This is a genomic window from Vibrio diabolicus (assembly GCF_011801455.1).
Classification (GTDB): Bacteria; Pseudomonadota; Gammaproteobacteria; order Enterobacterales; family Vibrionaceae; genus Vibrio; species Vibrio diabolicus.
This window is the reverse complement of record NZ_CP042452.1, coordinates 114,634-345,319: the sequence shown is the minus strand read 5'-3', so window position 1 is coordinate 345,319 and position 230,686 is coordinate 114,634. Positions and strand designations below refer to the sequence as shown.

206 protein-coding genes, 5 tRNA genes, 3 rRNA genes, 1 pseudogene and 1 riboswitch (1 of these 216 cut by a window edge) are annotated in these 230,686 nt (G+C 45.7%); of the genes and pseudogenes, 97 read left to right on the top strand and 118 right to left on the bottom strand.

The genetic code is table 11. The features are described from left to right. Nucleotides 1–234: 234 nt before the first annotated feature. Together FR741_RS17005 and FR741_RS17000 are read right to left on the bottom strand one after the other, a co-directional pair. Entirely contained in the window at nucleotides 235–3,387 is a 3,153-nt protein-coding gene (locus FR741_RS17005; RefSeq protein WP_167427273.1) for an efflux RND transporter permease subunit, read from the bottom strand. A 13-nt stretch (nucleotides 3,388–3,400) separates the two neighbouring features. Then, entirely contained in the window at nucleotides 3,401–4,558 is a 1,158-nt protein-coding gene (locus FR741_RS17000) for an efflux RND transporter periplasmic adaptor subunit (RefSeq protein ID WP_047008042.1), read from the bottom strand. A 518-nt stretch (nucleotides 4,559–5,076) separates the two neighbouring features. On the opposite strand from FR741_RS17000, the gene FR741_RS16995 reads away from it, so the two are divergent. Both FR741_RS16995 and FR741_RS16990 read left to right on the top strand, forming a co-directional pair. Then, nucleotides 5,077–6,594 (top strand): phospholipase D family protein, encoded by a 1,518-nt coding sequence (locus FR741_RS16995; RefSeq protein ID WP_046873810.1) that lies wholly within the window; start codon nucleotides 5,077–5,079, stop codon nucleotides 6,592–6,594. An 89-nt stretch (nucleotides 6,595–6,683) separates the two neighbouring features. Then, a complete protein-coding gene (locus tag FR741_RS16990; protein WP_167427272.1) occupies nucleotides 6,684–7,271 on the top strand; it encodes a class I SAM-dependent methyltransferase in 588 nt (195 codons plus the stop codon). 50 nt (nucleotides 7,272–7,321) lie between these two features. Here the strand turns inward: FR741_RS16990 and FR741_RS16985 are convergent, their stop codons facing one another. Next, complete coding sequence (locus tag FR741_RS16985; RefSeq protein ID WP_167427271.1) at nucleotides 7,322–7,792, bottom strand: ASCH domain-containing protein; 471 nt, start codon at nucleotides 7,790–7,792, stop codon at nucleotides 7,322–7,324. 200 nt (nucleotides 7,793–7,992) lie between these two features. On the opposite strand from FR741_RS16985, the gene FR741_RS16980 reads away from it, so the two are divergent. Both FR741_RS16980 and FR741_RS16975 read left to right on the top strand, forming a co-directional pair. Further along, nucleotides 7,993–8,838, top strand: coding sequence for a tetratricopeptide repeat protein (locus FR741_RS16980; protein WP_005392681.1), 846 nt, complete (start codon nucleotides 7,993–7,995; stop codon nucleotides 8,836–8,838). A gap of 13 nt (nucleotides 8,839–8,851) precedes the next feature. Next, nucleotides 8,852–9,247 carry a DUF2391 family protein gene (locus tag FR741_RS16975; protein ID WP_005373896.1) on the top strand — a complete coding sequence of 132 codons (396 nt, stop codon included), beginning with the start codon at nucleotides 8,852–8,854 and terminating at the stop codon, nucleotides 9,245–9,247. A 9-nt stretch (nucleotides 9,248–9,256) separates the two neighbouring features. Here FR741_RS16975 and soxR read toward each other — a convergent pair whose 3' ends face one another. After that, a complete protein-coding gene (soxR, locus tag FR741_RS16970) occupies nucleotides 9,257–9,688 on the bottom strand; it encodes a redox-sensitive transcriptional activator SoxR (RefSeq protein WP_005392679.1) in 432 nt (143 codons plus the stop codon). Nucleotides 9,689–9,888: 200 nt separating this feature from the next. On the opposite strand from soxR, the gene FR741_RS16965 reads away from it, so the two are divergent. The 5 genes from FR741_RS16965 to fusA all read left to right on the top strand — a co-directional run bounded on the left by FR741_RS16965 (nucleotide 9,889) and on the right by fusA (nucleotide 16,602). Beyond that, complete coding sequence (locus tag FR741_RS16965; RefSeq protein ID WP_167427270.1) at nucleotides 9,889–11,097, top strand: MFS transporter; 1,209 nt, start codon at nucleotides 9,889–9,891, stop codon at nucleotides 11,095–11,097. A gap of 156 nt (nucleotides 11,098–11,253) precedes the next feature. Beyond that, on the top strand, nucleotides 11,254–12,135 hold the full coding sequence (locus FR741_RS16960) for a LysR family transcriptional regulator (RefSeq protein WP_167427269.1): 882 nt from the start codon (nucleotides 11,254–11,256) through the stop codon (nucleotides 12,133–12,135). A 101-nt stretch (nucleotides 12,136–12,236) separates the two neighbouring features. Beyond that, nucleotides 12,237–13,241 (top strand): N-acetyltransferase DgcN, encoded by a 1,005-nt coding sequence (dgcN, locus tag FR741_RS16955; RefSeq protein ID WP_167427268.1) that lies wholly within the window; start codon nucleotides 12,237–12,239, stop codon nucleotides 13,239–13,241. Nucleotides 13,242–13,291: 50 nt separating this feature from the next. Continuing rightward, complete coding sequence (dgcA, locus tag FR741_RS16950) at nucleotides 13,292–14,284, top strand: N-acetyl-D-Glu racemase DgcA (protein ID WP_167427267.1); 993 nt, start codon at nucleotides 13,292–13,294, stop codon at nucleotides 14,282–14,284. Nucleotides 14,285–14,577: 293 nt separating this feature from the next. Beyond that, nucleotides 14,578–16,602 carry an elongation factor G gene (fusA, locus tag FR741_RS16945; RefSeq protein WP_167427266.1) on the top strand — a complete coding sequence of 675 codons (2,025 nt, stop codon included), beginning with the start codon at nucleotides 14,578–14,580 and terminating at the stop codon, nucleotides 16,600–16,602. Between the two features lie 75 nt (nucleotides 16,603–16,677). Here the strand turns inward: fusA and FR741_RS16940 are convergent, their stop codons facing one another. Beyond that, the gene (locus FR741_RS16940) at nucleotides 16,678–16,872 is read right to left on the bottom strand and encodes a hypothetical protein (RefSeq protein WP_005392673.1); all 195 of its coding nucleotides are present in this window, start codon (nucleotides 16,870–16,872) and stop codon (nucleotides 16,678–16,680) included. Nucleotides 16,873–17,082: 210 nt separating this feature from the next. Between FR741_RS16940 and FR741_RS16935 the strand changes: the two genes are divergently transcribed. Beyond that, a complete protein-coding gene (locus tag FR741_RS16935) occupies nucleotides 17,083–17,877 on the top strand; it encodes an aminoglycoside phosphotransferase family protein (RefSeq protein ID WP_167427265.1) in 795 nt (264 codons plus the stop codon). Here FR741_RS16935 and nqrM read toward each other — a convergent pair. The 3 genes from nqrM to FR741_RS16920 are packed head-to-tail and all read right to left on the bottom strand — an operon-like array spanning nucleotide 17,855 to nucleotide 18,868. Beyond that, nucleotides 17,855–18,064, bottom strand: coding sequence for a (Na+)-NQR maturation NqrM (gene nqrM / locus FR741_RS16930; protein WP_005392671.1), 210 nt, complete (start codon nucleotides 18,062–18,064; stop codon nucleotides 17,855–17,857). The genes FR741_RS16935 and nqrM overlap by 23 nt on opposite strands. 1 nt (nucleotide 18,065) lies before the next feature. Then, entirely contained in the window at nucleotides 18,066–18,581 is a 516-nt protein-coding gene (locus FR741_RS16925; protein WP_167427264.1) for a NifB/NifX family molybdenum-iron cluster-binding protein, read from the bottom strand. Continuing rightward, a complete protein-coding gene (locus tag FR741_RS16920; protein WP_005392669.1) occupies nucleotides 18,578–18,868 on the bottom strand; it encodes a DUF134 domain-containing protein in 291 nt (96 codons plus the stop codon). The genes FR741_RS16925 and FR741_RS16920 overlap by 4 nt, the downstream gene beginning before the upstream one ends. Nucleotides 18,869–19,370: 502 nt before the next feature. On the opposite strand from FR741_RS16920, the gene FR741_RS16915 reads away from it, so the two are divergent. The 4 genes from FR741_RS16915 (at nucleotide 19,371) to ompV (ending at nucleotide 23,281) form a co-directional block, all read left to right on the top strand. After that, nucleotides 19,371–20,270, top strand: a complete 900-nt coding sequence (locus tag FR741_RS16915; RefSeq protein WP_046873819.1) for an ABC transporter permease — start codon at nucleotides 19,371–19,373, stop codon at nucleotides 20,268–20,270. Beyond that, complete coding sequence (locus FR741_RS16910) at nucleotides 20,263–21,492, top strand: quaternary amine ABC transporter ATP-binding protein (RefSeq protein WP_167427263.1); 1,230 nt, start codon at nucleotides 20,263–20,265, stop codon at nucleotides 21,490–21,492. The genes FR741_RS16915 and FR741_RS16910 overlap by 8 nt, the downstream gene beginning before the upstream one ends. A 256-nt stretch (nucleotides 21,493–21,748) precedes the next feature. Beyond that, a complete protein-coding gene (locus tag FR741_RS16905) occupies nucleotides 21,749–22,285 on the top strand; it encodes a copper resistance protein NlpE (RefSeq protein ID WP_046873821.1) in 537 nt (178 codons plus the stop codon). Nucleotides 22,286–22,504: 219 nt separating this feature from the next. Continuing rightward, entirely contained in the window at nucleotides 22,505–23,281 is a 777-nt protein-coding gene (ompV, locus tag FR741_RS16900) for an outer membrane protein OmpV (protein WP_167427858.1), read from the top strand. Nucleotides 23,282–23,356: 75 nt separating this feature from the next. Here ompV and FR741_RS16895 read toward each other — a convergent pair whose 3' ends face one another. From FR741_RS16895 to FR741_RS16885, 3 genes are all read right to left on the bottom strand, one after another. Next, a complete protein-coding gene (locus FR741_RS16895; protein WP_167427262.1) occupies nucleotides 23,357–25,024 on the bottom strand; it encodes an ABC transporter substrate-binding protein in 1,668 nt (555 codons plus the stop codon). A 159-nt stretch (nucleotides 25,025–25,183) separates the two neighbouring features. After that, complete coding sequence (locus tag FR741_RS16890) at nucleotides 25,184–25,798, bottom strand: outer membrane beta-barrel protein (RefSeq protein ID WP_005373936.1); 615 nt, start codon at nucleotides 25,796–25,798, stop codon at nucleotides 25,184–25,186. Nucleotides 25,799–25,978: 180 nt separating this feature from the next. Then, nucleotides 25,979–26,863 (bottom strand): LysR family transcriptional regulator, encoded by an 885-nt coding sequence (locus tag FR741_RS16885; RefSeq protein ID WP_005392662.1) that lies wholly within the window; start codon nucleotides 26,861–26,863, stop codon nucleotides 25,979–25,981. A 94-nt stretch (nucleotides 26,864–26,957) separates the two neighbouring features. Between FR741_RS16885 and FR741_RS16880 the strand changes: the two genes are divergently transcribed. Then, a complete protein-coding gene (locus FR741_RS16880) occupies nucleotides 26,958–27,854 on the top strand; it encodes a DMT family transporter (RefSeq protein WP_005392661.1) in 897 nt (298 codons plus the stop codon). Nucleotides 27,855–27,917: 63 nt separating this feature from the next. Here the strand turns inward: FR741_RS16880 and FR741_RS16875 are convergent, their stop codons facing one another. From FR741_RS16875 to pncB, 4 genes are all read right to left on the bottom strand, one after another. Beyond that, entirely contained in the window at nucleotides 27,918–28,697 is a 780-nt protein-coding gene (locus tag FR741_RS16875) for a methyltransferase domain-containing protein (RefSeq protein ID WP_167427261.1), read from the bottom strand. A gap of 170 nt (nucleotides 28,698–28,867) precedes the next feature. Then, nucleotides 28,868–29,386, bottom strand: a complete 519-nt coding sequence (locus FR741_RS16870) for a glycine zipper 2TM domain-containing protein (RefSeq protein WP_167427260.1) — start codon at nucleotides 29,384–29,386, stop codon at nucleotides 28,868–28,870. 214 nt (nucleotides 29,387–29,600) lie between these two features. Then, nucleotides 29,601–29,960, bottom strand: a complete 360-nt coding sequence (locus tag FR741_RS16865) for a hypothetical protein (protein WP_005373947.1) — start codon at nucleotides 29,958–29,960, stop codon at nucleotides 29,601–29,603. 335 nt (nucleotides 29,961–30,295) lie between these two features. Further along, nucleotides 30,296–31,606, bottom strand: a complete 1,311-nt coding sequence (pncB, locus tag FR741_RS16860; protein WP_074190011.1) for a nicotinate phosphoribosyltransferase — start codon at nucleotides 31,604–31,606, stop codon at nucleotides 30,296–30,298. 299 nt (nucleotides 31,607–31,905) lie between these two features. Between pncB and FR741_RS16855 the strand changes: the two genes are divergently transcribed. From FR741_RS16855 to FR741_RS16845, 3 genes are read left to right on the top strand one after another with little or no spacing between them, the layout of a single operon-like run. After that, entirely contained in the window at nucleotides 31,906–32,631 is a 726-nt protein-coding gene (locus FR741_RS16855; RefSeq protein WP_005373953.1) for an NUDIX domain-containing protein, read from the top strand. Between the two features lie 32 nt (nucleotides 32,632–32,663). Next, nucleotides 32,664–33,317, top strand: coding sequence for an isochorismatase family protein (locus FR741_RS16850; protein ID WP_167427259.1), 654 nt, complete (start codon nucleotides 32,664–32,666; stop codon nucleotides 33,315–33,317). Nucleotides 33,318–33,346: 29 nt separating this feature from the next. Further along, nucleotides 33,347–33,703, top strand: coding sequence for a VOC family protein (locus tag FR741_RS16845; RefSeq protein WP_048624733.1), 357 nt, complete (start codon nucleotides 33,347–33,349; stop codon nucleotides 33,701–33,703). A 3-nt stretch (nucleotides 33,704–33,706) separates the two neighbouring features. Here the strand turns inward: FR741_RS16845 and FR741_RS16840 are convergent, their stop codons facing one another. Continuing rightward, nucleotides 33,707–34,447 carry a DeoR/GlpR family DNA-binding transcription regulator gene (locus FR741_RS16840; RefSeq protein ID WP_167427258.1) on the bottom strand — a complete coding sequence of 247 codons (741 nt, stop codon included), beginning with the start codon at nucleotides 34,445–34,447 and terminating at the stop codon, nucleotides 33,707–33,709. 91 nt (nucleotides 34,448–34,538) lie between these two features. Beyond that, on the bottom strand, nucleotides 34,539–34,928 hold the full coding sequence (locus tag FR741_RS16835; RefSeq protein WP_167427257.1) for a VOC family protein: 390 nt from the start codon (nucleotides 34,926–34,928) through the stop codon (nucleotides 34,539–34,541). Between the two features lie 193 nt (nucleotides 34,929–35,121). On the opposite strand from FR741_RS16835, the gene FR741_RS16830 reads away from it, so the two are divergent. The 8 genes from FR741_RS16830 to FR741_RS16795 all read left to right on the top strand — a co-directional run bounded on the left by FR741_RS16830 (nucleotide 35,122) and on the right by FR741_RS16795 (nucleotide 51,105). Next, nucleotides 35,122–35,595: a peptide-methionine (S)-S-oxide reductase gene (locus tag FR741_RS16830; RefSeq protein ID WP_167427857.1), complete on the top strand. Its 474-nt coding sequence runs from the start codon at nucleotides 35,122–35,124 to the stop codon at nucleotides 35,593–35,595. A gap of 300 nt (nucleotides 35,596–35,895) precedes the next feature. After that, nucleotides 35,896–36,336 (top strand): PTS sugar transporter subunit IIA, encoded by a 441-nt coding sequence (locus tag FR741_RS16825; RefSeq protein WP_167427256.1) that lies wholly within the window; start codon nucleotides 35,896–35,898, stop codon nucleotides 36,334–36,336. An 11-nt stretch (nucleotides 36,337–36,347) separates the two neighbouring features. Further along, nucleotides 36,348–37,748 carry a fructose-specific PTS transporter subunit EIIC gene (locus FR741_RS16820; RefSeq protein WP_048624728.1) on the top strand — a complete coding sequence of 467 codons (1,401 nt, stop codon included), beginning with the start codon at nucleotides 36,348–36,350 and terminating at the stop codon, nucleotides 37,746–37,748. Nucleotides 37,749–37,868: 120 nt separating this feature from the next. Continuing rightward, the gene (locus tag FR741_RS16815; RefSeq protein WP_167427255.1) at nucleotides 37,869–40,700 is read left to right on the top strand and encodes a GH92 family glycosyl hydrolase; all 2,832 of its coding nucleotides are present in this window, start codon (nucleotides 37,869–37,871) and stop codon (nucleotides 40,698–40,700) included. Nucleotides 40,701–40,833: 133 nt separating this feature from the next. Then, on the top strand, nucleotides 40,834–43,254 hold the full coding sequence (locus tag FR741_RS16810) for a GH92 family glycosyl hydrolase (RefSeq protein WP_167427254.1): 2,421 nt from the start codon (nucleotides 40,834–40,836) through the stop codon (nucleotides 43,252–43,254). Between the two features lie 47 nt (nucleotides 43,255–43,301). Then, on the top strand, nucleotides 43,302–46,007 hold the full coding sequence (locus FR741_RS16805) for a GH92 family glycosyl hydrolase (protein WP_167427253.1): 2,706 nt from the start codon (nucleotides 43,302–43,304) through the stop codon (nucleotides 46,005–46,007). Between the two features lie 71 nt (nucleotides 46,008–46,078). Next, nucleotides 46,079–48,535, top strand: coding sequence for a GH92 family glycosyl hydrolase (locus tag FR741_RS16800; RefSeq protein WP_167427252.1), 2,457 nt, complete (start codon nucleotides 46,079–46,081; stop codon nucleotides 48,533–48,535). A gap of 89 nt (nucleotides 48,536–48,624) precedes the next feature. Next, nucleotides 48,625–51,105 carry a GH92 family glycosyl hydrolase gene (locus FR741_RS16795; RefSeq protein WP_167427251.1) on the top strand — a complete coding sequence of 827 codons (2,481 nt, stop codon included), beginning with the start codon at nucleotides 48,625–48,627 and terminating at the stop codon, nucleotides 51,103–51,105. A 31-nt stretch (nucleotides 51,106–51,136) separates the two neighbouring features. Here FR741_RS16795 and FR741_RS16790 read toward each other — a convergent pair whose 3' ends face one another. The 4 genes from FR741_RS16790 to FR741_RS16775 form a co-directional block, all read right to left on the bottom strand. Further along, nucleotides 51,137–52,207, bottom strand: coding sequence for an NAD(P)H-dependent flavin oxidoreductase (locus FR741_RS16790; protein WP_167427250.1), 1,071 nt, complete (start codon nucleotides 52,205–52,207; stop codon nucleotides 51,137–51,139). A 187-nt stretch (nucleotides 52,208–52,394) separates the two neighbouring features. Next, entirely contained in the window at nucleotides 52,395–53,798 is a 1,404-nt protein-coding gene (eat, locus tag FR741_RS16785) for an ethanolamine permease (protein WP_006741326.1), read from the bottom strand. An 11-nt stretch (nucleotides 53,799–53,809) separates the two neighbouring features. Beyond that, nucleotides 53,810–54,694: an ethanolamine ammonia-lyase subunit EutC gene (gene eutC / locus FR741_RS16780; protein ID WP_167427249.1), complete on the bottom strand. Its 885-nt coding sequence runs from the start codon at nucleotides 54,692–54,694 to the stop codon at nucleotides 53,810–53,812. Then, nucleotides 54,687–56,099, bottom strand: a complete 1,413-nt coding sequence (locus tag FR741_RS16775) for an ethanolamine ammonia-lyase subunit EutB (protein ID WP_005388715.1) — start codon at nucleotides 56,097–56,099, stop codon at nucleotides 54,687–54,689. Before FR741_RS16775 ends, eutC begins: the two co-directional genes overlap by 8 nt. A 184-nt stretch (nucleotides 56,100–56,283) precedes the next feature. Between FR741_RS16775 and FR741_RS16770 the strand changes: the two genes are divergently transcribed. After that, nucleotides 56,284–57,234 carry a helix-turn-helix domain-containing protein gene (locus tag FR741_RS16770; protein WP_167427248.1) on the top strand — a complete coding sequence of 317 codons (951 nt, stop codon included), beginning with the start codon at nucleotides 56,284–56,286 and terminating at the stop codon, nucleotides 57,232–57,234. Nucleotides 57,235–57,278: 44 nt separating this feature from the next. On the opposite strand, the gene FR741_RS16765 is transcribed toward FR741_RS16770, so the two are convergent. Beyond that, on the bottom strand, nucleotides 57,279–57,806 hold the full coding sequence (locus tag FR741_RS16765; protein WP_047008018.1) for a TetR/AcrR family transcriptional regulator: 528 nt from the start codon (nucleotides 57,804–57,806) through the stop codon (nucleotides 57,279–57,281). Between the two features lie 124 nt (nucleotides 57,807–57,930). Here FR741_RS16765 and FR741_RS16760 point away from each other — a divergent pair, with 124 nt between their 5' ends. Beyond that, on the top strand, nucleotides 57,931–58,152 hold the full coding sequence (locus FR741_RS16760) for a hypothetical protein (protein WP_167427247.1): 222 nt from the start codon (nucleotides 57,931–57,933) through the stop codon (nucleotides 58,150–58,152). Nucleotides 58,153–58,253: 101 nt separating this feature from the next. Here the strand turns inward: FR741_RS16760 and FR741_RS16755 are convergent, their stop codons facing one another. From FR741_RS16755 to FR741_RS16730, 6 genes and pseudogenes are all read right to left on the bottom strand, one after another. Beyond that, entirely contained in the window at nucleotides 58,254–58,625 is a 372-nt protein-coding gene (locus FR741_RS16755) for a VOC family protein (protein WP_005395273.1), read from the bottom strand. A 59-nt stretch (nucleotides 58,626–58,684) separates the two neighbouring features. Further along, a pseudogene (locus tag FR741_RS16750) lies at nucleotides 58,685–59,014 on the bottom strand (LysR family transcriptional regulator); the annotation flags it as partial. Between the two features lie 135 nt (nucleotides 59,015–59,149). Further along, entirely contained in the window at nucleotides 59,150–60,121 is a 972-nt protein-coding gene (locus FR741_RS16745; protein WP_167427246.1) for a leukocidin family pore-forming toxin, read from the bottom strand. Between the two features lie 154 nt (nucleotides 60,122–60,275). Next, nucleotides 60,276–60,485 (bottom strand): hypothetical protein, encoded by a 210-nt coding sequence (locus FR741_RS16740; RefSeq protein ID WP_005395278.1) that lies wholly within the window; start codon nucleotides 60,483–60,485, stop codon nucleotides 60,276–60,278. A 105-nt stretch (nucleotides 60,486–60,590) separates the two neighbouring features. Next, entirely contained in the window at nucleotides 60,591–62,189 is a 1,599-nt protein-coding gene (gene groL / locus FR741_RS16735; protein ID WP_005395280.1) for a chaperonin GroEL, read from the bottom strand. 33 nt (nucleotides 62,190–62,222) lie between these two features. After that, entirely contained in the window at nucleotides 62,223–62,513 is a 291-nt protein-coding gene (locus FR741_RS16730) for a co-chaperone GroES (protein WP_005373989.1), read from the bottom strand. Nucleotides 62,514–62,782: 269 nt separating this feature from the next. Between FR741_RS16730 and FR741_RS16725 the strand changes: the two genes are divergently transcribed. Beyond that, complete coding sequence (locus tag FR741_RS16725) at nucleotides 62,783–63,133, top strand: rhodanese-like domain-containing protein (protein ID WP_167427245.1); 351 nt, start codon at nucleotides 62,783–62,785, stop codon at nucleotides 63,131–63,133. A gap of 96 nt (nucleotides 63,134–63,229) precedes the next feature. Here the strand turns inward: FR741_RS16725 and FR741_RS16720 are convergent, their stop codons facing one another. The 4 genes from FR741_RS16720 to FR741_RS16705 form a co-directional block, all read right to left on the bottom strand. Next, nucleotides 63,230–63,628, bottom strand: a complete 399-nt coding sequence (locus tag FR741_RS16720; RefSeq protein WP_152813441.1) for a GFA family protein — start codon at nucleotides 63,626–63,628, stop codon at nucleotides 63,230–63,232. 280 nt (nucleotides 63,629–63,908) lie between these two features. Beyond that, nucleotides 63,909–64,172 (bottom strand): DUF3012 domain-containing protein, encoded by a 264-nt coding sequence (locus FR741_RS16715; RefSeq protein WP_005395285.1) that lies wholly within the window; start codon nucleotides 64,170–64,172, stop codon nucleotides 63,909–63,911. 191 nt (nucleotides 64,173–64,363) lie between these two features. Continuing rightward, a complete protein-coding gene (gene fni / locus FR741_RS16710) occupies nucleotides 64,364–65,383 on the bottom strand; it encodes a type 2 isopentenyl-diphosphate Delta-isomerase (protein WP_006741316.1) in 1,020 nt (339 codons plus the stop codon). Nucleotides 65,384–65,622: 239 nt separating this feature from the next. Further along, complete coding sequence (locus FR741_RS16705) at nucleotides 65,623–67,422, bottom strand: cation:proton antiporter (protein ID WP_167427244.1); 1,800 nt, start codon at nucleotides 67,420–67,422, stop codon at nucleotides 65,623–65,625. Between the two features lie 447 nt (nucleotides 67,423–67,869). Here FR741_RS16705 and FR741_RS16700 point away from each other — a divergent pair, with 447 nt between their 5' ends. Next, nucleotides 67,870–70,500, top strand: a complete 2,631-nt coding sequence (locus FR741_RS16700; RefSeq protein WP_408646637.1) for a DUF2339 domain-containing protein — start codon at nucleotides 67,870–67,872, stop codon at nucleotides 70,498–70,500. 88 nt (nucleotides 70,501–70,588) lie between these two features. Here FR741_RS16700 and FR741_RS16695 read toward each other — a convergent pair whose 3' ends face one another. From FR741_RS16695 to flgB, 12 genes are read right to left on the bottom strand one after another with little or no spacing between them, the layout of a single operon-like run. Next, a complete protein-coding gene (locus tag FR741_RS16695) occupies nucleotides 70,589–71,629 on the bottom strand; it encodes a flagellin (RefSeq protein WP_167427242.1) in 1,041 nt (346 codons plus the stop codon). A 17-nt stretch (nucleotides 71,630–71,646) separates the two neighbouring features. After that, nucleotides 71,647–72,546, bottom strand: a complete 900-nt coding sequence (gene flgL, locus FR741_RS16690; protein WP_005395290.1) for a flagellar hook-associated protein FlgL — start codon at nucleotides 72,544–72,546, stop codon at nucleotides 71,647–71,649. Between the two features lie 11 nt (nucleotides 72,547–72,557). Then, a complete protein-coding gene (gene flgK / locus FR741_RS16685) occupies nucleotides 72,558–73,931 on the bottom strand; it encodes a flagellar hook-associated protein FlgK (protein WP_005395291.1) in 1,374 nt (457 codons plus the stop codon). After that, the gene (locus FR741_RS16680; RefSeq protein ID WP_005395292.1) at nucleotides 73,932–74,480 is read right to left on the bottom strand and encodes a rod-binding protein; all 549 of its coding nucleotides are present in this window, start codon (nucleotides 74,478–74,480) and stop codon (nucleotides 73,932–73,934) included. It lies immediately after the preceding gene. 10 nt (nucleotides 74,481–74,490) lie between these two features. After that, on the bottom strand, nucleotides 74,491–75,627 hold the full coding sequence (locus FR741_RS16675) for a flagellar basal body P-ring protein FlgI (RefSeq protein ID WP_408646636.1): 1,137 nt from the start codon (nucleotides 75,625–75,627) through the stop codon (nucleotides 74,491–74,493). Then, nucleotides 75,612–76,283, bottom strand: a complete 672-nt coding sequence (flgH, locus tag FR741_RS16670) for a flagellar basal body L-ring protein FlgH (RefSeq protein ID WP_005395295.1) — start codon at nucleotides 76,281–76,283, stop codon at nucleotides 75,612–75,614. Before flgH ends, FR741_RS16675 begins: the two co-directional genes overlap by 16 nt. 32 nt (nucleotides 76,284–76,315) lie before the next feature. Further along, nucleotides 76,316–77,101: a flagellar basal-body rod protein FlgG gene (gene flgG / locus FR741_RS16665; RefSeq protein WP_005395297.1), complete on the bottom strand. Its 786-nt coding sequence runs from the start codon at nucleotides 77,099–77,101 to the stop codon at nucleotides 76,316–76,318. 27 nt (nucleotides 77,102–77,128) lie between these two features. After that, entirely contained in the window at nucleotides 77,129–77,860 is a 732-nt protein-coding gene (gene flgF, locus FR741_RS16660; protein ID WP_006741308.1) for a flagellar basal-body rod protein FlgF, read from the bottom strand. 12 nt (nucleotides 77,861–77,872) lie between these two features. Continuing rightward, nucleotides 77,873–79,069: a flagellar hook protein FlgE gene (flgE, locus tag FR741_RS16655; RefSeq protein WP_005395301.1), complete on the bottom strand. Its 1,197-nt coding sequence runs from the start codon at nucleotides 79,067–79,069 to the stop codon at nucleotides 77,873–77,875. Between the two features lie 27 nt (nucleotides 79,070–79,096). Further along, nucleotides 79,097–79,780 (bottom strand): flagellar hook assembly protein FlgD, encoded by a 684-nt coding sequence (gene flgD / locus FR741_RS16650; RefSeq protein WP_005395303.1) that lies wholly within the window; start codon nucleotides 79,778–79,780, stop codon nucleotides 79,097–79,099. Next, nucleotides 79,780–80,214 carry a flagellar basal body rod protein FlgC gene (flgC, locus tag FR741_RS16645; RefSeq protein WP_005395305.1) on the bottom strand — a complete coding sequence of 145 codons (435 nt, stop codon included), beginning with the start codon at nucleotides 80,212–80,214 and terminating at the stop codon, nucleotides 79,780–79,782. The genes flgD and flgC overlap by 1 nt, the downstream gene beginning before the upstream one ends. A gap of 2 nt (nucleotides 80,215–80,216) precedes the next feature. Then, on the bottom strand, nucleotides 80,217–80,579 hold the full coding sequence (gene flgB, locus FR741_RS16640) for a flagellar basal body rod protein FlgB (RefSeq protein ID WP_005395306.1): 363 nt from the start codon (nucleotides 80,577–80,579) through the stop codon (nucleotides 80,217–80,219). Nucleotides 80,580–80,656: 77 nt separating this feature from the next. On the opposite strand from flgB, the gene flgA reads away from it, so the two are divergent. The 4 genes from flgA (at nucleotide 80,657) to FR741_RS16620 (ending at nucleotide 83,056) form a co-directional block, all read left to right on the top strand. Beyond that, nucleotides 80,657–81,454 (top strand): flagellar basal body P-ring formation chaperone FlgA, encoded by a 798-nt coding sequence (flgA, locus tag FR741_RS16635; protein ID WP_167427240.1) that lies wholly within the window; start codon nucleotides 80,657–80,659, stop codon nucleotides 81,452–81,454. A 135-nt stretch (nucleotides 81,455–81,589) separates the two neighbouring features. Then, nucleotides 81,590–81,871 carry a flagellar biosynthesis anti-sigma factor FlgM gene (flgM, locus tag FR741_RS16630; RefSeq protein ID WP_167427239.1) on the top strand — a complete coding sequence of 94 codons (282 nt, stop codon included), beginning with the start codon at nucleotides 81,590–81,592 and terminating at the stop codon, nucleotides 81,869–81,871. 20 nt (nucleotides 81,872–81,891) lie between these two features. Beyond that, complete coding sequence (gene flgN / locus FR741_RS16625) at nucleotides 81,892–82,329, top strand: flagellar export chaperone FlgN (protein ID WP_006741304.1); 438 nt, start codon at nucleotides 81,892–81,894, stop codon at nucleotides 82,327–82,329. Then, nucleotides 82,310–83,056, top strand: coding sequence for a lytic transglycosylase domain-containing protein (locus FR741_RS16620; protein WP_167427238.1), 747 nt, complete (start codon nucleotides 82,310–82,312; stop codon nucleotides 83,054–83,056). The genes flgN and FR741_RS16620 overlap by 20 nt, the downstream gene beginning before the upstream one ends. Before the next feature lie 436 nt (nucleotides 83,057–83,492). Here FR741_RS16620 and FR741_RS16615 read toward each other — a convergent pair whose 3' ends face one another. Then, on the bottom strand, nucleotides 83,493–84,011 hold the full coding sequence (locus FR741_RS16615) for an NUDIX hydrolase (RefSeq protein WP_005395311.1): 519 nt from the start codon (nucleotides 84,009–84,011) through the stop codon (nucleotides 83,493–83,495). Nucleotides 84,012–84,289: 278 nt separating this feature from the next. On the opposite strand from FR741_RS16615, the gene FR741_RS16610 reads away from it, so the two are divergent. Together FR741_RS16610 and FR741_RS16605 are read left to right on the top strand one after the other, a co-directional pair. Next, nucleotides 84,290–84,556 (top strand): putative hemolysin, encoded by a 267-nt coding sequence (locus tag FR741_RS16610; protein WP_167427237.1) that lies wholly within the window; start codon nucleotides 84,290–84,292, stop codon nucleotides 84,554–84,556. A 248-nt stretch (nucleotides 84,557–84,804) separates the two neighbouring features. Beyond that, nucleotides 84,805–85,461, top strand: a complete 657-nt coding sequence (locus FR741_RS16605) for a hypothetical protein (RefSeq protein WP_048624711.1) — start codon at nucleotides 84,805–84,807, stop codon at nucleotides 85,459–85,461. On the opposite strand, the gene FR741_RS16600 is transcribed toward FR741_RS16605, so the two are convergent. Then, on the bottom strand, nucleotides 85,451–86,293 hold the full coding sequence (locus tag FR741_RS16600; protein ID WP_167427236.1) for a YdcF family protein: 843 nt from the start codon (nucleotides 86,291–86,293) through the stop codon (nucleotides 85,451–85,453). The two genes, FR741_RS16605 and FR741_RS16600, sit on opposite strands and share 11 nt — an antisense overlap. A 131-nt stretch (nucleotides 86,294–86,424) precedes the next feature. On the opposite strand from FR741_RS16600, the gene FR741_RS16595 reads away from it, so the two are divergent. Together FR741_RS16595 and FR741_RS16590 are read left to right on the top strand one after the other, a co-directional pair. Further along, on the top strand, nucleotides 86,425–87,795 hold the full coding sequence (locus FR741_RS16595; protein ID WP_005395319.1) for an L-serine ammonia-lyase: 1,371 nt from the start codon (nucleotides 86,425–86,427) through the stop codon (nucleotides 87,793–87,795). Between the two features lie 333 nt (nucleotides 87,796–88,128). Next, nucleotides 88,129–89,625: a peptide MFS transporter gene (locus tag FR741_RS16590; protein WP_005395321.1), complete on the top strand. Its 1,497-nt coding sequence runs from the start codon at nucleotides 88,129–88,131 to the stop codon at nucleotides 89,623–89,625. A gap of 77 nt (nucleotides 89,626–89,702) precedes the next feature. Here FR741_RS16590 and FR741_RS16585 read toward each other — a convergent pair whose 3' ends face one another. Beyond that, a complete protein-coding gene (locus FR741_RS16585; protein ID WP_005395322.1) occupies nucleotides 89,703–89,939 on the bottom strand; it encodes a hypothetical protein in 237 nt (78 codons plus the stop codon). Nucleotides 89,940–90,195: 256 nt separating this feature from the next. Here FR741_RS16585 and FR741_RS16580 point away from each other — a divergent pair, with 256 nt between their 5' ends. Next, nucleotides 90,196–91,071, top strand: a complete 876-nt coding sequence (locus FR741_RS16580; protein WP_167427235.1) for a LysR family transcriptional regulator — start codon at nucleotides 90,196–90,198, stop codon at nucleotides 91,069–91,071. On the opposite strand, the gene FR741_RS16575 is transcribed toward FR741_RS16580, so the two are convergent. The 6 genes from FR741_RS16575 to FR741_RS16550 form a co-directional block, all read right to left on the bottom strand. Then, complete coding sequence (locus tag FR741_RS16575) at nucleotides 91,068–91,841, bottom strand: phosphotransferase enzyme family protein (RefSeq protein ID WP_167427234.1); 774 nt, start codon at nucleotides 91,839–91,841, stop codon at nucleotides 91,068–91,070. The two genes, FR741_RS16580 and FR741_RS16575, sit on opposite strands and share 4 nt — an antisense overlap. A 161-nt stretch (nucleotides 91,842–92,002) precedes the next feature. Continuing rightward, complete coding sequence (locus FR741_RS16570; RefSeq protein WP_167427233.1) at nucleotides 92,003–92,872, bottom strand: LysR substrate-binding domain-containing protein; 870 nt, start codon at nucleotides 92,870–92,872, stop codon at nucleotides 92,003–92,005. A 136-nt stretch (nucleotides 92,873–93,008) separates the two neighbouring features. Then, entirely contained in the window at nucleotides 93,009–93,989 is a 981-nt protein-coding gene (locus FR741_RS16565; protein ID WP_005395330.1) for an OmpA family protein, read from the bottom strand. A gap of 457 nt (nucleotides 93,990–94,446) precedes the next feature. Next, a complete protein-coding gene (locus tag FR741_RS16560; protein WP_005395332.1) occupies nucleotides 94,447–95,571 on the bottom strand; it encodes a M14 family metallopeptidase in 1,125 nt (374 codons plus the stop codon). A 113-nt stretch (nucleotides 95,572–95,684) separates the two neighbouring features. Continuing rightward, nucleotides 95,685–97,085 carry an FAD-dependent oxidoreductase gene (locus FR741_RS16555; RefSeq protein ID WP_167427232.1) on the bottom strand — a complete coding sequence of 467 codons (1,401 nt, stop codon included), beginning with the start codon at nucleotides 97,083–97,085 and terminating at the stop codon, nucleotides 95,685–95,687. A gap of 216 nt (nucleotides 97,086–97,301) precedes the next feature. Beyond that, a complete protein-coding gene (locus FR741_RS16550; RefSeq protein WP_005395335.1) occupies nucleotides 97,302–97,661 on the bottom strand; it encodes a DUF3316 domain-containing protein in 360 nt (119 codons plus the stop codon). A gap of 423 nt (nucleotides 97,662–98,084) precedes the next feature. On the opposite strand from FR741_RS16550, the gene FR741_RS16545 reads away from it, so the two are divergent. After that, on the top strand, nucleotides 98,085–98,993 hold the full coding sequence (locus FR741_RS16545; RefSeq protein ID WP_167427231.1) for a VirK/YbjX family protein: 909 nt from the start codon (nucleotides 98,085–98,087) through the stop codon (nucleotides 98,991–98,993). A 52-nt stretch (nucleotides 98,994–99,045) separates the two neighbouring features. Continuing rightward, complete coding sequence (locus tag FR741_RS16540) at nucleotides 99,046–99,597, top strand: porin family protein (protein WP_047008000.1); 552 nt, start codon at nucleotides 99,046–99,048, stop codon at nucleotides 99,595–99,597. Nucleotides 99,598–99,665: 68 nt separating this feature from the next. Here FR741_RS16540 and FR741_RS16535 read toward each other — a convergent pair whose 3' ends face one another. From FR741_RS16535 to FR741_RS16515, 5 genes are all read right to left on the bottom strand, one after another. After that, on the bottom strand, nucleotides 99,666–100,571 hold the full coding sequence (locus FR741_RS16535; RefSeq protein WP_167427230.1) for an EamA family transporter: 906 nt from the start codon (nucleotides 100,569–100,571) through the stop codon (nucleotides 99,666–99,668). Between the two features lie 66 nt (nucleotides 100,572–100,637). After that, on the bottom strand, nucleotides 100,638–101,342 hold the full coding sequence (gene phnR, locus FR741_RS16530) for a phosphonate utilization transcriptional regulator PhnR (RefSeq protein WP_167427229.1): 705 nt from the start codon (nucleotides 101,340–101,342) through the stop codon (nucleotides 100,638–100,640). Between the two features lie 9 nt (nucleotides 101,343–101,351). After that, nucleotides 101,352–103,076: a putative 2-aminoethylphosphonate ABC transporter permease subunit gene (locus FR741_RS16525; RefSeq protein ID WP_167427228.1), complete on the bottom strand. Its 1,725-nt coding sequence runs from the start codon at nucleotides 103,074–103,076 to the stop codon at nucleotides 101,352–101,354. 8 nt (nucleotides 103,077–103,084) lie between these two features. Next, complete coding sequence (locus FR741_RS16520) at nucleotides 103,085–104,191, bottom strand: putative 2-aminoethylphosphonate ABC transporter ATP-binding protein (protein ID WP_167427227.1); 1,107 nt, start codon at nucleotides 104,189–104,191, stop codon at nucleotides 103,085–103,087. 324 nt (nucleotides 104,192–104,515) lie between these two features. After that, a complete protein-coding gene (locus FR741_RS16515) occupies nucleotides 104,516–105,526 on the bottom strand; it encodes a putative 2-aminoethylphosphonate ABC transporter substrate-binding protein (RefSeq protein WP_167427226.1) in 1,011 nt (336 codons plus the stop codon). A gap of 265 nt (nucleotides 105,527–105,791) precedes the next feature. Between FR741_RS16515 and phnW the strand changes: the two genes are divergently transcribed. The 3 genes from phnW (at nucleotide 105,792) to phnX (ending at nucleotide 109,207) form a co-directional block, all read left to right on the top strand. After that, nucleotides 105,792–106,895 carry a 2-aminoethylphosphonate--pyruvate transaminase gene (phnW, locus tag FR741_RS16510; protein WP_167427225.1) on the top strand — a complete coding sequence of 368 codons (1,104 nt, stop codon included), beginning with the start codon at nucleotides 105,792–105,794 and terminating at the stop codon, nucleotides 106,893–106,895. Nucleotides 106,896–106,921: 26 nt separating this feature from the next. After that, complete coding sequence (locus tag FR741_RS16505) at nucleotides 106,922–108,301, top strand: aspartate aminotransferase family protein (protein WP_031817465.1); 1,380 nt, start codon at nucleotides 106,922–106,924, stop codon at nucleotides 108,299–108,301. A gap of 90 nt (nucleotides 108,302–108,391) precedes the next feature. Further along, nucleotides 108,392–109,207 carry a phosphonoacetaldehyde hydrolase gene (gene phnX, locus FR741_RS16500; protein WP_167427224.1) on the top strand — a complete coding sequence of 272 codons (816 nt, stop codon included), beginning with the start codon at nucleotides 108,392–108,394 and terminating at the stop codon, nucleotides 109,205–109,207. 76 nt (nucleotides 109,208–109,283) lie between these two features. Here the strand turns inward: phnX and FR741_RS16495 are convergent, their stop codons facing one another. Then, nucleotides 109,284–110,312 carry a LacI family DNA-binding transcriptional regulator gene (locus FR741_RS16495; RefSeq protein ID WP_167427223.1) on the bottom strand — a complete coding sequence of 343 codons (1,029 nt, stop codon included), beginning with the start codon at nucleotides 110,310–110,312 and terminating at the stop codon, nucleotides 109,284–109,286. Nucleotides 110,313–110,561: 249 nt separating this feature from the next. On the opposite strand from FR741_RS16495, the gene FR741_RS16490 reads away from it, so the two are divergent. The 3 genes from FR741_RS16490 to FR741_RS16480 all read left to right on the top strand — a co-directional run bounded on the left by FR741_RS16490 (nucleotide 110,562) and on the right by FR741_RS16480 (nucleotide 112,626). Next, a complete protein-coding gene (locus FR741_RS16490; RefSeq protein WP_025501412.1) occupies nucleotides 110,562–111,005 on the top strand; it encodes a PTS sugar transporter subunit IIA in 444 nt (147 codons plus the stop codon). Nucleotides 111,006–111,072: 67 nt separating this feature from the next. Beyond that, a complete protein-coding gene (locus FR741_RS16485; protein WP_005463968.1) occupies nucleotides 111,073–111,360 on the top strand; it encodes a PTS sugar transporter subunit IIB in 288 nt (95 codons plus the stop codon). A 9-nt stretch (nucleotides 111,361–111,369) separates the two neighbouring features. Beyond that, nucleotides 111,370–112,626, top strand: coding sequence for a PTS ascorbate transporter subunit IIC (locus tag FR741_RS16480; protein WP_167427222.1), 1,257 nt, complete (start codon nucleotides 111,370–111,372; stop codon nucleotides 112,624–112,626). Between the two features lie 109 nt (nucleotides 112,627–112,735). On the opposite strand, the gene FR741_RS16475 is transcribed toward FR741_RS16480, so the two are convergent. After that, the gene (locus tag FR741_RS16475; protein WP_005395359.1) at nucleotides 112,736–113,083 is read right to left on the bottom strand and encodes a hypothetical protein; all 348 of its coding nucleotides are present in this window, start codon (nucleotides 113,081–113,083) and stop codon (nucleotides 112,736–112,738) included. A 9-nt stretch (nucleotides 113,084–113,092) separates the two neighbouring features. Further along, on the bottom strand, nucleotides 113,093–115,126 hold the full coding sequence (locus FR741_RS16470; protein ID WP_006741281.1) for a S8 family serine peptidase: 2,034 nt from the start codon (nucleotides 115,124–115,126) through the stop codon (nucleotides 113,093–113,095). A 466-nt stretch (nucleotides 115,127–115,592) separates the two neighbouring features. On the opposite strand from FR741_RS16470, the gene FR741_RS16465 reads away from it, so the two are divergent. From FR741_RS16465 to FR741_RS16445, 5 genes are all read left to right on the top strand, one after another. Further along, nucleotides 115,593–116,849: a type 2 secretion system lipase gene (locus FR741_RS16465; RefSeq protein ID WP_198912760.1), complete on the top strand. Its 1,257-nt coding sequence runs from the start codon at nucleotides 115,593–115,595 to the stop codon at nucleotides 116,847–116,849. 713 nt (nucleotides 116,850–117,562) lie between these two features. Further along, entirely contained in the window at nucleotides 117,563–118,906 is a 1,344-nt protein-coding gene (locus FR741_RS16460; RefSeq protein ID WP_167427221.1) for an OmpP1/FadL family transporter, read from the top strand. A gap of 78 nt (nucleotides 118,907–118,984) precedes the next feature. After that, nucleotides 118,985–119,704: a carbonic anhydrase gene (locus FR741_RS16455; RefSeq protein WP_104972244.1), complete on the top strand. Its 720-nt coding sequence runs from the start codon at nucleotides 118,985–118,987 to the stop codon at nucleotides 119,702–119,704. Between the two features lie 79 nt (nucleotides 119,705–119,783). Then, nucleotides 119,784–120,335 (top strand): YtfJ family protein, encoded by a 552-nt coding sequence (locus FR741_RS16450; RefSeq protein WP_167427220.1) that lies wholly within the window; start codon nucleotides 119,784–119,786, stop codon nucleotides 120,333–120,335. 20 nt (nucleotides 120,336–120,355) lie between these two features. Beyond that, entirely contained in the window at nucleotides 120,356–120,790 is a 435-nt protein-coding gene (locus tag FR741_RS16445) for a hypothetical protein (RefSeq protein ID WP_005480927.1), read from the top strand. A 79-nt stretch (nucleotides 120,791–120,869) separates the two neighbouring features. Here FR741_RS16445 and FR741_RS16440 read toward each other — a convergent pair whose 3' ends face one another. Both FR741_RS16440 and yjjG read right to left on the bottom strand, forming a co-directional pair. After that, nucleotides 120,870–121,409, bottom strand: coding sequence for an NUDIX domain-containing protein (locus FR741_RS16440; protein WP_005393699.1), 540 nt, complete (start codon nucleotides 121,407–121,409; stop codon nucleotides 120,870–120,872). A gap of 51 nt (nucleotides 121,410–121,460) precedes the next feature. Beyond that, nucleotides 121,461–122,135: a pyrimidine 5'-nucleotidase gene (gene yjjG / locus FR741_RS16435; protein ID WP_029800868.1), complete on the bottom strand. Its 675-nt coding sequence runs from the start codon at nucleotides 122,133–122,135 to the stop codon at nucleotides 121,461–121,463. Nucleotides 122,136–122,273: 138 nt separating this feature from the next. Here yjjG and FR741_RS16430 point away from each other — a divergent pair, with 138 nt between their 5' ends. The 4 genes from FR741_RS16430 (at nucleotide 122,274) to FR741_RS16415 (ending at nucleotide 124,708) form a co-directional block, all read left to right on the top strand. Then, the gene (locus tag FR741_RS16430) at nucleotides 122,274–123,197 is read left to right on the top strand and encodes a LysR family transcriptional regulator (protein ID WP_005384329.1); all 924 of its coding nucleotides are present in this window, start codon (nucleotides 122,274–122,276) and stop codon (nucleotides 123,195–123,197) included. A 115-nt stretch (nucleotides 123,198–123,312) separates the two neighbouring features. Further along, on the top strand, nucleotides 123,313–123,627 hold the full coding sequence (locus tag FR741_RS16425) for a hypothetical protein (protein WP_005497913.1): 315 nt from the start codon (nucleotides 123,313–123,315) through the stop codon (nucleotides 123,625–123,627). Nucleotides 123,628–123,674: 47 nt separating this feature from the next. Next, on the top strand, nucleotides 123,675–124,361 hold the full coding sequence (locus FR741_RS16420) for a helix-turn-helix transcriptional regulator (protein ID WP_005497912.1): 687 nt from the start codon (nucleotides 123,675–123,677) through the stop codon (nucleotides 124,359–124,361). Between the two features lie 164 nt (nucleotides 124,362–124,525). Beyond that, nucleotides 124,526–124,708, top strand: coding sequence for a hypothetical protein (locus tag FR741_RS16415; protein ID WP_005393690.1), 183 nt, complete (start codon nucleotides 124,526–124,528; stop codon nucleotides 124,706–124,708). Between the two features lie 70 nt (nucleotides 124,709–124,778). On the opposite strand, the gene FR741_RS16410 is transcribed toward FR741_RS16415, so the two are convergent. The 5 genes from FR741_RS16410 to FR741_RS16390 form a co-directional block, all read right to left on the bottom strand. Further along, a complete protein-coding gene (locus tag FR741_RS16410) occupies nucleotides 124,779–128,897 on the bottom strand; it encodes a M66 family metalloprotease (protein ID WP_167427219.1) in 4,119 nt (1,372 codons plus the stop codon). A 31-nt stretch (nucleotides 128,898–128,928) separates the two neighbouring features. Next, nucleotides 128,929–129,798, bottom strand: coding sequence for a hypothetical protein (locus FR741_RS16405; RefSeq protein WP_167427218.1), 870 nt, complete (start codon nucleotides 129,796–129,798; stop codon nucleotides 128,929–128,931). Between the two features lie 1,033 nt (nucleotides 129,799–130,831). Next, nucleotides 130,832–131,065: a hypothetical protein gene (locus FR741_RS16400; protein ID WP_005393681.1), complete on the bottom strand. Its 234-nt coding sequence runs from the start codon at nucleotides 131,063–131,065 to the stop codon at nucleotides 130,832–130,834. An 87-nt stretch (nucleotides 131,066–131,152) separates the two neighbouring features. Beyond that, entirely contained in the window at nucleotides 131,153–131,707 is a 555-nt protein-coding gene (locus FR741_RS16395) for a sugar O-acetyltransferase (protein ID WP_005393677.1), read from the bottom strand. A gap of 130 nt (nucleotides 131,708–131,837) precedes the next feature. Continuing rightward, nucleotides 131,838–132,236, bottom strand: a complete 399-nt coding sequence (locus FR741_RS16390; RefSeq protein WP_005393675.1) for an OsmC family protein — start codon at nucleotides 132,234–132,236, stop codon at nucleotides 131,838–131,840. Between the two features lie 203 nt (nucleotides 132,237–132,439). Here FR741_RS16390 and msrB point away from each other — a divergent pair, with 203 nt between their 5' ends. Both msrB and FR741_RS16380 read left to right on the top strand, forming a co-directional pair. After that, nucleotides 132,440–133,582: a peptide-methionine (R)-S-oxide reductase MsrB gene (gene msrB, locus FR741_RS16385; RefSeq protein ID WP_167427217.1), complete on the top strand. Its 1,143-nt coding sequence runs from the start codon at nucleotides 132,440–132,442 to the stop codon at nucleotides 133,580–133,582. 51 nt (nucleotides 133,583–133,633) lie between these two features. Then, the gene (locus FR741_RS16380; RefSeq protein WP_074189751.1) at nucleotides 133,634–133,780 is read left to right on the top strand and encodes a DUF2256 domain-containing protein; all 147 of its coding nucleotides are present in this window, start codon (nucleotides 133,634–133,636) and stop codon (nucleotides 133,778–133,780) included. A 71-nt stretch (nucleotides 133,781–133,851) separates the two neighbouring features. On the opposite strand, the gene FR741_RS16375 is transcribed toward FR741_RS16380, so the two are convergent. The 3 genes from FR741_RS16375 to FR741_RS16365 are packed head-to-tail and all read right to left on the bottom strand — an operon-like array spanning nucleotide 133,852 to nucleotide 137,441. Further along, nucleotides 133,852–134,559: an SDR family oxidoreductase gene (locus FR741_RS16375; RefSeq protein WP_167427216.1), complete on the bottom strand. Its 708-nt coding sequence runs from the start codon at nucleotides 134,557–134,559 to the stop codon at nucleotides 133,852–133,854. Further along, nucleotides 134,559–136,103, bottom strand: coding sequence for a cryptochrome/photolyase family protein (locus FR741_RS16370; RefSeq protein WP_167427215.1), 1,545 nt, complete (start codon nucleotides 136,101–136,103; stop codon nucleotides 134,559–134,561). Before FR741_RS16370 ends, FR741_RS16375 begins: the two co-directional genes overlap by 1 nt. A gap of 3 nt (nucleotides 136,104–136,106) precedes the next feature. Continuing rightward, nucleotides 136,107–137,441 (bottom strand): DASH family cryptochrome, encoded by a 1,335-nt coding sequence (locus FR741_RS16365; RefSeq protein WP_167427214.1) that lies wholly within the window; start codon nucleotides 137,439–137,441, stop codon nucleotides 136,107–136,109. A gap of 366 nt (nucleotides 137,442–137,807) precedes the next feature. Here FR741_RS16365 and gefA point away from each other — a divergent pair, with 366 nt between their 5' ends. Further along, nucleotides 137,808–138,821, top strand: a complete 1,014-nt coding sequence (gefA, locus tag FR741_RS16360; protein WP_005393654.1) for a diguanylate cyclase GefA — start codon at nucleotides 137,808–137,810, stop codon at nucleotides 138,819–138,821. Between the two features lie 104 nt (nucleotides 138,822–138,925). On the opposite strand, the gene FR741_RS16355 is transcribed toward gefA, so the two are convergent. Then, complete coding sequence (locus FR741_RS16355) at nucleotides 138,926–139,504, bottom strand: aldolase/citrate lyase/malate synthase family protein (protein WP_005393653.1); 579 nt, start codon at nucleotides 139,502–139,504, stop codon at nucleotides 138,926–138,928. A gap of 176 nt (nucleotides 139,505–139,680) precedes the next feature. Between FR741_RS16355 and FR741_RS16350 the strand changes: the two genes are divergently transcribed. Then, entirely contained in the window at nucleotides 139,681–141,237 is a 1,557-nt protein-coding gene (locus FR741_RS16350) for a DUF3612 domain-containing protein (RefSeq protein WP_167427213.1), read from the top strand. 388 nt (nucleotides 141,238–141,625) lie between these two features. On the opposite strand, the gene FR741_RS16345 is transcribed toward FR741_RS16350, so the two are convergent. Then, on the bottom strand, nucleotides 141,626–142,981 hold the full coding sequence (locus FR741_RS16345; RefSeq protein ID WP_167427212.1) for a diguanylate cyclase: 1,356 nt from the start codon (nucleotides 142,979–142,981) through the stop codon (nucleotides 141,626–141,628). A gap of 131 nt (nucleotides 142,982–143,112) precedes the next feature. Here FR741_RS16345 and FR741_RS16340 point away from each other — a divergent pair, with 131 nt between their 5' ends. Both FR741_RS16340 and FR741_RS16335 read left to right on the top strand, forming a co-directional pair. Next, nucleotides 143,113–143,718, top strand: coding sequence for an alpha-ketoglutarate-dependent dioxygenase AlkB family protein (locus FR741_RS16340; protein ID WP_167427854.1), 606 nt, complete (start codon nucleotides 143,113–143,115; stop codon nucleotides 143,716–143,718). A 69-nt stretch (nucleotides 143,719–143,787) separates the two neighbouring features. Next, complete coding sequence (locus tag FR741_RS16335; RefSeq protein ID WP_167427211.1) at nucleotides 143,788–144,876, top strand: DUF3541 domain-containing protein; 1,089 nt, start codon at nucleotides 143,788–143,790, stop codon at nucleotides 144,874–144,876. A gap of 54 nt (nucleotides 144,877–144,930) precedes the next feature. Here the strand turns inward: FR741_RS16335 and FR741_RS16330 are convergent, their stop codons facing one another. Further along, a complete protein-coding gene (locus FR741_RS16330) occupies nucleotides 144,931–146,139 on the bottom strand; it encodes a NupC/NupG family nucleoside CNT transporter (protein WP_005393641.1) in 1,209 nt (402 codons plus the stop codon). 561 nt (nucleotides 146,140–146,700) lie between these two features. On the opposite strand from FR741_RS16330, the gene FR741_RS16325 reads away from it, so the two are divergent. Beyond that, nucleotides 146,701–146,784, top strand: a tRNA-Leu gene (locus FR741_RS16325). Between the two features lie 32 nt (nucleotides 146,785–146,816). Next, the gene (locus FR741_RS16320) at nucleotides 146,817–147,428 is read left to right on the top strand and encodes a DUF2913 family protein (protein WP_005374167.1); all 612 of its coding nucleotides are present in this window, start codon (nucleotides 146,817–146,819) and stop codon (nucleotides 147,426–147,428) included. A gap of 74 nt (nucleotides 147,429–147,502) precedes the next feature. On the opposite strand, the gene FR741_RS16315 is transcribed toward FR741_RS16320, so the two are convergent. Together FR741_RS16315 and FR741_RS16310 are read right to left on the bottom strand one after the other, a co-directional pair. After that, nucleotides 147,503–148,903: a tryptophanase gene (locus FR741_RS16315; protein ID WP_053808157.1), complete on the bottom strand. Its 1,401-nt coding sequence runs from the start codon at nucleotides 148,901–148,903 to the stop codon at nucleotides 147,503–147,505. A 298-nt stretch (nucleotides 148,904–149,201) separates the two neighbouring features. Next, nucleotides 149,202–150,446, bottom strand: coding sequence for an NADH:ubiquinone reductase (Na(+)-transporting) subunit B (locus FR741_RS16310; RefSeq protein ID WP_167427210.1), 1,245 nt, complete (start codon nucleotides 150,444–150,446; stop codon nucleotides 149,202–149,204). Nucleotides 150,447–150,608: 162 nt separating this feature from the next. Between FR741_RS16310 and FR741_RS16305 the strand changes: the two genes are divergently transcribed. From FR741_RS16305 to FR741_RS16290, 4 genes are all read left to right on the top strand, one after another. After that, a complete protein-coding gene (locus tag FR741_RS16305; protein ID WP_167427209.1) occupies nucleotides 150,609–151,997 on the top strand; it encodes a cytochrome ubiquinol oxidase subunit I in 1,389 nt (462 codons plus the stop codon). Between the two features lie 10 nt (nucleotides 151,998–152,007). Further along, nucleotides 152,008–153,006, top strand: a complete 999-nt coding sequence (gene cydB, locus FR741_RS16300) for a cytochrome d ubiquinol oxidase subunit II (protein ID WP_167427208.1) — start codon at nucleotides 152,008–152,010, stop codon at nucleotides 153,004–153,006. Next, on the top strand, nucleotides 153,006–153,104 hold the full coding sequence (locus tag FR741_RS16295) for a DUF2474 family protein (RefSeq protein WP_080955913.1): 99 nt from the start codon (nucleotides 153,006–153,008) through the stop codon (nucleotides 153,102–153,104). The genes cydB and FR741_RS16295 overlap by 1 nt, the downstream gene beginning before the upstream one ends. A 76-nt stretch (nucleotides 153,105–153,180) precedes the next feature. Then, the gene (locus FR741_RS16290; RefSeq protein ID WP_167427207.1) at nucleotides 153,181–153,585 is read left to right on the top strand and encodes a cystatin; all 405 of its coding nucleotides are present in this window, start codon (nucleotides 153,181–153,183) and stop codon (nucleotides 153,583–153,585) included. 47 nt (nucleotides 153,586–153,632) lie between these two features. Here the strand turns inward: FR741_RS16290 and lhgO are convergent, their stop codons facing one another. The 3 genes from lhgO to FR741_RS16275 all read right to left on the bottom strand — a co-directional run bounded on the left by lhgO (nucleotide 153,633) and on the right by FR741_RS16275 (nucleotide 158,090). Continuing rightward, complete coding sequence (lhgO, locus tag FR741_RS16285) at nucleotides 153,633–154,859, bottom strand: L-2-hydroxyglutarate oxidase (protein ID WP_167427206.1); 1,227 nt, start codon at nucleotides 154,857–154,859, stop codon at nucleotides 153,633–153,635. 8 nt (nucleotides 154,860–154,867) lie between these two features. Then, a complete protein-coding gene (locus FR741_RS16280) occupies nucleotides 154,868–156,991 on the bottom strand; it encodes a TRAP transporter permease (protein ID WP_167427205.1) in 2,124 nt (707 codons plus the stop codon). An 88-nt stretch (nucleotides 156,992–157,079) separates the two neighbouring features. Beyond that, nucleotides 157,080–158,090, bottom strand: a complete 1,011-nt coding sequence (locus FR741_RS16275) for a TAXI family TRAP transporter solute-binding subunit (protein ID WP_005374185.1) — start codon at nucleotides 158,088–158,090, stop codon at nucleotides 157,080–157,082. Nucleotides 158,091–158,926: 836 nt separating this feature from the next. Between FR741_RS16275 and brnQ the strand changes: the two genes are divergently transcribed. Both brnQ and FR741_RS16265 read left to right on the top strand, forming a co-directional pair. Next, entirely contained in the window at nucleotides 158,927–160,237 is a 1,311-nt protein-coding gene (gene brnQ / locus FR741_RS16270) for a branched-chain amino acid transport system II carrier protein (protein WP_167427204.1), read from the top strand. Nucleotides 160,238–160,340: 103 nt separating this feature from the next. Further along, nucleotides 160,341–161,549, top strand: a complete 1,209-nt coding sequence (locus FR741_RS16265) for a GGDEF domain-containing protein (protein WP_167427203.1) — start codon at nucleotides 160,341–160,343, stop codon at nucleotides 161,547–161,549. A gap of 45 nt (nucleotides 161,550–161,594) precedes the next feature. Here the strand turns inward: FR741_RS16265 and FR741_RS16260 are convergent, their stop codons facing one another. Beyond that, nucleotides 161,595–162,944, bottom strand: a complete 1,350-nt coding sequence (locus tag FR741_RS16260; protein WP_167427202.1) for a sigma-54-dependent transcriptional regulator — start codon at nucleotides 162,942–162,944, stop codon at nucleotides 161,595–161,597. A gap of 169 nt (nucleotides 162,945–163,113) precedes the next feature. On the opposite strand from FR741_RS16260, the gene FR741_RS16255 reads away from it, so the two are divergent. The 3 genes from FR741_RS16255 (at nucleotide 163,114) to FR741_RS16245 (ending at nucleotide 168,110) form a co-directional block, all read left to right on the top strand. Continuing rightward, the gene (locus tag FR741_RS16255; RefSeq protein ID WP_167427201.1) at nucleotides 163,114–165,186 is read left to right on the top strand and encodes a sensor histidine kinase; all 2,073 of its coding nucleotides are present in this window, start codon (nucleotides 163,114–163,116) and stop codon (nucleotides 165,184–165,186) included. Nucleotides 165,187–165,399: 213 nt separating this feature from the next. Then, nucleotides 165,400–166,527 (top strand): conjugal transfer protein TraF, encoded by a 1,128-nt coding sequence (locus FR741_RS16250; RefSeq protein ID WP_006741246.1) that lies wholly within the window; start codon nucleotides 165,400–165,402, stop codon nucleotides 166,525–166,527. A 191-nt stretch (nucleotides 166,528–166,718) separates the two neighbouring features. Further along, entirely contained in the window at nucleotides 166,719–168,110 is a 1,392-nt protein-coding gene (locus tag FR741_RS16245; protein ID WP_167427200.1) for a glycoside hydrolase family 1 protein, read from the top strand. Nucleotides 168,111–168,209: 99 nt separating this feature from the next. On the opposite strand, the gene FR741_RS16240 is transcribed toward FR741_RS16245, so the two are convergent. Then, on the bottom strand, nucleotides 168,210–170,246 hold the full coding sequence (locus tag FR741_RS16240) for a PhoX family protein (protein ID WP_167427199.1): 2,037 nt from the start codon (nucleotides 170,244–170,246) through the stop codon (nucleotides 168,210–168,212). A gap of 266 nt (nucleotides 170,247–170,512) precedes the next feature. On the opposite strand from FR741_RS16240, the gene FR741_RS16235 reads away from it, so the two are divergent. Next, complete coding sequence (locus FR741_RS16235) at nucleotides 170,513–170,851, top strand: YggL 50S ribosome-binding family protein (RefSeq protein ID WP_005393599.1); 339 nt, start codon at nucleotides 170,513–170,515, stop codon at nucleotides 170,849–170,851. A 631-nt stretch (nucleotides 170,852–171,482) separates the two neighbouring features. Here the strand turns inward: FR741_RS16235 and FR741_RS16230 are convergent. Further along, nucleotides 171,483–172,349 (bottom strand): helix-turn-helix transcriptional regulator, encoded by an 867-nt coding sequence (locus FR741_RS16230; protein WP_109168829.1) that lies wholly within the window; start codon nucleotides 172,347–172,349, stop codon nucleotides 171,483–171,485. Between the two features lie 167 nt (nucleotides 172,350–172,516). Here FR741_RS16230 and FR741_RS16225 point away from each other — a divergent pair, with 167 nt between their 5' ends. The 4 genes from FR741_RS16225 to FR741_RS16210 all read left to right on the top strand — a co-directional run bounded on the left by FR741_RS16225 (nucleotide 172,517) and on the right by FR741_RS16210 (nucleotide 175,897). Next, the gene (locus FR741_RS16225; RefSeq protein ID WP_109168828.1) at nucleotides 172,517–172,762 is read left to right on the top strand and encodes a hypothetical protein; all 246 of its coding nucleotides are present in this window, start codon (nucleotides 172,517–172,519) and stop codon (nucleotides 172,760–172,762) included. Nucleotides 172,763–173,291: 529 nt separating this feature from the next. Then, a complete protein-coding gene (locus FR741_RS16220) occupies nucleotides 173,292–174,200 on the top strand; it encodes a LysR family transcriptional regulator (RefSeq protein WP_005393588.1) in 909 nt (302 codons plus the stop codon). A 300-nt stretch (nucleotides 174,201–174,500) separates the two neighbouring features. After that, the gene (gene rimK, locus FR741_RS16215) at nucleotides 174,501–175,406 is read left to right on the top strand and encodes a 30S ribosomal protein S6--L-glutamate ligase (protein ID WP_005393586.1); all 906 of its coding nucleotides are present in this window, start codon (nucleotides 174,501–174,503) and stop codon (nucleotides 175,404–175,406) included. 62 nt (nucleotides 175,407–175,468) lie between these two features. After that, the gene (locus FR741_RS16210; RefSeq protein WP_005393584.1) at nucleotides 175,469–175,897 is read left to right on the top strand and encodes an ATP-dependent zinc protease family protein; all 429 of its coding nucleotides are present in this window, start codon (nucleotides 175,469–175,471) and stop codon (nucleotides 175,895–175,897) included. 66 nt (nucleotides 175,898–175,963) lie between these two features. Here the strand turns inward: FR741_RS16210 and FR741_RS16205 are convergent, their stop codons facing one another. Further along, nucleotides 175,964–176,689 carry an MBL fold metallo-hydrolase gene (locus FR741_RS16205; RefSeq protein WP_046873896.1) on the bottom strand — a complete coding sequence of 242 codons (726 nt, stop codon included), beginning with the start codon at nucleotides 176,687–176,689 and terminating at the stop codon, nucleotides 175,964–175,966. A gap of 319 nt (nucleotides 176,690–177,008) precedes the next feature. Here FR741_RS16205 and speA point away from each other — a divergent pair, with 319 nt between their 5' ends. From speA to FR741_RS16185, 4 genes are all read left to right on the top strand, one after another. Further along, the gene (speA, locus tag FR741_RS16200) at nucleotides 177,009–178,919 is read left to right on the top strand and encodes an arginine decarboxylase (protein ID WP_167427853.1); all 1,911 of its coding nucleotides are present in this window, start codon (nucleotides 177,009–177,011) and stop codon (nucleotides 178,917–178,919) included. A gap of 1 nt (nucleotide 178,920) precedes the next feature. Next, complete coding sequence (gene speB / locus FR741_RS16195; RefSeq protein ID WP_167427198.1) at nucleotides 178,921–179,841, top strand: agmatinase; 921 nt, start codon at nucleotides 178,921–178,923, stop codon at nucleotides 179,839–179,841. A gap of 411 nt (nucleotides 179,842–180,252) precedes the next feature. Then, nucleotides 180,253–181,458 (top strand): multidrug efflux MFS transporter EmrD, encoded by a 1,206-nt coding sequence (gene emrD / locus FR741_RS16190; protein WP_005393574.1) that lies wholly within the window; start codon nucleotides 180,253–180,255, stop codon nucleotides 181,456–181,458. A 310-nt stretch (nucleotides 181,459–181,768) separates the two neighbouring features. After that, nucleotides 181,769–183,934 carry a S9 family peptidase gene (locus FR741_RS16185; RefSeq protein WP_167427197.1) on the top strand — a complete coding sequence of 722 codons (2,166 nt, stop codon included), beginning with the start codon at nucleotides 181,769–181,771 and terminating at the stop codon, nucleotides 183,932–183,934. Between the two features lie 213 nt (nucleotides 183,935–184,147). Here the strand turns inward: FR741_RS16185 and FR741_RS16180 are convergent, their stop codons facing one another. The 10 genes from FR741_RS16180 to FR741_RS16135 all read right to left on the bottom strand — a co-directional run bounded on the left by FR741_RS16180 (nucleotide 184,148) and on the right by FR741_RS16135 (nucleotide 191,753). Continuing rightward, nucleotides 184,148–185,143, bottom strand: coding sequence for a porin (locus FR741_RS16180; protein ID WP_006741232.1), 996 nt, complete (start codon nucleotides 185,141–185,143; stop codon nucleotides 184,148–184,150). A gap of 215 nt (nucleotides 185,144–185,358) precedes the next feature. Continuing rightward, nucleotides 185,359–186,228: a metal ABC transporter solute-binding protein, Zn/Mn family gene (locus FR741_RS16175; RefSeq protein ID WP_167427196.1), complete on the bottom strand. Its 870-nt coding sequence runs from the start codon at nucleotides 186,226–186,228 to the stop codon at nucleotides 185,359–185,361. A gap of 22 nt (nucleotides 186,229–186,250) precedes the next feature. Next, nucleotides 186,251–187,126: a metal ABC transporter permease gene (locus FR741_RS16170; protein ID WP_167427195.1), complete on the bottom strand. Its 876-nt coding sequence runs from the start codon at nucleotides 187,124–187,126 to the stop codon at nucleotides 186,251–186,253. Beyond that, complete coding sequence (locus FR741_RS16165) at nucleotides 187,126–187,854, bottom strand: metal ABC transporter ATP-binding protein (protein ID WP_167427194.1); 729 nt, start codon at nucleotides 187,852–187,854, stop codon at nucleotides 187,126–187,128. Before FR741_RS16165 ends, FR741_RS16170 begins: the two co-directional genes overlap by 1 nt. Continuing rightward, a complete protein-coding gene (locus FR741_RS16160) occupies nucleotides 187,854–188,780 on the bottom strand; it encodes a metal ABC transporter solute-binding protein, Zn/Mn family (RefSeq protein WP_047007957.1) in 927 nt (308 codons plus the stop codon). The genes FR741_RS16165 and FR741_RS16160 overlap by 1 nt, the downstream gene beginning before the upstream one ends. Nucleotides 188,781–188,802: 22 nt before the next feature. Next, nucleotides 188,803–189,357 (bottom strand): DUF6162 family protein, encoded by a 555-nt coding sequence (locus tag FR741_RS16155; RefSeq protein ID WP_167427193.1) that lies wholly within the window; start codon nucleotides 189,355–189,357, stop codon nucleotides 188,803–188,805. After that, nucleotides 189,354–189,674 (bottom strand): hypothetical protein, encoded by a 321-nt coding sequence (locus FR741_RS16150; protein WP_005374251.1) that lies wholly within the window; start codon nucleotides 189,672–189,674, stop codon nucleotides 189,354–189,356. Before FR741_RS16150 ends, FR741_RS16155 begins: the two co-directional genes overlap by 4 nt. Nucleotides 189,675–189,716: 42 nt before the next feature. After that, nucleotides 189,717–190,547 (bottom strand): DUF4198 domain-containing protein, encoded by an 831-nt coding sequence (locus FR741_RS16145; RefSeq protein WP_167427192.1) that lies wholly within the window; start codon nucleotides 190,545–190,547, stop codon nucleotides 189,717–189,719. 15 nt (nucleotides 190,548–190,562) lie between these two features. Next, nucleotides 190,563–191,102: a DUF2271 domain-containing protein gene (locus tag FR741_RS16140; RefSeq protein ID WP_124007440.1), complete on the bottom strand. Its 540-nt coding sequence runs from the start codon at nucleotides 191,100–191,102 to the stop codon at nucleotides 190,563–190,565. Nucleotides 191,103–191,123: 21 nt separating this feature from the next. Further along, nucleotides 191,124–191,753 carry a PepSY-associated TM helix domain-containing protein gene (locus FR741_RS16135; RefSeq protein WP_085344263.1) on the bottom strand — a complete coding sequence of 210 codons (630 nt, stop codon included), beginning with the start codon at nucleotides 191,751–191,753 and terminating at the stop codon, nucleotides 191,124–191,126. Between the two features lie 379 nt (nucleotides 191,754–192,132). Here FR741_RS16135 and FR741_RS16130 point away from each other — a divergent pair, with 379 nt between their 5' ends. Continuing rightward, complete coding sequence (locus FR741_RS16130) at nucleotides 192,133–192,621, top strand: hypothetical protein (protein ID WP_167427191.1); 489 nt, start codon at nucleotides 192,133–192,135, stop codon at nucleotides 192,619–192,621. 67 nt (nucleotides 192,622–192,688) lie between these two features. Here FR741_RS16130 and FR741_RS16125 read toward each other — a convergent pair whose 3' ends face one another. From FR741_RS16125 to FR741_RS16080, 10 genes are all read right to left on the bottom strand, one after another. Continuing rightward, the gene (locus FR741_RS16125) at nucleotides 192,689–193,861 is read right to left on the bottom strand and encodes a tetratricopeptide repeat protein (protein WP_167427190.1); all 1,173 of its coding nucleotides are present in this window, start codon (nucleotides 193,859–193,861) and stop codon (nucleotides 192,689–192,691) included. Then, nucleotides 193,858–194,478, bottom strand: coding sequence for an energy transducer TonB (locus FR741_RS16120; protein ID WP_006741220.1), 621 nt, complete (start codon nucleotides 194,476–194,478; stop codon nucleotides 193,858–193,860). Before FR741_RS16120 ends, FR741_RS16125 begins: the two co-directional genes overlap by 4 nt. Beyond that, a complete protein-coding gene (locus FR741_RS16115; protein ID WP_005374257.1) occupies nucleotides 194,478–194,882 on the bottom strand; it encodes an ExbD/TolR family protein in 405 nt (134 codons plus the stop codon). The genes FR741_RS16120 and FR741_RS16115 overlap by 1 nt, the downstream gene beginning before the upstream one ends. Continuing rightward, nucleotides 194,879–195,433: a MotA/TolQ/ExbB proton channel family protein gene (locus tag FR741_RS16110; RefSeq protein WP_006741219.1), complete on the bottom strand. Its 555-nt coding sequence runs from the start codon at nucleotides 195,431–195,433 to the stop codon at nucleotides 194,879–194,881. Before FR741_RS16110 ends, FR741_RS16115 begins: the two co-directional genes overlap by 4 nt. Then, nucleotides 195,433–196,800, bottom strand: coding sequence for a MotA/TolQ/ExbB proton channel family protein (locus FR741_RS16105; protein ID WP_104973336.1), 1,368 nt, complete (start codon nucleotides 196,798–196,800; stop codon nucleotides 195,433–195,435). The genes FR741_RS16110 and FR741_RS16105 overlap by 1 nt, the downstream gene beginning before the upstream one ends. Then, nucleotides 196,801–197,568, bottom strand: coding sequence for a DUF3450 domain-containing protein (locus tag FR741_RS16100; RefSeq protein ID WP_167427189.1), 768 nt, complete (start codon nucleotides 197,566–197,568; stop codon nucleotides 196,801–196,803). Between the two features lie 74 nt (nucleotides 197,569–197,642). Beyond that, nucleotides 197,643–199,739, bottom strand: coding sequence for a TonB-dependent siderophore receptor (locus tag FR741_RS16095; protein ID WP_167427188.1), 2,097 nt, complete (start codon nucleotides 199,737–199,739; stop codon nucleotides 197,643–197,645). A gap of 207 nt (nucleotides 199,740–199,946) precedes the next feature. Beyond that, entirely contained in the window at nucleotides 199,947–201,320 is a 1,374-nt protein-coding gene (locus FR741_RS16090) for a sensor histidine kinase (protein ID WP_005393533.1), read from the bottom strand. After that, nucleotides 201,320–201,985, bottom strand: a complete 666-nt coding sequence (locus FR741_RS16085; RefSeq protein WP_046873911.1) for a response regulator transcription factor — start codon at nucleotides 201,983–201,985, stop codon at nucleotides 201,320–201,322. Before FR741_RS16085 ends, FR741_RS16090 begins: the two co-directional genes overlap by 1 nt. A gap of 147 nt (nucleotides 201,986–202,132) precedes the next feature. Beyond that, entirely contained in the window at nucleotides 202,133–203,086 is a 954-nt protein-coding gene (locus FR741_RS16080) for a lactate/malate family dehydrogenase (RefSeq protein ID WP_167427187.1), read from the bottom strand. A 239-nt stretch (nucleotides 203,087–203,325) separates the two neighbouring features. Between FR741_RS16080 and FR741_RS16075 the strand changes: the two genes are divergently transcribed. Further along, the gene (locus FR741_RS16075; protein ID WP_167427186.1) at nucleotides 203,326–204,036 is read left to right on the top strand and encodes a glycerophosphodiester phosphodiesterase family protein; all 711 of its coding nucleotides are present in this window, start codon (nucleotides 203,326–203,328) and stop codon (nucleotides 204,034–204,036) included. Between the two features lie 35 nt (nucleotides 204,037–204,071). On the opposite strand, the gene FR741_RS16070 is transcribed toward FR741_RS16075, so the two are convergent. Beyond that, a complete protein-coding gene (locus FR741_RS16070) occupies nucleotides 204,072–204,554 on the bottom strand; it encodes a L,D-transpeptidase family protein (RefSeq protein ID WP_167427185.1) in 483 nt (160 codons plus the stop codon). A 288-nt stretch (nucleotides 204,555–204,842) separates the two neighbouring features. Here FR741_RS16070 and FR741_RS16065 point away from each other — a divergent pair, with 288 nt between their 5' ends. Beyond that, nucleotides 204,843–205,838: a 2-hydroxyacid dehydrogenase gene (locus FR741_RS16065; protein WP_167427184.1), complete on the top strand. Its 996-nt coding sequence runs from the start codon at nucleotides 204,843–204,845 to the stop codon at nucleotides 205,836–205,838. Between the two features lie 85 nt (nucleotides 205,839–205,923). Continuing rightward, nucleotides 205,924–206,280 carry a YibL family ribosome-associated protein gene (locus FR741_RS16060; protein ID WP_005374274.1) on the top strand — a complete coding sequence of 119 codons (357 nt, stop codon included), beginning with the start codon at nucleotides 205,924–205,926 and terminating at the stop codon, nucleotides 206,278–206,280. Nucleotides 206,281–206,436: 156 nt separating this feature from the next. On the opposite strand, the gene FR741_RS16055 is transcribed toward FR741_RS16060, so the two are convergent. From FR741_RS16055 to FR741_RS16010, 10 genes are all read right to left on the bottom strand, one after another. Beyond that, nucleotides 206,437–207,468: a cytosolic protein gene (locus tag FR741_RS16055; protein ID WP_167427183.1), complete on the bottom strand. Its 1,032-nt coding sequence runs from the start codon at nucleotides 207,466–207,468 to the stop codon at nucleotides 206,437–206,439. A gap of 103 nt (nucleotides 207,469–207,571) precedes the next feature. Then, nucleotides 207,572–208,333 (bottom strand): cytosolic protein, encoded by a 762-nt coding sequence (locus tag FR741_RS16050; protein ID WP_167427182.1) that lies wholly within the window; start codon nucleotides 208,331–208,333, stop codon nucleotides 207,572–207,574. Nucleotides 208,334–208,610: 277 nt separating this feature from the next. Next, nucleotides 208,611–208,701, bottom strand: a tRNA-Ser gene (locus tag FR741_RS16045). A gap of 100 nt (nucleotides 208,702–208,801) precedes the next feature. Beyond that, nucleotides 208,802–208,918: ribosomal RNA gene (gene rrf, locus FR741_RS16040) — 5S ribosomal RNA — on the bottom strand. An 85-nt stretch (nucleotides 208,919–209,003) separates the two neighbouring features. Further along, a 23S ribosomal RNA gene (locus FR741_RS16035) occupies nucleotides 209,004–211,894 on the bottom strand. Nucleotides 211,895–212,251: 357 nt separating this feature from the next. Beyond that, nucleotides 212,252–212,327, bottom strand: a tRNA-Val gene (locus tag FR741_RS16030). Nucleotides 212,328–212,355: 28 nt separating this feature from the next. Beyond that, a tRNA-Lys gene (locus FR741_RS16025) sits at nucleotides 212,356–212,431 on the bottom strand. Nucleotides 212,432–212,433: 2 nt separating this feature from the next. Beyond that, nucleotides 212,434–212,509: transfer RNA gene (locus tag FR741_RS16020), tRNA-Glu, on the bottom strand. 90 nt (nucleotides 212,510–212,599) lie between these two features. Further along, nucleotides 212,600–214,152, bottom strand: a 16S ribosomal RNA gene (locus FR741_RS16015). Together the 16S, 23S and 5S rRNA genes with 4 tRNA genes alongside form the textbook arrangement of a ribosomal RNA operon. 514 nt (nucleotides 214,153–214,666) lie before the next feature. Further along, a complete protein-coding gene (locus tag FR741_RS16010) occupies nucleotides 214,667–215,191 on the bottom strand; it encodes a DUF3087 domain-containing protein (protein WP_145534167.1) in 525 nt (174 codons plus the stop codon). Nucleotides 215,192–215,351: 160 nt separating this feature from the next. Here FR741_RS16010 and trmY point away from each other — a divergent pair, with 160 nt between their 5' ends. After that, the gene (gene trmY, locus FR741_RS16005) at nucleotides 215,352–215,951 is read left to right on the top strand and encodes a tRNA (pseudouridine(54)-N(1))-methyltransferase TrmY (protein ID WP_134646416.1); all 600 of its coding nucleotides are present in this window, start codon (nucleotides 215,352–215,354) and stop codon (nucleotides 215,949–215,951) included. A gap of 80 nt (nucleotides 215,952–216,031) precedes the next feature. Here the strand turns inward: trmY and FR741_RS16000 are convergent, their stop codons facing one another. Further along, complete coding sequence (locus tag FR741_RS16000; protein ID WP_167427181.1) at nucleotides 216,032–217,375, bottom strand: TldD/PmbA family protein; 1,344 nt, start codon at nucleotides 217,373–217,375, stop codon at nucleotides 216,032–216,034. Beyond that, the gene (locus FR741_RS15995; protein WP_046875568.1) at nucleotides 217,375–218,760 is read right to left on the bottom strand and encodes a TldD/PmbA family protein; all 1,386 of its coding nucleotides are present in this window, start codon (nucleotides 218,758–218,760) and stop codon (nucleotides 217,375–217,377) included. The genes FR741_RS16000 and FR741_RS15995 overlap by 1 nt, the downstream gene beginning before the upstream one ends. A gap of 312 nt (nucleotides 218,761–219,072) precedes the next feature. After that, nucleotides 219,073–219,180: riboswitch (TPP riboswitch) on the top strand. A 97-nt stretch (nucleotides 219,181–219,277) separates the two neighbouring features. Between FR741_RS15995 and thiD the strand changes: the two genes are divergently transcribed. From thiD to FR741_RS15955, 8 genes are all read left to right on the top strand, one after another. After that, complete coding sequence (thiD, locus tag FR741_RS15990; RefSeq protein ID WP_161445034.1) at nucleotides 219,278–220,135, top strand: bifunctional hydroxymethylpyrimidine kinase/phosphomethylpyrimidine kinase; 858 nt, start codon at nucleotides 219,278–219,280, stop codon at nucleotides 220,133–220,135. Beyond that, the gene (locus tag FR741_RS15985) at nucleotides 220,125–220,883 is read left to right on the top strand and encodes an ABC transporter ATP-binding protein (protein WP_053809665.1); all 759 of its coding nucleotides are present in this window, start codon (nucleotides 220,125–220,127) and stop codon (nucleotides 220,881–220,883) included. Before thiD ends, FR741_RS15985 begins: the two co-directional genes overlap by 11 nt. Further along, complete coding sequence (locus FR741_RS15980; RefSeq protein WP_167427180.1) at nucleotides 220,876–221,676, top strand: ABC transporter permease; 801 nt, start codon at nucleotides 220,876–220,878, stop codon at nucleotides 221,674–221,676. Before FR741_RS15985 ends, FR741_RS15980 begins: the two co-directional genes overlap by 8 nt. Nucleotides 221,677–221,698: 22 nt before the next feature. Then, entirely contained in the window at nucleotides 221,699–222,649 is a 951-nt protein-coding gene (locus tag FR741_RS15975; RefSeq protein WP_167427179.1) for an ABC transporter substrate-binding protein, read from the top strand. A 54-nt stretch (nucleotides 222,650–222,703) separates the two neighbouring features. After that, nucleotides 222,704–223,366, top strand: a complete 663-nt coding sequence (gene tenA / locus FR741_RS15970) for a thiaminase II (protein ID WP_006740999.1) — start codon at nucleotides 222,704–222,706, stop codon at nucleotides 223,364–223,366. A gap of 18 nt (nucleotides 223,367–223,384) precedes the next feature. Continuing rightward, entirely contained in the window at nucleotides 223,385–224,176 is a 792-nt protein-coding gene (thiM, locus tag FR741_RS15965) for a hydroxyethylthiazole kinase (protein WP_005391861.1), read from the top strand. Nucleotides 224,177–224,239: 63 nt separating this feature from the next. Next, nucleotides 224,240–224,854, top strand: a complete 615-nt coding sequence (gene thiE, locus FR741_RS15960; protein WP_167427178.1) for a thiamine phosphate synthase — start codon at nucleotides 224,240–224,242, stop codon at nucleotides 224,852–224,854. A 181-nt stretch (nucleotides 224,855–225,035) separates the two neighbouring features. Next, on the top strand, nucleotides 225,036–225,761 hold the full coding sequence (locus tag FR741_RS15955) for a phosphatase PAP2 family protein (protein ID WP_167427177.1): 726 nt from the start codon (nucleotides 225,036–225,038) through the stop codon (nucleotides 225,759–225,761). 70 nt (nucleotides 225,762–225,831) lie between these two features. On the opposite strand, the gene FR741_RS15950 is transcribed toward FR741_RS15955, so the two are convergent. Continuing rightward, nucleotides 225,832–228,279 carry a trimethylamine-N-oxide reductase 2 gene (locus FR741_RS15950; RefSeq protein ID WP_167427176.1) on the bottom strand — a complete coding sequence of 816 codons (2,448 nt, stop codon included), beginning with the start codon at nucleotides 228,277–228,279 and terminating at the stop codon, nucleotides 225,832–225,834. Between the two features lie 22 nt (nucleotides 228,280–228,301). Then, a complete protein-coding gene (locus tag FR741_RS15945; RefSeq protein ID WP_005391870.1) occupies nucleotides 228,302–229,396 on the bottom strand; it encodes a NapC/NirT family cytochrome c in 1,095 nt (364 codons plus the stop codon). Between the two features lie 270 nt (nucleotides 229,397–229,666). On the opposite strand from FR741_RS15945, the gene FR741_RS15940 reads away from it, so the two are divergent. Next, entirely contained in the window at nucleotides 229,667–230,182 is a 516-nt protein-coding gene (locus tag FR741_RS15940) for a GNAT family N-acetyltransferase (protein WP_167427175.1), read from the top strand. Nucleotides 230,183–230,191: 9 nt separating this feature from the next. Further along, nucleotides 230,192–230,686 carry the 5' portion of a glucose 1-dehydrogenase gene (locus FR741_RS15935; protein WP_167427174.1) on the top strand. The gene runs 237 nt beyond the window's last position, so 495 of the gene's 732 nt are visible here — the first part of the coding sequence; it begins with the start codon at nucleotides 230,192–230,194; the stop codon falls past the right edge of the window.

The following is a 230,686-nucleotide window of genomic DNA, read 5'->3' as shown; positions in this document are numbered from 1 at the left end:
ATTCATCATTATCTCCATCTGGTAAATTTCGCTAACCAAGTGTTAAATTAACCAAGGAAATCAAACACGCAAAAGGTATTCATAAAAAGAATAACTTATCAGGAGATTTTCTCGCTGTTCTTTCATCGAATAAATTACGTAACAACCCACTCTAGAACTGCTTTGAATCAAAATACAGAAATAAAAAAGCAGCCCGAAGGCTGCTCCTAATCGTTAACATCAAGCTTGTTAACTCTATATATTTACTTCAACGCTCGACGTCACTGGCGACTTTCTGAAACGATTGATAAAGCGATGAATAAACCCCTTAATCGATCTGAAAATATTTTTAATATCTTCAAGCATTAAATACAAACAAGGCACCAGCACTAAAGTCAGAACCGTTGCGTACAACACCGCAAAGCCCAAAGCTACAGCCATTGGTATGACAAAACGCGCCTGCAAGCTCGTTTCAAACATAATCGGCAATACACCCGCAAACGTCGTTATGGAGGTGAGCGTGATCGCTCGAAAGCGTGCACAGCCCGCTTCAACCACCGCTTGTTTGATGTTCATACCCTTTTCTCTCACTTGGTTTACGTAATCTGTCATAACTAGAGAGTCGTTGATAACCACGCCAGCAGCGGCGATCAAACCAAATGTCGACATCATACTGATATCCAAACCTAGCCAGAAGTGGCCCCAAATCGCCCCCGTCAGACTAAATGGAATGACTGACATTACAATCAACGGTTGGGTGTAACTTTTTAACGGTACGGCTAACAAGATGTAGACGATGATCATGCCTGCAATAAAGAACAGAATCTGTTCATTACGCTGCGCTGCTTGCTCTTCAATATCACCACCCAATTCCGTTTTCACACTCGGGAAGACTTGCTTCATGTCCGGTAAGATATTGTCGTCGATGACCTTCACGACTTCTTGAGGTTCAACCAATTCTTCGTCTATCGAACCATAGACATAAACGGTTTGATACCCGCCTTCACGCCGAATGCTACTCACGCCCGGCTGCTCGTTGATCTTAACCACATCACCCAGCATGACCTTCTTACCTGCTGGCGTGGTAATCACAGCGTAACGTAATGATGAGAATGCTTCACGTGTCAGTTGCGGGTAACGCACCATAACTTTGATTTCTTCACCATCACGAATAAGACGCTGTGCTTCACCACCGTAGAAGCTGCCACCCACTTGCTCTGCGATCATGGTGAGATCCAGTCCGAGATCGTACGCTACAGGCGCAAGAGAAAGGAGCACTTCTTTGCTTCCTGAATCAATAGAAGATGAAATATCGTATAACCCTTCTTCCTGCTGTAAACGCTCTATCAAGTAACGCCCAGCCTCGTTCAATTCATTAATATTAGAACCAAACAGCAAGTAACCAAACTCATCTCTGTCACCGCCACCCGCGCTCTGCTCGCGGATTTTGATGCTCTTCATTCCAGGAATAACTGGCATAGCTTCACGCCAACGTCGAGCAAGTTCAAATGTGTTGAACGGGCGTAATTCCTCATCAACCAATGGCACTAAAACACGGCCTTCGGTGCGGCTTCGGTTGTACGAAAGCACATCACGAATCATGCCTTGACCATGTTCTGCGATGGTCTCTGATTCAATTTTTTGCATCACACGTTCGATGGTCTTAAGAGCGCTGATTGTTTGCTCACTTGAAACGGTATCGTTCATTTCAATAGTGATCGCAGGATAATCAGTAGGCACTTTAGGGTTAGGGATCACCCGAACATAATTCGCGTTGACCAAAGCCGCACTGATCAGCAGTAAACCGCAAAACACAGCAAACACGGTCCAGCGCCAATGCGTACATGTCGTGACAAAGTTACGATAAGTGCCGTTTACAAAGCCAAAAAAACGTTGGTTAAATCGGTCACGCCAGCCACCAGGTTTAACTGGCTTAAAGTGGGTATGTGCGAGGTGAGCAGGAAGGATTAACTTTGATTCAATCAAACTGAAGATCAAACAAAGAATCACAACACCCGCGATACCATAGAAGAAAGCACTGTCAATACCGCTAGACAACAAGAAAGGGGCAAACACGGCAATTGTGGTTAAAACGCCAAAAGTAGCTGGCGTGGCAACACGTTTGACACCGCGAACCACATTTTCGACGCCACCGCCTTTTTCTTCAATTTCGCTGTAGGCGCTCTCTCCCATCACGATGGCGTCATCGACCACAATACCGAGCACCATAATGAAGGCAAAAAGAGATACGATGTTTACCGTGATCCCTAATGCAGGCATCATCATCACCGCGCCAAGAAAACACACTGGCAGCCCAATCATTACCCACATTGCCAAGCGAAAGCGCAAGAAAATGGTCAGCATAATCGCCACTAGAGCTGCGCCTTGCAGCAAGTTTTTCAACATCATGTCGAGACGACCATTTAAATAATAGGTCGTATCCACTAAGACTTTGAGCTTAACGTCCTGCGGTAATGTCTTATTTTTTGCTTCGATATAATTACGAACAGACTCGGCAACAGGGATAATGTTCTGATCACGAGTCGCTTCAACAGACATGTAGATCGCATTTTGCCCTGAGTACTCAAAGTAGCGCTCTTCTTCCGTAAAGCCATCTTTGATCGTGGCGATATCTTGCAGTAAAACCTTCGCACCATTTGCGCCAAGCTTTACAGGAATATTCCTAAACTCATCACCACGGTAGTACTGATTTTCAATCCTTACTGCGATCATCCCTGAGTTTGTTTTGACTTCGCCCGCAGAAAAGTTGGCAGAATAACGACTGATCGCGCTGCTGATATCGCTCAACGTCAAGTCGTATTTACGAAGAACGAGTGGATCAACTTCAATCGCTATCTCTTCCTCTGGTGCACTCAAATACACCAACATGACATTTTTGAGTTGAAGTAATTCATCCTCGACTTGCTTAGCAATGGGTTTGAGATCTTCAAGCGGTCGGTCCCCAACTAACCCCATTTCTATCACATCTTGACGCCACTCAACTTGGTAGACATTGATCGGTTCCATACCGGCAGGTAAGTTGGATAGAGTATCAATGCGTTGATTTACATCATCCAAGACACGCTTGATATCAGCATTAACGTCTACCTCGATAGAGACATACGCGCTACCTCTAGAGGCCGTTGAGACCGTTTTTTTAATCCCGGTGACATCTTTAATCGATTCCTCAACCTTAACGAGAATACTTTCTTCAATTTCTTGAGGTGAAGCGCCAGGATAAGTCGCACGAACATCAATGTAGTTCACCTCAATGTTCGGAAACATCTGCCTTTGAATAAAGAGAAAACTCACCACACCCATGATGATGATGAACACCATCAAAAGGTTGGCAGCGACGGGGTTATTCGCAAAATAAGCAATTAAGCCCTTTTGTTTAGTATCTTCCATGACAAACTCCTACTTACTGTACGACGGTTTCGGAGTCGTCACTCTTTTTTGCGATTTGTACCGCCATGCCTTTTTGAGGGTACTCCGGCAAGGTAAGTACCAGCTTATCACTTTGCTCTAAGCCTTCCCCCACGAGTAAAAACTCACCTTCTGCTCTCAAGACCGTTACCGTCCGAGGTTGAAGTTGATTCTCACCATTCACTACCCATACCGTGCGATTTTTGACTAATTCCTGTGGCAGGCGATAGATATGCTTTAGCTCCTTACCTGTGAAGCTCACTTCAACGTAGGAGCCAAATTTAATTGGAGGCTGCTGATTATCAATACCATATGGGTCAGCGATTTGAATGACCATGTTAATCATTCGGGTAGCGCTATCAATCATGCCTAAATCACGAACCACTCGACCTTCTCTAGTGGTAGAAAACACACCTTGCTGCGTTACTGTCGCAGTGAGCTCACCAATGGATTCGGGTAAAAATGCACTATCAAAACCGGCAATTGGTACGTGCACCTCCGCCACTTCAATGTTGTTTAGCGTGGCAACTCGAGAGCCAGATGTAACAAATTGACCAACACCAATATCACGCTCAACAACCAGCGCATCGTAAGGTGCAACGACTTTGCAATTTTCTAAATCTCTTTTTGCTCGCTTGAGTGCTGCTTGAGCCGACTTCACTTGCGCTTGCGCGCTCAAAACCTGAGGCTTGCGTAAATACAGGTCTGTCACTTGCTTATCGCTCAGTCTCTTGGCCTGGCGTTTTGCCACTTCCGCTTTGGCTTGCTCCTCAATTAAGCTCGCACGTGCGCTAGCTAAATTGGCTTCGGCTTGCAAAACCGACGCTTCGTAGTTGTCACTTTCAATCGTGAACAGTACTTCTCCTCGTTTCACGATCCCACCCGTTACAAAATTAGGGTGCCAACTTATCACTTCACCACTGACTTGCGCGGAAAGGTGTGTTTTTTCAAAAGGGACTAACTCACCATGGCTGGTTATCACCACTTTATGATCGGTAGGAAAAAGAGAAGAAGCCTGAACGGTAGGCTCTGTAATGGCATCTTTGGTTGACTCTTTTTCCGGAGCTGTCGCGGCGATTGCGGCATATCCTGCATAAGATCCACCAACGACAACGAAAGGTAAAAGCCAACGTAATACGGGTTTTGCTAACATCGAAAATCCTTTTTTATTGTTGTTTTCATCACCATGCTTTTATTAAATCTTTGACTCCCTGTAAGCATGATGGTGAGGGAATTACATTTGAATAGACGTCAAAGCAGCGCGTACCTTGCTTTTTCGGTTGCTAACTACAGAGTTATTGCCAATTCAAAGTTAATAAAATTAACAAAAAATTAACTAACTTCGCAAGCTGCCCTGACTTAACTCTTCTTTTAAATAGCAAGGGACGTGCCAGGAATTTATTTATTAAAATTCAAATAGTTATTATTACTCAACTATTTTAACCAGTGTGCTATTGGTCATAATCACCAGATATTAGTGATTATGACCAATTCAGACACAATCATAATTAAAATAAATGATTATCTGCGTTCAAAAAGGTGAACTTAATCCCGAGAACATGACAATTCATTGATTAATAGCCCGTTATCCAACCTTGTTGGATGCATGCTGCGGCAACTTAGGTCTATAATTTCTGATAAGTAACACTCTGTAAGACAAGGAAATGTACTTTGTTACATACACTCGCTAAGCTGCTCTTCCCTTCTTTATTCACAATTTTATCGGCATGTTCATCCGTGTCATTGAACGATCCCAGTGAAAAATCCACTAGCTTCCAACTTGGGTATCAAGGTGACTCTGTGCTTGCACAGTACTTTGAAGCTTACGGGAAAGACCCAAAGTCAATCACTGGCTTTTCTCCTTTAAATCAAGGACACGATGCCCTTCTTGCTCGCACTTCTCTAATCGAGTCCGCACAAAAAAGCCTTGATCTTCAATACTATATTTACCGTGGTGACGAAACGAGTCAGCTAATAACGTGGCGCTTGTATGAAGCTGCAAAGCGTGGAGTCCGAGTAAGGCTGTTGCTTGACGATATGCAAAAGCGAAACGATGACGTGATGGCTGCCCTCAATGCACATCCTAATATCGAAATCCGCTTATTCAATCCGCATCAGTATCGCGACTCCCGCTGGTTCGCTCTTGCTAGCGATTTTGAACGTCTTAATCGTCGTATGCATAATAAGTCTCTGATTGCAGACAGTGTTTCTGCCATTGTCGGGGGTAGGAATATCGGCAATGAGTACTTTTCTTTTGAATCACAAGTCGAATTTGGTGATTTTGATCTACTGCTCTATGGTGAGGCGGTACAACAAACTGCAGATCAGTTCGACCTCTATTGGAATAGCGCCTATGCGATACCAATGGAATGGATAACACCGGACTCACAGCAAATTACCGACCTGGCGATTCAAAAGCAGGTCGACAAACTCCAGCTAGAGGAAAAGTTCTCAACCGGCCGTTATGACTTCACTAAACTGGATATGTACCAAGCTCTCAAACAAGGCAATCTCAAGCTCTACTGGGGAGAAGCAAAAGTATGGTTTGACTTACCCGATAAAGTTGCGACCCGAGAGAGCCAACTTATTGATAATTTAACGGAGCTGGTTAAAAGTGTTGAACATTCATTTGTTCTTATCTCCCCCTATTTCGTCCCAACCGAAGTCGGCACACAAGCATTGAGTAACGCGGCCAAGCGAGGCGTTGATATCACGATTGTGACCAATAGTCTCGCCTCTAACGACGTGTTTGCCGTGCATGGTTGGTACGCAAAATATCGAACAGACCTACTCGAAGCTGGGGTCAAGCTATGGGAAGTAAAAGCAAGCGCGAAACTCAAAAGCAAGTGGAGCCTCACGGGGAGCAGCAGAGCAAGTTTACACGCAAAAGCAATGACGATTGATGACAAAACTCTGTTTGTTGGCTCGATGAACTGGGATCCACGTTCAGCCGCTTTGAATACCGAAATGGCCGTTGTTATCGAACAGCCAGAATATGTGCAAATGTTTCTAGAACAACTGCCGAATCAATTGTCGAATAACGCCTATGCCTTAACTCTGCGCGACGGAGACATTGTCTGGACCGACATAAAAACAGGCAAAGAATATGATTCTGAACCAGAGGCCGGAGTATGGCGAAAAATGGGCGCTTGGTTCTCCGGCATATTGCCAATTGAAGATCAGCTATAACAATTGCCAATGTTTCAAAACCTCCCCGATAAAGCAAGACAAGAATGGACACTAGATTTGGGGAAACACAATAAATACAAGGAAGTTCAATGTCAGCACAATGGAACGAGTACTATCAGAAAATTTTAAACCAACCTCACCGCCCAAACGTAGAAAATGCCGTAAACCTATTGAAACTCGAGAGCAAAGTCGCTCTTGATATTGGCTGCGGAATAGGTCGAGACAGTCATTTCCTCCTCGAACAGGGGTTTAACGTTCACGCATTTGATAGCCATGAAGATGCAGTAAAAACTTGTTTAACACGCTTTGAAGGCCAGAAGCGTTTCTCAATTTCACAGTGCTGTTTTACTGAGTTTGACTACCCTCAATGCAGCCTGGTTATCGCGAATGCCAGTTTGTTCTTTTGCCCGGACGAAGGCTTTGAGCAAGTTTGGACCAATATAGACAGTGCCTTACAACCTGGCGGTATCTTTTGCGGTGATTTCTTAGGAGTAAAAGACTCCTGGGTTGCATCAGAAATGCATCCGAACATTACCGCATTAACGAAAAAGGAAGTGGAAAGTTTATTCGAGGATTACGAACTCATTTCATTGAATGAAAGAGATGAAGACGGAACCACGGTAGTCGGAAGCCCAAAACACTGGCACATGTTTAGTGTGACCGCTCGCAAGCGCTAAAAGCGGTCTCTCAAGAAAGCAGCACTTCAAATCAGTGCTGCTATCAGCGATTAATTGACTGGATACACCACTTCAAAACGCTCCAAAACTAGCGTACGTTTCTCATGCCAATCTATGTTCAACTCATCGCATTCAGCGTTAAAAAATGCAGTATGCGCGTCACGCCACCAGTTTAAGGTTCTATCACCTTCGCCTTCTGCGTAGGCAAACTCTGCGGTTACATCCTCATATTTGCATGTGCTGACATCAGTAATTCGTATCACACAAATGGGGTCACCGTTCCAATTCGTGACGACTTGTAAATGGCCGACTTGTGGCATGCTTTCGCCATGCTCTCGATACCAAAGCTCCATACTGCAAGAGGCGGTTTTCTGTCCAATTCGAACCAAATCGGCGCATACGTTGGCGTTGTATTCATCGGCACAATAATAGTCAGCACTAACTGATGGTACGGCTGCTCTTTGTTCTGGTGATAATAATTTTAGATACTGCTCTAAGTAATCCTTAGCTCGCGCGTCCATGCTCACTCCATTAATCATAAATTCGCAAGGACGATAAAAGATATCACGGCAAATAACCACCAGGAACAAACTGAAAAACAACAAGAATATGACTTTTACGTAGACGACAATTATTTCTTTTGTAATAACTTTGCTAAACGTTTGTGCTATTTGCTATTGTTGCATGGTCTATCTGTACTCTTCTCGTGAAAGGACGTTTTATGCGCTTATTTATTGGTATTTTTTTCTCGCTGATACTTGCCTTGCCGACAATGGCATCGGACGAAAAGTATTCAGAATCGGATCTGTTAGATAGACCATTAATGGAACGCTATATTTTAGATGAGCTAAAAGCACTGCGTCAGGACTATCAGAGCCTAGAAAAACGAATGATCACAGAGATCACCGACCGCGAGCTGACGGTTGCGGATAAATCGTTGAACTATGCCAACGTGACCGTAACCTACTTCTTCTACATCATCGCAGGTGTCGCATCGCTGATCGCCTTTGTAGGCTGGCAATCTCTGCGTGAGTTTAAACACAACACCAAAGAGATGGCGGATAAACGATTAGAAAAGATCGCCCAAGAATACGAGAAGAAATTTGTCGCCCTTGAGCGAGATTTAAAACGCAAAACTCGCATTATCAGTGAAAACAATAAAGAAATTGAGAAAATCAACGAGATCCATAACTTATGGTTGCGTGCGCAAAGCTCACAAACACCAGAGCAACGTATTGAAATCTATGATGAGATCTTGCTGATTCGCCCAGGTGATTTAGAAGCGTTGACTTACAAAGCAGACGCCGCGATGGAAATCAACGAATACCACTGGGCACTAAGCATCTGTAACCGCGTACTTGAAGTCGATTACACCAATGGTCCTGCACTGTATCAACGCGCTTGTGCATACTCTCGTCTTGGCATTGAAGAGCAAGCCATTGAAGACTTGGAACGCGCTATTGAATACAGCCCATCTATTCGTGACTTGCTTGCCGAAGAGCGAGACCTCGAATTGCTGCATGGTAACGAGCGCTTTGAAAAGCTCTTACACCTAGCAAACGAATAATGGAATGAGCAGCATGAGTAGTCACTTTAACTTAGAAGACGCCAGCCAAGTGTTGGTTGGCGCTTTTGCCCTCGCCGTACCCATCTCTTTTTCTGAAGAGGCGTGGCGACTAGGTGAAAGCTTGCCAATGGCAAACCTGCTCATGCTGTTAAGCCTTTCTGTCATTTTCCTCAGTTTTTTCGCCTATCAAAGCGTGTTCCAAAGCCACATCAAAAATCGCGTATCCATTTTTATTTTTCGTGTGGTTATCGCGTACCTCATTGCGGCCGTTGTGGTGGCGTTAGTTCTTTTCTGTCTTGATAAGCTGCCACTAATGAATGAGCCTTTGGTTGCGATAAAACGGGTCATCGTCATCACAATGCCGGCGTCAATGGGTGCGATTGTGGTGGACAGTTTCGACAAAGAATAGGAATAGCACCTACTCTTCTAACGTTAAATTAGAACCCGAGTGGTCTTTGCCTAACACATCTTCTGGGTTTCGCAGCGCGCAGGTTTCTAACGACAAACACCCGCAGCCAATGCATCCACCCAAATCGTTTTGCAGAGCTTTGAGCTTTTGAATTTTTTGCTCCAACTGTTCATGCCAATGACTCGCCATGACTTCCCATTGCTGTTTGTTTGGCGCTTGATGTTTCGGCAGCTCATCTAGCGCATGTTTGATTTCTTCTAACGACAACCCCACTTGCTGCGCCGCTTTAATCACCGCAACACGGCGCAACACACTGCGATGGTAGCGACGCTGATTGCCTTGATTTCTCCAGCTCGAAATCAGTCCTTTTTGTTCATAAAAATGCAGGGCAGAGACTTTCACTCCGGAACGTTTTGCCACTTCTCCTACGCTGATTTCCATCCTTGACTCCCTGTGTATCAATTTTGTTAAAAAATGCTTTACCTCAAGTTTACTTGAGGTTTTAAAGTTGCACCATCTTAATTAACGCTAAACCCAGATGGTCTCGAAATAATGCGTTCGGAATGAACAAGTTGGTTGACAAACACAGCACCGTTATAAGCCAACGTTTTGAAATCCATCGGGAGATTGAGGTAAACATAATGAAAAATAAAACTCAGCCGTACTTAGCTGGCCGCTTCTTTGACAGTATCTCATCTGGCTTGTTCATGATGGCACTGCCATGGGTCATGCTTTCCGAGCCCCAAATGGGCACATTCGTCGCTTTAGTTTCTCTGAGCTGCACCGCGATTTCTTTTCTGGCAACGCCTTTCTTTTCCACTTTAGTTGACCGACACTCACGCAAAGCACTCCTCGTGCTCAATCAATGGATTCAATCGGGCATGGCTTTGGTGGTGTTCATTGCTTATTGGTTGGGTTTTGAGTCCCACTGGCTGCTGGCTTTTGCGCAATTGGTGTATTGGGTTTCGAGTAATTTTGCATGGACGACCAACAACGCCTTCACCCAAGAAAATTATCAGCATCACGAATACGCAAAAATTTCGGGGCAGCAAGAAATCGTAATGCAATCCACGACCCTAGGAGCTGGTGCGTTGGGTATTGTTTTGCTTGAAATGTGGGGAATGAAAGAGTTTGCTTTGTTTGCAGCCAGCGCATCCGCTTTGGCGGCGATGTTTTATATTCTGACGCCGTATACCCAACAATTAAGGGCATCAAAATCTGTTGCTTTCATCGCACAACTCAAAGAGAGCAAACAAATATTCCGTCTCGAACCCCGCTTTTATGGCTTTATTCTGCTCTCTTGTCTCTCTTATCCTGCATTGACGTATTTGAGCAAATTGGTGCCGATTTGGTTTTCTGAACAAGGCATCTCTGGCGATTGGTTTGCAGGGTTCAACATCAGTTTTGGCCTCGGCTCGTTGCTAACCGGCTTTATTGTCACCAAAGTGCTAAGCCGAGCCTCCCATAGCCACATTATGTTTGCTTCGATGGTCATGGTATCTCTTGCGTTTATCGGGATGAGTTTTGCAATGAGTCCTCTCATAATCTTGTTGTTTACGGCTCTGTTTGGTGTGTTTAACGCGCTAAATCGCATTGCGAGAGTCAACTGGATGCATCACACCGTAGCGGTTCATCAACGTGGTCGTGTTGATGGCGGCATCAGCATGTTTTCCACCACCATTCAATCTCTCAGTTATGTATTAATCGCGATGTTGAGTCATTACGAACTAACACAATACGGTTTTGCAATCGCAGCTGTTGTCATGGTGTTAGCAGTGGTATTGATGGGATTACTCAGCCGAGACGTCGAGCCGTTTAACAACCAGCCCCTTCATGCAGCGGCAAAGTGAAGCATAGAAATTGAGAAGTTGAGAAATTGAAAAAGTGAGATAAGAAGATAACCAACATCGTCTTCCTAATTTTCTACACCAGTACTTTTTTCCTCTATCGCTCATCAGCAAGGTTGGGTATTCTGAGGCGACCAACATGAGCAGAAGGAATTCGCAGTGAACTTAAGACAATTGGAAGTCTTTTACGCCATTATGCAAGCAGGAACGGTGTCAGGCGCGGCTCGCTTACTGCACGTTTCCCAACCTAATGTCACTCGAGTTCTCGCCCATACAGAACAACAACTGAGCTTCGCTTTATTTGAGCGTGTAAAGGGGCGCCTCGTTCCCACTCAAGAAGCCAAAGCCTTATTGCCAGAGGCAGAAAAGGTCTATCAACAACTCGGACAATTTCGCTCTCTGACCAACAAAGTCAAACAGGGAACTCAACATTTGCGAGTCGGTGCTCCGCCTGTTTTGGCCGCGCACTTGTTAGCACCGACTGTCGCCTTGTTGTCGAAAGAGCACGGCATCTCCTTTGAGCTCTTAACGGCCAATCGCGATGAGCTGTGCTCCGGGTTGCTGAAACATGAATTGGATGTCGCCATCGCGTTCGGTGAAGAAACACCACCAGCGATCATGGGGCACGTGTTATTGAAAGAAAACTTAGCACTGATCGCTCCTAAAAGCGCAGCGATACCCGCAGAAAAAGTCGTTATTTTAGAAGAACTCATCAGTCACGATTTACCCATTATCGGTTTAGATAGCCGAGATCCTCTGGGCTTATTGCTGCATCAAACCTTATCGGCGCGTGACGAGCATTATCAACATGCCATTACCGTCCGCAGCTACTCCGCGGCGGCTGAACTGGTGAAAAACGAAGCAGGATTCGCCATTGTAGACCCTTGGACTGCAAAACAATATCGCCAAGATAATGCCGTTTCCGTTCATGCTTTGGAGCCAAATATGTCCTTCTCTGTCTCTATTTTATTCGCAGAGCACACGCCTCAATCCATTGCGACAAAGCAATTTATCACCGCCCTAAAAAAACAGATGGTTTAAAGGTATAACTTGAAGTTATACCTGCCTAACAAATAAGCATTCGGTTTCCTAAATCAGTCTGGCTACATTAATGGGCAATAACGATGACGAAGGGAACCATCATGCAAATTGCTCAACCTTACCTACTCTTTCTTGGCGATGTAACCGATCCACTCGCAGCAAAAACCGCGCGTGGTATATACCAATGGCGACCTGAGATTTGCCTTGGCCAAATCCGCCTGACGCCAGAAACCGTATCGCTTGGTTTAACCGACATGACACTACAACAAGCGCAGCAGCAAGGAGCAAAAACGCTGGTACTTGGCACAGCAAACCCGGGGGGAGTCATTCCCAAAGCTTGGCAAGCAACCTTACTTGAAGCGGCAGAAATGGGATTTGAAATTGCATCGGGCATGCACCAACATTTGGCGGAATTTGCTCCTCTTGCCGATCTAGAACAACGCGGATTAACCAAACTATATGATGTTCGCCATTATGATGCCCCGCTCAAGGTCGGCAATGGCAAAGCTCGCGCAGGCAAGCGAGTACTTACTGTAGGAACAGATTGCTCCGTTGGCAAAATGTACTCTGCCCTTGCCATTGAACACGCATTAAAGCGTAAAAACTGTCGCGCAGAGTTCAAAGCAACGGGTCAAACGGGAATTCTCATCGCAGGCAGTGGCATTTCAATTGATGCCGTAGTTGCCGATTTTATCTCCGGCGCAGTAGAAGCGATCAGCCCCGACTTCACCGACCACGATTGGGACATCATCGAAGGGCAAGGTTCGTTATTTAACCCTTCGTTTGCTGGCGTAAGTTTGGGCTTACTTCACGGCGCACAAGCGGACGCTCTGGTACTGTGCCATGAGATTGGTCGCCCGCACATCCGCAACTTACCACATGCGAGTTTGCCAACCATTGAACAAACGATAGAAGCGAATCTGGCCGCTGCTCGCCTCACAAACGCAAAAGCTCAATTAGTGGGTATTTGCTTAAACACTTCGGCGATCAGCGAAGAAGATGCAGCCCAGCTATGCCAGGATTGGATCGACAAATATCGGGTGCCCGTCACCGACCCTGTGCGTTTTGGCGTTGATGCGGTTGCAGATAAGATCCTTGCGATTTAGGAAACATTTACGGTTTAGAAAATAACTGCGGTTTAGGGAAAACTAGTGAGATGAAAATTCATGTAGAACCCGTCACGATTGCTATGGCGACACCATTTCGCATCTCTCGCGGCAGTCGGACAGAGTGCCACGTAGTCCGCGTGACAATTGAACACCGGGGCATGACCGCCCAAGGTGAATGCACGCCATACCCTCGTTATGGTGAATCGGTTGAATCGGTGATTAAGGCGATTTCTCACGCCGCGCATGAACTGCAAAGTTTGTATGCCAAAGGCGAAGCTGATGTCATGGTTCTCAAAAGCCAGCTTCAATCGTTATTGCCCGCAGGGGCGGCAAGAAATGCATTGGATTGCGCCCTTTGGCATCTTCACGCGCTTTTGAGCCACAAGCAACAGGTTCACGACCTCTTTACGTTACCCGAGGCGATTGTGACGGCGATGACGATTTCTATCGACACGCCGCAAGCGATGGCCAAACAGGCGCAAGCTTACGTTAGTCAAAGCGCAAAACTGCTAAAGGTAAAACTGGATGGTGAAAACGTGATTGAGCGCGTTGCAGCAGTACGCGATGCCGCGCCGCACGTACAAATTGTCTTAGATGCGAATGAAGCGTGGCAAAACCTCGACCTCGCGACGGTATTTGCTCAACTCGAACCGTTTAATATCACCATGATCGAGCAACCGTTGCCACAAGACTGCGACGACGTACTCGCCAGCATTTCTCACCCCATTCCACTTTGCGCCGATGAAAGTTGTCACACCAGAGAGCAATTGCATCAACTGCTTGGCAAATATGAAATGGTGAACATTAAGCTAGATAAAACGGGCGGGCTCAGTGAAGCATTATTGCTGGCCGACGATGCAAAAAAACTCGGTTTTAGCCTCATGTCCGGTTGTATGTTGGGGACGTCGCTGGCGATGCGTGCTGCGTTACCCATTGCTGCTCAGGCGAGCGTTGTCGATCTTGATGGCCCGGTGTTGCTCGGACAAGATGTAACGCCGAGCTTAGTTTATCGCGACGGCGAAATCGTTCTTTCCAAATAGCCTAAACAATCCAGAGGTTTTGATCGAAAAGTCAGAACCTCTGAGTTTATGATCTCGATTAAAAAACAATCAGCCCCATCATGAAATAAGTCACATAAATTATACGGTTATTACGGCATGCTAAGATTACAGTAGTCCAAGAAGGTGGTCTTATGCATCGAGTCATCCGGAAAATGACATGGAAGACGAATAGGCGGTAATCCCGCCCTACTCCAATGCAGTGCGTGGGTTTCTCTAACAACCCACTTCCTAGCAATTCGTAGGTTTTTCACGCCATCTTGCAAGGAGGCTCTATGCCTATAAACAAAATACGCAATATTGCTTTCGTCGGCCAAACCGGGACCGGTAAAACCACGCTGATAGAAAAACTGCTCTTCACCTGCGATGCCACTCACCATTTAGGCAGCGTAGAAAAAGGCGATACCGTTACCGACTTCGACCCTCAATCCATCCAATATCAACACAGCATTGAAGCAACGCCAGTCGCACTACGCTGGAATAAACATCGGCTCAATATCATCGACACTCCGGGACAAAACGAGTTACTTGGCCGTACGATCAGCGTCTTTCCTGCCGTTGAAACATCCGCCCTTGTCATCGACCCTCAAACCCCACTAAATCAAACTTCCGATCGCTTATTCACCTTTGCTAAAGAGCAGCAAAAATGTCAGATGATCATCATCAATAAGCTCGATAACCACGGTCATCAGTTAGAAAGATTGATGGAGAACATCGTTGAGCATTTTGGGGACCACTGCTTGCCGATCAACTTACCTTCGGTTGACGGGGAATCTGTAGTTGACTGCTATTTCGAACCAGAATTGGGACGAGAAACCTTACTTTCGACGGTAGATGAAGCTCATGAGACCTTGATTGACCAAGTTATCGAAGTCGATGAAGAACTGATGGAACTGTATCTGGAACAAGGTTCCGAACTCACCGCAGAGCAACTGCATGATCCGTTTGAAGAAGCACTGAGAACTGGACATGTGATTCCGGTCTGTTTTGTCTCAGCACAAACCGGCGCGGGCGTCGAGTTACTGCTGCGCACCTTGGCGGAGATCATGCCCATGCCAAACGAGGGTAACCCTCCTCTACTGGAAAAGAACGGCAAAAAAATCAAAGTAAATTGCGAAACCTTAGAGCACACCGTCGCACACGTGTACAAAGTCAGCGTCGACCCATATATGGGAAAACTTGCCTACTTACGTGTGTATCAGGGTGAAATCAATGCGGGCAGCCAGCTTTATATTGGCGAAAGCAACAAGGCATTTAAAGTTGGGCACTTATATCAACTGCAGGGCAAAGATAGAACCGAGATCCCTCGCGCGCTTGCAGGCGACTTCTGCGTTTTAGCCAAAGTGGATGATCTCGAATTCGATTCAATCGTTCATGACTCTCACGAAGAAGATGGTGTTCAACTCAAAACGTTGGACCTTCCTGACTCCATGTATTCTTTGTGCTTGAAGCCTCTTAAGCGTGGAGATGAGCAAAAATTAGGCGATGTGCTGAATAAAATCGCCAGTGAAGATCCTTCGCTGCGCATCGAACATCGTGCTCGCACCAACGAAACCATCATCAGCGGCCAAGGGGAGTTTCACCTCAAAGTCGCATTAGAAAAGATGGCGAACGTGTACAAACTGGACGTCGAAACCTGCCAACCAAGCGTCGAATACTTTGAAACCATTACCAAACCTGCCGAAGGGCATTATCGACACAAAAAACAAAGTGGCGGTGCAGGCCAGTTTGGTGAAGTGCAATTGAAGGTTCGTCCACTCGAACGTGGCGCTGGATTTAAGTTCATCAACAAAGTGGTGGGTGGCGCCATTCCAACCGCGCTTATTCCCGCGGTCGAAAAAGGTATTTTACAAGTACTCGAAGAAGGGGCGATTTCTGGCAACCCAATCAAGGATGTGGAAGTCACCGTTTATGACGGTAAATATCACTCCGTCGATTCAAAAGAAATTGCGTTTGTCATCGCAGGTAAGAAAGCCTTTTTAGATGCGATCAACAACGCTGATCCTATTGTGTTAGAGCCCATTGTCCAAATGGAGTTACACGTCCCAACCACAAACGTCGGTGACGTGTCTGGGGATTTGTCAGGTAATCGAGGATTAATAGAAGGCACCGAACCGATTGATAGCCAATTCACGTTGTTGAAAGCCAAATCGCCAGTAAACGAGTTGCAAGATTACGCTCGTCGATTGCGAGCTATCACGGGTGGTGAAGGCAGTTTTAGTATGACTTTAAGCCATTACGAGCCCGCGCCACCAGCAGTGCAAAAACAAGTCTGCCAAGGCAGTGCTCAACAAGGTTAATTCCCTACGATTAAAATCAATCATACAAATAAAAAAGCGCCCTCATTTTGAGGGCGCTTTTAGGTAAATTAAAATTTATTTATCGAGAGACAAACCGATCTGACTGATTTTATTTTCAAACTCTTCGATGCTGTTCGCTTTGTAAGTCGGAGCACCGTTAAAGTAGCGCGGTTTCTCTGGCAGCATCGCATTTTTCAGCTCTTGTTCTTGATCGACATTGTCATGATAAACCGTTACACGATTTGGAATATCCTGCTTTATTACAGCCATATTGGTTCTCCTTGTTTAAATCGAATATTAAGCGTAGAACGTGGTTAACGATGCGTAAAAGCCACTGTGCAAAATTTAGACACCAGCGACAATTTTATACTCAAACCATTGCATTATTTTGTTTCAATGTTCTCTTTAAGTATTCTTGGAGCACACACCTTTCGCGTTTAAGGTAAGTGAAGATTCCACCATCAAAAGACAGGATGCCTCATGTCAAAGCAAGAGCTTAACCAGATGGGCAGTGCCAAAGTTTATCTGGTAGAAAAACACGGCATTTCATTCATTGAAAAGCAGCAGGTAGAACAGGTTGAGGTCGCTTTTTATCAACACCAGGCTAAACCATTCAATGAACTTGGCATTCTTGTACCTGAGCTCATTGATTACGATCACCAACAAAATACGTTACGAATCGAGTATATCCCGCACTCTGTCAATCAAGAATTCCTGCTTGAAGAGCCCCGCGTGATAGAACAACTAGCTAAAATACATAGACTATCTCCGACATCAGATGGTGTTTATCATCCTCATCAGTGGACACAACCAGCCACTTCCCAAGCTTTAAGCACGCTCAAACTAGACGCAAAAACAGAGCGGTTCTTTTATCAGCTACAAGAGCAATCCGGCCCGCTTTTCAACACCAAAAATTTGATCTCAGGAGACACCAATGCCGGGAACTGGGGGCGACGAGATAATGGCGATTTGGTGCTATTCGACTGGGAACGTTTTTCGACAGGGCATATCGCGATAGATTTAGCGACACTAGTCAAAGGCATGGGCACATTCGAAGATTATCTTGGTGTGGCGCATACATATACCAAGACGGCAAAGCAAAGCGATGCGAGTAATTTAGCAAGAACGATTGCAATAGCTAAAACGTGGATGGTGGTAGAAGTGGTGAATATACTGGTCTCGAGACAGAACCCTCAGACCAGTAAATACATTGACTGGTTTAAACAAACCTTACCGAAATGGGCAAAAGATCTTAGCGCTCAGATGACGAATTAGGTTCGGATATTTGATACAAACGTCTTTCAGGCTCTGCACAAGAGGTTTCACAATTGCACACCTTATCAACACCGACATTATTCAATCCGCCACAACTCCCTTGAATACGCTTGTTGTGGAAAATGACGCCAAGCGACATCAACAAAATGATTGCGAGAAAACCAAGAAAGGTAAATAACCAAACCATATTAACCTGCCTTATTAGCCATCGTCTTTAGCCTAAGTATAGCAGGGCGAGATGTCACTTTAAGTAGCCCTGTTGGTGCTTTCGGTCTTGTCAGCAAGGAGGGTTTGGATTTTTTGCCACCACAACCACAGGAACCGCAACCGCCTTTTGGCTTGTGAGCACTTTTCTTATGATTGTTTGAGGGACGACCTTGAGACGGCTCAATGAGAGGCTCTCTTGGAACCGCAAGTACATCTTCCAATGAGCTACGGGTAGAAAGCCTGAATACTTGCGTGCCACTACGAAGTAATTTGGCTAGTGCGCGTTCACCGATATTTCGTACAAGTACAGCATCCACATTGTACTCTTGCAGAGACTGAATTAACTGAGACTTCGCATTGCAACCTGCTTGTGGCATCGAAGCAATGTTCGCTAAGTTTTTCAGCATACCGTCAGTATCAGAATAAATAGCAATATATGGTGCTTTAACAAAGTGGTTTGCCACCCGCTCACCATCATTAGGAATAGCATAAATCATAAGTTTGACTCCTCATCCGGAAAAACTAATGCATGACCTTCAACTAAACTTTTTGCGACTTTCAATCTTGCACTTTTTACTGTGTTACCAAAAGTTTGTCTAGAGACGCCCATCTGTTCAGCAGCTTGCTGCTGGCTAAGACCCTCTAAATCGGCCAAACGCAGTGCTTCTAGCTCTTCTGGTAATATGGCGACTTGCTCCAACTGATGAAATGGCACGCCATTGGGTTTGAAACAATGGTGTGCAGCACGTCCGCATATTCGTCTTTCTATCTTTGGTCTTGCCATCATTATCCCTCGAAAACACAGGGTCAAATTACGCCTTAAACTGGCATATGCCAATAACATTTTTAGCATATGCCAATAAACTAAGTTTGCAAAAATCGACACGATAAATACGTAAGACATCAGGATTAATTAGACATCTAAGAATTGACAAACTTTGGTGACAAACGAGCAAAAAGATCAATTCTAATTATCTAGATAATAAAAACGTTAGTTTGCGCAGACTTTTCATACAAATACGCGCTAATGTATTCATTTTATTGGAGAAGAAAAACTATAATCCGATCAAATCATTCGTTTGAACACTAATGATTATTTTATTAAAAGAGTGTCTCCCTAAGTAACTATAAAGTGCAGGTCGACTGCATTGAAATGAGCCTAAAGGGTAAAACAATAGATGGAGGACCTATCGAACCACCAATCATTACTTGGTCTACGATCCCAGCCATTCTTGCTGAATCACGTCTCTTGAGGGCACCTAGATATATCAGAAAAGGAAGTAAATATGTCTGACTCCAATTGGCTCAGCGAATTCCCAGAAATGGATCGCTCTGATCTTAGAGCGATTCGCAAAACACTCGATGGCGCCTACCGAGATTTCTCTCGTGAATATGGTGAACTTATCGAGTCTCTCTTTGATCCGCTCCTTTCATTTCTTGTCTGGTTTGAAAAACTGCTTATTTCAACACCTTGGGTCGTTGTTTTAGGCGTCTGCACCGCCCTCGTTTATGCCGCTAGTCGCTCTTGGAAACTGGCTATCGCATGTTTTGGCTCACTTATCCTGATTGGCTACTTCGGCATGTGGGAAGACACAATGCGCACGCTCAGTATTATCACGGTGTGTACCATGCTGGCAATCACACTCGGGATCCCTATCGGCATCGCCATGGCGCGCTCTAATCGTATTCAGTCTGTTGTGACGCCATTACTCGACGTCATGCAGACCATGCCGGCATTTGTGTACCTCATCCCAGTTGTTATGTTACTCGGGATCGGCAAAATTCCTGGCCTCATCGCAGTAGTAATCTACGCGATTCCACCTGTTATTCGTTTAACTAATTTGGGTATTCGTTTGGTGGATAAAGAAGTGTTGGAAGCCGCAACCGCATTTGGTGCCAGCAGTAAACAGCGGCTTTTTGGGGTCCAACTTCCGCTCGCAATGCCAACCATCATGGCGGGAATCAACCAAACGATAATGATGGCACTGTCGATGGTTGTCATCGCATCGATGATTGGGGTAAAAGGTTTGGGCCAGCCCGTTCTTAAGTCGATTACCAATCAATATTTCACTCTTGGTCTTTTAAATGGTCTAGCCATTGTCGCCCTAGCGATTCTTTTCGACCGCGCTTCACAAGCGTATGCGAAACGCACTCAAGCCCATCTAGGAGATTTAAAGCATGACTAGTCCACTTATCGAAATCAGCGGTCTGTATAAAATCTTCGGCCCCAAACCCAACAGCGTGATTGAGCGCGTCAAGTTGGGACATAGTAAAGAACACGTGTTGGCGGAAACGGGGCACACGGTCGGGCTAAAAGACATCAACCTCCAAATTAAAAAGGGCGAGATTTTCGTCATCATGGGTTTATCCGGTTCAGGTAAGTCCACCATGATTCGCCACTTCAATCGCCTAATCGATCCAACCATGGGACAGATTTTGGTGGAAGGGGTAGATGTCATGCAGCTTTCTAACAAGGAGTTAGAGCAGTTTCGTCGTCATAAGATGTCGATGGTGTTTCAACGTTTTGGCTTATTGCCTCATCGCACTGTTATCGACAACATCGCTTACGGTTTGGAAATTCAAGGAATAAGTAAAGAAGCGCGCTTATCAAAAGCAAACGAATGGTTGGATACCGTTGGATTAACGGGTTATGAGAACCAATATCCCGCTCAGCTATCAGGTGGTCAGCAGCAACGCGTAGGCCTCGCGCGAGCATTGGCAACCAACGCCGAAATACTGTTGATGGACGAGGCTTTCTCAGCATTGGACCCTCTGATTCGGAGCGAAATGCAGGATCAGTTAATAGAACTGCAACAGCAGTTACACAAAACGATTGTTTTTATTACTCACGACTTAGATGAAGCACTGCGCCTTGGCGATCGCATTGCGATCCTTAAAGACGGTGAGCTTGTCCAACAAGGTTCACCAGACGAAATATTGCTACATCCTGCCGATGAGTACGTTGAAGCCTTTGTAAAAGACGTCAACAGAGCGCGAGCATTGACGGTTGAGACTGTGATGCAGCCACCTTCATATTGCATTGCCGCTAAAACCATTGAAGAAGCGCTCAGTGAGATGAAACGTGTAAAACGTGATTATGCTTATCATGTGACCGATGCAGGCTATAAAGGCGTGATAACGCAACAAGGGTTACTAGACGCGACGAAGTTAGCTCAAACCCCAAGCTGGGATGATGATATCTATGAAGAAGTACCTATCATCTCTCCCCATTCAGCCATTGAGCAAATATTGACTGAAACCATGTCGTGCGAATACTCACTGCCCGTTGTCGATGAGCATGGCCATTTGAAAGGTGAATTAGAGCGTCGTACTGTTGCTGGTTTATTCGCTGATGAAGACAGCACAAAACGAAGCACCTCACGTTCAAACATCGATAAGGCCTCTTAACTGATTTAATAAAACAGCTCACAGCAATGTGGGCTGTTTTCACTATCTCTGCCCCCACCCCTCTAGATATTTATTTGTAGACTCAAGCTTGATATCCCAATCAACATTTACATTGTTCTGATTTTCCTGACAATTTCATACTCATATTCGGTTTTATTGACATAGATAGATCATTCTATTGCTTTTTGATGACGCAAATACCTGATAAATGTCTACTATTACTCTCATACAAAATCTTGATTTAAAGAGGGATAAAATGAAAAAAACAATGTTGGCACTAACAGGCGCGGTAATCATTCTTGCAGGCTGTCAAGATGAGAAACCTGCCGAAACAAGCGCAGTTGAAGTACCTCAAGCGACGGAAACTGAAGTCACCACTAGCGCAGAAGTTACTACAGAGACAATTGACACGCTGCCAGTAGCAGAAGAACAAGTCATCACTGAAGAAACATTTGTAGACTCTGAGCATAACGCACAAAATGCCCTGGACTGGAACGGCACATATAAAGGTACGCTTCCATGTGCGGATTGTTCAGGTATCGACATGACCATCACACTAAATCAAGATGGCACTTACGTACTTGAAGAAAGCTACCAAGACAAAGAAGACGGTCAGTCAAAGTCTGAAGGCCAATTCACTTGGGATGCAAACGGCAGCATCGTAACGTTGACAAACGAAGATGCACCAAACCAATACTTTGTTGGTGAAAATGTACTTATGAAGCTAGACATGAATGGCGAAAAAGTAACAGGTGACCTAGCACCGTTATACAACTTAACGAAACAACAATAAGTTCGTATCGATACCTGATAAATAATCTAAATCCGAGCTACCCCAGCTCGGATTTTTTCTTTCCATCGACGGCAGTTGTCTTTCTTATCTTCCTTCTCCGATCTTACATTCCGCTTCTTATCCTGATGGTTCATTACATTTCCATACGCTTTGCTGATAGAGGCTTACAACTTCATTTTGTACAGTGTTCAAAACAAATCAGAACAACTCGGAAAAATGATGAAAAAGACATTAATTGCACTACTAACTCTGACTGCTGCTGGTTCAGCGGTTGCTGGTGATACTTATATTCGTAACGGTAACATCTACAACAATGAAGGTGGCTGGAACGCGGAAGTCGGAGTGGCTCATGGCAGCGATCTTTTCAAAGATCAAAAATACAATACAGCTCCAATTCTAAATGGCGGTTACCATGGTGACGACTTTAACGCCGATCTAAGTGGCATTAACTACCGCTTCTTCGGTAACACCAATGAATTAATCAACATGAGTGCTTACCTTGTTGGCAGTGGTGTCATGCGTGACGGTGATATTGCAAAGAGCCTGAAAGGCACGGATAAACGTCGCTTTGCTGTCGATTTAGGTTTGAACACTGACTTTACGTTAGATCAACACAATGTGATTTCAACATACCTTCAACATGATATCAGTGGTGCTTACAAAGGTTACTTAGCGGGCGCGACTTACTTCCACATTATGAACTTCGGTAGTGTTGATTTTGTTCCTTTTGCTAACCTAACTTATCAAAGTGAAGACTACGTAGATTACTACTTTGGCGTAAAACAACGCGAAGCAAATGCAAACCGCAAAGCGTACAAAGGTGATTCAACAGTAAGCTATGGTTTAGGCTACAAGCTAGTCATGCCAATCAACGATAACTGGCAAGTGAGCCAAATGACACAATACACTCGCCTAGGCAGCGGTATCAGCGATTCCTCAATTGTTGATAGTGCAAACCAATGGGTTATTGGTGCGAGTGTGTCGTACAACTTCTAACTCTACATTCCACATAAAGCCATCATTACGATGGCTTTATGTATTCATACTCTGTGCTCACCGTGTCGAAATATGCTAGTTAGAGTGAGCGATCCAGAGACGATGCAAATCGCTATAACCCGTATTTTTCACTTGAACACCGCGCACTTGCTGTGTTTTTGTCACCTCTTCATAGCCAACAAATAAAGGCAAATAAAGATACTGCTCTCGTAACGCTTTTTCTACGCCTAAAAGAGATTGTAAAGATTGAGCATTTGTCATGGCTTCGCGAAGGTTTTCTCGATGGAGCAACATCTGGCTTTGATCAAAACTAAAACGCAAACCTGTTGCTATCGATAGCCATTCAAATACGCCATACTCAAACGGCGCTTCCATGACTTCTTCAATTAGGAGCAAGTCCGCTCGATGTGATACGACTTCAGGAAAACTAATGTCATCAATAATGACGATCTCTAGCTCTAATCCCGTCGCCCGAATCACTCGGTGCAACCACTCAGAGTGACGAATTAAACTTGGTATCGTCCAGATTGGCTCGGCTAGCGCTACTTTACCCTGTAGCTTAGGCGTCACAACAGCCTCTGCTATTAGTAAATCTTGCTCTTGAGTCGCTAACTGAATGCTGTCAACGGCACTTTGCGCCTCATAGATTCTCTTTTGCGCATTGATGTAATCGGCGAGTTGATGCCAATCTTCTTTTGCGAGATTAGAGTCCGCGCGCTCCCGATAGGTCAAATATGAAAATGCGCTGATTTTTTCCACTTCAACGTGATCAGAAGTTTGGTTAAAACTCAACATATTCAGAGTCTTAACATTACCATGAGACAGCGTAATTTGGTCTAATAATGCGCGCGCTGAAAAATATTCTTTGTGTGCTTGAAGAAGCATACTCTCTTGGTTCCAACCACTGATTTTAAATGGTCCGGTGCCTATGTGGTAAGAATAACCAGAACCGAAAGAAACAACATCTCGACAAAGAATAGAAGCGTGAGGAGTGGCTAGCATGTATGGAAAAAACATGTTCGGATGTTTCAATGTAATTTTTAAGCAGCTCGATGTTTCGGCAATCACACTGTCAATACACTGCCAGAGCTCGTGTACTGGTCCTTTTATTTCCTTAAGTCTTTCGATGCTCCAAACAACATCTTGTATGCTGAGAAGTTCGCCATCGTGACGATATATTCCAGGCCTCAACCATAACGTCATCACATTGCCTTCCATTTTCCACTCATGTGCTAGCGAAGGCTCAATGCCACCATTGGAATTTTGAGTCAGCAAAACATCATAAACACTTTTCGCCACATGCAGTTCAGTATGACGATAAGTGTTCGCAGGATCGACCTTAGACACCCAAGGATAAGAGGAGATCAAAATAGCGTTATTTGACTCATTCAACTGGTTCACTTTTTCAGAGGCAATCGTCAGCGCCCTGACAGCACTTTGGCCGAACCAATCGATAAGTTTTGTTATCGAGTTCATTCTTCCCCGACCAAGCTCCTCAACCAAAAATTCGGTCATCGCTTGTTGAAGGGAAATAGTAATATTCAGACGGCTGGCGTTACTTCTGCCAATTGCAGGTTTCCAATCTACCCAACCGTAAGAGGCAAGCTTTTTCATCACAATAGAAACATTGCGCCTTGACGTACAAATTACCACTTCAAGCTCCGACAGCGTAACGAAGTGATATTGATGAGGTTCAAAGTGCTTTAACAGTAGATCCAGATACCTAAGATTGACATCGTTCACAAAGATTCCTAAGAGTTATTCCAAAGCAAAAAATAGCACAGGACGCTTAGCAACTAAACTTCCTGTGCTATATCTAAACATATTCAAAGCTTGGACTCAGCTCGACCAACAGAAGTCAAAAACGTGTACTAAGCCAAGAGGTAACTTGAATAAGTATTCTTAGAAACGGTAGCTCATACCTACAGAGAACACGTTGATGTCAGCATCAACCGTTACTTTTTCATTACCAAATTTCGCAATGTCTAGCTCAGGCATCATGTATTCCCATTCAACTTGTAGAGCAAAGTTTTCTGTAATAGCGAACTCTGCGCCTAAACCGTACATGCCTGTCACAGTGCTGTCAGAAATGGTGGTATGGCCTGCGCTACCGTCAATCACAGAGTTGCTAATTTTGAATTCAGCATTGAAGTAAGAAAGACCAGCTTTAGCAAAAAGGTTGAAACGATCACCAATAGGTAGAGTCGCCTTTGGTTGAATCGATAAATACTTCATATCACCAACAGTAACAACTTTGCCGTCTAAAGCGTCGTAGCCACCAATGGCTGCTTCTAGAGAAATGTATTCGTTGAACTTGTAACCACCAAATACTTTACCTGAAAGGCTTGAGTCATCTTCAAGTTTAAGCTTAGTGCTAGCGTTGGTACCACCACCATTGATAGAGCCATTAACATCACCAAACGATGCTTGACCTACCGATGCACCAACGTAAGGAGCTGCGTTTGCAACAGAACATGTTGCTAGAAGGGCTGTCATTAGCCATGTTTTTTTAAACATTGTATTTCACTGCCTGTTAATTATTGAGGTTGTGTTTTGCCCATCCTTAAGCACGTCATGCTATCCATTTCACTCGGTTTCAAAACCAAGTTGATGTTAATGAATAAAAACTCAATAAAACATGAAATATTTAAACACAACTTTGCCACTTTATTTCTTAATTATGACAATTTAGTCATTTTACAAGCACTGTTGCTTCAACCAATTGGTGAGTTTGATGATTTCCGCCTGCTTGGCTCGGCTCTTTTTATGAATAAAATAAAAGCTGTCCCCCGTCTCTAATCCATGAGAAGGGATATACACCAAATCATGCGCTTTATCTCTTTCATTGAGCATAAAATCATTCGCAAATGCGATGCCTTGGTCATAACGTGCAGCCTCAATTGCCAACAACATATGACTAAAATGTTGAACATCGACATCTTTTGGCAAAGTGTAACCACCCGCTCTGCACCACTCTGCCCAGTCTTTTCCTCTCTCACGATAAATAGAGTCTGTCGACAAAATAGGATATCGCCAAAGCGCTTCTGGAATGGGTTGATCTTGTAACTCTTTCCAAATTTTATGGCTGCATACCGGATACAGCGTTTCCGCGTATAACTTCACCGACATATAGTTGCGCTTTGGCTTCTCTACCGTGATAAAGCAATCACCAACGCTATCTGTCTGCTCAGGATCACCAACAACCATATTGAGTGTCAGATCGATTTCCGGATGTAACCGCTTAAAATCAGACAAACGCGGAATAAGCCACTTTACGGCAAGCGAGCTATAAATCGCTAAACGTATGCTGCCTTTGTCCCCTTCTCTCACCTTTTGGCTGGCCATCGCAATAGAGCTAATTGCCGGGCTAATATCCTCTAAATAACGAGCACCAGTATCCGATAAAGAGAGCTTTCTTCCTTGACGAATAAATAATGACTCGCCCAAATAATCTTCCAATAATCGTATCTGATGACTAACGGCACTTTGCGTCACATTGAGCTCTTCAGCCGCAAGCGAAAAGCTAGAGTTTCGAGCGACAGATTCAAAACAGTGAACCGCTCTGAGTGGTGGCAATTTCATTATCTAAAAATCTCATACTTAAACTAATAAATATCACTTCACTTCATCCTATGACATCACCTACTCTTTGGCAAAGAAAGAGGAGAGGAAATAAGTGAAAGTTACATCGGTCGGCGCAGCTATGCTGCTATTAATTGTTGGGAATCTCATTGCAGTGCTTTCGGACTCTTTAATTAAAAGTGTCGGAAATGAAGTGCCTATTTTTCAGTTTGTCTTTTTCCGACAAATTTCCGCAGTGCTTTTCCTACTGCCTGTCTGCTTGCTGACAAAAAAGACTCATTTTCTTGAAGGATTTAAATGGCATGCTGTCCGCGCTCACGTGTGGTTGCTTGGTGCTATATTTATGGTTTTGGCGATTTCATCTTTACCGCTCGCAACTGCGAACGCAATCTTCTACGCCGCGCCATTGATCATGTTGCCGCTTGCAGCAATCTTTTTTGGAGAACAGTTATCTAAGCAATCGGTCGCCGCTGCGATAATGGGCTTTGCCGGTGTATTGGTCATCATTCGTCCAGACCAAATCGATTGGGCAGCGATTTCAGCTTTAGTTGTTGCAATTACTTTAGCAATCAATAACTTGCTCATTCGAAAACTGCCAAAAAATCAGTCTGTGATGCAAACGTTATTGATGACAAACTTGGCAGGTATTCCAGTAGCCTTCTTGCTTGTTCTGATCGAAGCAGAACCTTGGGACTGGAGTGCTTTCCCTGTTGCTGCTGGCTCAAGTTTGTTCATCATGATTTATGCGGCAACATGTGTGATCGCTTACCGCTCGATTGATAGCAACAAAATTGCCAGCGCTGAATACAGTGGTTTAATTGGTGCCGTGTTTGTGGGATTAATCTGGTTTGGAGAAGTGCCAGACATATTCATGGCGATAGGAACAATAATGATTGTTGTACCGCTGGTTTGGCTTTCTAAACGAGAACGTCGCAAGAAAAAGCTGCAAGCTCAACAAGAGCGAGAGCAACAAGAGGCGCACGTTACTTAAAATCGCGCTCTACCTCAAAGACTAAAAAAACCGAGTCGTAAGTGCTCGGTTTTTTATGTAGCTCTAATCCATTCTGATGTAAGCGACCACATGAGATAAAAACTGCCTTGCAAAACGATCATTAAACCGGATGCGATATTCATGATCGGCTTCCGATACTAAACGCCAACCTTCAGCAAAGTACTCTTTGATATCATCGACCGCTTCGTCTTCATTTTTGATGTGTTTCGCGTTCCACTGATAAGTGCAAGAGACAACCATCAGCCCGCCAACCTTGGTGGCTTCTTTTTGAGCATTGATCACGCTAAGTGGCGACTCACATTGATCAATCACATTTAAACATACGACTAAATCAAAGCGAGATTGGAGAGTATCGATCTCAAAAGGCTGGTTAATTAGCGTCAAATCAACATGAGCACATTTCTGTACGATATCTCTATTCTCTACCTCTAAAGCGTTTAAGGTGTTCACATCGTGAAGATAAGTTAGCTCGACTCGTTGTTCTTCTATTAATAGTTGCTTCAAGCCATCCATCAACCTATTTGAAGGCTCCACAAGCGTCGCTTCTTTAAGGTTAGGTAAGCGTTGCACTAACTCATAATAGTTTCTTCCCAGCGCCGCGCCAACCTCAAGTAGGGAATACGGCTGAACGCCGCTCTCAAGTGCCGTCTGCGCAATAAAATCAGCAACTTGGTAGCAGTGAGGTGATGACAAAAAAGAGAGTGGGACTTGTTTTGAGCGACTGGTTATCGTCTCAATCTGCTTATCTTCGATGAACTTGTCGAACCATTGCGCTTCGAAATAACCAGCTAAACCGCGATCGGTCAGGTAAAAATCTTCCATGTTTTTTCCGTTCGTACTTTTCGAAAAGTGATTGTATCGAACGCTGAAATTAGCTGGTAATTCTGGCTGCACATTCCCGTGGGAAAATAGATGAAAACACCGCTTATGTGAAAAAGCCCTTTCGTCTCAAAGATAAAAGGGCTTGTTAATTACTTCGGTTGAGGAGCTAGTTATTGCGGAAGAACAACTTTGCCATCTTGAATTGGGAACGTTTTTGTCGCTGGCTTGCTCGCTAAGCGAACGGTCGTTGGCGCACCTGAAACTTCATAAGTGACATCGTAACCCACTACTTTTTCAGATGTTGTGTATTCTGTGTGGCACTGCTTTTTCGTCGTTGTCACTACATCGCCTTGTTGCACGTTCTCCTGAATCTTACGACCCGTTAATGCACCAGCAATCGTACCAGCTGCAGTTGCAATCACTTTACCTGAGCCGCCACCGATTTGGTTACCCAATGCCGCGCCAGCTGCTGCGCCGCCGACCGTACCAATTATTTTATTATCATCCGTAGGAGCAACTTGCTCCGTTACTACCACGTCTTTACATACTTGGTGTGGATTTTTCACACTTTCAGTCACCGCTTCAACCAAAGTAATGTTTGCTTGGGTTGGAGCTGGTGGCGTTTTGTCTTTACAGCCTGCTAATACAGCAACAACTGCCGTTGCAATTGCGATAGATTTCATATTCATGATTTACATCCCAGTATGGTTTGCTTTGATGAGCGGTATAGTAAATCGCAATTAGGAAATCACATCAGGCGAAAACAAACCCTCTGTCATTAACGAGTAAAGAAACACTGTTTTATAAAAGGTACGTCAAGAAACACTCAACAGAATGTCAACTGAGCTAAAACCGTATCATTACTGATTATGGTTAGGCTTGATTAACCTATGAGGCTTATTTTTAAGCCAAGCTTAAAAACAGTTCGTCATCCGTTAAATACTTATGACGGTGGCTTAGATTACGCACGTGCATAAACATAAAATCAGGGAAACCAGGCGCTATAATGTTATTTGGTTCCCAGCATACACCGCCAACAAACACATATCTCCCCTGCTTGTCATCTTCGTGAAGGGGGTTATTAAGAGGAGAAGAAAACTCTGCGCGGCAACCTTCAACCACACAAACAATTTGTCCTTTAAAAAGGCCGATCACGCGCTTAACAAGATTTGCCTTGATGCCACATTTCCATGCTTGACGAGTGGCCATCTCATAGCCATATTTTCGGATCGCTTTCTTTTGCAAATGTACTACTAGGTTCATTTTGACTCCTGATTCAAGCAATTACGCGAAGCCCAAAGTCATAAAAGCAGGTAGACGTCTATACCCGAGTGACCTCATGGTACATGGGAATGAACTACGTGATTAGACTGAGTTTAGTGTCTGATGAAAATACACCTTCCACGATGCTGTAACGTATCGATTTACACCAATCATAGGCACATAGCACAACAAAAAAACAACCTTATTTTCGAGTGCTTTCCTACGCTGTATCTGGTTACTTCTGCGTATTACTATAACGAAATCACCCTCTACGTTTGTCTATATAAATTTGTCGTAACGATAGAGGGTGCTTATCAAGGATGGGAGGATAACGCCTACGCGTCGATGAGATAGTTTTGACCTTCAGTTTCTAGACGATCAATCAGTTTACGACACTCATTTAAATCAAGAGGTTGCTCGAAGCGGCGCTTGAGGTTCATCAAAAAGAAGATATCTTCACACATGGCTTTCTCAGGTTCGTCACTGATTTTTGCGACTGGTGAACCATTGCACGTGACCATTTTGATCACGATAGAAAGTGGCTGGTAGGCTTCACCCTCTTTATTAACATAATCACCCATATCGTTCGCAAGAAAAGTACCGATACCAAAACTCACCTGAATACGTCCTTGGAAATACTCGCAAATATCTAACGCTTGTTCGAAGTTAAGTCCGTCGGTAAACACCAGTGTTTTTGTTAACGGGTCTATATTAAGCGACTGATAGTGTGCAATCATTTTTTCACCCCAGCTATAAGGGCAACCACTATCGTGACGTACACCGAAATACGCGTTACTTAGCTCTTCATCAAAGTCTTTAAGGAAGGCATCAATACCAATCGTGTCGGTCAGTGCAATACCTAGTGCACCGTTAAACATTTTTTGCCAACGTTGCAAAGCCACTTTTTGCGAATCTCGCACATTCACCAGAGCTTGATGGCCCATAAACCATTCATGAGCAACGGTACCGATAGGCGTCAAATTCAGTTCTTTTGCTAAGTGGTAGTTGCTTGTTCCTGTCAAACATTCCGGCACTTCCTGGCACAAGAACTCCAGCATGGTGCGCTGAGCTTGAAAGGAAAAACGTCGACGCGTCGACATATCAGAAAACTTAAAGTTAGTGATGTTACGACGCTTTAGTTCGGATTTTAGGTACCGAACTTTCTCTTCTAAAACGGTGGTAAATTGCGCTACAGGGATATCAGACCAACGCTGACGGCTACGAACTTCAGACACGATACTCATGATGATCGTTTCGTACAAAATAGTATCTCGCCACAAACCATTGATAGTAATGCGTAACTGGCTTGAGCCATCAGCCATGGCTTTATTATGGAAAGAGACATCACTTTGCGGGTTAAACCGGAAATGGCGCAATGCATCAACAAAATCAGGATTCAGGTAAGGCGCGACACGCTTAATATATTCGATTTCTTCTTGCGTAAATTGAATGTCTTGCAGTTTAAGAACTTCTGCTTTTACCTCTGGTAGCAGTTCAGAGAGATCTTCCTCGCTACGCACAATAAACTTGTATGACACCATCGCATCAGGGTAAAGCGCTGTTACTGCGCTCATCATATTGACTTTGTAAACATCAAAATCCAAAGCGCTTTGAATGATGCGGGAAGAAAATAGTTTGGTGGTCATTAGGTGCCCTTCTACACGCCCTTCCTGGGTATATAACTTTTTGTTACTAACTAATTTGCGTAAACAATAAACACCCATCTATAGTTTGTCAACTTTTGTTACTAACCACTCATTTTTATAAGGTTTTTCTGTCTAGAATTCGCACACAGATTGTGAATAAGTCAGATTCATTCGTAGATTTATACTCAAGGCGTACTATGAAGCACTACCAAAAACGTTTCGCACAACTCGTTACTTACCCATTGATTGACCACTTGTTATGCGCTAGATTACTTACAAATCAATATTAGGACCCAACCATGATCGTATCTGTCGACATTATTCCATTCAGGCTATCTGGCTGTGCCGATAAGGGATTGGAAGTGTTGTTGATTAAACGTTCAAATCCAAATCGGCCATACCATGGAGTCTGGGCACTACCGGGCGGATTTGTCTTTGATAAAGACTTAACCAGTGAAGGAGGACGCCCGGCCGATGAAAACTTTGAGGCGGCGCGTCGCCGAATTTGCCGCGAGAAAATCCATACCTACCCTCGTCACTTTAGTGAAGCTTTTATCGACGGCGATCCCAAACGTGATCCAGAAGACTGGAGCTTAAACATTACGCACTACGCCTTAGTCGATCGTAACAATGTAGAGCAAATCAACAATGCAGGTGTACCAGAGTGCCAACTTAAATGGTTTTCGCTACAAGCTATACTCAATGGAGAAGAGACTCTCGCGTTTGACCATCAAAAAACCATTGAAAAAGCGTGGCAGAAGCTTCGTGCATCCATTGAATACACATCGGTTCTTTTGTTTGCATTAGACAAAGAGTTTTTGGTTGCCGACATCATTTCTGCTTATCAAGAGTTTGGTATTGATATTAGCCGAATGACGATTAAGCGCCGCTTGATAGATTCAGGCGTACTAAAGCCCACCAATAAAGTCGCTTCTACCAACAAAGGCAAAGGTGGAAAACCCGCAATGGTATATACGCTGACCAGCGACGAAGTAACCTTTTTTCAAAACTGTTTGCGTGGATAAACGCAGGCAATCAGACAGACAAGGAGTCTGCCATGACTGTTCGAGTAAACTATCAAACTACAGCAGTGATCGACGTTGATCCAGAGAAAGGCTTTAGCGAGTTATGTCCAAATGAACTGCCCGTTGCAGGTGCGTTGGAAATCGTACCGGAGCTTCTGAGTAATCATGCCAAAGGCCGATTAAAACTGGTCAGTCGTGACTTACACCCACCAAAAGCAAAATGGGATGCCGAAACACCAGCCAACATGCTTGAACCCGTCGGTCTACCCAATGTGGATATAAAATGGAACCGCCATTGTGTGCTTGGCACAACAGGTTCTGAACTTTTAGACGGTTTACCACCTGTTTTGGACTATGATTTTCAAGTTAATAAAGGCATGGATCCTGATGCGCATCCTTACGGTATTTTCTTCCATGATATTGCCGATACTAAAACGACAGGTGCACATGAATTTCTAAAGTTCAACGGGATTGATACCCTAGTGATCGGTGGTCTCGCGCTAGATTTTTGTGTGAAGAAATCCGTCATGCAAGCACTGAATCTTGGCTACAATGTGGTGGTCAACCTTGCTTCAACTCGCGCTGTACTGCCTGATAATGTTGAAAATGTGCTTACAGAGCTCAAGGATCAAGGCGCATTATTTGTCGAAAAAGCGGATGACATCATCGTAGAAAAATTCGCCTAGAGACGATAGTAACCGAGAAGGATTTCACTATGCATCAACATGAAAAATTGAATTACGTCGAATTTGGTTCCACCAATATTAACGCTACAAAACAATTTTTCGAGCGTACCTTTGACTGGACTTTTATCGATTATGGTCCTGAATACTCTGCATTTTCAGGACAAGGGTTAGATGGCGGATTCTTCAAATCTGAGTTTGTAAACCAAACCGCAAATGGTGGCGCACTTTTAGTGTTTTATAGCTCAGATATTCAGGCCACGCAGATAAAAGTTGAGCAGCATGGTGGAAAAATTATCCGCCCTATTTTCGAATTTCCCGGCGGCTGCCGATTCCACTTCACCGAACCAAGTGGAAATGAATTCGCAGTATGGTCGGAGAGCCATTAGTACTTACCCCAACAACACTTCCACACCTAGCTTTTTGATTTGCTCAAGGTCGCTTTTCGGAGCGGCTTTGTCAGTTAACAACACCGATATTTCGTTGGTATTGCCAATTGAAGAAGGATAAATCTGTCCAAATTTACTGGAGTCCGTCAGTACGATGTTACGTCTATTCTTTGCCAGAATGGCCTCTGCGATGTCGGCACGCATCATGTCTCGGCTAGTAAAACCAGTGTCTTGGTGAAATCCGTCGATACCCAAGAAAGCCGTGCTGAAGTGAATGTTCTCAATACAGAGTTTGGTGAGCGGGCCAACGAGGCTCTCACCTTGATGCTGATACACACCACCAAGCAAGATGATGTTAGCTGAGGTGTTACGGATGAGATGGGCGATGTACGCCGATGGGGTAATGATGGTCACATCGCCGCGTTCAGCTAAAGTGCGAGCCAAGAGCGCATTAGCACTGCCGCCCTCGATCAATACGGTTTCGTTTGGTGATACCAAGTCCGCCGCTTTATTTGCAAGTGATTGTTTAATATCGAAACGGACTTCTAATCGGGTATCAATATCATCACTTTGCAATGCGGTAGCTGCGCCGTGTACGCGCTTTAGATAGCCCTGTTGCTCCAGAAAATTCAAATCCTGCCTGATGGTCACGCCCGACACGCCGATAATGTCAGAAAGCTCCGTGACTTGAACGCGTTTACGATCATTCACTAATTGCAGGATTTCATTTTGTCTTGGGTTCACAGGCTCACTCCTTATTAATGAGCTTGCAGTATACGCCCGAACACTTTCATATGAAAGCAGCCTGTGAACGATAGAAATAAGCTAAGTCGCGTTACACCGTAAGCTCTAGACGGTTGCCATCCGGATCTAATACGCAGCTTTCGTAGTAACCATCACCCGTTTGTCTCGGACCGTCGATCCATTGGTAGCCATCATCTACTAAGGTTTTGGTTAATTGATCCACCGCCTGCTCTGATACTAAAGCGAAGGCAAAGTGTGCTAATCCTGTTACCTGCATCGCATGAGATTTTTCACAAGCGGTCACACCTTCCATCGACATTAACTCCAATCGCGCTCCACTTTCAAACGAAAGAAAGTAAGATGAAAACTGCTTAGTTGGGTTGTGGTATTTATCGTTAGACACCGCGTTAAAATATTTCTCATAGAAGGCTTTTAACTCTTCCAAACGTTCTGTCCAAATCGCGATATGTTCAATTTTCATTGGGATTCCCCTTAGCTCTTAACTGCGCTCAATCTAACGAGGAAAAGCAGCACAAAAAAGAGAGCAAATCACCACCGAGTTGTTCCTGTTTTATGTCCGAACTGCTCATCGATGAGTCATTAAATCTATGGTTGGAGTTGTGTTTGAGCGAAAGTGATGTCCATAATGGCGCAAAGTTTTACAGGATAAAATGATGGAAGAGATTTACTTCGCAGGCGGCTGCCTTTGGGGCGTGCAAGAATTTATGCGCCACCTTCCGGGCGTAATTGGCACCGAAGCAGGACGAGCAAATGGCACGACGGATAACACTCAATCCGAATACGATGGTTACGCAGAATGCGTGAAAACCCAATTCGACCCTGAACAAGTTTCGGTTGAAACTTTAATGGGGTATCTGTTTGATATCATCGACCCGCACAGTGTTAACAAGCAAGGTGAAGACGTAGGTGAAAAGTACCGTACCGGTGTTTATAGCCAAAACGAGCAACACCTAACGATTGCTAAAGCGTTTATCGCAGCAAGACCGGATGCCGATAAAATCGCCGTAGAAGTGCTGCCACTCACAAACTACGTGCCAAGTGATGATGAGCACCAAGACCGACTCACGCGCTTTCCAAACGACTACTGCCATATCCCGTTAGATTTGCTGCATAAATATAGAAATTAATGGCCAGCTTTTATCACTGTTTCTATTATCTCAAAACTAAGAGGCGCAACGCCTCTTTTTGCATCCTAACCAGGGCTATTGATCCTCCTCCAGTTCATTTTCATGTCCAGTTATTTATTTCAAAATAACTGGAATATAAATCACATAATAAATTTTATAATATTCCGCATTATTAATGACGGCTATCACACTTAAGATTGAGTGATACAAAAGTATAGTTATTGGTTTTTTTTTACTATTTCCGAAAACCACTTCATTAATTAAATTTGACTCATTACTTCAGTACCAATGAGTCACAAAATGATTACAGAACTAACAAACGTCAATTTAATTAACGGCAACTTTCAAGCAAATAATAAAAAAGAAGTCTTTGAAGAGCTAGCACAGATGCTATTCGAAAATAATCGAATCAGTAGCAAAGAGGCTTTTTTAACCGACATCGAAGCACGTGAAGCATTAAGCGTGACTTCAATGGACGGCATCGCCTACCCACACGCAAAAAGCAAAGCGGTTACAGAGCCTGCAATCGCCGTTGGCGTAAAGCACGAAGGCATCGAGTATGGCGACGAAGAGGGAGTCAAACCAACCGTATTCTTCATGATTGCTTCACCTGATAACGGTACCGACCACCATATTTATGTTCTTCAAGAATTATTCGGAAAATTTAGCGAAGAGTTTATTGAAGATATTCATAACGCAAAAGACGAAAACCAAATACTAAATATTTTAATTAATTCATAAGGCGTGAAATTATGAGTACAATCACAGCTCAAGCTAGTAATAATAGCGATTTCAAAAAAATCCTAAGTACCATGAAAGGTCACCTTTTATTCGGTACTTCTCACATGCTTCCATTTATCGTTGCGGGTGGTGTACTACTGGCTCTGGCGGTAATGGCATCCGGTAAAGGTGCGGTTCCTGCAGACGGGTTATTGGCTGATATTTCTAATATCGGTATTAAAGGTCTGGTGTTGTTCCCAATTATTCTTGGTGGCTTCATCGGTTACTCAATTGCAGACAAACCAGCACTAGCGCCAGCGATGATCTCTTCTGGCATCATGGCTGACATGGGCGGCGGCTTCCTAGGTTGTATCGTCGCTGGTTTTATCGCTGGTGGTGTAGTTCTACAACTTAAGAAGATCCCTCTTTCTGCTAACATGACTGCGTTGGGCGCTTACTTCATCTACCCACTTGTTGGTACGCTTATCTCTGCAGGTATCGTTCTATGGGGTATCGGTGAGCCAATCAAGATCTTCATGGCTTCTATGAACGAATTCCTAGCTTCTATGGCTGGCGCTTCTAAAGTGGTTCTAGGTACGATTCTTGGTGGTATGACTGCATTCGATATGGGCGGTCCAATCAACAAAGTAGCAACGCTATTCGCTCAAACTCAAGTTGATACTCAACCATGGCTAATGGGTGGTGTTGGTATCGCAATCTGTACGCCTCCTCTAGGTATGGCGCTAGCAACATTCCTATTCAAGAAGAAGTTCACTAAGCAAGAACAAGAAGCAGGTAAAGCAGCAGCAATCATGGGTTCTATCGGTATCTCTGAAGGTGCTATCCCATTCGCAGCAAACGACCCTGTACGCGTTCTTCCTTCAATCGTTGCTGGTGGTATCGTTGGCTGTGTGTTCGGCTTCCTAACAGACGTACTGCTACACGCACCATGGGGCGGTCTAATCACAGCTCCTGTATCAAGCAACATCCCAATGTACGTTGTGGGTATCGCACTAGGCTCACTAACAACAGCAGTTATCGTTGGCTTCTGGAAACCAGTTGCTGAAGAAGAAGCAGAAGACGAAATCGTAGAAGCAGCACCTGCACAAGCTCAAGCGGCTCCAGCAGCAGGCGAAGGCGAGTACGACATCGTAGCAGTAACATGTTGCCCATCTGGCGTAGCACACACATTCATGGCAGCGAAAGCACTAGAGAAAGCAGGTGCTGCAGCAGGTCTGAAAATCAAAGTAGAAACTCAAGGTCAAAACGGTATCCAGAACCGCATCACTGACCTAGATGTAGCAAACGCGAAGCTGGTTATTCTAGCTCACGATATCCAGGTAAAAGACGCTCACCGCTTTGCAAAAGCAAACGTTGTTGAGTGTTCAACGAAAGAAGCGATGCGTAACGCAGCGACTCTTGTGAAAGCTTAAACCTTAAGCTCCTCCCCCTAAGAGCCCTTTCCCCCAAAGGGCTCTATTTCAAGTTTTTAAGTTTTAGTAATACCCCTGATTTTTTAATTATATAACCCTACAATTTACAAGGCTTTAAAAATGGAATTCAAACCTTCCCTACTCGCTTGCGCAGTTATCAGTGGTCTAGTCGGTCTGACTGGCTGTAACGACGACACAACCAACATTTATGAAGGTGGTGATACCAACCCTGCACTGCCGGATATTCCTGACGACGGCAAGCCAGTATGTCCTCCAGTTGGCGATGGCGACTGTGATGACAAGCCAAACCCAGAAACACCTGAAATCGACATGGGCGTTCACATCCCAGTAGATTTCGCCGATATGGACGTAACACGCTACGTCAACCCATTCATCGGCACAGGTAACCTAGGCAACACCTACCCTGGTGCAACCACACCACACGGCATGGTTCAGCTTTCTCCAAACAACGGTTCTAACGGCTGGGAATACATTTCAGGCTACTACTACCACGACGCACGTACTTCCGGTTTCTCTCATACCCACCTTTCCGGAGCAGGTGCTGGCGACTTGAACGACATTCTCGTCATGCCAATCAACTCGCGTTCGGATTACATGATTGATGAAGGTTCAGCAACGCTAAACCTAGAAGCGTCTCGCTTCCAACATCGTGACGAGCAAGCGACAGCAGGTTACTACAAAGTCGATCTATTGGATTACGACATCAAAGCCGAGTTAACGGCGTCGGATCGCGTTGGTGTGCACCGCTACACCTTCCCTCGTGATGAAAAGTCAGAAATCATCGTGAACACTGGCTTCAAAATTAACTGGGACTACACCTCTGATTCTTACTTGAAATGGGACAAAGACAATAACCGTCTAGAAGGTCACCGTTTCTCTGACGGCTGGGCACCAAGCCAAAAAGAATTCTTCGTGATGGAATTCGACCAACCAATCAAAAACGTTCGCTTTGCTTACTACGATAAAGAGCAAGGTCGTTACATGGACGTGCCCGAAGGCATTGCAGAAATCGGTAACGAGACACGCGGCAAGTACCAATACGCGCGCGCTTACGTTGAATTCGACACATCCAAAGACGGCTTAACGGTTGAAGCGAAATTAGCGCTATCAAACGTTGAGATTGGCGAGAACGGTAAATCAGGTGCTTCTCTTAACATGACAGAAGTTGCGGGCATGAACTTCGACCAAGTACGCGAAGCGGCAACAAAGAAATGGGAAGACGAACTCGGCAAGATCCAAGTCTCTGGCGACGAAGATTACAAACAGACGTTCTACACCGCGATGTACCACTCGTACCTAGGTCAAACCATTCACTCTGACTTAGATGGTCGCTACCGCCAAGTTCACCAAGGTCGTAATGCTTACCCAGATGGCAACACACCTTGGGGCGATAAGATCGATACGCTGAAAGAGTCAATTCGCACTGCCGATGCCAACAAAGATGGCAAAGCAGACTTCACGCGCTATGACACTTTCTCGTTGTGGGATACCTACCGCGCGGTTCAACCGCTGTCTTCGATTCTTGAGCCAGACCGCCTAGCAGACGTGGTGCTGTCTATGCTGTCTTACGCCGAAGAAGAATGGGTGGATGACAAAGGCAACGTGCGCAAAGGTCGCCTGCCTGAGTGGACATTCAAAGGCAACGAAACCGGCATGATGATGGGCATGCACTCAACGCCTGTGATTCATGATGTGTTGTCGAAAGGCTCACTAGAAAAACGCATGATTGATCTTGGCTTCACAGAAGCTGAACGCAAAGACGTCAAAGAGCGCTTAGTTGAAGCAATGATCACTGACGCGCGTGCCGCAACGAGCCAAGGCGTAGCATGGATCAAAGAATACGAAGAACAAGGTTACGTGCCAGCGCAACTGCACGACACTCCACCAGATTCTTACGGCGGTCACTCACCATTTAAAGATTCTTGGACAGCATCTTACTCGCTTGAATACTCAATGAACGACTGGGCAATCGCACAATCGATCAAAGAAGTCTTTGGTGAAGAAGATCCACGCTACACCGAGTTCGCTAACCGTTCTAAAAACTGGCAAGCGCAATTCGACTTCGGCGGTAAGCAATACCAAGGTTGGTTCAAAGCCCGTGACTACGATGGCGAGTTTATCGATGCAGGTTGGGTAGACCCAATCACTGGTCGCGCGGTGGGTAAAGACTGGCGTCCAGATATGTTCAACTGGTCATTCTCTGAATCGAACGGCTGGCAATACTCGTTCAGCGTTCAACACGACATTCATGGCTTGATTGACCTGATGACACGCTTCGACAAGACACAAAACCCCGAAGCAGAACGCGGTGACTTGTTCGCAGCTCGCTTGGATGAGTACTGGTCAACCTACCCAGATCGCAACGCAGGCGACAACCAATTCCCAGTGTTCAACACAGGTAACGTTGGTCAGCACGTTCAAGGTAACGAACCAGATATCCACGTTCCTTACTTGTACAACTACGTCGGTCAACCTTGGAAAGGTCAGGCAGCCATCGCCGCAGCAACCAACATTTGCTACAAGAACACCGCTGACGGCATTTGTGGTAACGACGACTTCGGTACGCTCTCTGCGTGGTTCGTGTTCCGTGCACTTGGCTTCTACCCAGTGAACGCTTCTTCTGGCATCTACGAAATCGGTACCCCGCTGTTTGAAAGCGCGTCTATCGATGTTGGCAACAACCAGAAGTTCACGGTTACCGCGAAGAACGTTAGCCGCGAAAACATCTTCATTCAATCGGCTCGCTACAACGGCAAAGACTTCAACCGTACTTACCTGACTCATGCCGAAATCATGTACGGCGGTGAGTTGGAGTTCGTGATGGGCGACAAACCAAATCAACGTTGGGGCTCTCTAGAGCAAGATCTTCCACCAGCACAAGGCATCGGTGAGTTCTTGCATGAAGACGAGATGCCAGCAGGTTCTCGTTAATCCCAATAGTGACAACTCAGCCGGGGGAGCGCATCTCCCGGCTATCCCTACAAGCAAATTTTATAAGCAGTCCTTTATAAACAGTCTCTTATAAAAACTTTTTATATACGAATAACGACAAAACGGTATGCACATGTTTAAACGTAATCTTATCTCTTTGGCTATCCTGGTTGGTCTGACGGGTGGCTTGGCTGGCTGTAACAGCGACAACGATTCTTCCTCTTCACTGCCGGGCGATCCAATTGTTGATCTCGCGGTGTTGAAATACGTCGATCCAATGATCGGCACAGCGGCATCTGGTCATACATTCCCGGGCGCGACGGTACCGGCAGGTATGGTTCAACTGTCTCCAGATACTTTCATCGGCTCTAACACAGACCATGAATCAGGGCTTAACCCTTGGCACTCGGCATCTGGCTACTGGGATTCATCCAACTACGAAACTGGCGAAGTAGTTAACACTGATGTTCCGCTGTACGGCTTCTCCCATACTCACCTTTCAGGTACAGGCGCAACGGACTTAGGCGACATCTTGGTTCTGCCATACGCAGACATGGCGAACACACAACTGAACTCTTTCGACAAAGCCAATGAAGAAGCAAGCGCAGGCTACTACAAAACCAAGCTAAACCAAGGTCAAATCGAAGTGGAACTGAGCGCAACCAAACGCGTTGGTTTGCACAAATACACCTTTGCTGATGGCGCAGACCGCAACGTGAAGTTCGATTTAGGTCATACCCTAATGAACAACAACGGCAAATCTTTGAAGAACAAAGTAGAAGTGGTGGACGAATACACTATTCGTGGTCGTAAAACATCAACTGGTTGGTTCCAAGGGCAAGATCACCAAGGTCAGGACATCTTCTTCTACGCGAAATTCAACCAACCAATCGCCAAAGCACTGTTAGGCGAACAAGACCTAGAACCAACGCGCGAAATGCGTAATGGTGCGGTTTACTCAGGCGATGATCTGACTGCTTACCTAAACTTCGGCACAGGCGAAGAGCCAATTGAAATCCGCGTGGGTATCTCTCCAGTTAACTGGCAAGGCGCACAGAAAAACTTAGAAGCGGAAGCGCCAAGTTTCGACCTAGCAAAAGTAAAAGAAGACGCAGAATACGCGTGGGCTGAGAAGCTAGCAAAAATCAAAGTAGAAGGCGGCACTGACGCAGAGAAAACCAACTTCTACACTGGCATGTACCACATGATGATCGCACCAATCGAGTTTTACGATGTGGATGGTCAATACGTGGATATGCTTGGCACAGTGCGCACACTGAAAGATGGCGACACACCAAACTACTCGATTTACTCAACGTGGGATACGTTCCGCGCAGTTCACCCAATGTGGACCATCATCGACCCAGACCAAGCAACGCTATACGTGAAAGACTTGATTCGTAAATCCAACGACGAGTTTGGTCTATTGCCGAAATGGGAAGGTCACGGCTCAGAAACCGGCACCATGATCGGCTACCCATCGGCTGCGATTCTGGGCGACGCGGTAACCAAAGGCTTGATTGATGCAGAGCAAGCTTACACCGCATCAGTGAAATCAGCTCGATACACACCGCATGAGTACCCACAGATTCATGACGACATCCTAAGCTCACTCATGGCAGGTCAGTTGAACTACCACGAGAAAGAACAGTGTGTTCGTTACCCGAACTGGAACTCAGTGTCGTACTCGTTGGAATTCTCATTCTACGATTGGACGATCGCAGAAATGGCAAAAGCCGCTGGCGATATGGACGCGTATGAAGAGTTCAAAGCTCGTTCTTACAACTCTTTGAAACACTGGGATGCAGAAGCAGGTAACGCAGACGGCACGGGCTTCTTCGTACCAACAGAACTGAAAGAAGGCGACCCATGTGCGCTGAAATACGCTTCAACTGATTTCGACCCTTACAAGTCTGACGCGTTCTACTACACAGAAGGTAACGCGTGGCAGTGGCAATGGGCGTTCATGCAAGACTTGGATAAGCTGACTGAAATCATGGGCGGCACGCAAGGTCTGAACGACAAACTGAACAACCTATTTACTGCCGATCCAAATGGCGGCGAAGCGCACCAAGACATGACAGGCTACATCGGTCAGTACATTCACGGTAACGAGCCTTCGCACCACGTCATCTACTTGTACAACCGTACTGAAGAGTCTTACAAGGCGCAGGAATACCTAGACCAAGTTTATGACCAGCTCTACAAACCGACACCAGACGGCATCATCGGTAACGAAGACGTAGGTCAGATGTCGGCGTGGTACTTGATGTCAGCACTGGGCTTCTACCAAATCTCGCCAACCGATCCAACCTACAGCATCGGTCGTCCAATCTTCGACAAAGCGACGGTAGACATTGGCTCTGGCACCTTCACGGTAACGGCTGAGAACAACGGTCCAGACAACATGTACATCAAAGAAGTGACCATCAACGGTAAGCCTCTGGATGTGTACAACACCTTCCAGCACAGCGAATTCAAAGCAGGCGGCGAACTGCACTTCGTGATGACGGCTGACAAGTCTGAAGCAATGCAAGCCAACCTAGGCGAATAATGATTTTGAGGGGACCTCGTGTCCCCTTTTCTCGTGGAATAAAAACAATGAAACTAAAAAGAACCCTACTCTCTACCGCAGTGTTAACCGCCATGCTTGGTCTTGCTGGTTGTGGCAGCGACTCTGATCCGGAAACTCCGGTTATCTCTACCCCTACTTTGGAATTCGTTGATACCTTGATCGGCACTAAAGGTCTTGGCAACGTTAACCCATCTCCAGTTATGCCAGAAGGTATGATTCAACCTTCACCAGATAACTTCGATCCAAACGGTTGGAATGGTAAAGGCTCGCCTGTTGAATACGATCCTGTGCACAGCCTGCTTTCTGGCTTCTCAATGACCCACATTTCCGGCGCAGGTAAAGGCGACCTAAACGACTTCGCTTTCTTGCCATACACAGGCTTTAATACCGATGCCGTGACCATGGATAAAAGCTCGGAAGTGGCAGAAGTTGGTTACTACTCGGTTGACCTTGTAGAAACCGGCGTAAAAGCTGAACTGTCGGCAACAGACCGCGTGGTGTTCCAACGTTACACCTTTAAGCCGGGTGAAGATCGCAAAGTACGTATCGATCTTCAACACGAACTGTTGGAGCAATACGGCAACCACTCTCGCAGCATTTACTACAAACGCGTTAACGACACTACCGTCGTAGGCGCGCGTACCTCAAACGAATGGGGTCAATGGCAAACCGTGTTCTTCGCGGCAGAATTCTCTGATCCAATCATTGAAGAAAACCTGTACACCAAGCTGGCTTCTGAGAGCAAACTGACTCCAACTGACGCTACCGAAGTCGGCTTGGAAGATTACCGCGGCTACGCAGAGCACAAACCAATGCCGGGCGAACCAGAACCTGACCCAGAACGTTTGGCAAAACGCGCAAACGATGTCCTGACACATTTGAACTTTGGTAAGAGCGACGAGCCATTGGTGGTCAAAGTAGCGATTTCTGGCACTGGTGTTGACGGCGCACTGAAAAACCTAGAAGCAGACACCAACGGCTGGGATTTCGACAACGTCGTACAACAAAACCGCGTGGCTTGGGAAAACATCCTTGGCGAGTTTGAACTGGAAGGCGGCAACAAAGCTGACAAGACCATGTTCTACACCTCGCTCTACCGTACGTTCGTTGCTCCATTCCTATATCAAGACGTGGATGGCAAATACCGTGGCATGGATGGCAAAGTGCACCAAGCAGAAGATGGCTTAGTGAACTACTCAGTGTACTCAATGTGGGATACCTTCCGCGCCGCACACCCACTAAAAACCATCATCGATAAAGACCGCGCAATTGAACACGCACGCGATCTATTGAACAAATACCAAACGGGTGGCGTGCTGCCAAAATGGGAACTGCACTCGGATTACACCGGTGAAATGGTCGGTCATCCTGCGGTTTCGGTTATCGCCGATATCATGGTCAAACACCCAGAAGCCTTTACCACTGCTGAGTTTGATTTGGCACTGAAAGCCGCTGACGAAACAGTCAACTTCAACCTTGATAAAACAGAGAGCTGGGTACCTTACCAAGATGCTTGGAACGGTGACAAACGCTTCACGGTCATGACGCGTCATAACGACTACCAAGAAGACGTCGGCTTTATTCCAGCCAATACCAAATGGGCGCCGGATTCTGGTGACAAACCGGGTTACGTGGAAGGCTTGAAAGTCGATAAATACGACGAGCTCGTGAACGAGTCGGTGTCTTACGGTCTTGAGAACGCTTACTACGACTGGTGTATCGCCCAGATCGCTAAACTTGCTGGCAACGACCAACAGTACGACCGCTACATGGCACGTTCTGAATCGTTCAAGAACTACTTCGATTACAACCCAGAACAATACGGCAAACTGCAAGACACCAAAGGCAACGCATTGGGTGCAACGGGCTTTATGCGTCCGGCTTACATGAACAGCGGCAGCAAGGTTTGGGCAAATAACCTGAAAGCCGAATGTTTGGACGAGAACATGGCGTTGTCTATCCCAGACGGTATGGACTACAACGCGTGTAAAGACCGCAAAGCACTCAACGAAAGTGACGTGTTCTGGCCTTACCGCGCCGAACACCGAGGCGAAGACTTTACTGAAGGCAACACATGGCAATGGACATGGTTTGCACCGCACAACCTGAACGGTCTGGCTAACGTGATGGGCGGTGAGCACATCGACCGTACTGACTTCTCTCTTCCTGAAGACGTAACCGATCAAGGCAAAGCGGCATTCTTAGCCAACTTGAATGCGCTGTTTAATGCGGACTCCAACGCCGATACGAGCCAATCACACGACATGTCTGGCTACATCGGTCAATTCGTGATGGGTAACGAGCCTGATCACCACGTTCCTTACCTATACAACTGGACGGCGGAACCTTGGAAGACACAAGAAATTGTCGACCAAGCGATGAACGAGTTCTACCACCCAACGCATGAAGGTCTGATTGGTAACGAAGACGTCGGTCAGATGTCGGCGTGGTATGTGATGTCTGCATTGGGCTTCTATCAAGTCACTCCGGGCGAAGCAAGCTACACCATCGGTCGTCCTCTGTTCGACAAAGCCGTGATTCCAGTCGCGGACGGTAAATTCACCATCACCTCAGAAAATAACAGCCAAGAGAGCATCTACGTGAAGTCGGTGACCATCAACGGCAAACAATTGAGTGACAACTTCAGCTTCGCGCACAGCGATTTGAAAGACGGTGGTGAACTGCATTTCGTCATGACTTCAGACAAATCTGAAGCGATGAAAGCGCAGTAACCGATACCTATCCAAATAACGAAAGGGGGCATCGAGCCCCCTAAAAACTTCACTTCAGTGGAACCATAAAAATGAAACTAAAAAGAACCCTTATCTCTACCGCTATACTCGCTACCATGTTTGGTCTTGCTGGTTGTAACAGTGATGACGACAACAGCAAATCTGGTATTCCATCCCTCGACACCACACTAACTCAATACGTCAATCCATTGATTGGTACAGGTGCAGATGGTCACACCTTCCCGGGGGCGGTTGTGCCTTACGGTTTAGTGCAACTTTCTCCTGATACCGAAATGGAAGGCTGGGGCTCTGCTGCAGGCTACTTCGACCACGGCAAGCTGACTGAAATCCCAGTGTATGGCTTCTCCCACACTCACCTTTCTGGCACAGGCATTACCGATCTTGGTGACATCTTAGTTTTGCCTTTCACCAAGAAAGAAAACGCCGTTTTCAATACCTTCGATAAAGACAACGAAACCGCAGAAGCGGGTTACTACGCGGTTGAACTGAACAAAGGCGAAATCAAAGCTGAGCTAACTACCACGCAACGTGTTGGCTTCCACCGCTACACCTTCAAAGAAGGCACCACGCCACACATCAAGTTCGATTTAGACCACACCCTCAACAAAGGTCACTTCAACAACCGCACCATGAAGGGTGATTTAGAGTTCATCGACGCTTACACCATTCGCGGTTTACGTAGCTCGAACGGTTGGGCGAACAACCAGCACGTTTACTTCTACGCCACCTTCAACCAACCTATTGTCAAAGCCATTGCTCTAGTTGACGGCGCAGAAACGGAAATCGATGTAAACAACGACAACATCGACGCAGTGAAAACCATCGCTTACCTAGAATTCGCACCATCATCAACACCGCTAGAAATCCAAGTAGGCTTGTCACCAACAGGCACAGAAGGTGCGGAGAAAAACCTAGAAGCAGAAGCGAAAAACGTGTCATTTGATACTGCGCGCGCTCAAGCCAACGACGCATGGCACCAAGAGCTTAGCCGCATGATGGTATCTGGCGGCACGGAAGATCAGAAAGAGATCTTCTACACTGCGCTTTACCACGCCTCTATTGCTCCAATGATTTTCCAAGATGTCGACGGCCAATACCCTGCGATGCGTACTCGCATTCAAAAAGACGCGGGCGACACACCAAACTACTCTGTGTACTCCATGTGGGATACTTTCCGTGCAGCGCACCCACTGAAAACCATTATCGACCCAGAACGTGCCGAAGAGTTTGCCAACGACCTGATTCGTAAATACGAAGACGGTGGCATTCTGCCGAAATGGGAACTGCACAGCCATTACACGGGCACTATGATCGGCTTCCCAGCGGTTTCTATCATTGCTGACGCGATGGCGAAAGGCTTAGACATCGACCCACAACTGGCCAAAGAAGCGGCTGAGTTTACGGTGCGTTCCCACGAGGCGTCTGAATTCCCAGATTGGACGGAAGACAACAACATCGGCGCAGCAAACGTTGTGCAAGTGAAGGTGTACGAAGAAAACGGCTTTGTTCACCACGGCTACTGGAACAGTGCGTCATACACGCTTGAGTTTGCTTACGGTGACTGGGCAATGGCAGAAATCGCGCGCATGGCTGGCGATGTAAAACTGCAAGAAGAGTTTATGACTCGTGCCGACAACTGGCTTAACCATTGGGATGCAGAGACTGGCTTCTTACGTCCGAAAAACCACCCGCTAAGCTCATCACCAAACAAACCGCCTTTGGAGTTCAACCAACCAATTGATGAAGAGCGTTTGGATGAGTGTGAAATGGTTGAGTGGCCAGAAGGCTCGGGCGTGATGAAAGAGAAATGCCCGCTGCTACCATTCGACCCTTACTACGTGGACGAGTTTGCCTACACCGAAGGGAACGCGTGGCAATGGAAGTTCCAACCAATGCACGATTTCAATCGCCTGAAACAAGAAATCTACCAAGCCGACTTAGCGCAAGGCAAAGACACTACGCCAGAGAAAGCCTTCCGTGAAGACTTGGACGAGCTATTCAATGCGCGTTCTTCAAACACAGGTGAAGAGCTACCAGACCTAACGGGTTACATCGGTCAGTACATGCACGGTAACGAGCCATCGCACCACACTCCTTACTTATACGCGCTAACGGATGAGCCATGGAAAGCGCAAGAGTACCTAGACCGCATCATGTCAGAGATGTACACCAGCGAGCCAACCGGTTTGATTGGTAACGAAGACGTGGGTCAGATGAGCTCTTGGTACTTGATGTCAGCAATGGGCTTCTACCAAGTGACGCCTGCGGATCCGGTCTACACCATCGGTCGTCCTATGTTTGATGAAATCACCATTCCAGTGGAAGGCGGCGAGTTCACAGTCATCGCAGACAACAACAGCCCACACAACAAGTACGTGAAGTCCGTAACCATAAACGGCAAACCGCTGGATGCCAACTTCACCTTCAAGCACAGCGAAATCAAAGCGGACGGCGAGCTTCACTTCGTCATGACGGGTGACAAGCAAGAAGCGCTTCAAGCTCAGTAACGTTTTATGTAATTCGTGTTTAAAGAATAAGCAGATAGATTAACTCAGTGGCAGGAAGTGACTCGCTTCCTGCCTAAGGAATCAAGATTATGAACTTTACGAAAACCGCTATCGCCACCGCTGTGATTGCGAGTGTTATTGGTTTGGCTGGCTGCAACGATGACGACGATAACACCTCACCAAGCGTTGATACTTCCAACCTAAAATACGTCGACCCATTCATTGGTACCGGCTTTAACGGACACACATTCCCGGGTCCTGTTGTGCCAGAAGGCATGGTGCAACTTTCTCCAGATACCGAGCTGATCGGCTGGCACTCTTCATCAGGTTACCACTTCGATAAAAAGACTCTATTTGGCTTTTCACACACTCACCTATCTGGCACTGGTATGGGCGGCTTAGGTGACATTCTGTTCCTGCCGTTTACCGAAGACAAAGCCAAGTACATCGAAGACAGCGACGACTACCGCGAAGCGATTTCAGTCAAGATGGACAAAACCTCAGAGGTGGCAGAAGCGGGTTACTACTCGGTGAAGATTGCTGAGAACGGTATCAAAGCTGAGCTTACTGCGTCTGAACGGGTCGGCTTCCATCGTTACACCTATCCGCAAGGTCAACCACAACGTCTGAAGATAGACCTCAACTCCATCCTTAACAGTGACTGGGGTTCGACCTCTCTGCGCAATAAACTGACGGTGAGCGAAGACGGTCATACCATCACGGGCGAGCGCGATGCAGCGCACTTCTCTGGCTGGGCGAAAAACCAAAAAATCTTCTTCTATGCGACTTTCGATAAGAAGATCAAAGACGTCTACATCCTTGCTAATGGTGAGCCTGTTGACGGCCTAACGGCAGAGCACGTTTCTGAATTGATTTACGATGACCAAGGCAATGCTATCAAACGTGTAAAAGCGGACGTCACTGCCTACATCGAATTTGAAGATGAAGGCTCACAAGAGCTGAATGCGCAAGTGGCGTTATCTGCGGTTGACCCTCAAGGTGCAGAAAACAACTACGATGCCGAAGCGAATGTCTCTTTCGATACTGCACGTAACAACGCACGCGAGAAATGGGCAAAAGCACTCAACTTCTCTATCGAAGGGGGTACGGAAGATCAGAAAGAGATCTTCTACACTGCGCTTTACCACACCAAGATTGCGCCGATGGTGCATCAAGATGTAGATGGTCGATTCCGTGGCATGGGCAAAGGCTCAATTCGTGAAGGCGAAGGGGAATACTCCATCGCTTACGGTCAAGCAACGGAAGAACAGCCAAACTTCTCGGTTTACTCTCTATGGGATACCCAACGTGCATTACACCCACTGAAAACCATCACAGAGCCAACTCGCGCGGTGCAATACGCGAAGAACCTAGTTCAGAAGTACACTGAAAGCGGCTTGCTACCGAAATGGGAGCACTTAGGCGACGAGACAGGCACCATGGTCGGTTACCCAGCGGTAGCAGTGATTGCGGATGCGATCACCAAATTCCCAGAAGAGTTTACTCAACAAGAGAAAGAGCTGGCGCTGAAAGCCGCGATCAACTCTTCGACTTACGAGAACTACCCTGCATTGCAAGCCGATTGGGATCAGGGCGTATTGGATCGCACTTTAACCAAGCACATCGACTACATTGAGAAAAACGGCTTCACGCCTGCCATCCAACGTGTCGATGGTGAGCCAGTATTTGAAGACTACACGGTTGAGTCTGTTTCTTACGGTCTGGAAAACGCGTTCTACGATTGGGCTATCGCGCAAATCGCCAAAGCAGCCGGTGATACTCAAGCGGAAGAGCAATACCTTGAACGCTCAAAAGGCTACAAAAAGTACTTCGATTACAACCCAACGGAATACGCAGAACATGGTGTAACTGGCTTCATGCGCCCAGTGATGATTGATGAAACCTTCATGACGCCATTCGACCCATACGGTACAGAACACGAGACAGGCAACTACACCGAAGGTAACGCGTGGCAGTGGACTTGGTTTGTACCGCATGACATCGCGGGCTTGAAGACCATCATGGGTGGCGATGCTGAATTCCAGAAAAACCTAGAAGCCACCTTCACCGCAGAAAGCCAAGGCACAGAAACACCGGATATGTCTGGTTTGATTGGTCAAGTTGCGTTTGGTAACGAGCCTTCGCACCACATTCCTTACCTATTCAACTGGACTGCAGAACCATGGAAGACGCAACAAGTCGTCGACCACATTCTGGATGACATGTACTTTGCTGCTCCAGAAGGCGTCATTGGTAACGAAGACGTAGGCGCAATGTCCGCGTGGTATGTGATGTCTGCATTAGGCTTCTACCAAGTAAACGCAGCAGAACCTATTTACACTGTGGGTCGTCCGCTATTCGACAAAGCGGTGATTCCGGTGAGAGGCGGTACGTTCACCATCACCACAGAGAACAACACCGATGACAACATATACATCAAGTCTGTCACCATCAATGGCAAAGCTTTGGATAACGGTTTCTTCTTCGACCACTCCGAGTTCAAACCGGGTGGTGAGTTGCACTTCGTGATGACGAGCGATCAATCTGAAGCGATGAAAGCGCCTCAATAACCTTCACTTGAAATGTGTTCCTCAGGCCAAATCAGTCTGAGGAACATAAGTTCAAATCAATCCCTTCCACTAATGATAGTGTCATTTCTGCTGCCGGAACTTCTTTGCAACCCGACGAATTTTGTCCGCACCACAACGGCGTAAATTCATCTCGGTTTTGCTTCTCCATAAGCACTCTTAACTGAGTCATTTCAATGGAAGCATATGGGAATTTCGGCGCAGACTCACAGATGTAACCTAGCTCCGACATCGCGCGATTCACAATGCCTCGTGCTGGCCGACCCGAGAAAACATTAGTCACCGCCGTATGCTGCGCGCGCTCACTGGCAATCGCATATCGATGTAAAGACGAGGTTTTTGCCTCATCACACAACAAATAGGCGCTGCCAACCTGCACGGCACTTGCTCCTAACTTTAGCGCGGCTTCAACACCGCTTTTATCGGCAATTCCTCCTGCTGCAATAACAGGTAAATTCACGCGCTTAACGATTTGCGGTAACAACGCCATCAAGCCTAATTGAGTAGATAAATCATCCGATAAAAACATGCCTCGGTGTCCACCAGCCTCCAAGCCTTGAGCGATAATACCGTCAACGCCTTTTGCTTCTAGCCAAAGTGCTTCGTCCACCGTGGTCGCTGACGAAAGGATCTTCCCGCCCCACCCTCTAATTCGAGCTAACAGATCATCGTCTGGCAAACCAAAGTGGAAACTGATCACTGGCGGTGCAAATGGTTCAATCGCGTCAGCAATATCATGATTGAAAGGCATCCTTGTCGGAGCGTTTGGCTGAGCCTGTACGGTTGCACCAACTTCAGAAAAATACGGTTGCAGCGTTTTTTGCCACTCTTCGTGCTTGTTGGCGTCGTATTCCGGCATTTCATGGCAAAAGAAGTTGAGGTTGAACGGTCGATTGGTCGCCTGTTGAATAAGTTGAAGTTCTTTAACGATGGCGTCTTTATTCAGCATTCCACAAGGTAACGAGCCAAGCCCGCCAACATTACTGACAGCTATGGTCATTTGGCTGTCTTGCACGCCGGCCATTGGCGCTTGAATAATCGGTAACTCTGTTCCCAAAAGTGTATTAAATACCTTGTTTATCATGATCTTTCCTTGAAAACTTAACCTTTACCTGTGATGGCTCTGCGCCATAGTTATCCAGACTAGACTTTCACATGATTAACCACTTATAAAGTTAAAGTGATGCATTTGTGCGCTATGCACTTTTGATAGAAATGACAAAGGGAGCACATGGCTCCCTTGATGTAGTGGCGAACAATAATTGAAATGGCTATCGTGCTACATCTGATTCAAGCTCTAATTCTGCAACAGAAAGCATGGCAAACTCTTCTTCGGCAGTTGCTGCCACCAATTTGTTGCGGCTGTATAAACCATAATAAACACCACCGATAAGAAACAATCCCATTGTCATGAAAAAGGCAGAGGGATCAAAAGCATAAACACCTGTCATTGCGATCAAAGAAAGCACCAGAGAAATACTCGAAGTGATTACCCCGCCAGGCGTTTTATATGGGCGAGCTAACTCCGGCTGTTTAATTCGCAATAAAATATGGCTCAAGGACATTAATGCGTACGATACCGTCGCACCGACAACTGCCATCGCCAAGATTAAGTCCCCCTCTCCCGTAAGGGAAACCAAGAACCCAAAAACGCCCGGAACCAAAAGCGCACGAGAAGGCACTTTTTTGTCACTGGTTAATGACAAAGTTTGCGGCAAATAACCCGCGCGGGAAAGCGCAAACACCAAGCGACTGTAACCATAAATGATAGAGAAGAAAGAAGCGATAAGACCAGCCAATCCAAGTAAGTTCACGGCCATTGCTATCGTTGAATTGCCTGTAAGCTTCAGCGCGTCAACTAATGGCACCGCGCTATCGCCTATGACCTTTGAACCAACCGCACCAGCCAAAAGAACGACTACTAGAGTTGCGGTTAGTAATAAAAACAACATCGCACCAATGATGCCTTTTGGAACATCTTTTGCCGGATTTTTTGCTTCCTCTGCCGCTAAAGGTACACCTTCAACCGCAAGAAACAACCACATTGCAAATGGCAACGCCGCCCATACGCCATACCACCCAAACGGCAAGATTTCTGTTGCCTGAGCCGTCGCCGGAGCAATATCGAATAAGTTATTAACATCAAAGTGACCAATAAGCACAGCAGCAGTGATTAGAATAGCTAGCACAGCCAAACCGCTGATGACCATCATTACTTTGAGAGCTTCGCCAACACCTGCCATGTGAATAGCGATAAAGACGGCGTAGAAAAGTGCGTAAACAACAGGGCCATCGATACCAACCAATTCATTCACTGCTGAGCCAATAAAAATTACTATCGCAGCAGGTGCGAGCGCATATTCAATCAAAACTGATAAGCCCGTGAAAAAGCCACCTGTCGGCCCCATCGCCTGTCTTGCGAAGCTGTAACCACCACCCGCAGCAGGAATAGCCGCAGACATTTCAGCTAAAGACAATACTAGCGTGAAATACATTACTGCCATCGCGATAGCAGCAATAAGAAAGCCTCCCCATCCTGCTTGAGCGATGCCAAAGTTCCAACCGGCAAAGTCACCTGATATAACATACGAGACACCTAAGCCAGCAAGTAAAATCCAACCTGCGGTGCCTCTTTTTAGCTGCCTTTTGGCCAAGTACTCCTGATGTTTAGACATAGTAAATCCTTCTACTTTGATGAAATTAAAAAGTTGTCGCTGTGTTTATCTTCAATGCTTGCGCCACTTGGCTCATTGATGTCGGAGCGATCTTTCAGGTTCACTCCTGACAGTTGTAATTTTCGAGCCTCTTTGAGCAAGTAAAATGCGCGTTCACAGGCATCGTCATAATTGAGCCCCTGAGGGCGCACATTGGAAATGCAGTTTCTTTGGGAATCTTTAGAGCCTCGTTTAGCCCCCCAAGTGAGATACATACCCATGCTATCCGGAGAAGTTAGACCGGGCCTCTCTCCAATTAAAACCAGCACGGCCTTGGCGTTAAAACATTCACTAACATCATCCCCTACCGCCACTCTTCCTTGCTTTACGATTGTGATAGGTGCGAATTTCCATTGATGTTCATCATCAGCGCTTAAAAGAGAAATCAATCGAGTAACAACAGGCACGGCATGGTTTTGAATTGCGACGGAAGAAAGTCCATCAGCAATAACAATCGCAAGATCAATGTCAGTGTTATGCTCATTTGCTATCAAGTTGAGCGTTTGCCAAGAAGATTCATCGAGTTGCCGTCCTAAATCGGGCCTTTGCAGGTACATAAGTCGGTCACTCACTTGACTGCTCACTACCACCGGAGGCTCTAAGGTATTTTCAAGAATCGAGTAAGAGTCCGACAAACCAGCAACGAGAGAGTCAACATTTAAACTGCAATGCACTGCATCCATAGCTTGGGCGTGATCCAGCTGAAATGAGAGTAACTCGTTGGTTGGTACACTGTTCCCGCTGCGACCCAGAGCGATCCGAGCAGAGGTGAAGTCGCGTAACTTGCCCCAAGGGTTGTGTGTGACAACTTCAGACTCGTCTTGTGTGGACTGAGCAATGGTGATCACTTTACCCATGAGAATACCCCTTATTCAGTTGATTTATTGCTCCCGAAAACGAGCGAGAGATTTGCTCACTTAACCGAACGTCTTGCACGCTCTCGAAAATCTGCATCTCCATTAACCATTGTTCAAACTCTGGTGCGGGCTTCAAACCGAGTACTTTTCTTGCATAAAGGGCATCGTGAAATGAGGTAGTTTGATAGTTGAGCATGATGTCATCAGACCCTGGAATACCCATGATGAACGAGCACTCGGCAACACCTAATAGTGTCAGCAAGTTATCCATGTCATTCTGATCGGCATAGGCATGATTGGTGTAACAGATGTCGCAACCCATAGGTAAACCAAGCAGCTTCCCACAGAAATGATCTTCAAGCCCAGCACGAATGATCTGTTTGCCATCAAACAGGTACTCTGGGCCAATGAACCCAACGACTGTATTAACCAATAAAGGATCGAACTGTTTCGCGACAGCATAAGCACGAGCTTCGCAAGTCTGTTGATCGACCCCATGAAATGCATTCGCAGACAACGCTGTACCTTGTCCGGTTTCAAAATACATCACATTGTTTCCTACGCTACCTCGATTCAAAGACAATGCCGCTTCATGGGCCTCTTTCAAAATCGATAAGTCTATTCCGAATGTATCATTCGTTCCTTGCGTGCCGCCTATCGACTGAAAAACGAGATCGACTGGTGCACCCATTTCAATGGCTTCGATCGTGTTCGTGACATGAGTTAACACACAAGACTGAGTCGGTATTTGATAATGTTGAATCACCTCATCCATTAAGTTCATTAACTTGATAGCTTGAGGCACATTATCTGTTGCCGGATTGATACCGATAACCGCGTCGCCATTTCCGTACATCAGACCATCAAAAATGGTCGCTGCGATACCATTGAGAGAATCAGTGGGATGATTCGGCTGTAAACGAGTAGACAGGCGACTCGGCAAACCAATCGTATTCCGAAAAGCCGTGACAACTTGGCATTTTTTAGCAACGAGAATCAAATCCTGGTTGCGCATAATCTTACTGACTGCGGCCACCATTTCTGGTGTTAAACCTTGACGAATTTTAGCCAACGTTTCACCATCGGCTTCTTCACTCAGCAGCCAATTTCGAAAATCTCCGACCGTCAAGTGCTCAATCGGCTTAAAGGCTTCAAGGTCATGCGTATCGATAATTAGGCGAGTGATATCGTCGCTTTCGTATGGAATAACCGCCTCGTTGAGAAACGTTTTAAGTGGTAACTCAGACAGCGCCATTTGTGCGACTACACGTTCTGCCGCTGACTGAGCACAAACCCCGGCTAACGCATCGCCTGAGCGCTCCGGTGTCGCTTTCGCCATCAAGTCAGCTAATGACTTAAAGGTATAGACTTTACTGCCTTGTTGCCGACGATAAGTAGCCGTCATTGCTCTTCCTCTTCACTGTTTGGTTCGCTTTTTGCTGAACTATCAATAAGCTTTAAGAAAGTATTGCCAAATGTGTTCCGTAGCGTTATCAAAAACTGGCAACATTTATAAACCAATAATAAACAATGAGTTATATAAACACTGCTCCAACATGACTCACAAAAAAGGAATGAGTATCACAAGGATGAGTAACCAAATGCCCCAAACTGCACCAATGCTGTGCATCCATCACACTAAGGATGCAAACCAACAAGCTGCAAGCCTAATAAACTGGCAACAGGAATACGATCAACTCAGCGATGGCCGATTTTTAGGTCAAATTCGAGAACGACGATTTCCCAATTTCCATGTATTTCGTGAAGACAGTAACCGCTCACTAAGACAGCAATGCAGGGTTGAAGAGGGAGGAATTTGGTTGGGCTTGAGTGCGGAAAATAAGCCGCTACACCTAAATCACAGTCAGTTTAATGCAAGCCAGCTTTTGCTTAGACAAGGCGGTGCAGATTTTGAGTTAATGACACCTGAACAGTTTTCTATCTATGGGATAGTACTCGACAGAAAACTGGTTCAAATCATAGAAAAACAGCTCGAGTTAGACGGTATCGGCTGCAACACACCGCACTTAGCGGGACCAACAGAAAAGCACATTCAACAACTTAAATTCTACTTGGGTACTTTACTCGGTCCCATTGAGTCGCGATGGTCTGACAGCACACATCAGGTGGTTTTAAAAGACATCGTACTCGAACTGTTCTCAATCAGTTCACCAAGCGCAAGCCACCCGATATCAATCTCTCATCGTCAGCATGTGATGCACCGCATAAAGCAACAGCTACACGACTTAGATTACAGAACTCCGATCACCGTCAGTGAACTGTGTGACGCTGTGCACGTCAGTCGCCGAACACTGCAGTACACCTTTGAGCATTGCTGTAATACTTCGCCAAAGCAATTCATACACCGAATGCGGCTGAATCAAGTACGTAGAGTGCTACAAAGCCCTGAAGATAATCGAACAATTGCAGAAATCGCTTTTGACTTTGGTTTTTTTCATCTCGGGCAGTTCAGCCAAAGCTACAAGCGGCTATTTGGTGAGACGCCAACTGAAACGAGAAAATGGGAGTCCAGCAAATAAAATGACAGGCAGTATATTCTTTCAGATTCTGCGTTGGGGCCATTTTATGTAGTCGCAATGATTTGCTGAAACTTAGCATGAAGATCTGTAAGCGCGGCTTCAACATCCGGTTCTGCTCGGCTCAAATGTGCGATTAGCGTCATGAAGTAGCAGTCAAAAATCAACGGCATTTTGTCTTCAAGAACAGAACTTACGCTCGCAGATTGAAACAAAGCTTGGTTAAACGACTGATAATAATCCAAATCCCAAATCACCTCTTTCAACAAGGCTCGGCTCAGCTCGACGTTCGCAAAATAGTAGCGATAGTATTTCTCCGTCAGCGCCAAACCAATGTCGATAGCTGTCTTACCTTCCACACTGACTAGCGTCTCTTGGCTGATCTGTTGCAGTTGCGTCAGCATCCCTTCGCGCAAAATCGACAGTTTGGTCGGGAAGTGGCTGAACACCGTACCATCGGCGACTCCTGCTTCTCTCGCAATCTGCCTTGTGGTCGTCATGTCATAGCCATTCTGAGCAAAAGATGCCCACGCGGCTTTTAGGATTTTGTCTCTGGTTTGTTGTCGCTTCGTCATTGATGTATCTGCTTAATGAGCCTGAAAGGATCATACCTTGAGCGGCTGATATTGACAAATTGAGCGCGCTCAATTATAAAAAATGAGCACGCTCAATTTTATATAAAAACAAAAGGAATTGCTCATGTACGTATTAAACAAACTAGGCCAAGGATTGATTTTCTTGCCGACCATATTCTGCTTTTCGTATATTTTAAGACCAATATTGATGGTGATTCTCATACCAGGTGGACTCGCACTTTTGGCGTTAATCGGTGGGGCAGAAGTCAGAGCAGAACTCAAAGCCATGCTGCTTGAGGAGCTTTTTGGGGTCAGTCCATCGTACACCACCTCGAAAAAGGCGTGAGTGCGCGAGAAACGTTGGCAAGGTTAAGCAAAAAACAAAACGCGCAGGTATCGAGATCTTAATACCTGCGCGATATAGATGTTCTGACAAGAGGACTGGCGTTAATCAGTATTCATGTTTTGACCGATTCGCCATAAAACGCCACTAGGGTCAAACAAACAACATTCGCGCATGCCCCAAGGTTGCTCGACCAGCTCAGTCAAACGCGAGCCAAATTCCTCATGGCCCACTTTGGATAAGTGCTGATGCCAGCTTTCTGCGTCTTCTACGAGCAAGTGCATCATGAAGTTGTTGCCGTGTTCTGGCTCATAAAAATTCTGTAAAAGGAACGCGCAGCTGCCTTGAGAGAAGTACGCCACATCACCGAAGTCTGACGCCATATCAAAGCCTATCGCCTCATAAAAACGTTTTGAGAGCGCGTAATCTTTCGCTGGAACAAATGATTTGATTTCAACAATATTGAGGTTTTCCATTTCCAATTTCCTAAGCCCTTTTCCATCAAACTGACTGACGTAATCACGCTCTACGCCTTCTATTCGCCTTGCGTATTTTGCTGCGATGGTAGTGGTACACACTCTACCATTTGCGTTTGTAACCACGTGATAAATTTGTGTTCGAGTTCTGTACGCTTTTTATCTTGGCTCAATAAAACATAATTGCAACCTGATAGCACAAAACCAAATGGCGCGACCAAATTACCGCGCCTAATATCGTCCATAACAAAAGGATACGATCCCATCGCCGCGCCTAAGCTATCCACCGCGGCTTGTATGCAAAAATAAAAATGCGCAAATGATTGCTGAGTGTTGCCGTTGAAGGTTTCACAACGTGTTGATTGCTGCCAATCCGCCCAAGCATGTGGGGCGGGTTTGGTCATTTTCGGCGCGATGCTGGGCTTAAAGGCTTAACACGCTTGCGGTCAGAGTTTGAACACAAAAAATGCGGCTACTAGAGCCGCATTACAATCCACAAACCTTCGGTCTGATAAGTGAAACGTTTATTGAGTGATAACGGTGAGCGTATCCCAATCAATCGTGAAGCGAATTTGTGCCTCAGTGTAGTGGCTCGTTGTGCCTTGATCGTACCAGTTACACGCATTGCGAGAGAAACCTTCTTCAACTTCTTTCATGCCAGCTCGTGCGATCATCTCCGTTTTGGGCTCTTCTCCACGCTCAAATTCTGGTGTGAACACGTACTGGAATTTCGGTTTGAAACCGTAGATCAAACGCGGCAAGTTCTCTTCGGGTAATAGGTTCTCGTTTGAACAACCTGTGTAGTGGTAAACACCCGCCCATTTACCGTAGTACTGGTAATCGTTGGTGTAAATTTGGCTAAGAGAGGTGGTCCACTTAACGCCCATACCGCGTTCCATGGACGCCTTTGGTTTGGCTGCGGTGACGTAATCCTTACTTGAGTAGCGAGACGTATAAGCCACACCTAGGTCGGTCGTCAACGAGCCAGAAAAACTTGGTGCCGAGCCCGGTGTTGCAGTCGTGGTTAAGCCGATAGACGGAGCAACCGTGGTTGTCGATACGGAAACATCATTGGCTTCGTTTTGCGGTGAGTAATCCTCACTAAATACCGGCGTGCCACCAGCTTGATAGATACTGTAGTCGAACGCGACTGGGTAGTTTTGAGTAAAACGGTCCACAATCGCAGCATCGTAAGTGTGTTTTACACCCGGATTACCTGGTACATAACCATTCCCTAGAGTGATCACGCGAGCCGCTTTTTTGTCGTTCTTTGAATTATGGAATAACTCAACCAGTAACTTCATTTGCACACGGCTACCACGAAACGCGTACGGGAAAAGCTCAGGCTCGCTTTGCATCACGACCTCATAGCTTTTCTTCACGTAACCTTCTAGCGCGATGTCATCAATCAAGACACTTTCTACAACCTTGTTATCAGAAGCAGCGGCAGTAGCGGAAATCCCTAACATTAAGGGAAGCAGTATTTTCTTATTCATTATTTTATTACCTTACTTGGGAACAGTCCCAATTTAAGCTAACACATTGAACAAGTAGCGACAAACAAACGAAAACGATTCACATTATCAATAATTTGACCTACACCCAGAAATGAAAAAAAACAGCCAACTTACGCTGGCTGTTTCGATGCAGTTAATGAATGACCCGTGCGTCCCCTTTAAATAACTGAGACAAATCGATAGTGAATATTGTCACTGTCGGACGTTTAGGCAGAGCATTTTCGATCGAAAACTCTGGCCCAGCTGGAACGAGGGGGAAGTGAATAGCCGTCGGCCACGTTGACGAAGCTTCATTACCGCTCGGCTCAGATATTGAGAAAGAAAACGCGGGTAAACGGGTCATAACACTTACCTCAAATGACTGATTCGCGGGCTCAAGCGAGCCCGCTTAGGTTTTGCAATGTTATTGTTGTTTTAACGCCTACTTAATCACTAACGATTGATAACGTTAGATATCAAGTTCTTTGTCTTCAACGTGGTTGGTGATCATCGCTTCAGTCGTGATCATCAAGCCAGCAACAGACGCCGCGAATTGAAGCGCTGAACGTGTTACTTTCGCAGGGTCCAAGATACCCATTTCGATCATGCTGCCGTATTCACCTGTTGCAGCGTTGTAACCGTAATCGGCATCACCCGCTTTGACAGCATTCGCTACGACTGAAGCTTCGTCACCTGCGTTAGTTGCGATTTGACGAAGAGGCTCTTCCATCGCACGTAGCGCAACTCGGATACCCACGTTTTGGTCATCGTTGTCACCTTTTAGATCCGCCAATTCTTTCGCGATCTTAGTTAGGGCAACACCACCACCAGCAACAATACCTTCTTCAACCGCTGCGCGAGTAGCGTGTAGCGCATCGTCCACGCGGTCTTTCTTCTCTTTCATCTCAACTTCAGTTGCAGCGCCGATCTTGATCACCGCTACGCCGCCAGAAAGCTTCGCAACACGTTGTTGAAGCTTGTCTTTGTCGTATTGAGAAGTGGTTGTTTCGATTTGTTTTTCAATCGAAGCCACACGATCAGCAATCGCGCTTGCTTCTGCTGCGCCACCCACAATAGTTGTTGTGTCTTTGGTGATGGTCACTTTCTTCGCGCTACCTAGTTGCTCTAGCGTTGCTTTTTCGAGTTCTAGGCCGATTTCTTCAGAGATGACCGTACCTGCGGTTAGTACCGCAATGTCTTCCATCATCGCTTTACGGTTGTCACCAAAACCAGGTGCTTTCACCGCAGTTGCACGCACGATGCCGCGCATGTTGTTCACAACCAATGTCGCTAACGCTTCACCTTCGATGTCTTCAGCAATAATCAATAGCGAGCGAGAAGATTTCGCCACTTCTTCTAGCACTGGCAATAGCTCGCGGATGCTGCTGACTTTTTTGTCCACCAATAGGATGTAAGGGTTGTCTAGCTCTACGCTGCCATTTTCTTGGTTAGTGATGAAGTATGGCGACAAGTAACCGCGGTCGAATTGCATACCTTCAACCACAGACAATTCGTTGTCTAGACCTTGGCCTTCTTCCACCGTAATCACGCCATTGCGACCCACTTTTTCCATCGCTTCTGCAATGATTTCACCGATCGCGCGATCGCTGTTTGCAGAAATGCTACCCACTTGGGTGATGGATTCTTTGTCGCTGCATGGCTTAGACATTTCACGTAGTTTCTCAACCGCCGCTTCAGTGGCTTTGTCGATACCACGTTTTAGGTCCATTGGGTTCATGCCAGAGGCTACCGCTTTAAGACCTTCATTGATGAAAGATTGCGCCAGCACGGTAGCCGTCGTTGTACCGTCACCCGCTTCATCATTCGCTTTGGACGCCACTTGTTTCACCATTTGTGCGCCCATGTTTTCGAACTTGTCTTTCAGTTCGATTTCTTTCGCTACAGACACACCATCTTTGGTAATGGTTGGCGCGCCGTAAGATTTATCAAGCACAACGTTGCGGCCTTTAGGGCCTAGTGTCACTTTTACTGCGTCCGCCAGTAAGTTCACACCTTTCAGCATTTTTTGACGTGCGTCATTAGCAAATAATACGTCTTTTGCAGCCATAATTATCTCCTCAAAAAACTACTACAAAAATAATTACTCAACGATTGCTAACACATCAGATTCGGACAGAATCAAGTATTCTGCGCCGTCAATTTTCTCGGTTTTCACCCCGTAACCGTCATTGAAAATGATTTGGTCGCCCACTTTGACTTCCATCGCAGCGCGTTCGCCATTTTCAAGGCGTTTACCTAAACCAACAGCAATGACTTTCCCGCGGTTTGATTTTTTCACCGACTGAGAAGTTAAAACGATTCCCCCTTCAGATTTATTTTCCACCTCTTGTCTTTCAACAATTAGCTTGTCATTTAAAGGACGAATTTTCATTTTTAAGTGCCTCCTACTTGGAACCAAAAATAAAAGACAGAATAAACATCAAGATGGATTTGCGAGTCGACCGCTCGCTTTCGATGAGAATAATAAGGTCGAAAAATTGGAGTTCAAGAGGTGGATTTCATAAAAATTTTTTATTGAATTGAATAAAATCTTCTATCGAAACTTTTGACATTCACGACCACTTAAAACCTCTTTATGATGGAAAATGTGTTCAATCAAATCTAGAGTGGTTACATACTCTTAAAAAGGATAATCAAACAATGAAAAAGGTCGTATCTCTGTTTCTTGCAACATTGTGCGTTGACTTGCTTCCTCCCAACGTGGCGGCTTCTGAGCGTGCTGAACAAGGGTGGCAACTGATTGAGAAAGGCGCAATGATTGTCGATGTACGCACGCCGCAAGAGTTCTCTGAGGGGCATTTAGACAATGCGGTCAATTTCCCTCTATCTGAGCTTGATAAACATTTCCAAGACGTCGATAAAGATCAAGCGATCGTATTGTACTGCCGCAGTGGTAACCGCTCTGGTAAAGCGTATCAATATTTGCAATCGCAAGGGTTCACGAATCTGCACAATGCAGGTGGCTTAGAAGAACTGCAAGACGCCAAATAATCATCTCTGTTCTAATTTCAAAAATAAAAGCACAGAGGGCGTTGCAGACTTATTGCAACGCCCTCTGTTACTAAATAATTCTCTTCCGCTACTACTCTATTTGGGCCCGGCCTCAAACTGAGTCAGGTTATCCGATATCTCAAGCCACGGCGCTTTGGACGCGACAAAAATATGGAAATTTGGCTTGTGGGATGGTGCATCATCCAAGACCCCTAGGCGAATATTGACAATCCCATTGTTCTTTTTCGAATACAGGCTCGATCCACAATGGCGACAAAAACATAACATGGTATTTTCGCTTTTCTGATAAGTTTGAATATCCTCTTTTCCTTGGATAATGAGCAACTTATCTAGAGTAATACCGCCCGCCGATGAATAGTCAGAGCCAGTAAATTTTCGACATTCCGAGCAATGGCAATTTCCCATGTACTTGAATTCATCTGCCACTTCCAATTTCACCTTACCACACAGACATGAGCCTTTGAGTACTTCCATTTGAGTCCCTTTTTGTTATGAATCTAATTGAATTAGACGAATACACCGACACCTTGCCACTGCAATGCGAAAAATTAAAGGCAGGTAATACAGGTTTTCAAAAATGAAACGAAAATGTAAAACACTCTACTCAGAGGAAAGATAGGTGTGCTCAGCACGTGAGAGCTCAAGCTATTGTCGATACAAAAACACCAAGCAAGACGCTTGGTGTTTTCTTAATATTTTGTCTAACACAGTCATCGCTCTTAATGAGAGACGCCTTGTTGAGAAAGTGTAGTGCTTAGAAAATGCAGTGCTTAGTAAAACTGGTAGCTTCGTTTGCACTCCAGTCACCTTTTGGCTTATCTTTCAAGTTCTCACACCATTGCTCGCTGCCCACACCATCTTGAAGAACACAGTGCTTCGCAAAGTCTACTGCGTTGTCTGCTGTCCATTCTGTTTTTGGCTTATCGCGCATGTCGTTACACCAGCCTTCAGTGCCCACTTCATCACTACAAGCGGTTAAAGCAGAAGCCGCCAACATCAGCATGACTAGTTTTTTCATAAATTTAAGGTTCCAGTTGCAAACAATATTAAAATAAAACTCAATCGCTTCAACAAATGCCCATTCAACTGTTGAACTAAGCAGTCACTTGTTGAAATGACTTTTGTATCAACTATAACGAAATTATCAGTCTACGTGTTAAGACACCGAAAAATTATTGAGCCAAGCTGCGTAAATGACACCATAAACACCTATAAGCAGCGCGCTTGCGTTAATGCGCTGATCTTAGAAGACCCCGTGCCAAAACATGATAAACGTAACTCTAACGCCATTTGCTCAAAGTGCTCGACCACCGCTTGAGTGCTTATGGTAGCCGCTTTCAAGACTGCGCCCGCTTGCCCAACGAGATTGGCGCCCAAATGTATGGCTTTCGCCGCTTCAAGTCCGTTATGCACACCACCTGAGGCGATCAAAGGTAATGTAGGATGCTGTGCTCGTATTTGAGTCAAACATTTTGCCGTTGGGATGCCCCAATCGCGGAAAAGTTCGGCTGCACGCTGCATTTTCGGGTTATCTTGGCAATAGCCTTCAACCGCGCTCCAACTTGTGCCACCCGCGCCCGCTACGTCAATGGCATCCACACCGGCGTCAACCAATCGCTGCGCAACGTGACCACTAATACCAAAACCGACTTCTTTAATAATGATCGGAACATTCACGCGAGATTTAAGCTGCTCGATAGCGTGTAAGACCCCAATCCAATTATGGTCGCCATTTTTCTGAAACGCTTCCTGCATTGGGTTTACGTGTACAAACAACGCATCCGCTTGAATGGATTCAACCGCACGCTGCGCATTATCAAGTTTACCTTTGTCGCGCAACTGAGCGGCTCCAAGGTTGGAATAAAGCGGCACATCTTTGGCTAAATCACGAATGGTTTTACCTAGACCTGCGTGTTGGCGCTCTTCTAAGCTAATACGCTGCGACCCCACGCCCATCGCAATGCCTAATTCACTGGCGGCTTCAGCCAAACGACAATTGATCACTTCAGCGTCTTTTGCTCCACCTGTCATTGAGCTAATCAAAAACGGCAGCGCCAGTCGGTGGCCAAGAAACTCTGTCGACAGGTCGATCGCCTGAAAGTCACATTCTGGCAGCGCGCAGTGTTCAAACTCGACAGACTCAAAGCCCGCCGTTTTATGCTTCATGCTCATGTCATGATGTAAAACAGCGTCTAGATGTAAATCTTTTCGGTTAGTTTGCGGAGCCATAATGTCACCCTAAAGTAAAACAGTCGCGCAGTATTGCGATCCTTATCAGTAACGTCAATGCGAATTTTCTGAATTCACGAGATTACTTTTCCGAAACCAGTAATGAATCACGACTTACTCTGACATTATAGAAAGAGAAACTCGCCTTCTGTTTTAAACAAGCAGGCGAGTGTTTCTCCAAGTTGAAGTAATCAGCGTGCGAGACACCACGATAAAAATGGGCCGCATACTTCTCTAATTTACTTTGCGCTTTCTGACAGAATCAGAGACACAACGGTGCTTGTGGTGGTTGGAGCAAACTGCTCAGGGTCATCACAGAATTGAATTTTCCCTTTTTCTTCAACGTGGAACAACGGCACTACCGAGTTCCCTTTGTGATGCGCTAAATAGTCTTGATACGTAAAGTTGTCGCTCAATTTCGTGTGTTTTATCTCTGCACCGCGGCTCAACAAACTGGCCAGTTGGGTATAGCTTACGTTACCGCCCATCAGCAATTTACCGTGGTACTCCTGAGCCACGGAGTGCTTCTCGCTACCATTGCCGTTGGTTTTCACTTTTTGCAAGCAGTGAACTTTATCTTCACCAAACTCGTCGACAAATTGCATGCAAGCCATAATGTTGAAATGCTGGTCAGGTGTTAATGCAACGACTTGTCCCACCCCTATCAGGTTCAAATTGTCATCTGCGTGACTAGAAATCGGATTCCCGTAATAGTAATCCAGCCCCAACATACGAACTTGACTGATGTACTCCCAGTTAGAATCGGTCATCAATATGCGGCGGTCATAACGTGCCAACGCTTGACCAATTTCTCTGGCTACTCGGTTAGCACCAATCAACAAGAAGCCGCGTGGCGCTGGCTCCGCGACGCCCAGCATCAATGCGACAGGACGTGCCGTTGCACTTTGTAAAACAACCGTTCCGATGATCACCATGAAGGTCATAGGAACCAGTAAAATCGCTTCATCAATACCGTATTCGGTCAATTTGATCGCGAAAAGAGACGAAATAGAGGCAGCGACAATACCGCGCGGTGCAACCCAAGACAGGAACAGTTTATCTTTAAGTCTCAAGTTACTGCGGATGGTTGAGAGGAAAATCGACAACGGACGCGACACCAACTGCATAAATACAAACAGCAATAACGCGCCACTACCCAGCGCAGCAAAATCATCCAAGCTGATGCGTGCAGCAAGGAAAATAAATAGGCCGGTGATCAGCAATATGGTCAAGTGCTCTTTAAAGTGCAGAATTTGTTGAATATTGATGCCCTTTGCGTTGGCAAGCCACATACCCATTACAGTAACCGTGAGTAATCCGGCTTCAGACTCAATATGGTTGGAGACGGAAAATACGCCGAGCACGATCATCAAAACCGCAAATGGCTGCAAGTATTCCGGTAACCACGCACGGCGCATAATCGTTGCGACTGCTGCGCCGGAGGCCGCACCAAGAATGACGCCCACGGCAATGAGCGTCCCGAACACTTCGACGCTATTTATCGCGCTGTGCGATACGATGAACTCATAAACCATCACAACAAAAAGCGCACCGAGTGGATCAATCAAGATCCCCTCCCAACGCAAAATATTAGCAAGCGTACTGTTAGGCCTTACCGTCCGAAGAAGTGGCACGATCACCGTCGGACCTGTTACCACGGTTAAGCTGCCGAACAACATGGCGAGCTCCCAAGTAAAACCGAGGAAATAGTGCGTCGCAATACTGGTTGCTACCCACGAAATGATGGCCCCGATGGAAACGATACTCCAGACTGAGCCACTCACACCGCGAATTTCTTTAAAATTTAGGGTCAAGCTGCCTTCGAAAAGAATCACCGCAACCGCCAATGAAACCAACGGAAAGAGCAAATTCCCTAAAATCTCATCTGGATTTAACCACTGCATAAATGGCCCGACAATCAACCCAGCTAGCAGCAAAAATAAAATCGCTGGTAAGCGCAATCGCCATGCCAACCACTGACAACCTAAACCAATGACCCCAACCGCTGATAGAACCAGCGCTTCATTACCCACTTGCATTAATCATTACCTGTTTTGTCTTTTTTCGCGTGAATGCGCTATACCCAAATAACCTCGGGCGTGCGGTTCAATAAGCATGACTTGGCATGCAGACTAAACGGCTTACCTTCGACTCTTCGACAGCATGCCTCTGAAATGCACATTTTTGAGGTCACTTGGGTATCGCATCAGAATTATGAATATAGTTGAACCCCAATGACTTAACGACTCATTTCTGTTCATCAGATCTTAAAGTGACACACAAGTATGTCGCTTTGTCGAATTCATCATTACGCATTGAGTTTCATTATGTAGAATGATTCTTAAAGAAAGCGCGGAACCTAGCACTATATGAAGCTAAGGCAAAGCGCTTGGACTAAGCTTTAGCGTACGTGCTCAAAGTTAAGAATCGTGTGTCACGCGACGTACGCAGGGAGAAATGGATTGTACGTAATACTAGCACTGTTCATGGCGTTGCTCGCCATCCTCATCGGAGTGAAAGCCGCCAACCGAGCAGCACTTTTAGAAAAAGAGCTAACCAAACTTCGTGAAGAGGTAACATCACTGCGAGTCAGTCTAAATAAGGACTCGAACCAACCAACGCGCCAACAATCCAGTGTTGAAGAGGTAACAAAAGAGGCAAACTCCTCATCCTCTAAGGAGCATGACCCGATTACCGACCGAGCATCTTATCCAAACGCAACACATCAAGCTCAATACCAGACAAGCGAAGTTCAACTGGACGTTTTTAGTCAAGAACAAGAGTCTATATTGCCAAGTAGAGTGCAGAGTCTGTTTAGCAACATTCAAGAAAACTGGTTGGTTTGGGTGGGCGCGCTGGCAATGCTAATTGGTGGGGGGTATCTCGTACAGGTTATTAGTAGTCACATTGAGTTTTCGCCACTTATGCGTGTGTCCTTTGCGTTTGTACTCTCGTTACTTATGGTGCTTGTTGGCGAATGGTTCCACCGCAAAGAACAACAAAATCCTCAACGAGCAACACGAGCCCAAGGCTTTACTTATGTGCCTGCCGCCGTTACCGGAACCGGGCTAACTGGCATTTACTGCACGGTTATCTTTGCGTTTGTTGTTTATCAAATGCTGACGCCTAGTGTCTCGCTTATCATCTTAGCCGCTGCTGCATTTTGTAGCTTGGCTCTATCTTTACAGCAAGGGCCGTTGATGGCGGTGCTTGGTCTGATTGGTGGATACACCGCACCGTTATGGATTGGTGGAAGCGAGCCTAATTACTTCTTATTAGCTGGGTATATCAGCGCGATCTTGGTCGCGGCAACATTGCTAATGCAAAAAGTGCGTAGTGCATGGATTTCTCCAAGCATCGCGCTTCCACATGTTGTTTGGATGCTGTTGCTCATTGAAAGCATGCCGCTTGAGACGCTTTTTTCTTGGCTGGCTATTTATCTCTCAATTACGCTTTATCTTATTTTCGCCGTTCCAAGACTGGGTTGGACACTCAATCCTCGTTATCATCACTGCCAGAATAAGTGGACAAATCCGCCGACCGCTACCTCTCTCGCGATTGCGTTATTGACCTTTTCGGCTGTCACTAGAATGCCAGAATTGGACACACTACAAATGGTGTACTGTTATGCGCTGCTCGTTGCGACAGTATGGCTCCCAGCGGTTCGCACAGGTTGGTCATTGCGCGTATTTTTGCCTTCCATATTGGTCTCTGCGACCGCACTTGTTGTCCTCACTGTCGCGTTTGACGCTTTGTATATGCCAGAACATGGTGCCAGTATCTTACTCGCATTGGCCACCAGTATTGCACTGATCTGCTGTCGAACTTATTGCCAGTCACTCAGTGACCGATCGCAACTTAGCGGCGTACTTCTGTTAGTACTGGCTCCTGCAATGAGTTTGATTACGCTGTTTTATGTCGACGAATTTATGCAAGGCTACCTGTGGCACTGGACTGCATTCTGCGCATTGGTGACCGTTTATTACGTTGTACTTGGTCAGCGCTTACATTCGCTAGCATTGGAATGTTCTGCCGTCATGCACGCTTTAATCGTAGGCATCGCCTTTGTTTGGTTAAGCGATACCTGGTTGACGACAGCAATCTCGATACAAGTTGCGGTAATGGCGCTACAGACTCAATCAGGGTTATTTCGCCCCGCAAGTTGGGCGATTAAAGTGGCGATGGGGATACTGGTCATCCGCCTCACACTTTTACCCTTCATCCCTGAATGGCAACCCGTAGAAGCAGGACATTGGGCTTGGGTTATTGTGAGTTACCTACCGTCTCTCATCATCCTGCTCTATGCTCGAGCAACGCTAAAGCAAGTGGACCTCGAACTGACCAACTGGTTTGAAGGCGCATTTTTGCATGTATTCTTAATGGCGCTATTCACCCAAACCAACTACTGGTTAACTGGGCAGTACGGCTATTTAGGACACATTGATTTCGCAAGCGCCATCGTTTTTGCTAACCAAGCGTTGGTTATGGGTTTGGTGTACAGCTACCGTAGCCAATTTGCACAACGCTTAAGCCGCATCTATGAAGCCTACAGCTACCTGCTTTGGTGTGCCTTCGCATTGCTGATAATTTTGCTTAATACGGCAGAGTCGCCATTGGTGACTGACAACGTCTCAGCCCAAGCTCTTCCCGTCATTAATATGCTAAGCGTCGGCTGGTTGCTGCCAGCTTGTATCCTACTTATCGCAACATTTAGAGGCTGGAATACGTTACAGGTTCATCGATTTGCGGTTGCTAGCCTAGGCTTTGCACTTGCTGCTATTTGGTTAGGTATGTCTATCCGTCAATTCTGGCAAACCACATCCATGATGTTGTACCAACCGACCAGCATGGCAGAACTGTTCAGTTATTCAGTAGCAGGTTTGCTCGTGGGTGGATTGCTTACTTGGCGCGGTGTGACACACAGAGGGTTGATGATGCAGCGCGTGGGTCTAGTGGTTTTAGCTTTTGTCGCACTCAAAGTATTCTTATGGGATGTTAGTTCTCTGGATGGGTTCTGGAGAGCAATCAGCTTCTTAGGTTTAGGAGCATCTTTAATCGCGCTTGGGTGGTTATTCCAGAAATTGAATCGCTCGGTGGCAAAAGCACTCGAACCATAAACGAATTAAAGAGAGATTCCCGACAATGCACCGTTCTCGTTATTGGGGGGCGATAGCGATGCAAAGCCGGGAATCATTGGAGTGTTCGTTATTTTAGCAACGCAACAACCGTATGACGACGCACGTTTGCTTGTGCATTCAACGCTTGGAAAGTCGAGGTAAACTCACCAGACTTCTGCACAAAACCATCCAGTTTTGCATTCACATCATCCACAGAAAGCTGCGCGGTTTTATTTTGAATTGAGCGCATTTGAGTATTCAACTCTCCATGAAATGCTTTCGCTTCCTGCAAGCTCGTTTGCACTTGTCTTAGGTGCTGGTTCACTTTGGCAATCGTCTGTTTCATACCATCGCGTGACGCCAAATCAAACCCAAGTTCTGCAATACCATCTGGCTCTGACTTTAGATTTAGAACGTTCGGCTGGCCCGCAGGAAAACGGTGCCCTTCGCCCGTGACCATCACTTTCTGCTGCATTTGCTGATAAGCGTTGTCTCTGGCTTCAAATAAAATGCTGCCATCGTCAGCTAATGAGGCGCGCATCCCTAAAGCAATCAAGCTTCGGTCAAGCATTTTGACAGTTCGAACACCATCGGCTTGTCCATCGAACTGAATCATTACCGCTTGACCCTGAGGGAAATCCAAACGAATTTGCTCAGCTTTGTCACTTAAGCGATGCACATTCAAGCCAGGAATAGAAAAGCGACGAATGTCTGCTTTATCTAGCTTTAAATGCAGTTCGTTGTTGAGCACTTTCTGGCCGTCGAAACGAGCATGCTCCACAACGTTCTGAATGGTGGCTTTAGAACGAACCAATGTATCTTGCAAGCCAGGCACATTTTGCACGCCTTGATTCACCGCTTGCGTCAAACCACGTTTAATTTGAGTCAGCTCTTTGCCAATCACCTGCAACGATTTCGATGCGATCTGCACTGCCGTCGCTTGCTGCTGACCCTGGGTCAGTTGAATCCCAGAGACAGAGTAGGCTGACGCAGTGTCAGCCTGAACTTGCGCCGGGCGCGGTTTAATTGCAGCATTTGAGTCTGCAGAACGGGTCGGCATGATAGAGGCTTGTTCTTGCCCACCCAAGCGTATGCTATGGGGTCTAACCTCTACTGTACTCATTACCATAAAAGAACTTCCTAACCTTATAGACGGTCAAACAACGATAGATCATTGATCTTTACATAGCTCGCTTGCGTTGCTTGCAAAGCCGCCATGTAATTGCTCAAGCGTACCGATGCTTCACCGTAATCCAGAGCTGAGAGGTCACCTGATACTTTATCGACGAACAGTTTATTCTCACCATGAGCACCGCCAACCAAATCTAGGTTATTGTGTCGGCCACCAATCTCCGTCATCGTGCCAAGTACGCTTGCCAACGTATCATCAATGGCACTTAGACTTGCGTCCACTTCAGCTTGGAAATTCGGACTCGGGTTCTCAAATTCTGTAATTAGATTATTAATTTGATCCAGTACGTTTTTGCCGCCACCAAGGTCCAAAATGTCCTTTGCCGTCATGTTGGAATCCATCGTTACGCCTTTCGCAATCGTCACGACACGTTTATCGCTGTTGCCCTCGATGACATAACTACCGCTTGCACTGTTTATAGCAGGGGTGTCAGTTTTGGTGCCTGAAAATAGGTAATGTCCTTCTTCATCCTGAGCATTGAAAGACGACTCAATTGAATCACGATAGCTCTTTAGCTCCGTGATCATACCGGTACGGTCTTGATCAGTCAGTGAGCCATTCGCGCCCCATAATGCAATATCACGCATGCTCATTAGGCTCTCTTTCACTGAGTCTAAATGTGTTTCTTGACTCGAAAGCGTGGTTTTGACGTTTGCGATATTGTTTTGATATTGGGCGATGGCGCTGTTTTCACGATCCAAATTAAGCAGCTTAATCGATGCCATTGGATCGTCAGATAGCTTAGTTAGACGCTCACCTGTCGTCATTTGTTGTAGCACGTGCCCCAGACCTGCATTGTTACCTTGCAGGCTTTGCAGCATCATTTGGCTAAATTGATTGTCACTGATTCGCATCTGGGTTTCCTTTAGAATAACTGCAATACAGAATCGAACAGCTGATTCGCTGTGCTGATCACTTTCATGTTGGCATTGTGTGCATTAGCAAACGTCATTAAGTTAGCCGCTTCTTCATCACTGTTAACGGCACTTACATTGTCACGAGCCGCATGTGCTTGCTTGTTCATGGCTAACTTAGCTTGGTAATCGGCGTCTGCTTGGCGTGCTTTAATCGCGGTTTGACCCACCATAGAACTGAATGCGTCATTCAAACTCACTGAGCCATAGCCAGTCACAGAAACAGGCTTGTTGCTTAAATTAATCAACGACTGCAATACATCCGCATTACCTGGCGTACCATCACTTGAAAACGCAAGCTCACCTGGAGTCAACTCAGTGATATCCAAACTTGCCGCTGGGTTGGCAGGGTCGTAGCTGAACAATGGTTTACCTGGGTTACCATTTAAATCTTGTCCAGTAGCGAGCACAGCGTTGTATTCATCCGCTAATGCTTTCGCCATGTCATTCAAAGCCAATTGGTTTGGTTTTAATACATCGGTTTGATAATCGTTAATCGCACCTAATTTGCCACCAAGAGAGTCACCAATCGCAAAACTTTGGCTTGAGAATGTTACGTGTAAGTCTGCTACGTAAGGGTCACTAGGATCTGGAACGGCTGCGAGTTTGCCATGGTCCGTGCCCATCACAAGTGGCTGACCAGAGGTCAACGTTACCTGAACACTGCCGTCAGGCTGTTCTGTTGTTCTGATTTCGATGGTTTGAGATAACTCGCCGATCAATTTATCTCGTTCATCCATAAGTTGCGATGGGTTGCCGCCTGTTCCTTGCATTTCAACCAGCTGCTTGTTTACCTTCGCGATGTTTTCCATGAGGCTATTCGCGTGGTTGAGTGCCGCATTACGCTGGTCGCTCATATCTTTATGTTGGTTGTGCAAAGACTCGGTCAACGTATTAAAGCGGCGCGCCAACGCTTCAGATTCGTTGATGATTTGTTGACGGTAAGGGATCGACTCAGGCTTAACCGTAGCATCGTTAAGCGCAGCGTTTAGAGAGTCCAAACCAGCAGAAATACTGAAGCCATCGGCCCCTAGCGTATTTTCCAATTGGCTCATGTTGCTGGTGTAGCCAGAAGCGTACGCCGCCATACTGTTAGTGGACCACGTTTGCTTAATCAGAAATTGGTCTGTAACGCGGCGAATGCTGGTGACCTCTACCCCTAAACCAGGGCTTAAGCGGTTGGCTTTTCCGTCATCAACTGATGCCATCAACGCTTGTTGACGGCTGTAGCCCACAGTATTCACGTTCGCCACGTTTTGTGCCGTTACGTCTAAGGCCACGCGGTTCGCGCCTAAACCTGAAAGGGCAATATTAACTAGGTTCATTTACAGCTCCATTTTCCTGATCAACGGCTGAGAAAACGCGGTAGTCATACCGGCCTCACCGAGCACCTGTTTTACAGAGGCGACGGCTTGAGAGGCGGTATTAAATAAGCTTGAGTTCCCCTCAATCTCGTTAGCATCAAGCTGTGAGATAGATTCAGAATTCGCACCTTTACCATCGTTTGCAGATGAGATGTTACGCGCAGCATCAAAGGCGACTTCGCGCATAGAGGGGCTAAGTTGCTGGATGAGCATATTGGCAATGCCAGAGCTCTGCTTTTTTGCCAGTTCCATTGCCAGTTGCCCATCGTACATATCGCGGAAAACACCTTGCTGTTGGCTCGCAAACGGGCTGTCTTTATCCGCTAGAACATCGCTGCTGCTGCGCATTTGACGCAGCACCATTTGTAAAAACATCGCCTCAAATTGACCCGCCACTACTTCAAGCGCGCCTTCCTGATCTCGACTCTGCTTGATGTTGGCAAGTGCGCTGTTGTCGTGATACAGCATCGAATTCAGTTGAGTTTGTTCATTGGTACTGTCTAGTTTCATCCTTAACTCCTTAAATCACGACCAATTCAGCGTTCAATGCACCCGCTTCGCTCAGTGCTTGCAGGATAGACATTAAGTCAGTAGGTGTGGCACCTAAGCTGTTTACCGCAGTCACAATAGTGTTGAGCTCCGTGCCTGGAGGCCAAATCACCATTTGAGCTAAATCTTCGTTCACATCAAGATCCGTTTGGTTAACGACTTTCGTATCGCCATTTGCAAACGCATTTGGCTGACTGACTTGTTGTGATTCAGAAATTCGCACGGTTAAGTTGCCGTGGCTCACTGCCGCCTCACTCACTTTGACACTCTTACCGATCACGACCGTTCCCGTGCGAGAGTTAAAGACAATTCGAGCCGGCTTGCGGCCTTCCACGACGCTCATTTCTTCAAGCATCGACATCATCACTACGCGCTGTTGGGTATCTTTTGGTGCACGCATATCAATGCGCGCTTTATTGATCGCAACAGCAACGTTAGGCCCAAAAGTATTGTTAATTTCACGCGCGATATTTTTTGCCGTCGTGAAGCTTGGTTTACGCAGGTTTAAGGTGACTTCATCACGCTGGTTGAAATCAGTTTTGATTTCTCTCTCTAACGTCGCACCATTCGGGACGCGACCTGCCGTTGGTGTATTAACTTCGACTTTGGAGCCGCTTCGCCCTTCTGCAGACAAACCGCCCACCACGACGTTTCCTTGTGCAATGGCATACACTTCACCATCAATACCGCGTAAAGGCGTCAACAATAGCGTACCGCCACGGAGGCTTTTCGCGTCACCAATTGAAGACACGACCACGTCCAAAGTTTGTCCGGGGCCCGCCATTGGATCAACGGTTGCTGTCACGCTCACAGAAGCCACGTTTCGTAGCTTAGGGTTCATACTGTCATCAATTTGAACCCCAAACTGACGAAGCATGTTGGTAATAGATTGAGAAGTAAATTTCACTTGGTTTCGGTCACCCTGGCCAGCTAAGCCAACCACCAAACCATAACCAACCAATTGGTTTTCTCGAATGCCGCGTACATCGACCAAGTCCATGATCGGAATTTCCACTTCAGCATGTGAAGTGGTTGGTAATCCCAAGGTCAACACCAATAGGAAAGACATAAAGAAAGATTGCATTGTCTTCATTAGAAAGGTACCCATGGGCTGTTGAAGAATTGAGTTAGCCATCCGGCTGCGTTGCTGTCAGCCAGAGCTCCGCGACCTGCGTAGGTAATTCGTGCATCAGCAATTCGTTGAGAAGAAACTTGGTTGCTGCGATTAATATCATCCACACGAACAATGCCAGTGAGACGAATAAACTCATCTCCCTGGTTTAGGCGCAGCCATTTTTCGCCACTGATACGCAATACACCATTAGGTAATACCTCGTGTACCGTTACGGTGATTGCACCTTGCAGCTTATTGCCCTGTGAGCTTGAAGCACTGCCATCAAAGTTGCGGCTGCCATCGACACTAACCCCTAACTCATCGAACGTTTTCGTTCCTATGGTCGGCGCCGCGAAATTAACCGCTGAGCTTTTGCCAAACTTAGTACCCGCTTTTTTGCTCGATGAGGTTTCTTCTGATAGTTGAACCGTTAACACATCGCCAACTCGGTAAGCACGACGATCCTGAAACAGGGTCATCGTGTATTGGTGACGATAAAGGCTACCAGACTGGGTTTCCGGCAACGTGTAATCGAGCGTTGGTGGTGCGTATTCCTCGGCATTTGGCTCAGGCGGAATAAATTCCTGACGGCCGGCACATCCCACCAGCAACACGGCGGCTACTGCCCAACTCTTAGAAAGCCATTTCATTGCTTTTTCCTTCATCATCACCAATTTCATACTTACATTGATTGCGAAACAAACTTCAGCATGTCATCTGCAGCAGAGACCACTTTCGCATTCATCTCATACGCACGTTGAGTCGTGATCATGTCGACCATCTCTTCCACGACTTGTACGTTTGAACCTTCCAATGCACCTTGCTTGATGAGGCCTGCGCCATCTTCACCAGCAATCAGTTCATCTGCCGGGCCGCTGGCTTCCGTTTCACGGAACAAGTTACCACCCACGGCCTCTAAGCCTGCTGGGTTAATGAATTTTGCGAGAGTGATTTGACCCAGCTGCTGTGGCGTTGGATCGTCCGCCGTCGTTGTTGTTACCGTGCCATCAACACCAACAGAGAATGAAGAGGCATTATCTGGGATCTGAATTTGTGGCTCTAACGGCAAGCCTTGGCTGTTAACCATCAAGCCTTCAGAGTTGACATGGAACTGACCATTACGTGTGTACATGATCTGTCCATCCGAGTTTTCGATTTGAAAGAAACCCTGTCCCATTACGGCAAGATCCAACTCTTGTGTTGTATTTTGAGTGTTACCTTGCGTAAACACTTTTTGCGTGCCAACTACGCGAACACCGCTACCTAGCTGAATACCACTTGGCAACTCGTTAACTTGGTCTACTTGAGCACCAGGTTGACGCTGAATGCTGTAGAAAAGGTCTTCGAATACAACTCGGTCACGCTTAAAGCCAACTGTATTTACGTTCGCTAGGTTGTTAGAAATGGCAGTCATCTTCGTGTCCTGCGCTGCCATGCCTGTTTTACTTACCCATAATGCTGAATGCATTTTTTATTACTCCTTGCGGGGCGAGACTTATCTCGCCGCCATTAATTTATTACCAGCTTGTGCCAACGTCTCGGCCGTTTTCATCATGCGAACTTGCATCTCGAAGTTACGCGTTAACGACATCACGCTAATCAACTCATCAATGGCAGATACGTTACTGCCCTCGATGTGCTCAGGAGAAAGTTGCACGGTTTCATCGGCAGCGAATGGCACGCCATCTACACTGTGCAGTAGGCTGTCACTCTCTTTTTGAAGTTGGTTCATTTCTGGTTTAACCAACTTCAACGTTCCCGCGACGATTTCTGCGCCACCACCTGGCGGAATCACGGATACTTGACCACGCTCGCTGATTTCAATCTTTTGATAATCAGGCACAACCAAAGGCCCATTTTCACCAAGAACAGGAAAACCGTTGATGGTCATGGCACCAAAAGTGTCGACTTGGATATTGCCCGCTCGCGTGTACGCTTCGTTACCCGCAGGAGTTTCAACAGCAAGATAACCCTCACCCATGATGGCGACATCCAACGGGCGTCCCGTTTTCATAATGTCGCCAGAATCAAAACGCGTTGAGGCAGAGTTGGTCACAACCATAGTGCGACCATCAAAACCTGGGCCTTGCATTTCTACACTGCGCACGCGCTCCATATCCGCTCGAAAGCCAGCAGTATCAGCGTTTGATAAGTTGTTTGAACGCACGTGCTGAGCCTTAAGAACTCGACTCGCACCTGACGTTGCAGTAAATAACAAGCTATCCATGCAAAACTCCCATTACACCGCGTTAAACAAAGCTTGAGTTAGCTTGTCGCTGGTAGAGATGGTTTTCGCGTTTGCTTGGTAGTTACGCTGTGCGGTCATAAGCGCCACAAGCTCACTGGTTAGGTCAACGTTAGAACCTTCTAGCGCACCTGGGGTTAAATCACCCAACGTACCTGAACCAGGGACACCCGTGATTGGCGCACCAGAGCTGAAGCTTTGAGTCCATGCCGTACCACTCACTTTTGCTAAACCTTGTGTGTTGGCGAAGTCTGCAAGTACAACTTGACCTTGCAGCTGTGATTGGCCGTTAGTGTAGGTCGCGTAAACCATGCCATTACCTTCAACGCGTACACCTGCAAGCTCACCGGATGTATAGCCGTTCGGGCTGTTAGTACTTACGCCGAATTTCGCACCGAACTGCGTGCTGCCCTTCAAGTTAATGTCGACACTCATCGCGTTTGCGCCTGCCGCAGGGAATGAAACATTAAACGGAGCCGTCGGTGAAGAAAGCGAACCGTCTTTGTCAAACGTTACTGGCACCGTTGTCACTGGTGTTGCACCACCATCCACTTGAACATTCACTTCCCAAGAGTTAGAAGCGGTCTTAGTGAAGTACTGAGTTACCGTGTGCGAGTTACCCAGCGAGTCATAGACTTTTGTGGTGTAAGACGAATTGAATGAGTTTGGATCGTCCGGATTAAACGGCGTTACCGTTTTATCAATGGCAGACGCACTTGCATCAAAGTTTGCAACAAAATCAAGACCGTCTGTCGCTTTTGCATTCAGTGATGACGTAGATACTTGGATATTGCCCACAGAGCCTGTCATCAGGTTGTTGTTGCTATCCACACTGTAACCTTGCAGTTTTGCGCCACTGTTAGCGGTAACAAAGTTATCTTTATCTGTCGCGAATACACCTGAACGCGTGTATAGCGTTTGACCCATGTTGTCTTTAGTGACAAAGAAGCCACCACCGTTGATCGCCAAGTCCATCGCACGGCCAGTTCCTGAGATACTGCCGTCTTTGTCGAAGTTCTGTGAAATTGACGCGACTTCTACACCACCAGGTTGCATGCCGTTGTATACTGCGGAGAATTCTGTGCGGCCACCTTTAAAACCATACGTTGATGCGTTGGCAATGTTGTGACTGATTGTGTTTAGCTCTGTGTTGGTCGCGTCCAGACCACTTAGTGCGATGTTAAAACTCATAAAAAGACCTCTGATTTCCCTATTTGGTTAAGCACCAAACTGAGTGATTTGATAGAAAGGAACGTTGCCAACGCCATGGACATTGACTAATGCTGCGCCGCCAGTATTTGGAATACGCACTTGCTCAACAGTGCCAGCCATGAGCACATTTGGACTTGCTTGCCCTTCTTGCACTTCTACTGCCACTGAGTATTTGCCTGGTTTAAGACCAAGTTCTTCAGGATTAATTGAAAAGTCGACGTCACCTTTGCCGTGAGCACCTAATGGCACTTTAGTAGATTGACCAAACTCATCTTTCACAACTAACGTCACTTGGTTTGAGCTATGAGCCAGTTCGATTTTTCCGTTCTGAACGCCTTCACCAAGCTCAAATTCTTTGGAATTGACGTAAACAGTTTGTCCTACGAGCCCCGCTGTCGATAGCACTTGCATGTTGTCGAGGAGAATCATGCTCTGTTGCATTGTCTTGGACATATTCTCGGTACTTTGAACTTGAGAGAATTGAGCCAACTGACCAACGTATTCCGTGCCATCAAGTGGGTTAAGTGGATCTTGGTTTTGGATCTGCGCCACCATCAAAGAAATGAATTCGTTCTCTAATGAAGAAGCACTGTTCATATCTTTAGGATTTGGTGCAATGCCATTGTTCTCTTTTGCTTTAGTGCTCACAGGAGCATCAGACGATAAAGGTGTATATTGTGCGAGACTCATTAACTGCCCTGCCCTAATCTAAGCAGACCTTGCTGCATACTTTTCACATTTGATAACACTTCAACATTGGTTTCGAAGCTACGTGTCGCTGACATCATGTCTGCCATTTCAGCCACGACATCGATATCTGGGTAATACACATAACCTTCACCATTGGCCAACGGGTTGTTTGGCTCAAAGCGTTTCTCGGCTTCTCCCGCATTTTTCACAACGTCAACAATGCGAACTTCAGCATTGGGATAAACCCCGTTTTCCGTTGTCAGCTGCGCTTTTTGGTACACAGTCGCGAATACGGGCTTCAGCGCTTTATAAGCGTCATCTGGATTTGCAGACACCGCGTCCGCGTTAGCTAAGTTACTGGCGACCGTGTTAAGACGCACAGTTTGTGCCGTCATCGCGGATCCAGTGATCGAGTAAATATCAGTGAATGACATAATTAACGTCCCTCAATCGCTTTCGTTAAGCCATTAAATTTCATGTTGAGAAACGTCAGGCTAGTTTGAAAGTCCATGTTGTTTTGCGTGAATTTCGCTTGTTCAACACCCAGTTCTACAGTGTTGCCATCTTTGCTGTTCTGGTAAGGCACCGAGTATTGGGCCTGAACCTGAAACTTAGGCACTGGTTTGTTCACACCGCCTGCAGCCACCTGGTTCATTACGGTGGTGAAACTTAGGTCTTTCGCCAAATACCCAGGGGTGTCAACATTTGCTAGGTTACTGGCAAGGACTTTGGTACGCTGAACGCGAAAATTAAGTGCCTCTGGATGTACACCTAAAGCATTTTCAAATGTGATCGCCATGCATCTTCCTTACAGTTGGCTCGAATACGCCAACATACAAACAAGATGCGTGCCATAAAAAATAGTTATATATATCAATGACTTACAAACAAGGATGGAAGCCAAACTTCCGGCTCACGGAAAGCATTAAAAGCAAGGGGAAAGTGCTTACTTCCTCAACATTAATGCTAACTCTGCTTGCTCTAATACCAGGGCAAACTTTCGCCAACACCTCTGGCAGAACCCTAAGCGTTGAGGAGATAAAATCCGTTGTAGCAGAGCATTTCAAACAAGAAGTGGCCCAAAATGCTCACTCTAACCAGTGGGGAGAATACCAACTGGATTTCGACATGTGGGTACCAGGCTCGGCGAATCACCTACCTGAGTGTGAGTCGCCTCTGGTCATCACTGGTCGCGACAATCAAGCGTTGCCAGTTGGAAACCTTAAGCGCTCAGTAAGTTGCGATGACATCGCTTCACCCTGGCGAATTAACGTCACGATAAAATCTTCTCTGACACTGCCTGTCTTGGTTGCCACAACCACGGTCGGTCGAAATGAAGTTGTGACTGCCAAGCACGTTAAACTGGAAACGCGCACCATCTCGCGACAAGACGATTTTTATACTCGCCCAGGACAAGCAATAGGCTTAGAAACCTCTCGCCGTTTACGTGCAGGGCAAGTGGTCAACCCATCCAATTTATCGGCTCCACCTTTAATCGAAAAAGGCAATGAGGTCATAGTGATTGCGAGCAAAAATGGATTTAGCGCCAGCACGAAAGGAGTCGCCTTAGAAGATGGTGCGAAAGGGCAACAAATTGAAGTAGAAAACCTAAGTTCTGGCAAGGTCATTAGAGCTGTCGTAACCGGGTTAAACCAGGTTCATACTCAATTTTGATTTTGGACTCAGAGTAACATTTTTTAATTTTGGCTCTCGTCAGTAACGCTGAATTTCGAGTACAAAAAAAATATTTAATGTTTATCACATCCTAACCGCCTACTTAATTTAGAACATGATGATGAGGACCACAGCATGAAAATCGACAAAGTCGCGGGCGGTCATGTCCCACAAACAAAATTACAGCAAGCAAGCAAACAGCCTGTCGACGTCGTCGAACAGAGCAAGGTACACGAGCCTACATTTCAAGCGAATACCGTAGCGATAGATCGCGCTCAAGCTGAAATGGCATCACTACCTGATGTTGATATGGAAAAAGTAGAACAAGTACGTAACGCATTAGCGCGTGGCGAACTTAGCCTAGATACCAAAGCACTATCAAAGGCGATCATGCAATTCCATACAGGTCACGAGTAATAACACACTAGGAAGAGATCATGGCAAGCGCAGTATCGCAGCGAATTCAACAATTTATTCGCTCAATACCTGAGGATATCAAGCTCTATCAACAACTTATCCCTTTGCTTCAACAGCAAAAAACGTTGTACTTAAAGTTTGATGGTGAGGCACTGAGTAACAATGTTCAGAAACAAATGCCAATACTCAATAAACTTAGCCGCTCAGCCAGTGATAGAAGCCAGTGTATGCGAGAGCTGGGGTTAGCGTGTAATGACGCCAGCGTAAAACGAATTTTCAATGCTTTGCCTGCCCAAATAGGTATGCAAGCTAGAAAACAATGGGCGCTATTGGAAACGTTGGTAAGTCAGTGCCAACAATACAATCAGAGCAATGGCCACAGCTCTGCGGCGTTCCATGAGTTGGTCAGTCAACTCAAACAACCTGTGCAACACACTTATGAAGATAAATCGTTCTAAACGATGTTCGTCTTGCCTACAGATTCAGTCGCCATCTCGGCTGAGTACTGTAGGCCTTTTTATTTTTATCGCCTTACTATCCTGCCTTTCAATCACCAGTCAGGCGAAACCAAGCCCAGCTGATATTCAAACGCAATATCAAGTTTTAGCCCCATACAAACCACAAATTGCCAAGCGTCTCGATTCATCCAGCCTAGTGATTCATCATATTTTCAAACAACTGCAAAGCCACTCTTTACCAAAGAGTCTAGCCTTAGTGCCAATGTTGGAATCCTCTTACAACCCCAAAGCCGTTTCTCATGCCAACGCCGCCGGACTTTGGCAACTGATACCAGCAACAGCTCAACGATTCGGGTTGACCGTAGATACAAAACAAGACGATCGCTTTGATACAGAAGCAAGCACAGCTGCAGCACTCAAGTATCTGACGTTTTTATACAACAAATTCGATCAAAACATGGCGCTGACATTAGCGGCCTACAATGCAGGTGAAGGGCGTGTCGCACGCGCTATTCAGCGAGCAGGCAGTAACGACTTTCAGAAGCTCACACTACCTAAAGAGACTCGCCAATACGTTAGTCGATTCTTCGCGCTGGAAAAGTTGATAGATATCCGTCAGTTACAATCCTCATCATTTCAACCTTTACTCTTATTTGCTTCAGATGCTCCGATGGTTTCGCAACCGCTGATCGACTTTAGTCCACTACCTCCGTTGGTCAATTTGTGATAAAAATCACGACAAAATCCAATGTCAGAAAAACGTAAAATTACAAGATCGTGTTCGGCCAATTTGAAAACTCGTGATCTCTATGCAAACGTGTGCAAAAAAGTTGAGGTAAGGTATCTTAAAGATAAGAAAGAGTAGTGGTTTATTAAAAGGTACCCAAATTGCGCTTGCCAATTGGGTAGATATGCGTCACATTGCGTTTGCAAAAAACATGAAAACCAATGGTTGGACCTAATAATTATTTACACACTAAATGTAAAACAGCTATTGTTTTCATAGTTCGAAACAAATTTAAAATATCAAGATGACGCTTCGCTTGCGCGTCTGGAATAAGTCCGGGTTCCGGGGGGGAGTCCGGACTTTTTTTATCGATTTAAAAGCTGACCTATTAACAGAACAACGAGTAGGTAAGTCACTATGAGGCAAGCTAAGTTATTTATAGTAATTCTTTAGAAATCAACTGAAGCAAAAACGTTTCGCGCTCGATGCTCATGCCTTTTTTCGGGCTTTCTGCCATGGTCTTTTCATTGTGCGCTATCGCTTCGTGAATGTTCATCCATACTGGACGCATTCCATTTTTAACTTCATAGTCTTCATAAGCCGTTTCGCCTAACTCACGATCGATTTTACATGTATAGCAATACGACACCATGTGCATTACGTCAGCGTCGTCTTTGTACCAAGGACGAAACTCCTCAAAAATTCCGAAAGGCTTAATACCATGGATATTCTGCGCGCCGGTTTCTTCTTCTAGTTCACGAACTAGTCCAGCAATCACATCTTCACCATCATCAATACCACCACCTGGCAAAGTGTAGTCATGGTAACGCTCTGTATAGAGCAACAACACATCTTCACCATCTAGTACGATGGCGCGTGCCGCATTGCGCTGGAAAATAATTTTGTCGTCCAAGTGCTCAATGTCCGGATGAACGGTCGATTTTAAGTGTCTCATCGAAAATACCACTGTCATGTTTTGCGCGCATATTACCGAACTTCACGCTTTAAATCATCGTTGTCGGTCCAAATGCGTTCAAGACATTGGTTTGAACGCAACGGTTCTAACCTTCGTAACAATCCGCAACAAATAGAAGTGTGACGTGATAACCAGTAAAAGATGAGAATATCTAAATTCTTATACGTCCCTCTTACTTTTAACATCGATAAGACAATAATCTCTGAAAGTTGCCTATAATCAATACAATACTCGCCCACCCCATGCGGAGATAAAGAATGAAAAAGACAAATTTAATGATGGCTATGGCTGCAACGTTGGTACTGGCTGGTTGTTCAACTTACGAAGGTGCCACTCGCTCGACTGAGTATACCTCCGTCGCAAATCCTGCAGCCGTTTACTGTGTTCAGCAAGGTGGTGAGTTGGATACCGTTTCGGAAAATGGCGAACGTGTGACTTACTGCGTGCTGTCTGACGATAATCATGTCGAGCAATGGGAATACTATCGCGACAATCATAAAGAAAGTGAGAGTGGCGACTACTAAATTTTTTTGTCGACACGCCAGATTCCCTCTATCACTTAGGAGCCTTTAGGCTCCTTTTTTATTTGATTTATCAAACTTTCTCACTTCATTTTTACATACCTCTGACTTTACCGCACATCGATACTATATCGAACAGTGTTCTATTCTTGACATTCCTCTGACATAACTTTCCACTTGGACAATAAAATCCCAAACACAGATCACACTAATTCACATTTATTCCACATTTTCTGGAACAGGTGAGCAAGATGAAAACACAAATAGTAAAAGAAGCCGAGTCAGCCCCAAGCAACGTTGTTACTGAAGAGTCAAAGCGCATCATTTATAAATCGAGTTTAAGTGCATTGATGATTGTCGCTATCAGTATTCTCGTTAACCTCAGTCTTCGCCTTGATTATGTCGTGTTGGGTTCAAGCCTTGGTGAGCTTTCCATAACAGAAACACTCCAGCTTGTGATGCTCGCGATTGCGTCATGGTCATTTTTCAGTCTATCTAAACAACAGCCTCAGCTAAAGCATGCGGCCATTTTGATTGCCGGCTTTTTCGCGGTGCTCATTATTCGTGAAACAGACTATTGGACAGACATGATTCGTCATGGTTCTTGGGTTTTCCCTGCGCTCGCTGTCACCGCACTGGCTTGCGCCAAAGCTTACCAAGGTGGTAAAGGTACCATGAACGAAATGGCGACCATCTTAACGGTTCCCCACATGAAACTGTTAATTGGTGCCGTGATGCTATTGTTGGTCTTCTCTCGCTTGTATGGCATGGGCAGTTTTTGGCAACAAGTGATGGACGAGAACTACATCCGTGATGTTAAAAATATTTCGGAAGAAGGCATGGAACTCCTTTGCTACTGTTTGATCGCATTGAGCGCAGTCCGCACAAAACGCGAACTTAATGAATAGATTCAGGATCCAAGCGGCGGTTCAATGCAGTTAATATCGGATGAACGATCCTTAACGCTTGTTCCGCAACTCCTACAGATTCATCCAAGGCCGTCATTTCGATGGCCTTTTTCATATCTTCAATCTGTTGCAAACTATCTTTATCGAGTGGTAAAGCGAGCAATTGCTGAATGGCATGTCTCGCGATCATAAGCGGCTTCTTTCGGACAACCGATAAGTCTCGTAAAAATGCTCCCAGCTTGACCCCTTCTAAATAAACTCGGTAAGTCGTGAGTTCATCCAGTAATAAAAATACCGCCGCCACAGGCCCTTTATGTGGGTATGGTACGCTGATATGTTTGTTGATATCCAATGGTAAGTTGAGAGTAACGCCCATGGAGGCGCACTCAGATTTTAGTACTCGTAATAATCCCTGCTCATCCATCAAGGTTTGGATTTCTATGATTCGCTCAAGGTGGTAGTCATTCGACAACAAGGTGACCTCAACCGGACGCGCTGACCATAACTGGAACAAACCACTATCACACAAAACGCGAGAAGCGTAACGCATGTTCTGAAACGTATTCAAAGAACGATTTTCTAAAAGTACTTGATGTTCAGGGAACGGATGCACAGCGGCCGCATTTAGAGATTTAAAATAACTGTACATTGCATCTGCTTCAGAAATGCATTGTCCTTGCGTTAATCCACCACAAAAAATAATCGCCGTTCGCTCTGTCGGCAATGACGCAATCGTATTAGATAAGGCTTCGACTCTTGTTACCCCTTCAACGGTCAATCTGCTATTGACGAGGCGTTTACCTAAAACAATGACCACATTGTCTAACTTCATTTCAAAATCTCGCGCTTAGTTGGCAGTGTTACAAAAATCTTCTTTCACTCCCGGCCTACAGGCTTTAACATCTAGTTAACAACACTGTTCTAGAGAACTTTATAAAGGTTCACTGCTAAAGGAAGTCAATTATGCTGTCGATTTTCGATATATTTAAGATTGGTGTCGGGCCTTCTAGCTCCCACACTAATGGTCCTATGCTTGCCGGATTCCATTTCACTCAACTAGTTAGCGACTCTATGGCGAAAGTGCATCGGGTGCAAGTGGACCTTTATGGCTCATTATCGCTCACTGGTAGAGGGCACCACACAGACCGAGCCACTGTCCTTGGTTTGATGGGAAATAAACCCGATACCATCAAAATGAGTAGCGCTAAAAGTGCGCTACAAAATACTATAGACAACAACACGCTGCTGCTCGCTGGTACGCACCAGATTGAGTTTAGCTACGACCATGACATCGTCTTTCATAGTGACAACCTTCCCCTGCATGAAAACGGAATGACGATTACCGCACTAGACGCTGCGGGAGACCAAGTGGCGTTTGAAATTTATTATTCCATCGGAGGTGGGTTCATCGCCACCGCTGACGAACTAGAAAACGGCACGCAACAAGATGAAGTCGCGGTACCATTTCCTTTCACATCAGCGGATGAGATGCTGGAAAAAGCCGAGACTAACGGTTTTAGTTTGGGAGGCATGATTCTACAAAACGAACTGGCATTCCGCTCAGATGAAGAAATTAGCCAAAGAGCAGAACAAATTTGGAAAGTGATGTCGCTCTGCATGCAACGTGGTTTCGATACGGAAGGGATTTTAGAAGGTGGTCTCAATGTCACTCGTCGTGCACCAAACCTTTTGAAAAAGCTCGAAGCCAACGCTGCAGTTGAGAATGATCCAATGGAGATCATGGATTGGATTAACCTCTTTGCCTTTGCGGTTAGCGAAGAAAATGCAGCTGGCGGACAAGTCGTTACTTCTCCAACTAATGGCGCTGCTGGGGTGATTCCGGCGGTATTGATGTACTACCATCGCTTCATCAAAGAGCTTGATATTAAACAGCTGAAAGACTTTCTCGCAGTCGCTGGCGCTATCGGCATCTTATACAAAACTAACGCGTCAATTTCCGGCGCCGAAGTGGGTTGTCAGGGAGAGGTCGGGGTATCTTCATCCATGGCAGCCGCTGGTTTAACGGCACTCAGAGGCGGCAGTAACGAGCAGATTTGTATAGCCGCGGAAATTGCGATGGAGCATTCATTAGGAATGACTTGTGACCCGATCGGCGGCTTGGTTCAAGTGCCTTGCATTGAAAGAAATGCCATGGGCGCAATGAAAGCCATTAATGCCTCACGTATGGCATTAAAGCGCACGAGCAAATGCCTTATTTCATTAGATAAAGTTATCGAAACCATGTATCAAACTGGTAAAGATATGAACAAAAAATACCGTGAAACTTCCTTAGGTGGCTTGGCCGTCATTCATATGGCACCGCCATGCGAATAGTCAAATAAGCCCGCTATATCATTGCTGGCGATGCACTTCGTCAGCAATTTCCTTTCTCGCAAGACCTCTTTTTATTTACCAGTAATCCTATAAACCCCCTTTAGCCTCAATCAGTAACAAATACAACAAAATTAAACAAAAACAGAATTAAGCACTGCTTTATTCAAATTGATCTAGAACAACACATTAGCATTTAGCTACCTAAGCATTAGAAAATATAGTGCAGCATTTCCACGTTATGCGACAATTATTTCAATACTCAATCTTTCGTTTCATTACTATTTAATAGAAATAACAATACCTACCTTTCTCCGCTAATGTGAGTACAAAATTATGTGGAATAAACTCAATAAATCCATGATGTTCTGCCAAATGATGTTTGGCTTATCATTTTACGGTGTATTAGTAAGTCTAACTCGATTTTTTCTAGAGGATCTAAATTACAACGAAGCCGATACGATGATGATCGTTGGTGCTTTTTCGGCGATCGGGCCACTTTTCGCGATTGCGGGCGGCTTTATTGCAGATAAGTTTTTAGGAGCTTATCGCTCACTTTCTATCGCATATTTCGCTTTTGCATCCGGTTACGTATTACTCGTGTTGGGGGCTTCTGCTTCTAACGTTCCACTTTCAATGTGTGGTATTGCGCTCGCCAGTTACGGCCGCGGCCTGATGTCACCCTCTTACCCTAGCCTCTATAAACGAACGTTCAAATCACAAGAAGATTTTGAAAAAGGATACCCAATCAATTATTCAGTGAATAATGTTGGCGCCTTTTTAGGTCAATATTTGTTCCCAATGATTGTCCTTGTGATCGGCTTTAATGGCGGTTTTACCATCTCTGCTGTTATGGCAGCAGCGGCATTGATCATGCTATTGGTATTCCGCAAAGATCTTGTTGGCGTAGCCTCTGAGCTTGATCAAAAAACCGTAAGTTTAAAAAACTGGGTACTTTTTGCATTGATTTCATTGGCAATGATCGCGTTGGTATTTTTCATGTTTTCAAACATGGATATTGGCCAAAATATCGTATACGCCATCGGAGGGGCGGCGATCGCATACTTCATATCTCTGATGCTTAAAGCAAGCAAAGCTGAGTCTTTGAAGATGGGGACCATCTTAATTGTGACCTTGCTGACAACCTGTTTCTTTGTTTACTACGGACAAATGATGACCTCGATGAACATGGTTGCTATCAACACATTAAAAGGCTCTCTATTTGGTTTTATTCCGCTCGAACCAGAAGCAGCAATGGCAATGAACCCGCTTTGGTGTATGGTTGGTGGTCCTATCGTAGCTGGCTTTTTTGGGTTGCTGGAAAAGCGCGATATCTACCTCTCTACCGCGACAAAAATCGCCTTGGCATTTGTACTGACCGCGATAGCGTTTGGTATCTTGACGTTTGCCGTGACTACCGTGGGTGAAGATGTCGTGATCATGCCAGAAATCTTTCTCGCTATTCACTTCTTCCAAGCGATTGCAGAAGTCATCGTGGGTTCGATGGTCGTAGCGTTTATTCTTTCCGTCGCGCCGAAGCACATCGAAAACTTCTCTGTGAGCCTATTTTCTGTGGCAATCGCATTAAGCGGTATTATTGGTGCTGCATTCTCAACCTCTATCGCGTTAGAGAAAGGACAGACCATCACACAAGACATTGTACAAAACGTATATGGTGATTATTTCCAATTACTCACTGTCCTTGCTGTTGTCATGGTCGCTATCGCAATGGCAGCGTCACTCATTATTCGCAAGATGCTTGATGCGGCGAAAGAAAGCGATACTCAAGCGCAACCAGTCGAGATCGAAGCTGGGGTTGAAGTTCAAAGCTGAGTTTGATGATTTACCTATCTCAAAATATAAAAAATGCCGCGATATTCGCGGCATTTTCTTAACAACAACATGTTCGATTAATCACGTCGACCACGAAGTTCGATTTTTTGTGTAGCAGCATCCGTTTGGATAATTACCCCGCCATAGGCCGTTTCATTTCGACCTTTCAGCGTCAGTTGAGAATCTGCGCGCTCGACGTCGACCTGATTTTTCGTAGCCATCGTCATATCAATCGTGCCCGTGTATGACCCATCGCCAGCTAATGCTATGTTTGTTGAGCAAACCATCAAACCAAGTGCGATTAATTTTTTCATACGTCACCTCTGTTTTTGTTCTTACTTTCTTTCGATGAAAAAACTGTAACAACAGAAACATGTTCATACGAGGAAAGTCATCATTTACCAAATGGAAATCCAAACCACTAAATTGATATGACCAAGCCTATTTGCTGTCCACCGTCGCCTTCAATAAACCATAAGATACGACAGCATGCTTAAATTGACCGAACGTTGTCTTTTGTTCAGCAATCCAGAGATATGATTTCTCAGCAGAAGACAAATGAGACGATGTATGAGCATTAATCTGGACATTCAAAACGTATTGGTACTAAAACGGATGTATGAGTTACGTAGCGTCCGATTGGTGGCAGATTCACTCGGAAAGACATCAGGATCAATCAGCAAAAACCTGACAAAAATGAAAGCGCAGCTCGATGACCCTTTGTTCATTCAGACTAAAAATGGCTTTGAACCGACCGCTTTTGTCGAGGCGAACATGCCACATTTTGAACAAATCCTCACCAGTATTGATTCCATCAAACCACAGAGTTTTTCACCCGCTCATTTTGACGGCTCGATCACTATTTATGCGAACACATTGTTTTGGGATTACTTTGGTGACAAGTTTTACTTAGAATTACTAAAACACGCCCCAAAAGCAAAGTTCGCTTGTTTACGTTGGGGGAGCGACGCGAAAAAGCGATTAACTGAGGGTGAAAACGCTATTGCGATTCATTATTTTGATGAGGATCTTCCGCAGTCAATTATTCAAAACGAACTAGGTCGAGGAAAAGCAGTATTTTTTGTTCGAGATAAGCATCCCGCTCAACATTTCCAAGAGCTAGAAAACTACCCCTTTTTACTTTTCAAAACGCCGGGATGGAACGACTACCGATACCCGTTGTTGGAAAGGCTCAATCATATGGGGTTCAGAACCACACCTAAGGTAGAAATTGAACATCCTGCGATGATTCAAAAAGTGCTCCTACAAACGGATCATTTTGGTATAACCATGAGTGGACATGTGCCTAAGGGCTGCCGAAGTATCGCGCTTCCTGGCGGGTTAGAGCTTGATGTTCGCTACGTGATGAGCTGTCGTCGCTCACAACAGCAAGCCCCGATAAACCAGTGGTTATTCAATGTCATTAAAGATATCACCCAGCCCTAACCTAAAAGTCCTAGGGTGATGACTTGTCTATGTTTTCTTAGGTACTCGATATCGTTGAGGTAAGCGGTATGATGGCAATCTTCTAGGTTCGCTTGAAACCTATCATCACCTTGAGCTGCGACCCCTCTCATAAAATCAACTAACGCGGAGAGTCGATGTGTCATCACCTCCACCAGCTCTTCCCGTTCCAATCTCGAACACCCATAAGCGTCACAGAAGAGTTTTGCACGCTGAATTTGTTGCTCCAAACAGCCCATTTTATCGTGCTCATCGGTTTTAAATGGTGCCCAACCATAGACCGAAAAAGCGACATCCCAAACTCTTGGTGCCGGATGCGCCGTATCAAAATCAAACACACCAACGACAAACTCTCCATGGAGTGCCACGTTATATGGCATGAAATCACCATGACAAATCACCTCTTGTGGTGTTCGTGGTGGCAGCATCCAGTGCAGCGTTTCATTTTGATATTGCTTAAGGAAACCCTCAGATGCATCGTGCATATCGCGTAACATTTTTGCCGCAGATTGGAGCGCGGAAACAGAAGCAATGTTGCCAATCAATGGATAGTTGTCAGTCTCTCCTTCGACATAGCTAACCCACTCTTTTCCTTTCTCAATACCAACCGCTTTAGGGCATGCCGTAAAGCCTCGTGAATGAAGATAGGTAAGTAGCAGATGGACAGTCATCGTCCAATAACTGGCAGGACGAGATATCAAATTCCCTTTTCGATAGATGGCATTTTCTCTACCGCCTTGCATTGTTTCCATAACAGTATCCTGTGTGGATTAAGCGCGCATCAGATAACGTAAAGCTAGATCATCATACACTCAAAGCTTTTAGAGAAGGTTGACTGACCCTATAAGAAACCGCGCATTTTGTTAGGTAAATCGCAAGAATAAGTACCGCTGTAAAAATAGACCGTAAAACATCAAAGGCCTTGTATTAACCATTGGGCAAAGGTGTTTACGTGTGACTTTTCTGATGCTCTAACCATCATATAGTGTGCGCCGGAGCTGGGCATACGCCAATCTCCGATTTGTACTAATATCCCTTGTTGCAACTCATCCTCAACAAGAAAGTCTCTCACCAGCAAGACACCAAGTTGATTAGTTGCAGCTTGAATAGCAAGCAATGAATGTTCAAATTCGGCTATCACTTTGCTCACCTTGCCTTGATAACCTTGGTACGCAAACCATACCTGCCAAGATTCATGATAACCGCCGGTGCAGATTTTAGGTGTTTGAGACAACTTCGTGAGGTCATCAATCGGATTTAACTGAATAAAGCCGGGGCTTGCTACAACGATCCAGTTTTCTTGGGTAAGCTGAATAGCTTGTTGCTCTTGCCAATCGCCATCTCCGTTAATAATTTCTATATCTGAGATCGCACTGGCGTTTGGAACCGTATTCGCGGTTGTCGAGATCTTAAAGGAAACATCTGGAAATTGACGCTGAAAATCGGCCAGCCTTGGTATTAGCCATTGCGAGCAAAAACTGTGGGCGACATGTAAGGTAATTTGCTTGTTCTGTGGGCGAGTAAATAAATGATGGGTCGAGGTTGATAAGGTTTGAAGCACATGGTTAACCACAGGCCAGTATTCTTTTGCTGAGCTGGTCAGCGTAAGGTGCGTACCCTTGCGCTCGAATAATGTTGCATTTAACTGCAGCTCTAGCGATTTCACCTGCTGACTGACGGCCGCACGGGTCACATTGAGCTCCTCTGCGGCTTTAGTGAAGCTCTGTAATCGCGCCGTGGCTTCAAACGCTCGGAGCAAATTAAGCGGCGGTAAACTTTGCATAACACTCTCCCAAATACTTGGCAGCCATGGTATGAACTGGTGATGACAAATTGATGAAAGTGCTGAGTTTGTTAAGTGGGATCAAAAAAGCCAGCGTGATACACGCTGGCTTTTGGAACTGTCTCTTAAGCAGGAATTATTCTGCTTTCTCAGTGGTTTGGTATTCAAACGCAGGAACAACTACTTCAACACGACGGTTCATTTGACGACCTTGACGTGTTTCGTTGCTTGCTACTGGGTTAGCTTCACCCATGCCTTTCACTGTCATACGCTCAGCCGCAATACCTTTTGCTTGGAACTCGTCAGCAACGGCTTTCGCGCGTTTTTCTGTAAGTTGCTGGTTGTACGCAGCAGAACCCGTCGTATCACTGTAACCCGTGATCTCAACTTGAGCTTGTGGGTAAGTGTTCATCAGATCAACGGTACCAGAAAGAGTCGATGCATCTTTCACTTCTGCACTTTCTAGGTCGAATTGTACTGTCGCTGTTGTTTGAGCAGGGTAAACATGCTCAACAATACGTGTTGCAGGGCGTGTTTCTACTACTTCCTCAACCACTTCTTCTTGAACTACTGGCTCAGAACCAAACTTGTAGTTGAAACCGATACCGAAGAAATCTGAATCCATGTCTTCAATCACGTCATCAGACATATCTTGGTAACGTTGGTATTCAGCACGTAGGCTCCAGTTGTAGTTGATTTTGTACTCAGCACCTAGAGAGCCTGTTGGTACGAAATCTTTTTCGTCACCCGCCATCATGTATGCAGCACCAACTTTCGCGAATAGATTCCAAGAATCTGTTAGCGGTAGGTTGAATTTAGGAGCAAGAGTCAACGCCCAAAGATCACCGTCAACGGTGTTTAGGCCCGGCTTTTTGAAGTTTGCAGTGAAGTCACCAAGGTAATCAACACCGTACTCTGCTGCAACGTACTCGTTGAAGCTGTAGCCCAGGTGCATAGATGCTGCAAAACTGTCGTCGTCACAAGGTTCGTTTAGGTAACACGCATCATTTAGAGAGTTGTAACCTACTTTACCGCCCATGTAAGTGTCAGCAAGTGCAACGTTTGAGATCACACCACCAGCAAGTACAGTAGCCACTGCTATAGCGATTTTTTTCATTATTCTTTTCCTTTTTCTTGTACACAAAGCAACACATCGAGGCAGCATACTGCCGTAAAATATGAAGCCGTAACTTTCTCTTTTCTTCGAACAGAAATAGCTAAATAGCGTAGGAAAGAATCAAAAAATGATATTCAAACGCCAATGACGTAAAACGGAGAAAGATAACCTCAAGACCATCTATTCATGAGCTTCATCCGCATACCCAACCGAGAAATAAAGTCTCGTTGCGTTGGTTTAGCCATAGTCAATTCGTTGCGGAGAATATCACAAAATAGCCAGTTTTCTGTGACGCAAATCACCATAAAAAACCATTTTCTCAAATTTAAGAATCGACATTTAAGCCTGTGAATGGCAACAAATTTTTACAGGAGAGAATGGATATCAAAGGCATAAAAAAACAGCTCATTTAAAATGAGCTGTTTTCGAAATAATGAACAGACGTGAACTTATCGAACTAGATTTTATCCGCCACGGTAAGCGTTGCAGCTAAGACATCTTGCCCAAATAATACACTGCGTTCTGGTGACCAACCATAAAGCGGATCTGGGTGATTGTTGTTGTCTTTAAATGGCATCTCGATCGTGTACGACAGGCATTTGAACTGCTCCGCGACCCAGTTTGAGCCTACCGTCAAATTCGCTTTACCCGGCTCATCTTTATCATAACCAATCTCATCTTGGAACTCAGGTGTAATAGTCAGTAGCGCTTGCTTAAATGATGCCTCTAAAGCGGCAAGATTTTCATCGTAAGAAGGAATACCTTCTGAGCCAGCGACGAAGTTGTAAGGAATTGCTTCATCACCATGGATATCTAAAAACATGTCAACACCCGTTTCCAGCATACGTTGACGAACAAGGTAGACTTCTGGACTTTTCTCCATAGACGGAGTTTGCCATTCACGGTTCAAGTTCACGCCTACCGCGTTCGTACGCAAGTGGCCGCGAATACCACCGTCTGGGTTCATGTTTGGTACCACGTAAAGCACTGCTTTTTCCAGTAATGCACGCGCAACCGTGTCATTTTCATCCAGTAAACGTTGGATCATGCCTTCCATGAACCATTCAGCCATGGTTTCACCCGGATGTTGGCGTGCAATCATCCAGATTTTCTTTTTGCCTTCTTCCGGCTCACCAAACGTTAGCAAGCTCATGTCATTGCCGTCTAATGTGTGGCCTAGTGTTTCTAGTTGGCAGTGGTGCGCGCTTTGTGCCATGTGTAACAAGTCTAAATGACGATCGTATGTGTAAGGCGCAAAGTACGCGAAGTAAATTGAGCTACGCTCAGGGATAACAGTGAAAGTCAGCGTGTCGCCATCGAACTCTGCTGGTATACGGAACCATTCTTCACGGTCGTAAGACGCTACGACATCATAACCTTGCCACCCTTCTGGATAAGCCGACTTAGCCAAATCAAGCAGTTTGATCGTGTGCGACTGCTCGGCTTCGGTTTCTAGACGGAAATGGAACCACTGGTAGAATTCCGACATATTGTCATTAGGGATTTTAAGTTGGATGTCATTTTTGTCGTCCGCTTTCACTACGTGAATGCTGCCGCTATCGAAGTTGCTGAATACTTTCATTATATTACTCACCTTTTAAATCTGAGCTTGAAAGACAGAGGCTAACACAAGGCTACATCGCCCCCCAATGACTTTCACTGCAAACTGTCTCGTTTGTGGCTAAAGTCTTCAGTTTAGTCGAGCTTATCCGCTTTGCCTGCTGGTCCTGCGAGTTTCGCTAGCCATTTATCCCAAACAAACGGATGTTTCTCATTGTCTTCCGCTTCCTCTTTTCGGCGAACAGCATTTCGTACCATCATTGCTCCCAGCCAACGTATTGGTTCTGGTGGAAAATACCCAAGCGGTCCTTGCGCTAAACCACTTCGCGTCCATTCGTTATCTAGCCCTAACACCAACGACGATAAAATTTTTCCACCCATTCGAGTTTGGGCAACGCCGTTACCTGAATAACCAAACCCGTAAAAGACATTACTTTGCTCATCCAATTGGCCAAAAAAAGGAAACCCAGTTGCGGAACGATCCGAACCGCCAGTCCAAGAGTACTCAAATTCAGCCCCTTTTAAGCGAGGAAAAAGGTTGTCGAATGATTTTTTTAGTAGAGTTTGATAACGCGTCGGCTTGTTAAACATCGCGTCAACTTGGTTGTTGAAAGAGAACTGATTACCGCCTTTGCCTAGCATCAAACGGCCATCTGGCGTATCTCGGTAATAATGTACGAAGATGCGTGAGTCCAACACACTCGAACCCGCTTGCCAACCAGATTGAGACAAAGTATCACCAAGCGGCTTGGTGATCACCATGTCGGAAGAGACCACCACGATACTGTTTTTGAACTGTTTAAACTGCTCCACCATCCATGCATTTAATGCCAACACCACCTGCTGCGCTTGAATGTTTCCTTTAGGTGTACAGACGGTGGCAGGTTTTCCATAATCTAGACGCGTCATTGGCGTGTTCTCATAAACTTCTACACCCAGATCAATAGCAATACGGCGTAACCCTCGCGCAAGTAAGGCGGGTTGTACGTTAGCAGCAACCGGAGAGTGGTAGCCTTCAATATGGCGAGGTGAACCCGCATTAGCACACAGTTCCTCCACCGAGCAACGACGCCAACTGTTCACATCTAGCCGTTGTAACTCGTCGACAACTGGTTGCATTCCTCCAGCTTGCGCTCGGTTTGTCGCCGTATAATAAACACCGTTGAGTGATAGCTGTGCATCAATCCCATGTTGCTTGCAAAATGCGTCAATCTCCAACACCACTTGTTCCGACTCTTTTACCAACCAAACAGCATGTTCTTCACCGAATAACCGTTTTAACGTTGGGAACTTGGTAGACCATGTCAGCATACAGCCGCCATTCGCGCCAGATGCCCCACTGCCACACAAGCCCTTTTCGATAACAACCACCTGTTTTTCAGGAGATTGCTGCTTAATCATAATCGCTGTCCAAAGTCCGGTGTAGCCACCACCGACAATAGCAACATCGGTATCAATATTTTGATGTAATGGTTGCGGCGTTTCTGGCTGTTCAGCTTCAATGGCCTGTTTGAACCAGTATGAACTATGTGTCATCGGATATCCTTGTTAGTGCGTTGCATCGTTTCTGTAAACACTTTACAAACGATGAGCACAATCAACGAGCAAGAATATCTAACGCTGAGCGATAGCAAATGTTGCGCTGAGAGAGTGGAAGTTTCTGCTATCAATGAATACAAAAATGGGGAGCAGCGCTCCCCAAAACAAACAGCAAGGATATAAATTATCGGAAAATCGAGACCGTCTTACTGGTTAGTATTTACCGGTTTCACGCATGCGGTACTCGTATTGAACATTGAGAATAGGCTGGTATACAACTTGCCCGTCACTTTGCAAGAACTCATTCACCATGACTTTTGAGTCAGTGATAGAAAACGACTGGCGATCAACATACTCTGTAAGGCTTGTAAACTCGTCACGAAGCTGACCTGGTGATTTGCTTTGATAGTTCTGAATCATGTCACGACCCATTTCATAAGCCGCTTGTTTGCTATCCATAACATCACCATGGATCGTTTCGGTATCGTTTGTCCACTGATAGCCACCAGCAAAAACAACAGAAGGTGCAGCAGTCAGAGCAATCATACTTGCTAAAGTCATTAAGCGTTTCATAAACCTCTCCTTACTTACCTTTATATCGGACCTAAATTGGCTCGATATTTATAAGGTACGTATAAAGACCAGAAACACGTCAAAATAATTTCAAATAACGTTCAATTCTTGTTCAACTCATTTCACTTTAACTTAGCAACACGGCATCATACTCTGCCAACACGAGCATTTTTCCACCTCGTAATCACAACGTTCAAAGTGGCTTCCAAACTGACATTTCCTTACCAACCCATACAATACCTAAGGTCAATTTTCTCTTAGAATCCCAACAAAAGAACAGTGTTCAAAACCTTATATAAACGTCGGGCACAGCAAAACCTCCCCTTTTAGTAGTGCTTTGTATTTCCCCTTTTTCGGGTTCTTCGCTGCTCGTCCGTCGGTTCTTAATTGTGGCTGTTGAGCACACGTTAATCTGGAGTGAAAATGACCGCGAACAAATCCATTTTTTACCATAGCAAATCAATTTACTCAGATGATTATGCTGATGTCTATAAGCCAATTTGGACCTACAGAGCTAAGTTCATCTTGCGCGCACTTTACTACAAACGAGCGTTTAAGCACCTGTCAGATAATATTGAATCGTCATTGCTAGAGATACTTTGTGCACGTACGCACCGATTTTTAGAAAAACCGTTTCGTCCCTACATCATCAAAAATAACTCAGCGTTCGATCGTTCAAACCTAGTGGTTGATCACTACAAAACCATTTCAGAGCTGTTTTCTAAACAGACCATTGAAGAGATCTATACCGATTCGACTGGCTTAACATTAACATCATTTGAAATCGACGAGACATTGTACTCTGTGCGCTTGGTGTACGAAGCGCGTTACCAAAAAGAAGGCGACATGAGCCTAGTGCTACACAGCGCGGAGGATGGCAACTTTTATACGCTCTCATTTACTCTCGGCCACATAGAATCTGGACGCAGCATTATGATTGGCGGCTTGCAAGGGCCACGCAGCAGTGAAGAGAACAACGCGAAAATTAAAAAGTTAACTCGTAAACTTTACGGGCAAAGACCAAAAAGCTTGATGGTGAGTTTGCTCACTTTACTCGCGCAAATTTGGGAAGTGAATACGATTCTAGCGGTAAAAACACAATCCCATACTTATGCTGCACGACGCTACAGTAAAGGACGAATCAAAACCGATTACGATGCACTCTGGCAAGAGTTGGGCGGCACCGAATACAACCGTCATTTCTACTCACTCGATGTGAATGCCCCGCGTCGTGATATCGAAGGCATGTCGCGTTCTAAGCGTTCGATGTATCGACGTCGTTACGAATGGTTAAACAATACCAAAGCGGAGTTCATGACAAGGCTACGTTAACCCAACGCACCACATGACGTTTTGTTTTTTCATTTTATGATTCGGAGTTTTTATGTCTTACAAGTACGCCGTTGCATGCTTACTGTCCGCACTTTCCTTAACGGCTCATGCACAACCAACCCAACATGTTGTTGGAGCAAATTTAGGCTACGGTAATGTTAGTTACGATGTGAACAATAGCCATGATGAAGGTGACATGTTCCTTGGTGATGTATATTACCGTTACATGTTCGATCACAACTTTGGTATTGAAGCCGGCTATAAGGGCGCATTTAACGGCATTGGCTCCGTACTTATCAGTCCCTTAACAGAAATCACCGATGTCAGTTATGGCGGGCCTCGACTCAGCGGTTACGCAAGTTACCCTCTGGGAGCTGGCTTTGAGCTTTACGGGAAAGGCGGTATCACTTACTACACGTTAAGTTACACGCTTAAAAACAATGGTCAGAATAAAGAATATGACGAGTCTAGTCTTGGCGGAGAAGCCGCTGCTGGTGTCGCTTGGGCCTATAAACACTTTGGTTTGAACTTAGAGTACAACTACGCCAAGAATAGCGATTTTGATTCTGGCGGTGTGATGTTTGGTGCGCAACTGCGTTTTTAAACAAGGCTTACAAGTTAATACAAAAGGCAGCGAGAGGCTCATTCGCTGCCTTTTTTCGTGAATATAGGTCAATACGCAAGCGCGAGAATGATCCCCGCCACGATAGAAGTAACGCCAAGCCCTCGGGTGAGATACCATTTCTCAGACAGAAACCAAATCCCCATAAACAATCCAAACACAATGCTGATTTGCCTTAGTGCCACGACCAAACTGACGTTGTCTGTCATGGTCATCGCAAACAGTACCAAACCGTAGGTGGATGCCATCATTACCCCTGCCATGCTGGCGGTTTTGCGGATCTGCCACGCAGTCTTAATCTCATCTGGTTTGCCTGTAACCAAGCACCACACAAAGGCAGGAATACCTATCGCCCAAAACTGCACGCCTAAGTAAAAGATCGCACTGTACTGATCATTCAAGATCTCTGATGCTTGTCCTGTGAGTAAACTCAGCGCTTCTTTGTCGACCACCGAGTAACCCGTTGTGCCTATTGCGGCAATTAATGCCCAGAACACACCGACGTTCAAATAGGAGCCGAATGTCATTTGACGAAAGTTCGTCAGTGGTACCAGCATACAACCAAGGGTAATCAGCAAGAATCCAAGCCACTGCTGACTGGATAATTCATGCCCCAATGCCACACTGATTGCGCCAACCATCATTACAGGCAGCGCCCGAGCAATCGGATAAACCACACCCACGTCTGCGTGCTTATAAGCGATAATCAAACCAACCAGATAAACCATTTGTGAAATGCCGCTAATGAACAGCAATCCCCAAAATTCACTCGGCAATGATGTCCAGCCAATGGTCGCCAAATACCAAATCAAATAAGGGGTAAGAATGAAACATGCAGAAAAGCTGGCCGCCATAGTAAACGCGAGTCCAGAGCCTGAGTTGCTTTTACCAAGGATATTCCAACCCGCATGGAGAACAGCAGAGAAAACGACGAGACCAATCGCCAACAAATCCATTTCAATGTTCCTGTCTGAATAAAATAAAGGCCCCGAGATGGAGCCTTAGATAATGAGAAAATCCACTTAACGATTGAGTTCCGCCAGAGATTCAATGCTGATGGCATCGTGTCGCCAATACTCGATATCGCAATCAATCAACTCACCGTGCTGGTTGTAGTTGATGCGCTCCACCACCATCGCTGGCGTGCCGGCTGTCGCGCGCAATGCTTGAGCCATTTCACCCAACAAAGTGCTGGTTGAAATGCGGTAGCGAATCTTTTGATACGTCACACCATAGTGTTCACGATAAATGTCGGTTAACGAGTTTGATAAATCATAAGACAATAAGTTGGGAAATATGTCTGGTCGAATGTAGTTCGTGACATAAACCACCGGACGCTCTTCTAGGTAACGAACGCGGTCGACACGAAATACGTCTGAAAACGGCTGAAGGTCCAACAAACGAGCGGCCAATTTATTAGCCAAAGTGCCTTTTGCGGCTATCACTTCTGTTTTTGGCACACGATTTTGCGCTTTCGCCATGTTCGGAAAATTAAGTGTTTGGGTTGGATCGTAACGCAATGGTTCAGGTGAGATAAACCAGCCTCGGCGGTCTTCGCGATAGATTCGACCTTCCGCTTCTAGCAATGATAAAGCTTCACGCAGAGTGACGCGTGTAGTATCGAACGATTCCGCCAACTTACGCTCTGCTGGCAGTTTTTGACGCGGCGATAGCATGCCCGCTTCAATCTGTTCAACAATCGAATCTTTAATTTTTACGTATTGCACGAAGTGTCCTTATCTTTTGCGCCAAGCTTGTGTGCGATTCTCTAACAATTTACCCAAAGTCATCTGAACAATCTTCGCAATTGCGGCAGCAATCATGATCATCACAGCCATTGCCGATGCAGCGCCAGTTTGACCTGCATCGTCCATATTCAGAATCGAGACCGAAGCCGGAATCGTATCGGTTGAGTAAAGGAATACTACCGCAGAAGTGGTGGTCAATGCATTAACAAACAAGTAAGTCGCAATGTCCAAAATCGCAGGTAAACACACAGGTAATGTCACTTTAAAGAACAACTTGTATTGAGGAAGCTTCACCGATGCCGCCGTGGCTTCAATCTCCGATGGCAACTGCTTTAGCGCTGTCAGGGCTGTCATGTGACCCACGGTGTAGTAATGCACTACCGTGTTAATCACCAAGAATGCCATGGTGCCATAAAGCACGTTCAAAGGATTGTTCGCATCATTGAAGTAAAAGATGTAACCCAAGCCAAGCACCATACCCGGAACTGCCATTGGCACCACGCTAAGCATTTGCATCACCTGACGAATTGGACCAAACGCACGCCCTTTCTCAATGCAGTAAGCACCGACAAAGATGATGGCTGTACCGATCACTGCCGTCCAACCTGCCAGCGTTAGCGAGTTGAAGAATGGGCTCCAACCGTAAGTGCTCATTTCAGCAAAGTTGTAATTGTTTAGCGTCAACGCTTTGTTCCAAGGCCAGAACGTAACTAACGAGCCATACACCGCCATGCCAAGCACAGCCAGCACTGCAATAGAAATGATGCTGCAGTAGACCAAACAGATGCTGTCGCGCGCTTTATTAGGTTCTGGCTGATAAGGCACCGAGCGAGTGTCGAATAAGCTCTTTTGTTTTTTCTGTACCCAGCGGTCTGCGCCAAACGCCATTACCGCAGGGAATAACAACATAATGCTAGTCACCGCACCCATGGCAAAGTTTTGCTGTCCCACGACTTGCTTGAAGATGTCAGTCGCCAGAACGTTGTAGCTGCCCCCAATCACTTTCGGCACACCAAAGTCCGTGATAACTAGCGTAAAGACGACGATAAGCGTACTGATCAAACCGTATTTCGCCGCAGGTAACGTCACCATAAAGAAGGTTTTGATGGGTGAGGTTTTAAGTGCACGGGCGGCTTCATACAAGCGAGCATCTGAAGTACGCAGCGAAGTGGTTAAAATCATCAATGCATGAGGAAAGGTCCAGAAAATCAAACCCATCGAGATACCAATCACGCCATAAATCGAGTTTCCTAACAGCATCTCTTTGGCAATGCCTTGATTACCAAAAAGGAAGATCAAACTGATCGCTGGCAGTAACGAAGGCGCGAGGATCGGCGCGGTACCTAGGATTTGAAACAAACCTTTAAACGGCATGCATGAACGAGTCAGCGCGTAGGCATAACCAAACGCAAGCACACCCACTACCGAGGTCACAATCACGCCCAAAGTGAAGGTGTTTCCCACTGACACCCACAAGCTTGAAGAGGAAAAGTACGTCGCAAAGTTTGCCAGACCGACAAATTCGCCATTGGCATTTTGCACACTCTTGGTCAACATTGCCCAAAGCGGCATCAAGATGAACAGCACCATCATAGTCGACAAACCAGCGAGCAAACCGAACAACACAAGGTTGTCGCGGCTAACACGTCCGAGTAGGGATTTTGCTTTGTCTTGCGTGGTTAGGCTATTCATCGTCATTGTCTTCGCATCCATGTTTACACCTACGCTGCTAGCGCTTTATCAACCGAGGGCACGGCGTAACCATGCAGCCCTTCTTCAGCAAACTGGATGTAACGTACATCGCCCGCTTTGATATTGAGTTTTTGAACCGTTTCCACAGGCACATCCACTGCGATGGTTTTCATTGAGCTGTCGTTTTGCAATACGCAATCAATACGGAAAAACGCCCCCAAAAACTCGGTAGCCGTAACTCGCACTGGTAAAGAGTTGGTGTAGTTTTCAACGAACTTGATGCTTTCAGGACGCACCGCAAGGTCGAAGCGGTCACCACGTTGGATCTTACGATTGGTCAAGCTTGGCGCTGGCATCAGGGTTTCTGCAATTCGTACTTGGGAGTCCGTTGCGACTGAGGTTTCAATAAAGTTCATGCTGCCGACAAACTCAGCGACAAAGCGCGTTGCTGGTTGTTGGTAGATCTCTTGAGGTGTGCCGACTTGCTCAATCACACCATGGTTCATTACCACGATACGATCCGCCATCGACAACGCTTCATCCTGATCGTGCGTAACCATGATGGTGGTGATGCCAAGCTTACGCTGCAGCTTACAAATCTCGTCACGTAAGTGAACACGTACTTTTGCATCCAGCGCTGACAGCGGCTCATCAAGTAGCAGTAGACCCGGAGACAACGCTAATGCGCGAGCAAGTGCCACACGCTGTTGTTGACCACCAGAAAGTTGGTTAGGGAATTTCTCGCCAGAGGTTGGAAGACCAATGGTTTCTAGCCAGTAATCCACCTTCTCTAACGCTTCTTTGGTCGACATACCTTGGTTCTTCAAGCCCACCGCAATGTTCTCTTGCACAGTTAGGTTCGGAAACAGCGCGTAAGACTGGAATACAATGCCGAAATCGCGCTTCTCTGGTGGTAGGAATGTGGTCTCTTGACCGTTTTGAAAGATTGCACCAGACGTTGGCAAGTCTAAACCTGCAATAGCACGTAATAGAGTGGTTTTACCGCAGCCAGAAGGACCAAGAAAACAAACAAACTCGCCCTTTTCAATCGCTAGCGAGATTTTCTTTAATGCAGTGAACTGTCCGAATTGCTTCACTACATTTTCGATATTTAGGTAATGTTGGTTAGTTGACATAACACACGCTCCAAATGGTATATACCAATTTTAATTTTGGAGTGTTACGTTCCAATGACAAATTTATAGCCAGAAGATGACAAATAGATGAAGGACGATGAGGTTTGTTTAAGTGGTAATTAGAGATTCCCGACCACTCCTTTATTACTCTCGAGAGTGATGCTGTGAATACGAATAGAAGCTCCCAACTTTCTTAAGTCCGTCATTCCAGCAAACCTAGGTGAGACTAGGAATCTACTTTCAACAAACTCTGAAATAACAGAGAAAACCAAAAATCCACCTCAACCGAGGTGGATTTCAGTATTCAACTCAAAGCAAATTCGATTAAGACTTTGGCTCTGATTTCGCGTCGAACTTCTCAGACCAAGCCGCTAGAATCTCTGCACGCTTGCTGCCCATTTGCGCGAAGTCCATCTTCGCCATGTTCTCTTGAACGTTCGGGAAGTTAGATACGGTCGCTTTCACTTCTTTATGTGCAACCACTGGGTACATTTCTACGTAAAGCTCGTTTGCTGCTTTAGAGATTGACCAGTCGACAACACGTTTCGCTGCATCCGACTCTTTTACTAGACCAACGGCTTCTGATTCCCAGCCGATGCCTTTTGGTGTGATAACCGCTAGTGGTGCGCCTTGTGTTTTCAGCTTCGCGCCGCGGCTTGCCATAGAAATACCGATAGCCACTTCACCCATACCCGCTTGAACACATGGCTTAGAGCCAGAGTGCGTGTAGTGTGCAATGTTCTTGTCTAAGTCACGCATGTAGTTCCATGCTTGATCTTCACCCATGTTTTGTAGCCAAGCAGAAACCTGCATGTAGCCAGTGCCTGAAGACGCTGGGTTCGGCATTGCAATGTGACCTTTGTAAACCGGCTTCGTTAGGTCTTCCCAAGACGTTGGTTTAGGCAGGTTAAGTTGTTTCGCTACCGCTTCGTTAAAACAAACTGCGTTAAAGAACGCATCGTTACCAAACCAAGCTTGGTTTGATTGAGGGTCGTTTAGATTCGCGTGCAGCTCTTCCAAACCTTTTGGTGTGTAAGGCTTAAGAAGACCTTCATCTTTAAGCAGTGCCATTGACGAGCCAGCCAGACCCCAAACCACTTCCGCTTGAGGGTTGTTCTTTTCGGCCAGCAATTTCGCCGTCATGATACCGGTGGAATCGCGAACCCACTTAATCTTGATATCTGGGTTATCTTTCTCAAACGCAGACTTGTATTTAGCAAGAATGTCAGTTTCGAAAGCGGTGTAAACCGTGACTTCCTGTGCTGCCATTGCATTCGTAGCTAGCAGAGAGACAAGTGCAGCCAGCGTTCCTTTCATCAAACGGTTTTTCATCATTTTCTCCAGTTAATTTGGCTAAGTTTTAATTTGGTCTGTACCAGTTGACGATTACACCCTACTGAGCCTTTGTGACGAAATCATGACCATTAAATGGCAGTTTTACGAAAATTTGCGATGAATAATCGTTCAATTGATCCGCCATTTTCTGGATATTAAAGTTTTATGAAATTGGATATTCGCCTATTTACTGCCCTTTTCTTCCTCGCTAGAGTGAACTCGAAATTTGGTGTAGACCAATTAGCCTATTCTAATGGAAATCGAGATGAAAAACGAATACCTACTACTGACTCCAGGTCCTCTATCTACTTCTGAAACGGTACGTGAAGCCATGCTTAAAGACTGGTGTACTTGGGATGATGAATACAACAAAGACATCGTAGAAGTGACCCGCACTAAGCTTGTAAAACTGGCGACGGAGCAAGACGGCTACACCAGTGTACTAATGCAAGGTAGCGGCACCGCATCAGTAGAAGCGACGATTGGCAGCGCCATTGGCAAAGATGGAAAATTGTTGGTTGTCGACAACGGTGCGTACGGTGCACGTATCGCTCAGATCGCTGAATACCTAAATATTCCATGCCATGTAGTTTCCCCAGGCGAAACATCACAGCCACACTTGAACGAGGTGGAAACTGCATTGGCATCGGATCCTGCTATCACACACGTGGCAATTGTTCATTGCGAGACAACCACTGGCATGCTGAATCCAATTGAGGCATTTGCTTCCGCGGCAAAAGCACACGGTAAAGTGGTGATTCTCGATGCCATGTCGAGCTTTGGTGGCATTCCTATCGATATTGCAGAATTAGGCATCGATTTTATGATCAGCTCTGCAAACAAATGTATTCAAGGCGTGCCGGGCTTTGGCTTTGTGATTGCGAAACAAACTGAACTCGAAAAGTGCAAAGGTCAGGCACGCTCTTTGAGTCTTGATCTTTACGACCAGTGGCAGTGCATGGAAGTGAACCACGGCAAATGGCGTTTCACATCTCCAACGCACACGGTTCGCGCTTTCTATCAAGCCTTGTTAGAACTGGAACAAGAAGGCGGCATTGAAGCGCGTCATAACCGTTACCAAACTAACCAGAAAACACTGGTTGCTGGTATGCGTTCTCTGGGTTTCGAGCCACTACTGAGTGATGACCTTCACTCGCCAATCATCACTTCTTTCTACTCTCCGACGCACATTGATTACCAGTTCAAAGCGTTCTACACACGTTTGAAAGAGCAGGGCTTCGTGATCTATCCGGGTAAGGTATCGAACGCAGATTGCTTCCGTATCGGCAACATTGGTGAAGTTTACCCAGCAGATATCGAGCGCTTAATCGGTGCGATTGAAAAAGCAATGTATTGGCAAGTTGCGTAAAGCAGCCTTCTGATTGAGAAAGCGTTATGACTCAGAATATCAAACCGACCCACTTCCGCAGCGAAGGCGATGTCAACACAACACCAGCGCGCCAAGCTTGGAATGCCTCAATGGACGACGAACGCACGCAAGCATTACTGAAGCGTGATTCGGAGGTCTTTCTTCATCAAGCCATGTCAACACCTTGCTTAGATACCTTGGAAGCAGCTGAAGGCATCTACATCCAAGATGCTACCGGCAAAAAGTACATGGACTTCCATGGCAATAACGTCCATCAGCTGGGCTATGGTCATCCGCATGTGATTAAACGTGTGCAAGAGCAAATTGCCAAACTGCCGTTTTCACCACGTCGTTTTACCAACGAGACTGCGATTGAATGTGCCGAAAAACTCACCCAAATCTGTGGTGGCGAATTGAACCGCGTGTTGTTTGCTCCGGGTGGCACATCTGCGGTTGGCATGGCACTTAAACTAGCGCGCCACATCACGGGCAACTACAAGGTGGTGTCTCTGTGGGATTCTTTCCACGGCGCATCGTTGGATGCCATCTCAGTGGGCGGCGAAGCGTGTTTCCGTCAAGGCATGGGACCATTAATGGCAGGTGTTGAGCGCATTCCACCAGCCGTATCTTACCGTGGTGCTTTCCCTGTCGCGGACGGCAGCGACGTGCATTACGCCGACTACCTTGAATACGTGATTGAGAAAGAAGGCGGCGTGGGCGCGTTTATCGCAGAAGCAGTTCGCAACACGGATGTTCAAGTGCCGAGCAAAGCTTACTGGAAACGCATCCGCGAAATCTGTGACAAACACAATGTCATGCTGATCATCGACGACATCCCTAATGGCATGGGTCGCAGCGGTGAATGGTTTACCTACCAAGCCTATGACATCGAGCCAGATATGCTCTGCATCGGTAAAGGCTTAGGCGGAGGGTTAGTGCCTATCGCAGCCATGGTAACCAAAGACAAATACAACACCGCCGAGCAAATCTCCATGGGTCATTACACTCATGAGAAAAGCCCTATCGGTTGTGCTGCAGCACTGGCAACCATGGAAGCCATTGAGCAAGACGGCTTGCTAGATAAAGCCAAAGCCGACAGCCAGTTCATGCGTGCAAAGCTGCTAGAGATGAAAGCCAAATACCCAGTGATTGGTGATGTGCGTGGCATCGGCATGTTATGGGGCATTGAGTTGGTCACTGACCACGAAAGCAAAGCACGGGCGTATGACGAAGCGGAAGCTGTGCTGTACCAATGCCTCAACAACGGAGTGAGCTTCAAAGTATCGCAAGGTAACGTGATTCAACTCAGCCCACCGCTGATCATCACTCGCGAGCAACTGACAGAAGCGTTGGCGATCTTCGAAGAAGCGATCGCCAAAGTGTGCAAAGACTTTAACTACTTCTAGGGTCAATAGACCTCTACAAAAACCAATTTATCTAGAGCGCGGTTCCAACGTGTAGGCAAGCGCTCTGGCAAGCAAGAAAAAGGATTGAACATGAGCAACTCACCAATTCAAGCAGTGATCTTTGACTGGGCTGGCACTATCGTCGATTTCGGATCTTTTGCACCAACCAGCATCTTTGTGGAAGCGTTCAAACAAGGTTTTGATTTTGAAATCGACCTTGAAGAAGCGCGTGAACCAATGGGGCTTGGTAAGTGGAATCACATCCAAGCTGTGGGTCGCATCCCTGCAGTTGATAAGCGTTGGAACGAGAAGTTTGGGCGCTCAATGACCAGCGAAGACATCGACGCTATCTATGCGGCATTTATGCCTCTGCAAAAAGCAAAAGTGGCTGACCACGCAGAACCAATCCTCAACGCAGTTGAAGTGGTAAACGGTCTGAAAGACAAAGGCATCAAGATCGGTTCTTGTTCGGGTTACCCTCGCGAAGTAATGGATGTACTGATTCCAGTTGCAGCGGATTACGGCTACCAACCAGATTACGTTGTCGCGACAGACGATCTGCCACAAGGTGGTCGCCCTGCGCCGTTTATGGCACTGAAAAACGTGATTGAGCTTGGTGTAACCGACGTTAAAGCATGCGTCAAAGTGGACGACTCAGCACCAGGCATCTTTGAAGGTCACAATGCGGGCATGTGGACGGTAGGTCTGCTGCTTTCTGGTAACGAAGCGGGTCTGACATTTGAAGAATACCAAGCTGCAGACGAAGCAACCTTAGAGAAAGCTCGTGAAAAAGCACGCGCGAAGTTTATCAAGAGTGCACCTCACTACTTAATCGACACCATCTCCGATCTGCCAGAGGTGATCGTAGATATCGAACAACGCCTAGCCGCGGGCGAACGTCCGTAGTTTTCGCTCGTGAATTCAGAATGTAAAAAGCCTCTCCATATTGAGAGGCTTTTTGTATTTATGGAAAGCGGAGGGGTCAATTAATCGCGGTACTTGCTCGACGCTTTAGCTTAAAGCCCATACTGGTTGGCCTTTCTTCTGGCTCACCTTTGATGGCATGCAACAGTTTTTCTGCCGCCTTGGTGCCCATGCGCTCGTAATCAAATTCTGCCGATGTCAAACTTGGGTAAGCATGCTCCCCCATAGAAGAACCTTCAAGGCAAATAATGGCAATGTCGGTCGGGACTTTGAGCACGCGGCGATGGCACTCAAAGAGCGCACCAATTGCTATCTCCTCATGGCTACACACCAAAGCATTCAAGCTTGAATCGCGCAGCAATAACTTCGCCAATCCTTCCGCACCCAATTGTGAAGATGGCGCTTCATGAGTCGTCAGAAAATGATCTGGGGTGAGATAGTTTTCAATCATCACACTTTGCCAACCGTGTAACTGGCGTTGCAACGTTGAGTGATTCCCGCGCGCCCCAATAAAACCAACGTTCTTAAAACCTTGTTCAATCAGGTGTCTGGTACAGGCCTTACCCACTTCGAAGTGATCCACGCCAATGTTGAGATAACTGGCCTTTGAGCTTAGTTCGGCAATCTCTAACACTGGCGTATTTGATGCCTCTAACAGTTGATGCGTTCGCTGACTATGCTCACTTCCAAACAGTACAACGCCCGCAGGACGGCTCTCTAAAAAGGTCGAAAGCAACTTTTCTTCTTGCTCAGTCGAGTAGTCGCTGTAACCCAGCAATAGTTGATAACCCGCTTTGTTTAACGCCTGTTGGAAGCTTGGTAAGAAATGCGCGCATGCTTTTTCAAACAGTGACGGAATGATTAGAGCGATGGAATAACTTTCTGCAGATGCGAGTGCCCCTGCGGCTTTGTTCGGGATATAGCCGAGCTCATCAACCACTTGTTGAATTTTTTCTCTCAGCTTATCGGATACCAGCTCTGGCGTTCGTAATGCTCGCGACACCGTCATCGTGCCTACGCCTGCTTGTTTGGCGACATCAGCCAAAGTGACGTTGCCGGTACTTCTTCGTTTGCGAGGTTCGCTCATTGTTTTTATTTAATGTTCTCTAATTTCAGCTGCAACATCTTATCACAGCGCTTTAATGGTTTTGATATTAGCGCATTAGAACTCGAACACCAGCACATGAAACTTCGATGCCTGATAAAAATGATAGCGCTATCACAATTAATGGTAGCGCTATCAGATAGCGCTACCATTTGTGATCACTCTCAGGTTTTTCTGGCAAATTGATCGATAAAGTACGCAGCAACAAAACAACAAATCGGAAACATTCCAATGCTACGTGAACTGATTACCTCTGATGTCATTCGCATCCATTCTGACGCAACCGACTGGAAAGATGCGATCAGCAAATCTTGTGAAGCTTTGATTGAAAATGGCGCGATAGAACCAAGTTACGTTGAAGCAATTTACCGCTCGCACAAAGAGCTTGGCCCTTACTACGTGGTAGGTCCGGGCATGGCGATGCCACACGCTCGCCCTGAAGATGGCGTTAACCGTTTGTCACTGGCGATCACGGTGATCCAAAACGGCGTCAACTTTAACTCTGAAGAAAATGACCCAGTAAAAATGCTGGTCACGCTAGCGGCAACGGACAGTAATAGCCACGTTGATGCGATTTCGAAACTGGCGGAATTGTTTATGAATGAAGAGCATGTAGAGGCCATCTGCAACGCTCAAAGCAAAGAAGATGTTCTTGCGATCATCGACAAATACTAAGTTTTACTCCTGACATACCCCATTCACAAATGGGTATACCCCCTATAAAAAAGAAAAGGTCTGAATTATGAAAATTATGGTTGTTTGCGGTCACGGTCTTGGTACTAGCCTAATGATGGAAATGAGCATCAAAAGCATCGTAAAAGAATTGAACGTCGATGCCGCTGTAGATCACATCGATCTTGGCTCAGCAAAAGGCACAAGTTGCGACATTTTCATCGGCACAAAAGACATTGCAGAACAGTTGGAAGCACTTGGCGTTGAACAACGTATCGTAGCGCTTGATAACATGGTCGACAAAGTCGCAATGAAAGAGCGTTTATCTGTGGCACTTCAAGAGCTTGGCGCTCTATAAGGTGGCGTTATGGAATTCTTCAGTTTCTTAATGAACGATGTCCTATCAGAGCCAGCGGTTCTGGTCGGTCTCATCGCTCTAATCGGCTTAATTGCCCAGAAAAAACCGGTCACCGAGTGCATTAAAGGCACGGTAAAAACCATTCTTGGTTTCATCGTGCTTGGCGCGGGGGCAGGTCTAGTTGTGAGCTCGCTAGGCGACTTCGCGACGATTTTCCAACACGCATTTGGCATTACAGGCGTGGTTCCAAACAACGAAGCTATCGTCTCTATCGCGCAAGAAGCGTTTGGTAAAGAGATGGCGATGATCATGTTCTTCGGTATGTTAGTGAACATCTTGATCGCTCGCTTCACGCCATGGAAATTCATCTTCCTAACCGGTCACCACACACTATTTATGTCGATGATGGTAGCAGCGATTCTGGCATCTAGCGGCATGAAAGGTGTTCCACTGATCGCGCTTGGCTCTGTGGTTGTGGGTTCTGTAATGGTGTTCTTCCCTGCGATCGCTCACAAGTACATGAAGCAAGTTACAGGTTCTGATGACGTTGCGATTGGTCACTTCTCTACCCTTTCTTACGTGCTAGCTGGCTTTATTGGCAGCAAGTTCGGTAACAAAGAACACTCTACTGAAGAGATGAATGTCCCTAAAAGCTTGCTGTTCCTACGTGATACACCAGTGGCGATCTCGTTCACCATGGGCATCATCTTTGTGGTGACGTGTTTGTTCGCTGGCGGTGATTTTGTCCGTGAAGTCAGTGGCGGTAAACATTGGTCTATGTTTGCGCTAATGCAATCCATCACATTTGCAGGTGGTGTGTACGTTATCCTGCAAGGTGTACGTATGGTTATCGCAGAAATCGTTCCTGCATTTAAAGGCATCTCAGACAAACTGGTTCCAAACGCAAAACCTGCACTGGATTGTCCGGTTGTGTTCCCATACGCACCAAATGCGGTATTGGTGGGCTTCCTATCGAGCTTTGCAGCCGGTCTAGTGGGCATGTTCCTGCTGTACGTGATGGGGCTTACTGTGATTATCCCTGGTGTAGTTCCACACTTCTTTGTGGGTGCGGCTGCGGGTGTATTTGGTAACGCAACAGGTGGTCGTCGCGGCGCAATTCTAGGTGCGTTTGCACAAGGTCTACTGATTACTTTCCTACCTGTCTTCCTAATGCCAGTACTGGGTGATCTTGGCTTTGCAAACACAACATTCAGTGATGCTGACTTCAGCATTGTAGGTATCCTACTTGGCCTGATTGTGCGCTAAGCTTTTATTCTTATGAATGCAGAATTAGGCTCGTCGGCATTCATCTCTAAGAAAAGCACTCAAACAAAACGCCCCTCACGTGAGGGGCGTTTTTCATATTGAGGCTATCTTATTGAGACAACAACTTTCTCGTTGGTTCTTGCTCAGTGTATTCAACGGATTCGTTACCAGATAGCTTATCGACGTCCGCTTGTTCGCCGCTCACCACCAGTACCTGTTGCTTCACCAACGCATCAACCACTTTAAGGTTATGTTGACGAAGAAGCGCTCTCACTTCGCTCTCTTTCCCTTTGTGATACTTAACAAAGTAACGCGTAGGTTGTTGCTCAGCTTGTTCGGAACGTTCATCCACGAGCGGAAACCCTTGATTGTTCGCCAAGCTGGCCGAGCTTAGTCCGATTGCCAATAGTGCGGTAGCACTCACCGCAGACAAAGAAAGTAAGGTCAACTTCTTCATAGCCACTCCTTATTGAAAAGTCAGAGTCCAACTGTTGATTGTGCCTGTGTCTCTTCTGGCACTGTCTACCGCTTTTAGTTCCCAAGAACCTTGTGATTCAAAACCAGAGAAATCCGCTTGGAAAGTGGCTTTGATATCGTTAGCGCTGCCGCCAGTATTATCGTGAAGCACGACTTCTCCACCAGTCGGTGAAGTTAGCGTCACTCGTAGGTCACCGATGTAAGTGTGGCTAATATCAACGTCAATACTTACTGTACCTGAATCACCAGAGCGATCGACATCTACTGCGCTGATTGCGCCAGAAGATTTGTTGTCAGGAATCGCAACAGGGCTGGTGTTTGAGAAGCTAGAGTCCGAAGAGCTACCGCCACCGTCAGGACCGTTACAGCCCGCATCCAAGAACAGTTTCGCCGCTTCCGCATTCACTAGGCCGTGACCTGTGCGGTTGTCTCGTCCAGCAACATCAATGTCTGTTGCCGTTTGAACTAGGGCATTACGTACTTGCGCTGCTGTACACGTTGGGTGGTAACTCCACACCAAGCCTGCTACGCCAGTTACATGAGGTGTTGCCATCGATGTACCATTGTAGTACTCGTAATCTTCACCAGAGGTGGTTGAAACCGTAATTTCTTGACCTACATACCCCAACAGCTCTTGACCAAATGCACGATCAACCGTTACCGAAACCATACGATAAGCGTTGTTTGTGTCAACCAAGAATGGGTTTTGTAAACCAGGTAGTTCCGAGTTGCTGTATACGATTGCCGCTCGTGCACCTGCATTGTAACAAGCTTGAACCGCATCCACTTCTGGGTAGTTACCTGAAGACTGGTTGCCAATACGTTCAGTCAAACAAATTTTGCCCGACATATCACCACAGTTAAAGTTACCGCCAGATACATCACAGCTATCTAGCATTGCTGTTACTGAACCAGCGATTGGATCTGGCACATACGAAGAACCGTTATTGATCAAACGATTGTGAGGGACAATGCCGCGATCAAACTGACTTACACCATTCAAGGTAATATCAGAAAGTTTACCTTCGCCTACCGTAACCGTTGATAAGATCGCCACACCTGGGCCAGAGATCTCAACTTGATCAGTAGATTGCGAGAACGCCGCATGATCATTTTGGTTATCGACAGCAGCAACAGACATAACTGAATCGTAAGAAGCTGGGTAGCTGTGTGCGGTGTTACCGTCATTACCAGCTGCGGCGATTAGCAGAACGCCTTGATCGTAAATGTTTTGCAGTGCATTTTGCTCAGTTCGGCTTGATTGACTACCACCAAGACTCATATTCACAACGTTGGCACCATTATCTGCACACGTTTGGATCGCTTTAACAAGCCCAGATGAGTAACCCCAACCTGATTCGTTAAATACTTTCACGATGTGCAAATTCACATTCTGGTTTGGCATCACACCCTTCACACCTTCGGTGTTGGCAATCGCTGCGATAGTACCTGCAACGTGAGTACCGTGGGCGTTATTGTTACCCGGATCGCTCCATGATCCTGTACCACTATCGTTAGTACCTGCAACACGGTTGCCGCTTAGGTCGTTGTGCGAGATGTCGTACCCTGAATCGATAATACATACAGTGCGATTACCAGCATTGAAGTCGTCTAACTGTTGAGCATTAACCGCTTCATAACCCCACGGGGTAGTTTCGCTGAGCAAATAGCGAGGCGGATCGACTTCGACATATTCCACATCACTGCGATTACGAAGTGGTTCTAAGTCATCACCATCCAACTCAACGCTGTAAATGGCGCGATTACCTAGTTTTTCCACCTTACGTGCCTTCACCTGTTCTAAAACAGACTCCTGCGCGATTCGTGGTCCCCAAAAAGAGTTACCACCCATTGAAGATCGGCTGACTGCATCTTCTTTGAATTTGACGATGTACTTCGTCGGTAACTTAGATTCATCAAATCCCATTGGTGGAGCCGCAAACGCTGACATAGAAGTGGTCAGTGCTATCGCTACGGCAGACAACGAAAATAAGCCTTGTTTTTTACTTGTTGTGTAGTGCATTTGCCCTATTCCTTATTTGAGCTAATTTTTATTCACTATATTCTCATGAAAAGTCATCACCATGATGTTCGCATGAGAGCTTCAGCTATAGTTTATAGGCCAAAAATGCCAAACAATTTGTTTCATGAATATACAACTTTGTACAAAAGATCATTCAATAAACATTTTTAGTTAACATCAAAAAGCATAAACAAAACCTTATAAAGCAATCACTTAATTAACGAAAAGTGCATGTTAAATTAATGTTAGTGAGTAATTATTCTAAATAATACACATTTAATCGATTGCTATGCTGAATGGATTTTTTGACCGTGGTGCCAAAACTGAAATATTGAATATTTAGTTGTTGACTGTCTTGAGTATTTACTCAGAATTAGAAGGTTTAGTGAGAAAAATTCTCATCTAAATACTGTTATAGCCGAGCGTATTCACGTATTCGGAACCATAACCATTACAAGAAGAGTGAATGATGAAAAAAACAATCACACTATTAACTGCATTACTTCCGCTTGCCTCTGCCGTTGCAGAGGAGCCAACATTATCACCAGAAATGGTTTCTGCGTCTGAAGTGGTCAGCACGCAAGAAAATCAAACCTATACTTACGTTCGCTGCTGGTATCGTACGAGCCACTCTAAGGATGATGCGGCTACCGACTGGAAATGGGCAAAAAACCAAGATGGTAGTGACTTCACTATCGACGGTTATTGGTGGAGCTCTGTTTCATTTAAAAACATGTTCTACACCAACACTTCACAAAACGTGATTCGCCAGCGCTGTGAAGAAACACTAGATCTGGCGAACGAGAACGCAGACATTACGTTTTTTGCTGCTGACAATCGCTATTCTTATAACCACACGATCTGGAGCAATGATGCTGCAATGCAACCAGATCAAATCAACAAAGTAGTGGCTTTGGGCGACAGCTTATCTGATACAGGCAACATCTTTAACGCTTCCCAATGGCGCTTCCCTAACCCAAACAGCTGGTTCTTAGGTCACTTCTCGAACGGTTTTGTTTGGACGGAATACGTTGCTAAAGCCAAAAACTTACCGCTTTATAACTGGGCAGTTGGCGGCGCAGCAGGTGAGAACCAATACATTGCGCTAACAGGTGTCGGCGAACAAGTTTCTTCTTACTTGACCTACACAAAACTGGCGAAAAACTACAACCCAGCAAACACATTGTTTACGTTGGAGTTTGGTTTAAATGATTTCATGAACTACAACCGTAGCGTGCCGGAAGTAAAAGCGGATTACGCTGAAGCTCTGATTCGTCTAACAGACGCGGGCGCGAAGAACTTCATGTTGATGACACTGCCAGACGCAACCAAAGCACCACAGTTCAAATACTCAACGCAGGAAGAAATTGAAACGATTCGCGCGAAAGTATTGAAAATGAACGAGTTCATCAAAGCACAAGCGATGTACTATAAAGCTCAAGGTTACAACATTTCATTGTTTGATACGCACGCGCTGTTTGAGACGTTAACCTCGGCACCAGAAGAACACGGGTTCGTGAATGCAAGTGATCCTTGTCTGGACATCAACCGCTCATCTTCTGTGGATTACATGTACACCCATTCATTACGCTCTGAGTGTGCGGCATCTGGCGCAGATAAGTTTGTGTTCTGGGATGTGACTCACCCAACCACAGCCACGCATCGTTATGTTGCTGAAAAAATGTTGGAAAGCAGCAGTAACTTAGAAGAGTTTCGCTTTTAATAAGACTTTCTTATAGGTTAAACTCTTAATCATCATAAATACGTTGATGATTAAAAATGGCCACGATATTTCGTGGTCATTTTTTTAATATATATGAGTCTACTTTTATATTTAAATATAGATGAACAGTAATTTAAATACAAAATTTAAAGTTATAAGTATTATAAACAAAACTTTTAAATACCAATAAACCAGTAAAATAAAAAATTATTCAATATGCCATCTATTAAAATTTAATTATGGTAATTTTGATTATGTATTTAAAGAGGAGTTAAGTGGCAAGTTAAATAAAAAATACCCACATAACACAGGTAAGACCGAGAGGAGTGTGTCATGTGGGTTTAAACGATAGTTCTCTTGCTGATTCGAACTACCAACGTTGGGATGCAATGGAAATACAAATGACTCAGAGTTTCCATCACGGACACTTTATCGCTGGATTTCCCTCTATTTGTTAGGGAACAGTCAGCACAATAAAAATAGAGAAGTAATACCGCAAAAATAAAAATAGAGGCTCTGAGTTTAATTTACACGTAAAATAACCACCACATTCACGACATGAACCATTAATAAATTCACCAATAAATATTTATTAAGTTAAATTTACTTATTGTCAGAACACTGTTAGTTTTACCCCTAAATATACTGGTCAGATTTGTTTATTTTACTGATTTTCGTTGCAATACAACTTCTAATTAATTCATGAGAAAAACATGCAGCGACAATTAACTCTTTCACAGATTTATTTATTAATCGGGTTAGCCTCCTCGACGGCGTATGCCGGTGGTTTTCAAATTAACGAACATTCGGCGACGGGTCTTGGTCGTGCTTTTGCTGGTGATGCCGTCATTGGTGATAATGCTTCTGTAGTCAGCCGCAACGCCGCAGCGATGACGCTGTTTAAACAAAGTGCCTTATCGTTCGGTGTCACTTACGTCAAACCTGACGTTACCGTAAAAAATGCGCAATATCATCGAGCTAATATTAATGCAGATGTCAATGTTGGTATGGGCGGTTTTCCTCCGTCCCCTCAAGTTGACATTACCCCGTCCTTCTCTCAAACCGTGACCGACATTGATGACGTCGATGGCGTTGGTCAACCAGCCGTTGTACCCAATTTTTACTTTATTCACCCTATCAACGACGACTGGTATCTAGGCTTATCGGCATACTCCAACTTCGGAACCGACATGGAGTTTAAACCAAACTATGGCGCACCTGTTTTTGGCGGTGTCACCAGCGTAGCGAGTGTCAACCTTGGTGCAAGCTTGGCATACAAGGTGAACGACCGTTTTAGTATCGGTGGTGGTATTGATGTGATTTACGGCTCTGGTGAGCTGTACCGCGATATGGACGTGGGTGTTTGCGTTGGTGGGAACATACTTGGAAACGAACTAGAACAACGCTGTGGATCCGTAAAAGGCAACGCACTTGATGTGGAAGCTGGCGGCATTGGGCTTGGTGCGAATATTGGCATGATATACGAGTTTAACGAACGTCATCGCTTAGGTTTAAGCTACAAGCACAGCCCTAACATTGATGCCAAGGGTGACATCCACTTTGCTGGCGAATCGTACGACTCGCTTGCTATGCCGCTACCGGATATTGCGGAGTTTTCCGGTTATCACCGCGTCTTACCTAAATTTGCCCTGCACTATTCTGTGCAGTGGATTGGTTGGTCAGCATTTGACAGCTTGAAAGCTGATGATCAGTTGCTAAAAGATTTTCAGTGGCAAGACTCCGCGCACTACTCCATCGGTGCGACTTGGTACGCCAATGAACGTTGGACACTTCGCACGGGTTACATGTTCGACAAAACACCTGTCGATGAGCTGACTTCGCTTTCTATCCCAGATTCGAACCGTCACTGGTTATCTGCGGGTGCCTCTTACCAATGGTCATCAGATACCACGGTTGACATCGGCATGACGTACTTGATTGGTGAAGATGTCAACGTAGAAGAGTGCGCGTATGAAGGTGTTCCTGCACCGATGGTGACAGGCGTGACCCATTCAAATGCGTTCCTAATTGGTGCCCAACTCAGCCACCGTTTCTAATTTGTCAGGCAGTGATCAAACCTCTAGGTCATTGCCTTGTAACAACGCTTATCGAAGCGACCGAACAGAGACATTATTATGAAGAAAACACTACTTGCTTTTTCACTCTCACTTCTCACTCTAAGCGCTGCTCAGGCTTCGGAATGGGGCTATGGCAATGACAAACACGGGCCAGAGCACTGGGGAGAAATCGCCAAAGACTGTGCTACCACAAAAAACCAAAGCCCAATCAACATCGACAACCCTGCCGATGCAAAACTGGAAGCATTGAACCTTTCGTACACTGGTCAGGTCATTGGCTTAACCAATAATGGTCATACGCTGCAAGCGCAAGTGAACGGACGTAACAGCTTCACCATCGATGGCGAAACGTTCGAGCTGCAACAGTTCCATTTCCACACACCATCAGAAAACCAAATCAAAGGCCGCCAATATCCACTTGAAGCGCACTTTGTACACGCCAACGCAGACGGCGAGTTGGCGGTAATTTCGGTGATGTTTGATGCTGGCGATCAAAACGCAGCGCTGTCTAAACTGATCAACGCAATCCCACAAGAGAATCAAACCACGTTCTTAAAAGATACGTTTGAGATTAACGACTTACTGCCAAAAACTGCAAACTACTATCGATTTAATGGCTCTTTAACCACACCACCATGTTCAGAAGGTGTGCGCTGGTTTGTGCTTAAAGACACTCAAACCTTATCCAAAGATCAAGCCGCGAAACTGATGGAAGTCATGGGACAAAACAATCGTCCGCTGCAACCGCTAAATGCGCGCGTTGTACTTTCTAACTAATCGCCACATCCGATAAGGGACATCGTATTTGCCCCTTAATTTAATTTGCTCTAACCTCACTTCGTTACAGGAACCCCCAATGAAAACGCCATCTGTTCTGTCATTCTTACTCGCTCTCGCCCCGACACTCGCCTTCTCTCATAGCCTTTCTGTCGGTCAAACCACCCCTTCCGTCAGCATTGATACCTATGGCGAAATGACGCTGCAAGGAGACGATGTGGCTTATAAACCTTGGGCAACTCAGCAGATGTTAGGCAAAGTCCGTGTGATACAAGCCATTGCAGGTCGTAGTAAAGCCAAAGAGATGAACGCGCCGCTGATGTCAGCAATCACTGCCGCTCACTTTCCTGAAGATCAGTATCAGACCACAACCGTGATCAACCAAGAAGACGCCATATGGGGAACCGGTACATTTGTAAAATCGTCGGCAGAGGACAGCAAAAAGACATTCTCTTGGTCTTCCATGGTGTTGGACAAAAATGGCGTATTAGCAACGACTTGGGATCTGCAGCAAGAAAGTTCTGCGATTATCGTACAAAATAAACAAGGCGAAATTTTATTCGTGAAAGAAGGGGCTTTAACTCAAGACGAAGTCACACACGTCATCAAACTGATTAAACAGAATATTTAAACCTAAGGTAAGGAAAAGCTATGAAACTGTTCAACACCATCGCGCTCTGTCTTTTAGCGGCTGTAGCCTCTTTCCAATCGGTTGCAGGAGACAACGATTGGGACAAGATTGCAGATAAAACCGTCAGTTTTAAATCGGAAACCGACACAGTCAATCCACTGTCCCCATTTGCTAACGCTCGTTTCAGCCACATAAAAATCAAATGTACGCAAGGTACGGTCGATCTGAAAAGCGTTAAAGTAATCATGAAAGATGGTCAGGAAAAGACGTTCGACAGTTTAGGTGTTCTGACTAAAGGCATGTCATCAAGAAGCTTAAGCCTACCAACAAAAGATAACGCGAAATTAGACAAGATCGAGTTGAACTATGAATCGGTTGGCAGCACAGCGCTGCAAGTCGCGGGGGTGACCAAAAAAGCGCAAGTGGAAATCTTAGGTAAGAAAATCGACGAGTAAGCGATGGCTCAACGAACTCACCCAAACTAAAAACAGCGGCACTAGGCCGCTGTTTTCATTAAAAAATCGTCATGGATAACTAAATGAATTTCTTCAGCTTCGCCAAACCATAAGCGGCGATGGTGACACAATCTTTGATCGTGCCGTCGATCATCATCTGTTCGAACTCCTCAACAGAAAAAGCGCGAGTGATCAAATCCTCTTCTTCACTGTCGAGTTGATTGCCCACGTCCGTTAAATCACTGGCGAAGTAGACGTGACATGTCTGATTCAAAAAGCCGTATGCGATAAACTGCGCGCCGACATACGCCATTGCGCTCGCCTGCATGCCCGTTTCTTCACGCAGCTCGCCTTTGGCAAGCTCAAGGTGATCCGCATCTGGGTTTGATTCCCACGCCCCTTGTGGGATCTCCCAACAACGTTGACCTACGGTGTAACGGTACTGCTGAACCAAGTGAATCATCCCATTATCGATAGCCAGAATCGCAGCACAATCAGGTTTGTCGACCACACCATAGATGCCCTCTGCGCCGCTCGGACGTAAAATTTTGTCCTCACGCACCGTCATCCACTTATTCTGGTAAACGACTTTGCTGTCTAGCTGTTTGATGTCTGGCATGGTTATTCCTTGATTTTTCTGAGGGTTACTGCGGAATAATACCCGATTCGGTTACGCCACCAAAATGTTCTTTAGTTCACTCAAAGACTCAACGGTGTAATTTGGTGCGATACGCTCATCGACACTTGCGCCTGTGGTATTTAACCAGCAAGTTTCAATACCAAAGTTATTGCCACCAAGAATATCGGAATGCAGGTTGTCACCCACCATCAGTACACGCGTTTTGCATGGGTTGCCCATTTGCTGCATCGCGTATTCAAAAATGCCTAAGTCCGGTTTTGCGACGCCCACTTGTTCAGAGATCACCACTTTATCGAAGTACTCAGTCATCCCTGTGCGCTCAAGGCGAATTGCTTGCAACTCTGTAAAACCGTTGGTGATGATGCCCATTTTAGCTTTGCCTTGCAGCGCTTCCATCAGCTCTTTTGCACCTGGCAACAAACTGCAAATATCGGCCATTGCTTCTAAAAATGCGCTATTGAGATCTGCTGTTGTGGTATTCAACTTCTCAGCCCACTCGGTAAAGCGGTTATGTTTTAGCTCATCTGCCGTTACTTTGCCGTCTTGGTAATCCACCCAAAGCGGTTTGTTTACGGTTTGGTAATGAGCAAAATCTTGTTCAGTAAAATCTACGCCTTTGCGAGAAAACATAAGCTGCAAACCTTTGAAAGCATCAAAGTGGAATAAGGTTTCGTCAGCGTCAAACAGGATCCAATCGTACTTCATTTTCTTCTTCCCAAAATCAAGGTCGTAATACTGATGCATAGTCTAGATTGTTTTCTTCTTGAAGATAATCTCTATAATTGGAAATTAATTGTATCCTTGTGCTCAACAATAAATGCTTCACGATGATAGGAGATTGATGTGAACGCGATTGCCTCCCTGCCCGTTTTTGTTGCTGTTGTCGAATGCGGCAGCTTTTCCCTTGCGGCCAAACAGCTGAATCTGACGAAATCGGCGATAAGCAAACGCATCAACCAACTAGAAGACGATTTGGGTATTCGTCTCCTTAACCGAACCACGCGTAAGCTGAGCCTGACCGAAGCGGGAGAACGCTATTTTGAGTACGCCTCTCAAGCGCTCAACCTAGCCCAGCAAGGCGTGGACGCGGTATCGGAGCTGCAAGGCTCTCCACAAGGTCGGCTCAAAATTACCGTGCCGATGTCTTTCGGTGTGCTGCATATCGCGCCTTTGATCAGCGAGTTTCTCGCTCGTTACCCGAAAATTGAAGTGGATTTAAACCTCGAAGACAAAATGGTCGATTTGGTTAAAGACGGTTTTGATTTGGGGATCCGTATTGGTGAACTCACCTCTTCCAATCTAATCGCAAAACGTCTCGCCCCTTGTAAAAGTGTGCTTTGTGCCTCGCCAGATTACTTAGCGGAGTTTGGAACACCACAAAAACCAAGTGATTTAGTCAGTCACAACTGCCTGCGTTATTCCTATTTCCGTGGCGGCGTCGAATGGATGTTCATCAACAATGGCAGCGAATACAAGGTGCTTCCAAAAGGAAACTTTATCGTCAATAACAGCGAAGCCATTCGCCAGTTGCTGTTGAGAGGTTCGGGCATTGCGCAACTGCCGACGTTTATTGCAGGAAGAGACTTTGCCGCAGGAAATCTAAAACCGGTGATGGAAGAGTATTCTCTACCAGAACACGCCATTTATGCGGTGTTCCCTGAGCGCAAGCACATGCCGTTGAAAGTAAGAGCCTTTATCGATTTTATCAGCGAAAAACTCGGCACAGATTTACCTTACTGGGATCGTTACAACAGCCCAGAAAAATAACCATATTGATGATAAGTGAGTGAGATTTCACTACTGACATGTTCTGACATTCCATCCGCGTAACCTTATTTGGAACTCAACAGGCAATCCGCCAAAACCAATAAGGAATCACAATATGGAAACCGTTATCGAAACTGTGCAATTTCGTCTAACCGCAGGCACAACAGAGCAAGACGTGATCGCTGCTGCCAAACAGTCACAAACGTTTGTGAAGAATCTGCCGGGCTTTTTGTATCGCTCACTCAGTCACGAAGCGACGGACGATGTGTGGACAGACATCATTTACTGGCGTTCAATGGACGATGCAAAACAGGCGGGAAAACAGATTAAGCAAGCCGTTGAATTTCAGCCTCTGTTATCAATGATTGACTGCGAAAGCTTCGAGCTTAAACATCACAACTTAAAAATGTGCAGTGAGCTAGAGAAGTAATCAGCCACACTACCACTAACAACCAGTAGGTCTAGATAAGGAACATCATGAGCAAATCAGAACGACTGTTTGAGCTACTGACGCTTTTGCGCGCAAAGCGTTACGCCGTGACAGCGAAAGAGCTCGCAGAAAGAATGGAAGTCAGCGAACGTACGATTTATCGCGATATTCAGTCGTTGCTCAGTTCTGGTGTTCCTATTCAAGGTGAAGCAGGTGTCGGCTACCTGTTGCAAGCTGGCTCTCATCTGCCGCCTTTGATGTTCTCAGAAAAAGAGATGATGGCGCTTGAACTGGGTATGCGGATGGTTCGAGCCTGGTCGGATGCCGAACTTGCCGAAGCGTCTCACTCTGCGTCCACCAAAATACTTTCGGTATTGCCCGATAAGCTCAAACAACAAGTGGAAGATTGTCCGCTGATTGTGCCCGATTATCATACCCAATCCGAGACTGCCAAACGAGGGCAGCTTCTGCGCCACGCGATTGATCATCAGTTTAAGGTCAGTTTGGATTACCAAGATGAAAGCGGACAGGTGACCGAGAGAAAAATCCAACCGTTAGGCCAGTTCTTTTGGGGCAAAGTCTGGACGCTGGTCGCCTGGTGCGAATTGCGCGATGACTACCGCCAGTTCCGCCTCGACCGTATCCAAGCACTGCGTATGCACGATGAAGAGTTTCAGAGTGCGGAAACCAAATCTCTCAAACATTATATTGCGCAGTATGAATCGAAAGATTGAGTGTTTTTCATCCCTCCATCACAAGGATTCTAAATTGCTCTGCTCAATGCGCGATATTTGGAAAGGCACATTTGGTTAAACTAATGTTTCATTTTTAACAGATGCGCAACCAACCTAAGATCGTTAACTTAAGTAGCACGTCAACCACACCGGAGCGTGAAGCTATGAAAGTACTGATTCAATACACCCAAGCAGGGAAATATCGAGATCAAGCGTGGGAATCTTTAACTCTTCGATCTAAAGGTGATATGCAGGCCGTTACCCCTTCTTATGCTGCCCAACTTATCGAACAAAGCAAAGCGACACTTGTGATGACAGAAGACGGACAGATCATCTTTCACTCCTAAATTCCATCAGTCCTATGACGAAAAAGGCCTGCATTGCTGCAGGCCTTTGTATGAGTGAATTAAGAGTTATTTACTGGAAACTCACTGCAGTTGGTAGGCGATCAAGCATCTTGTAGTAATCACCAGCCACAGCGCCGATATCACCACGCAAATACGCTTGAATCATATTGAGATCTTTCAGCCAAAGTTCTTTGTCAGCATCTGAAGACGCCATGTACCCTGCGTACACATTGTCGACCGCGAACATCATGTCTTCGGCGTGATCGTTGTAAATCAAAAGCATCGCATCAGTGTAAGCTTCGAACGCTTTCAGCTCATCGTGCGCTTTACCACCTTTGTAGCTCAATGTGCCCGAAGTTGCATCGATGACCAAATCACCCGAAGTCACATTCGCTGTCGTAAAGTTGATGAAAGACTGGCTAAACGACAGCATACCTGCCGCGATATCCGCATCAATGGTTCGCTTCATTGCGTTGACCATTGGTGCATCCAGCAGCAATACAGGATCGTGGAACGCTGGGACAATCGCTGTTCGGAATGGCCCCCAAGCGCTATCGATGCTCTCTGCAACCTTGTTTAGTGTTGCAGGCTCATAGCTATCTAGGTACGTTTTGAGATCGTAACCTTTGGACGTCACCAGTTGATTTGCGTAGTCGTAAGCCAGCTTGTTTGCTTTTGTTGCCACAAACTTCTCGCCGTCGATAACAAACTCAACCTTGTCACCCGCGATGATACCGTAGCGGTCTTGCTGCTTCGTAAACGTATCAAACTGAGATTGACCACGAGTCTTCACTGTATAATCGTAAGACTTCATTTGGTTCACACCCATTCTCAAGATGACATCGCCAACACGTCCGCGACCTTCTGCACCAATATCAAGGAATCTTGCAATACCACGAGGCATTGGTGGTAGGGACTCCATTTGCTCAGTGATGTGTAGGTTCACGGTAACACCTTTTAGATTGGTGTATTCCTTACCGTCTTTACCCACCAATTTGACTGGCGTATTTAACGCGTCATTTGCCACGATGTTGCCCATGATGTCTTCGTATTCAGCTTGCACCCCAGGGATATCAAGCAGCGATGCAAAGCTCACCTCATCAGTAAAACGGTTCGAGAATCGACGTGCTAAGAAATAGCTCGCAAGCGCTTTGTCTGGCCAGTTACCCAACACAGACACCGCATTTGACCAAGGGTAATCCGGGTCAAAGCTACCAATTGAGTTTAGGAAGCGTCCATTCGCAGTTTCCGCAACAGCTATATAGCCCTCATCTGAATCTTCGATAAAGCGTGCTGCCAAATCATCAAAACAGCTGGCTGTTGAAAGATCGTAATCAGCCGGAATTTGGTGTGAGTTGTTGTCTAACAGTTGACCAAAAGAAATCACTTTTTGGTTGCCTGCCGCATTTTCTATCACACATTGATGCTCTGGTGTGCGCAAGATATCAAGGAAGAACGCCGCGGATTTTTTCGCCCCATTCGCGTAATCACAGAACCATGAGTTATCGGCTTTGTCTTCGCTACAGTATTGAGGGTTTGAAGCAAGGCGCAATAAGAAATCACCCGGCTTATCCGTTGACGAAGTGTAACCAAGATTGGTGTACAGGTTATCGATGCGCTCAAGATCTTCCATCTTGTCACGGATAGCGCTCATTTCCATGTAACGGCGCACTAAGTAACCAGGATAATCGGACGAGAATAATCCCGTCGTCCCATATAACTCCAAGTTGCGTCGCTCATAGCTATCGAGATAGTTCTGCCACTCGTAAGAAACAATTTCTTCTAGGTTTGTACCTTCGTCAAAACGGTTGCAGTCGCTGTTTAGAGAAACGTTCCCATCGGTACAGAAATCGTAAGACTTACGCTCAATTTCATTCACTTTATCTAGGTAGTAAAGTGCGCCATAACGAGTTTTCGCATTCAGTTCAGGATCATCAGACAACGCGGCGGTATCGAATCGGCTGAAGTCACAGTTGTAGAGTGATTTGCCTTTCTCGTTCCCCGTTAATGCCTTCACTTCAGAACACACCATCAGCGATGTGTTGTCTGGATTGTTGCCAAACTTGTATGCAAAGCTTTGTTGGTAGGCTTGCTGATCAGCGAGGTAACGAGCGTATGCCGCTTTGTCTTCATCGCTCGCACTGTCTGCCGGTTTCGCAACAGGCGCGGGAGCTGAGCCTGAAGAATCTTGAATCGTCTCGACTTTACGACCATAACCAAACTTAAAGGCCGCAATGTCGTACAGACCCCAAGTTGGCGTTTCATCCAACATGCTTGGCGCGTAGTCCATCGTCGAACTGTAAGCAGGAATGTTGTTCAAACCAAGTTGATGCGCTTGCTCTAGCGTGTAGTAGTTCGCTTTGTCATTTGAGCCTTTAAAGTTATGGCGCAGACCCATGTTGTGGCCAAGCTCGTGAACGAGCGTATTGCTGTAAGTCGCAACCGTAATCGCATCTGCGACTTTCACTTGCAACTCTTTTGGCAGGTATTTCCAGCGCTTAAGCTGACGTGATACTTCGTTACCTGCGTCATCGAGTTTGATCTCAAAGTAACGCTCGTCGTCCAACTTCAAGTTGTCCAACATGGCCTTGTTAGTTGAAGAAACCCACGACGCTTCAATTGGATAGACGTTGTTCTCTGCCCAGAAAGACAAACGGTTCTCTTCAGCTTCAACCACCTTTTCAAACTCCATATCATCATTGAAGTTTTTCATTAGCTGAGTTGGGCTCTTTGTCGCCGCCTTGCCAGAAACGATATCTTCTTTTGATACGAAAGGCACATAAATGTTTTCATCCGATTTCAGGCTCGCCATTGCTGCCATTGTCGAGAGGGCTTCAACTCTATCCTCGACCTCTGTTTTCACCGTTTCACTATTAGTCGGCAGTGGATCCAATCCATCTAAGTCCAGCTGATTACGATTGTAGAATCGCGCCAAGTTATCCCAATAGAAAGGTACACCCGTTCTTGCAACGCCTGCGTATTGGTTCACGTGGCCTTTGATGATTTCCCCCGTCATCGGGTTAGAAACCGACGGGCCGTAGCCAAGCAGACCGTTCGCTAGAGGCTCGTCAATCAGATTAATCACGTTGTAACGCAGATCTCCTGGGTGAATACCAGCCGCTTTGGTTTTGTTCACAATCTCGATTTCAGGCTTGCCTGCATCCGCCCCAAATACATTCAGCGCTTGGTTCATCTTGTCGATCGATTGCAGCGTTGCATCCAAGAACAACTTGTTCTTCTCTTCAAAGAAGTTATCGCTCAAGTAGTATTTGATAGAACCTTGATTCGGGTTGAAACGATTGAGGTAAACCACATCACGGTCGTATTTATTCGTGACTGGGTTAAGCTTTTTCGTCGACGTAGTGAAGAAGCCAATGTCGTTCTCATCACCCACTGGGTACAAGATCGGTTGGTAACCTTCAGTTGCCACTTCACTTTCGTGCACTAACGAGTAGTAGAAACGAGATTTAAACGCGCCATCAACAAGCGCTTCATCCAAGCTCGCTTTCGTTGCAAAGTTGATGTAGTCGGAAATATTATCTAAATCGATACGGAACGTGCGCTCTAGTTCGAAATTGAGAAGACCGTTTTTAGGGTCAAAGTCCCACGAGATCAATCGTGGTGTGCCAATTTCATCAATGCCCTCGGTAATGCCATACAGATCTTCCATATTGAATTCTGCAATTTCGAGATCTTCAGGACGAGGAGTGAAGTGAGTTTTCTTCTTGTAGTTTAAGCTTGCGTCTTCGTTGGTTTCTTCTTTGTTGGTGCAATCACCATGCGCGTCTTCTTGACAGCGATACGCCGCAAAGTCACCCGGAATCGTCAGCACTTGTGCGAAGTTAACGCCGTCGTCGTCTGCGACAAATTTCTCTTCACCGCAGTAATTATTGGCATCTTTGCTTAGATGCGCGTCTGGGTAGTTTTTATCGTAACTGCGAACTTCCAGACCTTCTTTGGTAAAACAAAGCTCAACGTAACGAGGTGAACCTTGCAAGAATGGGAATTGGTTCAGAGCAAAGCGTGGCGCGGCACCAGTCGTCGGAACGTAAAACCAACGACCGTCTTTAAGATCTTTTACTGCGACTTCTTTTGCATCTCTTTCGACATAGTCATACGCCTGATCATCTGCGCCACAGCCTGCAAGTGCGGCCGTTATTGCTGACACCAGAGTCAATTTTTTAAACATTATTTGGATATCCTTAATTGTTGTTATTTTCCTAGAAGGAGTAAGTCACTGTCGCGATGTAAGACGCTTTCTCTTGGTCCAACAAATCGATGTTGCCCAAGGTGCCTCGCTCTGCATCTTGATAGAAACCCATTGATGACGCCGCGAGTAGCAATGACCAGCTTTCATCAAACTCGTATGTGCCGTACAACGCCCCTTCATACTGCCAACTGCTTCTGCGCGTACCTTGATAACTGATGCTGTTACCACCTAACGCCGTGATCCCCACTGCGAACGATTCCCACGACTTTTCCGCAACAGCAAACAACGAGTAAGTCCACTCAGTCAGCGAGCGTCCACCCATGGTTTTGTATTCGTGGAAATTTTTTCTCAGTCTTGGCGAAACCGAAAAATCGACGCTCCAAGCTGAAAAAGAGATCGGCACATCTAAACGAACCGCGGTGTGCAATTCATCTTTACGAGATGTTTCTGAAGTTGGAATGGTGAGCTGACCCGCAACGCCGATTTTCCCTGTATCTCCAAAGCGATATAGGTTCGTGTATTGCAAGCCCAACACCGAATCTGTCGCGTAGGTGCCGACTTCATCTTCTAGGGCACGATAGCCACCCGTAGAAAAATAGGCTTTTGTGTCGCTCGAAAAGGAATAAACGAGATCGCCTCCCCACGAGAAATTGCGGACAGAACGGTAGTCGTCTTTATCGTAAATGTTTGTATCGTAAGATAGGTAAACGGCCCCACTAAACTTACAAACAATACAGGACGCATCTCCTTCATTTTGTGTAGATTCAGGCGTGCTAGTGCTATCAATTACACTCGTTTCCACCGCGAATGATGGCGCTGAAAACAGCGTACCCAACAACATTGCAAGCGGCGTCATCATCCACTTTGTTGTGTGCTGCATGTTTTGAAACTTCCATGAGAATTAAGTTTATTAGAATAAACTTAAAGACAAACAGATTATTGGGATGAAATTCCATAAAAATTCAGATAATCAACCTCAATAAACCTATCAACCATAAAATTACTCTTATGGTTAAATCCTTATTTAATTTTTTAATACTATTTATCTGAGTATTGTCGCGTTCCACTTTGCTTAAAAACGTACTTTAAAATGACTTTTTATAAATAAAGCCACTCACCACAACATTAAAGAAGCAGCAAAGCAACGCCATTAAAACAAAAGCCAAAAGACAATTATTATCAACAACTTAAAATCAACAAAAACAGTTAAAATGAATGAGTAAAAATGTATAAGTTAAAATACAATAAAAAATATAAGAACATCATTCTGTTTAATTTTAGTCGTTATTTTATTGAAAAAGTTTAATTTTCAATTTCTAAAATTGGAGGGATACACATAAGAGAAATCATCAAAACCATCCGTTGTTAATAATGAATTTCGCATTTAAAACAAAAGATAGAAACAAGATCAAATTCATGTTTTCTAATATATCGATTCAACCTTTCACAAGTTTGAATAGAAAGTCAAACCTTCAGTCAATCTAAAAACAACAAAACATTCACCAAGTGAATACTAAAAAGATAAGTCAAAACTAAATAGCACACACGGTCAGCATATTTGTGAATTACTATTCATTAATTATTTTTTTATAAATTAAACATTAATGTGACCAATTTCACACAATTGCACTACGTACAACATAAAGTAAACGAAATTTAAGTGTTTACTGACTCAAAACGTGTCGATAGAACAGAGGTTAAACATCGAGCTGAAACACGTATTTCCCACCAAAATTTATTATACATAGCAGTGAGTTACCTGTATCCAAGCGGTTAAAATGCGTACTAATGTGACTCATTTTTGAGAGAGGAACATAAGAAGAGCAAAAGCACTAAAAGAGGATAATACGATTTGAATAACCAGTGCTTCAAACCGCACTTATGAACTTATGCAGAGAAAGAAGGACTATCAGTTACTGTTGAATGGTTTTATGACCACAGTTTTCGCAGATCAAGTGACGTTCAAATTCATCCATAGAAGCAAGGAAGGCGCCGAACACTACACTTTTGAGAAATCCAGCGATGAACTCTTTCTTGTTGCGATTTTTATCGCCTTCAAAGCCACTTTTCTTTCTGACTAACACCACTACATGATGCGTTTCTACCCCACATGTAGGGCACATGAGGACTTCTGTCTTGTTCGACATCTTAGACTCCTTGGCGAATTACCCCTTTCTGATGGCATGATTCTCTTATGCCTGTAAAGCGAGTCATCATACCATCACTATCGATTCTTACTCTTCTTCGTTGAGACGACGAATCAACTTAGCAGGTGTGCCTCCGTATAGACAATCTGGCGGCACATCATGGTTGACGACCGAGTTCGCCGCAATCACCGAGCGAGCACCAATCGTTACACCTTGGTTAATGACGGAGTTACCACCAATCCACACATCATCTTCAATCGTGATAGGTTTACAAAACGTCTCCCAACGTCGGCGACTTCGGTAATCAACAGAATGAGAAGCCGTATACAATTGCACGCTTGGACCGATTAGCACGTGGTTCCCGATGGTAATTTTAGCGCCATCAAGCATGACCACATTCATATTGATAAAGGTTTCTTCGCCTATTTCGATGGTTTTACCGAACTCGCAATGGAAAGGGGCTTGAACAATGCAAAGACCCGCTTTGCCAAACAGCTGTTTTTGTAATTCGTCGCGCTGACTTTCGTCGGTATTGTTATTGAGCGCTCTAAGTGCTTGAAGAGCATGACTTCTAATGGCGTCAATTTCTTTGTCCATGCCATCAAAGATTTGACCAGACATCATTTTTTCGAGTTCTGTCACTGGGAGACTCCTAAAACCTGCGATTACTACTTTCAGATTAATCACACGGTACGTGAATTGCGGAATAAAAAAAGAGAAAAGCCTGCACTTTTCTCTTTCCTGTTTTTTATATTTTGTGGAGTCTGTCGACTTACACGATTTCCCAGCTGTGGGTCATCTCAACACCTTCACCTAGCATTAAGCAAACCGAGCAGTATTTTTCTAGCGAGTCAGCCGCCACTTTTGCTACGACTTCTGGGTCAAGCTCGTCACCTGAAACTTCAAAGTGGATATTCACTTGCGTAAAGATACGTGGTGCGGTTTCACGACGCTCTGTGGTTAGCTTGGCATTAACTGACAAGACCTTTTGGCCTGCCGTTTTCAAACCGTCGACAACATCGACAGAGCTACAGCCACCAGCGGCCATTAGTACCATTTCCATTGGGCTTGGTGCCGTTGCACCGCCATTGCCATCCATCACTACGGAGTGACCCGACTGAGATTGCCCAAGGAATTTAAAATCTTCTACCCATTTAACTTCTGCTTGCATGATTTACCTCATTTAGCATCGCTCGTTGAAGACATCGTTGCCCTATCAAGCGGTGTATTTCGTGTCGATACTTTAGCTTTCTCGCATAAAAGGGCAACGGAATTTTCAACATTGCTGTAATTTTTTCGCTCGGTTGCCTTTCTCTATACGTAACACTTTTTATTTCAGTCACACTTTCTACGGAAAACAACGTTGAGGTAGCTATGAAGAATATATCTAAGTTATTGGTCGGATTCTCTTTCGCACTTCCTGTCTTGTTCCTACTTTTGAGTAAAGCAGGCACCGCCGATACGATGGATAAGATGAAGGCTTCAGAGAATGCAGAAATCGCGACACTGGCTGGCGGCTGTTTCTGGTGTACAGAATCGGATTTGGAACAGTTGACTGGCGTAGTCGATGTCGTATCAGGCTATTCTGGTGGTCATGTTGAAAACCCAACTTATCGCCAAGTTTCATCAGGTAAATCAGGTCACATAGAAGTGATCGAAGTTAAGTACGATCCTAAAGTGGTTAGTTACGAGCAAGTGTTGGACTACTTTTTCCGTCATATCGATCCTACTGACGATAAAGGCTCTTTTGTCGACCGTGGCCCACAGTATCGCCCTGCTATTTTCTATCATAACGCGGAACAAAAGCAGATCGCAGAACAGTTTATAATGGAAATCGACAAGGCGATGATCTATCCCAAACCGTTGAAAACAGAACTGATCGAGTTTGAGAAGTTTTATCCTGCAGAAGAGTATCACCAAGACTATTACAAAAAGAGCAGCTTAAAGTATAAGTATTACCGCTATGCGTCTGGTCGAGATAAATACTTGGATGAAGTATTTGGTGATGATCGTAAAGAGACCCCAAAAACGCTTCGTCAGTTGATCGAAGAAAAAAAGTTGCTATCGAAAGTGAAAGCGTACAGTAAGCCTGCTAAGTCCGAGATCAAATCAAACTTAACAGAGTTGCAATACTACGTAACGCAAGAAGAAGGCACCGAGCGTCCGTTCGACAACGAATATTGGGACAACAAAGAAGCGGGGATTTACGTTGATATCGTAACTGGTGAGCCGTTGTTTTCTTCTACCGATAAATACAAATCAGGGACGGGTTGGCCAAGTTTCACTAAGCCAATCAACCCAGGTTACATCGTTGAAAAAACCGATTACAAGCTGATTTATCCAAGAACGGAAGTTCGCAGTAAGTTTGGCGATTCTCACCTTGGTCATGTGTTTAAAGACGGTCCGAAGCCAACAGGATTACGCTACTGCATGAACTCTGCGGCAATGAAATTTGTACCTGTAAGTGAAATGAAAACGCAGGGGTATGAAGAGTATCTGTATCTCTTTGATAAATAGTTCGTATTCATTCAACTTCAAGGGCATACGATGGCGAATGGGGAGGACCAGATGAAAGGTTTTAAAACACAATTACCAACCAAAATCTGCTCTGTTTGCCATCGCCCATTTTCTTGGAGAAAGAAATGGGCAAGAAATTGGGACGAAGTCGTTTACTGTTCTGAGCGCTGCCGAAGAAACAAATCAGTCAAAAGTTAGAACCACAAAAACTTTATGCCGCACTGCTAGCCTTATTTTCCAAGGTAACGTGGCCCAGACCAAGCTGCGCTTCACCAAGGTAACAAGGCACCATCATAAGCCCAAAATGCCCCACTATCCTGCGGGGTTGCTTTGTCAATCAATCCCCATAAGTCTCGCGCGACACGCTCTGGGCTAAACAGCTTTCCTTCAGGTACATTCGCTTGAAAAGGTGCCGACAAAGCCGTATCTGTTGTGCCTGGGTGAAGAGCGAGTACAGTCCCGTGTTTGACCATTCTCCGCCATTCAATCGACATGGTTTTGAGGAACATATTTAACGCGGCTTTCGATGCACGATAGCTGTACCAACCGCCTAAGTGATTATCACTAATACTGCCAACTTTGGCCGAAATGGTCGCAAACTTAGGGTTGGCACTGCGTTTTAACTTGGGCGTGAAGTATTTCGCCAACAGTAAACTCGGCAAAGTATTAACCATGATGGTTTGCTGAAAAAAGTCTGCGTCGAGCGAGCTAAGATTCTTCTCAGGACCTTTATCTTGGGTGTGCAACATACCAACGCAGTTCACCAACCAATCAACATGTTCAATTTGCTCACTGAGTGCTTTCACCTGCTCGTCCTGCGATACATCCACTTGATGCCAAAATACATTTGGGTGTTGCCAATCTGGTTGGTGATTACGATAAGTGGCATGCACGCGAGCTTGGGGAAAGCGAACTAGCGCTTGTTGAACCATCGCCAATCCAATGCCGCCATTTCCACCAACGATCAGTATGTCCATTACAAGCTCTCCAAGTTTTCCATATAGTGCTCTGCGGTATCTAATATCGCTTGGCGTTGCTGCTCTTCCATATTGTCCCAAGATCGGAAAATCATCCCTATACGTGGATTCGTTGCTAAGCGTTTGTCGTGTTTGTTCATAAAGCGCCAATACAAGCTGTTAAACGGACACGATCCTTCCCCGCTCCTCGCCTTATTGTCGTAATGGCAACCCTTACAGTAGTCGCTCATTTTGTTGATGTAAGAACCACTCGCCGCGTAAGGTTTGGTGCCAACAATGCCGTCATCCGCAAACAATGCCATGCCACGTGTATTGGGCATTTCTACCCATTCAATCGCATCAACATAGATACCGAGATACCACTCATCCACTTGGTCTGGATCTATCTCGGTTAGCAAACAAAAGTTACCAGTGACCATCAAACGTTGGATGTGGTGTGCGTAGGCATAATCGAGAGACTGACCAATCGCGTTGCGCATACAGGCCATTTTGGTTTCGCCGTTCCAGAAGAAGTCTGGCAGCTTTCTACTCGCTTCCAGTTCATTCTTTTTCGGGTAATGAGGCATGTTCGCCCAATAAACGCCTCTGATGTACTCTCGCCATCCCAAGATCTGACGAATAAAACCTTCTACTTGAGAAATGTCTATGTCGGCATTGGCATGAAATGCCTTAAGTGAAGCGTCAATCACCTCTCGCGGATTCAGCAGCTTACTGTTCAGCGAGAACGAAATCCGGCTATGATACAAGCTCCATTTAGCCTCGTGCTGACCTGTCATGGCGTCTTGAAAACGACCAAACAGTGGCAAACAGACCTGACAAAAATGCGCGAGTAAAGACATGCTTTGAGAGCGACTTACTGGCCAAAGTAAATCACCATTTAATTTACCTATGGTTTGAATGTTGTGCCGACCTAAGCGCTCGACAATATCACTGACGTCATGACTAAACATTAATGGCTTTGGCAGCTGTTCAATGTCTTTTGCTTTAAGTTTATTTCGGTTATTGGCGTCGTAGTTCCACTTTCCACCAATAGGCTTACCGTCTTGCATCAAAATGTTGAAACGCTTACGCATCCGGCGGTAAAAGTGCTCCATCATGATGTGTTTACCTTGAGGAAACTGCGATTCTATTTCCTCAAACGGTAACAAAAAGTGTTCCGAATCGACGCTGCGCATCACGACCCCATCAAGCTTTAGTTTGGCTAACTGCTCTAGTAAACGGTATTCGTCGGGACGTTGATATTCAAACTTACTTGCACCAACTTCACTCACGTAGTGTTGTAAGACTTGCGCAAGATCCTCGAAAGATTGTGTGTCATCCAACGTAAGGTGCAAAACTTGATGCCCTTCTTCCTGCAGCTCGTTGGCAAAATTCGCCATCGCAGAGAAAAAAGCACACACCTTTTGAATGTGATGCGTAACGTAAGTATTTTCTTGTTTTAACTCAGCGACAAGGTAAAGCACCGAATCGTCTACACGTTGAAACCACGAATGCTCGCTATTAAGTTGGTCACCAAGAATGAGCCGAACCGTCTCGTAATGCATTGGTTATCTCCCGCTCTCTTTTTTTGGCGCAATCGGCCAATCCACCATATCGACACTATCAAGATGTACGCCTACGCATCTCCCCTGCCATTTGTCGATAAATGAGAAATCTGGATCATAAGTTTGTGTCTGCTTTTCTAGATTAAACTGACGTGAGCCACGTGGGTCAGCGCCAACACCAGCCAAATACTGCCAGTTGCCCCAATTAGAGCCGACATCGTAATCAATCAACTGAGTTTCAAAATAAGCAGCACCGTAGCGCCAGTCGAGTCCGAGTTCATGAACCAGACAGCTCGCGACCAGTTGGCGCCCTCGGTTAGACATATAACCCGTTTTATTAAGCTGATGCATACATGCGTTAACGATTGGAAAAGGTGTCTCGCCTTTCTTCCACTGCTTAAAGCGTTGCGCATAAAAACTGGTCAGTGGTGGCTGGTTGGCGATACCGCCAAATCGAAACAACTTCTGTTGATACTTTCTCGCGTACCAATAAAAGTATTCCCGCCACAACAACTCGAAATAGATCCAATAGGTTGAATCATTAGCTCCGTTCTTCCGCTCATATTGTTTGAGCATGGCATAAATGATTGTAGGAGAGACGCAACCATGAGCTAACCAAGGTGAAAATTTAGTTGAATACTCCATCCCATCGAGCCCATTGCGCGTCTGTTTATATTCACTCGCTAAACTTGAAGCAAAATAGCGTCGACAATGTTCAAGACCGCTCAGTTCTCCGCCATCAAATGCTGGTTTGGTGTCAAAGTAATATGTCGTGGCGGTAGGAAAATTCATACCTGAAGGTTCTGGCGGTAAAGCATGAACGCTCTCGTAAGGTTGAGAGAGGTCTAAACCTTCGACCTGCTTTCTAAATTTCGTGAAGGTCGCAGGCAGTTGCCTTAATTCAAATGGCAACTGTTCTTCGCACAGCAAAGTGCGGATCGCTTGCTGTTTGATGTTCACATGGGGAGTGCCTTTAATTGCACGCTCTAGTGCCTGTTGCTCATCCGAACCAGCAAACGCATCAGCATAAATATGAGTGATACCGAAATGACTGATCGCATATTTGATCGCTTGATAAGGTGTCAGTTCAACCGTCCATAATCGTTGCCCCAATTTAGCTAAAGATTGATTAAGTTCATTAAGCGATGCCTCGAGAAACTGCAATTTCGCACGGCCTAAAGAGGTCTCCTGCGCAAAGTGCTGCAAGTAAGGTGTCACCGAGGGGCGACAATACAAACAAATTAACTCATCCATTTCTGCACAAGCGTCTATCAACAGCGGGTTGTCATGCAAACGCAGGTCATTAGTGAACCAATACAGTCCTATTTTCTTATCCAAGTCGCACCCTCTTTTTGTAAACTCGTTTTTTGTAAACTCGGAGTCCCGCGTTCTTGTTGCAAATAGCCTAAGCGTTAAGTCTTTTATTCCACTCGTTGTTGTACGGGCAATAGAGCTTTACGATCATTAGGTTACTGACAATCTCACTAAACCAATTGGCTGGTCATCTTAGGGCCCTTAATACCAAAACATCGTTTGCGCATGTTTCATACTAAGATTTTATAAAATTAAAATTTGGCGATATTGATAACGGTCTTAATCACTCATTTTTTATATAAACCATGCAAAAATGATAAAAATTAAAGCGATATTGGTTAATATCCGTTAATCTAAGTCCAATTCCATTTTGCTAGTACCATCGCAGAAATGACCGACGAGTTTAAGAAATCGACCGCTAATTTGAAAAAAGCGGTCCCACTAATGATCAAAAATCATGTTGCTGCCACGCCAGCCAACTATGCGCTTTGGTATACCTACGTTGACAAGACCATTCCTGAACTCAACTTTGAGTTGGATACGGTGTTAGAAAACTACGGTATCTGCCCGCCTGCAACCAATAAACAGCTTTATAACAACTATGTTGCCAGTAAAGCAGAAACTAGCCTTGAAGATCTTAGAACCAATGTAGAAGTTCTGCTGCATGAAGTGTCCAGCTCGATGAGCGATACACTTTCAGATACTTCTTCCTTTTCTGAAATGGTAGACAAAAGTTTTAATAAGCTAGAAAAAGTTGAAGACAACAGCTTAAGTATTGAAGAAGTGATGGTGGTGATTCGTCAACTTGTCGCAGAGTCACACGAAATTCGTCACTCGACAAAGTTTTTGAATAGCCAATTAACTAATGCGAGTGAAGAAATTTCTCGCCTCAAAAATCAGCTGGCTGAAGTACAGCAAGACGCATTGTTTGATGGTCTATCCAACCTTTACAACCGTCGAGCTTTTGATAAAGATCTGTCTTCGCTTATCGCATCAAATCAAGCAATGACCTTGATCATGCTTGATATCGACCATTTCAAGTCATTTAACGACAATTATGGCCACCTTTTCGGCGATACGGTACTAAAAGCCATTGCCCGTCGACTACAACAAAGCTGTCGAGATGGAATATGCGCGTATCGTTTTGGTGGTGAAGAGTTCGCTTTAATTGTGCCCAATAAATCTCTGCGAATTGCTCGCCAATATGCAGACACACTACGCCGCATGATAGAAAAACTGCGCATCAGAGATAAGCGTTCTGGTACACAAGTTCACAGCATTACCGCTTCTTTTGGGGTAGCAGAATATGAGGTGGGTGATACACCTGAAGCTCTGGTCAATAAAGCCGATAAGCAACTTTATGAGGCAAAACAACTCGGTCGTAACCGCGTGATGCCCATTTAAATCAATTTGTTATGTAAGCTTGGTTAATAGGACCGACTTTTTCGAAATAGAATAAAAAACCCGCACTATTGAGTGCGGGGTCTATTTATCTGGCGCTTCACATCTTAATCGACACTGTAGCAGTAGCTTAGAATATAGTCGTCACCGTTTTTCGCAGTGTATTCTTTATCTTCACTGCATGCCATCGGCTTACCTTTTTTGTCGCCTTTGATTAAGCTGATCCAGTGGCGCATCGCCGTCGGCGCATTACCCGTTAGTTCAGGATTAAACGTAGTGCGTGTTTCCAGTTGAATGTCATCAATATCCATCAACTCCACACAACCGGTGCCTTTATGACAGCCAAATAGCACTTCTACGTGGTTACCTGAATCGTCTTTAAACAAGATCGATTTTGGATCTTCTTTCTCACCCGTATACGCCACAAAGTGTTTTGGGCTTTTCAGGCCGCTGTGTGTGCCGTCTTTGAAGTAAGCCAATACATGGCGGTAATCAATTACGTAACTTGATACATCTTGGTGCGACCCGTTCTCCAATGGGAACATGCGGTCTAGTAGTTGCTTCGCTTTTACTTGCTTCTCGCTCTGCTGCTCAGCACTTACCGCTTCGACGGCAAATACAGCTTCAGCGATAAATGGGCGTTGTTGTTGTTGCATCTCTTTTTTATCGAAGTTCAGCATATTCATCGTCATATCCTCGCACTTAAAAAAACTCGTCCTAGAGTAAAAACTTAATTCCTTCGTTTAAGTTTCAGGCAATTCTGTGAAGTTGATGGTTAATTTCCTTGCCTGCTTATTATGTAGACTAGCGAAATATTGACTACAATTTCACAACAAAAATTTTACAATGTGAATTTTACAAAATGTCTGTGTCAAAAAGCCTTATTCGTCAGTCCCATTTTCTAGGTACGAAAATTCGCAACCTAAGGAAAAACAACCATTTAACGATGGAGGATTTATCTGCACGCTGTGTAAGGATTAATCCTGAGTACGCACCGTCGGTATCTTACCTTTCGATGATAGAGCGCGGAAAACGCGTTCCGAGTATTGATATGCTCGAAGTAATCGCGGAAGTTTTTCAAAAAGATCCTGCGTGGTTTTTAGATGATGAACCGGAATTAGAAGCCATTACACCCAACAAAGGGAATCGTGGCGGTATCAACGGTATGGCATTGGAGCCGAGCTTTTTGTTCTCCAATGATATTCTCCAAATCGCGATTCCAGAGATGTTGTCTCAAACGGGTATTACTGGACGTCAATTCGCCCACTTGTTGATCCGTGCGCACCAAGAGAACCATCAAAACCATTTTCCTGATTTAGAACGCGCAGCCGAAGAGGTCGGCTTGAAACGCCTGAATCTATCAGTAGAAGATCTGATAGATATTGCGAAAAGCATGGGGTTGGATATCCGCTGGGTAGACCGAGCACCACAGGATGTGATTGATGAACTGGGCGTCTGCGCCAAACAGTTGATTACGTCTTTCATGGAGCCACCTGGCACCATTTATCTCAATAAACGAATGCGTGACTACCCAACCCGCTTGAAATATGACTTGGCGGTATACATCGGCCATCGCGTGCTCCATAGCAGTGATGCAATGAATAACGTTTTATCTATTGGGCACCAAAACAACTGGGAGCAAATGGACAGCCCAGTTTCCAACTCTGAGCTCAACTCGCAAGATATCCTACAAGCATGGCGCGATTTTGAGTCCAGCTTTTTTGCTGGTGCCCTGCTTTGCCCCAAAGTACCATTTCGTCAGTTACTTGACCGTTCCGGTTACGAAATTGATGTTCACAAAAAGGCCGGCGTTTCTCCTTCCGTTGCGATGCGTCGTATGACCGTGGTTTCTCCGTACCCTCATTGGCACTACTTTGATGCCTATGGTCCGGGCAAGTTGAAAGCGGTATATCGTGGAAATGGCATCCCGCTTCCTTGGGGCAATATGCGCAAAGTGAACGATCCTTGCCAACACTGGGCCGTATTTAGACGTCTAGCCCAACCTTTGGATACCAGTTCAGCGCAAATTTCGATTTTGAATGTAGGCGACGAGCCACGTATTTACTGTTGTGAATCAGTCAACGTATTTGACCCTGCGGGGAACAACCGAGTGTTGTGCGCGGGGATAGATTTAAACCCTGCGATTTCTGCGCAAGGTGGTGATGCGGTTTCTATTGCGGAAGAGCTGAAGTCACTTTGTGTCGCTTCCGGCGGAAGTAGTGTCATTCCTCCCCACATCAAAAAAGACTTAACAACCATCGCTAAGATATTAAACATCAATTGGATAGAACGAGGTATTCAAACCCAAGCTAGGCTAATCTGCTCAAGAGGGGCCGTTTGTCCAAGGCAGCCTAGTTGTTACAGTAAGTGCGGAGAAGCCGATGAGACAGGTGACAACGTGAATATTATTGGTCTCTAGAAAGAAAAAACGCCAATCACAATAATCGTGATTGGCGGTATATACTTGTGAACAATGTGTATTCACTAACAACGTCAGTTGGCTAGGTGACCCTCGGCTTAATAAGGGTCACTCTAGATAAAGCACGATGCGTGCCAACTTTAAAAAGGCCGTTTTTTAATAGATCCAGATGCATATCGTTGCTTTATTAACCATAAATTTCGCAAACTGCATTTGCAAAATGCAACAACGTGCAAATATGCCACTTTATGCACTGCTAATAATGACTCTCTCAGCAAAGAGTCTATTGACATGTAAAGTCATATATTCTTATACCCAAATGATGGTGAGATTTCGGATTCTCAACCTTACCACTGCTCCAAAGTCCTTATTGAAACTGGGCTCAGGCTCATCCGCCATGTTTTTGTTGATACATTCTCTCATCAGCGATTTTCATCATTTGCTCTGGAGATGACATGTCCGGATCAAATATCGCGTACCCAATGCTGGTTCTCAGGTAGATGAGCGCTTCATCGTAAATCACGGGCGTCGAACATAAAGCTAACCTGAGCTTTTGTAGCAGAGACTGAACATTTTCTTCCGTCCCAGGGTTATGAACGACAACTAAAAACTCATCACCTCCCATTCGGGCCACTATATCTGATTTACGCAGAGAGCTTCTCACTCTTTCAGCCGTAGCGACTAAGACCTTGTCGCCTGCGTCATGACCATAGGTATCGTTAATATGTTTAAACCTATCCAGATCTATATTGATTAAGGCGAAGCTGTAACGCTTTTTGTAACGTTTCGCTATTTCAAACTGCTGCTTGTAAAACTTCATAAAATAGCGACGGTTTGGTAAGTGCGTCAGTTCATCATGCAGTGCTCTATCATCCGCAATGGTGTACAAGCGATAAATCGCAATAAGCGCGAGGCTCAGTGCAAAAACAATGGGATAACCGATGAGCCTTGCTAAATAAAGCTGATGCCAAGGAATTTGATGGTCTAGTTTGTCTCCGGAGAAAACCACCATACTCCACCCACCATAAGGAAAATGAACCATTTCTTTCGCGTATGGCTTTTTGGTTTCACTCAGTGCGCCAAAGAAAACGTCACCAAAAGCACCGCCACTGTCGTAACCACGAATCATCAAAGGATAGCGATAAGAGAAATCGATCACGCCAGTTTCTCGCATCAGAGCATCAAAATTAATCACCGCACTGATCACACCCCAATAATCTTGGTTCAACGGTGGATCAAGAAAAACCGGAACCCGCACGATCAAGCCTTTGCCGCCTTGAATCAAGTTGACAGGCCCTGCTATAAATATTTCTTGTATATCCTTAGCTTTTTGTACCTGTACCCACTGCTGTGGCACCGTTCGGTAATCGAGGCCGATTAAACGCTCATTACCTTGGCGGGGAAATATATGACTGATAACATCATTCTTCGCAATGCCAATGATCGTAATATGTTCGCTTTTGCTCAGAATGCGGTGAGCCGCAATGTTCAATTCGTCTTCTTGGTTTTTAGGCAGTAAAGTAATGAGTGTCGCCAAGGTACTGGCTTTATAGATATCCGCCATAAGTACCGCTTCCAAATTGGAACGGAGGGTGGAAAGTTGCTCTTTAGCCTCAACTTGAACTCGCTCTTGATGAAGCTCTAGCTGATTTCGATGCAACAGCTCAATAACCCCAACGCATAAAGCGAAAAAACAGAGGAAGAACAATGCAAAATAGCATCGCTTTCTGGGTAAATAACGCATTTTCTCCCCACAACTCGTATATCGTTACGAGATTTTTATTTATTGTTAAAATTCTTATTATCACAAGAATAACCAATCCCAATCGGAAAGGTAACAGTGATTAAAATTTTTTATGTTTTAGGTATGAGATGATGCATCAACAAGGCGATTTATTTGGCGGTACTCAGTGGCAAGAAGTAGAAAGGGGTAAACTCTATTACGATCCTTACTTTCTTAGCCATCTAGAAGCGGATCACTACTTTGACCAACTTCTGGAAATACTGCCATGGCATCAAGAGCGCATTACCATGTTCGGCAAGTCAGTACTTCAACCTCGTTTACAAGCGTGGCACGGTGATGCAGCATATACTTACTCAGGCTTAACCATGCAGCCTCACCCTTGGACTCCTGAGTTAACTCAGCTCAAAGTGCGCTGTGAGACGATTGCGGATGTAGCCTTCAACTCTGTACTTGCCAACCTATACCGACACGGCCAAGATTCGATGGGCTGGCACCAAGACAATGAACCAGAGCTAGGTAGAAATCCGGTTATCGCCTCTTTGAATTTAGGTGAAACACGTCGATTTTTGCTCAGAAATTTACATTGTAAAACTGAGATTGAATATGAGCTTTCTCACGGCTCCTTACTGGTTATGGCTGGCGAGCTCCAACATCACTGGAAACACTGTGTACCAAAAACCGCGAAAACCAAAGGTGAACGTATCAATCTGACTTTTCGACAGATTTTTAACTATTGACTCAGCTTTTACATTCTTAATTAATATTGATGGTAGGTTTAGATTCAGGACTTCATAGGGAATGGATTTATGCGTATCAAACCTCTTAGCTTAGCGGTCTTACTCTCTTGCTCACTTACCTTTGCTGTTCAGGCATCACAGGAAGAGATACCGCTCCTAGATAATGCTCAATCAGCACAGTTGATTCGTAATACCTACGAGCAGGAACTGTTCACTTTACCTGCGTTTAAAGAGGGGCACTTTGGCTTACGCATGTACCGCCAGACATTAGATGAGAAATATCACGCTGCCGTTTGGACCGACATGGCACAAATAGCTAGCCGATTAAACCGATTTGCTAATGAAGTCGTTGAACCTGAAGATATTATTCTTTATTCATCACAAAGATTGACCGCGTATCAAGAGAAAGAAAGTGAGCGAGGGCAACGACGCTATACCGTCACTAAACACCATCCTGAATATCTTTATCTTGGCGTGGATTTGCTTGGCGCAATGGCAAGAGCAAACGAATATGGTCTGAAACACAAGCAAGACAAAACGCTGAGAAAGATCCTGAGGCGCTACGATTTCTCGCGTTACGTTACGGACAAAGAAATGATAGAGGCGTGGGCAGCTCAGCTCGCAAACCAAGTCTACTGGCTTCGCCAGCTTGGTGAGCAAGATGTGGTCGAGGAATTTACTCAAACCTTTCGCAATACCTACCCCGACGATAAAGATAAGATGCTGTCAGCTCAGCAGTATTGGAATAAACTCTATGGTATGACGCACATCATCTTTGCCGACTCACAGTACTATCAAGAACGAGTAAGCGAAAAGAAACACCAATGGATTTATGATTACTTTCGCAACAACATCGACACTATTCTACTGCGCGCCAAAGAAGATGTGATTGCAGAAGTCGGCATTTCGTTTTTGTTAGCAGGCTTGGACCATGATCCGGTCGTAAAGAAAACCCGCCAAGCCATTCGTCACGCAATCAACGCTGAAAAAGGGATGATTCCATCGGTCGATGGGAGTTTTGATCTCAAGTACGGCGAGCACCGTAACGTGCTAGCCATCATGCTGCTAGATTGGAAAGGGGTACATAAAGCGCCAACTTATCAAGAGCACCCTGACGCTTTTAAATCAATACCCTACGGCTTAATACCTAAGCCTTAGAAATAATAAAACCCGCCATTTAGGCGGGTTTTTAGTGTGCATCTTCAATCTAAATTAGAGCGAGATGAAAATACCCGCTAAACACGCACTCATCAGGTTAGCGAGTGTGCCAGCAGCAACCGCTTTTAGGCCTAAACTTGCTACATCTTTGCGGCGCTCAGGTGCCATCACGCCGATAGAACCCAGCTGAATAGCAATTGAACCAATGTTTGCAAAGCCACACAACGCAAAAGTGATGATGACTTGAGTATGCTCAGACAGCGTCGCTTTGTGCTGTACAAAATCGATAAACGCGACAAATTCGTTCATCACAACTTTCTGACCAATGTATGAACCCGCAGCAAGGATTTCGTGGCTTGGCACACCAATCAACCACGCTAGAGGTGCAAACAAGTAACCAAAAATCGCTTGTAGCGTCACACCAGAGAAACCAAGTATGTCACCTAAGTTTTCTAGTCCCGTGTTCACCATCGCGATAACACTAACAAAAGCGATAAGCATGGTACCAACAGCAACGGCCACTTTCATACCGCCCATAGCACCGCTTGCTAGCGCATCAATAACGTTGCTTTCTTCTGATTTATCTAGCTCAATATCGTTGTAATCGCTTGGCGTTTGGCGTTCAGGAACAATGATTTTTGCCATCATCAAACTACCTGGAGCTGCCATAAAGCTTGCCGCAATCAAGTATTTTAGGTCAACACCTAAACCGGCATAACCACCAAGCACACTGCCCGCCACTGAAGCCATACCACCAGCCATCACAGCAAACAGTTCAGAGCGAGTCATGTTCGAAAGAAATGGACGAATAAGAAGTGGGGACTCGCCTTGAGATAAGAAAATGTTACCTGTTGCAACCAGAGACTCTGCTTTGCTGGTGCCCAAGAACTTCTGGATAGCACCGCCAATAAATTGAATCACTTTTTGCATAATGCCCAAGTAGTAAAGGGCGGAGATAAGAGCACTGAAGAAGATGATGATAGGAAGGACACGAATAGCGAAGATAAAGCCAGAAGAAGCGAGGTCACCAAAGAGGAATTTAATCCCCTCATCAGCAAAGCTGAGTAGCCCCGCGACACCATTACTTAAACTCGCCAGCGCCGCCTGACCTAACGGGAAATAAAGCACTAAGGCAGCAAATCCCATTTGTAGCATCAAGGCGCGAGATACGGTTTTCCAATTAATGGAAGAACGGCCCTCAGAAAGTAGGAAAGCACAACCTAGCAGTGCAACAATACCAAATAGACTAAATAGAACACTCATGAGCTGGACCTACTGAACGTTGAAAAAGAAAAAAGAGCCAAAGGAATTGGCAGAAGAAAGGGACAACGCAGCGAGTGATAACTCGCCTTCAGATCCAGAATGTAGACAGAACGAATAGTTCGACATCTTATTTTTACCTTATACAAGCAATTGAACGTAGCTGGTCCGGTCCGTGGGGTCATTCACTGCTGGCGAGCGCATTGCTTGGCCTGCTCCATGTGACGGCTTGTATGGGTAAGGGTCCTGAACAACTAAACCCTAATTCCCGCTTAAACGGGACGCAAGTATAGCCAACAAAAAGAGATATTCATCACATTTATTTACGCAAACGTTCAAGCGTTCAAAATTTAGGCAAAAACGTTCTTTTGTCGTCATACTGTTAATAAAAGTAAGGGCATAAGGACAGACTTTGATGGTAAAAAACGCAAAAGTGACCAATAAATACGCAATCAAACTCGAAAGAGCCAAAATTCGTCATTTTGCTCTCGCCAACAGGTGGATTTTGGTTATACAATTCGCGTTGCTTCTTTCGAGGCCTCTGAGTACTCAGAGCATCATGATGCCGAGATGGTGAAATTGGTAGACACGCTAGCATGAGGTGCTAGTGCCTTTGGTGTGAGGGTTCGAGTCCCTCTCTCGGCACCATTATCCTTCTTCCCTAATTTTGTTCGAGTGTAATGCAAAGTTCTAAGCAGGCAAGACAGTCTACAGATGCTAACCAACTTCTGAGTGAGCTTGCGGTTCACGCTTTATTACACCTGCACTTTAAAATTCACGCGTCCTCACATGGTCTCTCCCTTAAAGAGCGTAACGACTTACTGCAGAAATGGCTGAAGCCAAAACTGAAGAGTAATCGCTATAAGCTGATTAAAAAGCCGTTAAAGTCTTTGACTCAACAGGCAAAAGGCGAGAACGGAAATCTGGAAGCGTTACTCGAACGTTGCGTGGGTGCAGATAAACCAAGTAACCCTCAACCTGATCTAGATAGCTACTTGCTGTTGATTAACGAGATTGAGAAGAAGTTGGGGACTACTGTATTATTATCTCGACCGGAAGACGTCGACTTATCTCACGACCAACACGGCTGTTTGCTGTGTGTGCTTTCTGAGAACTTAAATCAGCATTTCGATGATAATAACGCCCTAATCGCTCCTATTTCGATGCTGTTCCGTGGACCAATGAGCCAACGTTCACTTTTCCTTGGCAGTATTTACGCCAGTGGCACCTTCAATTATGAAGTGCAGTACCAGGACGATCAGTTCGTTCGCATTACATTAGAGTTGGCGTAAGTGTAACGCTAAGAAACAAATCGAAAAAGGCCGCGAAACTCGCGGCCTTTTGCTTTTCTATATTCAAACCTTAATTAATCGATTTCTTTAAACCGAGCAGTAAAGTGGCGCAGCACTGGTGGTTCATACTCAAAAGTGAGCCCTTTTAACTCATGTGCACGATTTTTCAGTTCGATAATCGCATCCGCAATGTAATCCATATGATCGTTTGTGTAGACACGGCGTGGAATGGTCAAACGCATTAATTCTAACTCTGACGCTTTTTGTTTACCTGTTTCAGGGTCACGACCAAGCAATAGTGATCCTATCTCTACTGCTCGAATACCCGCCTCCAAGTACAAAGCATTACACAATACCTGCGCAGGGAACTGATCCGCTGGAATGTGTGGCAAAATCTTAGCGGCATCCACAAACACCGCGTGACCTCCCGTTGGGTATTGAATCGGAATACCGCCTTCACGTAAGCGTTCACCTAAGTATTGAACTTGGCTAATTCTATAGTGAAGAAAATCCTCATCCGCGGCTTCATACAAACCGCGAGCGAGCGCTTCCATATCACGCCCAGCCATGCCGCCGTATGTTACAAATCCTTCCATGGGTACGCAGCGCGTCTGCACCGCCTGGAACAACTCCTTATGGTCACGAATACAACACATGCCACCAATGTTTACCATCGGGTCTTTCTTAGCTGACATGGTGAGCATATCGCCGTATTGATACATCTCGCGAATGATTTCCAGAATCGATTTATCTTCGTACCCTTCTTCACGCTGCTTAATAAAGTAGGCGTTCTCACAGTAACGAGCCGAGTCAATCACCACCGGAATATCGTACTTGGTTGCGATTTCGTACACGCTGCGCATGTTTTCCATCGACACAGGCTGGCCACCGGAGCTATTACAAGTAATCGTGGTGATAATCGCACATATGTTATGTGAACCGTGCGCTTCAATTGTTGCCACCAGCTTATCGATATCAAAGTTGCCCTTCCAATCATAAGGCGTAGTGGTGTCGAATGCTTCTTCCGTTACCACGTTAATCGCTTTACCGCCATTGAGCTCGATGTGACCCGCGGTGGTATCAAAATGGTAGTTCGATATAAATACTGGCGTTTCACCACCACGAACCTGACGCATACGCTCAATCAAAGCTGGGAACAAAATTTGCTCGGCACCACGTCCTTGGTGCGCAGGCACGGTGAGCTTGTAACCAAAGAAGTGCTCTACTGCATCACACAGGTTGTAGTAATTTCGGCTACCCGCATAGGATTCATCCCCCATCATGATGCCAGCCCACTGATTATCGCTCATGGCACCAGTGCCAGAGTCAGTCAGCAAATCGATATAAACATCATCACTACGAAGAAGAAATGGGTTATAACCCGCTTCTTTTAACGCGACTTCACGGTCTGCCAAAGTGGTCATTTTGATTGGCTCAACCATTTTGATACGGAAAGGTTCTGGAATACGTTTCATTGTTAATTTCCTTATACGCATTGTCCTACGCGCTATCACGTAAGACTAAAAAACAAATAGATAAAATGCTTTTCAATGCGGTTGCATTGAGGAAATCAACGAGAAGAGATTTTACTAAGAAGAGATAAGCAGTAGTCTAGGTTGTACCAGAACGACAGCACCAAACGGCTATCGAGAATATCCTTTATTCTCATCGTCTTCGCCCTCCTGATAAAAATAAAAAGCCAGAAACCCCATGTTTCTGACCTTTTCAATATAGTGCAGTTTTCAATCAACTTTCAGTGAAGTCACCCTCATTTTAAGAAGGTCTCGCCCTTTTCATTCTGCGTTTGATATTACTTTCTTTGACTAAATAATCGAAAAGTGGCGCGAATAAGTTAGCAAATAGAATCGCTAACATGATGCCTTCTGGATAAGCTGGGTTCAGCACTCGGATAAAAATCGTCATCACACCGATTAATAGTCCGTATGCCCATTTACCGCCATTGGTAAAAGCCGCCGAGACAGGATCTGTCGCCATAAAGAAGGTACCAAACGCGACCCCACCAATCACGAAGTGCCAGTAAAACGGCATGGAGAACATTGGGTTAGAGTCCGAACCGATCGCATTCAATAATAATGAAGCCGCCACTAAACCAACCAACACACCTGCAACGATTCGCCACGACGCTATCTTCATAAAGATGAGAACCAAGCCTGTTAGTGCGATCAACAACGTGGAGACTTCACCCATCGAGCCTGGTAAATTACCAACAAAAGCATCTCCCCATGAAAGTGGCTCTCCCGTCATATTATTTATCAAGGCACTTTGCCCACCTTCATACCATTGGCTCAGCGGTGTAGCGCCAGAGTAACCATCTGCCGCAACCCACACGGCACCACCGGACATGTTAGCGGGATAAGCGAAGTACAAGAAGGCTCGCCCTGCTAGTGCCGGGTTTAAGAAGTTTCGCCCCGTACCACCGAAAATCTCCTTCGCCACAACAATACCGAAAGTGATACCTAAAGCCGCTTGCCACAGTGGAATTGTCGGTGGAAGGATCAGCGCAAAGAGTATAGAGCTGACAAAAAAGCCTTCATTTACCTCATGCTTTCGCACAATAGCAAACAGAACTTCCCAGAAACCACCAACGATAAACACCGTCGCATAAACGGGTAGAAAATAAGTAGCACCAAGCCACATTTTACTTGCCCACCCCGCTTGTGAAACCGCATCTAACGAGCCCCATACCCAACTCAGTTGCCACGAAGAAGCCAGCGCTTGCTGAGCTGAGGCTTGCTCCATTCCATACAACAAAGCATCGCTGGACTGCTGACCTATGTTGTACATACCCCAGAACATGGCAGGGAAGACCGCCAGCCACACCATGATCATAATACGTTTTAAATCGATGCTATCTCGAACGTGAGTCATGCCCTGATTAACCTTACCAGGCGTGTAAAAAATGGTTTCGACAGCTTCGAACAATGGATAGAACTTGTGATACTTCCCACCTGGGCCAAACTTAGGTGTCGCTTTCTCAAAGTAGTGTTTAAGGCTCATAACAACTCCTCCTTTACCTAAAAGATGGTACGCACTGCCGTAAAAAGCGATCGTTTTTTAATCTCTTAGCCTTCCTTCTTCGTATTCCATTTTGTTCGTCGCTCTTCCCTCATCTCTTCTAATTCGGCGAACTGTTAATTCGAAACTTAAAAGGGAATGCCCATGGACACACTCGCCATCGATTTAGCCAGATTCCAATTTGCCTTTACTGTCTCTTTCCACATCATTTTTCCAGCGTTTACGATTGGTTTGGCAAGTTACCTCGCCGTGTTAGAGGGCTTGTACTTAAAAACGGGCAACAAACAGTACATGCAGATCTATAAATACTGGCTCAAAATCTTTGCCATCAGTTTTGGTATGGGTGTGGTAAGTGGCATCGTGTTGAGCTATCAATTCGGAACCAACTGGAGCGTATTTGCCGACAAAACAGGCCCAATCTTAGGCCCGTTAATGGGCTATGAAGTTTTCACTGCGTTTTTCCTCGAAGCGGGGTTTTTAGGCGTGATGCTCTTCGGTATGGATAAGGTAGGTAAGAGGCTTCACTTCGCCGCGACTTGTATTGTTGCATTCGGGACGTTTTTGTCTGCGTTTTGGATACTTTCGGTTAATAGTTGGATGCAAACACCAGCGGGCTACAGTATCAACGAAGCCGGACAGTTTATCCCAGAAGACTGGTGGGCGATTGTCTTCAACCCTTCCTTCCCTTACCGGCTCGTTCATATGTTGCTCGCCGCTTACCTTACTACTGCCTTTGTTGTAGCCGGCGTTGCCGCTTATCACTTACTAAAAGCAAACCATAACCCTCTAGCCAGAATTATGTTCTCGATGGCAATGTGGATGGCTGCCATCGTGACACCAATTCAAATCGTTGCTGGAGACATGCATGGTTTAAACACCCTTGAACATCAACCCGCCAAAGTCGCCGCGATGGAAGGGCACTATGAGTCTCACCAAGGCGCGCCATTGATCCTCTTCGGTATCCCTAACGATGAAGAAAAACGCATGGAATACGCACTGGAAATCCCCAAACTCGGTAGTTTGATCTTAACTCATGACCTCAACGGTGAAGTGAAGGGATTAGATGCTTTTCCAGAGGAGGAACACCCTCCTGTCTCTATCGTTTTCTGGTCTTTCCGAGTAATGGTCGCGCTTGGTTTTGGCATGCTTGTTATTGGTTTGTGGAGCCTATGGTTAAGAAAACGTCGCAAACTTTTTGATTCAAGGGCACTTCAACGTATTTGTGTCCTGTTTGCCCCAGCGGGGTTCATTGCAGTTTTAGCAGGCTGGATAACCACCGAAGTCGGTCGCCAGCCTTACACCGTATACGGTCTTTTAACCACAGCCAATTCGGCATCGCCTATTGATGCCGCCGCGGTGAGCGTCTCCCTGACGGCGTTCATCGTGGTTTACTTTGTGGTTTTTGGAGCTGGCTTCTTCTATCTCCTACGTTTGATGCGTAAGTCTCCAACTCGATATGAAGAAGGTCTAGATAGCCGACTTCCTGATGGCACGAAAACCGATGCCATCACACATTCTAACCATCTAACCTAGGAGCTAACTCATGGATTACGCATTAATTTGGTACGCTTTGATTGGGCTCGCCGTTCTGATTTATGTCGTGTTAGATGGCTTTGATCTCGGTATTGGTATCCTATTCCTCAGCGCTAATGACGATGAAGAGCGCGACATGATGATGAACAGCATCGCTCCTGTTTGGGATGGGAATGAAACTTGGTTAGTTCTTGGCGGTGGTGGGCTTTTTGCCGTGTTCCCCCTCGCCTACGCGGTCATTATGCCAGCACTCTATGCTCCCCTGATTTTAATGCTGCTCGGGTTAATTCTGCGCGGGGTTTCTTTTGAGTATCGCTTCCGAACACAACGCGGAAAGTTTTTATGGGATAGCGCTTTTTTCATTGGTTCACTCACCGCGGCATTGATGCAAGGCATTATGCTTGGAACCCTGATCCAAGGTATAGAAGTTAGTGAACGAGCATACGCAGGTGGATGGTTTGATTGGCTTTCACCATTTAGCGTATTTTGTGGCTTGGCGCTTGTTTGTGCTTATATTCTGCTTGGTTCATGCTGGTTATTAATCAAGCTTCCAGAAGAGCTGATGGGGCGGTACTACGTGGTCGCGCAACGATGGGGGCTAGCGATGGTAGCCTGTATATTCATCGCCAGTTTGTGGTTGCCATTGAGCCAACATATCGTCTTTGAACGTTGGTTCTCATTACCAAACTCGCTGCTGTTTTTCATCTTACCAATTATTGCAGTGGCACTCATTTGGCAGCTATTCAAAGCCTTACTCGACCACAAAGCTGTTCGTGCCTATGTACTTGCCATCGGCCTATTTCTTGTTTCCGCGATGGGTTTCGGTGTCAGTACATTTCCTTACTTGGTCCCATTCGCACTCACTTATCAAGACGTCGCCGCGCCAGATAAAAGTTTGGCATTTTTACTTACCGGTGCGGTGGTATTACTTCCTCTGATCATAGCCTACACGGCTTATTCGTATTGGGTTTTCCGCGGTAAGATGAAACGTGGAGAAGGATATCACTAATGAAACTAAAACCCATTTTGTGGTTCATTGGCATTTGGCTGGCAAGCGTGGTCGCCTTGTTTATCGTCAGTTCGCTGATACGAGCTGCGATATTGTAGGCCAAGAGTCTACTGCACCACATCTGAAGTCATTGAGGTCTATACTCAAGCAAGAGTAAAACAACGGAGTGTTTTTATGACCTTAAAGCAGATTCTGGCAACTTTGATTCCTTTGACAGGTCTACTGTTTTCACCAAATGCATTGGCCGTAGACAAGCAGATGTCATCCGCCATGAAAAGTAAAATGCGGTCTATTTGCTCCGCAACAAACGAACAGAGCCATTGGCAAGTTGCTCAAGCTACTCCTGACGCTAGACGCTCACTCAACATGGTGCTTTATCAAATGAATGCCGATGATAAATTGAAAGCGATTCATGAGGTGAGAACGAAAATGGTCGGCGGCACCCATTATGCGTTTGAGTTCGAGTTGCAAGATGGCCAAGTCTGGAATGCGATTGTATTGCACAGTGCCCGAGGAGATTACATGATCGAAAGACACGCCAAGAAAGGCGAACTTTGCCCTAAAGAAGGCGAGTCATAAAACGTCGCTTCAAATATAGCAAAGGCGACAGTTACGTCGCCTTTGTTTTATACCGTTTTAGCCTCTATCTTCTCATTCACCTTATCGCAAATGTACTCCCCAATCGGCATTGCCGATGTCGCTGCGGGAGAGGGGGCATTGCAAACGTGTAGGCTTCTTGCGCTCTCGGCAAACAAGAAGTCATGAACCAAAGTGCCATCGGATAACACTGCTTGTGCGCGAATACCCGCAGGATATGGTTTGAGATCTTCCACCTTGATGCTTGGGCAGTATTTGTTGACCAACTTGAGATAGCCCGGCTTCCACCAAGAGTTCTTAAACTCATCCAATCCGGTTTTAAAATGCTTTTGTGTCACCTTCCAGAAACCGGAGAAACTAAGCATCTGCATGGTATCTTGCAGGCTAAAGTTAACCTTGTCGTACCCTTCTCGTTTCCAGCCTTGCACCGCATTTGGACCAACGGTCACACTGCCATCAATCATGCGAGTTAGGTGGACACCTAAGAATGGCAAATCAGGGTCGGGAATTGGATAAATAAGATGATTCACCACTTGGTCGTATTTGCTATCTAAGCGGTAGTATTCACCACGATAAGGGATGATCTGAAAGTCAGTTGGAATACCCATCATCTTAGTCATGCGATCCGCCATCAAGCCGCTGCAAGTGATCAAGAATTTGGCATTGAGCTGCATCGTTTGACCGTCTGAAATGCAGGTTAGTTGGACTTCTTCGTCCTTCTCTTCGGCAGCCACCACTTTGGTTCTCAGGCTGATTTGACCACCGAGCTTTTTGAACTCTTCTGCCATCTGCTCAGTGACCAAACGATAATCGACAATACTGGTGGTTTTGACATAAATCGCACCCAAGCCTGTGATGTTTGGTTCAGCCAGCTTGAGTTGGACTTCATCGAGTAGCTTTACGTCGATGCCGTTGACATGGCAGCGCTCATAGAGGGCATTCATGCGTTCGACTTCTTGCTCGTTGGTCGCAACCAGTAACTTGCCACAGTTCTCCACCGGAATATCGTGCTCGGCGCAGAACGAAATGGTTCGCTCTACCCCACGCTTACAAAAATCGGCTTTTAAGCTGCCCGGCGCGTAGTACACCCCGGCATGAATCACGCCGCTGTTGTGTCCAGTTTGATGCTTGGCAAAGCCGGACTCTTTCTCAACCAATAAAATGGATTTGTCAGGGTGACGTTGCTGCAGTTGCCATGCCGTCGACACGCCAACGATACCGCCACCAACAATGATGTAGTCATAGACTGATTTCATACGACCTCTTATAAAACCGATAGTTGAGATTGTTGCAATTTGAACTTGCGACCACTGTAAATGAACACCGCGACAAATACCGCGCAGCTTGCCACACGAACCAACATTGGGATGTCGTGCCAAACCAGCAATGTACCCACCACTACCAACAAGAGACGCGTCAGAATGTTTAGAGGACCTTCCAAGTAACCTTCAATCGCACCAATCAATGCATAGGTACCGATGATGGCAAAGAAGCCCACGGTAATCACCGACGCCACATCCCAACTGACCAAGCCTGTGTAAGCAATCAACAGCGGGACAAGATACAAACCTTTGGCGATTTTCCACGCCATTAAACCGGTGCGCATTGGCGGTGTTTTAGCAATGGTCGCTGCTGCAAAAGCGGTCAAACACACTGGTGGTGTTACGTTACTGTCTTGCGATAGCCAGAAGATGATGAGATGAGCAGCCAGCAGTGCTAAACCTACCGCTTCCATACCCAAACTTTGCTCTAGTAGGGTTTCCATAAAGTCCGCAGGTACTAGCGCCACCATTTCTTTCGCCGTTTCCAACGCCATTGGTGCATTAAGCAGTTCCAGCTTTTCTGGCGCTGCCAACATAAAGATCGCTTTTGCTTGCTCTGGCAATTGACCTGACACCATCAATTCAAGCAATTGGTTTTCCGCAATCAACTTGTAAAGCGCAGGGGCAGACAATGTGCCCAATACAATATACGCCGCTGTCACGGGTAAGCCCATACCCAAAACAAGAGAAGCGAGTGCAATCAGAACGATCATGATGAACAAGTCACCATTCGCCCAACCATCGATCATCAATGAGAACGTGTTGCCGATGCCCGTTGTACTGATCACGTTGATCACCAAACCAATACCCACCAGCAATACAGCGGTTGTCGCCATGTTTTTCGCGCCTTGCGAAAGTGCTTCGATGATCGCTTTTGGTCCCATCTTATGATCTTTCGAAAACCAAGAAGCCACCACCACTGAAATGATCGACAAGCCCGCAGCGTAAGTTGGCGTAAAACCTTGAACCAACAAAGTGACCAATACCGCCAGTGGGATAAGGTTGTGCCAACCGCTGATCAACACTTTCAGTAGAGATTCATCGCTGGTCGTGATTTTTTGAACGCCGCTGCGTTTGGCTTCGATACGCACAAAGAACGCCACAGACAAGAAATAGATAAGAGCAGGAATGAAAGAAACGGCAATAATATCAACATAAGGAATTTGCGTGTAAGACGCCATGATGAAAGCGCCCGCTCCCATCACTGGTGGCATCAACTGACCACCTGTCGACGCCGCAGCTTCAACGCCCGCCGCGAAGCGCGAAGGAAAACCTGCTTTTTGCATCAAAGGAATACTGATAACACCGGTTGAAACCGTATTTGCCACGCTTGAGCCAGACACTGAGCCCATCAAACCGGAGCCAATCACTGCGATAAAACCCGGACCACCAATGATTTTGCCAGCCGCAGCACGTGCCACATTGATAATGTAATCACCGACACCAGAGCGAACAAGAAACGCCCCAAACAGAATGAACATGAACACGAAAGTCCAACTGATGCGCGAGATAGAGCCAAACATGCCCTCAGAAGAATAAAAGCTACGGTAGAGCAAAGTTTCCATGCTCAAACCCGGGAAGTGGAAAATACCTGTCGCCCACTTACCCCAAAGCACAACGTAACTCAGACACACCACAATCAGCACTGGAATAAACCAGCCCATGGTGCGTCGAATCAGTTCGATAACAATCAGAATTGCCATGATGGCGAAGACCCAATCGCTGGTCACGAACTTCACACCGCGTTCGTACAGCGCATCTTCGGCATAGGGAATGTAGAGCAAACACGCGACCGCGCCCATAGCAATTAACACATCGATGCCGAGTGCAATCTTACTCTGCTTGAGAGAGATATGAGCCGGATACCAAAGCGCACAAATCACCGCAAAGCCAGCAAAGTGGGTCGCGGAAATCCATAACTCCGGTAACGTCGATAAGGTATTAAACCAAATGTGCAAAGCAGACAGCACCACGCCAAACACTGTGATTGTGGTGGTTACCCACGGAAAATCAGTGCGCGTGGGCAGCTCAAACTTCTGCAATTCCTTTTCTATTGAGTCGCTCATCTCATACTCCAAGCTCTGGCGGCTTTTTCCATCTTAGAAATCGGTAGGGATAAAATGCCCCGAGCCGAAGCTCGGGGCCAAGTAGGCGTTATTTCGCCATTAGGTCTGATGGGATTTCGATGCCCATTTCTTTGTAGTAACGCGCCGCGCCTGGGTGAAGAGGCACTGGTAAGCCAGCGATCGCTTTCTCAATCGCCATTGCTTTTGTTGCTTTGTGAATGCCTTGTAGGAAAGGTAGGTTCTCGTAGATCGCTTTGGTTAGCTGGTAAACGTCTTCTTCCGAGATATCTTCACGAACTGCCAAGAAGTTTGGCTGTGCAATGGTGGTGATTGGCTTATCTAGACCCGGGTACGTGTTCGCTGGGATCTCGTACTTCGTCCATAGGTTGTAATTGCCGTTCGCCTCTTTGATTTGTTCGTCAGTAAACGAAAGAATCGAAATGTCTTTACCCAGCGCAGCAAAAGCTTGAGTAACCGCACCAACAGGTACACCTGCAGGCGTGTTCATACCGTCAATGGTACCGTTTTGAAGTGCGCTCGCGCTGCCGCCGTAGCCCATGTAAGCAAGATTGAATTTATCAGGGTCTACCTTCAGACCTTTCATGATTTGGCGACCCGAGTTCTCAGTACCAGAGTTCTTCTTACCGATAGAGAACTTCTTGCCATCTAGGTTGTTCAGGTCAGTCACTGTGCCCGTTTTTGCTAGGTCAGAGCGAACAATAAAGTGCTCAACGTTTTGCCACAACATAGAGACCGAACGCAGCTGCTCTTGGCGACCGCTTTTCTCATAAGGACCTTCGCCAGACCAAGCCCATGCACCGTAAAGACCTTGCAGAATCGCGAACTGTGCTTCATTTTCGTTCAGCAGTTTGACGTTTTCACCAGAGCCCGCAGAGCTGATTGCAGAAAGGGAGAAGTGGTGCTTTGGTGCCAATTTCACTTTGCTTAAAGTCGCCAACGCTACGCCCACAGGGTAGTAAGTACCCCCTGTCGATGCCGTTGCAAGAATGTAGCTACGATCTTCTGCCGCAGCGTTAGCAGCAATACCAAAAGAAGTCACAGCGACAGCCAAAGCTTTTACCAGCTTATTCATTTTCATTATTACTCTCCGTGTAGTGGTTTCACGATTGGGGATTTACATCATGTTAAATCTTCATTAACAACAAATTCCCTAGAGCAATTGAAATGCCAACTTTTAGGTCATTGTATTTATTGACATAAGCACAAAAAGACATCAAAAATGAGCAAAATCATGCTGATTTGATAGCAAAGTAATGAGCAAGATCTTGCTCATTGAAGAGAAGAAGGTTGCACGCCTAGATCGCAAAAGGTTAATAAAATGTGATCAAGACAAAATAAATGCACGATTCACTAATAAGCAATATTTTGCCGATGCAATTTTGGATTGAACTGCAACTAATGAGCGTCTTAACAATAAGAAGAAAAAGCGCATCATTCTAAACTGCTCACTTTATCAGCGGAGGTTTATAGCCTAAACGACTACAAATAGCACAAAAATACAGCAAAACAAGCCATGTTACAGAAATGAAAAGTCATTTATTCTGATTTTGAATTTAAAAAGCAGTTCGATCCACCAGTTCAGAAACAAACATTGACCGTATCAACTTATTTTCTACTTCGGGGTTGTGCCAATAGCCCTATGTTCGTTAGGGTAACAACACGCCAAGGCAAACGTATTACTTGGTATTTTTTCGTCATTAAGGATCACCCATGTCAGCAACTGCGCAATTACAATTCGCTTTAAAACGCCCATCTGGCGTTGCTGCTGCGATCCTCCTGCTCTCTCTGAAACTGATTCAGAGCTGACAGGCTATATCTAAACTTTCTGTCAGCTTGAGAAGAAGCTGACGGGAACACCACATACTCCTCCCATTCCTTTCAGTTTCTTCCAAGCGAAACATAAGAGGAATAACAATGTTAAGCGCACGCAATATCGCCGCTTTGGGCTTCATGACTTTCGCCATGTACTTAGGCGCAGGTAACCTGATCTTCCCTCCATTTTTGGGTTACCAAGCAGGTGAAAACTTTCTGAGCGGGATGTCTGGCTTCCTCTTGACGGGTGTAGGTCTGCCTGCGATGGCACTGGTGATGGTGGCTATCGTAAACGGTTCAGACAAATTAACCGCTGCCCTACCTAAACCTTTGGCGACCAGTTTTTGGGTGATGGTGTTTATCGTGATTGGCCCTGCGTTCGTGATTCCGCGCGCAATTACCGTGGCTTACCAGTTCAGCTTTGCGCCAATGTTTGGTGATGCCGCTTTGGTGCCTTTCACTATTGCCTTCTGTGCTATCACCATTCTATTTGCCCTATATCCGGGTAAGTTGGTCGACAACCTAGGTAAGATCTTAACGCCTGCATTGATGGCGATCTTGATCATCATGTCTGTGACTGCTTTGGTTTCTCCTGCAGGCGAACTAACTGCCGCAACGGGACCATACGTATCTGGTGCATTTGCTGAAGGCTTAACGCAAGGCTACATGACCATGGATGCACTAGGCTCTATCGGTTTTGGTTGGATTATCTTCCGTGCGATTCGCAGCATGGGTGTGGATTGTCCGAAAGCCACTGCAAAATACACACTAATTGCTGCTTTGATGTATGCAGTTGCCATGGCATTTGTTTACATCTCATTGGCTTACATTGGCTCAACAAGCTCATACTTAGGTTCTGAATTCAGCAATGGTGGCGACATCTTAACGGCATTCACCTTCAGCCACTTCGGCGCATTTGGCTCACTATTACTAGGTGCCGTGATGGTATTGGCGTGTTTGACTACTGCTATCGGCGTAACCACCGCAGGCAGTGAGTTCTACGACAACACTTTCAGCAAAGTGAACTACAAAGGCTGCGTGATCACGACCATGGTATTGGCTGGTTTGATCGCCAACGTAGGTCTGGAGCAACTATTGGCTATCACATTGCCAGCGGTTGTGGCGCTTCACCCAGTAGCGATTGCATTGATGATCATGGCACCAGTGCGTAACAAGATGTCGCAAATCATGGTGGTCGCGACCGCATTCACTGCTCTAACGTTTGGTTGTGTTGATGCGCTGCACATCCTAGGTTATATGCCAGATTCCACCAATGAGTGGATGGGTAATTACATGCCTCTGTACAATGACTTTGCTAGCTGGATTATGCCTAGCGTATTTATGATGATTGTTGGTCTGCTGTTTACGACGAAAACCAACCAAACCGAACAATTCGAGCTGATAAATGAATAGCCGTTTAACATAAGACATCACTCAATAAGTAAGTTAATATGTAGTTCGCTTATTGATATCAGGCAAAGGAGTTGCCTGAACTATGGATTGATGTGGAGCGCTTATGGACAATCAGTATTTAGACATCAGAACGCTCAACTTTATCGTTATTCTGTTCTCTTGCATTTACTCAATCAGTCTACTTTGTTACCAATACACACAAAAAAAGATCAAAGGCTTAAAGACTTTTTCTCTCTCGCTGTTATTTATTGGCTTTGGGCCTTTTTTACTGGGATTTAGAGGCTCCGCACCAGATTGGCTTACCATCGTCATAGCTAATACGCTCATATTAATCGGCTTCTTGCTTACGCTTTACAGCGTGAGCATTTTTCGTCAATTCCCTCTAAAACTGGCCCACTCACTCGCTTTTTTAACGCCCATTTTCAGCGGTTCGTTCTATTATTTCACCTTCCATGACCATTCAATTAAAAGCCGTATCATTTACTTAAGTGTTTATATCTGCATCGTTACGTTTTTTAGTGGGATCGCCATGCTGAAAGGCACCAAGCAAGACCAAAAACTCCCAACCATAGTGATGGCGTGCTCCTTCTTTTGCTTCAGTATTTTTATGGGCTTCAGAGCACTTTGGAGCGCTTTCGCCAATGAAGTGCCAAATTTTATGACCGCAGGTTTTATCCACCAGATGACGTTTTTACTTAGCATCTGTCTGATTGTCGCTATGAGCTTTAGCATGTTGTGGCTAATTAATGGCCGCTTGATACAGTCAATCAATGATCTCTCACATTTAGACGCCCTCACAGGGCTTCATAATCGTCGCGCGATGGAAGAAATTGTTCCAAACCTTGTTAATCAAGCGCACAAACGGAAGCAATCAATAAGCATCATCATGACCGACATGGACGAGTTCAAAGCGATTAATGATCATTATGGCCATACGGTAGGCGATTCCGTCATGGCTACGATTGCCGCTATCTTTAAGAAACACCTCCCGGAGTCAGCTTGCACAGTACGATTTGGTGGTGATGAGTTCATGATTGTTTTACTTGAAAAAGCACAACGCGCCAAAATTGTTGCCGAGCAAATTCGCCTAGCGGTAGAAACAGAAGCCTCACTGCAGTCATTCGAAAATGAGATCACCATGAGCTTTGGAATCAGTGAGTTATCTGAGGGACAATCGCTTCACGAGGTCGTTGCTGAAGCAGACGAAGCGCTGTATAGCTCTAAACATACGGGCAGAAACCAAGTCACCTTGTTTGGAGAGGGGGAAGGCCTAACTTATAAGTTTGTCCCGACTCCCTCGAAAAGCGCATAATCATATTTGTGACGCCCATAGCGGTAAGTCAGCTTAAAAATTGCGTTAAGTATAATCAGAGCGATTTAAACCAAACTTTTGCATTTTTTGGTTAAGGGTTCGACGTGGTAAATCCAACTCCTGCATCACTTCATTGATGCGTCCGTGATGCCTGACCAATGAATCATGCAGCACCTTGCGCTCAAAATTATGTAATTGAATAACCAGTGGAACACCCACTTGCGTCTCCTCCGTGGTTGACGAAGGACGGCTAGAGAGAATTTCCATCACAGATACCGTTTCATCCAAAGCAAAACGCATAGCCACGTTTCGCAGCTCTCGAACATTCCCAGGCCAAGCGTAGGAAAGCACTGCGTTTCTGTCGGCATCACTCAATGGTCGGGTTTCAGGGTTAGTTTGCAAGGTGAAGTGCTCAAACAAAATCAGTGAATCTTCTTCTCGCTCACGTAATGGTGGCAAATAGATCTGCGCCACATTGAGTCGATAATACAAATCTTGACGAAACTCATCATGATCATTGAGATCTTCTTTCGCGGCGGCGATCACTCTCAAATCAACCGAGATCTGTTGATTGCCTCCAACGCGCTCAACTGTATGTTCCTGTAATGAGCGCAGCACTTTCACCTGCATGGACAGCGGCATACTCTCGATTTCATCAAAGAATAAGGTGCCTTTATCCGCGTATTCCAACTTGCCAATGCGCTTTTTACCCGCTCCGGTAAATGCCCCAGCTTCATGCCCAAACAGCTCACTTTCAAACAGGTTCTCAGGAATGGCGCCACAGTTGATTGGCACAAAATGATGGGTTCTGCGTTGGCTTTCATTATGTAAACTGGTCGCCACCAGCTCTTTACCACAACCTGTTTCGCCGTAAATGATCACGTTAGTATCGATTTTCGCCAATTTCGCAACTTGCTCGCGTAATTGCTGCATCACTCGACTTTGACCAATGAGCACCTCTTCTAAACCACTCATGCTAGCTAGATACTCTTGGCGGTGAAGCGTCGATGTTTGCGCGCGATGGCTCTCGACCGCATCTGTGACACGTTGAGACAAACGCTCCGGTTGGAAAGGTTTTTCAATAAAATCAAACGCGCCGTTTTGTAGCGCATTCACCGCCATATCCACATCACCATGACCAGTAATTAGTATCATTGGTGTTGGAATGTGATTCGCAATAAGGCTCTCTAAAATCGAAATTCCATCAGTATCTGGCAAACGAACATCACTAACTATCGCATCAAACTCTTGGTTCAGAATGGCGGTTTTACCTTCCTCCCCCGAGCTAAAAGCTATGACGTCAAACCCCGCCAATTGCAGCCATTGGCTTGTTGCTTGACGAACGATGTCATCATCTTCAATTAGGGCGATACGCGGAATGTCGTCAAAAGTCATGAGTTACTGCCTGATCGGTGATAGAAGTCTTTGCTAAAGTTAGCAAAAACCATGCTATAGAAAAGGAGCTAGATCCCACTTCTTAATCACAATTCTTTAACATCCAATCAGTTAAGCGCACTCTTTCACTACCAACTACGATAACTATGTTCAGCCAAACGGAGCTCGTATGCAGCGCACTAAGAATGGGAAAATGTGGCTAACCGCCGTATTGATCAGTGCGCTGGTGATCTTTTTCTACGGTGCTAGCCGAGAGGTGGCCCATCAATGGCTGAGCGTCCAAACTCAACAAGAAGCACAACAGAAACTCCTCGACTACATTGGTGAAGTCCGCCGAGCATTAAAACGTTTCTATCACCTTCCCTATCTCGTCACGAATAACCCAGAAACAATTTCGTTTGTGAAAGGCAATTTAAACTACTACGAGCCACTTCAAGCACAACTGACACAGCTCGATAAAGCCGCGAATACAGAGGGCTGGTTGATACTTTCAACCTCGGGAGAAGTGTTGGTATCGAGTCTGATCGATGAACGGTTCAGCCGCTCTGACCGCCGTGCGATTGTCGAACAAATACAACGTCAGGGAGAAGGCGTCTCACTGGTGAATAAAACAAAAGGTTCTAGTCCGCTTTACTACCTCTCTGCACCAATTTTTGATGGTTTGGAGATAGCGGGCATCGTTGTTGTTCAAATCAACCTGAGTTTGCTAACAGAGCAGACCATCACCAGCCAAGACATCATCACGCTACAAAATCGCCATCAACGCTTCTTCCTCTCCAGCAGCACAAACTATAACGCCGACTGGTTTAATGAACCGAATAACCAAGTCAAAGTCGAAACTCAAACGCTATATGACAATACGGTGATTCATTTCTGGACTCTCAATCAGCAGCGCTACTTTGCACACACAGTAAAGCTGGACGACTTAAACTGGTTTGTCAGTTACCTTATTCCGACCAAACCTGTTCAGCAAACGATTAGTGTCATTGGATGGAGCATCGCAGCGCTCCTCCTACTCCTTATCCTGTTGGTGATCATTGGTTTACAGCGTCGACAAAAGCATCTCAATCAGCAGCGTATTCAAGCCTTACTAGAAGAATCGCAACGCCGACTTAAACAGATGATCAATAAAACACATGTTGGTTTGTTGTTGATTGATGAACAAGGTCTATTGTTCGACCTCAACCCAATGGCAAAACGCCTTTTTTGTCTTCCTGAAAGTGTGAATCGTCATACCTTCGCCTGGGAATTATTTGATGCAGGTAATTCAAATTCAACCACACTCACTTTGCTTAGAGATCTGCCAAAGCATAAGGAACTGGCAGAGATTAGCGCTGTAGAAACCATGGCGCGACGCAGTGATGGCAGCGTATTTCCTGTACTATTTTCACTCACTAGCTTCCCATGGCACGGTGAGCAGTATTTTCTTGCTACCATAATCGACATTAGCAAACGTAAAAAAGCGGAACAATCGCTGCAACTGATTAACCAAGAGCTCGCTCAAAGGGTGGAAGAGCGAACTCAAGCTTTAAAACAAGCCCAAGAGCAATTGATTGAATCAAGCAAAATGGCAGCATTGGGCAGAATGTCGAGCGCGATTACCCACGAGTTAAACCAACCATTGACTGGCCTGCGTACCCTTTTAACCACCAACGAGTTACTAGCAGAACGTGGACAAACAGACATGATGAAAGCCAATAACAAGTTGATTCAAAAGTTGATTGACCGCATGGCGAGCATGACCAGTCAGCTAAAAACGTTTGCCTACAATAAACCAGAAACACTGCACGAGATATCGCTGACAAACGCTTTAGAAGAGACGCTACGCGTCTATCAATCTCAACTCGCAAAGGTAGACGTTCGGGTACGCATTCCCAACGACTTACCCAATATCATTGGCGAAGAGCAACGCCTACAACAAGTGCTCGGCAACCTAATTTCTAACGCATTAGATGCGATGAAAGAGACCCAAGATCCCCAGTTAATGATTGCCGTTACACCCACTACCGATAATGTTGAGGTCGTGGTAAGTGATAATGGGTGTGGGGTACCTTCAGACCAACTCGATACCATGTTCGAGCCTTTCCAAACCAGTAAAAAAATTGGTGAAGGACTGGGGTTAGGACTTTCCATCACCGCCAACAATATGCGAGATATGCAAGGGAAAATCAGTGCGCAGCTCAACGCTGATAAAGGCATGTCCTTCACCTTAATGTTTGAGCTCGCTCCTCATCGTAGCTAATCCAACGCCATCCACCTCTCCAGCTTTTCTCCACACAATTAAAGAGCAATAAATCTTAATCAACTTTATAAAGCGAGTTGCCTAACCTACGCTTAACTTGATGAATCGCCACATGCTATTCATCAGCACAATTTTTGGTGGTTGACACCAAGTTTTAGCTCCCACCATCTAATTTATTGATAAGTAATTATTTAAAGTAAGAATGGATGCGTTATGAGAAAACTAACTTTAGCAGCAACAGGGGCGCTTTTTATTTTATCACCTCACGCTTTTGCAGCACCTTACGCAGCAGACGCTCGAAGTCACGGAATGGGAAATACAGGCGTCGTTTCCGCTGACTATTTAACCGCTCCTCTACACAACCCAGCCCTAGGCGCTCTCTATCGAGAAAATGACGATATCGGCCTACTCATTCCTGCTCTCGGCGTCAATATTCACGATGAGGATGAAGCTTTATCAGCCGTTGATGATGTTCAAGACCTTTACGATAGTATTCAGGGCATTCCCACACCTGCGAACGAAGCCGAACTTAATCGACTACTCGATCAATTAGATAAGAGTGCTCCAGTCGTCATTAACGGAGGTCTGAGCCTCGCGATTGCGATTCCGACACGCTACATGTCGGTAAACCTTTTTAGCGCTGGTTATGTGGAGATACTTGCGGCACCCGATATCTCAGATTCAACAAACACCGCAGATCGATACCTCAATTCTGCCGTCGACCTAGCGGCTTTCGGTAGTGCGGAATATGGCGTTGCCTTGGCTCGCGCATACACGATAGGTGGGCAGCAATTCGCATTTGGTATTACGCCCAAATACCAACAACTTAAAACCTATACGCAGCGTACAACACTAGATGACTTTGATATCGAGGATTACGACAAAAGTGAAGTATCAAAGAACACGTTCAATATGGATCTTGGGGTCGCTTGGTATCACAACGCATTTAGAGCTGGTCTCTCGTTAAAAGACGTCTTCGAGCAAGATATAGAAACAAAACTAGGCAACTATACCTACGAACTCACGCCACAAGCGACCCTTGGTATCGGCTATGTCGGGGACTATGTCGCTCTGAGCCTAGACGCCGATCTCACCAAACAAAAGCGCTTTAAAGAGCTCGACGATGACACCCAGTTTATTCGCGTTGGTATCGAGGGGAATGCTTGGGGATGGGCTCAACTCCGCGCTGGTTATGAAGTTGACCTAGAAAATAACCTCGATAACTCGGTGACAGGTGGCATTGGCATCAGTCCTTTTGATGTGATCAGTGTAGACCTAGCAGGGTCTTACGCTGGCGATAACCAGTTTGGCGCGGCGGCGAATTTAGCATTTACGTTTTGAATACGAATGCCAACCTAAATTCACTTAGGTTGGCATTGTTAACAACCATCCTATATCTCAATGTTTATCATTACTGACGTTTGGTGATGAACTGATAAAAACACGATCTCGCTATAAGTATCGAGATGTCTCCTACACTATTCTCAAGCAATAAATCCACAAACATTTCCTAAATATAAAGAGTGAGAAACATGATTAAGTTTCCAGATAATTTCCTTTGGGGTGGTGCCATTGCGGCAAACCAGGTAGAGGGGGCATACAACCTTGGGGGGAAAGGTTTATCAACATCAGATATGTTGCCAAACGGCATTCTAAGCCCGCATCAAACGCGTGAAGAACGAACGCCTGGTATCAAAGATCTTGCGATCGATTTCTACAATCGCTATCCAGAAGATATTGCCCTGTTTAAAGAGATGGGATTCACCTGCCTGCGCTTGTCCATCGCTTGGAGTCGTATTTTTCCTAATGGCGATGAGCTTGAGCCAAACGAAGAAGGACTGGCGTTTTACGACAAAATTTTTGATGAGCTAGCCAAACACGATATGCAACCATTTGTGACGCTTTCTCATTACGAGATGCCTTACGCCTTGGTTGAGAATTATGGTGGTTGGAGCGATCGTCGAGTGATCGAGTTTTTCGAGCGTTACGCTCGCACCGTGCTGGAACGCTACAAAGACAAAGTGAAGCTGTGGCTTACCTTTAACGAAATCAACATGTCACTTCATGCGCCATTTACGGGAGTGGGCTTGCAAGAAGACGCCTGTGAACAAGACATTTATCAAGCGATTCACCACCAGCTTGTAGCAAACGCGAAAGCGGTAAAACTGTGTCAGCAAATCGTACCAAACGGCAAGATTGGTAACATGCTGCTTGGCGCAATCAACTACCCATACACCTGCAACCCTGATGATGTGCTTGCTGCTATGCATGAAAACAATAAGTGGTTGTTCTTCGGTGATGTGCAGACTCGTGGTCAGTACCCAGGCTACATGAAACGTTACTTCCGTGAAAACGGCATTGAAATACAAATGGAAGCTGGCGACTTAGAAGACATTGCCTCGGCAAGTGTCGATTTTATTTCCTTCAGCTACTACGCAAGTGGCTGTGCGAGTGCCGATCCGAAACAGAAAGAAGTGGGTAACATCGTCGATAGCGTACCAAACCCATACCTTGAAAAGAGCCAATGGGGCTGGTTGATCGATCCAAAAGGCCTGCGCGTTTTGCTTAACTTCCTTCACGATCGTTACCAAAAGCCGCTATTTATCGTCGAGAATGGCTTAGGCGCTCGCGATGAATTCGATGAAAACGGGGAAATCCAAGACGATTATCGAATCTCATACCTTAATGATCATTTGGTTCAAGCACACGAAGCGATTCTTGATGGCGTTGAGTTGATGGGCTTCACCAGCTGGGGGCCAATCGACTTGGTGGCTAACTCAACAGCCGAAATGAGCAAGCGTTACGGTTATATTTATGTCGATCGTCATGATGATGGGCAAGGAACGCTAGAGCGTAAACGCAAGAAGAGCTTCTACTGGTATCAAGACGTGATTCGTACTTCAGGCGGTTCATTGAAAAGCTAAGCCTGTTGTCTGGATATAAAGTGCGACTAGGCATTCGCCTAAACCATCAAGCCCTGCATTTGCAGGGCTTGAATTTTAAGGTGTTAATGCATTTAGAGATTAAACTGCAATCTCTCCACCGTCTTCACGTCGAATAACCACCGTCGCCGCTCGTGGGCGCACAGAAACACCAGCAGGCGTTTCTTCGGCGGCATCTTCACTGTATGGCCAGTTGCCTGGGTGCTGAATATTCACAAACAATGATTTGTAATCAGGGCTGATAGTAAAGCCTGTCACTTCACAACCATTTGGTCCAACAAAGAAGCGTTTAAGCTCCGCTTGGTTATCCGCACCAATCACTGCTTGGTCACCATTCTCATCTGTTAGCTTAGATGGCACAACAGCCAACATTTGATCATTAGTGTAAGACGTAACTTCATCTGCACCGTTATCGGTCTGAATCCACAAAATACCACGGCCATCAAACGCTAATCCGTCAGGGCTAGCAAACTGGTTTAGCTCATTCAGGCCAGAACGGTTGGTATCTGCATCACCATTTGCTGGCGAACCAAAGACAAAAATATCCCAAGTAAAGTCTGTAGCTGAAGCCCCTTCATCCCAACGAATAACGTGACCAAACTTATTGTTCAAACGTGGGTTCGCAGGATTGGTTTCATCAGTACGGCGCGTATTATTCGTCAATGTTAAGTAAACCGAGCCTGTAAATGGATCAACCGTACACCACTCTGGGCGATCCATTGGAGTTGCCCCAACGAGGTCAGCCGCGCCTGCCGTATTAATGATAATTTCAGCCAATGAGTTAAAGTGATCCGCTAACGTACCACCAGATTTTGTTACGCTATCAAGCGTCAACGGTAACCAAGTACCTGTGCTGTCTTCATTGAAGCGCGCAACATACAGTGTGCCTTTGTCCATGTACTTGTCACCCATCGCCAAACGGTTATCAGGGTTAGCATCTGCTGGATCCCACGCTGCCGCAGATTCAAATTTGTATAGGTACTCAAAGCGAGAGTCGTGACCAGAGTAGAATACCACTGGTTTGCCTTCTTCCAACTTACCGAAAGTACAGCCTTCGTGGCGGAAACGACCTAGTGCAGTACGCTTCTTCGCACGCGAGTTTTGCGTGTAAGGGTCAATTTCGACGATGTAACCGTGACCATTGGCTTCATTACGGTAATCATCCATTGCACTTGCTCCTGTTGGAGCCACGTTAAAGCGAGAGAACTCATCGAGACGCTCTTCTGCATTTCCTGCAAGTGTTTCCCACAAGTAGCGTGTGCTTTGGTCATCAACACCAATGCGATCTTGTTCTTCTGTACGAGTCCCGGTATTAACAAAGTAACCTGGCCAGTTCTCTTCACACGTTAAGTACGTGCCCCACGGCGTATAGCCGTTGCCACAGTTGTTTAACGTACCACGTGCTTGGCTGCCATCTGGCGAGAAACGAGTGACGGTTAGTGACGTGTGCGCGACTGGGCCAGATAAGTCCATTGCTGTCGCACCAGTGTAACGGCGGTTTAGTGGATCGGTATCAACCAACTTCCACATGTTGTCTTCAAGCTGAATGCGAACCACTGACACACCGTGCGCGTTAATCTCTTTACGCACTTCATCTACAATGGTACGTACGCCATTTTCAACCGTCGGACCGTTTGGATGCAGTGCTGATGTATCAATGTACTCGTGGTTGATGCAAAGCAGACCGTCGGTCGTACTGTCATTTAATGGGAAAAAGTGCATGCCATCATGGTGCATGCCCAACGCGTTAAGTTGGTCTGAGCTGGTATTGCTGCCATCATTTTTCCACGCGCTGCCTTGAGCATTCAGCGGTGTACCCCAAGGTACCAGTACTTGTGCGGTGTAGCCTTGTGGAATTGAAACGGCGTCAGTGAGTGAGCCAGGGATAGATTCAAAGTTAAGAACGGCTTTAGATACGCCCGAGCCACTGCTTACTGTACTTCCTGAGTCCGATGAATTACAACCAGCCAATCCGAAAGCACCAAACGCTGTCATCGCACTGATACCTAAACCACCTTTTAGAATGCTGCGTCGAGATAGGCTCGCTTCTAATACTTCTTCAAATGGTTTGTTTTCACTTTGGTTATAACGCGTCGCGTCAAAGGTTTCCTTGCTCATTTTTACTTTCCCGATCTTATAGTTTAATTAATAAATAAGTGATTAGTTGAACGGCAAGAAGTTTGGAGAAGAAAAATGACAAAAGTGCTTAAAACATATGAAACTTGTGTTTCAGCAGTGCAGCAAACTCAGCAGCGTTACCAATTGAGCAATTAAGTTTTGGTCACATAATCACCAACTGTATCGCTTCATTCTGATTTTACTTGGGCTAAAGTGTGATAGAAGGTATAAGGTGTACGAATTCAAATCATCTACGAGAGATAATCATGAAATTAGACAAGATCGATAACAAGAGCCGTCGTATCCGTAAAAAGCTGTTCTTAGGTGAGTTCGCAATCCTAGGTTTCGAGATCAGCTGTGAAACAGACATCAACGACTTCGACCGTTACGATGCATTCGTTGATGACTTTATCGACTACATTGATGGGCTTGGCCTTTGCTTCGGCGGCGGTGGTCTAGAACTGTTTGAAGGCTTCCTATGCTCTACTGACCGTTACGGCAGTGCTACTGAAGAGCAAAAAGCACAAGTTATTGCATGGTTAGAAGCACGTCCAGAAGTGAAAAGCGCAAAAGCTGGCGACTTGGTTGACGCAAACTACCTGTAAGTAACAGAGTCATACTGACAATAATAAAAAGCTGGTCTCCGGACTGGCTTTTTTACTTTTGGAAGTGTGTGATAGTAAAAGTAGAGTGCTGGGAGGTTGTGCGGAGTGAATGTGATTGTGGCGTTTTTGAGCTGGCAATCAGCGGGAAACGGCGTTCCACTGCCAGCTCGTGCCTTTAGGTATCATTAACTATGATTTTTTAGCTGGTGCGTCTTTCGTGTCTTTCCAGTATTGAATACGCACACGATGTAGCTGAGCTCTTCTAGTCTTTTTCATAGTAAAATCCCTCATCTTATATAAGTAACGCTCCTTATGGAGCTTATTGTCTAAGGTCGAATCCCCTTCAATCTATAAGGGAACCAATTATTTAACCGTGACCAATTTCACAACATAATGATAATTACCGATTTCTTGCAGTCATCTTTGGCTAGTAAACGGCGTATTATCTCTCTGACACGGTTAACTTACTCACCAGATATGACAGAAAAATGGCAATCAAGTTCCCTATATTATCTGTCACTGAATCTTAATAATGATTCCTGAAAAATTTTGCAAGTAAGATATCAATTGCCCATCACTTTCAACCGAGCAACTCTTTTCGCGTTCGTGATCGCAGTTGTGTGCAACCCAATTAAGGCTGGATTCGCTGCTGATATTGCTGGCGGTACTCGCGTGGCGTAAGCCCTTTATACGTTTTGAAGTGACGATTAAACAGGGCTTGGTTTCGATACCCTACTCTCTCAAACACAATTCCAATCGGCAAAGGCGTTGATTGCAGCAAATCTGCGGCATGATTGATCCGCAATTTCATTAGGCGTTGGCTAAACGGCTCTTTAAAGTGCTTTTGAAACAATCTTGTGACCGCACTTTCACTCAGCGATAAGTAGTTCGCCAAGTCTGCGAGCGTCACCTTAGTTGCAAAGTGCTGTTCGAGATACGCGTTGACACTTGCCACTCGTTCTCTTTCCTGTAATTCGTGTTCACTCATCGATAAGTAAGAGTGAGTCATCAGTGTTTTCGCCCCTTCATCGTGAGCAATCAAAGACAAAACATGGAGAAATCTCGAGAGTTGCTCCATTGCAGGAAACGTCATGAGCTCATGCAGAAGATCCACAACGTGCTGAGCTGTCCGCTCAGAAAACATCACACCTTTGTTGGCCGCTTTTAAAAGCGGATCAAGCTTTCTAAGCTCTGCGCAATAGAACATCAAATTGGCAATCCACTCACGCTTAAACCAAATCACATGAGTCTCGCACTTGCTTTCGACCAATGTGGAGTGAATAGAGTGAGGCACACCAGGCGCGATCAATAGCATTTGGTTGTGAGTCACTTCTAATTCGTGATGACCAATATGCAAACTACCAGTGAAGTGGCGATGGATGACTAATTCAAACACATCATCGTGAAAATGGAGATCGTACTCTTTTTCTGGCTCATCAATGCGACGATAGCGCCAAGAAAAACCTGGTCTTTGTGGTACTTTTTCGATGTGTGCCATTGGCTACTCCACAAAATAGTATTGTTTCACGCTCAAATAATATCAGTATTGCCAGCTTAATCTTCATCACGCCGAAATAGTATTGATATTAAGCGGCATACTATCAACTTTGTGTCGTCACGCTCCTTATTGTTGCCTTGAAAGACAAGATAACTAAGGAGGCTTTCATGAGTCACTTCACTGTCAAGCTACGCCAAGCCCTGCACAAAACACGTGATGAATGGGCAACATTCGCCATCAAAGAAATGGAAATTCCACCTGACACTATCGCCAAATTTTATGGCTACAAATCGAGTTGTGATCTTGAGCAAATTCTTAAACAGGATGAAAACGACGCCAGTTCGGACATTTGCTCGACACCTTGTGCGAAATCTCTTACAAGCAATGTAAGCAAAACGACCATCATTGACTAAGACAAAATCGAAAAATTAACATAAGCCATTGAAAATTATCAGTTATATCATTTCAAACAATATTCGCTGCCAAAGTTTTTTTACCTAGCTAATTGAGAGTAATCAGCAAAACATCAATACTGATTGTGTCGACAGGATGTTGGCGGGAACAGGAAAAAAACCTAATGGACTAGGTATCTTCAGGATGAAGATTTGGTAGCTTAGGATGAGTTATCAGCAAGGATGTAGTTAAGCTCTAGGATAGAGTTCGCCCGTCAGGATGATAGGCAAGAATGGACACCGCTAGGAAGGCGATGAACAAGGAACTCGGTTAAAGGACTTAACCACAATCAAGGATAGATGCAGGGAGCACCTATAGTAGCCGGATTGCTGCGAAAAAGAATAAGCCCCGTCTGGGAAACCAGGCGGGGTTTTATTTTGTCTGCTATTTATTATTCGCGAGGCACCCGATTCTCTTGCGTCGATTTATTTCGTGCCGTGCTATCATTTTCTCTACGTCTTTCAGCAAGCTCACAGCAAATCTCACATTATGCTTAATCCTGTTTGGTTACATACATTTAAGACATTGATTGAAGTCGGTCATTTCACACAAACGGCAGAAAAACTTTTTATGACCCAACCTGGTGTCAGCCAACACATCAAAAAGTTAGAGCAAAGTTGTCAGCATGCGCTGATCAAACGTGAAAACAAAAGCTTCGAATTAACAGAGCAAGGTCGGATTGTTTACGCCTACGCGCTGGAGTTAGAAGAAAGAGAGAAAGCGTTGCTCGAAGAACTCAGTTTTGATGATGCATTTTCAGGTCACTGTAAACTGGCCTGTTCTGGCGCAATGGCATTGATGCTGTATGGCCCTCTTTTAGAAAAGCAAAAACAGCACCCAGGCTTATCGCTGCATTTAGAAGCCGCACCCAATCACTCGATTCTCAATGCAATAACGGAAGGAAGCATTGATATTGGTATCGTAACTGATGTTCCTCACAAAGGTTTATTTCACAGTGAAAGAATTGGTAAGGAGCAGTTGTGCTTAGTCCTACCTAATCAATACCGCGAAAAGCAGATAACACCACAACTCTTGCACGACTGTGGTGTCATTGCCCATCCTGATGCCAAGCACTACATGACGCTGTTTTTTGACCAATGCGCGGAACAAGATCTCCAAGAAATTAAGATGAGCGATTTACCATTATCCGGCTACGTGAATCAATTAAGCCAAATTTTACTACCTGTGAGTAAAGGACTCGGCTTCACCGTGCTGCCTCAAAGTGCTGTCGACAACTTCCCACAAAAAGATACCTTGCACATCGCACAACTGAAAAACACCGTGTGTGAAGAGTTATTTTTAGTTCGCAAACGAAGTCGTGTTCTGCCACTGCGCTATCAAACAATTAAAGATGTGTTATTGGACGTCATCACAAACTCAAAACAAACTACAGAATAGCCTAGCGTTTTAAACTCGTCGTAATCCGTTTGCTTAAAAAAGTCCATAGACAACTTCCGGCTTACGACGCGAGAATGTCCGATGATTCAACAAATTACTTTTGTCGTAACGACGAGTTTTTTTCGTTTTCTTCTCGCAAGAAAAAAAACTAAGGTGCGCACCTCTAACGAAGTGGTTGTCCAACCACACATCTAAATCGTTGAAGTCAGTAGGTAATATCACCTAAATATCACATACCTGCTGCATTCTATACTCTATACTTATATTTTTAATTTGGTACTGACTTACTAAGGAATTGCCATGCGTATTGCTATTCTCTCTCGTAATGAGAATTTATATTCAACCATGCGCCTAAAACAGGCAGGTGAAGAGCGTGGACATCAAGTAGACGTCATCGATACTCTGCACTGTTATATGGACATTACGAGCAACAACCCTAAGATCCGCTATAAGGGTGAAGAATTGCCACAATACGACGCTGTGATTCCTCGCATCGGTGCATCCATCACATTCTACGGTACCGCGGTTGTACGTCAGTTTGAAATGATGGGCACATTTTGTGTCAACGAATCGGTCGCAATCAGTCGTTCTCGTGACAAATTACGCTCGTTGCAACTGTTATCGCGTAAAGGCATCGGCTTGCCGCGCACTGGCTTTGCTCACCACCCTGATAACATTCAGGACGTGATCAAAAATGTTGGTGGCGCACCTCTAGTCATTAAATTGCTAGAAGGAACTCAAGGCATCGGTGTTGTGCTTGCTGAAACCAACAAAGCAGCAGAAAGCGTGATCGAAGCATTCATGGGGTTGAAAGCAAATATCATGGTGCAAGAGTTCATCGAAGAAGCTAAAGGCGCAGACATACGTTGCTTTGTTGTCGGTAATAAAGTGATTGCAGCGATGAAGCGCCAAGCGAAAGAAGGCGAGTTCCGCTCTAACTTACATCGCGGCGGCTCTGCACAGTTAGTGCGACTAAGCAAAGAAGAACGCGCTACTGCGATTAACGCGGCAAAAGTCATGGGGTTAAACCTATGCGGTGTAGATATCCTTCAATCTAAAAACGGCCCAGTGGTAATGGAAGTGAATTCTTCACCAGGTCTTGAAGGTATCGAGCTCGCTACAGAAAAAGACGTTGCTGGTATGATTTTCGACTTTATCGAGAAAAACGCAAAACCACACGCAAACCGTACTCGTGGTAAAGGTTGATAATTGTTTGAGTGAGAGCCTGCTTAGTAGGCTCTCGTATTACTCATCGCTAGGATGACACTATGAATCAGAAAATGATCATTGGGAACGCCGAAGCTATTTGCTTACCTGAGTTAGGGATTACTCACCTTGAAGCGCGCATTGATACGGGCGCACAAACCTCTTCATTGCATGTAGATAACATTGATTGCTTTGAAAAAGATGGTCAGTCTTACGTTGCATTCGATCTACACCCGGATGTTTATCATTTAGAACAAGTGGTTCGCTGCACAGCGAAGCTAAAGGCAAACCGTAAAGTTAAATCTTCAAACGGTACCTTTGAGCATCGCTGCGTTATCACCACCATGCTGCGCATGGGTGACAAACAATGGCCAATCGACATTACGTTGACCAACCGTGAAAAAATGACTTACATGATGCTGTTAGGTCGTCAGGGCATGGCAGACAAAGTGCTGGTAGACCCTAGCCAATCTCACTTATTGGCATCTTAACCCCGTAGCTTCAGATGAGTGATCGAACGTTTTTGTTGAGCATCACTCGTCTGGCTTTATCTTCGTCTACTTCCTACTAAATAGCGCAAACAACAATCCCTTCGCTTTGACCTTTGTAACGCGCCAATGGGTCATCGGCTTAGTTGGCGCAGTATGCAGAATGTGCTGATACGCTTTCTCATCAAAAGTCACCTCTCCCCCATGCGCCAAAAGCAAACATTGCGGATTCATCTCAAACACACGCTTTAATGATTGGCGATATTGGTTTGGATGAAATATGGGAAACGGCGCAATAAGATGTTTCTTAACCTGCACCATCAAATCCGCCACATACAATACATCTTGTTCAGAATGATAAACCGACAAATCTCTATCGGTATGTCCCTGCGTTTCTAGCACCTGCCAATCATCAAACCCCGGAATACACTCACCATCGATGAGTTCTATATCGGGCTTTAACTTGCGCGAATACCACAGGTTTTGCTTTGGTTTACGCATCCGGTTCGCCATCCAGCGCGCTAACATCAAATCGGTCAAATGCATTAGCCAACCATCTACACCGCTATACCATTGGCTCTCTCGCTTTGCGGCCAATAGCTTACATCCAGTTAAATCACGCAGTTTGTGCGCGCCACCAGCGTGGTCTGGATGCATGTGAGTTACAACGACCAACTTTAGGTCAGAAAAAGGACGATGGAGTTGATGTTCAATAAAATCTTTAAGGTGAGGAATGTCTGCTCGACTTGCACCATCAAGCAACATTAATTTATCGGGATATTCGGCGAGATACATGGTCTGAATGTATCCCTGAATTCTGTGCAGCTGCAAAATATGTCCTTATTTGAGTGAGATTTTTCATGACCGCTTCCATGCTGGTCAGACCAACTATAACAGCTGAATGGACGCACTGGTAAACAAATGTTCACATCAGCGCACGACAAGAAATCATAATCGAGATGATAGATTTTAATCATTAGACTCAGCGGCACTTTTATCCGTTAATGCGCGCACACGGAGTTCGTGTCAGGGTATGAGGTTAATGCCTCATGATTTGCTTTTTTGTACTTTTCCTTCTAATTAAGGAGTTAAGTACATTTTTGTGAGAATCGAGTTGGAAAAAGCAACTAAATTAGACCGCATCCGCGCGGACTACAACGTTCACTACTGGAGCCAAGGTTTCTACGGTATTGATGACCAAGGCGAGGTTTACGTATCACCTCGTAGTGATCGTGCACATCAAATCCCTTTCAGTGCCATTGTAAATGAGCTAGAAGCGAAGCAGTTAAATCTGCCTGTATTAGTGCGCTTCCCGCAAATCGTGCACCAACGTGTGCATGGAATTTGCCACGCTTTCAACCAAGCAATTGAAGAATACCAATATCCAAACAAATACCTGTTGGTGTACCCAATTAAAGTAAACCAACAACGTGAAGTGGTGGATGAAATTCTAGCGAGCCAAGCTCAACTAGAAACCAAACAGCTTGGTCTTGAAGCGGGTAGCAAGCCAGAATTGTTGGCAGTACTTGCATTGGCTCAACAAGGCAGCTCCGTGATCGTGTGTAACGGCTACAAAGACCGTGAGTATGTGCGTCTTGCACTGATCGGTGAAAAGCTGGGCCACAAAGTATTCATCGTACTAGAGAAGCTTTCTGAGCTGGATCTGGTGCTAGAAGAAGCGAAAAGCTTGGGCGTAAAACCGCGCCTTGGTTTGCGCATTCGCCTCGCCTCTCAAGGTGCGGGGAAATGGCAAGCAAGTGGCGGTGAAAAATCGAAATTTGGTTTGTCTGCATCGCAAGTGCTTAGCGTTATTGGACGTCTGAAACGCGAAGGCAGCCTAGATGCGATGCAACTGGTTCACTTCCACCTTGGCTCACAGATGGCAAACATCCGTGACGTACGTAATGGTGTGAATGAGTCTGCACGTTTCTACTGCGAACTGCGCGCACTGGGTGCAAACATCGAATACTTCGATGTGGGCGGCGGTTTGGCAGTCGACTACGACGGCACACGCAGCCAATCATCGAACTCGATGAACTACGGCCTTGCAGAGTACGCACGTAATATCGTCAACACAGTGGGCGACGTGTGTCAGCAATACGAACAACCGATGCCAGTGATCATATCGGAATCCGGTCGTTCACTGACAGCGCACCACGCTGTGTTGATTTCTAACGTAATTGGTACAGAAACATACCAACCGGAAGAAGTGCATGAACTTGGCGCAGATACTCCACTTTTACTACAAAACATGTGGCGAAACTGGGAAAACTTACAAGATGGTACCGACGCTCGTGCGTTAATTGAGATCTACAACGATACCCAAAGTGATTTGGCAGAGGTACACTCTCAATTCGCAACTGGCGTGCTTAACTTGGAGCAACGTGCGTGGGCAGAGCAACTGTCACTGCGCATTTACTTCGAACTAAGCCGCAAGATGAGCACTAAAAATCGCTTCCACCGTCCGATTCTGGACGAGTTGAGCGAACGTCTTGCAGATAAGTTCTTCGTGAACTTCTCTCTCTTCCAATCTCTACCAGATGCTTGGGGTATTGATCAGGTGTTCCCTGTTCTACCACTTTCTGGCCTTGGCGATGCGGAAGAGCGTCGTGCGGTAATGTTGGACATCACCTGTGACTCTGATGGCGCGATCGATCACTACGTTGATGGTCAAGGCATCGAGAGCACGCTACCAGTACCAGCTTGGAGCAAAGACAAACCATACCTAATGGGCTTTTTCCTAGTAGGCGCATACCAAGAAATCCTTGGTGACATGCACAACCTATTTGGTGACACCCACAGTGCAGTAGTCAATGTTGATGAACACGGTCAATTTGAGATCAGTTACATCAATGAAGGTGATAGTGTAGAAGACATGATGCGCTACGTTCATATCGACGTGGATGCGATTCGTGACAATTACAAACAATTGGTTTCCCAAAGAGTTGAAGCCAATGAACAAGCACAAATCCTAGCAGAACTAGAACAAGGTCTAGCGGGATACACCTATTTAGAGGACTTCTGATATGAATGATTTGTTTACTAAAACCGATTATTCGCTTTACTCCAACTCTATGTCGTTTTTACGTCTACCGTACATTCGTAATCCGGTATCGGCAGACGCAGACGTTGTGGTGCTAGGAGTTCCTCTGGACATGGCTACATCTGGTCGTCCAGGCGCGCGCATGGGTCCAGATGCGATTCGCCGTGCCTCAGTCAACTTGGCATGGGAAGGTAAGAAGTTCCCTTGGGACTTCAACGTATTGGATAAGCTGAAAGTGATCGACGCGGGCGATCTCGTGTTTGACTGTGGTGATGCGGAAGATTTCACTTACCGTCTAGAGGCGGCAACCAGTGAAATTCTAAAAAGCGGTAAAACCATGTTGGGATTGGGCGGTGACCACTTCATCACACTGCCTATCCTGCGTGCCTACGCGAAGCATCATGGTCAAATGGCTCTGATTCACTTTGACGCTCATACGGATACCTACGCAAATGGCAGTTCATACGACCACGGTACAATGTTCTACCATGCGCCGAAAGAAGGTTTGATCTCTGCGAAGAACTCAGTACAAATCGGTATTCGTACTGAATACAAACAGCAAGATCACGGCTTCAATGTGATTAATGCGATGCAAGCGAATGACATGTCGGTGGACGAGATCTTAGAAGAGATTCGTCGCACCGTCGCAGACAAGCCAGTGTATGTTACTTTTGACATCGACTGCTTGGATCCAGCCTTCGCACCAGGAACAGGTACACCCGTTTGTGGTGGCTTGAACTCAGACAAAGCACTGAAGATCATTCGTGGCTTAGCCGGTATGAATATTGTGGGTATGGATGTTGTAGAAGTATCGCCTCCGTACGACCACAGTGATGTTACCGCATTAGCGGGAGCAACCATCGCGCTAGAAATGCTTTACGCATACGCATCTGGCCGCGAATAAACATAATCATTTCTAAGGGAGCTTCGGCTCCCTTTTTGTTCATGGTGCCTTCTCCAGTCTTTTCTTCGTTCGAACCATGTCTTGCTCTGGCTAACCAAAACAATTCTTCTCCCCTCGATTTTAACCATAAAAACCAATGACCTATAAGTAGGTTTACATTCACAACAAATAAGAGATTTAACGTAATTCAACAAAGAAAAGCAGCCTATTTCCGAATGCAAATTAAGATTAGTTTTTCTAATGCATATTATAGATTTTTATCTTGCTCAACTTCACACTTTTCGATTGCTAATTGTACACGCAAAGACTAATATCTCGCGCAAATAGCCCCGTAACACCAAAAGTCTGTTGGCACTCTGCATTAGAGCGCTAAGGGTTTTTACGTCTTAAATTTTTTGGAGAGATACGCAAATGTCTGCTTCGTTTCCATTAGCGAAACTTACCTTTTTAATCGCAATATTGACTGCCGTGGGTCAAATGACCCAAACAATGTACGTGCCTTCAATCGGTCATATGGCGGGTGAGTTTTTGGTGTCTGCGTCATCACTTCAAGCTGTGATGGCTTGTTACCTGATTCCATATGGCTTATCGCAATTCGTGTACGGTACGTTATCGGACCGCTTAGGTCGCAAGCCAATCATCATAGCAGGCCTACTTATCTACATCGTAGGTACATTGGTGGCGCTCTTTGCACACCAATTTGAATGGTTCTTGATTGGTAGTTTCATCCAAGGTTTAGGTATTGGCTGCGGTGGTGCGATGTCACGTACTCTGACTCGCGACTGCTTTGAAGGTTCTGAGCTACACAGAGCAAATAGCTTAATCAGCATGTGTGTGATTTTCTCACCATTGTTGGCTCCCGTACTTGGCGGCTACTTAACCGAAGCGTTTGGCTGGCGCTCTAGCTACCTATTCTTAGCGCTGTTTGGCATTGCAGTGGTGATTACCATGATGACCAGCATGATGGAGACGCTACCAAAAGAGAAACGCAAGTTCGAACCAGTAGCCAAAAGCTACAAACACGTTTTGTCTGACCGCCGCTTCCAAGGCTTTTTGATCTGCCTAGTTGCGACGTTTGCTGGCGTAGGTGTGTTCGAGGCAGCAGCTGGGGTATTGCTAGGTGGTGTATTGGCATTACCAGCAACAACGGTAAGTTTACTGTTTATCTTACCGATCCCGGGTTACTTGGTGGGTGCCGGCTTATCTAGCTACATCGCGCAGCGTCGCTCTGAGCGTCGTGCTTTAAATGTGGGCTTGGTATCGATTTTTGTTGGCTCTGCTATTGTGCTCATCCCTGGCTTGTTTGGTTTAACCACGGCGTTAACGCTGGTTGGTGGCGCAACCGTGTACTTTTTGGGTGCGGGTATCCTATTCCCAGCCGCAACAACCGGAGCAATTGCTCCGTTCCCTTACCACGCGGGGACAGCTGGTGCGACTCTGGGTGGCATGCAGAACTTGGGCGCCGGTATTGCAACCTTGCTTGCATCGCTATTTCCAGCGCATAACCAGATGCCACTAGGTGTTTTGATGATGGCAATGTCGGTAATTGCAATGCTTGGGCTCATGTGGGTAAATCGAGCGCACAACCACTCAAACGAAGTGCCGCAAGTCATCTGATCATTATCGACTAACGTTCAAAATCCAAAAGGGACACACTAAACTAGTGTGTCCCTTTTTCATATCACACTATATCGATTTACCGATGAGAATGATTTAACTTTCGAATTGATATTTGTTAAAAATAACAGCTGCTTACACAATGTGTTTTCAGCTCCCTTCAAATTGAGTAGCCAACTCGGAAATATTGAGAATTCTCACTTTTTCGGCACACCCCATAACAAAGAATGGACAACTGAAAACCACTAACGAAATGAAAGCCCAGCCCTCAGGATGAGGCCACTTGGGCGTATAATAAGGACAAAAACAGATGCGTTTCACTTTAACTACGTTGGCCGTCTCGGTCGCGCTTGTCGCCGGATGCAGCAATCAAGGAACCCCCAGCATGACTCAATACTCCCAATCACAGATCGTTGCTCAACAAACTCAAGCTCCGGTTGCGAAAAAAGTCCCTCACGCGATGACTATTCATGGTGATACTCGCGTTGATAACTACTACTGGATGCGTGACGACGAACGTAAAGATCCGGAAATTTTGCAGCACCTAGAGCAAGAAAATCAGTATGCGGAAACCGTTCTCAAGCACACTGAAGCTCTTCAAAATGAGCTATTTGAAGAAATTAAAGGTCGCATAGCAAAAGACGACAACTCCGTTCCTGTGCGTAAAGGCAACTACTTCTACTCAAGTGAAGTGACCGGAGATAACGAATACGAAGTTCACCTTCGAGCTAAAGACTTTGGAGGTAAAGACAAGCAAGTCATTTTAGATGTCAATGAACTTGCAAAAGCACATGAGTTCTTCAGTATTGGCGGCTTGTACGTTAGTCCGAATGAAAACTTACTAGCGTATGGCGAAGATACATTAAGCCGCCGCGTTTACACTCTTAAGATCAAAGACCTGAAAACAGGCAATTACCTACAAGATGAAATCGAAGGCGCCTCAAGCGCGATTGCATGGCAGAACGATAACAACGCCTTTTACTACATCAAAAAAGATCCACAGACCTTGCTGGGCTACCAAGTGTATCGTCATGTTTTAGGCACGCCACAAAGCAGTGATGAGTTGATTTTTGAAGAAACCGACAGCGCCTATTACACCTCACTAAGCAAAAGCAAAGATGGCGAAGATATTTATATCTGGCATTCCAGTACAGAAACCAGCGGCGTCTCCATCATCGATGCGAACAACCCTAAAGCAAAGGCGAAGCCTTTTTATCCTCGTGAAAATGGCATTGAATACAGCATTTCTAAGCTAGGCGATTGGTATTACATTTATACCAACTATCAAGCCGTGAACTTCCGTTTGATGAAAGTTAAGCAAGAAGAGATGCACGATCGCTCTAAGTGGCAAGACGTGATTGCCGCAGACGACAAGACTCAACTTGTCGACTTCGAGCTATTCGATGATCACCTCGTCTATGAGCAGCGCTCTAACGGCCTAGCAAGCGTCACTGTACGTCAGCTCTCTACAGGAAAAGAATTCCCCCTCACATTTAATGACGATGCGTTTGCAGCCTATTTGACAGGTAACCTAGAGCTGGATAACGAGAAAGTTCGTTTTTATTACAGCAGTTTAACCACTCCAGGAACCTACTACGATTTCGATCTAAAAACGGGCGAGTCAGAAATCATGAAGCGAACACCTGTACTTGGTGATTTTAATCCTGACAATTACCAATCAGAACGCATTATGATCACAGCCCGTGACGGTAAAGAAGTACCCGTTTCTTTGGTGTATCGTAAAGACTTATTTAAGAAGGATGGTACGAATCCACTCTACCAATATGGTTATGGATCTTATGGCGCAACCATTGAGCCAACTTTCCGCTCGACACGTTTGAGTCTATTAGACCGCGGCTTTGTTTACGCCATCGCTCACATTCGCGGTTCTGAAATGCTTGGCCGTCCTTGGTATGAGGATGGTAAAAAACTCACCAAGCAAAACACATTCAACGACTTTATTGATGTAACTAAAGGTTTGGTTGAACAAGGCTACGGCGCGAAAGATAAAGTCTTCGCTGTTGGTGGCTCTGCAGGTGGTCTCTTAATGGGGGCAGTCATCAACCAAGCACCAGAATTGTATCGCGGTATCGGTGCACATGTTCCGTTTGTGGACGTGGTAACCACCATGCTCGATGAATCAATTCCATTGACCACCAATGAATATGATGAATGGGGTAACCCAAATAACAAAACATACTATGACTATATGTTGAGTTACTCGCCTTACGACAACATCAAGGCGCAAAACTACCCAAACATGTTGGTAACGACTGGCTTGCACGACTCTCAAGTACAGTACTTTGAACCAATGAAGTGGGTCGCCAAACTTCGTGAAATGAAGACAGACGATAACGTCTTGTTGTTCAAAACCGATATGGAAGCCGGACACGGCGGCGCATCTGGTCGATTTAAACGCTTAAAAGAAGATACGCTAGAGTATGCGTTCTTTCTCGATTTACTCGATAAAAAATAATCGTTTCAATTGAACTGTATCTCTAACAACAAAATGCCCGCAGTTGCGGGCATTTTTTATAGACGCACTCTCTAAACAGAGAGTTGGGGTACCTAAGCACATCATTACCAGTGTCTCTTATAGCCAACGGAAAGCAGAAAGAAAAACGCCTACTCACAACGAGTAGGCGTTAACACAATAAATGTGTTTAGGCAGTAGAAACTGGCCTATTTATTAGAAGTAGTAACGAGCACCTAGAGTCCAGTAGTCGTTCTCTTCGCTAGTGTAATCGTTACCTAGGTCAAACTGGTAAGCAGCAAACGTTACGAAAGCAGGAGTTACAGCGTACTCTGCTTGTAGCGCAGTTTCGCTTGAAACTGTCTTGTTGTCTTCTTCGTCTTCTACGCCTTCGTAGTTAACGCTGAATGTCCAATCGTTCACGCCGTATGCCAAAAGAGCTTCAATTTGAGAAGTCTCTTTACGCATCTCGTAGAAGTAATCGTTCATACCGTATACTACTGCTGCGTATAGACCTGAACCGTACTGACCGTAGTTTACAGAGAATAGGTGTGATTCAGCGTTCTTAGTACCTAGAGTCGCGTTTTTAACATCACCGCCGCTGTATACGTAGCCTAGGCCAAAGCCAGCTACAGAACCGCTCAGTGCAACTTGACCACGTTGCTCGTATGTTGTTGCATCTGAAGTTTGCTCACCTTGCCAACCTAGACCTAGGTTGAAAGCAAAGCCTTCACCAAATTCAAAACCTTTACGGTAGCTAAGCATTTTATCAGCACGAGCTGAGCCTAGGTTGCCGTGGTTGTCGTACAAAAAGTCGTTCGCAAACGCGATTGGTAGATCCGCAACACCAGCGACATCGTAGTAAGGTGACCATTGAGTACCTGCAACAAGGCGACCGTACTGCTCGTGAGTTGCACCGATGTAACCTAGACGAGTTTTGAATGACTGTTCACCACCATTTAGGTAGTTAAGCGCCCATTCACCTTTAGCGTCGATAGTGATACCGTTGCCAATGTCTTTCTTACCCGCGACGTTAATACGTGGAGACACTTGATGAACTTTCACATCTTCCTCGTAGTACTCACCCACGCCAACTGAAACGTGACCGCCGATCGATAAAGATGTACCATCGCTGTTATAAACTTCTGCTGCGAAGGCCTGTGAACCACATGCTAGTGCCGCCACTGCAACGGCTAGAGTTTTCATTTTCATTGTTAACATCCGTATAGTTGTTTGTACCGGTTCGCTTAGAGACAGATTAAATCCGAATCAATCGCAACGAACACATAACAAAGTAGTAATGAAATAGAAATGAAACAAACACTTTCTTATGCAACCAGTGGTATTAATGCTCACATTTTGAACTAAGTCACAAAAAAATAGGGAACTTTTCATTCCCCATCATAAAATCTGTGGCTTTTTACGTGTCACATCTCCCAACGTGCGAGTGGCTTCTCAGTTTTGATACCCTTACTGCCCCAGCGGTCAATAACATCAATTTGCAGTATACGACTCGGTTTAATAAGCGATGTCAAGGTTTTCGACGGTCGTTTATCCGTCACTAACCATAGCGTTTTATCTTGTTCAAACTGAGCTTTTAAAGATAATTTGTCTTCTTCTGTCCACTCGAGTTCCGGCTTAAATTCGCGCCCAACCACAAACAATTGGTTGCCAGAGGCAAAGTCCTCTAGTGACTCACTCATCAGTACCACTGAATCGATGCTTTTATCGAAGATCTCTGCCTGTTGTTGGTTGATCAGTTCACGCACATTGAGCATAAAAGCCTGTTGATTCGTTTGAATCGCCTTTTGGTGTTCAGGATATACACGTTGTAGATCCTCTCCAACAATACCCGCCATTCGGATTAAGTTTGTAGGGTTCAGCCACGCGTACTTCGATGTTGACCCGTTTTCCAATGTCAGTACTGCAACTCCTTGAGCTCTAGGAGAAATGGCCTGCGATGCATCGATTTCAATCAAGTGAATGTTGCCCTGTCGAGCGTAAACATAAGTCGGGTCTTGTTTCCAAATCGCACCAAGAGTAATAGCAACCGTCGCGGCTTGACCCGCTTGCTTAACTTGCTCTGTACCTTTATTTGCGAACCAGTTCTCAAGACGCTCAACGCCGTAACGCTTTGGAGGCAGATACTGAGTCTCTATCCCTGTACCTTTCATGAGTTGCTCAGACAACATGTACGTGACGGGAGTGCTGGTTAAAATGTCTTTGGCGCTTGCCAACGATGGAAGTGTCGTCGCTATAACCAAACCAAAAGTTATCGCTAATTTTTTTATCTTCATGTTCATTACTTTATAAAAAGGGTTACGCTTTTTGGATAATTCGGTAAACCGTTGCTGTTAGGAAAAAGGCCGCAGAAACAATGATGATGGATGCGCCTGATGGCACTGGTAGCTCAAGCTCCATCGGCAGTATGGTTCCGACTAAACACGCAATGGTTGCCAATAAAGAAGAAAGGAGAACGAAACTGCCCATGCGTTTAGTCAATAACCTAGCCGTTGCACCAGGAATCAGTAGCAATGCACCAACCAATACCGCGCCAATAATCTTGACCGCGGCGATGGTGACCAAGGTGATCATCATGACAAATAAGTAATCATAAAAGCTGGTATTAAAGCCGCGTACACGTGCAATATCCGGGCTGATACAAGTCAGCAAAATGCGGTTAAACGTAGGAATAAGAAGCAGTAATATGATCAAACAACTGATCGCTAAAATAAGGATATCGTTGTCCGTCACCGTCAAGATCGATCCAAACAACACGTTCTCCAACATGTGAATGTTGATCTTACGAGCGACGTACATTAACAGCGCAGCACCAACCGCTAACGCTAGTGCAAGAAAAACCCCAACCAGTGTGTCGTAAGGTACATTCGTACGATTACGAACAAAGTGAAGCAACAGCGCAAAAATCATACAAAAGCTAAACAATCCGATGATCGGATTCTCTGGCGGCTCACCGATTAACACACCAATCGCGATTCCGGTAAGCGCAGCGTGCCCAACCGCTTCGGAGAAAAAAGCCAGTCGCTTGGCGATGACTAATGTACCAAGGCCACCAAGTAATGGTCCTAATATCAACGCAGCCACAATTGCGTTCACCATGAAGGCATAAGAAAAGCTATCGCTTAACCATCCAGCTTCAACGCCGCTAACCGCTAACTCTCGTAACCAATCCATTATGCAGCCTCCACTTTTGCTGTGTAGTGCTTAAATAATGTTTCTATACGATCAGGGCTTAGCACATCTGAATGGTGACCTGACGCCACAATTTGACGATTTACGACATGGACCTGAGCATCTAAACGGCGCACTGCGGTCACGTCATGGTGTACTGCCAGTACCGTTTTGCCTTCTCCAACGACTTCATGAATCAAACCTTCAAGATACCGAACACCTTGCTCGTCCATACCAGTTGTAGGTTCATCTAAAACCAATAAATTGGGCTCATCCAGTAAAGCTTGCGCAAACAAAACACGCTGTTGTTCACCGCCAGAGAGTTGCCCCATACGACGGTCGCTACGCGTTGCCATACCCACGCGATCCAGCTGGGCCAGGGCATGTTGAGTTTGTTTAGTTTTACGTCGCCAAAATAGAGGGATACGGGTTTGATTAAGCAGCACAAAATCCATCACGGTTAACGGGAGGCTTGCCTCGAACATCGCCTTTTGTGGTACATATCCTATCTTACCCGATGCAGCTGATTGCTCTGGCCAATTGAGTGCAATGTTTCCCGAAAATGTTGTTAGCCCAAGTATCGAACGAAGCAAAGAGGTTTTCCCACCACCATTCGGCCCCATGATAACGTGGCATTTAGCGCTCTCGAATTCAGCGCTGATGTTCTGCAAAATAATATTGTCGGCGTATTTTAGGCCCACGTTACTTAAGGAAACGGAAGGTCCAGTCATTACGCCTTTTCCCCTGCTCGCTTGCTCGCAACAAACTTCATTGCCTCAATGAGCGTTTCCACGTTATCTCGCATCTCAAGTTCGACTTTATCAGCCTCATACTCACCGTGAGTCATGTGAGAAAAGCGATAAAGCTGCACCCCAGTCGCCTCTTCGATGGTATCAACAAAACGGTTCGGCATATTGAGCTCATAAAACAGCACATCAATACCCGATTCACGAATTTTCTCAATCGTTTCCTGCAACTGACTGGCACTTGGTTCAACGCCATGAGCAGGCTCAATGACAGCTGCGACGTCAACACCAAACTCCTGAAGGATATAGCCGTAAGCATTATGGGTTGTCGCCACCTTCATACCAGCCGTGTCCAACTCACCAAGAGACAACATTGCATCACGCTTCATCAGGCGGAAAGTTTTCGCATATTTACGAGCATTTTGGCGATAAAAAGTAGCGTTGTCTGGGTCCAGTTTACTTAGCTCACTCGCGATGGTGTAAACCTTTTGAATAGTGGTCGATAGACCAACAAAGGTGTGAGGGTTCACTGCACCTTGACCAACTGACTGCCCCATCGCCGGTAACAGAGGCACTTCTTTGTTCGCTTCGATAACCACGAGATCATCACGCTGAGAGGCTTTGATCACTTTCAGTGCAAAATCGTCATGACCAATACCATTGATCACTATCGCATCCATTTCATTCAAACGTTTAAGATCATTGGGTTGCGGTAAATAGTTATGAGGGTTAAAACCAGCATCGACCAGAGGAATGATGTTCGCCTTGTCATCAACAACAGCTTTGACATAGCTGTAATAAGGTTGAAGCGTAATACCAATACTGAGTTTATCGGCAGCAAAGCCTGTAGAAGACACCGTCAATAACACGGTGGCTGTAAGAATACGACGTAAAAGAGAGCGTTTGATCATAGTACTTATCAATTATGTTGTCTTAATGGGCGTGAGAATGGGAAGAAGAGGAATCTGACAGAACGATTTGTTGCCAGCCATGCTGGCGGCGTTTTGCTAGATCGCTTAGTACCTCCGCATTTAACGATCGGCTAGAATCACTAAACCAAATATCAGCTTGAGAGCCACGGCTATCCAGAAGCATAGAGGCAGAACCTTGGGCATTTTTCTTCATGCCAATGTAGACTCCGTCATCGATTCGTTTCCACTGATGAGACCCTTTGCGCTTCCAGTTTTGGTCTTTTACGAATGGAGCAATCCAAAGCGCCTCCATGTCAGAGACCTCAGGCCAAGTTCCAGTTTCTAGCTGCAAATCACGAATCTCTTCATGAGCAAGCTTAAGTTCAGCGATCAAACCCAACTCGTTTTGATGTAAGTCCGTGATTAAAACTTGATGAGCCTGTATGTCTGGCTTTTCAGTCGCGACCTGATGGTAGGGCATAATTATGGCTGCAGAACCGAGAATCACTGCGATTGTCAGTGCGACCCACTTTCCTTCTCGGTTACCATCATCAGGGCGAACTTTCTGTACACTCATTTCTCTTTCAGCTCAACGATATCCACTTCCACCGGGCTTTCATGTCCGGCATCAAATACCAAATAGAAATCTGTTTCAGGGTGAGTAAATTCTGCGATGGAACGCTTATCTGTTTTTTCTTTGGCGATCAGATTGTCGTCGTAATCGTACATTTCGACATCGTAGTCGACCGCTGTCGATCCATCCGAGTAGCCCGCTTCACAAATCACTTTATCTTGCGCCAAGTGACAACTCATCAGAGGGAAGTGTGCAGCAGCGTGAAAAGAAGCAAATCCAGAAAAAAGCAAAACCGCTTTTAGAAGAGAAGTGTTATTCATGATAATTCCAAAATGGCCCAGCAATTGCTGAGCCTAATTCGATTAGTTAAGTTGAGTTTCAAACGTAAGATGAACATTGGCACTCGCTTTATCCGCCAATGGATTATCTTTTAATTCACCTTTGTAGTTCGCTTTCATTAAGTAGCGCCCGGCGACTTCTGGCGTGAAGATCACTTTGCCATCTTTATCGCTCACCACATCGATTTGTTCTTGATGGTTTCGGTACATGGTACCTTCACGTGTGATCTCCGCTGTGACGCCCTCTTGTGGCTCACCATTGAAGAAAAACTGGAAAGTGACTGGTTCACCTTCAATGATATCCGATGGATGCGTGATCGGTTTCATCTCCAGCATTTTGCCTTCAATCTCCAACGCTTTGTCCGTTGGCATACCAACCGTAATGTAGCTTTCTGCTCGGGTGTAGCTTAGTTGAGTAACCACATCACGCGCTTGCTCGGGAAGCACGTCATCACGCTCAGCTTTGTTTGCTCGCGCCCATTTCACCGTATCACGACGGCCCGCTTTGTATTGTGTGTAATAGCTCGGCTGATTATTAATCGCGACTTTGTGCGTGCCTTCTTCTGTAAAAAAGAAATCAAACATAGAGCGACGCTTGCCACGAACAACAAAGTTAGGACGCTCAGAGCGGCCATCCGGCATCACCACAAACGCCTGGTCACTACCCGCAGGCTTATCAAAAACAAACGTTCCGTGAGAGGCAGTAACATCAAATGTCAGCCAGTCACCGCCTTCTTTAGAAACCGTAAAGTGAGAGGGCAGAACCCAACGTGGATGTGCTTGTGCGGTGGTGGTTACAGCCAATCCCATTGCCATTACACTCGCCCATGCCACTGCTTTCATTTTGGTTTTCATTGTTGTGTCCTTTAATCACTTAACTTGATAATTGACGGTGATGACACCCGTCTCTTGTGTTGGTTTAAGCTCATAGCGCACGTCACTGTCCGCTAGCGTTATTTTTTGACGTAAGTAGTTTCGCCCACCATGTTCACGAACAACTTCGACGTACAACGTGTAATTTCCTTGCTCCAAACGCTTTCCTGCATCATTGGTTCCGTCCCAGACAAAACGGTACTGTCCAGCAGGGCGCGTTGCAGACGTCACCGCATCAACAAGTTCACGATCATAACGACCCGCTTTTCTCCACCAGCTGCGCAGGTCTTTTAGCCATTCGTCTTTTCCTACCCATAGCTGAATGGTTTTAACCGGTTTACGCTGGTCATTTTCAACCCACACCGCCACATAAGGGCGTGCGTACATTGAAGTGTCTATCTTTGGAAGTTCGAATTCGAAATCGATCTTCGCGTTATCTGGTAGAGGAGCCGCAGAAAGAGAGAAAGGAGCAAAAGCCGCGATCAAAGCGGCTTTACAAAAGTGATTACGGCGGAAAAATCTTCCTGTGTTCAACATAAGTGTTCTCTAAAAAAGCTGTTATGGAACAGCAACAAAATAAATCACGAGCGACAGTAACGTACCAAAGCTCATCCATTGCATTGACGTTCTAAGCGTCTTCTTCTTAGGCAGTAATAAGCACACACCTGTTAGAACAAAAAACACCATCAAAAGCGCAGTGACGTCGATAAACCACTTCCAAATCCCACCACTGTTGCGGCCTTTATGTAGATCGTTCAACAACGCAACAATACCGTAGTGCGTCGTTTCAACCTCTGCCGCACCGGTGGTCATATCGATAAAGACCGTAGCGTTATAACCTGGGCCTTTAAAATCCATAGACAGCTCTCCGAGTAACAACTCACCTTGCTCAACTTCGGTATACACATCTAGTGCGGAGGGAGTGCCGCGAAGCTCGGTTTCTTTAGTCAAGAAAGCCACCAGCCCTTCACGATTAGGTTGAAAGGTATCTGAATGTGAGAATAGAACTGAGTGCGGAACCGTCAGAGTATGTTGTTGAATGATAGGTTCACGGCGTTCAAATAATTCGGGGCGATTGAGGGTAATTCCAGTTATTGCAAAAAACAGCGTAACTAAGAGAAGAGCCATCGAAATATAGATATGTAGGCGGCGAGCCCAAGTTTGAACACCTTTGCTTTTAAGCAGCATAGAAACAATCATCACCAATAAATGTGGGGCATAATTTAGGTGATAATCATTCGTATTGGCATTTAATTTACATTGTTTACTTTTTCAATTCAGCTTGGCTGGCGCATGTTGTAACTATTTGCGCCAATATGAGTGACCAATTGCCTACCCTCTAGATAATAACCCTATTAATTTTAATGACTCAAAATTTAATGATATTTCCAATACTAAAAAGTGGGATAGACTCCACCAAAATGCGCCTTTATGTATATTTAATGAAAAGCTTAAAAGCTATCGATAAGCTAGATTAAAAAGGTAAGCTAAGAAGTTAGTGTAGGGTTAGATAGAGAAGATTTTCTGATGCTAGCCAAACGTTATGGTGTAGTTCAGAAGGAAAAATATGAACAAGAATGTTGGAATAATTCTCTTATCACTTTTCTCAAGTGTCACTTTCGCAAGTGAAAAGTTTGAAGCCAGTTTGTTTAACAACGTAAGCCAATCTATCGATAATTATGGTGCTAAGATAAAGCTGTGCGAATCTATGGCAGACCAGAATACACCTGACAAACAAACCCTAGAGTATTCAAAGAAGCATATAGAAGCATTTACTCCTGTTCTGCCGTTTTTAAGCGAGAAAGCTTTTGAGGCTTGTGTATTAAAAGAGAAGCAAGAACTAGCGTATTATCTATTAATAGCAAAAAATAACGCTTCAAGAACTTCAACATTAAAGCTTGTAGAATCGACTGAAAGCCTTACTTTTCATATCGAATCTACATCGAGAGAAAAGTTTGAAACACTAAGCAAAGTGCATCAAGAATATATAGAGAAAAGCCCTTTTTTCTCCCGACCATTTGATGCGTTAGCCTTTTATGAAAAGCTCATACAGTAAATAGCCTTTATGACTTTAGACAAAAAAATACCCGAGACTGAGCTCGGGTATTTAATAAAAGTGTTCGCTATGAGTTCTGCGTCGATTCTACTTTGCGTAGCTGTGATAGATACTTAACCCAACTTTTTGCCTGATTCGACGGTTTAATCTCATTCGCTCTTTTGGCATTAGCGAGCGCATCTTCAAACCGCTTAAGTTTGTAGTAAGCGCGAGTTTTGATAAGTGCGACATCCGCCTTACGTCCACTGACCTTATCGAGCGCGGCAAGGGCATCTTTATAGTGGCCTTCTTGCACCAATAATTGAGAATAGTTCCAGTAATACTGTCGGTCTAACTGAGCAGCAACACGCCAACTATCGATAGACTCTTCCCACTCTTTTGCCATTTGCCAATACGTCGCTTGCTGAGCTTTCAGTTTACTATTCGAGTTTACATCCTCTAGCTCGTTCATCACCAACGCAGCTCTCTCAGGAATACCTCGTTTCGCGTACAATTGTGCCAGCAGCTTTAAGTCATCTTGGCTAAGTTGTAATCCTTTCAGTTTTGCCAACGCCAAAGAGTCCAGAGCACGTTTGTTGTCATCAACACGCAGGTAAAGAGCAACAAGCTGACGCCACCATTCAATTCGCTCAGGTTCAATCGCGATCAATCGTTTGATGGTCGAGATTGCCGGCTTCCACTTTTTCAGTTCTAGCTCAGCAGAAAGCTTTATCGACAATGCGCCAAGCTTGTCTGGCTGACCAAACTTCTCATAACGAGCCATTGCTGAAAGCACTTTCTGCCACTGACTCAGTTGATAATGAGATTGGGAAATACGCAGCCATAGCTCATGCGCTTTTTGACCTTTAGGAATGTTTTTGCTCAAGGCATAGTAATGAGGTAACGCCTTAGAAAAGCGTTGCTCGTTCAGCAGTATATCTGCCAACATTTTTCGGGTTTGCCATGCTTGCTCATCTTGTAGCAAACCACTATTGACTGCCAACTCAAGTTGCTTAATCGCCGCTTGAGTTTGCTCGTTCTGCCAGTAAAAAATACCCAACATTCGAGCGACATAAGCTTGGTCATATCCACGAGAAAGCTCCATAGCTTCAAGAGATGAAATCGCTTCTTTTAGTTTCTCCTCTTGAGCCAAGTTATGTGCTCGTTGAACTCTCGCGGCAGTGTATTGGCTTAACTCACTGGCAATAGTTGAGAGTACACTCAGACTTAATACCGTACCGATTAAGAATTTTTTCATCATTTGGCTAACTTGAACTCCACTTTAGCGGTTTGTCCATACTGCTCAATTGACACACCATCCTCAACTTTTGGCTGATACTTCCATTTTTTAAGCGCACGAATCGCTTCTCTTTCGAACATACGCTGTGGCTCAGCCTCGATCACTTCAATATCTTTTGGTCGTCCCGTAGCGTCGATCGTGAAACGCATAATGACATAGCCTTCAACTCTACGTTTCAGCGCCTTACTTGGATAACGAGGATCAACACGATACAACGGCAGTGCTTGTTGGTTACCCATTGTTCCCTTCAAGTTTGGCGCGCTGATCGCGATACCTTCAAGAGCAGTGTTCAAACCTAAAGCACTGACTGGCGTCATCTGGCTCATTGGCTCCATTTGAGTGTCAGCTTGAGACAGATCCATTGGCTCCGGCGCTTGGGGTGGTTCTGGTTGCTCCGGCACTGAACGTTGACGACGCTGCACGTCTGCTTCATTCTCTACCATCACCATATCAAAACGAACCGCTTCCGAAGCTTCTGGCGCACGCTGGTTGCCTTTATCAACCATCCACGCCATAAAGCTAAACAGGCTCACAGAAATTAACAATGATGCTGGTAGTGCAAGTAACAGCCTGCCCATTAAGGTTTCTCCGCCGCCAATGCGATGTTTTTCACGCCCGCCGCTTTTGCAGCGTCCATCACTTTCACGACAGTGCCATTGTAAGCATGCTCGTCAGCTTGGATAACTAACGAAGCATCAGGCTGATCAAGTAACAAGTGCTCAATAGAGGCCTCAACACGCTCAATATCAACCACTCGTTTGTCGATGTACACGTCATTTGCTGCCGTTACCGCGATAAAAATGCCCGCATCTTTTTGGCTTACCACATTAGAAGCCTGAGGGCGGTTCACTTCTACACCGGATTCACGTACAAACGAACTAGTCACAATGAAGAAGATCAACATGATGAAGACGATATCAAGCATCGACGTTAAATCGACTTGAGCTTCATCTTGTTGGTTAGGTCTGCGTCCGAGTCTCACTTTTGACTCCTTAAAGATTGTTCTAACTGGATAGCTTTTCGTTCACACACTTTGCTAAGGCGAGCATGAATAAACATGCCCGCCAGCGCTGCTACCATACCCGCCATGGTTGGCAGCGTAGCAAGTGAGATACCAGAAGCCATCAATTTCGGATTGCTGCTGCCTTGCGATGCCATTACGTCAAACACCGTAATCATGCCCGTCACCGTCCCTAACAACCCTAACATTGGGCAAACCGCCACAAGTAGTTTAATAGTCGATAGGTTTTGGCGCAGTTCGATTTGCGCTTTTGCAATCCATCCTTCACGGATTTGATGCGCGTACCAAGAGTGGTGCTCTGATCTTGCTTGCCACTGCTCACAAAGCTGTTTCTTTACCCCAGGGAAAACCGTTGTGAGATAAATAACTCGCTCCATAACCAACAGCCAGCACACCGCCACGACGGCAGCCAGCCACCATAGGATTTGACCACCTTGCTGCATAAAGCTCATCAAGGTTGTGGCCCAATCCTCACTGATCAAACCCAATGTGTTGAGTAGGATCTGCTCCATTACGCTGCGTTCTCCGCTAAGGTGTTAGAGTGACTTTTGTTGCTCGGCATATCACGCTCAGCTTGTTCTGCAACTAAACCGATACCTTGCTTTTCTAAGATACTGCGAATATTTTCTGCTTGAGAGCTCAATACGTTGTGCGCCAATAACAATGGCATGGCTGAAACAAGGCCAAGTACAGTAGTTACAAGCGCCATCGAAATACCACCCGCCATTACTTTCGGATCACCATTACCAAATTGAGTGATGACTTGGAAGGTTTCGATCATACCCGTTACCGTGCCCAGTAGACCAAGCATAGGGGCCAGCGCAGCAAGAAGCTTCAGCATCGACAACCCTTTTTCTAGGTGGGTTTGCTCATCAACAACGGCTTCCAAAAGACGTAGCTCTAACGCTTCTACGCTGCGATGCTTATCTTTCTGATACACCGCAAGCACACGACCCAAAGGGTTGTCTCCTGGCTGTGCTGGAGTTTTCAGTTGCTTCATGATTTTCTGGCGCGAAATCATCAGAGATGCACCACGTACGAGAGCAATCAATAGGCCGATAGCTAATAAACCAAGGATGATTTTACCGACAACGCCGCCTGCATTTAGGCGATCAGCCAAAGTCGGTGAGTTTGCGAGCTGCTCAAGAAGAATGCCGCGTGACGGGTCAATGACAAGCGCATCAATGTCACCAGAGGAAATAGTATTCGCTGTTGGACCGCTTTCAGGCTGACGAAGATAGTTTACCGCATCTCCGCGTTGACCATTCCACTTAACGTAGCCAGTGTCATCCAGCAGCGCCATAGAACCAAGACGAACACCATTAACCGTTTGTTCACGACCTTCGCCATTTAGCAGTGTGAAAGAGACGTTTGCCATCTCACCACTTGCTTTGATTTGTTCTTCCATGCTGCGCCACATCGCCTGAAGTTGGGTCAACGTTGGCAGTGATTTAGCTGCAACAATAGCATCGATATCTTTCTGATATGAATTTGCATCAACACCCGTTACTGAGCTCTTGAGCTCTGACTCTAGCTCTTTTGCGTTCTGGCGAACGACGCCAAATAGCTCACCTAAGCTCCCGGTTTCTAGACGTAGCTTTTCTTCTAGCTGCGCCAGTTCCGCTTCGTTTTCACCGAAAGTAACACTTAATGAGTCCGCTTCTGCTTGAAGAGCCGCTCGCTCTGCGGCCAATTTATTCTTTATAGCCTGTAGCTCTTGCTCTGTTTTCTTAAAACCTGATTCACGCGTGACATTGTGCGATTGCTGTTGACGATTTTCTTGCTGCGCCTTTTGTAACAACGCATCACTAGCAACAGTTGTATGAGGCATTAATGCGGCTGTCGAGATTAGTGCAACCGATAACCATTTTTTCATCATTTATTTGCCCTCCGCAGCGGTTAACGACACTGGCAGAGTTAACATACTCGGCGCGATCTGTTTATTCGCCATAGCGAACGCTTTATCTAGCTCTGATTTTTGCTCAGAACCCACTTGTTGCCATGCTTGTTGTTGCTGTGACCAGCTCCAGAATGTGTCACCAGATAAGCTACGTGCTACCAAAGACAAACGCCCTAAATAGAGAATGTCCGCCTCCACAGCTTCATTGTCACCCAGGTTAACCTTGCCTTGGTAAACGCCAAGCTTGGTGCCGTAATCCATTTCAATTTGGTACGCTTCTAAAATACGACGAAACTTCTCTGCATCCGCAACGTCTGCACGCGTCATCATGGAATCCAGCTTTGCAATTCGTTCCTCACGTTGCGCTTTGCGTATAGGTTTGTCGTTAGCAACGAGCGCTTTTAAGCCTTCAAGCATGTGATACATCAAAGGCACGACACCTTGACGAGTTTGAGCAATCTGCTCAATTTGCTCGTTCAAGCTATCAACTTCTTGATTTTGGCTCTCAACAAGGCTTGCAAGATGATCGCGATAAATCTTCAAGTTACCGACTTCCTCTTGCAGCTGCTCAATTTCAGCTTCTAGAGTAAGTGATTTTTCTGCGCTTGCATCAATACGTTTTTGGCTTACCGCCGACGACTGGTTTGTTTTACTCTGCACAGCTTGTGCATCGTTTAAGTTCGCCGCGTGAGCGGGAATCAAAACCGATGATATCAACAGAGCGATACTTGATTTCATTAGATTCATACGAGTTATATTTCTGTGTTCCAAAAACGACCAAAGGGGAAGACTACCCTTCCCCTTTAATAATCAAATTGTTATCAGTACTTGAACTGGATTGTTGCCATGTAGTTGCGGCTTTCTCCAACCACAACCCCACTCGCACCTTTTTGCTCGCTATTCGTGCTACCACCACCTGCGAAGTAGTCGGTATCGAATAAATTCTCGACATTGAATCGAGCAATGATATCCAAGTTTTCATCGTACTTATGTTTGTATGACACGCCCATATCAACGCGAGCGTAGCCATCTTTCTTGAAGGTATTCGCTGCATCACCGTAGCGATCACCTTCATAAATCAAACCAAGGTTTAGGTTCGTATTGTCCTGAACCTTGTAGCTAGACCATAGACTTGCTGAAAACTCTGGCACATCTACAGGGCGGTTGCCTTCATATCTTTCTGCCTTCTTAAGCTCTGCATCCAAGTACATTGCAGAAGCGGTTAGCGACAACTCTGGGGTCACAAAACCTTGAGCCATTAACTCAGCACCTTTGTGAACTTGCTCACCACCTTGCGTTTTCTTGTGTAGGAGATTACCGCCTGCGTCTTTGCCGCTTTCAACATCCAGCGAGATGTTCTCTAATGTGATATCAAACACTGCACCGGATACAAATAAGCGCTGATCGAACAGTTCCCACTTAGTTCCGATCTCGTAAGAGATACCACGCTCTGCGTCTAGCTTCTCGCCATCGTTCACGTAAGTTTTGCCACGACCACTGCTGACTTCACCTTGTGGCATAAAGCTTTCAGAGTACTGAACGTAAACCGAGCCATTTGTCGCTGGGTGGAAAATCACACCAAACTTAGGAGAAACTTGATTCTCTGTCAGGTCATCATTACGCTTTTCATCATAACGAACCCCTGCAAGTACTTGCCAAGACTCGTTAATAGTCATCATGTTTTGCGCATAGATACCCCAAGTATCGTACTCAGTTGTTGGTGATTTCTTCGAACTACGATAGCCAGGCTTAGGCACCGTTTCTCCTGGCGCAATACTCGCCTCATTATGAAATGCCATAAAGCGATCATAACTGTAATCTAAGTAGTTAGCGCCCACTAACAACGTGTTTTCCGTACCGAACAAAGTCAAGTCCGTCGTCACATCTATATATGCAGTATCAAATACCCAATTATCGGAGCGATCATTCCCTTTGTGTCGAATCACACCGTCTTTGTCATAATTATCAAACTTAGGGTAAGACTCCACATCAAAACGCTTAAAGTCTTGGCGGTTGTAACCCGCTTTTACGTTTACATTGTCAGTCACTTGAGCATTAATATCGATGCCATAGTTTTCTACATCGTTATCAATTTCAGACCACTGCGCATCCCAGATATACTTATCACCGCGAACCGCTTTGCCATCAATAATGTATGCACCAGAATCCACGCTACCATCGTCTTTCGTGCGATCGTAATGCGCTGACACCATAAAGTTGTCGGTGATGTCGTACTCAACCACTAGGCCCGCAACCGTACGATCCGTTTCTGGCTCGGTACCATCGCCGTAGCTGCGCCAAGAGCCGTAGCTTTCTTTGGCAAAAATTGCGCGCGCGCGCAGTGTCTCTGCATCATTTAGCGCGCCACTCACATCAAGCACCGTGCGTGAGTGATCATTCGAACCTAGATCTTGACTCAAACTAGCTTGTGTTTGAGTTGTTGGTTTTTTCGAAACCATGTTTACTAAGCCACCCGGCTCAGATTTACCATATAGCAGGCCTGATGGACCTTTAAGCACTTCAACACGCTCTAAAAGCTCAATTGGCTGACGGTAGTGTGACCAGTGTTGACGGCCATCACGAAGAAAACCGTCTGAACTACTAAGCTCAAAACCACGTAGAGAGAAACGTTCGCGGTTACGGCTTGTACCACCCGCGCTAACACTTGCATCGTTACGTAGCACTTCACCAAGTGTACTTGCACGCTGCTCATCAATTACCGTTTCATCGATAACCGCTACTTGTCCTGGCGTTTCCAGCTGCGTCATTTCCATGCGCATTGCTGTACTGTTTGTATCCGCCTTGTAGCCGAACTCTCGACCTTCTACAACTACATGTTCGTCTGTTTGAACGTCCGCCACTGCAGGTGTTGCTAACACCGCACCGATCACTAGCGCCAAATGGCTCTTAGTAAACATATCCTTTCACTCCGATTATTATTTTTCGGGTCACATGCTTGTTGAATGCGATTCCCTCTTAATTATTTCGCGGGTGAATATAAGTGATAAGTATTACCATTTGCATTAAATTTACATTCTTTGCATTTGCAAACTTTTGTAAAGTACTCTCTGATGATGAGCTACAATAACGTGATCAAAATCACAGTTAATAAGACTTAACCATACTTACTGCTTGAACACCAAAGTAACACTCAGACCTCCTTGTTCACGATTTTTCGCCGTAACGGATCCACCCATAATGCGCATGGATTCTTTGACAATCGCGAGACCTAAGCCGTAGCCGCCAAGCTTCTTATCTCTTGATGCATCTAAGCGAGTAAACGGGTCAAAAATATCGACCAACTTGTTCTCTGGAATACCAGGCCCATTGTCGGATACAGACATGGAAATCAATTGCTGCCCATCTTTGACATGATTAGCCAGAGAAACTTCTATCTGAGATGCTTGCCCTGAATATTTGATGGCATTTCCAACAAGATTATTCAAACAACGAATGATGAGCGTTTCTTCGCAAAAAGCTTTGGCGCATGTTGCTTCTGAACGGAATGACAATGTTTGTTCTGGTTTTAAATCGATTTTGCACCGCTCTACTTGCGGTGCGAGCAACACCTCTAAATCACGGCGTTTCGCACCTTTGTCGAAACGCGCATTTTCCAAGCGACTGAACTCCAAGATATCGCTTATCAAATGGTTTAGCTCTTTAGCTTCGTCTTCTAGCCTGGTCACCAAGCTTTGCTCGTTCTCCCCAACTCGCTTCCGCAAAAGGTGTAGAACTAAATTCTGTCTTGCTAACGGCGTTCGGAGCTCGTGGGAGACATCTCTTATAAGCAATCGCTGCTTTTCGGCAAGAGAATGAATTTGCTGTGTCATGTGGTCGAAGTCTTGCGCCAGCTCGTTAAACTCACGCGTATTCGATTTTAACTCTTTCACCACACTGACATTAAAGTCGCCGTTAGATAGCTTTTTGCTTGCTTCTCTTAAGCGATCAAGCGGCTGTTGTAAGTTGCGTGCCATTAGCAATGAGAACAACGCCAAAATAACTACCGCAATCACCACTTTGAGAATAGAGAAATATAAAATGAAGTCATGTGCGGGATGCAGTCGATGTGGCAGTTGAATCACCAAGCTATTATCTTTAACCAAAGGGATATTGATAATCGGGCGATTTACCTTTCCCTCAAGTTGATCATCAATACTTCTTTTAAATTGAAGTTTGAACTCGAAGTGTGGATGCATTAAACGGTGAGTGACGGGTTGCTGGTGCTCATTCAGCACAAACAGATAAAAGTTTTGCGCGTTCGCCCAATCCGCAAGTTCATCCATGTCTCCGTGCTCAATCAGCACATTGGCTTGATGTGCAAGATCGAGCATTTCTTCTCGCACACTGTCCGGCACTTTTAGCATGGCTTTCACGAGAGCTTGCTCCGCCATTGCTTGTACGACCAAAATACTTATCACAATTGCAGTCATATAACTAAACAACTTAAACGCTAAGCTGTCTTTACGTTTCGCGATAAAAGGTGGGCACGTGAGCTTCATTAATTGTTTACAGCCTCTAGGTAGCTGTAACCTTTGCCACGGAAGGTTTTGATATGTTGCTTAGAGAGCCCTGCTTCTACTAGCTTGCGACGTATATTACTGATGTGCATATCAAGGTTGCGGTCAAAAGGGCTTAGCTCTTTCTTTAATACTTCGGTTTGGAGTTCCGCTTTTGAAATCACCACACCTTGGTTTTTGACTAGATAGCTCAGTAACTCGGCTTCCGTGCTTGTGAGTGGTAAGCTATTGAGCTGATCACTGATCGTTTGAACGGTACTGCACATCGCCTGACGTTGGCGCTCTAAACCAACACGACGAAGAATCGCTTTGATGCGCATCAGAAGCTCAGCAACATTAAAAGGCTTTCCTATGTACTGATCGGCTCCCGCTTGGTAGCCATCAAGCATCGAGTTTTCATCATTAAGAGCAGTAAGCATTAGAATAGGTGTCGCGAAGCGTTGACAGATTCTACGGGCAACTTGCATGCCGTTAAGGTTTGGTAACATGACATCAAGCAGTACAAGATCTACCGGCGTTTTTTCCATATATTGCAAAGCACTTTCACCGCAATGTACAGAAGAGACAATATAGCCCTCCTCTTGCAAAACTGCTTCTAATAGCTCACACAAAGGAACGTCATCATCCACTATCAAAACTCGAGACATTACCACTCACCATTCAAATAAAAATGGTTCGCATTCTATTACTCATTTACAAATTAAACAACTACACATCCTAGGGCTTTAGTACAAATAGCTCTATAGCAGTAGACCGGAGTGCTAAGTTAACTAGCACCTGATAATGAGGGTAGATCAGGGCATTAGATTCGTCTGCTTAGCGACATTTTCCACGATGTGTTTTAAATGGGTGCTGATCGTTTTTAATGTGACAAGCTCCTCTTCAGTGAAGGGATGCATCAGAACTGAATTTGCTCCGCTTTTTCCAATAACCGTAGGTAGGCTGAGAACAACATCATGCAAACCATATTGCCCCGACATCATCGTACCGACGGGCAACACCGATCGTTCGTTAATCGTCACAGCTTGAATGATTCGAAAGACACTGGCGGCAATGCCATGAACGGTGTTCTGCTTACGCCGAAAGATTTCGTATCCCGCCTGTTTCACCGCCTCAAGAAGTGCGTGCGGATCAATTCTCTCAATGTTATGGGTATCGCAGTAATAGTCGGCCGGTTGCCCAGCGATAGAAATTAAGCTCTTAGGAGTAAAGCAATGGCTACCATGCTCTCCTAATACATAACCAAACACGTTCTTCGGGTCTAGGTCTACACGGCCAGCAACAATACTCATTAAACGAGCGGTATCAACTACACAGCCACTGCTAATAACTTTACTAGGCTCAAAACCGGTGTTGGTGACAATAAAGTGCGCCACGATATCACATGGGTTTGACACAACAATCAACACCGCATTTGGCGCTACGCGTTCTATTTGACGCGCAATATCAACTCCAATTTGAGCATTAACCTCAGCAATATCTAAACGAGTTTGTCCTTGTTTAATCTGCGTACCAGCGGTGATAACAACAAGAGAGGCTTCGAGTAAATCTAAGTAATCATCCGACGGCATAATGCGTGTGTTTTTTGAAAAAGTCAGTGCCATCGTGTGACGAAAGTCAAACACTTCACCCTCGGCACGTTCTAAATTTTTATCAAGTAGAACAAGCTCACTAATACCACCCAGAGTGAGTAAGTAATTACATACTCCCACACCAACAGCTCCTGCACCAATAACACCGATCTTCATATTTCTCTCTCCCGATAACCATGATGCACTCGCAACTACCTTGCTCTTTAAAAATGAGCGGCAGGAGAATAAAAGTCCAACTTTGGTTCATGATTCGACAGGAGTGCTTCCAACGACCTACCTTGACGAATGGGCGATGTAGCTTTTATTAAGACGATCTTACAACATGCACCTTGAGGTATATCTTCAAAGCAAAAAACGAGTACAATCTGCTCATCACAAAGCAGAAGATGAAGAACATGGAAACATTAGTAATTGGTCATCGTGGTGTTGCTGGCTCATACCCAGAAAATACAAAAGTGAGCGTTCAGGCCGCCATTGACCTCGGATTAAATTGGGTTGAAGTTGATGTACAACCGACCAAAGATAATGTTTTAGTGGTTTGCCATGATCACACCATAAATCGATGCAGTAATGGACAAGGGCGTGTCGATGAACTGACTCTGGAAGAGTTAAAGGCGTTGGATTTTGGTAGCTGGTTCAGCGCAGATTTTTCAGGTGAGAAAATCATGACATTAGATGAGCTGCTCACTTTAGCTACTGAGCATAAGCTTAACTTGAATATTGAAGTTAAGGTAGATCGCCACCCAGCAGAAGAAGTGGCACAAGCTCTCGCAAACGTACTGGCAAAAAGTCCCATGCCGCAAGAGAAGGTACTACTCTCCAGTTTTAGTCATGATGTCATTAGAGCGCTGCATAAATACTGCAGTGAGTATCGATTAGGTGTATTGAGTGAATTCTTAACGAGAAAAGATAAACGCCTTTTGGAAGAAGTTAACGCCTATAGCTGCAACCTAAACATTAACTGGGTTCGCTCGCGCCAAATAAACAAACTCCAGCAGGCGGGTTACAAAGTGATGTGTTATACAGTGAACAATCCAAACAAACTGAAGTACCTACCTCAGTTAGACGGTATATTCAGTGATCATCCACAACGCTTTATGCCATAGCACATACCACCTTGAGCTTCAGAGGCACCATTTCGTTACCACTCAATCTGAATTGGTGTCCCCATCTCGACAAGCTGGATAAATTCATCCATCTCTTCATTGGTAATCGCAATACACCCATTGGTCCAATCAAAGCTTTGGATATAAATCGGCAACTGACTCTCACCGTTTTTTAAACCATGAATTTTGATGTTTCCTCCTGGGGACACACCTCGGCGCTTCGCTTCCAACGTATCAATCGCATCAGGGTAGCTAATATGCACAGAACGATAAAAAGCAGAGTCTTCTATAACGTAATCTAAGGTGTATTCGCCCTCAGGTGTACGATTGTCTCCCTCTTCTTGTTTATGCCCTTGAGGGCTTGCCCCTAAAGCAATGCGGTATTCTTTTAGTATTGTGCCTTGTTCCATTAAATACATTCGACGCTTTGACTTGTCGACTTTAACAAGATCTACAGCTGCATGGACGCCAGAAGCCAACACACAACACAAGAACATAGAGAACCATTTCACTGACATTGCCGGAACGCCTAACCTAACTAAAGTGAACAAGAAAAGAGCGATTATGCTAGTCAGTTAGCGCCCGTAAAGCAAACAGTATCTAGGGTAGACCCTGTATTACCCCAGGAGCTAATGGATGAACGCACAAGTGCAGAATCGTAAGATAATACTCATTGAAAGGCGTGATCGTTATCGTTGTTTGATATGGCAAAAGTTAAAGAGAAGATTTCTCTATTCATTCCGCCTAAGTTGCATTACTTTATAAGTATATTTATTTATAAAGTCCGCACTTTTTGAGAGGGAACCATGATTAATATTGCTTTTTTTAGTGCAAAATCCTACGACGAGGCCTCTTTTAATAAAATTAAAAATAACCGAGATTTTGAATTCCACTATCACGACTTCCGGCTAACCGAAAAAACCGCCAAAATGGCACATGGTTGCGATGTCGTGTGTGCTTTCGTCAATGATGACCTTTCAGCTCCCGTTCTTAAACAGCTTTCTCTAGGCGGAACTAAGCTTATTGCCATGCGCTGCGCGGGTTTTGATAAAGTTGATCTACAAGCCGCTAAAGAACTTGGCTTACAAGTGGTTCGAGTTCCTGCTTACTCACCAGAAGCGGTGGCTGAACACACAGTCGGTTTGATGATGTGCCTAAATCGTCGCCTTCACAAAGCCTACCAACGTACACGTGACGCCAACTTCTCGCTAGAGGGCCTAGTTGGCTTTAACTTTTACGGGAAAACCGTTGGTGTCATTGGTACAGGTAAGATTGGTATCGCGACGATGCGTATCTTCAAAGGGCTTGGCATGGAGCTGCTTTGCTATGACCCTTACGAAAATCCATTAGCACTAAAAATGGGAGCGCGTTACTGTTCGCTTGAAGAAATCTACGCTAATGCGGATATTATCTCTCTCCATTGTCCAATGAGTGAAGAAAACTATCACCTATTGAACGAAAAAGCCTTCGCGCAAATGAAAGATGGTGTGATGATCATTAACACCAGTCGAGGCGAGTTGCTGGATTCACTAGCAGCGATAGAGGCATTGAAACAAGGTAAGATTGGCGCGCTTGGTCTAGACGTGTATGACAATGAAAAAGACTTGTTCTTCCAAGATAAATCTAACGATGTCATTGTAGACGATGTTTTCCGTCGCTTATCGGCTTGTCATAACGTGCTCTTTACTGGCCACCAAGCATTCTTGACTCACGAAGCACTTAATAATATTGCCTCAGTTACGCTCGATAACGTCGAAGCCTTCTTCTCTGGTAACGTATCGGGCAATGAACTGATTAACTAAAGCCAGACAATCGAGAAGTATAGTAGAGCGTGTGATCTCAGCTATGCTATACTTCTCGACTATTTAAAATTTGAGCCAAATTACCATGAGCATAAAAACTGATATTCAAAAGCTGCACAACCGTTTAGATACATGCCAACGTAAACTTGATGCGGCACGTTCTCGTGGTGATCACGAAATGATTACAAAGTTCACGGATGAAGTAGAACAGCTAACCAAAAAGCTTAACCAGTTAAAGCATAAGCAAAACTATGAGCTGAACAAAGAACGTAAAAGCTTACTTGATATGCCATTCTCTCGTGAAATCACCAAAGCAGAACAAGCGGACATCGGCAAACTGAAAAAACGCGTACGCGGCTTAGTAATCGTTCACCCACTAACAAAAGTTGGTAAAGAGCTTCGCCTCGATGTCATGACAGGCTTTGCGCCAAAAGAGTTTTAAACTCATATTAATACTCGTTGAGCCTAAGCATTTGCTTGGGCTTTTTATTTTGTACTGCTTCATTAAATTTCATCGAAATATCAACCCATAAGCTCTTAAAAAGGCCAGCGACAAAAGCCACTGACCAAATTCAAAATGCCAGTCTGCATTACTCGCCTACGACAGTTGCTGCAACTTGTGCTCCACAACGGGGTCATTCGGAACTAACTGCTGAGCCACTTCCAAAAGTTGTACTGCATCTTGCGGATTGTCATGCTCATGCTTCATCGCAATATCAACAAGTGGCTGAATATCGATTTGCGCTTGATGCTCCTTCACATGTTCTTTCTTTTCTTCAATTAACACATTATGAGCGGTACTCAGTAAGTTCAAACGATGCTGTGAACTCGCATTCGCCTTGTTAAGGCACTGATAGTAATCTTCTTTTAATCGCAGCGTTTTAGTCTGATGACGAAACTGCGCTATATCTATCTTCTGATAACGTATAAAGTCTACAGCCACTTGCTTATAAAAACCGAATTTATTCAAATACGTCGCGTGGGTACCATGTCCCATACCGAAGACTCTCAAGTGAGTGAGCTCTGGGTAGCGTTTGGCGTGAAGGCGGTCGATTTCATTGGTTGGATCATAAATGATGTAACCTTTTGCATCTCCAAGGTCGAGGTCGTGGTACTTTCCTTCCCAATCAAATTGTTGGGCAAGTTCAGTACTTGGCCTGTCATCCCATGGCACTAGCACTTTGTTTTTTGTACTGACCGGGTGAAACATCAATACTTGATCCAACTTTAATAGATTGGAAAAAGCGCCAATAGCAAAACCACCGCGGCTAAGGCCATAACCTAAACGGCATTCAAAAGGCTCAAGTAATGTCGATAACTGCTCTAGAAAGAAAATCAAATTACGGCTGCGAAACCAGTTACTTTTCCCAAGGTGCTGAAAAGAAATAATATTTACTTTTTGTTTCTGGGCTAAGCGATAGCCCCAAGGCGCAAAGTCTGAGTGTAAGTCCTGTACTTGTAGATTCGTACCAGCAGGGGAAAAGGTGAACAACAGCGGTTTATTGCGGTCGACAAACTCATACTTAACAAACACATCATCAAGTAAGTCCTCCCCGGACATCGGTAGCCTGGTTTGCTGGTCTTCACGAGAAAGAGCCAGCCATTCATCCAACCAGTACAGTAACTTCATTAATCCTCCATCTAAATTGCGCCTAGCAATTGTGTTAAAAATCTAGTTTTTAGTGTGTGATCATCTCCCCCTGGTTACAGGGGACTCTGATATCAGTCCTCTTTTAAAACAAAGCGTGAATTTGCTTATTAAATTGGTCAATATCTATGGTTTGATGACGAACAAACTCCTTCGCCACCAGATTAAAAAATTCTAATTTATCTAATTGTGTGGATTGAGTGCCGTGCCCCATACCGACGACTTTTAAATGAGTTAGCTCTGGGTAACGTTCAGCATGAAGACGATCAATACGATTGGTGGGGTCATAAATAATGTAACCTTTGGCATTGCCCAAATCTCGATCATGGTAGCCGCCTTCCCAATCGAACTGTTGAGCAAGCTCAGTGCTGGGCCGATCATCCCAAGGCACTAAAGCTTTATTTTTTGTGCTCACAGGATAAAACAACAAAAGATGTTCTAATTTCAGCAAGTTAGCGAACGCGCCAATTGCAAAGCCACCTCGACTTTGCCCATAACCCAAACGACATTGGAAGGGATGAAGCAACTCAGACAGCTGCTCCAGAAAGAAAATCAAATTCCGACTACGGAACCAATTACTTTGTCCTAAATGTTGAAAGGCAATAATGTTTACTTTTTGTTGTATTCCGAGCTCGTAGCCCCAAGGAGAAAAATTCGGAGTTAAATCTTGTACCTGCACATCAGTGCCGGAAGGAGAAAATGTGAACAACAATGGCTTGTTAAGATCGACGAGTTCATACTTCACAAATACATCATCAAGTAAATCGTAGCCAGAAATTGGTAAAGCAGCATTTTGCTCTTTTTGAGTAAGCACTTGCCATTCATCTAACCAGTAAAGTAGCTTCATTTTTTCTCCTAGTACATCAGCAGTATTTAGACTGAAACTCTATCAAAATGCTTTTAAGCATCCCACGTTGAGACTTAACAAAGCTCTACTTAAAGCCTAAATGACCTATGAAAATGTCTTCGATTGCAGATATTACTGCGTAAACTAAACCCAAAGTGAGTACGCTAAAGAACTTAGAGAAAGGGCCGGAGAAAAGCCAATTAGAAGTTTTCGATAACAGCTGTTAAAAAACAGCAGATACAAAAAAACCGCTGTAAGAACAGCGGTTTTTTAAAGGTGGCGGAGAGATAGGGATTTGAACCCTAGATACGCTATTAACGTATGCCGGTTTTCAAGACCGGTGCTTTCAACCACTCAGCCATCTCTCCACAAATTGTCACTAAAACTTAGTCTTATACTATCGATGCTAATTTTTAGTTTTGCCTTAAGTTATCTCAATTAAGATAAAACTTGAAAGCGATATTTAAAGCCTGGCGATGTCCTACTCTCACATGGGGAAGCCCCACACTACCATCGGCGCTATTTCGTTTCACTTCTGAGTTCGGTATGGAAGTCAGGTGGGTCCAAAACGCTATGGTCGCCAAGCAAATTCTTTAATTCGGAAAGCTGTTTTCGTTCTTACACATTCAATGTTCTTTCATTGAGTCCATCAAAACCCCTTGGGTGTTGTATGGTTAAGCCTCACGGGCAATTAGTACAGGTTAGCTCAACGCCTCACAACGCTTACACACCCTGCCTATCAACGTCGTAGTCTACGACAACCCTTTAGGATACTTAAAGTATCAGGGAGAACTCATCTCAAGGCTCGCTTCCCGCTTAGATGCTTTCAGCGGTTATCGATCCCGAACTTAGCTACCGGGCAATGCGTCTGGCGACACAACCCGAACACCAGAGGTTCGTCCACTCCGGTCCTCTCGTACTAGGAGCAGCCCCTTTCAATTCTCCAACGCCCACGGCAGATAGGGACCGAACTGTCTCACGACGTTCTAAACCCAGCTCGCGTACCACTTTAAATGGCGAACAGCCATACCCTTGGGACCGACTTCAGCCCCAGGATGTGATGAGCCGACATCGAGGTGCCAAACACCGCCGTCGATATGAACTCTTGGGCGGTATCAGCCTGTTATCCCCGGAGTACCTTTTATCCGTTGAGCGATGGCCCTTCCATTCAGAACCACCGGATCACTATGACCTGCTTTCGCACCTGCTCGAATTGTCATTCTCGCAGTCAAGCGGGCTTATGCCATTGCACTAACCTCACGATGTCCAACCGTGATTAGCCCACCTTCGTGCTCCTCCGTTACGCTTTGGGAGGAGACCGCCCCAGTCAAACTACCCACCAGGCACTGTCCGCAACCCCGATGAGGGGTCGACGTTAGAACATCAACACTACAAGGGTGGTATTTCAAGGACGGCTCCACGCAATCTAGCGACTGCGCTTCAAAGCCTCCCACCTATCCTACACATGTAGGGTCAATGTTCAGTGCCAAGCTGTAGTAAAGGTTCACGGGGTCTTTCCGTCTAGCCGCGGGTACACTGCATCTTCACAGCGATTTCAATTTCACTGAGTCTCGGGTGGAGACAGCGTGGCCATCATTACGCCATTCGTGCAGGTCGGAACTTACCCGACAAGGAATTTCGCTACCTTAGGACCGTTATAGTTACGGCCGCCGTTTACCGGGGCTTCGATCAAGAGCTTCGACCGAAGTCTAACCCCATCAATTAACCTTCCGGCACCGGGCAGGCGTCACACCGTATACGTCATCTTGCGATTTTGCACAGTGCTGTGTTTTTAATAAACAGTTGCAGCCACCTGGTATCTGCGACTCTCAATAGCTCCATCCGCGAGGGACTTCACCGTCGAGAGCGTACCTTCTCCCGAAGTTACGGTACCATTTTGCCTAGTTCCTTCACCCGAGTTCTCTCAAGCGCCTTGGTATTCTCTACCCGACCACCTGTGTCGGTTTGGGGTACGATTCCTTACAATCTGAAGCTTAGAGGCTTTTCCTGGAAGCATGGCATCAATGACTTCACATCCGTAGATGCTCGACGTCGTGTCTCAGCCTTAAAAAGAGCCGGATTTACCTAACTCTTAAGCCTACGCACTTGAACCTGGACAACCGTCGCCAGGCCCACCTAGCCTTCTCCGTCCCCCCATCGCAATTGTAAGAAGTACGGGAATATTAACCCGTTTCCCATCGACTACGCCTTTCGGCCTCGCCTTAGGGGTCGACTTACCCTGCCCCGATTAACGTTGGACAGGAACCCTTGGTCTTCCGGCGAGGAGGTTTTTCACCCCCTTTATCGTTACTCATGTCAGCATTCGCACTTCTGATACGTCCAGCATGCGTTACCACACACCTTCAACCGCTTACAGAACGCTCCCCTACCCAATGCACTAAAGTGCATTGCCGCAGCTTCGGTTTACTACTTAGCCCCGTTACATCTTCCGCGCAGGCCGACTCGACCAGTGAGCTATTACGCTTTCTTTAAATGATGGCTGCTTCTAAGCCAACATCCTGGCTGTCTGAGCCTTCCCACATCGTTTCCCACTTAGTAGTAATTTGGGACCTTAGCTGGCGGTCTGGGTTGTTTCCCTCTCCACGACGGACGTTAGCACCCGCCGTGTGTCTCCCGGATAGTACTTACTGGTATTCGGAGTTTGCAAAGGGTTGGTAAGTCGGGATGACCCCCTAGCCTTAACAGTGCTCTACCCCCAGTAGTATTCGTCCGAGGCGCTACCTAAATAGCTTTCGGGGAGAACCAGCTATCTCCAGGTTTGATTGGCCTTTCACCCCTAGCCACAAGTCATCCGCTAATTTTTCAACATTAGTCGGTTCGGTCCTCCAGTTGATGTTACTCAACCTTCAACCTGCCCATGGCTAGATCACCTGGTTTCGGGTCTATATCCAGAGACTGAACGCCCAGTTAAGACTCGGTTTCCCTACGGCTCCCCTAGATGGTTAACCTTGCCACTGAATATAAGTCGCTGACCCATTATACAAAAGGTACGCAGTCACAGGACAAAGCCTGCTCCTACTGCTTGTACGTACACGGTTTCAGGTTCTATTTCACTCCCCTCACAGGGGTTCTTTTCGCCTTTCCCTCACGGTACTGGTTCACTATCGGTCAGTCAGTAGTATTTAGCCTTGGAGGATGGTCCCCCCATATTCAGACAGGATATCACGTGTCCCGCCCTACTCGATTTCACTGAATATGCGTCGTCAGTTACGGGGCTATCACCCTGTATCGCCAAGCTTTCCAGCTTGTTCACCTAACGCCTATAAAGCTTAAGGGCTAGTCCAATTTCGCTCGCCGCTACTTTCGGAATCTCGGTTGATTTCTTTTCCTCGGGGTACTTAGATGTTTCAGTTCCCCCGGTTCGCCTCGTTATGCTATGTATTCACATAACGATACTTACTTATGTAAGTGGGTTTCCCCATTCGGAAATCCCAGACTCAAGTGGTTTTTACTACCTAATCTGGGCTTATCGCAAGTTAATACGTCCTTCATCGCCTCTGACTGCCAAGGCATCCACCGTGTACGCTTAGTCACTTAACCATACAACCCGAAGGAGTTTCGAATTGAAGTTAAACAACCAAAGTTGTCTCTCATTATTTGAATGAGCGAGAGACATTCGATTTTGCCGGACTCATCTCTTTACCTTCATTTTTAGAAAAAATGAAAACAAAAAGCCAAGAACACTTGAATGTGTTTTTTGGTGTTTATCTTTCGATAAACATTGAGAACTTTACAAACAACAATAAATTGTTGTTTTGTCAGCTTTCCAAATTGTTAAAGAGCTATGTTTCTTCACAAGGAAGTTACATTTTCTAAAGACTTTCAGAGTCAAAAATGCCAACCAGTATCAATTGCTTGTTCTGGTTTGGACGTTTTATTCCAAAAATACTTAGAGAATGGTGGGCGATACCGGGCTCGAACCAGTGACCCCCTGCTTGTAAGGCAGGTGCTCTCCCAACTGAGCTAATCGCCCACATTATTTTGATTTCCGTGGAAGGAAATGGTGGGTCGTGCAGGATTCGAACCTGCGACCAATTGATTAAAAGTCAACTGCTCTACCAACTGAGCTAACGACCCAATGGTATCCCGTAGGGGAGTCGAACCCCTGTTACCGCCGTGAAAGGGCGGTGTCCTAGGCCTCTAGACGAACGGGACACTAAGTTGAACATCTTGGGGGATGTTCTATCTCTTAAACTTCATAAACCGTATCAATCTGTGTGAACACTCATCGCAATAATCATCGTTTAAGGAGGTGATCCAGCGCCAGGTTCCCCTAGCGCTACCTTGTTACGACTTCACCCCAGTCATGAACCACAAAGTGGTAAGCGTCCCCCCGAAGGTTAAACTACCTACTTCTTTTGCAGCCCACTCCCATGGTGTGACGGGCGGTGTGTACAAGGCCCGGGAACGTATTCACCGTGGCATTCTGATCCACGATTACTAGCGATTCCGACTTCATGGAGTCGAGTTGCAGACTCCAATCCGGACTACGACGCACTTTTTGGGATTCGCTCACTTTCGCAAGTTGGCTGCCCTCTGTATGCGCCATTGTAGCACGTGTGTAGCCCTACTCGTAAGGGCCATGATGACTTGACGTCGTCCCCACCTTCCTCCGGTTTATCACCGGCAGTCTCCCTGGAGTTCCCGACATTACTCGCTGGCAAACAAGGATAAGGGTTGCGCTCGTTGCGGGACTTAACCCAACATTTCACAACACGAGCTGACGACAGCCATGCAGCACCTGTCTCAGAGTTCCCGAAGGCACCAATCCATCTCTGGAAAGTTCTCTGGATGTCAAGAGTAGGTAAGGTTCTTCGCGTTGCATCGAATTAAACCACATGCTCCACCGCTTGTGCGGGCCCCCGTCAATTCATTTGAGTTTTAATCTTGCGACCGTACTCCCCAGGCGGTCTACTTAACGCGTTAGCTCCGAAAGCCACGGCTCAAGGCCACAACCTCCAAGTAGACATCGTTTACGGCGTGGACTACCAGGGTATCTAATCCTGTTTGCTCCCCACGCTTTCGCATCTGAGTGTCAGTATCTGTCCAGGGGGCCGCCTTCGCCACCGGTATTCCTTCAGATCTCTACGCATTTCACCGCTACACCTGAAATTCTACCCCCCTCTACAGTACTCTAGTCTGCCAGTTTCAAATGCTATTCCGAGGTTGAGCCCCGGGCTTTCACATCTGACTTAACAAACCACCTGCATGCGCTTTACGCCCAGTAATTCCGATTAACGCTCGCACCCTCCGTATTACCGCGGCTGCTGGCACGGAGTTAGCCGGTGCTTCTTCTGTCGCTAACGTCAAACGATGCAGCTATTAACTACACCGCCTTCCTCACGACTGAAAGTGCTTTACAACCCGAAGGCCTTCTTCACACACGCGGCATGGCTGCATCAGGCTTGCGCCCATTGTGCAATATTCCCCACTGCTGCCTCCCGTAGGAGTCTGGACCGTGTCTCAGTTCCAGTGTGGCTGATCATCCTCTCAGACCAGCTAGGGATCGTCGCCTTGGTGAGCCCTTACCTCACCAACTAGCTAATCCCACCTAGGCATATCCTGACGCGAGAGGCCCGAAGGTCCCCCTCTTTGGCCCGTAGGCATCATGCGGTATTAGCCATCGTTTCCAATGGTTATCCCCCACATCAGGGCAATTTCCTAGGCATTACTCACCCGTCCGCCGCTCGACGCCGTTATCGTTCCCCGAAGGTTCAGATAACTCGTTTCCGCTCGACTTGCATGTGTTAGGCCTGCCGCCAGCGTTCAATCTGAGCCATGATCAAACTCTTCAATTTAAGATTTTGTTCGGCTCAATGAATACTGAACATTACATAAGTAATGTTTGAATTGACTGTGCTCTTATTGGTTTTCACTTTTAAAAAGTGAAATAAAACAGCTCAAGGCTGCTTTCCAATTCGAATGGTCACTTCGTTTCATTGAAACCTAATTTGAAGCCGAAGCTTCTAATTGGATTATCATCAACGAGTGCCCACACAGATTGATAGGTCTATATTGTTAAAGAGCTTGCTTCGTAAGCTTTGCTATCGAAGTGGAGGCGTATTTTAAGGAATTAACTTTCAGTGTCAAACACTTTTTTAAATTAATTTTTAGAAGCTTTTCTTTCGCCTTGTTGCCAACCGCTTTTGCGTTTCCGCTTTGCCCTGACAACGGAGGCGCATTATAGGGAGATGATTTTTCTTGGCAACCCCTTTTTAGAAAAAAAACTAAAAAAAAGCGTCGAATGATTAAATCTCACTCAAACGCTTATTTTTAGCACTCAGTTGTTAACTTCAAGTAGCAAATAGGCAATCAGTATGTGTCTACCCAGCTCTCTTTAAAGCTGGTGATATCAAGATCCAGTGATTGCGCCGCTTCGATTTGCTCAATTGCCTCTAATTCTTTATTTACACTATTCATCGTCAATGTGTTGTTGTCTAACTCAAACACTTGTTGTTGAGTTTTGTAATAGAACTTAAGCGTAGTGAGCGCTTTTACATCGTCATTGCTCGCGGCTGCTTTAATGCTTTTTAGTTTACGAAATATTTTATTGTGCAGTTGCTTGAGCTTCCAAACGTACAGCACCTCTTCCATGTATGGTCGAGTTTTAATTTGATTCAATAAAGAGAGGGAAGTTGCGACTGCGAGAACGACACCAATCAAATTCCAATGAAAGTTTCCCGTTGATTGTTCAGGTACGACTTCAGTGTTGCCAAACAAAACAATAAGCAAGGTACTAAAGGCAAGAGATGAGATAGCGAGCAACGCAACAAAACCGCCAATCACCAGGTTTACTTTCTTTTTATAAATGTCTTTATTTATCTTTTTGATTTCCATATACCGCTCCTAACAGGGTTGCCTCCTATTCTAACCAGCACACTCCGCACGACAATCGAAGCTTTGTAAGTAAGTTCACATTTACTATTAAACTCGCATCCCTTCCCTGCTTGGGTATATACTTCCGCGCATTCACTCTTCCTATATAGAGGCTAAATTCATGCGCTCTTTTGTTTTACGAGCTCGCGCGGCGCCAACCACCAGCAAAGCACTATTAGAAGGTGTTGGTAACGAGGCGCATACCGAGATCCTTGCTCATACCATGATGAACACCATGTTCGTGGCACAATCTCACCGTGAAGATGTGGTTGTCCACTTGGTATTAGAGAGCACGAAGGATTACTCGCGCACGATTACCATTCGTTCAAACGACATTACCAATATTGGTGGTTTTCACGAGTCAACGTTGATCGCTGCCGTTGCCCGTGCGTTAGACGCATCTGTTGGTATGGGTAAAGAGCAGCTTCGCGAAGTTGAACCGGGTATTACGGTTCGTACAGTAAGCTTCGAACGCTTGGTTCAAGAACTAGCCGAAGATCACCAGCTTTATATGTTGGACAAGAAAGGCGAATTTGTTCGTGACACAGAAATTGGTGAAAACCCATGTTTCTTGCTAACCGATCACATCCCGATGCCGAAGAAGTCGTTCAACAGCTTGAAGCGCCTAGGTACTGAGAAGATCAGCTTAGGTCCTAAGATGCTTTTCGCTTCTCAGTGTGTGGTATTGATCCACAACGAACTGGATATCCGCGAATTATAGTTATTCGCGTACACGTTGCTAGATGATGAAAGAGGACTCGATCGAGTCCTCTTTTTTGTTTCTGACTTTCTATGCCGCGCTTACTTACCGCCAATGCTCAATCGAGCAAAACGCACATCTGGCGCGAAGAAAGTGCGGCTATCATTAATAAGCTGCGTATCACCCACAGCTTCTACTTCTTGCAGCATCTTATAGAAGTTACCGGCTACCGTGATCCCACGAACTGGTTGAACGCGCTCTCCATCACGGCACAAGAAGCCACTCGCACCAAATGAGAAATCACCACTGACAGCATCTGCACCAGAGTGAACCCCTTGCAGTTCGACTAATTCTAGGTATTCACCTGCTTTGACTTCTGGCGCACTGCTGTTGCCTGTCGCAATCACTTTATGATTTGCCGATACGTCTAGGCTCGATTTTGCACTGCGAGATGCACTTGCCGTCGACACTGCACCCAAATAACTCGCTGTTTGGCTATTGTGCAATAGCGTATTCAGTTGGCCATTGGCGATCAACACATTGTTTTGAGTAGCAAAGCCTTCACTATCAAAACTTGCGATTGCCATACCATTTGGCATGTAAGCCGCATCGGTAAAGGTGATCAGTTCACTTGCAACGCTTTGACCAAGCTTGTCACCCAGTGGCGAGATGCCTTTCATCGCACTCACACCAGAAAACGCACTGCCGAATGCACCAAACAGGCTGCTTAAAGCATTGATGTGGAAAATGGCCGGATAGTTACCTGTCGCAACCGGAGCGCCTTCAAGAAGATCGCGAGCAAGGTTGTAACCGCCTTCTATACAATAAGCTGGATCCAACTCATCAAAACGGCGACCTAGCGACATTCTTCCCGCCATCGACTGTTTGCCGTCTTTTTCAAACAAGGTATACGCGTAACAAGTGAACGATCGCTCGAAATGTTGACATAACGTACCTTGAGTATTCGCGATGATGAGCTGAGTTTCACCGTCACTGTAACCATTGTATGGTGAGCTTGAAGCGTGAGGCAGAGCCACAACACCTTGCTCAAGCGCAAGGGACAGTTCAATTTTCTCATCGACCGATGTGGTATCGTCTTGCGCAATTTCTGCAATATCAGTGGTGATTTTGCTGTTTACGCAGCTGATGGTTTGATGCTCATCTTGCTTGGAAAAGCGAGCACTTTGCAGCGCGTTTGTGAGCATCAAATCTAAACTTGGTTGCTCTAGTGATTCAGAATAACTTGTCGCGACACGAGCATCTTTAATAACTCGAACACCCAGCACTTGACTTGAGCTTACTTTGTACTCATCCAGCTTGCCTTGGTTTGCTTTCAGCGAAAAGCTGCTGTTACGGTTCACAATCACGTCCGCTTCCGCACCTTGACGCTTTGCTTCTGATAGGACGTAATCAACCGCATTAAGAAGTTGTTGTTCTTGGCTCATTAGTTACCGCCTCCTACCAGAATATTATCTACTTTCAGTGTTGGCTGACCGACTGTTGTTGGTACTGAACCACTTACTGAACCACACATGCCCGGCGCAAGCGCCATGTCTTTGCCGACCATGCTGATTTCTTTCAACACTTTTGGACCCGTGCTGATCAGCGTTGCTGTTTTCAGAGGTTTGGTGATTTTGCCATTTTCAATGAGGTAAGCTTCACGAACAGCAAAGTTAAACTCGCCCGTTCCCGGTTGAACCGAGCCGCCGCCCATCTTCTTCGCATAGATACCACGTTCGATACCTGCCAGCATGTCGTCAAGTGAATGCTCGCCTTCTTCGATAAAGGTGTTACGCATCCGCGAGGTTGGTGCGAACTTGTAGTTCTGACGACGACCAGAACCCGTAGGCTCATAACCTGTCTTCATGCCACCCATTTTATCGACCATAAAGCTGGTTAGCTTACCGTCTTTGATCAATTGAGTTCGCTGAGTCTTCATGCCTTCGTCATCAACATGAATCGAGCCCCATTCGTTGGTCATGGTGCCATCATCGACAGCATTCACTGCAGTGTGAGCAACCATTTCGCCCATTTTGTCGTGGAATACGGACGCTTTCTTCGCAACCGAAGTGGTTTCGAGTAAGTGACCACACGCTTCATGGAAGATAACGCCGCCAAAGCCGTTACCAATTACCACTGGCATTTCACCCGATGGACAAGCATCCGCGCCAAGTTTCACTAACGCTTGCTGCGCGATAGTTTGACCCAGCTCTTTCGAATCAAGTTGTTCGCTGAACTCCCAACCAGCAAGAGCGCCAGGACCTTCCATACCAGAAGACTGCTCATTACCTTTTTGAGCAACGGTGTTACCCGCCACACGAATGTAGTGACGCGTATCGTCTACATGCAAACCTTCTGAGTTGAAGATAGACACTTGCTGCTCGCGCTGAAGCACACTACCAATGAACTGGCTGATGTACTCACTTTCTGCACGCGCAGCTTGGTCAACTTTCAATAGAAACGCGATTTTTGAATCTAAGTTGGCATCCTGACTTAACGGCATGCGGCAACCGTGTTGGATTGGGTAGCGGTTCAAATTTAAAGAACCTGCTGACGCGATTTGCTCACGCTTGTCTTTTGCCGCAAGCAATGAGGTTACGCGTTTTAGCTCGGCTTCGTCCGTGCTATTGGTGTATCCATAAAGCACTTTGTGACCGAAGAAGAGGCGAATACCGATACCAAAATCAATCCCCGAATTGATCTTGTCCACCTCACCAGATGCGATCTGGACGGTGTTAGTTTGATGATGTTCAACGAATAGTTCAGCGAAATCAGCCCCTAAAAAGAGAGCATGATCGATCACTGACTTCGCTGTTGCAGAATTAAGCATGAAGTCTCCTTGCTCGATGATCGTCTTAGCCTTCCTAATTAACTGTCGAAAAGTTCAACAAAGTTAAATTGGCAACGCGTTAAATTTTAACAGTTTTTTAACCTTGTTTTGTGCTAATCCTTGCTTAGCGAGACCACGATTATTTATTAAATATTCCAGGTTCAGCTCTTTCACCAGAGCGTTGCACTAGTAAATTCCACACGACGAACCATTTAGATGCTTACTCTATCACTCACCTCGCATAATTGAATACTCAATAATAATTACTCTCAAAAAACGTATCCCTTCCGCAATGGTCCTGCTATCATCCGAGCGAAATAGTCGGGGGGCCACGCGATAAGCGTTGGCTGAGATCGAGATTCGAGACCCGTTGAACCTGATTCAGTTAGCACTGACGTAGGGAACTATGCGCACTTTGCCTTTCGCCGCCCCTCTTAGGTAAGCGATAGCGATCGAAAAATCGATCTATCTGCAACGGTCAAAGTCAGTTCCTATACGTCTTGTAGTAGGAGCGACCATGACGCAGCAATCACAACCTCATTCACATCACACGCCAGCCTTGCCTACCCCTATCGTATTGACCATCGCGGGCTCAGACAGTGGTGGCGGTGCAGGTATTCAAGCCGACATCAAAGCGATGTCCGCAACCGGCAGTTTTGCTTGCTCGGTAATCACGGCGATTACTTCGCAAAATACCCAAGGCGTTTCTGCGATTTTCCCCATTCCTCTCGACCATGTAGAGAGCCAACTTGATGCAGTATTTACCGACCTCAACATCGTTGCAGTCAAAGTGGGCATGCTAGCCGACTCCAACATCATCAAAGTTGTTGCAGACAAAATTAAACAATACCAGCCAAAACACCTCGTGATTGACCCTGTAATGGTGGCCACCAGCGGCGATCTATTACTGGAACAGTCGGCAATCAGCACATTAAAAGAAGAGTTAATTCCACTGGCAGACATCATCACTCCTAACCTGCCAGAAGGTGCAGCATTGACGGGTAAGCCAGTGCCTCAATCAGAATCTGAAATGAACGATATGATTACCGACCTTCGTGCACTTGGTGCCAAAGCTATTCTGCTCAAAGGCGGTCATCTTGAAGAAAATGAAAACAGCAACGATCTGCTGATCATGCAAGACTGTGCCGAGTTAATCAGCGCCAAGCGTTTTCCGACCAAAAACACCCACGGTACGGGCTGTACACTGTCTTCCGCCATTGCGTCTTACCTTAGCCAAGGCAACAACCTACACAAAGCAGTGCACCTTGGTAAGCAGTACATCAGCCAAGCTATCGCACACGCTGATGAATTGGATGTCGGTAAAGGTCACGGCCCTGTGAATCACTTTTTTTCGGGTCATACTTATGTTCGCTAACGCGATTGGCATTCAGCTTTCCGACGCCAGTTTGCAATACAAAGACAGCCAAACACCGACTTTAGCGAAAGTGAACATGGTCATTCCTATCGGTCAATGGACGGTATTACTCGGGCGAAGTGGCTGCGGAAAAACCACGATATTGCGTTACTTAGCTGGCCTACTGGATAACCAAGTTGACTGGCATGGCGAACTCATCACAACCGATGGCGCCGCACTGCATGACCGTATCGCTTACATGGCTCAGCAGGATTTATTGCTACCGTGGCTTAACGTGCTGGATAACGTCTGCCTTAGCTCGCGCTTTTCTCACGCCAACTCAAATTCAGCGGATGATAAACAACGTGCTCTCAACTTATTAGAGCACGTTGGGTTGGCTGATTATGCTAACGCCAAACCCGCTCAACTCTCTGGAGGTATGCGACAACGCGTAGCCCTTGCTCGCACTCTGATGCAAGACAAACCTTTGGTTTTGATGGATGAACCTTTCTCGGCATTGGACGCCGTGACTCGCCACAAATTGCAAACTCTCTCAGCCGAGCTACTAAAGGACAAAACCGTTGTCTTGATTACGCACGACCCACAAGAAGCGGTGCGATTGTCACACCAACTCTATGTGTTGCAAGGCACGCCTGCTCAAGCGCAGCACTTGGTTGTTCCGGACTCCAAGCCACCAAGATCTCTCGATGGAGAGTGCGCAGCGCTACAGCAGGCGATTTTGGATCAGTTGGAGAAAGACTATGAGTGATATGACTCAGTACAACTCCGCTTCGGCGCGTATTAGTAAAAAGGAACGCGTAACTCATCCGGCGTTGCGTCTGCTGATCAGCGCAGCCGTGATCTTAGGTTTGTGGCAACTCATTGTAGTGGTGTTTGACATGCCAAGCTTCATCTTGCCTTCGCCAATTGAAGTATTGGATAGATTAGTCACTCGATACGACGTGCTACTCAAACACACTTGGGTAACGGCACAAGAGATCCTACTTGGCCTCGCACTCGGCTTATCGATGGGTTTGCTATTCGCTTTGCAAATGCTGATGTTCGAGCCGCTCAAACGCTGGCTATTGCCGATTCTTATCGCTAGCCAAGCCATTCCAGTATTTGCTATCGCGCCCGTGTTGATGCTGTGGCTCGGTTACGGCATCGCATCGAAAGTAGTAATGGCGGCGATCATCATCTTTTTCCCCGTCACGACATGTTGCTACGACGGTTTACGCAATACACCAACTGGTTACCTCGATCTTGCCAAAACCATGGGCGCATCGAAATGGCAATTACTGCGCCATATTCAACTACCTGCCGCCCTACCAACGTTAGCGTCTGGTATTCGCGTTGCCGTGGTTATTGCGCCGATTGGTGCCGTGGTAGGTGAATGGGTCGGCTCAAGTGAAGGCTTGGGCTATCTGATGCTCCAAGCTAACGCTCGCATGATCATTGATGAGATGTTTGCGGCGCTGTTTATCCTCGCCGCGCTGTCTATCGCACTCTATTTCACTACTGACAAATTACTGAAAAAAGCCATTCCCTGGGAAAACAAATAGGGAAAGAAAAAGGAAGAACCCCGTGAATAAAAACAAACTTATGAGCGCTGCTGCTCTGCTCGCTTCAATCGTTTCAACTAACGTACTTGCTGCCGAAAAGGAGCTTACTTTAATGCTGGATTGGTTCGTTAACCCGAACCATGGCCCTATCGTGATCGCACAAGAGCGCGGCTACTTTAAACAGCAAGGTTTGAAGGTCAATATCCAAGAACCCGCCGACCCAAGCACTCCACCCAAACTAGTTGCGGCTGGCAAAGTCGATATGGCGATTTCATACCAACCTAGCCTGACCATCGACGTAGCGGCTGGCTTGCCATTAATTCGCTCTGCGACCTTGATTGCTACTCCCCTCAACACATTGATGGTGTTGGATAACGGTAAGAACGATAACCTTGGCGACCTTAAAGGCAAGAAAATCGGTATTGCTATCGCAGGTAACGAAGAGGCGACAATCGGCACCATGCTTACGCAGGAGAACGTGAAGTTTTCTGACGTGCAAATCATCAACGTCGGTTGGGCTCTCTCTTCCTCTCTCGCATCCGGTAAAGTAGACGCTATTTGGGGCGGCTTGCGTAACTTCGAAACCAACCAACTTGCGCTAGAAGGCTACAAAGCCAAAGCCTTCTTCCCAGAAGAACACGGCGTACCAGCGTATGACGAACTGGTGTTTGTGGCGAATGCAAAAACCTATGACAAAGCGGCTATCAAAGCGTTCAACAAAGCGCTGGAGCAAGCGACCACTTACATCGTCAACCATCCTAAAGAGTCTTGGAAAGAGTTTGTCGCTTACTCGCCAGACACACTAAACAACGAGCTCAACCAACGCGCTTGGAATGACACGTTAACTCGTTTCGCGCTTCGCCCATCAGCAGTCGATCTAAAACGCTATGACGACTACGCCGAGTTCATGTATTCACAAAAAATCATCAAAACACTGCCAAAAGCGAAAGATTACGTACCGAGCTTTGACTAATTCTACTGACCTTAGAATCTCAGCCTAGGGTCTTTTGATAACGAGATACCCATAATGAAATACCAAGATTTGATCGACGCTTGCCGCCAAGATTGGCAAGAATACACAGAGCATGCCTTCGTGCAGCAATTGGCCAAAGGCACACTGGCTCAACCTTGTTTTCTGCATTACTTGAAACAAGATTTCTTATTCCTAAAACAGTACGCGCGAGCTTATGCGCTGGCAATCTACAAAGCACGTACGTTAGACGACATGCGCCGCGCACTACCAAGTGTACATGCACTTTTAGATTCAGAGATTGCCCACCATGTTACCTACTGCGGTCAGTGGGGATTGACGGAATCTGATCTCGAAAACGAGCCGGAAGATTTTGGCACGGTGGCTTACACGCGCTACGTATTGGATGCGGGAATGACGGGCGACTTAGTTGACTTGTATGCCGCGCTCGCCCCTTGCTCCATCGGCTACGCCGTCATTGGTAAAATGCTGATTGAAGATGAAAACACGGTATTCGAAGGCAATCCTTACGCAAGTTGGATTAACTTGTACGGCGGTGAAGAGTTCCAATCTGGCGTGGCAAGTGGGGCCGAACACTTTAACCAGCTACTGGCTGAAATAGACATCCACAGCCAGCGCGGTCAAAACCTAATTCAGGTCTTCAAAACCGCAACGCGTATGGAAGTGGCGTTTTGGCAACAAGGTCTAAACGCGCAATAAGGTTAATTGGAGAATCTCATGTTAATAGAACAAATCACTCAAGCATTAACCGCAGTGCGTCAGCAAAAGCCTTTAGTCGTGAACATTACCAACTACGTGGTGATGAACAACACGGCGAACGCTTTGTTGGCTATCGGTGCTTCGCCAATCATGGCGCATTCAAAGCAAGAAATGGCAGAAATGATGTCGTTTGCTGGCGCTTTGGTGATCAACATCGGCACCCTAGACAGCGTTTGGACGCCGCGCATGAGCTATGCCGTCGAGCAAGCCAACTCGAACGGTAAAATCGTTGTGCTCGACCCTGTCGGTTGCGGTGCAAGTTCACTACGTACCGAAACCTCGCGCGAAATCGCCCGCCTTGCAAACAAGTTAATCATTCGTGGTAATGCGTCCGAAATCATTGCTCTCGCTGGTGAGCAAGCGCAAAGCAAAGGTGTAGATGCACTCGACAGTAGTGATGCAGCCCTTGGGGCGGCTCACTTCTTAATTGAAGAATATGGAGCGAGCGTGGTGATCTCCGGCGAAACTGACTACATCGTGACAAAAGAGCAAACCGTCCAGTTGAATAATGGTCACGAGATGATGCCATACGTAACGGGCATGGGCTGCACACTGACGGCACTGACTGGCGCTTTCGCAGCAATCGGCGACGAAACGGGCCTTGCTGCGGCAGCGGTGCTTGGCGTTGTGGGTGAAATTGCGGCTGAGCAAGCGCGAGGGCCTGGTAGCTTGCAAATGCATCTTTTGGATGAGCTTTACCAACTGGACGAAGAAACACTGGCAACACGTCTTAAATTACAAGTGAGATAAATCACTTCTCAATGCTTTAAACGCCTCTCACTCCAAAGACAGTGGGAGGCAAAAGGAAACATAATGAACGCCTATCGTTTGTATTTGGTCACCGACGACCAACAAGATTTATCCACTCTCAAACACGTTGTAAGAAAGGCGGTAGAAGGTGGGGTAACCATGGTACAGGTACGCGAAAAACATGGTGACGTTCGTGCATTTATTGAACGAGCTCAAGCCGTAAAGACGGTCCTTGAAGGCACTGACGTCCCGTTAATCATCAATGATCGTGTTGATGTTGCCCTTGCCGTCGATGCCGATGGTGTTCACCTCGGGCAGTCAGACATGCCAGCAGAGATCGCTCGTCAATTGATTGGCCCAAACAAGATTCTAGGCTTGTCGATTGAGACTGAAGAGCAGTTGGCAGAGGCGGATTCTCTGCCCATTGATTACATCGGTTTGAGTGCCATCTTCGCTACACCAACCAAAACCAACACCAAAAAACACTGGGGTATTGAAGGTTTGAAGATGGCGCTGAACACCACGTCTTTACCAATCGTCGCTATTGGTGGCATCAACGAAACCAACATTCCTGCCCTGAGTGCGACAGGTGTGCATGGTTTGGCTTTGGTTTCTGCCATTTGTCATGCAGAAAACCCAACCAAAGCAGCAGAATACTTACGTTCTCTGATGGATTAAGACCCCAACGCTTAAGGATGAGCGCCTTTACCCTCCGGATAAATGTCATCAATTCATCACTCAGCCTTCATTCTCTCGTCAAATTGACAAAGCGTTGATAAGTTTTTCACGCCAGATAACGTAAGATAAGCCCCTTATTTCACGTGGTTGAATAACCCTCAATAAAAACAAAACGCTCTCAATGAAAACCAAAAAATATGGATTGATGATGCTCGCCTTGTTTGTTCTTGGCATCATCCCAATGTCGCTGTTTGGCTCTTATCACAATCTCACTTCACAGGTGCCTGAAAGTCTGGGTATTACTTTTACTTTGCTCACAGATTCTGCTGGCAGCAAAGGCTTTTTAATTACCTTAACGCTGCTACTGCTTTCTTTATTTCGCTTTAAACCAAGTCGCACTGAGTGGATGCAAAAACTCTCAATGTTAGGGCTGTTACTTGTGATTGGCTTTGCCAGCAAAACGGGGCTAAAACTGATGACAGAAAGCCCGCGCCCATACACGGAATTGCTCGCAGCAGAACAATTGATTGAAACACCAGAAACGTTTTATCAGTTAGATACAAAACAACAAGCCAACGTAATTAACCAGATTTCTGAACGAGTCAGTGATTGGCGGACGCGCCATTGGCAAGGCGAGAAAGACTATTCTTTCCCATCCGGCCATACGATTTTCGTTTCGATTTGTTTGGCTTTCTTTGGTGGGTTGTTCTTACAGAACAAGTGCTATATCTCTGCACTGTCATTATGGATGTGGGGAATGAGCGTAGCATATAGCCGCTTATGGCTGGGCATGCATCGCCCTGAAGATTTAATAGGCTCAGTCTTGTTTGTCGCGATTGTATTTACTTTACTCCCGACATTTCAGATTAAGAAACAGATGCCGTTTGTTTCTCTTGCTTCGCGCTAATGTGAACGATTACTAGATAAAAAAGAAGCCAGCGATTCGCTGGCTTCTTGCTTTCAAGCGCTACTTTTTTCTAGCCATTTTTTGGTGGTTCAAACGCTGTTAGTTCTAATTCTGGGCCAGTGTATTTTTCAATACGAACCAGTGCCGAGTTCGCCGCACAGCCGTTTGCAAGTCGAGAGGTCGGAATATCCAACGTTAACACGTTACAACCGCCGTTCTTACAAATGCCGGTTTTCGGATCCAAATCCGGCCAACCGCCTTCATGAATACATACTGAACCTTGCTTGATTCGGTCAGTCACTTCCGCGCCAACCAATACTTGACCACGGTCGTTAAACGCACGAACTAGATCGCCCGTTTTAATACCACGCGCTTTCGCATCTTCAGGGTGAATCCAAATAGGTTCACGGTTTGCAATTGCGTACTCTTCGCGAATCTTCGCGTAGTTAAACTGGCTGTGTAGACGATGCGCTGCGTGCGCGGTCATTAGCTGCAACTCGCCATCTTTTGCATTGCCGGTGTACTCGGTTGGTGCCATCCACGTAGGGTGAGGAGGACAGTCTTCCAACTGGTAACCTTCAATGGTTTTCGAGAAGATTTCAATCTTACCACTTGGCGTACCTAGCGGGTTCATGATCGGGTCTTCACGGAAATCCGCGTAACGAACAAACTGTGCGTTCTTCTCGTTCCACTTCATCTCGATCAGTTGGTTATCCTCCCAGAACTTGCTGAAGTTCGGCATTGCTACGCGAGAGCCACGGCCACCTTGTTGCGCCGCCTTGTAGAAGCCGTACAGCCATTCCATTTCAGTCTTGCCTTCGGTGTACACGTCACGGCCACCCGGAGCTAGCATCTCTGCCATGTCCGCGAATACATCGAAGTCATTACGCGCTTCACCTTGCGGCTCAACCACTTTCTTCATTGGCACCAAGTGTTGGTTACTGTAGTCACCCGTCATCGTTAAGTCGTTACGCTCGAACGATGTGGTGATTGGCAGAACGATGTCCGCATGCTTCGCAGCCGCAGTCCAGTAAGGTTCTGAAATCACGATCAGCTCAGGCTTTTGCCATGCTTTAATCAAGCGGTTGGTGTCTTGGTGGTGAGTAAAGTTCGCACCACCTGCCCACCAAATCATCTTGATATCTGGGAACGTCAGTTCATGACCGTTGTGATGGTAGGATTGACCTGGGTTTTCCAACGCCTCGACAATACGCGCCACAGGGAAGCTTTGCACCGCGCCAGATACCGCCCAGTCGTTACCCGCAGAAGAGCCGCCACCCAGTGATGCTGAAATCGCAGGAAGCACGCCAGCGTCACGAGCAGGGTTACCACCGTTTGAGTAGTGGTAAGAGAAACCAAAACCACCACCCGGTAAACCGATTTGACCCAACATTGTTGCCAGTGTAACCAGCATCCAGTGACGCTGTTCACCGTATTGTTGGCGCTGCATGCCCCAACCCGCCATCAGCATGGTGCGGTTTTTACTGAAGATGTCAGCCAGTAGCTCAAGTTGCTTCGCAGGTACGCCACAGATTTGCGATGCCCACTCCGCTGATTTTTCTACGCCGTCTTCTTCGCCCATCAGGTACGCTTCAAATTTGTCGTAACCAGCGGTGTATTTATAGAGGAAGGCTTTATCGTGCTTACCTTGTTTCACCAAGGTGTGTGCGATACCCATCATCATCGCTACGTCGGTCATTGGGTGAGGAGCAATCCACTCCGCATTCTCACCAAAAAACTCAATGGTTTCAGAACGAATAGGGTCAATCGCAATAACCGTCTTGCCTGATTTTTTCAATTGATGGAAGAACTCAAGCCCCGCGCAGTCTGTTGAACTCCACGCGATTTTTAGGGTGTTGATCGGGTTTAAGCCCCAAAGCACAACCACATCACTGTGCTCTAGCACCACTGGGTACGTGGTTTGTTGCTCGTACACTTCGATAGAGCCCACAACGTGCGGCATGATGATCTGCGCAGCACCCGTTGAGTAGTCACCCAAGTGGCCTGAGTAGCCGCCTGCCATGCTCATGTAACGTTGCAGCAAGGTCTGTGCTTTGTGCAGCACGCCACTTGAACGCCAGCCGTAAGAGCCAGCAAACACAGAAGCTGGGCCATATTCTTTACGAATACGCATGTGCTGTTCGTGGATCAGCTTGTAAGCCTCATCCCAAGACACACGCACAAACTCATCACTACCGCGCACACCTTCTGGCGACGATGGGTTTGCCAAGTAGCCTTTACGTACCATTGGGTACTTCACACGCGCCTTGGTATGCACTTGGTCAGGCCCAGTAGTTTGTAGACTATTTGGTACAGTTTGTGGAAGAGCATTAGTAGTCGAAACCAACTTACCATCTTTCACTTCACATAACATTGGGCCCATGCGACCCGCTGTCAAAATGCCCTTGCCACGCTGGTTTGAAGACGCAACAGACATAGGTGCAAAAGAAGTAAATGCCATGGCGCCAGCCGCCATACCTGTGCCTTTTAGAAATCCACGACGGGTTAAATTAGTCATAATCTTATCCTTCTATTTATCGTTAGTGACCAACCACATCTTTCGCGTGGTGCTGGAAGAACTTAGTAAGAATTTCTAGGTTTTCGGCAGTGATGTCTGTTCGATCACCCATACTCTTCGCCACTGGTCCCCAAGCGTTCACTGTGAAGTGATTTGAAGGAATTTTCGCGTGACAAGTTGCACAATAAACGTTGTCTAGCTCTTCTGCGTATGACCAAACTGGGTCAAGTGTATCCACAACAGGAGAATCGATCGTGCCTGTTAGTGACACTGCGCGCCATTCGTTGCCGTAAACGTCGGCCTTAAACTCACCGCCCTCAAGAGCTTGCTGACCTTGCTCGGTTAGCGTTGCTACGATGGCACGTTGACCTTCACCCATGTACAGCACTTGCTCTGCGCCTTTCATTTGGAATGCGTCCAACTTAACAGTACGCTCATCACCTTCAGAGCTGATTACTTCTAACTTCGTCGTTGGGTTAATTTTACCCATCTCACCCATTGCGATTTCAGTCACAGGGTAAACGACTTTGGCACCAGGTGATGTTTTTGTGGTGAAGCTCATCAACGTTTCAAATGCCTTGCTGTCTAGCTCAGCTTCTGGTGCAAAGTGAGCAACGCCTTTGTGACAATCGATACACGTTTGATCGTTCGCTTTTGCGTACTCGTGCATTTTCGCTGCATCGCGAGATTGCTCAAATTCTTCCATCGCGTCAAAGTCGTGGCAAGAACGGCACGTTGCAGAGTCGTTTTCACGGAACTGCTCCCACACCATCTCCGCAAGCTCTTTGCGGTGCGCTTCGTATTTTTCTGGCGTGTCGATCTTGCCAGTCACGAACTCATGGTAGATGTCTTTCGATGCACGAATCTTCGTGATCAGGTAGTCCATCGGTTCTTGTGGGATGTGGCAATCAGAACACTCGGCACGAATGCCTTTCGCATTACTGAAGTGCACTGAGCCTTGGTACTCTTTGTAAGGAATTTCCATAGAGTGGCACGAGAGACAGAACTCAGTATCAGAGGTGTAATGCATCACCGCTGCAGTACCACCTAATGTTAACCAGCCCACACCAATGCCGGCAGCAACCAGCAGTGCAACATATCGTTTTTTTATTGACATAATTAGCAACACTTCCAAATAAAATGTAATTATAGATCGCAAAATACTACTTTATGGGTAGTTCTCTCTTGATCCACATCATTTCCGTGTTGCTCTATGTGTCTCAAGTATGAAATTTCGTTATTTTCATCCCACAAATGAATATTCAGTAAGAATTCATTCCCCAACTAGACATTCACCACACAAATCACTTTTGTAAGTGCAACCGTTTGATTAAAGAGATAAGAGGATGAGAAACTGGCTCTCTACATAAATGCTGTAAGGACACGCATGTCAGTTTATATTGAGACTCACCGAAGCCGATTAAGACCTATCGAAGCCAGCGATTGGGAACTATTTCAGCGATTACATTCCGAACCAGAGATCATTGAGCTCTGTTTTGATCGCCCGAGCGAAAAACAAATAAAAGAAAAATTTGCTTCGCGATTATTACCATGGACACCAGACAGTCAGCACTGGCTTTGCCTCGTCATACTCGATAAGCAATCTGAACAACCGATTGGCGTCACTGGCCTTGCCATTGAAGAAGGTAACGCAGAGGTGGGTTACTTACTTTTGCCTGAATTTCATGGCCGACAGTTTGGAACAGAAACCCTTCAAGCGCTTCTAAATTGGGCGAGAGCAACACATTACATCGACCGCTTTTCCGCTACGGTCACTGAAGGGAATATTGCTTCAGAGCGTGTTCTCATGAAGTGCGGATTCGAGCTATCTGAAGTCATTCCTGACGCATACCAAATTGGCGACAAGCGTTACGCCGACAAAATCTACTCGCTACAAAAATAAGGATGTATTTTGAATAAAGTAGTCATCGTTACTGGCGCAAGCCGAGGCATTGGAGCCGCAACAGCGAAAAAACTGGCCGAGCAAGGCTATGCCGTGTGTGTTAATTACCGTGCGCAAAGTGAAGCAGCTCACCAAGTGGTCAGAGACATACAAGCAAATGGCGGAAAAGCGATCGCCGTTCAAGCAGATGTATCTGACGAGCAACAAGTGCTCTCCTTGTTTGATGAAACAGAACGTGAATTTGGTGCAGTGACGCACTTGGTCAACAACGTTGGCATTCTATTTACTCAGTCACCGTTGGCGGAAATCAGCTTGGAACGCTTTCAGAAAGTAATGAACACTAATGTAAATAGCTGCTTTCTCTGTTGTAGAGAAGCGGCGAAGCGATTCAGTACTGGTGGCGCAATTGTGAATGTTTCTTCTGGGGCATCACGCTCAGGCGCGCCATTTGAATATGTCGATTACGCCACATCAAAAGGCGCAATGGATACCTTAACCAAAGGG

Bases quoted from the DNA above. Each gene is read 5' to 3' on its own strand.
- FR741_RS17005 (WP_167427273.1), bottom strand. From the start codon at position 3,387: ATGGAAGATACTAAACAAAAGGGCTTAATTGCTTATTTTGCGAATAAC.
- FR741_RS17000 (WP_047008042.1), bottom strand. From the start codon at position 4,558: ATGTTAGCAAAACCCGTATTACGTTGGCTTTTACCTTTCGTTGTCGTT.
- FR741_RS16990 (WP_167427272.1), top strand. From the start codon at position 6,684: ATGTCAGCACAATGGAACGAGTACTATCAGAAAATTTTAAACCAACCT.
- FR741_RS16985 (WP_167427271.1), bottom strand. From the start codon at position 7,792: ATGGACGCGCGAGCTAAGGATTACTTAGAGCAGTATCTAAAATTATTA.
- FR741_RS16980 (WP_005392681.1), top strand. From the start codon at position 7,993: ATGCGCTTATTTATTGGTATTTTTTTCTCGCTGATACTTGCCTTGCCG.
- FR741_RS16975 (WP_005373896.1), top strand. From the start codon at position 8,852: ATGAGTAGTCACTTTAACTTAGAAGACGCCAGCCAAGTGTTGGTTGGC.
- soxR (WP_005392679.1), bottom strand. From the start codon at position 9,688: ATGGAAATCAGCGTAGGAGAAGTGGCAAAACGTTCCGGAGTGAAAGTC.
- FR741_RS16965 (WP_167427270.1), top strand. From the start codon at position 9,889: ATGAAAAATAAAACTCAGCCGTACTTAGCTGGCCGCTTCTTTGACAGT.
- dgcN (WP_167427268.1), top strand. From the start codon at position 12,237: ATGCAAATTGCTCAACCTTACCTACTCTTTCTTGGCGATGTAACCGAT.
- dgcA (WP_167427267.1), top strand. From the start codon at position 13,292: ATGAAAATTCATGTAGAACCCGTCACGATTGCTATGGCGACACCATTT.
- fusA (WP_167427266.1), top strand. From the start codon at position 14,578: ATGCCTATAAACAAAATACGCAATATTGCTTTCGTCGGCCAAACCGGG.
- FR741_RS16940 (WP_005392673.1), bottom strand. From the start codon at position 16,872: ATGGCTGTAATAAAGCAGGATATTCCAAATCGTGTAACGGTTTATCAT.
- FR741_RS16935 (WP_167427265.1), top strand. From the start codon at position 17,083: ATGTCAAAGCAAGAGCTTAACCAGATGGGCAGTGCCAAAGTTTATCTG.
- nqrM (WP_005392671.1), bottom strand. From the start codon at position 18,064: ATGGTTTGGTTATTTACCTTTCTTGGTTTTCTCGCAATCATTTTGTTG.
- FR741_RS16925 (WP_167427264.1), bottom strand. From the start codon at position 18,581: ATGATTTATGCTATTCCTAATGATGGTGAGCGGGTGGCAAACCACTTT.
- FR741_RS16920 (WP_005392669.1), bottom strand. From the start codon at position 18,868: ATGGCAAGACCAAAGATAGAAAGACGAATATGCGGACGTGCTGCACAC.
- FR741_RS16915 (WP_046873819.1), top strand. From the start codon at position 19,371: ATGTCTGACTCCAATTGGCTCAGCGAATTCCCAGAAATGGATCGCTCT.
- FR741_RS16910 (WP_167427263.1), top strand. From the start codon at position 20,263: ATGACTAGTCCACTTATCGAAATCAGCGGTCTGTATAAAATCTTCGGC.
- FR741_RS16905 (WP_046873821.1), top strand. From the start codon at position 21,749: ATGAAAAAAACAATGTTGGCACTAACAGGCGCGGTAATCATTCTTGCA.
- ompV (WP_167427858.1), top strand. From the start codon at position 22,505: ATGAAAAAGACATTAATTGCACTACTAACTCTGACTGCTGCTGGTTCA.
- FR741_RS16890 (WP_005373936.1), bottom strand. From the start codon at position 25,798: ATGTTTAAAAAAACATGGCTAATGACAGCCCTTCTAGCAACATGTTCT.
- FR741_RS16885 (WP_005392662.1), bottom strand. From the start codon at position 26,863: ATGAAATTGCCACCACTCAGAGCGGTTCACTGTTTTGAATCTGTCGCT.
- FR741_RS16875 (WP_167427261.1), bottom strand. From the start codon at position 28,697: ATGGAAGATTTTTACCTGACCGATCGCGGTTTAGCTGGTTATTTCGAA.
- FR741_RS16870 (WP_167427260.1), bottom strand. From the start codon at position 29,386: ATGAATATGAAATCTATCGCAATTGCAACGGCAGTTGTTGCTGTATTA.
- FR741_RS16865 (WP_005373947.1), bottom strand. From the start codon at position 29,960: ATGAACCTAGTAGTACATTTGCAAAAGAAAGCGATCCGAAAATATGGC.
- pncB (WP_074190011.1), bottom strand. From the start codon at position 31,606: ATGACCACCAAACTATTTTCTTCCCGCATCATTCAAAGCGCTTTGGAT.
- FR741_RS16855 (WP_005373953.1), top strand. From the start codon at position 31,906: ATGATCGTATCTGTCGACATTATTCCATTCAGGCTATCTGGCTGTGCC.
- FR741_RS16850 (WP_167427259.1), top strand. From the start codon at position 32,664: ATGACTGTTCGAGTAAACTATCAAACTACAGCAGTGATCGACGTTGAT.
- FR741_RS16845 (WP_048624733.1), top strand. From the start codon at position 33,347: ATGCATCAACATGAAAAATTGAATTACGTCGAATTTGGTTCCACCAAT.
- FR741_RS16835 (WP_167427257.1), bottom strand. From the start codon at position 34,928: ATGAAAATTGAACATATCGCGATTTGGACAGAACGTTTGGAAGAGTTA.
- FR741_RS16830 (WP_167427857.1), top strand. From the start codon at position 35,122: ATGGAAGAGATTTACTTCGCAGGCGGCTGCCTTTGGGGCGTGCAAGAA.
- FR741_RS16825 (WP_167427256.1), top strand. From the start codon at position 35,896: ATGATTACAGAACTAACAAACGTCAATTTAATTAACGGCAACTTTCAA.
- FR741_RS16820 (WP_048624728.1), top strand. From the start codon at position 36,348: ATGAGTACAATCACAGCTCAAGCTAGTAATAATAGCGATTTCAAAAAA.
- FR741_RS16815 (WP_167427255.1), top strand. From the start codon at position 37,869: ATGGAATTCAAACCTTCCCTACTCGCTTGCGCAGTTATCAGTGGTCTA.
- FR741_RS16810 (WP_167427254.1), top strand. From the start codon at position 40,834: ATGTTTAAACGTAATCTTATCTCTTTGGCTATCCTGGTTGGTCTGACG.
- FR741_RS16805 (WP_167427253.1), top strand. From the start codon at position 43,302: ATGAAACTAAAAAGAACCCTACTCTCTACCGCAGTGTTAACCGCCATG.
- FR741_RS16800 (WP_167427252.1), top strand. From the start codon at position 46,079: ATGAAACTAAAAAGAACCCTTATCTCTACCGCTATACTCGCTACCATG.
- FR741_RS16795 (WP_167427251.1), top strand. From the start codon at position 48,625: ATGAACTTTACGAAAACCGCTATCGCCACCGCTGTGATTGCGAGTGTT.
- FR741_RS16790 (WP_167427250.1), bottom strand. From the start codon at position 52,207: ATGATAAACAAGGTATTTAATACACTTTTGGGAACAGAGTTACCGATT.
- eat (WP_006741326.1), bottom strand. From the start codon at position 53,798: ATGTCTAAACATCAGGAGTACTTGGCCAAAAGGCAGCTAAAAAGAGGC.
- eutC (WP_167427249.1), bottom strand. From the start codon at position 54,694: ATGGGTAAAGTGATCACCATTGCTCAGTCCACACAAGACGAGTCTGAA.
- FR741_RS16775 (WP_005388715.1), bottom strand. From the start codon at position 56,099: ATGACGGCTACTTATCGTCGGCAACAAGGCAGTAAAGTCTATACCTTT.
- FR741_RS16770 (WP_167427248.1), top strand. From the start codon at position 56,284: ATGAGTAACCAAATGCCCCAAACTGCACCAATGCTGTGCATCCATCAC.
- FR741_RS16765 (WP_047008018.1), bottom strand. From the start codon at position 57,806: ATGACGAAGCGACAACAAACCAGAGACAAAATCCTAAAAGCCGCGTGG.
- FR741_RS16760 (WP_167427247.1), top strand. From the start codon at position 57,931: ATGTACGTATTAAACAAACTAGGCCAAGGATTGATTTTCTTGCCGACC.
- FR741_RS16755 (WP_005395273.1), bottom strand. From the start codon at position 58,625: ATGGAAAACCTCAATATTGTTGAAATCAAATCATTTGTTCCAGCGAAA.
- FR741_RS16745 (WP_167427246.1), bottom strand. From the start codon at position 60,121: ATGAATAAGAAAATACTGCTTCCCTTAATGTTAGGGATTTCCGCTACT.
- FR741_RS16740 (WP_005395278.1), bottom strand. From the start codon at position 60,485: ATGACCCGTTTACCCGCGTTTTCTTTCTCAATATCTGAGCCGAGCGGT.
- groL (WP_005395280.1), bottom strand. From the start codon at position 62,189: ATGGCTGCAAAAGACGTATTATTTGCTAATGACGCACGTCAAAAAATG.
- FR741_RS16730 (WP_005373989.1), bottom strand. From the start codon at position 62,513: ATGAAAATTCGTCCTTTAAATGACAAGCTAATTGTTGAAAGACAAGAG.
- FR741_RS16725 (WP_167427245.1), top strand. From the start codon at position 62,783: ATGAAAAAGGTCGTATCTCTGTTTCTTGCAACATTGTGCGTTGACTTG.
- FR741_RS16720 (WP_152813441.1), bottom strand. From the start codon at position 63,628: ATGGAAGTACTCAAAGGCTCATGTCTGTGTGGTAAGGTGAAATTGGAA.
- FR741_RS16715 (WP_005395285.1), bottom strand. From the start codon at position 64,172: ATGAAAAAACTAGTCATGCTGATGTTGGCGGCTTCTGCTTTAACCGCT.
- fni (WP_006741316.1), bottom strand. From the start codon at position 65,383: ATGGCTCCGCAAACTAACCGAAAAGATTTACATCTAGACGCTGTTTTA.
- FR741_RS16705 (WP_167427244.1), bottom strand. From the start codon at position 67,422: ATGCAAGTGGGTAATGAAGCGCTGGTTCTATCAGCGGTTGGGGTCATT.
- FR741_RS16700 (WP_408646637.1), top strand. From the start codon at position 67,870: ATGGCGTTGCTCGCCATCCTCATCGGAGTGAAAGCCGCCAACCGAGCA.
- FR741_RS16695 (WP_167427242.1), bottom strand. From the start codon at position 71,629: ATGGTAATGAGTACAGTAGAGGTTAGACCCCATAGCATACGCTTGGGT.
- flgL (WP_005395290.1), bottom strand. From the start codon at position 72,546: ATGCGAATCAGTGACAATCAATTTAGCCAAATGATGCTGCAAAGCCTG.
- flgK (WP_005395291.1), bottom strand. From the start codon at position 73,931: ATGAACCTAGTTAATATTGCCCTTTCAGGTTTAGGCGCGAACCGCGTG.
- FR741_RS16680 (WP_005395292.1), bottom strand. From the start codon at position 74,480: ATGAAACTAGACAGTACCAATGAACAAACTCAACTGAATTCGATGCTG.
- FR741_RS16675 (WP_408646636.1), bottom strand. From the start codon at position 75,627: ATGGGTACCTTTCTAATGAAGACAATGCAATCTTTCTTTATGTCTTTC.
- flgH (WP_005395295.1), bottom strand. From the start codon at position 76,283: ATGAAATGGCTTTCTAAGAGTTGGGCAGTAGCCGCCGTGTTGCTGGTG.
- flgG (WP_005395297.1), bottom strand. From the start codon at position 77,101: ATGCATTCAGCATTATGGGTAAGTAAAACAGGCATGGCAGCGCAGGAC.
- flgF (WP_006741308.1), bottom strand. From the start codon at position 77,860: ATGGATAGCTTGTTATTTACTGCAACGTCAGGTGCGAGTCGAGTTCTT.
- flgE (WP_005395301.1), bottom strand. From the start codon at position 79,069: ATGAGTTTTAACATCGCACTAAGTGGTCTGGACGCGACCAACACAGAG.
- flgD (WP_005395303.1), bottom strand. From the start codon at position 79,780: ATGAGTCTCGCACAATATACACCTTTATCGTCTGATGCTCCTGTGAGC.
- flgC (WP_005395305.1), bottom strand. From the start codon at position 80,214: ATGTCATTCACTGATATTTACTCGATCACTGGATCCGCGATGACGGCA.
- flgB (WP_005395306.1), bottom strand. From the start codon at position 80,579: ATGGCGATCACATTTGAAAATGCTTTAGGTGTACATCCAGAGGCACTT.
- flgA (WP_167427240.1), top strand. From the start codon at position 80,657: ATGACTTACAAACAAGGATGGAAGCCAAACTTCCGGCTCACGGAAAGC.
- flgM (WP_167427239.1), top strand. From the start codon at position 81,590: ATGAAAATCGACAAAGTCGCGGGCGGTCATGTCCCACAAACAAAATTA.
- flgN (WP_006741304.1), top strand. From the start codon at position 81,892: ATGGCAAGCGCAGTATCGCAGCGAATTCAACAATTTATTCGCTCAATA.
- FR741_RS16620 (WP_167427238.1), top strand. From the start codon at position 82,310: ATGAAGATAAATCGTTCTAAACGATGTTCGTCTTGCCTACAGATTCAG.
- FR741_RS16615 (WP_005395311.1), bottom strand. From the start codon at position 84,011: ATGAGACACTTAAAATCGACCGTTCATCCGGACATTGAGCACTTGGAC.
- FR741_RS16610 (WP_167427237.1), top strand. From the start codon at position 84,290: ATGAAAAAGACAAATTTAATGATGGCTATGGCTGCAACGTTGGTACTG.
- FR741_RS16605 (WP_048624711.1), top strand. From the start codon at position 84,805: ATGAAAACACAAATAGTAAAAGAAGCCGAGTCAGCCCCAAGCAACGTT.
- FR741_RS16600 (WP_167427236.1), bottom strand. From the start codon at position 86,293: ATGAAGTTAGACAATGTGGTCATTGTTTTAGGTAAACGCCTCGTCAAT.
- FR741_RS16595 (WP_005395319.1), top strand. From the start codon at position 86,425: ATGCTGTCGATTTTCGATATATTTAAGATTGGTGTCGGGCCTTCTAGC.
- FR741_RS16590 (WP_005395321.1), top strand. From the start codon at position 88,129: ATGTGGAATAAACTCAATAAATCCATGATGTTCTGCCAAATGATGTTT.
- FR741_RS16585 (WP_005395322.1), bottom strand. From the start codon at position 89,939: ATGAAAAAATTAATCGCACTTGGTTTGATGGTTTGCTCAACAAACATA.
- FR741_RS16580 (WP_167427235.1), top strand. From the start codon at position 90,196: ATGAGCATTAATCTGGACATTCAAAACGTATTGGTACTAAAACGGATG.
- FR741_RS16575 (WP_167427234.1), bottom strand. From the start codon at position 91,841: ATGGAAACAATGCAAGGCGGTAGAGAAAATGCCATCTATCGAAAAGGG.
- FR741_RS16570 (WP_167427233.1), bottom strand. From the start codon at position 92,872: ATGCAAAGTTTACCGCCGCTTAATTTGCTCCGAGCGTTTGAAGCCACG.
- FR741_RS16565 (WP_005395330.1), bottom strand. From the start codon at position 93,989: ATGAAAAAAATCGCTATAGCAGTGGCTACTGTACTTGCTGGTGGTGTG.
- FR741_RS16560 (WP_005395332.1), bottom strand. From the start codon at position 95,571: ATGAAAGTATTCAGCAACTTCGATAGCGGCAGCATTCACGTAGTGAAA.
- FR741_RS16555 (WP_167427232.1), bottom strand. From the start codon at position 97,085: ATGACACATAGTTCATACTGGTTCAAACAGGCCATTGAAGCTGAACAG.
- FR741_RS16550 (WP_005395335.1), bottom strand. From the start codon at position 97,661: ATGAAACGCTTAATGACTTTAGCAAGTATGATTGCTCTGACTGCTGCA.
- FR741_RS16545 (WP_167427231.1), top strand. From the start codon at position 98,085: ATGACCGCGAACAAATCCATTTTTTACCATAGCAAATCAATTTACTCA.
- FR741_RS16540 (WP_047008000.1), top strand. From the start codon at position 99,046: ATGTCTTACAAGTACGCCGTTGCATGCTTACTGTCCGCACTTTCCTTA.
- FR741_RS16535 (WP_167427230.1), bottom strand. From the start codon at position 100,571: ATGGATTTGTTGGCGATTGGTCTCGTCGTTTTCTCTGCTGTTCTCCAT.
- FR741_RS16525 (WP_167427228.1), bottom strand. From the start codon at position 103,076: ATGGATGCGAAGACAATGACGATGAATAGCCTAACCACGCAAGACAAA.
- FR741_RS16520 (WP_167427227.1), bottom strand. From the start codon at position 104,191: ATGTCAACTAACCAACATTACCTAAATATCGAAAATGTAGTGAAGCAA.
- FR741_RS16515 (WP_167427226.1), bottom strand. From the start codon at position 105,526: ATGATGAAAAACCGTTTGATGAAAGGAACGCTGGCTGCACTTGTCTCT.
- phnW (WP_167427225.1), top strand. From the start codon at position 105,792: ATGAAAAACGAATACCTACTACTGACTCCAGGTCCTCTATCTACTTCT.
- FR741_RS16505 (WP_031817465.1), top strand. From the start codon at position 106,922: ATGACTCAGAATATCAAACCGACCCACTTCCGCAGCGAAGGCGATGTC.
- phnX (WP_167427224.1), top strand. From the start codon at position 108,392: ATGAGCAACTCACCAATTCAAGCAGTGATCTTTGACTGGGCTGGCACT.
- FR741_RS16495 (WP_167427223.1), bottom strand. From the start codon at position 110,312: ATGAGCGAACCTCGCAAACGAAGAAGTACCGGCAACGTCACTTTGGCT.
- FR741_RS16490 (WP_025501412.1), top strand. From the start codon at position 110,562: ATGCTACGTGAACTGATTACCTCTGATGTCATTCGCATCCATTCTGAC.
- FR741_RS16485 (WP_005463968.1), top strand. From the start codon at position 111,073: ATGAAAATTATGGTTGTTTGCGGTCACGGTCTTGGTACTAGCCTAATG.
- FR741_RS16480 (WP_167427222.1), top strand. From the start codon at position 111,370: ATGGAATTCTTCAGTTTCTTAATGAACGATGTCCTATCAGAGCCAGCG.
- FR741_RS16475 (WP_005395359.1), bottom strand. From the start codon at position 113,083: ATGAAGAAGTTGACCTTACTTTCTTTGTCTGCGGTGAGTGCTACCGCA.
- FR741_RS16470 (WP_006741281.1), bottom strand. From the start codon at position 115,126: ATGCACTACACAACAAGTAAAAAACAAGGCTTATTTTCGTTGTCTGCC.
- FR741_RS16465 (WP_198912760.1), top strand. From the start codon at position 115,593: ATGATGAAAAAAACAATCACACTATTAACTGCATTACTTCCGCTTGCC.
- FR741_RS16460 (WP_167427221.1), top strand. From the start codon at position 117,563: ATGCAGCGACAATTAACTCTTTCACAGATTTATTTATTAATCGGGTTA.
- FR741_RS16455 (WP_104972244.1), top strand. From the start codon at position 118,985: ATGAAGAAAACACTACTTGCTTTTTCACTCTCACTTCTCACTCTAAGC.
- FR741_RS16450 (WP_167427220.1), top strand. From the start codon at position 119,784: ATGAAAACGCCATCTGTTCTGTCATTCTTACTCGCTCTCGCCCCGACA.
- FR741_RS16445 (WP_005480927.1), top strand. From the start codon at position 120,356: ATGAAACTGTTCAACACCATCGCGCTCTGTCTTTTAGCGGCTGTAGCC.
- FR741_RS16440 (WP_005393699.1), bottom strand. From the start codon at position 121,409: ATGCCAGACATCAAACAGCTAGACAGCAAAGTCGTTTACCAGAATAAG.
- yjjG (WP_029800868.1), bottom strand. From the start codon at position 122,135: ATGAAGTACGATTGGATCCTGTTTGACGCTGACGAAACCTTATTCCAC.
- FR741_RS16425 (WP_005497913.1), top strand. From the start codon at position 123,313: ATGGAAACCGTTATCGAAACTGTGCAATTTCGTCTAACCGCAGGCACA.
- FR741_RS16420 (WP_005497912.1), top strand. From the start codon at position 123,675: ATGAGCAAATCAGAACGACTGTTTGAGCTACTGACGCTTTTGCGCGCA.
- FR741_RS16415 (WP_005393690.1), top strand. From the start codon at position 124,526: ATGAAAGTACTGATTCAATACACCCAAGCAGGGAAATATCGAGATCAA.
- FR741_RS16410 (WP_167427219.1), bottom strand. From the start codon at position 128,897: ATGTTTAAAAAATTGACTCTGGTGTCAGCAATAACGGCCGCACTTGCA.
- FR741_RS16405 (WP_167427218.1), bottom strand. From the start codon at position 129,798: ATGCAGCACACAACAAAGTGGATGATGACGCCGCTTGCAATGTTGTTG.
- FR741_RS16400 (WP_005393681.1), bottom strand. From the start codon at position 131,065: ATGTCGAACAAGACAGAAGTCCTCATGTGCCCTACATGTGGGGTAGAA.
- FR741_RS16390 (WP_005393675.1), bottom strand. From the start codon at position 132,236: ATGCAAGCAGAAGTTAAATGGGTAGAAGATTTTAAATTCCTTGGGCAA.
- msrB (WP_167427217.1), top strand. From the start codon at position 132,440: ATGAAGAATATATCTAAGTTATTGGTCGGATTCTCTTTCGCACTTCCT.
- FR741_RS16380 (WP_074189751.1), top strand. From the start codon at position 133,634: ATGAAAGGTTTTAAAACACAATTACCAACCAAAATCTGCTCTGTTTGC.
- FR741_RS16375 (WP_167427216.1), bottom strand. From the start codon at position 134,559: ATGGACATACTGATCGTTGGTGGAAATGGCGGCATTGGATTGGCGATG.
- FR741_RS16370 (WP_167427215.1), bottom strand. From the start codon at position 136,103: ATGCATTACGAGACGGTTCGGCTCATTCTTGGTGACCAACTTAATAGC.
- gefA (WP_005393654.1), top strand. From the start codon at position 137,808: ATGACCGACGAGTTTAAGAAATCGACCGCTAATTTGAAAAAAGCGGTC.
- FR741_RS16355 (WP_005393653.1), bottom strand. From the start codon at position 139,504: ATGAATATGCTGAACTTCGATAAAAAAGAGATGCAACAACAACAACGC.
- FR741_RS16350 (WP_167427213.1), top strand. From the start codon at position 139,681: ATGTCTGTGTCAAAAAGCCTTATTCGTCAGTCCCATTTTCTAGGTACG.
- FR741_RS16345 (WP_167427212.1), bottom strand. From the start codon at position 142,981: ATGCGTTATTTACCCAGAAAGCGATGCTATTTTGCATTGTTCTTCCTC.
- FR741_RS16340 (WP_167427854.1), top strand. From the start codon at position 143,113: ATGCATCAACAAGGCGATTTATTTGGCGGTACTCAGTGGCAAGAAGTA.
- FR741_RS16335 (WP_167427211.1), top strand. From the start codon at position 143,788: ATGCGTATCAAACCTCTTAGCTTAGCGGTCTTACTCTCTTGCTCACTT.
- FR741_RS16330 (WP_005393641.1), bottom strand. From the start codon at position 146,139: ATGAGTGTTCTATTTAGTCTATTTGGTATTGTTGCACTGCTAGGTTGT.
- FR741_RS16320 (WP_005374167.1), top strand. From the start codon at position 146,817: ATGCAAAGTTCTAAGCAGGCAAGACAGTCTACAGATGCTAACCAACTT.
- FR741_RS16315 (WP_053808157.1), bottom strand. From the start codon at position 148,903: ATGAAACGTATTCCAGAACCTTTCCGTATCAAAATGGTTGAGCCAATC.
- FR741_RS16310 (WP_167427210.1), bottom strand. From the start codon at position 150,446: ATGAGCCTTAAACACTACTTTGAGAAAGCGACACCTAAGTTTGGCCCA.
- FR741_RS16305 (WP_167427209.1), top strand. From the start codon at position 150,609: ATGGACACACTCGCCATCGATTTAGCCAGATTCCAATTTGCCTTTACT.
- cydB (WP_167427208.1), top strand. From the start codon at position 152,008: ATGGATTACGCATTAATTTGGTACGCTTTGATTGGGCTCGCCGTTCTG.
- FR741_RS16295 (WP_080955913.1), top strand. From the start codon at position 153,006: ATGAAACTAAAACCCATTTTGTGGTTCATTGGCATTTGGCTGGCAAGC.
- FR741_RS16290 (WP_167427207.1), top strand. From the start codon at position 153,181: ATGACCTTAAAGCAGATTCTGGCAACTTTGATTCCTTTGACAGGTCTA.
- lhgO (WP_167427206.1), bottom strand. From the start codon at position 154,859: ATGAAATCAGTCTATGACTACATCATTGTTGGTGGCGGTATCGTTGGC.
- FR741_RS16280 (WP_167427205.1), bottom strand. From the start codon at position 156,991: ATGAGCGACTCAATAGAAAAGGAATTGCAGAAGTTTGAGCTGCCCACG.
- FR741_RS16275 (WP_005374185.1), bottom strand. From the start codon at position 158,090: ATGAAAATGAATAAGCTGGTAAAAGCTTTGGCTGTCGCTGTGACTTCT.
- brnQ (WP_167427204.1), top strand. From the start codon at position 158,927: ATGTTAAGCGCACGCAATATCGCCGCTTTGGGCTTCATGACTTTCGCC.
- FR741_RS16265 (WP_167427203.1), top strand. From the start codon at position 160,341: ATGGACAATCAGTATTTAGACATCAGAACGCTCAACTTTATCGTTATT.
- FR741_RS16260 (WP_167427202.1), bottom strand. From the start codon at position 162,944: ATGACTTTTGACGACATTCCGCGTATCGCCCTAATTGAAGATGATGAC.
- FR741_RS16255 (WP_167427201.1), top strand. From the start codon at position 163,114: ATGCAGCGCACTAAGAATGGGAAAATGTGGCTAACCGCCGTATTGATC.
- FR741_RS16250 (WP_006741246.1), top strand. From the start codon at position 165,400: ATGAGAAAACTAACTTTAGCAGCAACAGGGGCGCTTTTTATTTTATCA.
- FR741_RS16245 (WP_167427200.1), top strand. From the start codon at position 166,719: ATGATTAAGTTTCCAGATAATTTCCTTTGGGGTGGTGCCATTGCGGCA.
- FR741_RS16240 (WP_167427199.1), bottom strand. From the start codon at position 170,246: ATGAGCAAGGAAACCTTTGACGCGACGCGTTATAACCAAAGTGAAAAC.
- FR741_RS16235 (WP_005393599.1), top strand. From the start codon at position 170,513: ATGAAATTAGACAAGATCGATAACAAGAGCCGTCGTATCCGTAAAAAG.
- FR741_RS16230 (WP_109168829.1), bottom strand. From the start codon at position 172,349: ATGGCACACATCGAAAAAGTACCACAAAGACCAGGTTTTTCTTGGCGC.
- FR741_RS16225 (WP_109168828.1), top strand. From the start codon at position 172,517: ATGAGTCACTTCACTGTCAAGCTACGCCAAGCCCTGCACAAAACACGT.
- FR741_RS16220 (WP_005393588.1), top strand. From the start codon at position 173,292: ATGCTTAATCCTGTTTGGTTACATACATTTAAGACATTGATTGAAGTC.
- rimK (WP_005393586.1), top strand. From the start codon at position 174,501: ATGCGTATTGCTATTCTCTCTCGTAATGAGAATTTATATTCAACCATG.
- FR741_RS16210 (WP_005393584.1), top strand. From the start codon at position 175,469: ATGAATCAGAAAATGATCATTGGGAACGCCGAAGCTATTTGCTTACCT.
- FR741_RS16205 (WP_046873896.1), bottom strand. From the start codon at position 176,689: ATGTATCTCGCCGAATATCCCGATAAATTAATGTTGCTTGATGGTGCA.
- speB (WP_167427198.1), top strand. From the start codon at position 178,921: ATGAATGATTTGTTTACTAAAACCGATTATTCGCTTTACTCCAACTCT.
- emrD (WP_005393574.1), top strand. From the start codon at position 180,253: ATGTCTGCTTCGTTTCCATTAGCGAAACTTACCTTTTTAATCGCAATA.
- FR741_RS16185 (WP_167427197.1), top strand. From the start codon at position 181,769: ATGCGTTTCACTTTAACTACGTTGGCCGTCTCGGTCGCGCTTGTCGCC.
- FR741_RS16180 (WP_006741232.1), bottom strand. From the start codon at position 185,143: ATGAAAATGAAAACTCTAGCCGTTGCAGTGGCGGCACTAGCATGTGGT.
- FR741_RS16175 (WP_167427196.1), bottom strand. From the start codon at position 186,228: ATGAAGATAAAAAAATTAGCGATAACTTTTGGTTTGGTTATAGCGACG.
- FR741_RS16170 (WP_167427195.1), bottom strand. From the start codon at position 187,126: ATGGATTGGTTACGAGAGTTAGCGGTTAGCGGCGTTGAAGCTGGATGG.
- FR741_RS16165 (WP_167427194.1), bottom strand. From the start codon at position 187,854: ATGACTGGACCTTCCGTTTCCTTAAGTAACGTGGGCCTAAAATACGCC.
- FR741_RS16160 (WP_047007957.1), bottom strand. From the start codon at position 188,780: ATGATCAAACGCTCTCTTTTACGTCGTATTCTTACAGCCACCGTGTTA.
- FR741_RS16155 (WP_167427193.1), bottom strand. From the start codon at position 189,357: ATGAGTGTACAGAAAGTTCGCCCTGATGATGGTAACCGAGAAGGAAAG.
- FR741_RS16150 (WP_005374251.1), bottom strand. From the start codon at position 189,674: ATGAATAACACTTCTCTTCTAAAAGCGGTTTTGCTTTTTTCTGGATTT.
- FR741_RS16145 (WP_167427192.1), bottom strand. From the start codon at position 190,547: ATGAAAACCAAAATGAAAGCAGTGGCATGGGCGAGTGTAATGGCAATG.
- FR741_RS16140 (WP_124007440.1), bottom strand. From the start codon at position 191,102: ATGTTGAACACAGGAAGATTTTTCCGCCGTAATCACTTTTGTAAAGCC.
- FR741_RS16135 (WP_085344263.1), bottom strand. From the start codon at position 191,753: ATGCTGCTTAAAAGCAAAGGTGTTCAAACTTGGGCTCGCCGCCTACAT.
- FR741_RS16130 (WP_167427191.1), top strand. From the start codon at position 192,133: ATGAACAAGAATGTTGGAATAATTCTCTTATCACTTTTCTCAAGTGTC.
- FR741_RS16125 (WP_167427190.1), bottom strand. From the start codon at position 193,861: ATGATGAAAAAATTCTTAATCGGTACGGTATTAAGTCTGAGTGTACTC.
- FR741_RS16120 (WP_006741220.1), bottom strand. From the start codon at position 194,478: ATGGGCAGGCTGTTACTTGCACTACCAGCATCATTGTTAATTTCTGTG.
- FR741_RS16110 (WP_006741219.1), bottom strand. From the start codon at position 195,433: ATGGAGCAGATCCTACTCAACACATTGGGTTTGATCAGTGAGGATTGG.
- FR741_RS16105 (WP_104973336.1), bottom strand. From the start codon at position 196,800: ATGATGAAAAAATGGTTATCGGTTGCACTAATCTCGACAGCCGCATTA.
- FR741_RS16100 (WP_167427189.1), bottom strand. From the start codon at position 197,568: ATGAATCTAATGAAATCAAGTATCGCTCTGTTGATATCATCGGTTTTG.
- FR741_RS16095 (WP_167427188.1), bottom strand. From the start codon at position 199,739: ATGTTTACTAAGAGCCATTTGGCGCTAGTGATCGGTGCGGTGTTAGCA.
- FR741_RS16090 (WP_005393533.1), bottom strand. From the start codon at position 201,320: ATGAAGCTCACGTGCCCACCTTTTATCGCGAAACGTAAAGACAGCTTA.
- FR741_RS16085 (WP_046873911.1), bottom strand. From the start codon at position 201,985: ATGTCTCGAGTTTTGATAGTGGATGATGACGTTCCTTTGTGTGAGCTA.
- FR741_RS16080 (WP_167427187.1), bottom strand. From the start codon at position 203,086: ATGAAGATCGGTGTTATTGGTGCAGGAGCTGTTGGTGTGGGAGTATGT.
- FR741_RS16075 (WP_167427186.1), top strand. From the start codon at position 203,326: ATGGAAACATTAGTAATTGGTCATCGTGGTGTTGCTGGCTCATACCCA.
- FR741_RS16070 (WP_167427185.1), bottom strand. From the start codon at position 204,554: ATGTCAGTGAAATGGTTCTCTATGTTCTTGTGTTGTGTGTTGGCTTCT.
- FR741_RS16065 (WP_167427184.1), top strand. From the start codon at position 204,843: ATGATTAATATTGCTTTTTTTAGTGCAAAATCCTACGACGAGGCCTCT.
- FR741_RS16060 (WP_005374274.1), top strand. From the start codon at position 205,924: ATGAGCATAAAAACTGATATTCAAAAGCTGCACAACCGTTTAGATACA.
- FR741_RS16055 (WP_167427183.1), bottom strand. From the start codon at position 207,468: ATGAAGTTACTGTACTGGTTGGATGAATGGCTGGCTCTTTCTCGTGAA.
- FR741_RS16050 (WP_167427182.1), bottom strand. From the start codon at position 208,333: ATGAAGCTACTTTACTGGTTAGATGAATGGCAAGTGCTTACTCAAAAA.
- FR741_RS16010 (WP_145534167.1), bottom strand. From the start codon at position 215,191: ATGGAAATCAAAAAGATAAATAAAGACATTTATAAAAAGAAAGTAAAC.
- trmY (WP_134646416.1), top strand. From the start codon at position 215,352: ATGCGCTCTTTTGTTTTACGAGCTCGCGCGGCGCCAACCACCAGCAAA.
- FR741_RS16000 (WP_167427181.1), bottom strand. From the start codon at position 217,375: ATGAGCCAAGAACAACAACTTCTTAATGCGGTTGATTACGTCCTATCA.
- FR741_RS15995 (WP_046875568.1), bottom strand. From the start codon at position 218,760: ATGCTTAATTCTGCAACAGCGAAGTCAGTGATCGATCATGCTCTCTTT.
- thiD (WP_161445034.1), top strand. From the start codon at position 219,278: ATGACGCAGCAATCACAACCTCATTCACATCACACGCCAGCCTTGCCT.
- FR741_RS15985 (WP_053809665.1), top strand. From the start codon at position 220,125: ATGTTCGCTAACGCGATTGGCATTCAGCTTTCCGACGCCAGTTTGCAA.
- FR741_RS15980 (WP_167427180.1), top strand. From the start codon at position 220,876: ATGAGTGATATGACTCAGTACAACTCCGCTTCGGCGCGTATTAGTAAA.
- tenA (WP_006740999.1), top strand. From the start codon at position 222,704: ATGAAATACCAAGATTTGATCGACGCTTGCCGCCAAGATTGGCAAGAA.
- thiM (WP_005391861.1), top strand. From the start codon at position 223,385: ATGTTAATAGAACAAATCACTCAAGCATTAACCGCAGTGCGTCAGCAA.
- thiE (WP_167427178.1), top strand. From the start codon at position 224,240: ATGAACGCCTATCGTTTGTATTTGGTCACCGACGACCAACAAGATTTA.
- FR741_RS15955 (WP_167427177.1), top strand. From the start codon at position 225,036: ATGAAAACCAAAAAATATGGATTGATGATGCTCGCCTTGTTTGTTCTT.
- FR741_RS15950 (WP_167427176.1), bottom strand. From the start codon at position 228,279: ATGACTAATTTAACCCGTCGTGGATTTCTAAAAGGCACAGGTATGGCG.
- FR741_RS15945 (WP_005391870.1), bottom strand. From the start codon at position 229,396: ATGTCAATAAAAAAACGATATGTTGCACTGCTGGTTGCTGCCGGCATT.
- FR741_RS15940 (WP_167427175.1), top strand. From the start codon at position 229,667: ATGTCAGTTTATATTGAGACTCACCGAAGCCGATTAAGACCTATCGAA.